Source organism: Micromonospora haikouensis (assembly GCF_900091595.1).
In the GTDB taxonomy this organism is placed as follows: domain Bacteria; phylum Actinomycetota; class Actinomycetes; order Mycobacteriales; family Micromonosporaceae; genus Micromonospora; species Micromonospora haikouensis.
In genome coordinates this window covers 114602-303713 of the sequence record NZ_FMCW01000004.1, presented here as the reverse complement: position 1 = coordinate 303713, position 189112 = coordinate 114602, and the positions used below count along the sequence as shown (strand labels likewise).

Below are 189112 nucleotides of genomic sequence, written 5' to 3'. Positions count from 1 at the left end.
CAAGCAGCCGGCCAGCAGCAGGTACACCACGACCCGGGCCGGCAACAGGCGCACACGTCGCTGCGTACGCCGGGTCGCGGCGAGGACGTCATCGACCATCTCGAACGGCACGAGGCGGGTCAGCTCACCGAGATGACCCGCCGCGAACGGTCCGGCAGCTACCGTGACCGTCCGTGTTATGGCAATCTGTTCCACCGAGCGGGGTTCCTGGTTCGGGTTGTCTTGGAGTGACAAACCTTGATACCGGAACCCCGCCTCTCACACCCTGATCAACACACCCCTTGACCAGCCCCGCCACGCCCTAACTGAACGGCGTTGCGACTAGCCGGGGCGGGCCGGCCCGCCGCCGGCGTCATGTCGTCGTTACCTGTCGCGCCGTTCCCTGTAACAGGACTGTCGACAATCGACTGTATGTCAGAACGCATCGGATCGCTCGCGGAGCTGCGGTCGGCGTACCGCGAGGGCGGCCTCACCCCCGCCGCCCTGGCCGAGCGCGTGCTGGCCGGGCTCGCCGGCCGCGACGGCGCGCCGGTCTGGATCAGCACCGTCCCGGCCGACCGCCTGCGGGCCCACGCCGCCGCGCTGGGCCGCGACGGCGACCCCGCGACGCTCCCGCTGTACGGCATCCCGTTCGCGGTCAAGGACAACATCGACGTCGCCGGCATGGTCACCACGGCCGGCTGCCCCGACTTCGGGTACGAGGCCAGCGCCGACGCGCCCGTGGTGCGCCGGCTGCTCGACGCCGGCGCGCTGCTGGTCGGCAAGACCAACCTCGACCAGTTCGCCACCGGCCTGACCGGGGCCCGCTCGCCGTACGGCAGCTGCGAGAGCGTCTTCGGCGGGGGGCTCGTCTCCGGCGGCTCCAGCTCCGGCTCGGCCGTCGCGGTCGCCAGCGGCCAGGTCAGCTTCGCCCTGGGCACGGACACCGCCGGCTCCGGCCGGGTGCCGGCGGCGCTCAACGGCATCGTCGGGGTCAAGCCCACCCGCGGCCTGCTCAGCACGGCCGGCGTGGTGCCGGCCTGCCGCTCGCTGGACTGCGTCTCGGTCTTCGCCGCCGACGTGGCGGACGCCGTGGACGTGCTGCACGCCGCTCGCGGCGTCACGGCGGCCGACCCGTGGGGGCGTCCGCTGCCGGCCGAGCGGGTGCCCGCCCGCCTGCCGGGGGCGCTACGCCTCGGCGTGCCCCGGGCGGAAGACCTGGAGTTCTTCGGCGACACCGGCCAGCGGGAGCGGTTCGCCGCCGGCGTCGGGCGGCTGCGTGACCTGGTCGGCCACGCGCAGCCGGTGCCGCTGGGCCCTTTCTTCGAGGCCGGGGACCTGCTCTACCAGGGGCCCTGGGTGGCCGAGCGGCTGACCGGGCTGGACGACTTCCTGCGGGAGCGCCCCGAGGCGGTCCTGCCCGTCACCCGGGCGGTGCTGGAGACCGGCCGGCGCTACGACGCGGTCGACGCCTTCCGGGGCCGGCACCGGCTCCGCGAGCTGCGGGCCCGGGTCGACCGCGTGTGGCGGGAGGTCGACGCGCTCGTCGTGCCCACCGTCGGCACCACGTTCACGCTCGCCGAGATCGCCGAGGACCCGATCGGGCGCAACGCCGTGCTCGGCCGCTACACCCAGTTCGCCAACCTGCTCGACCTGGCCTGCGTGACCGTGCCCAACGGTTTCACCGCCGCCGGCCGGCCGGCGAGCCTGACCCTGGTCGGCCCGGCGTTCAGCGACACCACCCTGGCCCGGCTCGCCGCCGCCCTCGCCGCCGGGGCCGACGTGGGAGCGGCCGACGCCCCGCCGGCAGCCGCCACCACCGGGCCGGGACCGGCGGAACTGCTCGTCGCCGTCGTCGGGCGGCACCTGACCGGCGAGTCCCGCAACGGGGAGCTGACCGACCGGGGAGCCACGCTCGTCGCCGCCACCCGGACCGCGCCCTGCTACCGGCTCTACCGGATGGCCACCCCCGACGGCGAGGGGCTGCCCGGCTTGGTCCGCGTCGAGGCGGCCCGGGGTCACCGCATCGACATCGAGCTGTGGCGGCTGCCCGCGTCCGCCGTCGGCGGGCTGCTGGCCGGCGTCCCCGCCCCGCTCTCGCTGGGCTGGGTCCGGCTGGACGACGGGAGCAGCGTCCTGGGCTTCCTCTGCGAGGCGTACGCCGCCGGGCCGGACGCCGAGGACATCAGCGCCGCCGGGGGCTGGCGGGCGTACCGCAGCGCCGCCCGGCGATGAGCGGCGACGACAACAGGAGGAGGAGAGGATGGCAAGGATCGGGCCGGTAACCGCTAACCCCTACCCGTGGCCGTACGACGGCGCGGTCGACACCACCCGCACCGCGTTGCTCTGCATCGACTGGCAGACCGACTTCTGCGGGCCGGGCGGCTACGTCGACGCGATGGGGTACGACATCAGCCTCACCCGGTCCGGCCTGCCGGCCACCGCCCGGCTGCTGGCACACGCCCGGTCGCTCGGGATGCTCGTCGTGCACACCCGCGAGGGGCACGACCCCGACCTGGCGGACCTGCCGCCGAACAAGCGCTGGCGCTCGGCGCGGATCGGCGCCGAGATCGGCGGCGCCGGCCCGTGCGGCCGGATCCTCGTCCGGGGCGAACCGGGCTGGGAGATCGTGCCCGAGGTCGCCCCGACGCCCGGCGAGGTGGTCGTCGACAAGCCCGGCAAGGGCGCGTTCTACGCCACCAACCTCGACCTGGTGCTGCGCACCCGCGGCATCACGCACCTCATCCTCACCGGCATCACCACCGACGTCTGCGTGCACACCACCATGCGCGAGGCGAACGACCGGGGGTACGAGTGCCTGATCCTCGCCGACTGCACCGGCGCGACGGACAAGGGCAACCACGACGCGGCGCTGCACATGGTGACCATGCAGGGCGGCGTCTTCGGCTGCGTCGCCACGTCCGACGACGTTATCGCGGCGACGGCGAGGTGAGTCGCGAGATGCCGACCGTCGCCGCCGCCCGGCCCACCCCGTACACCTTCGACATCGCGACCACGGTGCTGCTGGTCATCGACATGCAGCGCGACTTCCTGGAGCCCGGCGGGTTCGGCGAGAGCCTGGGCAACGACGTCGGCCAGTTGCGCCGCACCATCGCCCCGCTGGCGGCGCTGCTGGCCGGCGTCCGCGCCGCGGGCCTGACCGTCGTGCACACCCGCGAGGGGCACCTGCCCGACCTGTCCGACTGCCCGCCGGCCAAGCTCCACCGGGGCGCGCCGAGCAAGCGGATCGGCGACCCGGGCCCCAACGGCCGCATCCTCGTGCGGGGCGAGTACGGCCACGACATCGTCGACGAGCTCGCGCCGCTGCCCGGCGAGCCGGTCGTCGACAAGCCCGGCAAGGGCGCGTTCTACGCCACCGGGCTGGACGCCCTGCTCGCCGAGCGGGGCGTCCGCAGCCTCCTGGTCACCGGAGTCACCACCGAGGTGTGCGTGCACACCACCGTCCGGGAGGCCAACGACCGCGGGTACGAGTGCCTCGTGCTCGCCGACTGCGTCGGGTCCTACTTCCCCGAGTTCCAGCGGGTCGGACTCGACATGATCGCCGCCCAGGGCGGGATCTTCGGGTGGGTCGCCGAGTCCACCGAGGTGCTCGCCGTGCTGCCCAGCACCACCATGTCGCAACCCTCCTCCTGAATCGGGAGCAGCCATGGTCACCCCCAAGCCCCCCGCCGCCCCGCTCCCGTTCTGGGTGCGCGGCGACACCAACGCGTTCTTCGGTTTCGGCGTCAACGTCCTGGTCAACGTGCTCACCCTGACCGGGCTCTGCCTGGCCGTGGTGAAGCTCCCCGAGGGGGAGGTGTTCGGCACGATCCTGCCGGCGCTGGGCATCGCGCTGGTCGCCGGCAACATCTACTACACCTTCCTGGCGCGCCGGCTGGCCCGGCGGGAGAACCGGTCCGACGTGACCGCCCTGCCCTACGGGCCGAGCGTGCCGCACATGTTCATCGTCATCTTCGTCATCATGCTCCCGATCTACCTGCGCACGCAGGACCCGGTGCGGGCCTGGGAGGCGGGGCTGGCGTGGGCCTTCATCATCGGCGTGATCGTGCTGATCGGCGCGTTCGTCGGCCCCTACATCCGCCGGTACGCGCCCCGGGCCGCGCTGCTGGGCACCCTCGCCGGGATCTCCATCACCTTCATCTCGATGAACCCGGCCGGGCAGATGTGGCGGATGGCCTGGATCGCGCTGCCCGTCTTCGCGTTGCTGCTGATCGGCCTGCTCACCGACGTCAGGCTGCCGTTCAACTTTCCGATCGGGCTCGCCGCGCTGCTGGTCGGCACGGCGCTCGGCTGGGCCGGCGGCGCGATGTCGGTGCCGGACGTCACGGCCGCCGCCCGGGACATCGCGATCGCCGTACCCTCGGTCAAGCTCGACCTGCTCCTCACCGGCCTGGCCGACATGGCGCCGTTGCTGGCGACGGCGATCCCGTTGGGGGTCTACAACTTCACCGAGGGCATGTCCAACGTGGAGAGCGCGGCGACCGCCGGCGACAACTACAACCTGCGCAGCGTCCTGCTCGCCGACGGCGCGGGCGCGGTGATCGGCGCGGCCCTCGGCTCGCCGTTCCCGCCCGCCGTCTACGTCGGGCACCCGGGCTGGAAGGCGGCGGGTGGCCGGAGCGGCTACTCGATGGCGACCGGCATCGTGATCGCGATCCTCTGCTTCCTCGGCATGTTCGGCCTGCTGGCGACGATCTTCCCGACGGCGGCGATCGTGCCGATCCTGCTCTACATCGGGCTGCTGATCGGCGCGCAGGCGTTCCAGGCGACGCCCCGGGCGCACGCCGCGGCCGTGGTCGCCGCGCTGATCCCGAACATCGCGGCCTGGGCCACCAGCCAGATCGACAACACGCTGGCGGCGGCCGGCACCACGGCCGCCGAGGTGGGCGACGAGGCCCTGGCCGGCGCGGGCGTGGTCTACGACGGCCTGCTCGTGCTCGGCCAGGGGGCGATCCTCGCCGGCCTGGTGCTCGGCGCGGTGGTGGTCTTCGTCATCGACAAGCGGTTCGTCCGGGCGGCGATCTTCGCCGGGGCCGGCGCGGTGCTCTCGTTCGTCGGGCTCATCCACGGCGAACGGATCGAGTGGAACGCGAACGGCCCCGTGGCGCTCGGCTACCTCTTCGTCGCGGCGGTCTGCGGGATCTTCGCGCTGGGCCGGCCCGCGCCCCGGGTCCCCGAGCCGGAGGAGATCGAACTGGACCGCCTGCACGGCGAAGCCGCCGCCGAGCCGACCGTCGCCGGGCCCGCCGACGGCGGGCAGCGGGAGGGCGCGGTGAGCGGCTGAGGCCGCCGGCCCGGTCGGGCCGGCGGCACCGGCCGCCCGACCGCGCCCGCGTACGCCCGGCCCGTCGTGCGAAGGAGGACACCCGCGTGGAGATCGACCGGACCGACGTGGTCGCCGAGGTGGCGGCGGCCTTCGCCGGCTACGAACAGGCGCTGGTCGACGGCGACGCCGACCGGATCTGCGGACACTTCTGGGACGCCGACCGGACCGTGCGGTTCGGCATCGACGACCACCAGTACGGGCTCGACGCGCAGCGCGCCTGGCGGGCCGACCAGCCGCCGCTGCCGCCCGGCCGCCGCCTCGTCGACACGGTGATCACCACCTTCGGCGTCGACCTCGCGGTGGTCACCACCCGGTTCGGGTACGCCGACGCCGCAGCCCGGGGCCGGCAGACCCAGACCTGGGTACGCCTGCCCGCCGGCTGGCGCATCGTCACCGCCCACGTCTCCGAGCCCACCACCGGCGGCTCGACCCCGCCCGGGGAGACGCGCTGAGCCGCCCGCCCCGGGCTCAGGCGTCGGACCTGGCGGGGGCGACGGCGGACCAGTCGACGGTCAGCTCGCCGTGCCGCCAGCGGCGGGGCCCGTCGGCGACCGGCCAGCCGGCGTCGCGGACCGCCGCCACCGCCCGCAGCCACCGCTGGCGGGGCCCGAAGGGGGCGTACGCGGCGGCGGAGCGCCACGCGTCGTCCAGGTCGCGGAGCAGGTCGTGGATCGCCTCGCCCGGCACGTTACGGTGGATCAGCGCCTTCGGCAGCCGCTCGGCCAGCTCGGCGGGACTGCCCAGCGTGGTCAGCTTCGCCGCCAGGGTGAGCGTGCGCGGGCCCTCGGAGTCGATCAGCAGCCAGCCGCCGAGCCGCCCCAGCTCGTCGCAGGTGCCCTCGACCAGCAGCCCGCCCGGGGCCAGCCGCCCGGTGACCGTCCGCCAGGCGGCGGCGACCTCGGCCTCGTCGTACTGCCGGAGCACATTGAACGCCCGGACCAGGGCGGGCCGCAGCCCGGCCAGCTCGAACCCGCCCCGGGCGAAGGTGAGCCGGGGCGGGTCGGCGGCCGGCTGCGCGGCGGCGACGCGTACCGGATCGATCTCCAGCCCGACCACCCGCACGTCGGCGCGGACCCCGGCGGCCAGCCGGGCGCGCAGCTCCACGGCGGTGACCGGGGTCGCGCCGTAGCCGAGGTCGACCACCAGCGGGTCCGCCGCGTCCCGCAGCCGGCCGCCGCACGTCTCGACGATCCAGTTGTCGACCCGACGCAGCCGGTTGGGGTTGGTCGTGCCCCGGGTGACGACCCCCTGCGGCCTCACCGCCGCCTCCGCCCGCGCGACCGGGGACCCATCAGCCCGCCCGGTGCACCTTGTGCTGCGCGGCCTGGGCCAGCGGGCGGACCACGAGCCGGTCGACGTTGACGTGCTGCGGCCGGGTCGCGCACCAGGCGACGCAGTCGGCGACGTCCTCGGCGACCAGCGGCTCGGCCACCCCGGCGTAGACCGCGTCGGCACGGTCGGCGTCGCCGCCGAAGCGGACCAGCGCGAACTCGTCGGTCCGCACCATCCCCGGGTCGATCTCGATCACCCGGACGGGCCGGCCGCACAGCTCCAGCCGCAGCGTGCCGGCGACCGCCGTCTGCGCGTGCTTCGCGGCGCTGTAGCCGCCCCCGCCCTCGTAGACGACGTGGCCGGCGGTCGAGGAGACGATCACGATCGTGCCGGCCCCGGACGCCTCCAGCGCGGGCAGCAGCGCCTGGGTGACCCGCAGGGTGCCGAGCACGTTCACGTCGTACATCCACTGCCAGTCGCCCACCGACCCGGACTCCACCGGGTCGAGCCCGCGCGCGCCGCCGGCGTTGTTGACCAGCAGGGTGACCAGCCCGGGGGCCGCCGCCGCGGCCGCGGCGAGGCCCGCCACCGACTCCGCGGACGTGACGTCGCACTCGACGGCGGCGGCCGACCCGCCGGCCGCCCCGATCTCCGCGACGAGCGCGGCCAGCCGGTCGGTGCGCCGCGCGGCGGCCAGCACGTGGAACCCCTCGGCGGCCAGCCGGCGGGCCGTGGCCGCGCCGATCCCGCTGGACGCCCCGGTGACGATCGCGACAGAGGTCATCGGGCCATTCTCACCCCGCCGGGACGCCGCGCGCGCCGCCGGCCGGCCGCCCGCGTCGATGAGGTCCGTCACGCCCGGGGGCCGCCGGTACGAATTTCCGGTTCCCGATGGGGAAGATGACACGCGGCGCGCAGGTTGACCGAGGAGCGCCGGTCGTGCGGGACGGCATCAACCGTGACAGAGGGAGCGGACGTGGCGGAACAGCACACCGGCGTGGGTCGTCAGCGAGGTATCCAGCCGTGGCCGCGCCCCCGGCGCATCGCCACCCTGTCGGTGCACACCTCGCCCCTGCACCAGCCCGGCACGGGCGACGCGGGCGGCATGAACGTCTACATCCTGGAGATCGCCCGCCGGCTGGCCGAGGCCGACGTCGAGGTGGAGATCTTCACCCGGGCCACCTCCGGCGACCTGCCACCGGTGGTCGAGATGTCCCCGGGCGTGCACGTCCGGCACGTCACCGCCGGCCCCCTGGAGGGGCTGACCAAGGAGGAGCTGCCCGGCCAGCTCTGCGCGTTCACGGCCGGGGTGCTGCGCACCGAGGCGGCCCGCCCGCCGGGCCACTACGACCTGATCCACTCGCACTACTGGCTCTCCGGGCAGGTCGGCTGGCTGGCCAAGGAGCGCTGGGGGGTGCCGCTGGTGCACACCGCGCACACCCTGGCCAAGGTCAAGAACGACCGGCTCGCCGCCGGTGACCGCCCCGAGCCGAAGGCCCGGGTCATCGGCGAGGAGCAGGTCGTCGCCGAGGCCGACCGGCTGGTCGCCAACACCCGGGTGGAGGCCCGCGACCTGCTCGACCGGTACGACGCCGACCCGGCCCGGGTCGCCGTGGTCGAGCCCGGCGTCGACCTGGACCGGTTCCGGCCCGCCGCCGGGGACCGGCACGCGGCCATGCTCGCCGCCCGCCGCCGGCTCGGCCTGCCCACCACGGGGTACGTGGTGGCCTTCGTCGGCCGGATCCAGCCGCTGAAGGCCCCCGACGTGCTGATCCGCGCCGCCGCCGCCCTGCGGGAACGGGACCCGCTCCTCGCCGACGAGCTGACCGTGGTGATCGTCGGCGGCCCCAGCGGCAGCGGGCTGGACCGGCCCACCGCCCTGATCGAGCTGGCCGCCTCGCTCGGGATCGCCGACCGGGTGCGCTTCCTGCCGCCGTGCACCGGCGACGACCTGCCGGCCGTCTACCGGGCCGCCGACCTGGTGGCCGTGCCGTCGCACAACGAGTCGTTCGGGCTGGTCGCCCTGGAGGCGCAGGCGTGCGGCACGCCCGTGCTGGCCGCCGCCGTGGGCGGCCTGGTGACCGCCGTCCGGGACCAGGTCAGCGGGGTGCTCGTCAACAGCCACGACCCGGTCGACTGGGCCCGTACGCTGGCGGGGCTGCTGCCGGACCGGGCGCGGCGGGCGACCCTGGGGCGGGGCGCCGAGCAACACGCCCGCAACTTCTCCTGGGACCGCACGGTCGGCAACCTGCTCGCCGTCTACGGCGAGACGATCGCCGAGCACCGGGAGCGGTTCGCCAGCCGGCTCGCGGCGGACCGGGCGCTCTCCTGCGCCTGGTGAGGTGCAAGGAAGGGCCCCCTGTTAACGCATACGGTAGAGAAGGGCACCCTTCTCACCGCGCCGCCGCCGCGCCGTCGCGCCACCGCTGGCGGCCGTAGAGTGGGGCGGATGAGCGCGAGGAGCCAGGTGGCCGCCCTGATCGAGTCGGTCTGCGCCGAGCGGGAGCTGGCGGTCGAGTCCACCGGCGAGGCGTCGTACGCGGTGACCCTGCCCGGCACCCACAAGCTCAAGACGATCTGCAACCTCGTCGTCGGCGAGCACGCGCTGCGGATCGAGGCGTTCGTGATGCGCCAGCCGGACGAGCGACGCGAGGAGCTGTGGGCCTGGCTGCTGCAGCGCAACGCGCGGATGTACGCCGTGTCGTTCTCCATCGACGCGGTCGGCGACGTCTACCTGACCGGCCGGGTGAACCTGGCGGGGGTCGACGAGGACGAGCTGGACCGGCTGCTCGGCAGCGTGCTGACGTACGCCGACGAGTCGTTCGACACGATGCTGGAGATCGGCTTCGGCAGCGCCATCCGGCGGGAGTGGGAGTGGCGGGTCAAGCGCGGCGAGTCCACGGCCAACCTGGCGGCGTTCGCGCACCTCTTCGAGCCGTCGCCCGCCGGCCGGGCCACGGCGGGAGGTTCGGAGCCGTCCTGACGGGTATGCCGCACCGCGCGGTGCGGCACTGGGATCCACCGCGCGCCGAGGACGGACTGTCAAGGAGCGGAGCATCCCATGGCTCAGCGGAACAGCTCAGGTCGCGGCGGGGCTGCGACCAGGACGAGACGGCAGACGGGCAACCAGACCCCGAACACCCCGACGATCTCCGAGTCGGAGATCTCCCGCATGCGGGTGGACGACATCCGCGGCCAGCTGCGTCGTCGGGGCGTCGCCGGGATCTCCGTGCTGCGCAAGCCGGAGCTGGTGAAGGCCCTGGCCCGTACCCTGCGCGCCGAGGGCCGGGGCGCGGCGCGGCGCAGCACCGGGCCCGCGGGCCGCGCCAGCGGCACGAAGGCCAAGACCGCCGGGGGTACGCGCACCGCGGCCGCCGCCCGAACGAAGGCGACCCCGGCCCGGGCGAAGGCTTCCCCGGCCCCGACGCGGGCGAAGGCGGCCCCGGGCCGGGCCAAGGCGGCCCCGTCCCCGGCGCGGGCGAGGGCGGCCCAGAGCCGGGCGCGGGCGACGGCGTCCCCGGCGCGGGCGAAGGCGACCCCGACGCGGGCGCGGGCGACGGCGTCCCCGGCGCGGGCGAAGGCGACCCCGACGCGGGCGGCCAAGGCGGCCCCGGCTTCGGCCTCGGCGCGCCGGGCCGCTTCGGCGAGGAAGGCGGCCCCGGCGCGGGCCGGCCAGGGCGCGGCCCAGCGGTCGGCGATCCGGACCGGCCGGTCGTCGTCCCGGTCGGCGCGGTCCTCGCAGCCGATCACCTCGCTCCAGGACCGGCCGGAGCGTCCGGGGCGCAGCCTGGTCACCACCAACCACGACGTGATCCGGCGCTGGGCGCGGGAGCGCAACGCCCGGCCGGCCACGATCGCGGGCACGGAGCGCAACGGCCGGGCGGGGGTGCTCACGTTCAACCTGCCGGGGTACCGGGAGAGCAGCCGGGTGCGGGAGATCACCTGGGACGAGTGGTTCCGCACCTTCGACGGCCGCCGGCTCAACCTGATCTACCAGGAGCAGCTGCGCGACGGCCGGCAGAGCAACTTCTTCCGCACGGAGTCACCCGATCGTGAGGACGCCTAGGCGTTTGCGGGGCCGGCGCACGGGTAGTCCCGGTGTGCCGGTGGTGACCCGGCGAACGGGTACGGTTTCGGACGGTGATGTTGTGACCGGCGAGACAGCCGTTCCGGGTTGAATCCGCAACCAGGGGAAACTAGCTTTATTGCACGCGCCACGCTCGTAACCGTTCGGGGGAGCGGTGGATCGATCAGATCCGTGCACGAGTGCAGGCGCAGGGACGGGTGGATCCCGCCGTTGGGGGACGGCGCCACCCGTTGGAACCGGCGGCGCGAGCGGGCGACGCTTACGGGGGTGAGTGTCGCCCGCCGCCGCCGGCACGATGCGGGCGCCCATCACGACCACTGGTCGAGGTGGGCGCTTTGCGTCGCCCCGGCCTTTCGTACCCCCGGATCTTGGACAGCTTCAGTTCACGACGGACGTCAACTGTCCACGTTCCGCCGGCGCGGGCCCGACGGGCTCGGCCGGCGGGCGCAGCGCCATGGCCCGCCGCTCCCGGGCCGGCCCGGAGGCCAGGTGGGCGACCGCCACCACGACGCCGACCGCCGCGCAGCCCAGCCAGAGCGCCGCGTTGCCGGCCTGCTGCCGGACCAGGCCGCCGAGGATCGGCGCGCTGGCCCCGGCGACCTGCCAGGACAGCGAGAAGACGCCCTGGTACCGGCCGCGCAGGTCGGCGGGGGAGAGCTCCGCGATCAGGGTGGAGTTCGACGGCGAGTTGAGCATCTCGCCGAGGGTCCAGACGAGCACAGTGAGGGCGTAGAACCAGGCGGCGTCGGCGAACGCGGTCAGCCCGAACCCGACGCCCATCACCACGGCGGCGAGGGCGAGCACGTGCGAGCGGCTGCGCCCACGGATCAGCCGGGGCACGAAGAGCTGCCCGGCCACGATGAGCACCCCGTTGAGCGCGATCACCACGCCGTACGTGGACGGGCTCAGGCCGTCGTCGCCCATGGCGATCGGCAGCATCGAGATGTGCTGGAGGAAGACCAGCGCGCCGAGCAGGTTGAGCGCCACGAAGCCCAGGTAGACCCGGTCGCCGAGGATGGTGCGCAGCGCCCCCCGGGGGCGGGCGGCCCCGGCGGGGCGCACGGTGACGCGGGCCGGGGCGCGGGTCTCGGCCACCTTCACGAAGATGATCACGGCGGTGGCCAGGGTGGTCGCCGCGTCGATCACGAACAGCAGGAGGTAGCTGGCCTCGGCGGCCAGGCCGGCGAGGATCGCCGCGCAGGCGAAGCCGAGGTTGATCGCCCAGTAGTTCAGCGAGAACGCGCGCAGCCGGTCCCGCTCCGGCACCACGTCGATCATCATCGCGCCGAACGCCGGGCGGGCCGCCTCGGCGAACAGGCCGAGCAGCAGCGCCCCGCCGGCCACCGCCCAGAGCTGCTGGGCGAAGCCGAGGGTGAGCATCATGGCCGCCGCGCCGAGGTGGGCGGTGAGCAGCGTCGGTCGCCGGCCCCACCGGTCGGCGAGCGTCCCGCCCAGCGTCGTCCCGACCGCGCCGCCGACGCCCCACAGGCCGAGCACGAGGCCGGCGGCCAGCTCGTCGAAGCCGCGCTCCTGGGTGAGGTAGATGGCCAGGAAGACCAGGACGAACGAGCCGAGGCGGTTGATCAGGGTGCCCGTCCACAGGTGCCAGAAGGTCCTGGGCAGCCCGCCCGTGGTGTCCCGGAACCAGCCCCGCATCGCCCGCACGCTCGCGCCCCGCTTTCGGTAATGACCGATGTATCCAAAGCGCCTTACAACCTAGTCGCGGGGCCGAAGGCCGGTCACCGGCTTTTCCACGTGGTGGTCGTCACCGCAGGTCCCCGCGTGTCCGTCGACGGAGTGCGGCAGGATGATCGGCATGACTGCGAGCGAAGGGCCCACCGTCGGGACGCTGGTCCTGCTGCGGCACGGCGAGAGCGACTGGAACGCGAAGAACCTCTTCACCGGCTGGGTCGACGTCGACCTGACCGCCAAGGGTGAGGCGGAGGCGCGCCGCGGCGGTGAGCTGCTGCGCGAGCACGACCTGCTGCCGGACGTGGTGCACACCAGCGTGATGCGCCGGGCGATCCGCACCGCCGAGCTGGCGCTGAACGCCGCCGACCGGCACTGGATCGCGGTGCGCCGGTCGTGGCGGCTCAACGAGCGCCACTACGGCGCCCTGCAGGGCAAGAACAAGAAGCAGACCCTCGACGAGTACGGCGAGGAGCAGTTCATGCTCTGGCGTCGGTCGTACGACACCCCGCCGCCGCCGATCGCCGACGACGACGAGTGGTCGCAGGTGGGCGACCCCCGGTACGCGCTGCTGCCGACCGAGCTGATGCCGCGCACCGAGTGCCTCAAGGACGTCGTCGAGCGGATGCTGCCGTACTGGTACGACTCGATCGTGCCGGACATCCTGGCGGGCCGGACGGTGCTGGTGGCCGCGCACGGCAACTCGCTGCGCGCGCTGGTCAAGCACCTCGACCAGATCAGCGACGAGGCGATCGCCAAGCTCAACATCCCGACCGGCATCCCGCTGCGCTACGACCTGGACCCGCAGCTGCGTCCGCAGGTCCTCGGCGGGACGTACCTCGACCCGGCCGCCGCCAAGGAGGCCGCCGCCGCGGTCGCCAACCAGGGCCGCTGACCGACGAAGGAAGGGCCCCTTGTTATCGCTTTCGTGATAACAAGGGGCCCTTCCTAACGCCTGGGGCGCTCACTCGGCCGCGGCGGCCGGCTCCCCGGTGATCAGGTAGACGACGTGCTCGCCGGCGTTGACCGCGTGGTCGGCGAACCGCTCGTAGAAGCGGCCGAGCAGGGTGGCGTCGATCGCCGTCTCCACCCCGTACGGCCAGTCGTCGCCGAGCAGCACCCCGAACAGGCTCTTGTGCAGGTCGTCCATGGCGTCGTCGTCGCGGTCCAGCTCGGCGGCGAGGTCGGCGTCGGGCTTGGCCAGCACCGAGCCGATCTTCTCGGCCATCCGGTCGGCGATCGACGCCATGTCGACGAAGACCGGCCGCAGCTCCGCCGGCACGGCCGGCGAGGGGTGCCGGCGCAGCGCGGTCTTCGCCACGTGGTCGGCCAGGTCCCCCATCCGCTCCAGGTCGGCGGCCACGTGCAGGGCGGTGATCATGGCCCGCAGGTCGGAGGCGACGGGGGCCTGCCGGGCCAGCAGGTCGCAGACCCGCTCCTCGACGTGCCGGTAGAGCTCGTCGATCTCGGCGTCCCGCTCGATCACGTTCTCGGCGGCCTGGCGGTCGGCGGTGAGCAGGGCGCGGGTGGCCTGGCGCATGGCCGCGCGGATGGCCTCGGCCATGTCCACCAGCAGCTGGCTGACAATCTGGAGGTCGGCCCGGAACTCGTCGCGCATCATCACGTCCTGTGGTCGGTGGTCGCCGGCCCGGGGCTGCGGGCGTCGGCGCTGGTCTGGCAGGGTGCGCGACAACCGTAGGCCGGGGGAGATGACCGGAGGTGAACGCTGGTGAACGACGCGGGACCGACGGGTGAACATCGCCGGAAGCGAGAGCGTTTCGTCCCGTTTGTGGCGATGTCCAGATGAACAATGACCCTACGATCGCCGGGTGGAGTGGGCGGTGACGACGGCGGCGGTCGTGACACTGGTGGCCGGGCTGGCCATCGGGTCGCTGCTGCCCCGGCTCGTCCGGTCGTGGCGTCGCCGCGGCCCGGCCGCCGGGAGCGGCGGCCCCGCCCGCCTGTTCCGGACCAGGGGGAGGCCCGTGATGGTCGACGAGCAGCAGACCGGCCTCTCCAGCCTGGGCCGCCGCACGGTGGACTCGCTGCGCGCCGGCGTCGTGGTACTCGGCCCCGATGACGTGCCGGTCCTGGTCAACCCGGCGGCCCGCGCGATGGGGCTGCTGCGCACCGGGGCCACGCCCGGCTCGATCGCCGCGCACCCGCTGATCCGTACCCTCGCGGGGCAGGTCCGGCGCACCGGCGTGCGGCGCGAGATCGAGCTGGACCTGCCGCGCGGCCGCGACGCCTCCGGCCCCGACCCGCTCGGCGTGCACCTGCGGGCGATGGCCATCGGCGGCGGGCACGTGGCCGTGGAGGCGGCCGACGTCACCGAGTCGCACCGGCTGGCCCGGGTCCGCCGGGACTTCGTGGCCAACGTCAGCCACGAGCTGAAGACGCCCATCGGGGCCCTGCAACTGCTCGCCGAGGCGCTGCTGGACGCCACCGAGCCGGCCGGCGCGGCGGCCCCCGACCTCTCCGAGGACCTGGTCGCCGCGCGCCGGTTCGCCGAGCGCATCCAGCACGAGTCGACCCGGCTGGGGCGGCTGGTGCAGGAACTGCTGGAGCTGACCCGGCTCCAGGGCGCCGAGCCGCAGCCCGCCCCGGAGCCGGTCGCCGTGGACTGGGTGATCGCCGAGGTGATCGACCGCACCCGCACCACCGCCGCCGCCCGGCGGATCGAGGTGGCCACCGAGGGCGAGCGCGGGCTGACGGTCTACGGCAGCGACGCCCAGCTCGCCACCGCCGTGGCGAACCTCGTCGAGAACGGCATCACCTACTCGGGCGAGGACACCACCGTCCGGGTCACCACCCGGTCCGACGGCGAGCACGTCACGATCTCCGTCGCCGACCAGGGCATCGGGATCGCGCCGACGGACGTCGAGCGGATCTTCGAACGGTTCTACCGGGCCGACCAGGCCCGTTCCCGGGCCACCGGCGGCACCGGCCTCGGCCTGGCCATCGTCAAACACATCGCCAGCAACCATGGCGGCCGGGTCGAGGTGTCGAGCACTCTTGGTGGTGGGTCGACGTTCACCCTCCGGCTGCCCGCCCGTCCACCGGACGACCTGCTGCCGACACCGCAATCGGATGGGATCGAGGCCGGCCCGGCCGAGCTCCGGCAGGTCCGACCGCTATGAAAGGAATACCCCGTTGAGCCGCGTTCTGGTGGTCGAGGACGAGGAGTCGTTCTCCGACGCCCTGTCGTACATGCTCCGCAAGGAGGGCTTCGAGGTCTCGGTCGCGGCCACCGGCCCGTCCGCCCTCACCGAGTTCGACCGGACGGGCGCGGACATCGTGCTGCTCGACCTCATGCTGCCCGAGATGTCCGGCACCGAGGTGTGCCGGCAGCTCCGCCAGCGCTCGCACGTGCCGATCATCATGGTCACCGCGCGGGACAGCGAGATCGACAAGGTCGTCGGCCTGGAGATCGGGGCCGACGACTACGTGACGAAGCCGTACTCGCCTCGGGAGCTGGTGGCCCGGATCCGGGCGGTGCTGCGCCGGCAGACCCCCGACGTGGCCGAGTCGGGGGCGCCGACCCTGGCGGCCGGGCCGGTGCGGATGGACATCGAGCGGCACGTGGTCACCGTGGACGGGGGCACCGTGCAGCTTCCGCTCAAGGAGTTCGAGCTGCTGGAGCTGCTGCTGCGCAACGCCGGCCGGGTGCTGACCCGGGGCCAGCTCATCGACCGGGTCTGGGGCGCCGACTACGTCGGCGACACGAAGACCCTCGACGTGCACGTCAAGCGGCTGCGCTCGAAGATCGAGCCGGAGCCGTCCGCGCCGCGCTTCATCGTCACCGTCCGGGGCCTGGGCTACAAGTTCGAGCCGTGACGGGCCCGATCACCGCCTGACCGCACCCGGTCGGTGCGCTGAGCACTCGCCAGCGTGGTTAGGAAGGGGCCCTTCCTATGCGGAAAGCGTTAACAGGGGGCCCTTCCTTACGTGCTGGCCGGGTGGGAGGCGATCTGGCCCTGCCGCAGCCGGGCCGCGCACAGCTCCGCGAGCTTCGCGTACGCCGCCGCGCCGACCAGCGCGGTCAGCTCCGGGCCGTACGAGACGTACATCGGCTCGGTGCCGACGTGCGCGTCCGTCGACGAGGTGCACCACCAGTCGAGGTCGTGCCCGCCCGCGCCCCAGCCCCGCCGGTCGAACTCGGCCAGCGTGGAGACCAGCACCTTCGTGTTGTCCGGCCGCTTGTGCCACTCCTGGTCCCGGCGGACCGGCAGCTGCCAGCAGACGTCCGGCTTGTATTCCAGCGGGTGCACCCCGTCGCGCAGGGCCTGCGCGTGCAGCGCGCAGCCGCCCCCGCCGGGAAAGTCGGCGTCGTTGAGGAACACGCACGGTGCGTCGATCGCGCGGGTGGCGGTGCGCCGGGCCGGCGTCTTGCCGTCGACCGTGTCGTTCTCGGTCCAGTTCTTGAACCCGCGCCGGAAGTGCTGCCAGTTTTCCGGGGTGAGCCGCTTGACGGCCGCCCGGACCCGCTTCTCGTCGTCGGAGTCGGTGAAGAACGCCCCGTGCGAGCAGCAGCCGTCGGCGGCCCGGCCGGCGACGATGCCGTGGCAGCCCTGGCCGAACACGCAGGTCCAGCGGGACAGCAGCCAGGTCAGGTCGGCGCGGATCACGTGCGTGGCGTCGGCCGGGTCGACGAACTCGATCCACTCCCGGGGAAAGTCCAGCCCCACCTCGCGGCTGCGCGGGTCGTCGGGGTCGTCCACCAGCACCTGGATCTCGATCTGGCTCGTCACCCGGACCAGCGTACGCCCGGTGCCCCGCTCGCACCGGCGAGCCACCGATCCGGGCAGGCCCTAGTGTCTTCGGCATGCGACTGGGAGTCCTCGACGTCGGTTCCAACACGGTGCACCTGCTGGTGGTCGACGCCCACCACGGCGCGCACCCGTGGCCGGCGCACTCGGAGAAGGTGGTGCTCCGGCTCGCCGAGCAGATCGGCCCGGACGGGGCGCTCACCGAGGCCGGCGCGGACGGGCTGGTCCGGGCGGTCGACGCGGCCCGCGCCTCGGCCACCCGGCTGGGCAGCGACGACCTGCTGGCCTTCGCCACCTCCGCGGTGCGCGACGCCACCAACGCGGCCGAGGTGCTGGCGCGGGTGCGCGAGGCCACCGGCGTACGGCTGGAGGTGCTCTCCGGCGCGGACGAGGCGCGGATGACGTTCCTCGCGGTCCGGCGGTGGTTCGGCTGGTCGGCGGGCCGGCTGCTCGCCCTGGACATCGGCGGCGGGTCCCTGGAGATCGCCGCCGGCATCGACGAGGACCCGGACGTCGCGGTCTCCCTGCCGCTCGGTGCGGGCCGGCTGACCCGGGAGCGGCTGCGCATCGACCCCGACGGCGCGGAGCCGCCGCCGGCCGGGGCCGTGGCGGAACTGCGGGAGTACGTCGACGGGCTGCTCGACCCGGTGGTGGAGAAGATGGCCGAGGTGGGCTGGGAACGCCCCGTGGCCACCTCGAAGACGTTCCGCACCCTGGCCCGGCTGGCCGGGGCGGCCCCCTCCGGCGCCGGCCTGTGGGCCCGGCGCAGCCTGACCCGGGACGGGCTGCGGCAGGTGCTCGGCTTCGTCCGGCACATCCCGCCGCGCCACCTGAGCGAGCTGGAGGGGGTGAGCGTCGGCCGGGCGCACCAGCTGCTGGCCGGGGCGGTGGTGGCCGAGGCGGTGCTGCGCCGGCTCGACGTGCCCGCGTTGGACATCTGCCCGTGGGCGCTGCGGGAGGGGGTCATCCTGCGCCAGCTCGACCGGCTCACCGAACGCTGAACGCCCGGTGACCTGCCGTGACGTCCCGGAGGCCCGTTGCGGCGCTACGGGCGATTTGCGATTACTCGTCACGATGCCGCAACGTGGGCCGGGCTACGCTGGCAGCTGTGACTTCCCGCGTCCCGGTGCTCCTGTCCACGTCCTCGGTGTTCCCTGAGCGGACCGCGGCGGCGTTCCAGCTGGCCGCGGCACTCGGATACGACGGCATCGAGGTCATGGTCTGGACCGACGCCGTCAGCCAGGACGCCGGCGCGCTGCGCGGCCTCGCCGCGCACTACGGCGTGCCGGTGCTCTCCGTCCACGCCCCCTGCCTGCTGGTCACCCAGCGGGTGTGGAGCCCCGACCCGTGGGAGCGGCTGCGCCGCGCCGCCGAGCTGGCCGACACCCTGGAGGCGCCCACCGTCGTGGTGCACCCGCCGTTCACCTGGCAGCGCGACTACGCCCGCACCTTCGCCGACGGGCTGGACGAGGTCGCCGGGCGGTTCACCGGGCTGCGCTTCGCCGTGGAGAACATGTACCCGGTGCGGATGGCCGGCCGGCAGTTCGTCCCGTACGCCCCCGGGTGGGATCCGACCGAGACCGGCTACCCGTCGTACACCCTCGACCTGTCGCACTGCGCGGCCTCGCACACCGACGCCCTGGCCATGGCCGACCGGATGGGGTCGAGCCTCGCCCACGTGCACCTCGGCGACGGCACCGGCGAGGGGCGCGACGAGCACCTGGTGCCGGGGCGCGGCGGCCAGCCCTGCGGCGAGCTGCTGCGCTCCCTGGCCGGGCGCGGCTTCACCGGCTCGGTGGCCGTCGAGGTCACCACGCGGGGCGCGAAGAGCCGCGCCGTCCGCGAGGCCGACCTGCGCGAGGCCCTGGAGTTCGCCCGCGCCAACCTGACCGCGCCGTCCCCCGTCGACGCCTGAGCCCGCGCTCGCTGCCCGGCCGGCCCGGCGCCCGGGTCGACCCGACCCGGTCAGCGGGCCGGGGCCAGCGCCTCGGTCGGGGCGGTGACCTGCTGCTCGCCGATCGCCGCCCGCTTGCGGGCCCGGTGCGCGGCCACGTGCGACCGGGTGGCGCAGCGCTCCGAGCAGAACCGCCGGCAGCAGTTCGACGAGGTGTCCAGGTAGACGTTGCCGCAGCGCTCGTCGGCGCAGACCCCGAACCGGGCGCTGCCGTACTGGCAGAGCCACACCGACAGGCCCCACACCGCGCCGGCCAGGTATTCCGCGCTCACCGACGCGCCCCGGCTGGTGACGTGCATGTGCCAGTCGCTGGAGTCGTGGCCGGAGATGCGCGGCTGCACCGGGTACGCCTCCAGCAGCGCGTTCAGCTCGGCGACCGCCTCGATGTCGCGCCCCGAGGTGCCGTAGTCGAAGACGTCCCGCAGCCGCTTCTGCGCCCGCCGGAAGATCGCCAGGTCCCGGTCCGCGACCTCGTCGCGCATCCACGCGTTCTCGTCGGGGAAGAGGGCCCGCAGGTCGTCGAGGTCGTCCAGCCGGGCGTTGACGAGGTCAACCCCGGTCCGGGCGTACGCGTCGAAGTTCACACCCCAACGGTAGACGACTCACGTCAGGCGCGGCGTGTCGATGTAGTGCGGCAGGAACCGGGCGTAGTTGTCGGTGATGAGGCTGGTGCTCTCCCGCAGGCCCGCGCCGGCCGGCTCGCCGTCGACGATCCAGCTGCCCAGCACCACGTGGTTGCCGTCGAAGCTCGGCAGGGCCCGGAACTCCTGGTAGCAGAAGCCCTCGTCGCCGTAGTCGCTGGGATTGCTGACCTCCCCGGCGGGCGTGACGATCCGCACCGACCCGCCCTCGCGGCCGAGCAGCGGCTTCGCCACGTACTCGGTCATCTGCCGCGGCGAGTCGAGGTACGCGGGGAGGAGGTACTCGTGCCCGGGGAACAGCTCCCACAGCACGGCGAGCAGCGCCTTGTTGGACAGCAGCAGCTTCCAGGCCGGCTCGATCCAGGTCGTCGGGGTGCCCGGCTCCAGGGCCAGCGGCCCGTACGGCTCGGCGAGCATCCACTCCCACGGGTAGAGCTTGAAGCAGGTGGTGACCGGACCGTCGGCGGCGTCGACGAAGCGCCGGCCGTCCCAGCCGATGTCCTGGATCGGCAGCAGCTCCGCCTTCAGCCCCGCCTGCCGGGCGGTCTCGGCGAGGTAGCCGGCCGTGATCTGGTCCTCGCCCGACTCCTCCTCGTTGGACCACACCACGTGCACCCGGTCGTCGTGCAGGCCCGCGCCGATGCGCGCCCACGCCGCGACGAGGCGCTCGTGCAGGCTGTTCCACTGGTCCGCCGCCGGGCGCGTCTCCTCCAGCCAGAACCACTGCACGATGCTCGCCTCGACCAGCGAGGTGGGGGTGTCGGCGTTGTATTCCAGCAGCTTCGGCGGCCAGCTGCCGTCGTAGCAGAGGTCGAACCGGCCGTAGAGGCTCGGCGGCTTCTCGCGCAGCGAACGGGCCACCGCCTCGGCCGCCCACCCGGGGATGCCGAACTCGGCGTACCGGCCCCGGGCCACCACGTGCTCGGCGGCGGCGACGCACATCCGGTGCAGCTCGGCGGTCGCCTCCTCCAGCCGGAGCACCTCCTCCAGCCCGAAGACGTACGCGGCGGTCTCGTCCCAGTACGACACGATCCCGCCGTCGGGCAGCTCCGTGTCGATGTAGACGAGGCCCTGCGAGCGGACCGTGGCGTCCCAGTCGGCGCGCGGGGTGGCCGCCTCGCGCCGCACGTCAGCCGCCGCAGGAGGCGAGATGGGTGCCGAAGCCGCCGCGCTCCGGCACCGCCGCGGCGGCACCCGCCCGGGGGTCGCCGCGCCCGGCGTCGGTGGTGACGGCGGTGCCGGTGGCGGGCACGTGCATCGCCAGCGCCACGGTCGTCCCGCCGCCGACCGGCCCGAGCGCGCAGTCGTCGTCATCGTCGTCGCCGGAGGACATGTTGCAGCCGGAGATGGTGAGCGCGAGGGCGGTCAGCGCGCCGAGCTGCACGGTGGCCGACCGGAGCCGGCGTCGGGGGCGTTGTTCCACGGCATCGTTGTAGCTGATCCGCGCCACGTCACCCGTCCCGGGGCTGCGCCGGCGGGGCCGCCGCCCGGCGGGGTGGTGCCCGCTGGCGTTACGCTCAGCTCATGCTCCGTTCCGTCATCCTTGCCGCCTCCCGGTCATCCCAGGTCGAGCGGCTCGTTGCGACGGCCCCGTTCACCCGGGACGTCGTCCGCCGGTTCGTCGCCGGCGCCGGCACCGACGACGCGTTGCGCGCGACCCGCGAACTCGTCGCCGAGGGCCTCGCGGTCACCCTCGACAACCTCGGCGAGGACACCGTCACCGCAGAGCAGGCCACCGCCACCCGAGACGAGTACCTGAAGCTGCTGGGTCTGCTCTCCGCCGCCGGGCTCACCCCGGCCGCCGAGGTCAGCGTGAAGCTCTCCGCGCTCGGCCAGCGCTTCGACGAGCGGCTCGCGTACGACAACGCGCGGGCGATCTGCGCCGCGGCGGACGAGGCGGGCACCACGGTCACCCTGGACATGGAGGACCACACCACCACCGACTCGACGCTGGACACGCTGGCCCGGCTCCGCAAGGACTTCCCGGCGACGGGGGCGGTCCTCCAGGCGTACCTGCGGCGGACCGAGTCGGACTGCCGCGAGCTGGCGTACGCCGGCTCCCGGGTGCGGCTGTGCAAGGGCGCGTACCGGGAGCCGGAGTCGGTGGCTTACCAGGCGGCCCGCGAGGTGGACAAGTCGTACGTGCGGTGCCTCAACATCCTGATGTCCGGCGACGGGTTCCCGATGCTGGCCACCCACGACCCGCGCCTGATCGCCATCGGCGAGGACCGGGCGCGCTGGTTCGACCGGGGGCCGGAGCGGTTCGAGTTCCAGATGCTCTACGGCATCCGGCCGGAGGAGCAGGCCCGGCTCGTCGGCGACGGCTACACCGTGCGCACCTACCTGCCGTACGGCACCGACTGGTACGGCTACCTCATGCGCCGCCTCGCCGAACGTCCCGCGAACCTGGCCTTCTTCGGCCGGGCCCTGATGTCGAAGAAGTGACCCCAGCGGGGGAATGAACTCACCCGTCCGAGCGGACCGGGCGCCAAGCGCTTGACGCGATTGGCTAATCGAGTTAGCTTTCAGGCTATGACTGTTAGCTACGTGGAGCGGGACGGTGGGCGGATCGCCTACGAGGTGCACGGGGCGGGCCCGCTGGTGGTCCTCGCGCACGGCATGGGGGAGAACCGGGCGGCCTACCGCCACCTGGTCCCGCTGCTGGTCGACGCCGGCTACCGGGTGGCGTCGGTGGACGTACGCGGGCACGGCCGGTCCAGCGCCGGCTGGCCGACGTACGCCCCGGCCGAGGTCGGCGGCGACCTGCTGGCCGTCGTCCGCGCCCTCGGCGGCGGCCCCGCCACGCTGGTCGGCAACTCCTCCAGCGGCGCCGCCGTGGTCTTCGCCGCCGCCGACGCCCCCGACCTGGTCGGCGCGATCGTCCAGGTCGGCGCCTTCGTCACCGAGCGGAAGCTGAACCCGGTCCTGCGGCTGGCCGTGGCGGCGGTGCTGCGCAGCCCCCGGCTGTTCGGCATGTTCCACCGCAGCCTCTTCCCCAGCGGCCGGCCGGCGGACTACGCCGCGTACCGCAAGGCGATGGTGGCCAACCTGCGCGAACCCGGCCGGATGGCGGCGATGCGCGGGGTCGCGGCCCCGGCCGAGCCGCACTGGACCACCCGGGCCCCCGAGGTGCGCCAGCCGGTCCTCGTGCTGATGGGCACGAAGGACCCCGACTTTCCCGACCCCGGCGCCGAGGCCCGCGCCGCCCGCCGGCTCTTCACCACCGCCGAGGCCCGCATGATCGACGACTCCGGTCACTACCCGCACGCCGACCGGCCGGCCGAGACCGCCGCGCAGCTCGTCGCCTTCCTCAAGGCCACCGCCCGTGCCTAGGGCCGGGCTCAACCAGCAGATCGTCGTGCGCGAAGCCGCCCGGCTCGCCGACGAGGTCGGCCTCGACCAGCTCACCCTCGCCGCCCTCGCCGGTCGGCTCGGCGTCGCCCTGCCCAGCCTCTACAAGCACGTCAAGGGCGCCGACGCGCTGACCCGCAAGCTCGCCGCGCTGGCCACCGCCGAGCTGGCCGACGCGCTCACCTCGGCCGCCGCCGGCCGCGCGGGCGAAGACGCCCTGCGCGCCGTCGCCGCCGCCTACCGCGACTACGCCCGCCGGCACCCCGGGCGCTACGTCGCCGCGCAACGCGCGCCCGACGCCGGTGACCCCGACCACGTCGCCGCCGCCGGGCGGGCCGTCGGCGCGATCTACGCCATCCTGCGGGGGTACGGCCTCGACGGCGACGACGCCGTCGACGCCACCCGGGTGCTCCGCAGCGCCCTGCACGGCTTCCTCGCCCTGGAGGCCGCCGGCGGCTTCGGGCTGCCGCGTGACCTCGATCGCTCGTACGACCAGCTCGTCGCCGGGCTGGACATGGCGTTCCGCTCCTGGCCCAGGAAGGACTGACCGGTGTACCTGCTCGCCCTGGCCCTGATCTTCCTGCTCGAACTCGCCGTGCTCGTCGCCGGCGGCTGGTGGGGCTTCACCCTGGACGCGGGCTGGGCGGTCCGGACCGCCGCCGGGATCGGCGCGCCGGTGCTCCTCGCCGCCGCCTGGGGGGTCTTCGGCGCGCAGAAGGCCGCCGTGCCGCTGCCCGGCCCGGCGAAGCTCGCCTTCCAGGCCGCCTGGTTCGTCACCGGCGGGCTCCTGCTGCTTCTCGCCGGCCGTCCGGTGCCCGCCGCGGTGCTGGTCGGCCTCTGGTTGCTCGACCGGGTCCTGCTGGCGCTCACCGCACCATCGGACTGACTGCTCGACGGTCGGCGGCCCCGGGCGGCCCGTGGCGCGTTCGCCCGATCCGCCCCGGAGGTCGTACCCTTCGCCGGGTGACCGACGGCTTGGACGGCATGCACCGGTGGGACCAACCACGACGGCGTCGGCCCTGGCCGCTGTGGGCCGCGCTCGGCGTGGTGCTGGTGCTGCTCACCTGCGGCCTGCCGACCGTGCTGCTGGCCGGCGTGCTGCACGAGGCGGCGGACCGGCCGACGATCGGCCGCCTCGGGCCCACCGTGCCCGCCGACCCCGCTGTCGAGGCCGCCCGGCAGCTCGGCGAGCGGATCTCCGGCCAGCTCGACCGCCAGGCCGCCGCCCTGCTCGGCGGCGACCGGGCCGGCTTCCTCGCCATCGCCGAGCCCGCCGCCCACCCCGCCCTGGCCCGCCGGTACGCCGCCCTGCGCGCCCTGCGGGTCACCGTCTGGCGGCCCGAGCAGACCGGCCTACCCACCACCGTGGCCGGGCGGCCCGACGAGTGGCGGATCGTGGTGCGCTTCCAGTACTGCTTCGTGGTGCCCGGCTGCCGGCCGAGCCCCGTGCTCGTCGGCACCCGGTGGCGGGACTCCGGCGGGCAGGTCCGGCTGGTCGCCATGGAGGAGTCCCGGTCCGCCGAGACCGGCACCCGGCCGTGGGAGGTGAGCGACCTGGTCGTGGCGGTGGGCCCGCGTACGGTCGTGGCCACCACCCCGGCGCTGCGCGGGAAGCTTCCCGGCCTCCTCCGCCAGGCCGAGGCCGCGGCGCGGACCGCCGACGCGTACGCGGTCGCCGGCCCGCCGCCCGACCGGTACCGCGTCTTCTACGCCGGCAAGGCGGAGTGGCTGAGCTGGTACGGCGGCGGCCGCCCGGCATGGACCGGCGGGTACGCCGTCACCGTCGGCGGCGGCCACCACGAGGTGGTCCTCAACGCCGACGGGCTCTCCGCCACCGGCGCCGACGACCTGCTCCGGCACGAACTGACGCACGCCGCCTCCCTGCCCGAGCGCGGGTACCCGGGGCGGGAGACGTGGTGGCTGGTGGAGGGGCTCGCCGAGTACGCGGGCGTCGGCGGAACACCGGTCGGTCGCTACGAGGGGCTCGCCGAGGTGCGCGAGCTGCTGGCGCCGGGCGGCGGCTGGACCGGCCGGCTCGACGACCTCACCCCGGCCGAGGACGCGTCCGCCCGGCGCGTCGGCGGCAGCTACGGCGTCGGCTACCTGGCCGTACGGCACCTCGTCGACCGGTTCGGCGAGCAGCGGGTGCTCGCCTTCTTCAAGGCGGTCGTGCACGACCGGCGGACCGCGGAGGAGGCGTCCGGGGAGGCGTTCGGCGAGCCGTGGGCGGGCCTGCACGACGAGTGCGTCGCGTACGCCCGGACGGCGGTCGGCTGACCGGCCCCGCAGTGGTGTCGCGTCCACCCACGACGTGGGCGGACGCGACACCACCGTCGGTCAGGGAATCTCCGCCCAGGTGACGAACGCGGCCCCGGGGGACGACTGGTCGGTCTTGTAGATCCGGCCGTCGGTGCCGCGTCCCAGCAGGGTGATCGCGTTGTTGCCGTTGAGCACGGCGGTCGGGTCGCTGTCGAAACCGTCCGCCGGCTGGCCGGAACTCATGATGCTCCAGGCACCGAAACTGCCGCCGACAGCCGACTGCTGCGTGCCCCAGAACTTGCCGTCGGTGCCGCGTCCGTACAGGACGAACCTGTCGTTGCTGGTACGCAACGCCGCCGGGTCGCCGACGAAGGTCGGCTGACCCGTGCCCATGACCCCCCACGCGCCGAACGCGGCCCCGGCCGAGGGCTGGCCCGCGCCGTAGAGCTTGCCGTCCGCGCCGACGGCGTAGAGCACGAGCGTGCCGTTCGCGCCGAGCAGCGTGGTCGGATCGCCGGTGAACCCGCCGGTCGGCCCGCCCGTGCCGACCGTCACCCAGGTGCCGAACGCGGCACCGGGGGACGGCTGGGACACCCCGTGCATCTTCTTGTCGCCGGCCCGCGCGTAGATGACGATCGCGCCGTTGGCGGCCTTCGTGACCGTCGGCCGGCCGGTGACGCCCGCGCCGCCCGCGCCGATGCGTACCCAGGGCCCGAACGTGCTCCCCACGGCCGGCTGGGCGGTGCCCCAGATCCAGCCGTCGGCGGCACGGGCGTACAGGGCGATGGTGTTGCTCGTGGTGAGCACGGCGCTGGGGTCGCTCGCGAAGCCGGCCGGCGGCTGGCCGGTGCCGATGGCCCGCCAGGTGGTGAAGGCCGCGCCCACGGACGGCTGGCCCACCCCGTACATCTGGTTGTCGACGCCGCGCGCGTAGAGCACGACGGTGCCGTTGGCCGCCTTCAGCGCCGTCGGCGAGCCGACGAAGCCGCTGCGGTCGCCGATGCGCACCCAGGGCCCGAACGCGCCACCGACGCTGCCCTGCCCGCTGCCCCAGATCCAGCCGTCGGCCCCGCGCCGGTAGGCGAGCACCGCTCCGGTCGCCGACGCGACCGACGCGACCTCACCGCTGCTGCGGGTGTCGACCTCCACGGTCCAGATCCGGTCCCACGTCTGGACGTGGGCCAGCTCGCCACTGAACCAGCCACCGTGCGTGGTGGCGCTGGTGCGGTGGCTGCCCATCCGGAACAGCCCGGCGGCGGTCCAGCCGGTGGTGTGCGTGGCCCGTCCGGCGTTCACCCCGCTGACGTACAGGGTCATCGCGCCGGTGGTCTTGTTCCAGCTCGCCATGACGTGTGTCCAGACGCCGACGCGGGCGGTGCCCGGGGCGCTGGTCGCCGTGTCGAGGACCGGGCTCGCGACGTCGGTGCGGGCCATGGTGAAGCGCCACGACGCGTCGCCCGCGTTGGTCCAGAGCCGGAAGCGGGCCGTGTTGGTCCCGCTCTGGGACAGCACCGTCCCACCGAGGGCGGCCGGCTTGACCCAGGCGGAGACCGTGAAGTCGGCATTGGTGTTCACCGCCGACGACGCGGTGAGCGTGCCGGTGGTGGTGGCGGGCGGGGGGTTGAGGACGACGTCCGGGTCGAACGCGTCGCCGCTGCTCCACGACACGCCGGTCGTGGCGGTGGCGTGCAACGTGCCGGCGCTGTCCCTCGCGGTGGTGACCGGACCGTCCGTGCCGTCGTTGAGCTGCCAGCTGTGGTTGGAGGTGACCAGCGTCTTCGCCGGCTGGGCGGTGACCGTGCCGAGCCCGCCGGCCAGGTTGCCGACCAGCCAGGCCGTGGTCACGCCGCCTGCCCCCACGGTCCACAGGTCCGCCGTGCCGTCGCTGTCGATGTCGGCGGCCCGTAGCCCCAGGTCCGCGCCCGTGTTCCAGTTCTCGTGCAGCGTGTACGAGGTGTGGCTGAGCTGGTTGACGCCGTCGAAGGACAGATCCGTCCACAGGTACAGGGCGCCGGTCGTACGGTTCCACAGGAACATGACGGTGCTGTCGGACAGTTGTGCCGTGGTGATGGTCCACTTGTCCCAGTCGGCCCCGCCGGTCGGCGTCGGCTGGCTGATGGTGAGCGGGTCGGCGTAGAGCGCGGTGGCGTAGAAGTTCGAGTAGTAGGTCAGGTGGTGTCCGACGGTGCTGTTCCCGCTGATTCCGATCAGCTCCGGGTAGCCGGTGCCGGCCCCCCGGATGTACCCGGCGTTGGCGAGTTGGAGCGGCAGCGTGCCGTCGGCGTCGGCGAGCAGGTCTCCCGCGATGCTGAACTGGTTGCCACTGAGCTGCGCCTGGATGACGGAGCCGTCGCCGTTGTTGCGGAGCACCCCGCCGTTGCCCGTCGCGGGGTAGTAGACGAGCGCGTCCTGGAGGCCGGTGCCCGTGAAGTGACCGGTGACGACCTGCGCGCCGTCGAAGTCCGTGGGGGAGTTGTTGCCCGTGACCCCGTTGCCGCGGGCCCCGATGTTCGTTCCGGCCACGGCGAGCTGCTCGCTGCCGCCCGGCGCGAGCCAGAGCCCGGGGGGAAGCCCGTGGGTGGCCCCGACGGTGACCAGGTCCGGGGCGGAGTCGCCGTTGAGGTCGCCGTCGGCCGCCACGGTGGCCGGGTTGGAGTTGAACGTGACGCTCCTGCTGTCACCGATGTTGCCGCCCGCGGAGACGCTGGTGACGGTCAGGGTGTTGGTGAACCGGGTCGGGGTGACGGCGATGGTCGCCGCGCCGTTGGTGGCGGACACGTCCGAGGGCGGGCCGGCGTTGAGCTGGTAGACGTACCCGCTCGGGTCGGTGCCGTCGGCCTTGGCGATGTCCACGGTGAAGGACTCGCCGATGGTGGTCGTCCCGTCGGCGATCTCGGGGATCGCGGGCGCTCCCGGCCGGGTCGGGTCGAAGGTGAACGAGCAGACCCCCGACCAGTCGCCGGCCATGCCGAAGTCCGTCGCCTGCACCTTCCAGGAGAAGCCGGTGCTCGCTCCGTTGGCTGCGGTCCGCAGGGTCGAGACGGGTACGACGAGCACCGCGGTGCTGCCGGAGGAGTAGGTGAGCAGGTTCGGGTTGGAGGAGGCCAGCGCGGTCTGGGTGGCGTCGGCGGTCTTCCACAGCTTGAAGGTCACGCCGAGGGTGCCGCCGTTGCGGTCGGAGACCGGCGCGTACAGCGACACGGAGGCATCGCCGACCGTGCTGGTGCCGGCGCAGGTCGTCGGCGGCGAGGTGGTCAGCCCGGCCGGTTGGTTCGGCTTGTGGTTGTAGCGGATGGTGAGGGTGGGGGTGGTCTGGTCGAATTCTTTCCAGCTCTGGGTGTCGCTGGCCTCGTTGGCGGCGATCATCCGCAGGGTGCGGGTGGCCCTCTGGGCGGTGACGTCGGCCTCGATCTGGTTGGTGACGTCGAAGGAGACGGCAGCGGCGTCGCAGCCGCTGTAGCCGTAGGCGAAGCTCTTCGACGCGGCGAGGGGGCCGTTGGACACGCCTTCCCAGTGGTTCCAGGTGGCGTTGCCGGAGGTGAGGGTGGTCGCGGGGGCGTAGATGTTGACGGTCTTGTCGGTGCAGTTCCAGGACCGGGTGTTGGTGATCTTGAAGATGGCGTCGTAGATCTCGGCCCCGGCGAGGGTGCTGTAGGGGACGGGGAAGTTGATCAGGGTCTGGGAGCGTTGGCTGCCGGAGTTGCCGACCTGCATGCGGCCGATGAGGTCGGGGGTGTCCTTCCAGAAGTTGGTGGACTGGTGCTGGTAGGAGATGGTGGCCCAGCCGGACATCTTCGGCCCGACGGGTGTCCAGTTGAACGTGGGATCGATGTAGACGGGGTAGACCGTGGCAGAAGCCGTGAGCAGCCCTCTGTCGGGAGTCAGGCGCAGCTTCCTGGGCGTGACCTGCACGGCGATGGGAGCGCTCCGCGCGGTCCTGCCCGGTGCGGAGGCGCTCGACGCGACGGTCCCTCGCTCGTTGGCGCCGGCGGTGGAGTCCCACATGGTCGGCGCGGGGGCGGTGAGGACGGCGTGGCCGGCGCGGTCGCGGCCCGTGATGTTGCCGGTCTTGTCGGCGGTGAGGGTGACACCCCGGACGGTGGTGCTCAGGTCGAGGGTGGACAGCCTCGGGTTGGCGGCGGCCCGACGGTTCTTGACGACGAAGACGTGGGAGAAGCCGCCCTCGGGGGTTACCCGTACGGTCAGGTCGACGCCGGGCAGCACCTCGGTGTAGGTGGCCGTGGGCCCGGACAACGTGGGCGCGGGCAGGGCCAGCGGCGCGGTGAGCGAGAGCGCCCGGTCGCCGCTGGTCAACTCAGCGAGCGGGCCGGTGCCGCCGGGGGAGAGCCGGACCTGGTTCGTCGTCACCGCCGGGGTGATGCTGCCGTCGGAATGGCGGACCAGGGTCGCGTCGAGCGTCTTCCACTGTCCGTCGACCCGGGTTCGGGTCGGCACCGCGGTCTGGGTCAGCTCGACCGTGCCGTCGGGTCGGGCGGTCACCGTGGAGGTGGAGGTGCCTGCGGCGGTCGCCTCGACGGGTCGGCCCGTTCGCCGAGCCTCGGCCACCGCCCGGTCCACGCCGAGCGGGCCGGGCGCCGGCTTCGCGGTGGGTGTCGAGGGTGCCGCCTCGGCCGGCTGGACGGGCAGCGAGGCGACGCTGGCGGCCAGGAGGCCGAAGCTGACGCCGGCAGCGACGAGCCTCCCTCGAAGGGCCCATCGTGGTGGGTGAGCTGCGAGCATGAAGCGGTTCCTCCCGTGGCCATTGCCGGTGGACGCCGGGCGGCGTCCGGTGGGCGGCCACAGTGAACCAGCCCCACCTGCTCACGGGGAACGTCGAATCTCACCATCGGTCGTCCTTTTGCGACTCTCTGCGACCGATTTGGACGAAGTGATCTCGGCCTATCGTTACCGCGCCGTGACCTTCCGCTCCGGCGAACATGAAACATTGTTCGCGCCACGAGAGTGCTCGTTCGGACACTCTGCGTGGCTTTACTTGTCTCTCGCGGAGTGGGGTACGCATGGCCGGGCACGGGGGCATACGCCTGTTGGCTGGTCCGGGGCGGCTGGTCGCGGTGGCCGTGGCGGCATCGTTGGCGGCGGGAGTGCTGTCCGGTGCTCCGGCGTCGGCGAGGCCGCTCGACGACGGCGGGCAGGCGAAGCTGCCCCCGGTGTCCCCCGGCCGTTCGGTCACCGGCGTCAAGCCGTTACCGACGCGCTTCGTGTCACCGCCTGACGACGCGAGGTCCACCCATCGCCCGTCACGGACGGCGTGGCCGAAGGCCGCGTCAGCGCGGGTGGACCTGAGCGTGCCGGCGGCAGCCGGGGTACGAACGGCGGCGAAGGCGCGGGCGGCGGGGACGCCCGTGTGGGCGCAGCCGGTCGCCGAGGGTGGCCGGCACGCCGGCCCCCGCCGGCTCGACGTGCGCGTCGCGGATCGGGCCACGGCGGAGGCCGCCGGGGCCGACGGCATGCTGCTGTCGGTCACCCCCTCGCCCGGGGCCGCCCCCGCGAGGGTGCGGGTCGGCGTGGACTACGCCGGCTTCGCCGAGGCGTACGGCGGGAACTACGGCTCGCGGCTGAGGCTGGTGCGCCTGCCCGCATGCGCCCTGACCACACCGGCGGCGGCCGGGTGCCGCACGGTGACGCCGCTGCCCTCCACCAACGACGTCACCGCCGAGACCGTGTCGGCCGAGATCCCGCTTGCGGGCACCACAGCCGCCGGTCCGACGACCGTGCTGGCGGCGGTCGCGACCGCCGGGGACGAGGGCGGGGCGGGCGGCACCTACGCCGCGACCGACCTGTCGCCGTCCCAGTCCTGGAGCGCGGGCGGCAGCACCGGCTCGTTCAGCTACACCTACCCCGTGACGGTGCCGCCGACCCGCTCCAAGCTGGTGCCGAAGGTGGCCCTGTCGTACGACTCGGGCGCCGTCGACGGGCAGACCTCCTCGACCAACGCCCAGGCGTCGTGGGTCGGCGACGGCTGGACGACGCCGCGGTCGTACGTCGAGCAGACCTTCGTCTCCTGCAAGGACGACCCGGGCGGCAGCCCCTCCCCGGTCGAGACCCACGACCGCTGCTACGCCGGCCCCATCCTGACGATCGCGCTGAACGGTTCGTCGAGCGCCCTGATCTGGGACGCCACCAAGCAGGTGTGGAAGCTCCAGAACGACACCGGGGCCAAGGTCACCCGGGTGACCAACTCCGGCAACGGCAGCGGCACGCACGACGCCGACTACTGGCGGGTCACCGAGCGCGACGGCACCGTCTACGAGTTCGGCCGCAACCGCCTGCCCGGCTGGAGCTCCGGGAAGCCGGAGACGAAGTCGGTCGACACCGTCCCGGTCTACTCCCCGCACTCGGGCGACCCCTGCTACGACCCGGCCGGCTTCTCCTCCTCGGTCTGCACCATGGCGTACCGCTGGAACCTCGACCACGTCACCGACGTCCACGGCAACGCGATGGCCTACTACTACGACCAGGCCACCAACCGCTACGGCCGCAACATGGGCGCCACCGACGTCAGCTACGTCCGGGACAGCCACCTCGCCCGGATCGACTACGGCTTCCGCGACGGCTCGGCGTACGGCACGGTGCCGAACCGGGTCGTCTTCGCCACCGGAGACCGGTGTCTCGCCGGCACCTGCCAGCCGCTGAACTCGGCGAACAAGGCGAACTGGCCGGACGTACCCTTCGACCTGGTCTGCAACGCCGGCACCGACTGCCCGGCGTGGAGCCCGTCGTTCTTCTCCACCGTCCGGTTGACCTCCATCGAGACCCAGCAGTACGACACCGCCACCTCGACGTACCAGAAGGTCGACTCGTACGCGCTCGCGCACACCATGCCGGCGACCGGTGACGGCACGTCCCCGACGCTCTGGCTGTCCTCCATCACCCGCACCGGGCACGACACCACCTCCGGCGGATCCACCGCGCCCGTCGCGCTGCCGTCGGTGTCGTTCAGTGGCATCAAGCTGGCCAACCGCGTCGACGTCACCGGTGGCCTGCCGAGCTTCTACCGGCAGCGGATCTCGGCGATCACCACCGAGACCGGCTCGGTCGTCTCACCCAGCTACGAGCTGCCGCTGCCCTGCACCGCCCCCGTCACCACCAGCCCCGCCGCGAACACCAGGTCCTGCTACCCGATCCACTGGACCCCCGACGGGTACACCGACCAGATCCGGGACTGGTTCCACCGGTACGCCGTCACCCGGGTCACCGCCACGGACCCCACCGGCGGGGCCCCTGCCACGTCCACCAGCTACGAGTACGTCGGCGGCGCCGCGTGGCACTACGACGACAACGAGGTGGTCAAGGCCAAGTACCGCACGTACGGCCAGTTCCGCGGCTACGGCAAGGTCAGGGTGCGTGGCGGCGACGGGGTCAACGACCGCCGGACGTTGTCCGAGACGACCTACCACCGCGGCATGAGCCGCAACAACAACACCACGGTCGTCAACCTCACCGACTCCGCCGGCGGCGTCCACGAGGACGTCGACCAGCTCGCCGGCCGGGAGTTGGAGACCACCAGCCACGTCGGCGACGGCGGCCCCGTCGACAGCTCGACGGTCACCTCCTACTGGGTGTCCGAGGCGACCGCGACCCGCACGCGTACCGGACTGTCCCCGTTGACCGCGACGTTCGCCGCGCCCGCGCGGGTCTGGCGGCGGCAGGCGGTCACCACCGGCGGCGCGACGACCTGGCGGTACAGCGCGACCGACAACTCGTACGACGCGTCGACCAGCTCGGCCACCTTCGGGTTGCTGAGGCACACCTACGACCACACGGTCCCGGCGAGCGCCGCCTACGACCGGTGCACCACCACGTCGTACGCGGCCCCGAACACCGGCCTCAACCTCGTTGGGCTGACCAGCGAAACCGAGACGGTGGCGGTGGCCTGCGGCGGCTACGCCCAGGGCCCGTCGGCGTCGTCGCCGGGCAGCGTGAACACGCTGACCGCCCCGACCACGGTCAACCGGCCTGCGCAGGTCGTCTCGCATGTCCGGACGTACTACGACGACCCGGCCTTCGCCACGACGTTCCCGCAGGCCGCCGCGCCCACCAGGGGCACCGTCACCATGGTCCGCAAGGCGTCCGGCTGGGCCTCCGGCGCGTACACCTACCAGACGACCGACCGCGCGGAGTTCGACGCGTACGGCCGGGCCACCGGCACCTGGGACGGCAACGGCCACAAGAGCACGGTCGCCTACACGGACAACGCCGTCGGACTCACCACCGGCCTGACCGTGACGAACGCGGAGGGCCACGCCACCACCAGCGTCGTCACGCCGATGCGGAACCTGACCACCAGCAGCACCGACGCGAACAGCGTGGTGACCCGCACGCAGTACGACGCGCTGGGCCGCCGCACGTCCGTCTGGCTCGCCTCCCGGGCCACCAGCAGCTCGGCCCACCTCAAGCACACCTACACGGTGTCGAAGACCGGCCCGTCGGCGACCACCACCCAGACGCTGAACAACAGCGGTGGCTACCAGAAGACGACCACCATCTACGACGCCCTGCACCGGGTGCGGCAGGTCCAGGCGGACACCCCGCAGGGCGGGCGCATGGTCACCGACACGTTCTACGACAGCCGGGGCTGGGTGCGGGCCACGTACAACGGCTGGTGGGATGCCGCCACCACGCCGGACACCACCCCGGTGTACGCCGACAACCTGCTGAAGAAGGCGCTGAACCAGACCTTCAACACGTACGACGGACTCGGCCGGGTGATCCTGGCCGAGGCGGCCCGCGACGGCGTGGTCAGGTCGGCGACCCGGACCGTGTACAACGGGGACCGGACGACGGTCGTCCCGCCGACGGGCGGCACCACCACCACGGTGGTGACGGACCCGATGGGCCGGACGCAGCAGCAACTCCAGTACACCTCGGCACCGACCCTGACCAGCCCGGCCGACCCGTTCACCGGGAGCTACCAGCTCACCGGCGGCACCACCGTCGCCACCGGCTACGGCTACGACGCGGGCGGCAACCAGTCCACCCTGACCGACCCGGCCGGCAACGTCTGGACCCGCCAGCACAACCTGCTCGGGCAGGTCGTGAGCCGGGACGACCCGGACGCCGGCACCAGCACGACGCGCTACGACGGCGTCGGGAACACCGTCGAGACGACCGACTCCCGGGGCAGGACGACGTCCTTCACGTACGACAAGATCAATCGCAGGACCGGCAGCTACGCCGCCGCCCTCTCCGCGCAGGCGACCGGCAACCGGCTCGCCGCCTGGGTGTACGACAACGACAACGCCGCCGAGCCGACGATGGCCAACCCGGTCGGCAAGCTGACCACGAAGATCGCCTTCCGCGACGGCGCCGAGTACCGGACCCAGTGGACGGGCTTCAACGCGTTCGGCTCGTCGACCGGCGAGAAGATCGTCATTCCGGCGGTGGAGGGGCTGCTCGGCAACACCTACGGCTACACCCACAGCTACCACAGCTCGACGGGCAAGCCGCTCGGCGACACCTACCAGACCCGGGGCGGCCTGCCCGCCGAGACGGCCATCCACGGCTACAGCGGCGTCCTCGACCTGCCCAGCACCCTAGGTGGCCTGGCCACCTACGCCAGCTCCACGGAATACGACGCGTGGGGCCGCGTCACCCGGGGCGTCCAGGGTCCCCCGACGAGCGCCGCGTCGCTCGTCAACACCTACGACGACCACAACGGCCGGCTGCTCCAGCAGAAGGTCACCAGGACCACGACCACGACCACCGACGTCGGCAGGCAGGACTACGCGTACGACCTGTTCGGGAACATCGTCAAGAACGTCGACACCCGCCACCTGCCGGGCACCGCCGCCGAGACCGAGTGCTACCGGTACGACGCGCTGCGGCGGCTCACGAAGGCGTGGACCGCGACCGACGACTGCGCCGCGACACCGGCGACCGGCAACCGCGCGACGGTCGGCAGCGGCATCGGCGCGACCAGCGCCTACTGGACCGAGTGGGAGATCGACCCGCTCGGCAACCGCACCAAGGAGACCCGGTACTCGCCGACCGGCGGCGCCGACACCGTCACCACCTACGCGTACGACGGCAACGGCGGCGGGCAGCCGCACACGCTGACCGGCACGACCACCAGCGGCGGGCTCACCGGCAGCACGTCGTACGCGTACGACAGCGCCGGGAACATGACCACCCGCCAGGCCGGGCAGGGCACCCAGACCCTCACCTGGGACGACGCGGGCGAACTGGCCTCGGTGACCGGCGGCACGGACGGGGACAGCTCGTTCCTGTACGACGCCGACGGCAACCTGCTCATCCAGCGGGACCCGGGCTCCACCACGCTCTACCTGGCCGGCGAGCAGATCACCCTGAACACCGGCACCCAGGCGCTGAGCGGCATCCGCTACCACGCCCTGCCCAGCGGCGCGGTGGCCTACCGGACGGGCAGCGGCACCGCGTACGGCTTCGTCCTGCCCGACCACCAGGGCACGCCCAGCCTGTACCTCAACAACACCGCGCAGGTGCCGACCTGGCGGCAGTACACCCCGTACGGCGCGCCGCGCGGCGCGACGGTGACGGCCCCCGACAACCGGGGGTTCCTCAACCAGCCGCTGAACCCGAACACGGGCCTGACCCAGGTCGGCGCCCGCAACTACGACCCGACGATCGGCCGGTTCGTCTCGCTCGACCCGCTCCAGGACCTGGCCGACCCGCAGCAGTGGAACGGCTACTCGTACGCCAACAACACCCCGGTCACCTCCAGCGATCCGTCGGGGTTGATCCCGGACGACTGCAGGTACTTCGACTGCTACGGGTACGACCCGAGCAAGGGCTGCCCGCACGGCTGCGGTTCGACGGACAACGTCACGTGGGGCGAGGAGAACGGTAAGGGAAGCTCCAAGCCCAACAAGGAGAACCACCCGAGGGACCTCGGCTACGGCATCCAAGTGCCGGAGAGCGTGCCGTTCGAGGAGTTCATGCGCCGCTGGCGCGAGCAGCGCGCCGAGTTCTTCTCCACCATGAGCCAGGGCAACAACAAGGACTGGATGACGGCGGACACGGCCCGGCTCGCCATGAACATCTGCAGCGAGATGGGCAGACCGGGCGGATGCCAGCAGTGGATCGAGGAACTTTTCTGGTACGAGCATTTCCGGTGGGGCGCTGAGAATCTGCCCGGCGAAGAGCGGTTGATTCCTGGCATACCCGGCATGGGTGCGGGTGGCAAGGGGACCGGCGGCCGGGGCGTCAGGTCAGGCGGCGCGTGCAGCTTCGGTGGTGACACCGAGGTCCTGATGGCCGACGGCAGCACCAAGAAGCTCCAGGAGGTCCAGGCCGGCGACGAGGTGACGGCGGCCGACCCGGAGACGGGCGAGCAGGGTCCTCGCATTGTCACCCACGTATGGGTGCACGAGGACGACCTCGTCGACCTTCAGATCGGGGACGCCCTCGTCACCACCACGGAGGACCACCCGTTCTGGAACCACACGGACCGTGAATGGCAGCGCGCCGACGAACTCGACCGGGGTGACCTGACGCTCGGCCCTGACGGCAGGGCCCGCTCGGTCGGCGGACTCAAGCAGTACTCGGTGAACAGGGCTCTTGCTTACAACCTCACCGTCGACGGTGTCCACACGTACCATGTGATGGCTGGCGACACGCCGGTGCTGGTGCACAACACGAACGGCTGTGCTCCGGCGATGCTGGATGATGCTTCCGAGGCGTACGTTCGGGGCAAGCATATGCCGGGAGGATCGCAGGTCACGCGGGACAAGAGCATATTCGACGCTGATGTTGATTTGGATGGTCTCGTCGATCGTGCCAACGGCTGTGCTTGTCGTGGGCCCAACGCAAGTGGCTTTTATGAGCGGGATGTAAATGCGGGCAGAGTTATTGGCCGCACCTCGTTGAATGCTGGTGGGGTGCCTACGAGTTGGTACCGCCTCGTCCAGGACAAGTATGGTGGCGTAATCACCATGCATCCAATCCCTGCTCCTCGCTAGCGCATGTCGTAGAATGGGGACGCAAGTGGCTCCTAGCTGCGGCTACGCACAGGGGGGCACTTCCGTTCGATCTAGTTGTGGCGTGGATAAGAGGGGCTGGCTTCGATGGGCTTAGCAGTCTTCCTTGAGGATCAGATTCATAGGCGAACGTATTGTGGATCGGCGGCTGGGGAATCCCTTGAGAGGGTAATCGAAGGCTGCAGGGATAGCTCGCTCCTGGCGAACGTCCACCCATATGGCGACACGATGTTTAACACGATCCAGCTGCGTCAGCTGAAGGCTGAATTAGATGCGCGGGCCGATCCTCGCCCTGACCTTGAAGCCGATGTATCGACGCTAAAGGCGATTTTCGATCAGGCGATTAAGTCCAGGGGATACGTTTGGATCTCGGGCGACTGACTCTTCCGCCGAAGTTAACGGTAGGCTCGAGTGTCCCACCTGTGGTGACAGTGCTGGTGCTCGACGTTCATGATCGACCGCTGTGCGGGCTAGCTCGGGCACCTGCGACACTGAAGCGCTCCCAGTGCGGGGCCCCGGTCCGCGTCCGGAAGCGGCCCCGGGGCCCCCGCCCGGTGGCTCCGGTGGCGCCGCCGGGGCCACCGGGTGCCTTGATCGACTCCATGTCGGCGACATGGCGGGGTCAGGGGTGCCCGGATACCGCAATGTCACCGACATGGCGTGCCAACCGGACGCCGGCCCCAGGCGGCCCCGACCGGTCCCGGGCGGGGCGAGAACGGCAGGCCACGGTCGGGGGAAACCCGTCTCCGGCGTGATCAACATGCGCGAAGGGATCGCGCCGGTCACAGCCGTCCCGCTACCGTACTGGTAACACGCGCGTAGCCCGTCCTGGCGGGAGGATCCCGTCCGGCGGCACGCGCCGGGGCATGGGATGGGGCGGTGGGCCATGACCGGTTCGCAGTCCGACGGCAGGCTGTCGGAGGTCAGGTTCCTCACCGTCGCCGAGGTGGCGACGGTGATGCGGGTGTCGAAGATGACGGTCTACCGGCTGGTGCACAGCGGTGAGCTGACCGCCGTGCGGGTCGGCCGGTCGTTCCGGGTGCCCGAGCACGCGGTGCACGAGTATCTCCGGGGTGCGTTCCAGGAGACCGCCTGATCCGCCTGCCGCTGTTCCGCCACCCGCCGATGCCACGAGGCGGGCACCCCGCAAGGGCCACGAGGCGGGCACCCCGCAAAGAGCGCGGAGCGGCAACCCGCAAGGGCCACGGAGCGGCACCCCGCAAAGGGCACTGAGTGCGACGTAACGGGCATCGACGGGGGCGCGTTGGTCCTGCTGAGCCTCTCCCGCTACCCTGGACCGGACCGTGACCGCACACCGGTGCGCCCGCCGCACGCCAGCTGGTCCGGTCCGTTGTCCGCAAGCGGCCCTCGACGCCACCGCGTGGTGTCATCCGGTCCGCCCCGCACGTTGCATCGAAAGGCTGTCGTCGTATGGGCTCGGTGGTCAAGAAGCGCCGCAAGCGCATGGCTAAGAAGAAGCACCGCAAGCTGCTGCGCAAGACCCGCGTCCAGCGTCGCCGTCTCGGCAAGTGACCGGGGCCGGGCCCACCGTGGCCCGGCACCCCGTGTCGCTTGCCAACAGTCGACCCTCGGAGGCTCAGGTGATCAGGCCGCGGTTGCCCCGGCTCGATCCCATCTGCCGGGGTAGGTGCACGACGTGACCCCCGGTGGCACCCCAGGTGCCCCGGGGGTGGTCGTCGTCACCGGGGTCAACCGATACCTCGGTGCGCACGTCGCCGCCCGGCTCGCCGCCGACTCCCGCATCGAGCGGGTGATCGGCGTCGACCCGAGCGCCCCCAACCCCGAGGTGGCCGGCCTGCTCGACCGGGTCGAGCGCATCCGGCTCGACCTCGGCTCGCTCGGCGGCCTCCTCGCCGACCTCGACGTCGACGCCGTGGTGCACCTCGCCCTCGTCACCGCCCCCGATCCGCAGCAGGGCGGCCGGTCGGCGATGAAGGAACAGAACGTCATCGGCACCATGCAGCTGCTCGCCGCCTGCCAGCGGGCGCCCCGGCTGCGCAAGCTCGTCGTCCGCTCGTCGACCGCCGCGTACGGGGCGTCGTTCCGGGACCCGGCCGTCTTCACCGAGGAGACCGAGCCGCGCGAGGTGCCGCGCGGCGGTTTCGGCCGCGACATCCTCGACATCGAGGGGTACGTTCGCGGCTTCCGCCGCCGCCGGCCCGACGTCACCGCCACGGTGCTGCGCTTCGCCCCGTTCATCGGCTCCACCGCCGACACCACGCTCACCAGGTATTTCTCCCAGCCGTTCGTCCCCACCGTCTTCGGGCGCGACCCCCGGTTGCAGTTCGTGCACTTCGACGACGTGCTGGAGGTGCTGCACCGGTCGGTCGCCGAGGAGCACCCGGGCACGTTCAACGTCGCCGGGCCGGGTGTGCTGTCTCTGTCCCAGGCGATCAGGCGGGCCGGGCGGGTCGGGGTGCCGGTGTTCGAGCCGGGCCTGTCCGGGGCGGTCGCGCTGGCCCGCAGCCTCGGCTTCGGCCGGTACGGCCTGGACCAGGTCGACCTTTTCGTGCACGGTCGGGTCGTGGACACCTCCGCCCTCGAACGCGAGTACGGCTTCGCGCCCCGCTCGACCGCCGCCGCGTTCGACGACTTCATCCGCGCCCACCAGGGCGGCGTGGTGGTCACCCGGGAACAGTTGGCCGCCGCCGAGCGGGCCGTCCTCGACGGCATCCGCCAGGTGCGCGCGGTTGCGCGGGAGCGGTCGTGACCCCGCCGGACGAGGAGCGCGGGCGCGCCGGGGCCAACGGCCGGTACGACGTACCGCTGGTGGTGGCCGGTCCGGGCGCGGAGCCGGCGCGGCGCAACGGCCATCACCCTGCCCCGGGGCCCGCCGCTGACCCCGCCAGTGGCCCGGCGGACCCGCAGCCGACCCGGCGGGACCAGCCGGCGGAGCGGGAGCTGCCCGAGGCGGCGGAGCGCGAGCGGCCGGGGTCGGCGGCCCGCGCCCCACGGGACGCGGCGGTGCCGGACCAGCCCGGCGACGTGTGGGACCGGCGGGTCGCGTCGGGGCTGGCGTTCCTGCGTCGGCGGCTCTCCGGCGACTACCAGGTGGACGAGTTCGGGTTCGACCCGGAGCTGACCGAGTCCGTCTTCCACCCGATGCTGCGGCTGCTCTACCGGGACTGGTTCCGCACGGAGGTGACCGGGCTGGAGCACGTGCCGGCCGACGGTGCCGGCCTGGTGGTCGGCAACCACTCCGGCACGGTGGCGCTGGACGCGCTGATCCTCTCCGCCGCCCTGCACGACCAGCACCCGGCCCACCGCTACCTGCGGCTGCTCGGCGCGGATCTGGTGTTCCGGATGCCGGTGGTGTCCGAGATCGCCCGCAAGACCGGCGGCACGGTCGCCTGCAACCCCGACGCCGAGCGGCTGCTCCGCTCCGGCGAGGTCGTCGGCGTCTTCCCCGAGGGGTTCAAGGGCGTCGGGAAGCTCTACTCCGACCGCTACAAGCTGCAACGCTTCGGCCGGGGCGGGTTCGTCTCGGCGGCGCTGCGCACCGGCACCCCGATCGTGCCGGTGGCGATCGTAGGCGGCGAGGAGATCTATCCGATGCTCGCCGACATCAAGCCCCTCGCCCGGCTGCTCAAGCTGCCATACTTCCCGGTCACGCCGACGTTCCCGTGGTTGGGCCCGCTCGGGATGGTGCCGCTGCCCAGCAAGTGGCTCATCGAGTTCTGCCCGCCGATCCCGACCGCGCACCTGACCGACTCGGCCGATGACCCGCTGGTCGTGTTCAACCTCGCCGACCAGGTGCGGGAGACCATCCAGCAGACCCTCTACAGCCTGCTGGAACGCCGCCCGGACCCGTTCGGCCCCTGACCCGCCGGCATCCGTCGCGCCCCACCGGGCGCGGGCCGGCGGGGCGTCAGCGAACGCGGGGCGGCGGGTCGTCAGCGGAGGCGGCGGCGCTTCTGCAGCGCCATTCCGGCGCCGACCGCGCCCGCGAGCAGCCCGGCCGCCGCCGTCGACGGCACCGCGATCTTCACGGCCCGCCGGCCGGTGCGGAAGTCGCGTACCTCCCAGCCCCGCCGCCGGGCCTGCCGCAGCAGGGCGCCGTCCGGGTTGACGGCCACCGCCCGGCCCACGGCCGACAGCATCGGCAGGTCGTTGGCGGAGTCGCTGTAGGCGGAGCAGCGCGCCAGGTCCAGCCCCTCGACGGCGGCGAGCTGGGTAACCGCCTCTGCCTTGGCCGGCCCGTGCATCAGGTCGCCCACCAACCGCCCCGTGTACGCCCCGTCGACCACCTCGGCGACCGTGCCGATCGCCCCGGTCAGCCCCAGCCGGGACGCGATCACCCGGCCGATCTCGACCGGCGCGGCGCTGACCAGCCAGACCCGCTCCCCGGCGTCCAGGTGGCGCTGCGCCAGCCGGCGGGTGCCGGCCCAGATCCGGGGGGCCATCAGCTCGTCGAAGATCTCCTCGGCCAGCCGCTCCACGTCGTCGACCCGCCAGCCCTCGATGAACGCGAGCGCCGCCTCCTTGGCCTGCGACATGTCCCCGGCGTGCTCGGTGGCGAGCACCCGGAAGCGCAACTGTTGCCAGGCGAACCGGGCCAGGTCCCCGGTGGTGAAGTAGTTGCGGGCGGCGAGCCCGCGGGCGAACCAGTAGATCGAGGCGCCCTGCATCATCGTGTTGTCCACGTCGAAGAAGGCCGCGGCGGTCGGATCGGGGGCAACCGGGGTGGCGGGCGCGGCGTCGGTCTCGGCCCAGCCGGCGGTGTGACCGCGCCGGTCGGTGCTGACCGTCATCCTGCCGTTGCGGGCCACCCGACCTCCCTCGCTCGACGACCCCGACGAGTGCCTCCCCGCGAGCGTAGCCGGGCGTCCTGGTCGCCCCACCTGCCACGGCGAGAACTGTGGCGCGCGCTGCTCGGTAAGGAAGGGCACCTTGTTAACGCATAACGGTGTAGAGGGGCCCCTTCCTAACAGCAGGCGACGCTGGGAACGCAGCGGGAGCAGGAAGTAGGAAGCAGGAAAGCCGCGAAGCGGGAGATCGGGCGCTCAGCGGTCGCCGGGGCAGGCCGTCGGCGTCGGGCCGAGCGCGTCGCTGCCGGCGGGCGCGGGCAACTCGCACTCGATGGCGGCGCGCAGCCCGTCGGAGCGCTTGCGGATCGCGTCGAGCAGGGCGATCGACTCGCGGACCCGGTCCCGCTCCGCGCGGCTGGCCCCGTCGAGCAGGTCACCGACCGCGCGGCGCTGCCCCGTGACGAAGGCGTTCACCGAGTCCAGACCCGCCGGGTCGGAGCGCTGCGCAGCCGTGGTGGTGAGCAGGCGTACGCCCTGACGGGTGTCCGAGTCCATGTCGTCGAGGACGGCGTCGAACCCGAGCCGGTCCCCGCGCAGCGCGGCGGCCTCGCCGAGCCGGGTGCGGGCGAAGTCGAGGAAGAGCTGGCCGCGGCTGAGATCCGAGCTGGCCAGGGCGAGCTGGGCGCGCTCGGTCGAGCGCTTCATCCCGTAGAGGGCGTCGCCGGGCACGGCGTTCTCACTGGCGGCGGAGATGCCGGAGACGGCGATCGCGCCGGCGGTCACGCCGATGAGAATGGCACCCCGGGCCCGGGCCCGGCGGGCGGTCACGGCCGGCAGGAACGGGCCGCGTGGGCCGGCGCCGACGGTGCCGCGCTGACCGAGTCCGCCCCGTCGGGCGGCCGGCGCGGCCTCCGGGGCGCTGGCACCGGCCCCGACGCCCTCCCGCTCGGCGGCGGCGACGAGCATCGCCCGCAGGCCGGTGTGGAAGTCGGGGTCCACCGCGACGGGCGGAGGGTCGGCGTTGAGCTGCCGGCCGACCGCGACGAGCGCGGCGAGATGATCGTCGGCCCGGGACCGGACGTGGTGACGTCGGCCGCCGTTGGCTTCGTCGAGAAGCTGCGCGAAGCGCTCGGCGCGCCGGCGGGAGAAGAGGTTGCTGGTCACCGCAGGCACCTCCTCTCGCTGGTGGCGGCCGGTCGGTCGGCCGCTGTCGGCACCAGCGACCGGCGGCAGCGTGCACCCAGGACGAAGCTTGTGGCGGCTGCGCTGTCCGGACCGTCGGGCCCGGGAATGCCGGAGAACCACCGGTCGCACCGGGAGAAACGCTCCGCCCCGGGCACGGGTTACGGGGCCGACGGGAGCGAAATCACGAAGAGTTATGGCCGTCACGTCGCCGCGGTCGGCGCTCCCGTCCGCGCCGCACGCCCCGGCTGGCGTACGGGCGTGAACCGCCGTCGGGGCCGGACCCCTCGCGGACGCCGCCGGCCGGGCGGTCGGCCTCGCGCGGGGGAGGACGAACCGCCGGGCGGGGAGGCACGCGGGGTGGAACGGGCGGGGCGAGGCGGAAGGACGCAGCCGGTGGCGGCGGTCAGGGCTGGAAGCCGTCCGGCAGCAGTCGGGCCAGCGCGCGGACCGCGCGGTACTGCAACGCCTTGATCGCGCCCTCGTTCTTGCCCATCGCCCGCGCCGTCTCCGCCACCGAGAAGCCCTGGAGGAACCGCAGCACGATGCACTCCTGCTGCTCCGGGTTGAGCTGCTTGACGGCGGTGAGCAGGGCGACGTTGGTGATGTGTTCGACGACCGCCGCCTCCGGGCTGCCCTCGGGGCCGCGGTCCTCCCGGTCGGCGTCCAGCACGTCGCCGGTGGTGACCTCCAGCCGGTACCGGCCGGACTTGAAGTGGTCGGCGACCAGGTTCCGGGCGATGGTGACCAACCATGCGCCGAGGTCCCGGCCCTGCCAGGTGAAGCTGCCGATGCGCTTGAGGGCCCGCAGGAAGGTGTCGGACGTGAGGTCCTCGGCGAGCTGCCGGTTGCCCACCCGGAAGTAGACGAACCGGAAGACGGTGTCGACGTACCGGTCGTAGATCAGCCCGAACGCCTCGGCCTCGCCGGCCTGGGCGCGTTCGACCAGCTTCCAGACCTCGGTGGCCGGGTCGGACGGGTCGGGGCGGCTCGGGAAGCCCGTCGGCGTGCCGCCGCCCGGGGGCCCGGGGGGCGGCGGGGGCGGACCGGCCGGCACCGCCGGCAGCACCGCCGTCTCGCCGGCCGACGGATCGGTCACCGGCGGCGTGTCGCCACTGCGCCGGCCCTGCGCCGGCATGGTCGGCCGGGCGGGTGACGCGACCCGTCCGCCGTTGCCCCCCGGCGTCGCCGGGCGGGGCAGCGCCTCGTTGTGATGGGACCGGTTGCGTAACCGTCTGGATGCCCCGTCGCCGCGTACGGCGAGGCTGGACCCGTCGTCCGCGGGGCTCCGGCCGACGCCCAGCCGCTCGTTGAGGACGGCACGGGCCGCCGCGGCCAGCCCGACCGGTCGTTGCGCGTAGCCGAAACTGGTCACCGTGCCTCCCCAATCGGGGTCGCCGCGGACCGCTGGGGCGCCCCGGCGCGGGCGCGGCCGGGGCCGTCGGTCAGGGCTCGTCCGGGACGTGCCGACGGGCGGCAGATCCCCTTGAGGTACGGGTCCAATGCGCTCACAGGCACGGGGGGCCTCCTCGGGCTGAGGGGTGTCGACTCACGGCAAATGGGGTGAGTCGACCCGAGTGATAATAGGGCCAACGTCACCCGCGCGTGGCAAGTCCGTTACACAGAGCAGAAGTATTTGCTTCCCCGTCGCACCGGTGCCGGACCGGTTGTCCGTCGGGGGAGGTTGACTTTCGCGCGCCGGGCTGGTTAGGGATAACCCCAGCTCAGCGCCCGATCGGCCCGCTCGGCGAGGGGCCGGGACGACGGCTGCGACGCCTGCCCGCACGGGGGTGGCGCCGGCGCTCCCGCGCGTCCGCAGGGGCGCGTCCGCGTACGGTGCGTGGCCGAGTCGGCGGTACCGGGTGTGTCGCACCGACGGGTCGGGGGAGACTGTCCGGGCGCGGGCCGCCGCAGGGCGGTCCCGGCCGACACCCGCACGGAGGTTTCCCGATGTCCAGTGACGCCCGGCTCGCCCTGATCACCCGCCCCGGCTGCCACCTCTGCGAGGACGCGAAGGCGGCGCTCGGCCGGGTGGTCGCGGTCACCGGCGACCGGTGGATCGAGAAGGACGTGACCACCGACGTCGAGCTGGAGCGCGAGTACGGCGACCGGCTGCCGGTGGTGCTGCTCGACGGCAAGGAGCACGGGTACTGGCGGGTGGAGGAGGAGCGGCTGTTGCGGGACCTGACCACCCCGCAGCTCTGACCGCGGCGGCGCGGCTCCGACCGCGCCCCGCCACGCTGACCGCGATCCCGCAGCTCCGACCGTGCCCGCCGCATCGACCGCGACCCGGCGGTCCCCACGGTGGCCGTCCGCCGCCTATCGTGCTCGGATGACCTCTGCGCGCCCCCACCTCGTCTGGGACTGGAACGGCACCCTGCTCAACGACCTCGACCTGGTGGTGGCGGCCACCAACGCGGCGTTCGCCAGCGTGGGCGGGCCGGCGGTCACCGCGGACGAGCACCGGGTGCGGTTCCGCCGCCCGATCGCCGACTACTACGCCGGGGTGCTCGGCCGGGCGGTCGACGACGAGGCGTTCGGCGAGCTGGACCGGATCTTCCACGACGCGTACCGCAGCGGGTTGACCACCTGCGCGCTCGCCGACGACGCGGCGGCGGCGATGTCGACCTGGCCGGGCAGCCAGTCCCTGCTGTCCATGTGGTTCCACGACGAGCTGGTGCCCGCCGTGCACTCCTACGGGCTGACGGGGCGGTTCGCCCGGGTCGACGGGCTGCGCGCCACCGTCGGCGGCGACCGCAAGGCCGAGTCGCTGGCCAAGCACCTGTCCGAGCTGGGATTGGACGGCCGGGCGGTGGTGCTGATCGGGGACTCGATCGATGACGCCGACGCCGCCGAGTCGGTGGGCGGCCGGGCGGTGCTGTACACGGGGGGCTTCACCGACGCGACCCGGCTGCGGGCCTCCGGCCACCCGGTGGCCGACACGCTCACCGAGGCCGTCGCCCTGGCCGCCGCCCTGCACTGACCGCGAGGCCGGCTGGGCGGAAGGGCGGTGCGGCGGTCAGCCGCGCAGGTAGGCGAGGACGGCCAGGACGCGCCGGTGCTGGGCGGTGTCCGGGGGCAGGCCGAGCTTGGTGAAGATGTTGCGGACGTGCTTCTCCACCGCGCCGTCGGTGACCACGAGGGCCCGGGCGATGGCGGTGTTGGAGTGCCCCTCGGCCATCAGGGCCAGCACCTCGCGCTCGCGCGGGGTCAGCTCCCGCAGCGGGTCGTCGCGCCGCCGGCGGACCAGCAGCTGGCCGACCACCTCCGGGTCGAGCACGGTGCCGCCGGAGGCGACCCGGGCCAGCGAGTCCAGGAAGTCGTCGATGTCGGCCACCCGGTCCTTGAGCAGGTAGCCCACCCCGCCGCCGCCCCCGCCGGTGGTGGCCAGCAGGTCGTCGGCGTACGACACCTCGACGTACTGGGACAGCACCAGGACCGGCGTACGGGGGACGAGGCGGCGGGCCTCGACCGCGGCGCGCAGTCCCTCGTCGTTGTGCGACGGCGGCATCCGCACGTCGACGATCGACACGTCGGGCCGGTGGGCGACGACCGCCCCGACCAGGGCGTCGCCGTCACCGACGGCGGCCACCACCTCGTGCCCGCGCTCGGTCAGCAGCCGGACCAGCCCCTCCCGGAGCAGCACGGCGTCGTCGGCGATCACCACCCGCATGATGCTGCTGTCTATCACGCCGTGGCCCTCGACGGCGTCGCCGGGAGCGCCTGCGGTGCTGTCGGGGGTGTCGCGGGGAGCGCCTGCGGTGCCGTCGCCGGTGGCCGCCGGGGTCGCCGTCGTCACAGCGGGAGGTCCGCGCGGACCTCGGTGGGCCCGCCGGCCGGGCTGAGCACGTCGAGCCGGCCGCCCGCCGCGCGCACCCGGTCGGAGATTCCCGTCAGGCCGTGCCCCTTGGCCAGGTGCGCGCCGCCGTGGCCGTCGTCGGCGACGGCGACCACCAGCCGGTCGTCGGCGCGGGTGACCTCGACCCGGCACTCCGTCGCCCCGCTGTGCTTGGCCACGTTGGTCAGCGCCTCGGCGACCACGAAGTAGGCGGTGCTCTCCACGGCCGGGTCGAGTCGCCCGCCCGGGGCGTCCAGCCGGGGGTCGAGCCGCAGTTCGATCGGGATCAGGCCGCGTCCGGCGAGGGCGGCCAGGGCGCTGGGCAGACCCCGGTCGACCAGGATCGGCGGGGCGATGCCCCGGGACAGGGCGCGCAGCTCGGCGAGGGTGTCCCGGGTCTGGGCTACGGCCTCGTCGAGGGTCCGGCCGGCGGCCTCCGGATCGTCGGCGAGTTGGTGCCGGGCCCGGCTGAGGTCCATGGCGAGCCGGACGAGGCGCTGCTGGGGGCCGTCGTGGATGTCGCGTTCCAGCCGTCGCAGCGCGGTGGCCTCGGCGGAGGCGGCCGCCCGCCGCCGCTCCTCCAGGACGGTGATCCGGCTGCGCATCTCGGCCACCCCGGTGAGCAGGGCGCGGGCGAAGCCGGCCTTCAGGCGCGCGCACCCCCGGACCACGAGCGGCAGGGTGACCAGGAAGAACAGCCCGGCGGCGGTGTTGATCGCGATCCGGGCGGCGGCCGAGTCGCCCAGGCCGAGCAACTCGCTGAGGGGCTGGTCGTCGGGCGGGTGCGGCAGCGCCCAGTCGTAGACCGAGTAGAGCGTGCCGACGAGCGCGGCGGCCCACCAGGTGACGGTCACCACGAAGGTGACGAGGGCCACGACCAGGTTGAAGATGCCGTGGGTCAGGTCGAGCCAGGACTGCACGTCCCCGATGGGTACGAGGATCCGCCGCCAGGCGCCGGCACCCGCCTCGGCCCGGCGGTACTCGGGCCGCACCCGGTCCTGCCCGAGCACGGCGGTCAGCCGCAGCCGCTCCACGTCGGCGAAGCCCCGGGCGGCGTAGAGGGTGGCGGCGAGGACGGGCAGGCCGATCACGGTCACCACCAGTCCCACGCCCAGCGCCAGCCCCGCCACCAGGACCGCGAAGCCGGCCACGGCGAGGGGGAGGCCGAGCAGCACGTACCCGGAGTCGCGCAGGAGTCGGCGGGGGACGCTGGGCGGGAGGGCGGCCGGTTCGGCCGTGGTGGCGGCGGTCATGGTTCGAGGCTAGGGACGTCGGCCCCGCCGTCGGAATCCCGTCGGCCGTCCTCTTGCTGGTGGTGCCAGCCCTACCGCCGGCCGGGCGCGCCGCTGGGCGGGACGGGCCGGCGGCGGGCGCGGCGCTCGCGCGATTGGTGACGGAAGTCGGGAATGAGCAATAATCGGCGCGGGCCACGCGAGGCACCGGATCGATCTTGGGGGGTGGAGGGGCAGGTGGAGGCGGGTCGCTGGTCTTCAAGATCGCGATTTGTGCGTGTCTTCACAAGCGCCTACTCTGTAGTTCCGACGCGTCCTGCTAGCACAGCCGGCAATCTCGGTCGCCAGCGGGAGTCCCGATACGGCAGGCCGCTGAAGCCGGCCGAGGATCGCACCGCACGGAGTCTCATGAGTCAGCAGCACCGTCACCCTGGCGCGTCCGGCCGCGCAGGTGCCGTACCGGCGCTCCCGGACCTGCCCGAGGCGACCGTCGCGCGGCTGCCCGAATACCTCCGCGCCCTGCACAACCTCGCCGAGTCCGGTCACGAGACCGTCTCCAGCGAGGGCCTGGCCAGCGCCGCCGGGGTCAACTCCGCCAAGCTCCGCAAGGACCTGTCCCATCTCGGCTCCTACGGCACCCGCGGGGTCGGCTACGACGTCGCCCTGCTGGTCGAGCAGATCGAGTTCGTGCTCGGGCTCACCCAGCGCCGGGCCGTCGCCCTGGTCGGGGTGGGTAATCTCGGTCACGCCCTCGCCGGCTACGACGGCTTCGCCAGCCGCGGCTTCCGCATCGCCGCCCTGCTGGACGCCGACCAGGGGCGGGTCGGCGAGGAGATCAACGGCCTGGTCGTGCGGCACGTCGACGAGCTGCCCCGCATCGCCGCCGAGGAGCCGATCGCGATCGGCGTGATCGCCACCCCGGCCCGGGCCGCCCAGGCGGTCGCCGACCAGCTCGTCGCCGTCGGCGTGACGAGCATCCTCAACTTCGCGCCGTGCGTACTCTCGGTGCCGGACGGGGTCGACGTGCGCAAGGTCGACCTCGCCATCGAGCTGCAGATCCTGTCCTTCCACGAGCACCGCAAGGCGTCGCTGACCGCGCTGCCCGCCACCGGTGGCACCGCCCTCACGGCCCTGCCCGGCGGGCTCGCCGCCACCGACCCCCAGGAGGCGATCGGCACGTGAAACTGCTCGTCGTCGGCGCGTCCTACCGCACCGCTCCCGTCGCCACCCTGGAACAGCTGGCGGTCGGCCCGGCCGACCTCACCCGCACCCTGGACCACCTGCTCGCCCAGCCGTACGTGAGCGAGGCCGTTTTGGTCTCCACCTGCAACCGGGTGGAGGTCTACGCCGCCGTGTCCGGTTTCCACGGCGGCCTCGGCGACATCTGCGCCGTCCTCGCCGAGCAGGCCGGCACCCTGCCCGCGAGCCTGGCCAACCACCTCTACGTGCACTACGACGCCGCCGCCGTCGACCACGTCTTCCGGGTCGCCGCCGGGCTGGACTCGATGGTCGTCGGCGAGGCGCAGATCCTCGGCCAGCTCCGCGACGCGTACCACTGGGCCAGCGGCGCCGACTCCGCCGGCCGGCTGCTGCACGAGCTGATGCAGCAGGCGCTGCGGGTGGGCAAGCGCGCGCACGCCGAGACCGGGATCGACCGGGCCGGCCAGAGCGTGGTCAGCGCCGCGCTCGACCTGGCCGCCGGCCACCTCGACGGCGCGCTCGCCGGCCGCCCGGCCCTCGTGGTGGGCGCCGGCGCGATGGGCGCGCTGGGCGTGGCGACGCTCTCCCGGCTCGGCGCGGGGCCGCTTACCGTGACCAACCGGGGGGCCGACCGGGCCGTGCGGCTGGCCGAGTCGTACGGGGCCAGCGCCGCGCCGATGGCCGGGCTGACCGACGTGCTCTCCACAGTGGACATCGTAGTGGCCGCCACCGCGGCCACTGAACCGGTCCTCACCCGCGAGGTGGTCACCCGGGCGCTCGCCGACCGCGACCCCGACCGGGGCCCGCTCGTGCTGCTCGACCTCGCCGTCCCCCGCGACGTCGAGGCCGGCGTGGCCGGGCTGCCCGGCGTCGAGGTGATCGACATCGACCGGATGGCGGCCGTCCTGGCCGGCGGTCCCGCCGCCGCCGAGGCCACCGCCGTCGAGCGGATCGTCACCGCCGAGGTGGAGTCCTTCCTCACCTGGCTGCGCGGCGCCGACGTGGCCCCGACCGTGGCCGCCCTGCGCGGCCGGGCCGAGGACGTGGTCGCCACCGAGCTGCGCCGGCTGGCCCAACGCCGCCCCGACCTCAGCGACGACCAGCGCGCCGACGTGGCCCGCACCGTGCACCGGGTCGTGCAGCGGCTGCTGCACCAGCCCACCGTGCGGGTCCGCCAGCTCGCCGCCGAGCCCGGCGGCGACCAGTACGCGGCGCTGCTGCGCGAGCTGTTCGACCTCCAGGTCCCGCAGACGTCCCCCGTCGACACCGTCCCCGACGTGGTCGACACCGACCCCACCCCGTACCCCGGAGGCGAGAGATGACCGCCCCCCTGCGCCTCGGCACCCGGGGCAGCACGCTGGCGATGGCCCAGTCCGGCCAGGTCGCCGCGGCGCTCACCGAGGCGACCGGCCGCGAGGTCGAACTCGTCGAGGTGGTCACCGCCGGCGACCGCTCGTCCGCCCCCGTGCACCGGCTCGGCGTCGGCGTCTTCGTCTCCGCGCTGCGCGACGCCCTGACCGCCCGCACCATCGACCTCGCGGTGCACTCCTACAAGGACCTGCCCACCGCGGCGGCCCCCGGGCTGCACGTCGCGGCGGTGCCGCCCCGCCAGGATCCGCGCGACGCGCTGGTCGCCAAGGGCGGGCGTACCCTCGCCGAGCTGCCGCCCGGCGCCGTGGTCGGCACGGGCGCGCTGCGTCGCATCGCCCAGCTGCACGCGCTCGGGCTGCAACTGGAGGTCACCCCGATCCGCGGCAACATCGACACCCGCCTGGCGCGGGTCCTCGGCCCGGACGCCGACCTCGACGCCGTGGTCCTGGCCCGGGCCGGGCTCGCCCGGATCGGCCGCACCGACGTGATCACCGAGACGCTCGACCCGATGCTCATGCTGCCCGCGCCCGCCCAGGGCGCGCTGGCCGTGGAGTGCCGGGCCGACGACACCGACCTGGTCGAGCTGCTCGCGGTGCTCGACCACGCACCGTCCCGGGCCGCGGTCCTCGCGGAACGGGCGCTGCTGGCCACCCTGGAGGCCGGGTGCAGCGCACCCGTCGCCGCCTATGCGGAACTCGCCGAAGGCGACGCCGGCGATGAGATCTACCTGCGCGGGGCGGTGATCAGCCCGGACGGCACGCGAGACCTCCGGCTGTCCCGCACCGGAACGCCCGCCGACGCGGCGGAGATCGGCAAGGCACTCGCCGCCGAACTCCTCGAACTCGGCGCCGACTCGATCCTCGGCCACGAAGGAAACGCCGGTCCGGGGACCCAGCAATTTGGGAGCACAGAATGACCCGCACCCGTAAGCCCGTCGGCCGTATCGCGTTCGTCGGGGCCGGCCCCGGCGACCCGGGCCTGCTGACCCGCCGGGCGCACGACGCCCTGGTCGACGCCGACCAGGTGGTATACGACCGGGGAGTCCCCGAGTCGCTGCTCGACGCCGTGCGCGCCCAGGCCAAGTCCGATGCCCAGTTCTCCCCGGCGGAGGGCGTGCCGGGTGACGTGGCGAAGGTGCTGATCTCGGCCGCGAGGTCCGGCCTGAACGCCGTGCACCTGGTCGCCGGGGACCCGTTCGGCCACGACTCCGTGGTCAAGGAGGTGCAGGCGGTCGCCCGGACCGCCGCGCACTTCGAGGTGGTGCCGGGCGTCGGGCAGGCCGAGGGCGTCGCCACCTACGCGGGCGTGCCGCTGCCGGGCGTACGCACCGCCGCCGACGTCGAGGACGTCACGACGCTGGACTTCGACGCGCTCGCCGCCGCCGTCGGCCGGGGCTCGCTGGCGCTCGCCGTGGACGCCGGTGACCTGGCCGCGATCCGCGACGGCCTGCTCGCCGCCGGGGTCGACGGCGCCACCGGCGTCGGGGTGACCGGCGACGGCACCGGGGAGACCCAGTACACGACCACGTCGACCGTGGACTCGTTCGTCGCGGCGGCGCTCGGCTTCACCGGCCGGGTCGTGCTCACCGTCGGCGAGGGCGTCGGCCAGCGCGACAAGATGAGCTGGTGGGAGAACCGCCCGCTGTACGGCTGGAAGGTGCTGGTCCCGCGCACCAAGGAGCAGGCCGGGGTGATGAGCGCCCGGCTGCGCGCGTACGGGGCGATCCCGTGCGAGGTGCCGACCATCGCGGTCGAGCCGCCGCGTACCCCCGCCCAGATGGAGCGGGCGGTCAAGGGCCTGGTCGACGGCCGGTACGCCTGGGTGGTCTTCACCTCGGTCAACGCCGTCCGCGCGGTGTGGGAGAAGTTCGCCGAGCACGGCCTGGACGCCCGGCACTTCGGCGGCGTCAAGATCGCCTGTATCGGCGAGGCCACCGCCGACGCGGTGCGCGCGTTCGGCATCCAGCCGGAGCTGGTCCCCGCCGGGGAGCAGTCCTCCGAGGGGCTGCTCGCCGAGTTCTCGCCGCACGACGAGATCCTCGACCCGGTGGGCCGGGTGCTGCTGCCGCGCGCCGACATCGCCACCGAGACCCTCGCCGCCGGGCTCACCGAGCGCGGCTGGGAGGTCGACGACGTGACCGCGTACCGCACGGTCCGGGCCGCCCCGCCGCCCGCCGAGATCCGGGACGCGATCAAGTCGGGCGGGTTCGACGCGGTGCTGTTCACCTCGTCCTCCACGGTCCGGAACCTGGTCGGCATCGCCGGGAAGCCGCACGCGCGTACCGTTGTCGCGGTCATCGGGCCCAAGACGGCGGAGACCGCGACGGAGTTCGGCCTGCGGGTCGACGTCCAGCCTCAGCACGCCTCGGTGCCCGACCTTGTGGAGGCGCTCGCCGCCTACGCCGTCGAGCTGCGCGAGAAGCTGGCCGCCATGCCGGCCAAGCAGCGCCGGGGCTCGAAGGTGCAGGGGCCGACCGCCCTGCGGTTCCGCTAGTCGCACCGGCCGCACAGCCAGCTCGTTCAGGGAGGCCCCTCATGCCGTACCCCGAGATCCGGCCCCGCCGGCTGCGCCGCAACGCGGCCGTGCGGCGGCTGGTCTCCGAGACCCGCGTCGACCCGGCCGAGCTGGTCGTGCCGATGTTCGTCAAGGAGGGGCTGACCGAGCCGCGGCAGATCGCGTCGCTCCCGGGGGTGCTCCAGCACTCCCGGGACTCGCTGCGCAAGGCCGCCGCCGAGGCGGTGCAGGCCGGCGTGGGCGGGATCATGCTCTTCGGGGTGCCGGCGACGCGGGACGAGCGGGGCTCCGGCGGCATCGACCCGGGCGGCATCCTCAACGTCGCCATCGCCGACGTGGTCGCCGAGGTGGGCGACGCGACCGTGGTGATGAGCGACCTGTGCCTGGACGAGTTCACCTCGCACGGGCACTGCGGCCTGCTCACCCCCGACGGCGACGTGGACAACGACGCCACCCTCGCCGCGTACGCCGAGATGGCGGTGGCCCAGGCCGCCGCCGGGGTCGGGGTGGTCGGCCCGTCCGGGATGATGGACGGGCAGGTGGGCGTGGTCCGCCGGGCCCTGGACGCCGCCGGTCACACCGACGTGGCGGTGCTCGCGTACGCGGCGAAGTACGCCTCCGCCTTCTACGGCCCCTTCCGGGACGCGGTGGAGTCGTGCCTCGACGGGGACCGGCGCACCTACCAGCAGGACCCGGCGAACCTGCGGGAGTCCCTGCGCGAGGTCGCGCTCGACGTCGCCGAGGGCGCCGACATCGTGATGGTCAAGCCGGCCCTGCCCTACCTCGACGTGGTGGCGGCGGTGCGCGCGGCGGTCGACGTCCCGGTCGCCGCCTACCAGGTCTCCGGCGAGTACGCGATGGTCGAGGCGGCCGCCGCGAACGGCTGGATCGACCGGGAGCGGGTCATGCTGGAGACGCTGACCTCGATCCGGCGCGCCGGGGCGCAGATCATCCTCACCTACTGGGCGGTCGAGGCTGCCCGCCTGCTCCGCGAGCGTTACTGAGCGCATCTGGGGCTGCGCGCCTTCGTTTCCCTTCCGCTCTCTGCTGTCCCTTTTGTGTGCCCTCTGCGCCGGGCCCCAACCCTCTTTTCTGCCCCCTTTGCTCTGCACCCACGGGCGCAACGCTCACCTAGGGTGACTGCTGCGTCGGTGGGTGCAGAGCAAAGGGGCCGAGGGGAGTGGTTGCCCGCGCCGCGATCGGCCCCGGCCCTCGCGCCGGTCCCCGGCCACAGCCCAGCCACAGACCCGGCCACATCCGCAGCCGCCGCGGACGGCGGGGTTACCGCCAGACGCCCGGTTATCCACAGCCGCGCGGGGCGGGGTTGCGGCCGGTCCGCGCGGCCGGGGAACGTGAACCCATGGCAGCCCACACCGCGCCACAGCAGCCGGACGACGCCCCCGGAGGCGACGACGCCGAGTCCGGCGACCCGACAGCCGGCGAGGCCACGGACGCCGATCCGGCAGCCGGCGAGCCCACGGACGCCGACCCGGCAGCCGGCGAGCCCACAGCCGGCGACGAGCCGCCGGCGATGCTGACCGAGCCGTTCGACATCCCGTGGCCGGCGGCCGGCATCATCCGGGCCGTGCGGCGGCGGGCCGACGCCAGCCAACGCGAGCTGGCCGCCTACGCAGGGGTGCACCCGTCCACGATCGGGCGGATCGAGGCCGGCGCGCTGACCCCCAGCATCGCCGTGCTGCGCCGGCTCCTCGCGGCGGCGGGCTTCCGGCTGGCCGTGGTGGACGAGTTCGGCCGGGTGCTCCAGCCGATGCGCGACCGCGACGACGCCCGCGACGGGGCCGAGCGCCGCTACCCGTCGCACCTGGACACCATTCTCGACCCCGAGCCGGGGGAGTGGTGGGCCGACGTCTACGGGCTGGCCCGCCCGCCGGAGACCTTCTACCGCAACCGCTCCTACCGGGACGCGATGCGCCGCCGCAGCCGGTGGGAGGTCCGGGTCGCCAAGCTCCGGCACGTGCCGCCACCGCCGCGCGCCGTCCCCCCGTACGGCTGACGGCCCGCCGCCCGGCCAGGAGCCGGGTGACGGGCCGCCGTGGGGCCGCCGTGCGGGTCAGTCGTCGTTGGCGATGGTGCCGACGGCCAGCGGGTCGGCCAGGTGCAGGCCGGGCACGCCGGCCACGAGCAGGTTCACCTTCTCGTCGGCCTCGCGCTTGCGGTCACCGCGCACGGTGACCGCGAAGTTCAGCGAGGTCTGCCCGGCCGCGAGGACCTTGCAACCGACGTACGGCTCGTAGTCCGACCCGGCCTGCGCCGTGGTGCCGTAGGTGGCGGCGCAGATCAGGGCCGGCTGGGACAGCGGCCGGGACACGGTGACGGTGAAGGTGAGCGGGCGGGTGCCCTTGTCGCCCTCGACCACCGTGGCGTCGGCGACGCTCAGCGACGCGCGGGAGCGGAACCGGGCCACCTGCGGGTCGTGGTCGCTGGAGCCGCGCGACCCGTCCCCGGTGAACTCCGCCGGCCAGTCGGCGTTGACGTGCGCCGCCCGCACCTGGACCAGGTCGTCGCGCAGCGCGTCGTTGACGAACAGGTGGTCCAGCGTCTGCGCCTGCCCCTGGAAGCTGTACGAGTACGCCGACGACGGCACCTCGGCGACCAGGTCGTCCCACAGGCTGTGCAGGCCCGCGTCGTAGAGCGCGGCGAGCTGGTCCGACGGGGTCGGGTCGGCCCCGGTGGCGATCGGGTCGTCGGGGCGGGGGAAGACGTTCAGGTCCCCGCCGTACACCACCCGGGAGTTCGGGTCCGCGTTGTGGATCGCGGTGACCAGCGCGGCACCGTAGCGGGCCTGCTCCGTGCGCTGGCCGACCCGGCTGTCCGGCCCCGACGAGAAGTGGTTGCTCAGCGCCCACAGGTGGTAGCCCTCGGACGAGCCCGGGGCCGCCTTGACCCAGAACCTGCCAAGCTGCGGGGCCCGGGTGTAGACGTTGTTGCCGTCCTTGCCGGTGGAGGTGTCGGTGTCGGCCGGCAGCACCGCGTTGAGCGCCTTCGGGTTCTGTACGTCCGCGTTGGACGGCAGCCCCGCCGACCGGTACGGCACCGTCGGCGCGGAGCCGAGCAGCGGGTCGGTGGCGGTCGCCTCGGGCAGCGACAGCCGGTCGGTACGGTACAGGAACCCGGCGGTGATGCCCCGCGCGTCCGCGCCGGTCCGGTCGTACGCGGCGGCGTACGCGGGCCCGCCCGCGGCGGCCACGGCCAGCGCCAGCTCCTGGAGGGTGTCCGGCGCGCCGTCGGCGTCGTTCGTGTCGCCGCACACCAGCGCGCCGCCGGAGACGGAGCAGATGTCCTGGTCCTCGGCCTCCTGCACCAGGATCAGGTCCGGCGCGTGCAGGTCGGTGCGGATCTGGTCGGCGAGCGCGGTCAGGTGCTCCCGGTAGTCGGCCTCGCTGGCCGGCACGTAGTCGAACGGCGGGCTGACCCCGGTGCAGCCGGCGTTGCCGGTGAAGTCGCAGCCGTCGAATGGGTCGTCCCGGTAGTCGTACAGGTTCTCCACGTTGTACGTGGCGACCGCGATCTCCCGCGACCGGTCGGCCGGCTGCGGCGGGTTGTTCTTCGACGGGTCGGCCCCGGCCGCGAAGGCGGCCCGCTCGACCTGGACGCCGTACTTCTCGAAGGAGAAGTAGAGCGCGCCGTACGCGTCCTCGGTGAGGGTGTCGAAGGTCCGGGCCGGCGGCAGCAGCGCGGCGTTGTCCCCGGCGGTGGCCTTGACGCCCATGGTGCCCAGCATGATCCGCTGGCCGTTGCCGTCGTCGAAGCGGCGGGTCGCGTCGTTGTCCAGCGGGTGCGCGTCGCGGAACACCCGGCGGGCGTACGCGTCGGCGCGGCCCAGCAGCGGGTCGTCCCGGTCGACCACCCACACCTCCGAGTCGGCCGTGGACGCGAACACGTCCCGGCCGCTCACCGCGCCGCTGCCGGCCCGGACCCGCACCCGCGCGCCCTCGTGCCGCTCCCAGAACCGCTGCGCGGCGGCCAGGTCGGCCGGGGGCACCGCGTCGTCGACGGCGACGACGGCGTTCACGTCGAGCCCGGAGGCGACCTTGCGCACCAGGGAGGCCCCGGAGAGCTGGGTCATGTTGTAGTACTCGGACACCCGGGCCCGCAGCACCACCTCGTCGCCCACCGTCGGCACGTAGCCGCCGATCAGCGACGTGAACGCGCCCATGAAGACGAAGACGCCGTCGGAGGAGTTCGGGTCGCCGTCGGTGTCGTCGGCGCGGCTCTGCAGGAAGAAGCCGTGCTGGTCGGCCCCGGCCGACGTCCGGGCCAGGGTGCGCTGGGTGATCACGCCGCGCACGTCGTACAGCGTGCTGCTCGTGCCGTTGCCGGAGGCCGGCGCGAGCGGCGACCGGTCGGCGGGGCCGGACTCGGCGTCGGTGGTCGGGCCCTGCACCTCCCCGACGGTCAGCTCCCGGGTCACGGTCACGGCCAGCGTGCAGGTGGCGGTGGCGCCGTCCGCGTCGGTCGCGGTCACGGTCACGGTGTACGCCCCGGCGGCCAGGTCGGCGCTGGTCGCGACCGTGGCGAGGGCGGTGCCGCCGACGGCGTCGGCCGGGGTGAACCCGGTGCGGCTGATCGTGCCCGTGGCCGGGGCCGGCGCGACCGAGGTGACCGCCAGGTCGACGATCGTGTCGTCCGGGTCGGTGGCGGTGACCTCGCGGCTGGCGGCGGTGCCGGCGGACGTGGTCAGCGCCCCGCCGCAGGTGACGGTGGCGGGCTGGTCGACGGGGCCGCCGCCGTCGACGGTGTGCGCGCCCAGCCCGTCGAACGTGTCGGTGGCGAAGCCGGCCCACTGCGCGGCCGGGTCGAAGGCGTCCGACGGGTCGGTGTCGCCGGAGGTGACCGTGGGCAGCCGCCGCAGCGTGTTGTCGGCGGTGCTGGTCAGGCCGCTGCCCCACTCGGTGCCCGGGTCGACGCCGACCTGGCCGATCGAGTCGAGCACCGTCGTGCCCCGGCGCAGCACGATCGCGTCGTCGCCGTTGAACAGGCTGGCGGTGGTCGTCTGGTCGGCCTGGGCGAGGATCGCCGGCGCGGCCGAGGCGGCGGCGAAGACGAACGTGTCGCCCGCCGCCACCGTCCCGGTGAGGGCCAGGGAGGTGGCCGTGGTGTTGCCGTTGAAGTAGAGCAGGAGCTGGTAACCACCGGCGGTGAGGTCGACGGGGGCACCGGTGCCGTTGTACAGCTCGATCGCCTTGTTGTTGGACGAGCCTTCGACGTACTCCGAGATGAACAGGTCGGTGGGCGCGGCGCTGGCCGCGGTGGGTGCGACGCCGATGACCGGGATGGTGACGGCTACGGCGGTCGCGAGCGCGGCAGTTCTGCGGCGCGGGCGCATGGGGCCTCCACGATGGGTGGACGTGAACGAACGCACGTTAAGCGGCGGCGCTGTCCGCCGTCCATCCCCCACGGGGCGCTTTGGTGAATAGCCGACTCAGCCGCCGAGGCGGTGCACCAGCTCGGCGACGTCCACGCCGTATTCGCACCACTCCCGGTCCGGTTGGTAGCCCAGCTCGGCGTTGACCTTCAGCATCGCCTCGTTGGCCTGGGCGTTCCAGGTCTGCACCTCGGTCAGGGTGGGCTCGGCCGAGCGCAGCTCCAGCAGCATCCGGGCCTTGATCGCCCGGTCGATGCCGTAGCCCCGGTGCTCCTGCACCACGATCGTGTCGTACTGGTCGGCCCGGGTGGGGTGCTGCGCCGGCACCACCACCTCGGTCAGCCCGGCCACCTCCCCGGTGCGGTCGTGGGTGGCGAGCACGATGTACGGCTTCATGCCGCGCCGGTGCAGCGTGGCCAGGCTGTCCCGCAGCCGCTGCGGGTCGTACGAGCTGGGGCGCAGCTCGCCGTCGTCCACGTCGCGCACCTCGGCCTTCGCCCGCGCGTACGCCTCGATGAGGTCGTCCGGCGGGCCGCCCGGGCAGAACTGGACCTGGTATCCCGCGCCGACTCCCGTGGCCATCTCGGCCAGCGCCGACCAGTCCACCCCGGACAGGTCGAGCACGCTGCGGGTCTCCACGTATTCCCGGGAGAAGCCCAACGCCTCGTAGAACGCCACCGCCGGGGTGCCGCCGACGACCTCGACCCCGATCGACTGGAAGCCCTCCTGGTAGACCCGGCGGGCGGCAATCCGGGCGAGGTCCCGGCCCAGGCCGGTGCGGCGCACCGACGGATGCACCAGCACCTCCAGCACGCCGATGTCGCCGAGCAGCAGCACGTGGACGTGGCCGAGGATCGGGCCGGGCGCGCCACCGGCGGCCGGGTCGGCCTGGGCCACCCAGGAGATCCGCCGCTCGCCGGGCATCACCTCGGAGAGGTATTCCCGCAGGTGGGTCCCCCGCCACGGCGGGTCCTGCGGGAGGTCGGCCGCCAGCACCGCGTTCAGCGTGTCCAGCAGCGACGCGAGCTCGGCGGGCGACGCGGTCCGGGGGTCCCATTCGCGCACCATCACCCGTCTAGCTTGCCGCTTACGGCAGCTTGACGGAAGTGTCCAGTTCCTGGACGCGCCCGGTTTCTCCCGCGGGCCCGGCGGTCACCTCACAGGCGGCGGCTGGCCAGCCCGTACTCGTTGGCCTTGTCGAAGACGTCCTGGGCGTAGCGGCGCACGTCGTTGTACGACAGGATGGCCCCCCACCAGTCGCCCGGGACCGTCATGTTCCGGCCGCCCTTGCACAGGTAGTTGCCGGCGGCCAGGGCCGCGTCGTCCAGGTCGTGCGGGTTCTTGCGCCCGTCGTTGTCGGCGTCCGCGCCGATCTCCTGCCAGGTCGTCGGGATGAACTGCATCGGCCCGATCGCCCGGTCGTAGACGGTGTCGTTGTCGAACAGCCCGCGGTCGGTGTCGGTGATCCGCTGCCGCCCGCCCTTGCCGTCGAGCGCGTCGCCGATGATCTCCGGGAGCGCCTGCCCGTCCGGGCCGAGGGTCGCGCCGTTGGCCTGGCCGTGGCTCGACTCGACGTACCCGATCGCGGCGAGGGTGGTCCAGCTCAGCCGGCAGCCCGGGGTGGTCTGGGCGAGCGCCAGCTCGGCGTACCCGTACGCCTGCATGGCCACCGGCGAGATGCCGACCTTCGCCCCGGTCTGCTGGGCCCACGCGGCGAGCGCGTCCGCCGGCCGGCCGTTCGGCACCGGCACGACCGGCCCCGCGCTCGCGCCGGGCACCGCCGTCGCGCCGGGCGGCAGCGGGGTGGCCGACCCGCCGGGCAGCAGCCCGCCCTGCGGCGTCGCCGTGCCGGCCCCCGGCGTGCCGGCGGTGCCGTCCACCGCCACCGGGCGGGGCTTCGGCGCGGACGCCGGCACCAGCAGCGCCCCGGCGGCGGCCGTGCCGGCGACCAGCGCGAGCAGGAACAGGCCGGGCAGGGTGAGCCGGCCGCTCGGGCGGCGGGACCAGGCCCGGGTGGCGCGGGCGGCGGCGACCGCCGCCTGCCGGGGCGGCGGCATGCGTACGGCGTGGGCGAACGGCACCCGACGCCGGCGGGCCACCCCGGTCGGCTTCGCCGCCCCCTGTTCGGCCTCCGCTGCCCCGGGCTCGGTCGGCTTCTCCGGCTCGGCCTCCGGTGTGGTCGGCTTCTCCGCCTCCGGCTCGGTGGCTTCCTTCGCCGTCGACTTGGTCGTCTCGTTCGCTTCCGGCTCGGCCGGTTCCTTCGCCGTCGGCTCGGCCGGCTCCGTCTTCAGCTCGGCCGGCTCTGTCTTCACCGGTTCGGGCTTCGCCGGCTCCGGTTCGGCCGGCGGCGGGGCGTCGGCGGTCGGCGGGGCTGCGGTGGGCGGTGGGGCGTCGGCGGGCGACTCGCCCCGCAGCCAGGGTCGGCGGGGGCGGGGCACCCGGGCGCGTGGCGGCACACCACCCGGGCCCTCGGGCGGCGCGGCCGGTCGCAGGGGCCGAACCGTCGCTCTGTCCTCGCCGTCCACCACCCGTCGAGTATCACCCATGTCCCGCCCGGAGTCAGGCCCGGCCGTACCCTGGTGCCATGCCCCGGTACGAGTTCCGCTGCCGCGCGTGCGGCGACACCTTCGAGGTCAACCGTCCGATGGCGCAGGCCGGTGCGCCGGCGTCCTGCCCGAGCGGGCACGCCGACACCGTCAAGCTCCTGTCCACCGTGGCCGTGACCGGCCGTGGCGGCGCGGGTGCGGCCGCACCGGCCCCCTCCGCCGGCGGCGGTGGCGGCTGCTGCGGTGGCGGGTGCGGCTGCTGACCCCGCCCCGAACGGCCCCGCCCCGAACGGCCCCGCCCCGAACGGCCCCGCCCCGAACGGCCCCGCCCCGAACGGCCCCGCCCCGAACGGCCCCGCCCCGAACGACCCTGGCCCCCGGGCCGACCCGCCGCGTCCGGCCCAGGCCCGCCCGACCTGGCCCGACGGGGCCGTAACGGCCCGGGTCCTGCCGTTTCCGGCCCCGGTTGGCACCTTGGGGCGGATTTCGCCCATCCGTTCTCACGATGCGTGACGGCACGACCATAGGGCAGCATGTACCCGTCGTCACGGGGGCGGAGGTTCGACGCATGTCGCCAGTGGTCCACCTCCCGAGCGGATGGGTGACCTTCGTGTTCACCGACATCGAGGGTTCGACGCGCCTGGCCCAGCTGCTCGGTCCCGGGTACCGTCCGGTGCTGCGGGAGCATCGCAGGTTGCTGCGGGACACGTTGGCCCGCACCGACGGCGCGGAGCTGCTCACCGAGGGCGACTCGTTCTTCATCGCGTTCCCCGACGCCGGTGCCGCGCTCACCGCCTGCCTCACCGCGCAGCGCGCGCTCGCGACGCACGACTGGCCGGCCCCGGAGGCCGCGCCCCGCGTCCGGATGGGCCTGCACACCGGCTGGGCGGAGCCCCGCGACGGCGAGTACGCCAGCCACGAGGTGCACCGGGCCGCCCGGGTCGCCGCCGCCGCCCACGGCGGGCAGGTGCTCTGCTCGGCGGCCACCGCGCGGCTCGCCTCCCCGCTGCCGGCGGGCGCGTCCCTGCTGGACCTCGGCCTGCACCGGCTGCGCGGCTTCGACGACCGGGAGCGGCTGTTCCAGCTGCTCGCGCCCGGCCTGGAGCGGCAGTTCCCCCGGCCGCGCACCGCCGACGCGGTGGCGCACAACCTGCCGACCCAGGTCACCTCCTTCGTCGGCCGGGAGGCGGAGCGGGCCGCTCTGCGCCGGCTCACGGCGGGGCACCGGCTGGTGACCGTGCTCGGGGCGGGCGGGGCCGGCAAGACCCGGCTCGCCGTCGAGCTGGCGGCCGGCATGGTGGAGGAATATCCGGACGGCGTCTGGTTCGTCGACATCGCCACGGTGACCGACCCGGGGCTGGTGGCGTTCGCGGTGGCCGCCGTGCTCGGGCTGCGGCCGGAGCCCGGCCGCCGGATGGTGGACACCCTCGTCGAGTACGCCGCCGCCCGCCGGATGCTGATCCTGCTGGACACCTGCGACGCCCAGCCGGCCGCCTGCGCCGAGCTGATCTCCCTGCTGCTCGCTGGCGGGGGCGGGGTCCGGGTGCTGGCCACCAGCCGCGAGTCGTTCGGCCTGCCCGGCGAGGTGGTGTGGCGGATCCCGCCGCTGTCCGTGGAGCCCCGGCCGGGCGGTGCGGAGAGCGACGCGGTGGCGCTGCTGCTGGACCGCACGGCGGCGGCCCGGGGCGGCCGGGAGCCGGCCCCGGTCGAGTCGGCCGACCTGCGGCGGGTGGTACGTCGGCTCGACGGGCTGCCGCTCGCCATCGAGCTGGCCGCCGCCCGGCTGCGGGTGCTCTCCGTCGGGCAGCTCGCCGAGCGCCTCGACGACGTGCTCGGGACCCTCGACGCCGGCCGGGACGCCGCCCCCCAGCCGCCCCGGGACGAGCCCGGCTGGACGGGCAACCAGCAGGACACCGTCGACCTGGTGGCGGCATCCCGGGGCAACGCGCCGCCCACCCCGGCGACCCGGGCCGTGCAGCGGTCGGCCGCCGAGCGGCACCTCACCATGCAGGCCACCGTCACGTGGTCGTACCGGACGCTCGGGCCTCGGGCGGCCCGGCTGCTGCGCTGGCTGGCGGTCTTCGCCGGCCCGGTGGACCTGCCGACGGTGGAGTGGCTGCTCGACGACGACCCGCTCGACCCGCTGTCGGTGCTGGTGGACAAGTCGATGATCCTGGCCGAGCTGCACGCGTCGGGCAGCACGTACCGGATGCTCGACCCGATCCGGGCGTACGCGGCGCGGCGGCTGGCCCAGGCGGGTGAGGAGCGGGCCGCCCGGGACCGTCACCTGGCCTGGTCGACGCGCGCGCTGCGGCGGGCCTACCCCGGGCCGGACGGCCGGCCGACGACCCTTTCCCTGTACGCCCTCGACCCGCTCGCCGGCGAGCTGCGCGCCGCGCTGCGCTGGTGCGCGACCGGCGGCAGCGCCCGCAACGGGCTGTGCCTGGCCGGCGGGCTGGACCAGTGGTGGCGGGAGCGCGGGCTGGCCCGGGAGGGCCGCCTCTGGCTGTTCCGGCTCTACGGCCGGATGGCCGAGACCGGGGAGCACGTGCCGGACGCCGAGCTGGCCGCCGCGTACTACATGCACTCGCTGCACGCCGGCGCGGACGGCGAGTTCGCGGAGGAGCTGCGCTACTCGCAGCAGGCCGAGGCGGCGGCCCGCCGGGCCGGCGACGCCGGCCTGCTGGCCCGGGTGCTGGCCGGGCGGGCCGCCCCGCTGGTCGACATGGGGCAGTTCGCCGACGCCGAGCGGGCCTGCCGGGAGGTCATCGCCTGGGCGCACGAGCGGGAGGTGGCGGGGGACGCCCTGTTCGCGGTGCTCAGCCTCGCCGAGCTGCTCTGGCGGCGCGGCGCGCTGGCGGAGGCCGCGGAGCTGCTCGGCGCGGCCCGCCCGGTCGAGGCGGCCCGCCCGGCGGACCGGGGGCGCCGGTCGGTGGACATGCTGCTCGGCATGGTGGCGCTGGCCCGGGGCGACCTGGTGGCCGCGCACGAGCACCTGCTGGTGGCGTTGCGCTCCCGGATGAGCCACGGCTTCCACCGCCGGGCCTGCGACACGCTGAACGCGATCGCGGTGCGCTGCGCGGCCGGTGGCGACCCGCTGACCGCCGCCCGGCTCTTCGGCGCGGCGCAGGCGACCCGGGAGAGCCTGCGGTCGACCCCGGGCATCTACGGGGCGTACTGGCTGGAGCGGCAGGCCGCGCTGCGTCGGGAGATGGGCGACGAGGCGTTCGACGAGGCGTACGCGCAGGGGAGCGAGCTGGGGCTGGAGGAGGCGGCGGCGCTGGCGTTGGCGGTGGAGCACCCCGACCTCGGGGTGGACTCGACGCGCTTCGCGGCCACCGGCATGCCGGCGCCCGCCCCCGCGCCCGCCCCCGCGCCCGCCCCTGCCCCTGCGCGCCCCGCCGAGGGCTGCGGTTAGGAAGGGACCCCTGCTATGCAGAATGCGTTAACAGGGGGCCCTTCCTTGCGCCTCAGCGGGCGGCGGCGGCCTTGATGCGGGCGGCGCGGTCGATGTCGGCCTGCCGGACCGCCGCGACGGAACCGAAGATGCTGACCGCCTCGTAGTAGGTCCAGGCGAGGCTGTAGCAGGCGGGGCGGACCACCGAGCTGTACGTGGCGCAGGCCCGCTTCAGGTCCTCGTAGAAGGCGCTGTCCACCCGGGCCTTGTTGGCCGGGAACTGGCCCATCTCCTTGTAGTTGCGGTAGCCGAAGTCGTGCCGCTGGCAGGAGAGCTTGAAGTTGAACCCGAGCGGGTTGTCCGGGCTGGACGAGCAGTAGTCGGTGGACCAGTTGAAGGCGTACTCGGCCCAGGCTGACTGGTTCTGCCGGGCCGAGTTCCAGGTGCTGTAGCTGCTGGCGCTGGTCTGCGTCCAGCTCGACAGCACGCTGAGCTTCTGGCTGGTGCTGACGGCGGCGGTCGCGGGGGAGGCGACCGCGAGCGCCGCGAGCAGAGCGAGCGCGCCGGAGGCGAGGACTGTGGCGAGGCGTCTGGGCACGGGGGGACCTCCGCGGGGGTGTGCGGTGTGGCTGGTTACCGGCGGGTCACCGGATTCGACAAGTGTCGATCACATCGCGGAGGGTCGAGTACGTCATAAACCAACATCTGGTGACATCAGTTGAAACAGACGAATGCCCCGGACGCTGGGGCGCCCGGGGCACTCGTCCGTGCCGCCAGTCGTCAGCGCACGAAGCGCGGCGGGCTGACGGGGCTCTCGTTCGACAGCCGGTCCAGCGCCGTCACGTGGTACGTGTACCGCGCGCCGGCCTCGGCGGTGACGTCCACCCAGGACTGGGTCGCGCCGGGGGTGGCCCGGACGGTGCCGACCAGGTGGGACGCGTCGGCGAAGCCGCACGCCCCGGCCGGGCCGGTCCCGTCGAACCGGTAGACCGCGTACGACGTGGCCCGGCCCAGCGGGCCCACCCCGTCGGCCGGCTGCCGCCAGCTCAGCCGCACCCCGTCGGCCTGCCGCTGCGCGCCGGTGACCACCGGGGGCAGCAGCGGCTTCGCCGGCAGGTGCGGCATCGCCGGCACCAGGGCGGGGCGCGCGTAGTGCTCGGCGGCGTAGAGGTCGGTCGCCCCGAGCCGGTTCGCCCGCACCTGCACGGCCGAGAAGTGCACGTTGCCCCGCACCTCCGGGTACGCCCGGTTGAGCGTCAGGTGGTCGGACAGCTCGCGCGGGTTCATCCAGAACGACCCGTACGCCGGGTCGCCGCTCTTGTAGTCGGCCTGGCCGATGTAGAGCTGCACGCGGGTGCCGCGCACCGTCTCGGCCCACCACGGCACCAGCCGGGCGTAGTCGGCCGCCGGGTACTGGCCGATGTACCAGTAGAGCTGCGGCACGATGTAGTCGATCCACTCCTGCTTGACCCACTTGCGGGTGTCGGCGGAGATGATGTCGTACGACTGGCTGCCGGTGGTGTCCGAGCCGTTCGGGTCGGCCGAGGCGTTGCGCCAGATGCCGAACGGGCTGACGCCGAACTTCACCCACGGCTTCGCGGCCTTGATCCGGTCGTTCATCTCCCGGATCAGCAGGTCGATGTTGTCCCGCCGCCAGTCGGCCCGGTCGGTGAAGCCCCGGTTGAACTCGGCGAACGTCGCGTCGTCGGGCACCTGGTAGCTGCCGCTCGGGTAGGGGTAGAAGTAGTCGTCGAAGTGCACGCCGTCGACGTTGTACCGGGTGACGGCGTCCATCATGGCGGTCTGGACGAACTCGCGGACCGCCGGGACGCCGGGGTTGTAGTAGAGCCGGCTGCCGGCGACGCCGGCCGGCGGGTACGCGAACGTCCACTCGGGGTGCTGGCGGGCCGGGTGGTCGGGCGCGAGCTGGGTGAGGTCCGCGCCCGCGCCGCCGGGGGCCGGCATGGAGATCCGGTACGGGTTGAACCAGGCGTGGAACTCCAGGTTGCGCTTGTGCGCCTCGTCGACGAGGAACGCCAGCGGGTCCCAGCCCGGGTCCTGCCCGCGCACCCCGGTCAGGTACTCCGACCACGGCTCGTGCGGCGACGGCCAGAACGCGTCGGCGGTGGGCCGGACCTGCACCACCACCGCGTTGTGGTGCAGCCGCTGCGCCAGGTCGAGCCAGCCCAGGTATTCCGCCCGCTGGGCGGCGGCGCGGTCCGGGGCGGTCTGCGACGCCTTGGTCGGCCAGTCGATGTTCACCACCGACGAGATCCACATGGCCCGGAACTGCCGCTTCGGGGTGGCCGGGTCGGTGGTGCAGGAGGCGGTGGCGCCGGCCTGCGTGGCGGTGCCGCCGCCGTTCGTGGCCGCGGCGGCGGCGGTCGGTGGGGCGGCGGCGAGCGTGCCGAGCAGGGCCACGGCCAGCCCGGCGGCTCTGAGCCGAGTTGCCTTCATCCGGTGCGTCCCTTCGGTGGGGCTCGGCGGGCGGGCGCGATGCTTGCTGCGGCAAGAACCGTCGCAGCTAATCCTTCGCTGGTAGGAAATTTTCACACCGGGCGGGCCCGGCGCAAGACCTCCGGCCGGATCGATGCCCTCCCGACCTCGAACCCCGCCCGACGCGCCCCGGGCCGCGTGGCGGACCGTGACCGTATCGACACCCGAAGTCGTGATTCGTGGATCGCCGGGCTGGGTAGCTTGGCCGGTCACCGGCCGCCACGGTGGTGGTCGCACGGTGGGAGGGGTGAGCGCGGTGTCCGTGCTGCGTACCAAACCGATCAAGGACGTGATAGCCCAGGGCGAGGCGGACGGCGAGGACGGCGGCCTCGGCCTCAAGCGCCGCCTCGGCGCGCGTGACCTCACCGGCTTCGGCATCGGCATCGTCATCGGCACCGGCATCTTCACCCTCACCGGCATCGAGGCCCGCGACAGCGCCGGACCCGGCGTGGTGATCTCGTTCGCCATCGCCGGAGTGGTCGCGCTGCTCGCCGCGCTCTGCTACGCCGAGCTGGCCTCCAGCGTGCCGACCGCCGGCAGCGCCTACACCTACGCGTACGCGACGATGGGCGAGATCGTCGCCTGGATCATCGGCTGGGACCTGCTGCTGGAGTTCGCCCTCGGCGCGGCCGTGGTGGCCCGCGGCTGGTCCGGCTACCTCGCCGAACTGCTCGGCCTGCCCACCGCCTGGTTCGGCGAGGAGGGCAGCATCGTCAACGTCGGCGCGATCGCCGTCGTGCTGCTGCTCGGCGTCGTGGCGATCGTCGGCATCCGCGAGTCCGCCCGGGTGACCAACCTGCTCGTGCTGGTCAAGGTGGCCATCTGCGTCTTCATCGTGGTCGCCGGCCTGTTCTTCGTGAAGGCCGCCAACCTCACCCCGTTCATCCCGCCGGCCGAGCCCGCCGGCGCCGGCGACGACGGGATCAAGCAGCCCGTCACCCAGGCCCTGTTCGGGCTGGAGCCGTCCGTGTTCGGGTTCGTCGGCGTGCTCAGCGCCGCCGCCGTGGTCTTCTTCGCGTACACCGGCTTCGAGGCCGTGGCCAACCTCGGCGAGGAGACCCGGCGGCCCAAGCGGGACCTCACCCTCGGCCTGCTCGGCACCCTGCTGATCTCCACCGTGCTCTACATCGGCGTCTCGCTGGTCGTCGTCGGCATGGTCCCCTACACCGAGATCGACCGGGGCGCGCCGATCGCCTCCGCGTTCAACGCGGTCGGGGCCGAGTGGGCCGGCATCCTCGTCTCCATCGCCGCCGTCGCCGGCCTGACCAGCGTGATCCTCGTGGACCTGGTGGCCATGGGCCGGATCGGCTTCGCCATCAGCCGCGACGGGCTGATCCCGCCGTCGGTGGCGAAGGTGCACCCGCGCTGGGGCACCCCGTACCGGATCTCGGCCGTCATGACGGTGGCCGTGGCGCTGCTCGCCGGCTTCCTGCCGCTGTCGGCCCTGGCCGACCTGGTCAGCATCGGCGCGCTCTGCGCGTTCGTGCTGGTCTCGGTGGCCGTGCCGATCCTGCGCCGCAAGCGCCCCGACCTGGAGCGGCCGTTCCGGGTGCCGTTCTCGCCGGTGCTGCCGATCGTCTCCGCGCTGGCCTGCTTCTACCTGATGCTCAACCTGTCGGTGGAGACCTGGATCCGGTTCCTGATCTGGATGGTGCTCGGCGGGATCATCTACTTCGGCTACGGCTACCGCCGCAACCGCCTCGCCCGCAAGGAAGGGCCCCCTGTTAACGCCTGAGGTAGAGAAGGGTCCCCTTCTCACTCGCCCCCACCGGTGCTACGCGCCCGTGGGCGTGGGCGTGAAGCGCAGCAGGTTCCAGGAGACCGCCGGCAGCAGCACCGCGCAGCGACCCCCGTCGAGGGTGGGTGCCGCCAGCTCCCGGGGCGTGACCCGGTCGGGCTCGGCCTCGGTGTTGACGGCGTCCGGGTCGTCCCCGGCGGCGAGGGTCAGGTGGGCCGCTCCGGCCAGGCCGGGCAGGCCGCGCAGGTCCAGGTCGAGGGGGAGGTCGGCGGTGCCCCGGTTGACCGCGAGCACGGTCAGCGCGCCGGTCTCCTCGTCGTGCACCGCCACGGTGTCCAGCACCGGCACGTCGCCATAGCGTTTCGTGGCGTACGTCGGGCAGACCGGCTCGGTGCGCAGCACCGTGCCGCGGGCGTACCGGGCGGTGAGGGCGAACGGGTGGAAGATGCTCTGCCGCCAGGCGGGACCGCCGGTGCGGGTGCGGATCGGGGCGATCACGTTGGCGAGCTGCGCCTGGCAGGCCACCCCGACCCGGTCGGCGTGCCGGAGCAGGGTGATCAGCAGGTCGCCGACGACCACCGCGTCGACGGCCGTGTAGTCGTCCTCGATCAGGGTGGGGGCCTCGACCCAGCCGCGCCGGTCCAGGTCGGCCTGGAGGCGGGACTGGTACCAGACGTTCCACTCGTCGAACGAGATCTTCAGCTTGCGCCGGTGCCGCTGCTTGGCCGCCACGTGGTCGGCGGTGGCCACCACCTCGGCGATGAAGTGGTCCATGTCCACCGCCGAGGCCAGCAGGCTGGCCCGGTCGCCGTCGGCGGGGTCGTAGTAGGTGTGCGCGGAGACGTAGTCCACCAGCTCGTAGGTGTGCTCCAGCACCGTCGCCTCCCAGGAGGCGAACGTCGGCATGCCCCGGCCGGAGCTGCCGCAGGCGACCAGGCTGACCGACGGGTCGATCATCTTCATCGCGCGGGCGGTCTCGGCGGCGAGCCGGCCGTACTCCTCGGCGGTCTTGTGCCCGACCTGCCACGGGCCGTCCAGCTCGTTGCCGAGGCACCACAGCTTCACCCCGTACGGCTGCTCCGCGCCGTGGGAGCGGCGCAGGTCCGACAGTCGGGTGCCGCCGGGGTGGTTCGCGTACTCCAGCAGGTCGCAGGCCTCCTGCACGCCCCGGGTGCCGAGGTTGACGGCCATCATCGGCTCGACGCCGGCCGCCGCCGCCCAGGTCATGAACTCGTCGAGGCCGAAGGCATTGGTCTCGATCGTCTTCCAGGCGAGGTCGAGCCGGCGGGGCCGGTCGGCGACCGGGCCGACGCCGTCCTCCCAGCGGTAGCCGGAGACGAAGTTGCCGCCGGGGTAGCGGACCACGGAGACGCCCAGCTCCCGGGTCAGCTCCAGGACGTCGCCGCGCAGGCCGTGCGGGTCGGCGCTGCGGTGGCCGGGCTCGTAGACCCCGCCGTAGACGCAGCGCCCCAGGTGCTCGACGAAGGAGCCGAAGATTCGGCGGTCGGCCGGGCCGATCGCGAAGGCCGGGTCGATGGTCAGCTTCGCGGTCACCGGGGAATCCGCCTTTCGTCGATGTCCCGTCGGTTCTATAACGTTGTACTCGACGTGTAAAGGGGCGCTCGCGGCACCAGCGCGGAGGTGGCGGTGCGACACCGGCTCAAGGACGTGGCGGAGCGCGCGGGCGTGTCCGTGAAGACCGTCTCCAACGTCGTCAACGGCTACCAGCACGTGCGGCCCGACACCCGGGCCCGCGTCGAGCAGGCCATCGCCGAGCTGCGCTACCGGCCCAACCTGTCGGCGCGAAACCTGCGCAAGGGACGTACCGGGATGATCGCCCTGGCCGTGCCGGAGCTGGACGCCCCCTACTACGCCGAACTGGCCCGGCACGTCGTCACCGCCGCCGCCGAACAGGGCTGGACGGTCCTGATCGGCCGGACCGGCGGCGGCACCGAGCGGGAGCGGGCCGTCGCCGCCGGCATCGGCGGCCACCTCATCGACGGCCTGATCCTCAGCCCGCCGGCGCTCGCCGCCGAGGACCTCGCCAACCTCCACGACGGCACCCCGACGGTGCTGCTCGGCGAGCGCGTCGCCCCCGGCCCCGCCGACCACGTGACGATCGACGACGTGGCCGCCGCCCGCGAGGCCACCGCCCACCTGATCGCCCTCGGCCGTCGCCGCGTCGCCGCGATCGGCGCGCGGCCCACCGCCGAGGGCACCGGCGCCCGGCTCCGCCTCGCCGGCTACGCCGCCGCGCTCGCCGAGGCCGGAATCGCCTACGACGAGCGCCTCGTCGCGTCCGCGCCGGCCTGGCGTCGCGCGGACGGCGCGGCGGCCGTGCGCCACCTGCTCACCTCGGGGGTACGCCCCGACGCCGTCCTCTGCTTCGACGACACCCTCGCCCTCGGTGCCCTGCGGGCGCTGCACGAGGCCGGCCTGCGCGTCCCCGCCGACATGGCGGTGGCCGGCTTCGGCGACATCGAGGACGGCCGTTTCTCCATCCCCACCCTCACCACCGTCGCCCCCGACAAGGAACGCCTCGCGCGGCTGGCCGTCGACCTGCTGGCCGACCGGATCGACAGGGACCGGAGCGGCCCGCCCCGCGCGCTCACCGTCCCCTACCGGCTCGACACCCGGGAGAGCACCCTCGGCCGCTGACCCCGCCCGAGGCGTCTGTTCGTCCACATGCGACAGTCGTGCCGCCGGCTGACGCCGAACAGGGGATGGGCGCGGTGACGGCGAGTCGCGATGATGTGGCGGCACGTGGGGACGAGCAGAAAAGTGGGGGCGAGATGAGCGCCGATTCGAGCTGGGGCGACTACCTGTCCGCTGACACCTCCGTCACGGACGCCGGCATCGCCACCTTCGACCAGCCGGTGGTCGAACCGATCGCGATCGAGCCGGTGCTGCCCGAGCCGGTGGTGGACGCCGTCGAGAGCGAACTGGCCGGGGCGGCTGCCGACCAGGACTGGTCGGCCTGGCATGCCGACAGCGGCGACCAGTGGGCCGACTCGGCGCAGGACTGGGTCGACTACGCCAACGAGAACCTGGCCGCCGGCAACACCGACATCGCCGCCAGCGCCTTCGACACCGCCGCCAACCACGCCGACCTGGCCGGCGGCAACTACGACGTCTCGTTCGACTACGCCGCCCAGGCCGGCACCCACCTGGACACCGCCGTCGCGGAGGTCGCCCCCTACGACACGTACGACGCCGGGACGAGCTTCGACGCCGGCACGAGCTTCGACGTCGCGGAATGAGCTGGGCCGACGACAACGACCCCGGCAGCCGGCCGCAGCCGGCCGTGCTGGCCGCCGAGGCCGGCCGGCTCGCCGCCGGCGCGGAACGCCGGGTCGCCGCCCCGGCGAGCGTGGCCCGGCAGCACCTGCTCCGCGTCATCCGGGACCTCGCCTTCGACCTGCGCGCCGAGCAGCTCAGCCTGCTGGAGGCGGTCCGTGGGTCGAAGCTCGGCGGGGTGACCCTCTCCGCCACCCGGGTGCCCGTCTTCCTGCGGGTCGGTCTCGAAGCCGACGCGGCCGGCACCCGGGTCACCGTCCTGCTGGCCGACCGCTGGGTCGGCAAGGTGGGCCGGAACTGGGGTCTGACCTCCGTCTACGTCGAGCTGTTCGGGTCCGTCCTCAGCGCCGTCGACGGCGTGCTGGGCCGGCTCGACCCGGCCGCCGCCGCCGCGTTCGCGCCCTGGTGGCGGCAGACCGGCCCCGGCGACGTGGCGATCATGCAGAACGCGGCCGGCATCGCCAACCGGGCCCAAGCGGTGCTGTCCCGGCACGCCTCCCGCCTGCTCGACGGGGACGCCGCCACCCCGCGCCGAGCATCGGTCAGCCGCGCCGGCACCGAGACCTTCACCTTCGAGACACCGCAGGCCGTCGCGGAGGTGCCGGCCGAACTGGCCGACGGCATGCTGATGGTCGGCACCCTGGTGGCCAGCCGCCCCGACGGGATGCCACCCCACCTGGTGGCGCAGGTGCAGTCACTGGTCGTCCGGATCGAGGAGCACCTCGCCGCGGTCGCCGGCACCGTCGGGTCGGCCCCGGCCGCCCGGTTCACCGTCGACCCGGCGGACGTGCCGGTGGTGACCTTCCTGCACCAGCAGGCGCGGATCCGGGGCATGCTTCCGGTGCGGACCCTGCGCACCTGCACCACCTGCCGGCTGGAGAAGGTCACCAATCCCGATCTGGAACGGTTGCAGGAACGCACCCGCCGGACGCGGGACCTGGCGAGCAGCATCAGCGCGGTGGTCACCCCGTACGTGCTGGCCGGACGGCTGGTGCAGCTCAACGGCAAGGGGCCCAGTTTCGCCTGCCCGCGCTGTCAGGGCATGGACGCCGACGAGACGGTGGTGACGTACTGCCAGCGGTGCGGCGACCGCCGGGCCGAGACGGCCCTGCGGACCTGCCCGAAGTGCCAGTTCGACTTCCGCAGCCTGCTCGCCGGTGACAGGCCCTGGCAGCCGCGCGCGACGCAACCGACGGGCGTGGCCGCCCCGGCCACCGCCGCCGTCGCCCCGGGCCCCGCCCCGGAGCCCGCGCTGCCGCCGGCACCGCCGGCCCCGACCGTCGCCCCGTCCCCGCCGTCCCCCGGAACGCCCCGACGGGTGGATCCCGAGGCGGAGCAGTGGCCCCGCCCACCGGGGTACGCGCCCGGCTGACCGGCGCCGGGCCACTGGGACCGGGGCAGCCGGGCCGACCGGGTGTCAGCTGAAGAAGCGGGCCAGGTGCGGCGGCTCCGGTGCCGGGTCGTCCGCGCCCAGCGGGGTCAGGTCGGCGAAGATGCTGGCACCGTCGCAGCCCACGTGCAGGGGATGCCAGCGCGGGGTGCCCGGCGGGCGTTGCAGACAGATGCCCTTGACCGTCTGCACGTCCAGCAGCCGCACGTGCGTCGGGTCGGCCACCGCGTTCACGTGCCCCCACCAGGGGCTCATCACGTGCAGCACCCCACCCGGGCGCAGCACCCGGTGGCACTCGTCCACCAGCGGCAGGAAGTCGATCAGGTGCTCCAGGATGTGCACCGCGAACAGCACGTCCACCGAGTCGTCGGCCAGCGGCAGCGACCCAGACAGGTCGGCCACCGCGTCCACCCCCGGGGCGGGGTAGATGTCCAGCCCCAGGTTCTGCGGATACTGCTTGGTGCCGCCGCAGCCCAGGTCCACCACGACCGGTTCGCGGCCGGCGACCCGCACCCGGCCCCAGACGCCGAACACCCCGGCGAGCCGGCCGACCAGCTCCCGCACCAGGCGCAGCTGCGCGGCGTCGGCGACCTCCCCGGTCAGGTGGGCCACGCCCCGGTCGAAGCGCACCCGCACCGCCAGGTCACGCAGCCGGGCGTCGTGGGCCGCCTGATCCGCCCACGCCTCGGCGAGGAACTCGTCGACCGCCCGCAGCCGTTCGGCCGAGGGCGCGGTCAGGGCCGTCGCGACCATGGGCCACCTCCGGTGCGCCCGTACCCGGCTGGGCGGGCGCTACACCCCGACCGGGCAACGTCCCCCGAACGAGGACGAGCCGTCAGCCGGTGATGCGCCGGGCGGCCCGGCCCGCGCCCCGGATCCGCTGCCGGGGCGGCGCGGAAGCCGCCTTCGGCCGCTTGAGGTGGTACCGGTGCAGCTCGCTGCTGCCCGGCTGCGACGGGTCCTCGCTCATCCCGACCAGCTCCCAGCCCTGGTCGCCGGCCCGGTTCAGGTGCGCCAGCGCCGTGTCCCCGTACGGGGTGACGTCGACCATCGAGCCGTCCGGGCCGTACCAGACGAACACCAGCTCCCAGCCGACGTCCGTGCTGGCCGCCTGGCGGCGCCGGACCAACAGCGCGTACTCCCACTTGAGCATGGAGTCATTGTCACCCCGCCGGCCCCGGTCGGCACGCCGTCGGACCTGGCGATCCGTCCGGCGGCGGAACGGTGCGAGCCGCCCGGCGTCAGTCCTCGGTGATCCGGCCGGCGTCCACCCGCACCCGCCGGTTGACGGCGACCGCGTCCAGCATCCGCCGGTCGTGCGTCACCAGCAGCAGCGTCCCCGGGTAGCCGGCCAGCGCCGACTCCAACTGCTCGATGGCCGCCAGGTCCAGGTGGTTCGTCGGCTCGTCGAGCACCAGCAGGTTCACCCCGCGCCCCTGCAACAGCGCCAGCGCCGCCCGGGTCCGCTCGCCCGGCGACAGCGACGCCGCCGTCCGCAGCACGTGATCGGCCCGCAGGCCGAACTTGGCCAGCAGCGTCCGCGCGTCCGCCGGCGACAGCTCCGGTACGGCCAGCCGGAACGCGTCCAGCAGCGGCTGCTCGCCGAGGAACAGCCCCCGGGCCTGGTCGACCTCGCCGACCACCACCCCCGGGCCCAGCGAGGCGTGGCCCGCGTCCAGCGGCAGCCGCCCCAGCAGCGCGGCGAGCAGCGTCGTCTTGCCGGACCCGTTCGCCCCGGTGATCGCCACCCGGTCGGCCCAGTCGATCTGCAGGGTCACCGGGCCGAGGGTGAAGCTTCCCCGGCGTACCACGGCATCGCGCAGCGCGGCCACGACGGCGCCGGCGCGGGGCGCGGCGGCGATCTCCATCCGCAGCTCCCACTCCTTGCGCGGCTCCTCGACCACCTCCAGCCGCTCGATCAGCCGGTCCGTCTGCCGGGCCTTCGCCGCCTGCTTCTCCGACGTCTCGCCCCGGTGGTGCTTCACGTGCTTGTCCCCGTCGGTGGCCTTGCGGCGGGCGTTGCGCACGCCCTTCTCCATCCAGGCCCGCTGGGTGCGGGCGCGGGCCTCCAGCGCGGCCCGGGTGTCGGCGTACTCCTCGAACTCGGCGCGGGCGTGCCGGCGGGCCACCTCCCGCTCCTCCAGGTACGCCGCGTAACCGCCGCCGTAGTGCCGGACGAGCTGCTGGTGCAGGTCCAGCTCCAGCACCCGGGTCACCGTGCGGGTGAGAAACTCGCGGTCGTGGCTGACCAGCACCGTGCCGGCGCGCAGCCCGGTGACGAACCCCTCCAGGCGGTCCAGCCCGGCCAGGTCCAGGTCGTTGGTGGGCTCGTCGAGCAGGAACACGTCGTAGCGGCTGAGCAGCAGCGAGGCCAGCCCGGCGCGGGCCGCCTGACCGCCGGACAGGGCCGTCATCGGGTGGTCCAGGTCGACGGTGAGCCCCAGCTCGGCGGCCACCTGCTCGGCCCGCTCCTCCAGGTCCGCCCCGCCCAGGCCCAGCCAGCGCTCCAGCGCCTCGGCGTACGCGTCGTCGGACCCGGCCGCCCCGGCCGTCAGCGCCTCGGTCGCCGCGTCCAGGGCCGCCTGCGCCGCCGTCACCCCCGTCCGCCGGGCCAGGAAGTCCCGCACGGTCTCCCCGGGCCGGCGCTCCGGCTCCTGCGGCAGGTGCCCGACGGTCGCGGTGGGCGGGCTCAGCGTGACGCTGCCGGCCTCGACGGGCAGCATCCCCGCGAGGGTACGCAGCAGCGTCGACTTGCCCGCCCCGTTCACCCCGACCAGGCCGACCACGTCGCCCGGGGCGACCACCAGGTCCAGCCCGGAGAAGAGCAGCCGCTCGCCGTGCCCGGCCGCAAGATCCTTGACCACCATCGTCGCGCTCATCAGCACCCGAGCCTATCCACCGCGCTACGCGCGTAAGGAAGGGCACCTTGTTAACGCCTTTTGTATAGGAAGGGCCCCTTCCTAACACCTCGTCCGGCTGCAACTTCCTGTGGCGGAACACTCGCGGTCCGGCCGGTGTTGTGCCAGCGTCGGATCAGGTGCCGGCGCGAGACGAGGAGGTGGGTCGATGGACCTTCTGGCGGACTACCGACGGGCGACCATGTTCTTCGAGATGGGTGACGCGTCCGGGGCGGTGCGGCTGCTGGAGCCGATCGTCGAGGCCGAGCCCGGCAACTCCGCGGTGCGGCAGCTGCTGGCCCGCGCCTACTTCCAGACGGCGCAGCTCAACCGCGCCGAGGAGCAGCTGCGCGAGCTGGTCGACCGGGACCCGAGCGACCACTACGCGCACCACGTGCTGGGCCGGACGCTGGAGCGGATGAACCGCCCGGCGGACGCGCTGCGGCACCTGCGCATCGCCGCCGCGATGTACTCGACGAACACCGACTACACGACCGCGCTGCGCCGAGTGGAGAACCGGGTCAGCGGCGGCCACTGACCGCGCCGCCGGGGGAGGGGAAGGCGCCCTTTCCCCGGCGCGCGCCGCCTCCGGCCGGGTATCCCCGCCCGCTGATCAGCGCCCACGCCCGCCGCCGCCGCGCACCAGGGGTGCCGTTACTCTTCGTGACTGCCCCCTGGCCTCAACTGCCATCTCGTTCCCCCTTTGCTCTGCACCTACCGACGCACACCCTTTGCTGACCTGGGAATATGCGGGCCTGGGTGCGAGGAGCTGGACATGGTGGCGCTTACTTTCAGTGGCTGTTGCGCGCGTGGGTGCAGAGCAAAGGGCATGCTGGCGGTGGTGCCGCCGGGCTGGATCGCTCGCGTGGTGTCCCGCCGTGCCGCGGGCCTACCATGGGCTGCCATGGGAGTCGCGCAGGTGGTGGAGGCGGGATGAAGCTCAAGCTGGACCTGCACGAGATCTTCAACAAGGGCCACGACATCGACCGCGCGCTGCGCGGGATCATGGACGAGGCGGTGGCGAAGAAGGCCACCCTCGTCGAGATCATCCCCGGCAAGGGCTCCGGCCAGCTCAAGAAGCGGGTGCTGCGCTTCCTCGACCAGAAGGACGTCAAGCAGCTCTACCACCGGGTGGAGAAGGACTCGAAGAACTTCGGCCGCCTCTTCGTCCACTTCCGCTGGAAGTAGTGCCGGTGTTCCCGCTGGCGGGAACACCCGCAGTCAGGGCTGCCCCCTGACCAACTACGCGCCGGAGTTGTAGAGATCTTGGAGGATTTCGGCCCCTGGAGGGGCCGTTTCGCTCCAAGATCTCCCCATGTTCGGGCCCGCCGCCGACGCGGGCGGACCGGGACGACACGAGGGGTTCGCCGGGGCCCGCCCGCGGAGGGATCAAGCCTGACCGCCCGGAGCGGGCGGGCCCCGGCGAACCCCACCCCGACCAGCAACAAGGGCAGGACCTACAGCGGGTACGTGCGGGCCACCGCGAGCATCTCCGAGCTGTGCGAGCCGACCACCCCGACGTCCGCCGGCCGGGGTCGGAACCCGGGGACGCCGTCCAGCCCGTCGCTGGCGTCCATGGCGCGCAGCGCCGCCGGCCCGGTGCCGCCGGCCAGCACGAGGGTGACCTCGATTCCCTCCGGTGGCGGGGCGTGGAACACGATCCCGAAGCCCCAGGGGGTGCCGGTGGCGCGTCCGCCGGGGACCGCCTGGCCGGCCACCACCGCCGACTCGACCTCGGTCGCGCCGTCGACGTGCAGGGTGAGCAGGCGTACCGGCCGCTGCGGGGTGACCCGCACCCGCACGGTCCGCTGTTCCGTGGACCTGGTGTCGGCGAGGACCTCCAGCTTCGGCGCGGGCAGGTTCGCCGCCTGCGCCGGCCCGGAGCGCAGTTCGGTGTCGCCGAGCCCGGGGAAGTCCGCGACGGTCGTGGCCCCGTCGACGAACTGGGCCGTCCACGGCTGGGGGTCGGTCTCGTGGCTGAGCCAGCGGGCCTGGCCGGTGCCGGCGTCGAGGGCGTACATCAGGTGGGTGGGCACGGGGTGGGCGGCGTCGAAGCGGTCGACGGCGAGCCCGACCCCGGCGAACACCGCCGCCGCGAGCCCGGCGGCGACGGCCGGGAGCGCGCCGGCCCGGCGGGCGCGGGCGGCGACGAGGCCGCGCTGGCCGCCGGCCTCGGGGTGCAGCAGGTCCACGACCGGCAGCGCGGCCAGGCCGAGCAGCACCGCGAACAGCGCGGCGACGCCGCCCATCGCCATGCCGAGCGCCGGGAACAGCAGGACGACGGTCGGCAGCAGGATGACCACGGCGACCGCGCCGGCCGCGGTCGCCGCGACCACGGGCCACGGGCCGTCGATCCGCACGGTGAGCGCGATGAGCCCGGCCGCCGCGCCGGCCAGGGCGGGCAGGGTCGTCAGGTACGCCCCGCCGGGCACCAGCACCGCCAGCACGATGCCGAGTACGGCAAGCCAGCCCAGCCCGCCGATCGCGAGGGCGGCGGGGCCGACGCGGCGGCGGGTCAGGGCGTACCAGGTGAACAGGGTCGCGGCGGCGAGCGCCACCACGGCGAGCCGGTACCAGGTGGGCCGGTACGGGTCGAGCAGCTCGGCGTAGCCGGGCCGGACGGCGGTGACGCCCGCCCAGAGCAGCTGCGCGCCCAGCGGGGCGACGACGATCGGCACCAGGCCCAGCGCGAACCCGGCGGCGAGCCGCCCGTACGTGGTCCGGCCGCGCCGCCGGGCGAGCCAGCCGAGCGCGGCCACGGCCAGCAGGGCGGCGACGGCCAGCGGCAGGACCAGCCAGCCGGGGTAGCGGGCGAGCCCGCCGGGGACGGGGAAGTAGGTGGCGTCGTGCCCGGCGTCGAGGTCCTTGAGGTCGGCCCGACCGAACTCGCGGGCGAGGCCGAGCGCGTTGTCGCCGTGCTGCTGGAGGCTGGCTCGGTCCATGGCGGCGGGGGTGTCCAGCGGCGTGTGGTAGACGGCCCCGCCGTCGATGTAGGCGGAGTTGAGCCCGACGAAGCCGGCCCGGTCGAGGAACGCGGTGAAGTCGGTGTCGTTGGGCAGCGCCCGGTAGATCTCCACGGCGAACGAGGTGCCGACGGGGTGCGGGGCGGCGCGGCCGAACACGTCGACGAGCTTCGCGTTGTCCCGGGACGTCTCGAACATGATCACCGGGCCGGTCGAGCCGCGCGCCTCCAGGTTGAGCACGACCCCGCCGTCGGCGGCGAGCGGATGGTCGGCGGCGAACGCGGACGCCCCGCAGAGGCACGCCTCCTCGGCGTCGGTGAGCACGAACACGACGTCGTTGCGGGGGCGGGGGCCGGCGGCCAGCGCGCGGGCCACCTCCAGGATGGTGGAGGTGCCGGCGGCGTCGTCGTTGCCGCCGGGGCCGGACTGCACCGAGTCGTAGTGGGCGACCAGGAACACCTTGCCGGTGGGGTCGGTGCCGGGCAGCCGGGCGACGACGTTGCGGACCCGGGCCAGGGTCGACCCGGCGGCGGCCCCGCTGAGCTGGCCGGCCTCCCGGGCGACGGTGTCCTGCACCGAGGTCTCCAGGCCGAGGCCGCGCAGCACGCCCTCCAGGTGCGCGCGGACCTGGTCGTTGGCCGGGCTGCCGGCCGGGTGTGGCCGGGCCGCGATCGTCTCCACGGTCCGGTACGCCCGCGCGGCGCTGAACTCGTCGGCGGGGGCGTCGGCGGGGCGCGGGGCGGGGGTGTCCAGGTCGTACGCGACGGTGCCGCCGACGGCGAGCAGGGCGGCGAGCGCGGCGAGGGCGGCGAGCGGGCGGCGGCGGGGGCGGGCCAGCGCCCGGTCGGCGGCGCGGGTGGGGGGCGGTGCGCCCACGGGTACTCCTCGGGGTGGGGCCGGGCCGGGCCTCGGGGTGGTGGGCCAGGGTGGGCACCATCCTGCACCGTCGGGCCCCGCGGCGGGACTCCCCGCGGCACTTGTTCCCTTTGTCCGCGCCGGGTGGTGACCGGCGGCATCCCGTCCGTGCCGGACCCGTCGTGTTGTGTGGGAGCGTTGTCTAATACAGGATCAGCAGGGCACTCGGAAGGAGCCCGACATCACCAGCGATCTCCCGCGTCCCGGTGCGGTGACGCGGCCGCCCCGGGGGGCCGGCTCTGCCGGTTCCTCCGTCGTGCCCCGGGCGTTCCCGGCCGCCGGCGGCCTGGGTCACCACCCGGTGCTGCCGCCCGGCGAGCGGCTGCGGGTGCTGCTGGTCGAGGACGACGAGGGCGACGCCTTCCTGGTCGGCGAGTTGCTCGCCGAGACCAACTCGTCGATCGACCTGCTGGTCGCGACCAGCCTGAGCGAGGCCCGGCAGCGGGTGATGGGCGTCGACTGCGTGCTGCTCGACCTCGGCCTGCCCGACGCGCAGGGGCTGGACGGGCTGCGCCAGGTCCTGGAGATGTCCAGCGGCGCGGCGGTCTGCGTGCTGACCGGGCGCTCCGACGAGCACCTGGGCATCGTCGCGGTCGCCGAGGGCGCGCAGGACTACCTGGTCAAGGGCCAGGTCGACGGGGTGCTGCTGACCCGGGCGCTGCGCTACGCGGTGGAGCGCAAGCGGGCCGACGTCAACGCGCGGCGGCTGCGCGAGGTGGAGCTGCGCCAGGCCGAGTCGGCCCGGTTGGAGCGCGGCCTGCTGCCCCAGCCGCTGATGTCGACCGACGAGGTCGCGGTGCACACGTTCTACCGGCCCGGCCGGCACGCGGCGCTCATCGGCGGCGACTTCTACGACGTGGTGCAGACCCGCCCGGACCGGGTGGACCTGATCGTCGGCGACGTCTGCGGGCACGGCGTGGACGAGGCGGCGCTGGGGGTGGAGCTGCGGGTGGCGTGGCGGGCGCTCGTGCTGGCCGGGGTGCCCGACGACGAGGTGCTGCCGGCCCTGGAGCAGGTGCTGATGAGCGAGCGCCGGCTCCAGGAGATCTTCGCCACCGTGGCGACCGCCCGGCTCGACCTGGCCGGCAACGCCGCCACGGTGCGCCTCGCGGGGCATCCGCCGCCGCTGCTGCTGTCCGGGGGCAAGGTCGCGCCCGTCCCGGCGCCGGGCGGCCTGCTGCTGGGCGTCCGTCCCCGCCGTCCCGTGGCCTTCGACCTGGAGTTCGACACCGATGACTGGTCCCTGTTGATGTACACCGACGGCCTGATCGAGGGGCGCGTCGGCGACGGCGACGAGCGGCTCGACGTCCCCGGCCTGACCGAGCTGCTCGGCGACCGGGACAATCTCGCCGTGCCGCTGGCCGAGCTGCCGGCGTGGCTGGTCGGGCGGGCCGAGCAGATCAACGGTGGCCCGCTCGCCGACGACGTCGCCATGCTCCTGGTCACCCGGGGCGGTGGCCGGTGACGGCACGCACCGCCGGCTGGACCCTGCGCCGCCGGGTCGTCGCGCTGCTCACCGTCGTGGGCGTGCTGCTGGGCGCGTCGGTGGCGGTGGAGATCGCCGTGGCCGCGAAGAACCGCGACTACACCCACTCGGTGCTCGACCGCACCGGCCCGCTGCGCGCCCAGTCGCAGGAGCTGCTCAGCGTGCTGGTCGACCAGGAGACGGCGATCCGGGGGTACGCGCTGACCGGCGACCGCCGGGACCTCGAACCGTACGTGCAGGGCGGCGAGCGCGAGCAGCAACTCTACCGCAGCATGCGCGGCCTGATCGGCGTCTACCCGGGGCTGGCCCGCCAGCTCGACGCGGTCGAGGTGGAGGCGGGCCAGTGGCGCAGCACGGTCGCCGAGCCGGTGATCCGCACCACCGAGGAGCAGGGCACCACCGCCGGGCGGGCGTTGATCACGGAGGACTCCCGGCAGCGCTTCGACGTCATCCGCACGTCGGTGAGCCAGCTCCAGGAGGGCATCCTCGTCGAGCGCGAGAAGGGCGCCGACAACATCTACCGCACCAGCAGCATGCTGGTGCTGCTGCTGGTCGGGGCGGCGATGGTGGTGGCGGTCGCCGGGGCGGTGCTGCTGATCTCGCTGGAGCGGATGGTGGTCCGGCCGCTGACGGGCCTGGCCGAGCAGGTCCGCGAGGTGGCCAGGGGCGACTTCCAGCACCGCATCGCCGGCTCCGGGCCGCCGGAGTTCCTGCGGCTCGCCGACGACGTGGACGCGATGCGCCAGAAGATCGCCAAGGACCTGGCCGAGGTGCGGGAGGCGCGGGAACGCATCGAGTGGGTCAACAGCCAGCTCCAGAAGCAGGCCGAGGAGCTGGTCCGGTCCAACCGGGACCTGGAGCAGTTCGCGTACGTCGCCTCGCACGACCTGCAGGAGCCGCTGCGTAAGGTAGCCAGCTTCTGCCAGCTCCTGCAGCGCCGGTACGCGGGGCAGCTCGACGAGCGCGCCGACCAGTACATCGCGTTCGCCGTGGACGGCGCGCAGCGGATGCAGCGGCTCATCAACGACCTGCTGGCGTTCTCCCGGATCGGGCGGCTCACCACCGGCTTCACCGAGGTCGACCTCAACGGGGTGATGGGCGACGTGGCGGGGCAGACCGAGGCCGCCCGGCAGTACGCCGACGGCGAGCTGACCTGGGACGCGCTGCCGACGATCCGGGGCGAGGAGCCCCTGCTGACGAACCTGCTGGCCAACCTGGTCAGCAACTCGATCAAGTTCCGCCGCCCGGACGTGCCGCCGAGGGTGCACGTCTCCGCGCGGCTGGTGGGCGACGAGTGGGAGATCAGCTGCCAGGACAACGGCATCGGCATCGAGCCGGAGTTCGCGGACAAGATCTTCGTGATCTTCCAGCGGCTGCACTCCAAGGACGCGTACCCGGGCACCGGCATCGGGCTGGCGATCGTGAAGAAGATCGTCGAATACCACGGCGGCCGGGTCTGGGTGGACACCGACACCGCCGAGGGCACCGCGATCCGGTTCACCCTCCCGGCGCTGCCCGAGGACGTGGAGGCGGCCGCGCGGGCCGCCGAGCAGCCGCCGGCCGACGAGGCGACGGGCGACGAGGCAACGACGGGCGACGAGCCGGCGACCGGCGAGGCGACGGCGGCCGGGGCCGACCCCGTGGAGGGCGGCGCGCCGGTCGAGCCGGCCGACGACGGCGGGGCCCGGGTGGAGGTGCCCCGGCCACGCGGCGCGCGGGCGGAGGGGACCGACGGGACCCAGGACAGCGACGGCACGAAGGAGGCGGTGGGATGACCGCGCCCGCAGACGGCAAGAGCCCGATCGAGGTCCTGCTGGTCGAGGACGACCCGGGCGACGTGTTGATGACCCAGGAGGCGTTCGAGGAGCACAAGCTCCGCAACCGGCTGACCGTCGTCTCCGACGGCGCGGAGGCTTTGGCCTACCTGCGCCGGGAGGGCAAGTACGCGGACGCGGTGACGCCGGACCTGATCCTGCTCGACCTGAACCTGCCCCGCCGGGACGGCCGGGAGGTGCTGGAGGAGATAAAGCAGGACGAGCAGCTCTGCCGCATCCCGGTGGTGGTGCTGACCACCTCCCAGGCCGACGAGGACATCCTGCGCAGCTACCAGCTGCACGCGAACGCGTACGTCACGAAGCCGGTCGACTTCGAGCGGTTCATCGCGGTGGTCCGGCAGATCGACGAGTTCTTCGTCAGCGTGGTGAAGTTGCCGCCGCGTGGCTGACCTCACCGACACCCTGACCGACGACGTCGCCGAGCTGCTGCACCGGGCGGCGACGGACGTCGTGCTGCCCCTGTTCCAGCAGCTCGACGACGCCGACGTGACGGAGAAGGCCCCCGGTGACCTGGTCACCGTCGCCGACCAGCGGGCCGAGGAGCTGATCAGCGCCGGGTTGCGCCGGCTGCGCCCCGCTTCGGTGGTGGTCGGCGAGGAGGCGGTCGCCGACGACCCGTCCCTGCTCGGGCATCTGCGCCCCGGCGGGGCCGGCGGGCACCTGAGCGGCGGCGACGTCTGGCTGGTCGACCCCGTCGACGGCACCGCCAACTTCGCCGCCGGCAGGCGCCCGTTCGCGCTGATGGTGGCGCTGCTGACCGGCGGGGAGCAGGTCGGCGCGTGGGTGCTGGACCCGCTGGGCGGGACCCTGGCCGTCGCCCGCGCGGGCCACGGCACGACGGTGAACGGCGCGTCGGTGCGTATCGGCGATGCCGTGCCGCCGCCCGGTGAGCTGCGCGGCACGGCGATGACCCAGTTCCTGCCGCCGAAGCTGCGGCGGCGGGCCGAGGCCGGCGGGGAGCGCATCGGCGCGCTGCTGCCCGGCCAGCACTGCGCCGGTCGGGAATACCTCGACATGCTCGTCGGCGAGCAACAGTTCGTGCTCTTCTGGCGCACCCTGCCGTGGGACCACGCACCCGGGGCGCTGCTGGTCCGCGAGGCCGGCGGGGTGGCCCGCCGGTTCGACGGCAGCGACTACCACCCGGCCGAGGACGCGCCGGGGTTGCTGGTCGCCGCGAACGAGCGGGTGTGGGCCGAGGCCCGCGAGGCATTGATCCTCGACTGAGATCCGTGGGAGCCTCCGCCGGGGCGTCCGCCGCCGTCCGGTCCGGTATCCTGACCGGCGGTCTCCGCCAGCGGGCCGTCGCCCGGCGTCGGTGGGGGCCGCCGCGCACCACCGGGAGCCGGTGGTCGAGGGAAGGGACGCCGCCGTGCCCAGGACCAGCCTCATCCGGCGTCGCGGCCGGGAGCCGCTGACCGTGCTGCTCGTCGCCGTGGCGCTGCTGCTCGGCGTGGGCGCCGTGCCGGCCGCCGCCGAACCCAACGAGGGCGGCACGAAGAAGCTGCGCGAGGCGCTGGAGTCCGCCGCCAAGGGACACATCGAGGCCAAGGCGAAGCTCGACAACTCCAAGCGCCGGCAGCAGCTGCTCACCACCCAGCTCAAGACCGTCGAGACCCGGCTGGTGGGGCTGACCGCGCAGGTCGGCGAGGTGGCCGCGCAGTCGTACCGGCTGGGCCGGATGACCGCGCCGGCGCTGCTCATCCAGTCGGTGTCCCCGGAGGCGTTCCTGAACCGCGCCGTCGAGCTGGACGTGATGGCCCAGCGGGACAGCCGCCGGCTGCGCGAGATGATCGAGACCCGGGACGAGGCGAACCGCGCCAAGATCGCCATCGACGCCGAGGTGCGGGAGCAGCAGAAGCAGCTCGCGGCGCTGGCCAAGAAGAAGCGGGAGGCCGAGACCGCGCTCGCGGCGGTCAGCTCCGGCAGCGGCTCCGGGTTCAGCGGCGGCTCCGCCTCGGCCAAGCCGGCCCCGCGCAACTCCGACGGCAGCTGGCCGTCCGAGTCCTGCTCGGTCAACGACCCGACCACCTCCGGCTGCATCACCCCGCGCACCCTGCACGCCCTCCAGCAGGCCAAGGCCGCCGGCTACAAGCGGTACGTCTCCTGCTACCGCAGCGGCGGCAGCGGCGAGCACCCCAAGGGTCGGGCCTGCGATTTCTCCGCCGCCACCAACGGCTTCAAGGACGAGACGGCCACCGGCGGCGACAAGGCGTACGGCGACAGCCTGGCCAACTACTTCAAGAACAACGCCAGCCGGCTCGGCGTGCTCTACGTGATCTGGTACAGGCAGATCTGGATGCCGAACACCGGGTGGCGGGCGTACAGCGGCAGCGGCAGCCCCGCCGCCGACCACACGAACCATGTTCATCTCTCGATGTACTGACCCGGGGGCCCAGCTTCGCTGCGTACCATCGCGACGGTGAGCAGCTCATCGTCGCCCGCCGCCGTCGCGCAGGCGCGGCCCGCGCCGCCCCCCGCCCGCGCCCTGCCCAACGGTCTCGCCGCGTTCCTGGTCTTCTTCTCCAGCGGGGCGGTGCTCGTGCTGGAGACCGTCGCGCTGCGCCTCGTCGGCCCGTACGTCGGGGTCACCCTGGAGGTGACCAGCTCCGTCATCGGCATCGCGCTGGGCGCGATCGCGTACGGGGCGTGGACGGGCGGCTGGCTGGCCGACCGACGGGACCCGCGCGCCCTGATCGCCCCGGCGCTGGTGCTGGCCGGCATCGCCACGGCCGTCACCCTCCCCGTCGTCCGGTACGCGGGCGAGGTGCTGCGCGGCGGGGCGGCCAGCGCCGTGCTGCTGCTCACCGCGCTCGCCGTGTTCGTGCCGGCGGCGCTGCTCGCGGCGGTCACCCCGCTCGTGGTGAAGCTCCAACTCGCCGACCTGCGCCGCACCGGGCAGGTCGTCGGCCGACTCTCCGGCATCGGCACGCTGGGCGGCATCACGGCCACCCTGCTGACCGGCTTCGTGCTCGTCGCCGCGCTGCCCAGCAGCGTCATCCTGCTCGCCCTCGCCGTGCTGCTCGGCGGCACCGGGCTGGGGCTCGGCGCGTACCTGCACCGGCAGGGGCGGGCGGGGCTGGCCGGGGCGGGGGCGGGGCTGCCCGGCCCGGGCCGGACGAAGGCCGTCCTCGCGGTGCTCGGGCTGGCCGGGGCGGGACTGACCACCGTCGCCCCGAACCCGTGCGACGTGGAGACGGCGTACCACTGCGCGTCGGTGGAGACCGATCCCGGCCGGCCGTCCGGGCGGACGCTGCTGCTCAACTCCGCCCAGCACTCGTACGTCGACCTGGCCGACCCCACCCATTTGGAGTACGCGTACACGCAGTGGATCGGCGCGGCGGCCGACGTGGCCGCCCCCGCCGGGCAACGCCTGGACGCCCTGCACCTGGGCGGCGGCGGCTTCACCGTGCCGCGCTACCTGACCGCCACCCGGCCCGGCACCGACAACGCGGTCTTCGAGATCGACGGCGGCCTCGTCGAGCTGGACCGCCGGGAGCTGGGCGTGCGCCCCGGGCCGGGCCTGCGCATCGAGGCCGGCGACGCCCGGGTGCTGCTCGACGCGGAGCCCGCCGACAGCCGCGACCTGGTGGTCGGCGACGCGTTCGGGCACCTCGTGGTGCCGTGGCACCTCGCCACCCGGGAGATGGCCGCCGGGATCAACCGGGTGCTGCGCCCCGGCGGGATCTACGTGCAGAACGTCATCGACTACCCGCCCGGCCGGTTCGTCCGCAGCGAACTGGCCACCGTCGCCGCCGCGTTCCGGCACGTCGCCCTGGTCGCCCCGCCCGACGCGGTCGCCGGCCGGACCGGCGCGAACTTCCTCATCGTCGCCTCCGACGCGCCGCTGCCGCTGGCTCCGCTCGCGGGCCGGGTCAACGCCCTGCCCGAGGCGGCGATCGTGCTCGCCGGCGACGTGCTGACGTCCTTCGTCGGGGACGCGCTGGTGCTCACCGACGACTACGCCCCCGTGGACCAACTGCTCGCTACCGCCTGAAAGGGTGAAACCCTGACCGATTCTGACCGTGCGGGGTTAGGACGGCGCGGGTCGGGCAAAACCTCCGACCATGGGTGGAGCGGTCCGTAACGGCGCGCAGCTGCTCGGCGAGCGCTACCGGCTCGTCGAGCAGCTCGGCGCGGGCGGCATGTCCGTCGTGTGGCGCGGCTACGACGAGGTGCTGGGCCGGCAGGTCGCGGTGAAGGTGCTCGCCTCCCGGCTGGCCAGCGACCGGGCGTTCCGGCACCGGCTCCGCGCCGAGGCCCAGGCCGCCGCCCGGCTCTGCCACCCCAACATCACCAACGTGTACGACTACGGCGAGTCCGAGCAGGTCGGGCTGACCGTCCCGTACGTCGTCATGGAGCTGGTCGACGGCGGGCCGCTCAGCGCCCGGCTCGGCCGCGACGGGACGCTGCCCTGGCGGGAGGCCGTGACCATCGGCGCTGAGGTCACCTCGGCGCTGGCCACCGCGCACGCCCGGGGCGTGGTGCACCGCGACGTGACCCCGGGCAACGTCATGCTCACCTCCACCGGCGTGAAGGTCGTCGACTTCGGCATCTCGGCGCTGGCCGGGGAGAGCGAGAAGGGCGCGGAGGGCACGCTGCTCGGCACCCCCGCCTACCTGGCCCCGGAGCGGCTGGACAACGGCCAGGTCTCCCCGGCCACCGACGTGTACGCCCTCGGCCTGCTGCTCTACCGGATGCTCACCGGCCGGCTGCCCTGGCAGGCGAGCACCACCACCCAGATGCTGCGCGCCCACATGTACGCCGAGCCCGAGCCGATGCCGGACGTGCCGGGGCTGCCCGTCGAGGTGGCCGGGCTGGTGCACCGCTGCCTGGCCAAGCGCCCCGAGGACCGCCCGGCCACCGCCGAGGTGGCCCGCACCCTCGCCGACGCGGCCGGGATGCTCGCCACGGTTCCGGTGCCGTCCGCGCCGGCCGGGGGCGACCCGGCCCGGCTCGACCCGGACGTGCTCGCCAACGCCGGCACCACGATCCTGCCCTGGTCGACGGAGACCGGCGCGCTGCCCTTTCCCGGCCGCACCCGCGCCCGGCGGGCGGTGGCGCGGCGGCGTCGGGTCGAGGCGGGGGTGGCGGCGGCCGGCCTGGTGGCGGTCACCGCGACGATGTGGGGGCTGACGTCCCGCAGCCCGGCCAGCGGCGGCATCGACCGGCCCATCGAGGCCCGGATGGGGCTGACCGGGCCGCCGCCCTGCGCCGTCGACTACGCGCTGCGCAAGGACTCCGGGAAGGACTTCACCGCCGAGCTGACCCTCACCAACACCTCCGAGCGGGAGCTGCGCGACTGGACGATGAGCTTCGCGTTCCCCGGCCAGCAGACCGTGACGAAGACCGACCCGGCCGTACGCCAGCAGGGGCGCACGGTCGAGGTGCGTCCCGCCGCCGGGCAGCCCGCGCTGGCGCCCGGCGCGGCCCGGAAGGTCGCGCTGACCGGCCGGTACACCGGCACGAACCCGCTGCCGCTGGAGTTCCGCCTCGGCGATGCCGAGTGCCGCGTACGCGTCTCCGGCGTCGCCGGGACCGTGCCCACCGTCAAGCCGACCGCCAAGCCGACGAAGGCCCCGGCGAAGCCCACCACGAAGAAGGCCACGGTCGCGAAGGCCGGCGGCCCGGGCGGCGGCGCGAACAGCGGCTCGGGCGGCGGCGCGAAGGCCCAGCCGGACAAGCCCGCGAAGCCCGGCCCGCCCGCCAAGCCCGGTGCGCCCGGCAAGGGCAAGGGGAAGTAGCCCGGCCCGGCTCAACCCGGCGCAGCGCAGCTGGCTCAGGTCAGCTCGGCGAAGCGCTGCACCTGGGCGATGCTGCCCTCCACGATCAGCACGCTGCCCGGGGCGAGGACGGTGCCCGGGTCGGCGTACCGGAACCGCTCGCCGGGCAGCTTCGCCCCGACCACCATCACCCCGTAGCGGTCCGCCGGGGCCAGCTCGCGCAGCGGCCGCCCGACCAGCGCGTCCGGCACCCGCACCTTGGCGATGGCGAAGTCGTCGCCGAACTCGATAAAGTCGAGCATCTTGCTGACGATCAGGTGCGCCACCCGTTCCCCGGTCTCCGCCTCCGGGAAGATCACGTGGCGGGCGCCGACGGAGCCGAGGATCTTCGCGTGCTTCTCCGAGGTGGCCCGCGCCCAGATCTCCGGCACGCCCAGCTCGGTCAGCCCGAGGACGGTCAGCACGCTCGCCTCCACGGACGCGCCGATCGCCACGACCACGCGCGGGAAGTCCGTCACGCCGAGCTGCCGCAGCGCCCCCTCCTCGGTCGCGTCGGCCTGCACCACCCGGTCCAGGTACGGCGACCAGCGCTGCACCCGTTCGCCGTCGCGGTCGATGGCCAGCACCTCGTGGCCGAGCTGGGTCAGCGAGCTGGCCAGGTGGCAGCCGAACCGCCCCAGCCCGATCACCGCGACGCCCCCGCCGTCTGGGTTCCTAGCCGACAATGGGTTGCTCCTCCGGGTAGCGGTACAGCCGTCGTCGGGTGTTCAACGCGATCGCCGACCCGAGGGTGAGCGGCCCGACCCGACCGACGTACATGAGGACGGTCAGCACGATCTGGCCCGGCTCGGCGACGGTCGACGCGACGCCCGAGGAGAGCCCGGTGGTGCTGAACGCCGAGGTCACCTCGAACAGCGCCCGGTGGTAGGCCATCCCCTCCGTGAGCAGCAGCATGAGGACGGTCCCGCCGACCACCAGCGCGACGCTGAGCAGGGCGACGGTCAGGGCCTGCCGCAGGCTGGCGGAGGACACCCGCCGCCGGCCCACGATGACGTCCGGCTCGCCGCGCAGCTCCGCCCAGATGGCGAAGCCGAGCAGGAAGAACGTGGCGACCTTGATCCCGCCCGCCGTGCTGGCGCTGCCGCCGCCGATGAACATCAACGCCACCAGCAGCGGGACGCTCTCCTCGTCCAGCCCCGCCGTGTCGAGGATGGCGAACCCGCCGGTGCGGATCACCGCGCTCTGGGTGAAGGTGGCCAGCACCTTGCCGGCGACGTCGTAGCCGCCGATGGTGCGCGGGTCGGGCCACTCGGCGGCGAGCAGCCCGACGAAGCCGACGACCAGCAGCACCGCGCTGCCCCACACGGTGAGCTTGGTGGCGATCGCCCAGCGGCCCGGCGTCCGCCACTCCCGGGACGCCTCGAACAGCGCGGGGAAGCCCAGCCCGCCGACGATCGTGCCGAACGCGATCGGCAGGCAGATCCACGGGTCCCGCGCGAACCCGACCAGGCTGTCGGAGAAGAGCGCGAAGCCGCCGTTGTTGAACCCCTGCACGGCGTGGAAGAAGCCGTACCAGAGGGCCCGGCCCGGCGGGTAGTCGTAGCCGAGCCAGAACCGGCCGGCGAGCACGGCGGTCATCACCAGCTCGCAGGCGGCCATGGTCCCCGCGATGCGCAGCAGCAGCCCGCGTACGTCGCCGATGCCGAACTCGGCGGTCTCGGCCTGCACCAGCAACCGGTTGCGCAGCCCGAGCTGCCGGGCGACCACGAGCACCACCAGGGTCGCGCCGCTGAGGATGCCGAACCCGCCGACCTGGGTCAGCACGGTGATCATCACCAGCCCGAACCCGTTCCAGTACGTCGGGGTGTCGACCACGGACAGGCCGGTGACGGAGACCGCCGAGGTGGCCGTGAAGAACGCCGTGCTGAACGGGGTGAACCGGTGTGCGTTGGTCGCCGCCGGCAGCATCAGCGCGCCGGTGCCGAGCAGGATCGCCGCCAGGAACCCGAACGGCACCAGCCGCACGGGGTGACGGAGAAACCGGTGCACCAGACAATCTTCCGTTCCCCGCCGACCGTCGGTGCCGAAACGGCCATCTGTCCGTCAACCCGCCCCGGTCTGCTGGGCGCGATCCCTCGACGACAGGAGACGGCGTTGCGACGTACCCTTTCCGCCCTCGGCCTGGCCGGCGCGCTGCTCGCGGCGGCCGTGGCGGTGCCGGCCATGAGCGCCTCGGCGAAGCCGGAGGCCGCCCCCGGTACCGCCCCGGACGCCGTCCCGCCGGCCGCCGCGGACCGGTCCCGGGCCGCCGACCGGCCGCTGGTCATCGGCCACCGGGGCGCGAGCGGCTACCGGCCCGAGCACACCCTGGAGGCGTACCGGCTGGCGATCCGGATGGGCGCCGACTACATCGAGCCGGACCTGGTCCCGACGAAGGACGGCCAGCTCGTCGCCCGGCACGAGAACGAGATCTCCGGTACGACCGACGTGGCGGCCCACCCCGAGTTCGCCACCCGCAAGGCCACCAAGACCATCGACGGGGTGTCGGTGACCGGCTTCACCGAGGACTTCACCCTCGCCGAGCTGAGGACGCTGCGGGCCAAGGAGCGGCTGCCCCAGGTGCGGGTCGCCAACACCGCGTTCGACGGCAAGCTCCCGGTGCCCACCCTCCAGGAGGTCATCGACCTGGCCCGCACCGAGAGCAAGGCCCGGGGCCGCACGATCGGCGTCTACCCCGAGACCAAGCACCCGAGCTACTTCGCCTCGATCGGGCTGCCCCTACGACTTCACCCTCGCCGGCGACCCCCGCACCTACGCCGACCTGGCCACCGCCTCCGGCCTCAAGTGGATCGCCGGGTACGCCGACGGCGTCGGCGCGAACAAGAACCTCATCGTCCCCCGGGACGCCGCCGGCAAGCTGCTCGCCCCCACCGCCCTGATCCGGGACGCTCACCGGCTCAAGCTGGTGGTGCACGCCTGGACGTTCCGGGCCGAGAACCAGTTCCTCCCGGCCGACTTCCGCATCGGCGCCGACCCGAACGCCCGCGGCGACATCACCGCCGAGTACGAGCTGTTCTACGGCCTCGGCCTGGACGGTGTCTTCGCCGACCAGCCGGACACCGCCGTCGCCGCCCGCGCCGGCCTGCCCCGCCACTGACCGAACTCGCACGAACGCGGCCCGCCCCCTCCGCCGGGGGCGGGCCGCGCTGGTGGGGCGTGCCGCGCTGGCCGGGTGCGCTACGGCTGGCCGGGTGCGCTGCGGCTGGCGGTGCGGCCCCCTGTTCTGCCGACTAGGGAGCTGATGTCGTAAATGGATCGGGCCCGCACCGTCACGATCCGAGCGCAAGTGGATCGGGCCCGCACCGTCACGTTCCGAGCGCAAGTGGATCGGGCCCGCACTGCCACGTTCCGGGCGCAGGTTGGTCAGGCCGCGTGACCACACCTGTCACCTGCCGGTGCAGCAGACCTGTCCGACCCGGGTCGAGCAGCTCCGGCTCGGTGCCGAGTCATCTGCGACATCAGCTCCCTAGCCGGCGAGAACAGGGGCCCGAGCCCAGGCGCAGCCCGTCATGTCGGGCAGGTGGGGGTATCGGCGAGGCAGGACACGCCCAGCTCCCCGACATGGAGTCGATCACCGCCGACCGCCGACCGCCGACCGCCGGCAGATGGCAGGTGGCGGTGGCGGGCGGCGACACACCGGCCGGTTGCCGGCGTGGCGATCGGCCCCCGGCACGTGCGGGGCGGCCGTGCTGCCATCGCATGACTGTCCGGGCGGGCCACCCATTCATCGGTACTTGTGTGTTTCCGCCACATGGCTCGTGGGTGACGTCACTTCTAGCGTGATCCGACACATGACGTTAACTTTCTCCGAGTCCTCACGTGGAGTCGAAATGACGGTCCGGACGACGCGGCGGGTGTTCCTCTCCGCCGCCACGATGATGGCCGCGACGCTCGCCGTCACGGCCTGTGGCAGCCCGCAGGACACCGCCTCCGGCGGCGGCGACGGTGCCGCCCCGGTGAAGGTCGGCCTGGTCTACTCCCAGTCGGGAGCGCTGGCCAGCTACGGCAAGCAGTACATCGAGGGGTTCCGGGCCGGGCTCGACTTCGCCACCAGGGGCACCGGCAAGGTCGGCGACCGGGCGATCGAGGTCACCGAGGTCGACGACGCGGGCGACCCGGCGAAGGCGGTGTCGGCGGCTAAGGACCTGATCGGCAAGGGCACGAAGATCATCGCCGGCTCGACGTCGTCGGGCGTGGCCCTCCAGGTGGCCCCGATCGCCGCCCAGAACAAGGTCCTGTTCATCTCCGGCCCGGCCGCCACCGACGCGGTGACCGGGGCGAACCGGTACACGTTCCGCTCGGGGCGGCAGTCCTACCAGGACGTGGTGACCGCGAAGTCGTTCATCGGCGACCCGACCGGCAAGAAGGTCGTCGTGTTCGCCCAGGATGGCGCGTTCGGCGACGCCAACGAGGCCGCCGTCAAGGCCGTCATCGGCGGTGCCGGGGCCACGGTGAGCAGCGTCCGCGCGCCGGCCAGCGCCACCGAGTTCACCCCGTTCGCCAGCCAGATCAGGTCTGCGAAGCCCGACCTGCTCTTCGTCGCCTGGGCCGGCACCACCGCCCCCGCCATGTGGCAGACCCTCGACCAGCAGGGCGTGCTCTCCTCGACCACGGTGGTGACCGGGCTGGACATCCGCGCGTCCTGGCCCACGTTCGGCGCGGCCGGTGCCAAGATCTCCTTCCTGTCGCACTGGTTCGACGGGGCCGCCGACACCGAGGCCGCGAAGGCCGCCAAGGCGAAGGTCCCCGGCGGCACCCTCGACCTGTTCCACCCCGACGGCTTCGCCGCCGCCCAGATGGTCGTGCGCGCGGTCGAGCAGGGTGGCGACGACGTGGACAAGATGATCGCCGGCCTGGAGGGCTGGAGCTTCGAGGGCGTCAAGGGCACCATGACGATCCGCGCCGAGGACCACGCCCTGCTCCAGCCGATGTTCCAGGCGAAGCTGGCCGGCAGCGGCAGCGCGTACACGGCGACCGCGCAGAAGAGCCTGACCGGCGACGAGACCGCGCCGCCGGTCGGCCAGATGAAGGGCTGACCCGTGCTCGCCACCCGCGCCCTGACCTGGCGCATCGGTGAGGTCGCCATCGTCGACGGCGTGCACCTCGACCTGGCGCCCGGCGAGTTCCTCGGCGTGATCGGGCCGAACGGCGCCGGCAAGACCTCCCTGTTCAACCTGATCACCGGCCTGCGCCCGCCGACAGCCGGCCAGGTGCTGCTCGACGGCGAGGACGTCACCGCCCTCCCGCCGCACCGGCGGGCCCGGCGCGGGCTGGGGCGTACGTTCCAGTCGTCGTCGGTGTTCGGGTCGCTCACCGTGCGGGAGAACGTGCGGCTCGCCGTACAGGCGCACCGGGGTGGCTCGATGAAGCTGTGGCGACGGGCGGCGGCCGACCGGGGGGTGGCCGCCGCCGCCGACGCGGCGCTCGACCGGGTCGGCCTGCACCACCGGGGTACGGCGCTCGCCGGCACCCTCGCCCACGGCGAGAAGCGCAAGCTGGAGATCGCCCTGCTGCTCGCCGGGGAGCCCCGGGTGATGCTGCTCGACGAGCCGATGGCCGGCGTCAGCGCCGAGGACGTGCCCGAGCTGGTCGCGGTGATCCGGTCGCTGACCGGCGACAGCGGCCGGTCCGTGCTCATGGTGGAACACCACATGGACGTGATCCTCGAACTGGCCGACCGGATCGCCGTGATGCACCACGGCGCGCTGCTGGCCTGCGACACCCCGGAGACCGTGATGGCCGACGCCACCGTCCAGGAGGCGTACCTGGGGGAGGCACTGTGACGGGCGAACCGGTCCTGACCGTCGCGGACCTGTCGGTGCGCATCGCCGGGCTGCACATCCTCCAAGGGGTGTCGTTCACCGTCGCGCCGACCGGCGTGACCGTGCTGCTCGGGCGCAACGGCGTCGGCAAGACCACCACCCTGCGCGCCGTCCTCGGGTTGACGCCCCGGGGCGGCGAGGCGCGCGGCACCGTGCGGATGGGCGGGCGGGACCTGCTCGACCGCCCCACCCACCGGCTCGTCCGCGCCGGGCTCGGCTATGTGCCGGAGGACCGCGACGTGTTCGCCGGGCTCACCGTCGCCGAGAACCTGCGGCTCGCCGAGCGGCGGGGCACCACCCCGGCGTACGACCGGGTCTTCGCGCTCTTCCCGGAGCTGGACCGGCGCGGACGGCAACGGGCCGGCTCGCTCTCCGGCGGGCAGCAGCAGATGCTCGCGATCGGCCGGGTGCTGCTCAACGACAACCGGCTGCTGCTGGTCGACGAGCCGACCAAGGGGTTGGCGCCGAAGGTGGTGACCGAGGTGGCCGAGGTGCTGGAACGCGTCGCCGAGACGGTGCCGGTGCTGCTGGTCGAGCAGAACCTCGCCGTGGTGCGCCGGCTCGCCACCGACGCCGTGGTGCTCTCCGCCGGCCGGGTCGCCTGGGCCGGCGGCGCGGGCGAGCTGCTGGGCTCGGCGGAGCTGACCCGCTCCCTGCTGGGCGTGGGCTCGGGGGAGGTGCGGGCGTGAACACGATCGTGCTGCTGACGCTGACCGGGCTCGGCCTGGCGGCGCTCTACTTCCTCGTCGCGTCCGGGCTGTCGCTGGTCTTCGGCCTCGCCGACGTGCTCAACTTCGCCCACGGGCTGTTCCTCGGCGTCGGCGCGTACGGGACGTGGTGGGCGGCGGGCAACCTGCCCGGTGCCGGCGGCGAGGGGCTCGGCTTCGTGCTCGCCGTCGCCTTCGGGGTGGCCGCCGGCACGGTCGTCGCCGTGCTCGTCGAGCTGGTGCTGATCCGGCCGCTGTACTCGCGCACCATCGAGCAGGTGCTCGTCACCGTCGGCCTGTCGCTGGCCGGGGTGGCGCTGCTCCAGGCCACCTGGGGCGCGGACGCCCGGCCGTTCCCCCGCCCCGCCTGGACCCGGCAGGTCACCGGGATCCTCGGCGCGCAGGTGCCCAACGGCGGGCTGCTGCTGATCGTCGCCGCCGCCGTGGTGCTGGGGGCGCTGCTGGCGTTCCTGCGCTGGACCCGGTACGGGCTGATCATCCGGGCCGGCGTGGAGAACCGGGAGATGGTCACCGCGCTGGGCATCGACGTGCGCAAGGCGTTCACCCTGGTCTTCGCCATCGGCGGGGCCGCCGCCGCGCTGGCCGGCGCGCTGGGCGGCGTCTACTTCGGCACCGTCTCGCCCGGCCAGGGCGGCTCGCTGCTGATCTTCGCGTTCATCGTGGTGGTGATCGGCGGCATGGGCTCCGTCGTCGGCTCCGCGTACGCGGCCGTCGCCGTCGGCCTGCTGCAACAGTTCGTCAACTACTACGGCGCGTCCGGCGTCGGCGACCTGTGCGTCGTCGCGCTGCTGGCCGTGGTGCTGCTGCTGCGCCCCCAGGGCATCGCCGGAAAGGTGGCTCACGCATGACCGACTCGATGGTCGAGGCGCCCCCGGCGCGGGTGCCGGACGAGCTGACCCCGCACCGGCGGGGCTGGCACGGGCTGCGGCCGTACCTGCCGCTGGTGGCGCTGGCCGTGGCGGCGGTCCTGCCGTACTCGACGCTGGAGCTGCCCGGGATCTTCGAGGGGCCGCTGAACTCGCCCGGCACCCTGCAACTGCTCGCCGTCTGTCTCGTCTTCGGCGGCCTCGCCGCCGGCTACGACCTGCTGTTCGGGCGCACCGGGATGCTCTCCTTCGGGCACGCCCTCTACTTCGCCGCCGGCGTGTACGGCACCGACATCCTGGTCACCCGGGCCGGGCTGCCGCTGTGGCAGGCCGCGCTGCTCACGATCGTCGGCGGGACGATCCTCGCCGGGCTGCTCGGCGCGGTGGCGCTGCGTACGGCCGGGATCGCGTTCGCCATGGTCACCCTCGCCTTCGCGCAGGTCGGGGCGATCCTGGTGGCCCGGGACTTCGGCGGGCTCACCGGCGGCGAGGAGGGGCTGCCGCTGGACGTGTCCGGGCTGCCCGCCGGGCTGGTCGGGGTGGCCAACACCGTCAACCTGTACTGGCTGGCGCTGGCGTACCTGGCCCTGGTGGTGTTCGTCGTGCACCGGGTGTCCGGGTCGCCGACGGGGCGGGTGCTCGCCGGCCTGCGCGACGACGAGCGGCGCATCGGCGTGCTCGGGCTCGACCCGTACCGGTTCAAGCTGGTCGCGTTCACCCTGGCCGGCGGGCTCGCGGCGGGCGGGGGCGTCGTCTACTGCCTGATCGTCGGCGGCGCGTCGCCGCACATCACCTCCAGCGAGCTGACCCTGTCGCTGCTGGTGATGGTGGTGCTCGGCGGCCCTGGCACCCGCTGGGGGCCGGTGCTCGGCGGCGTCGGCTACATGTACCTGGACCACCGGCTCACCGCGTTCGGCAGCAGCGACGCGGTGGAGTCGCTGCCGGCGTTCCTGAGCCGCCCCCTGAGCCAGCCGCTGTTCGTGCTGGGCACGGTGTTCATCCTGGCCGTCTACTTCTTCCCCGGCGGCCTGGCCAGCCTCCGCACCCGCCTCGGCCCGCTGGCCCGCCACCTGCCCGCCCGCCGCAGCCCTTGATCGACGGGGCGGGGGGCCGGGGCTGGTAGGAATGGGGGGTGGATCAGCAGGGACAGGTGCGGGAACGGGCCGAGGCGGTGCTGCGTCGGCTGGCCGGCGACCACGCCCGGCTGCGGGAGGACCAGTGGCGGGCCATCGAGGCGCTGGTGGTGGACCGGCGTCGGGTGCTCTGCGTGCAGCGCACCGGGTGGGGCAAGTCGGCCGTCTACTTCGTGGCCACCGCCCTCCTGCGGGACCGCGACGGGGAGGGCCCACCCGCCGACTCGAAGCCCGCCGACTCCGGAGCCGCCGTCGTCGGGCCGACGGTGATCGTGTCGCCGTTGCTGGCGCTGATGCGCAACCAGGTCGAGGCCGCCGCCCGCGCCGGCATCCGGGCCCGCACCATCAACTCGGCCAACCTCGACGAGTGGGACGCGATCACCGCGGAGATCCACGACGGCGCGGTGGACGTGCTGCTGATCAGCCCCGAGCGGCTCAACAACCCCGACTTCCGGGACGCGGTGCTGCCTCAGCTGGCCGCGACGACCGGGCTGCTCGTCGTCGACGAGGCGCACTGCGTCTCCGACTGGGGGCACGACTTCCGGCCCGACTACCGGCGGCTGCGCACGTTCCTGGCGAACCTGCCGGAGCGTACGCCGGTGCTCGCCACCACGGCCACCGCGAACGCCCGCGTCACGGCCGACGTCGCCGAGCAGCTCGGCGACGCGCTCGTGCTGCGCGGCACGCTGGACCGGGAGTCGCTGCGGCTGGGGGTGCTCGACCTGCCCAGCCCCGCGCACCGGCTCGGCTGGCTCGCCGACCACCTGGACCAACTGCCCGGCTCCGGGATCATCTACACGCTGACCGTGGCGGCGGCCGGCGAGACCGCCGAGTTCCTGCGCTCCCGGGGCTATCCGGTCGCCTCGTACACGGGGCAGGCCGAGGACGCCGACCGGCGGGCCGCCGAGCAGGACCTGCTCGACAACAAGATCAAGGCGCTGGTCGCGACGAGCGCGCTGGGCATGGGCTTCGACAAGCCCGACCTCGGCTTCGTGGTGCACCTGGGCGCGCCGCCGTCGCCGATCGCGTACTACCAGCAGGTCGGCCGCGCCGGCCGCGCCGTCGAACACGCCGAGGTGCTGCTGCTGCCCGGTGCGGAGGACGCGGCCATCTGGCGCTACTTCGCCTCGCTGGCGTTCCCGCCCGAGGAGCAGGTGCGCGCCGTGCTGGCCGCCCTGCACACCGACCGGCCGCTGTCCACCCAGGCGCTCGAACCGATCGTCGACCTGCGCCGGGCCCGCCTCGAACTGATGCTCAAGGTCCTCGACGTGGACGGCGCGGTGCGCCGGGTGCGTGGCGGCTGGCTCGCCACGGGCGAGCCCTGGGCCTACGACGAGGCCCGGTTGCGCCGCGTCGCCCAGGCGCGCACCGCCGAGCAGCAGGCCATGCGCGAGTACGCGACGACGCCCGGCTGCCGCCTGCGGTACCTGCGGGAGTGCCTCGACGACGCCGGGGCGGGCGACTGCGGCCGGTGCGACCGCTGCGCGGGCCCGCTGTTCACCACCGACGTGTCTTCGCCGGCGCTGGGCTCGGCCCAGGGCTTCCTCGGCCGCCCCGGGGTGGACGTCCCGCCGAAGAAGCTGTGGCCGACCGGGTTGGACGCGGTGGGCGTACCCCTGAAGGGCCGGATCCCCCCGGCGGAGCAGGCGCTTTCGGGGCGGGCCGTGGGGCGGCTGTCCGACCTGGGCTGGGGCGGCCGGCTGCGGGAGCTGGTCGGCCCCGGCGCGGCGGACCGGCCGGTCCCCGACGACGTGGCCGGCGCGGTCGTCGAGGTGCTCAAGGCGTGGGCGCACGGCGACGACCCGTGGCCGCGCCGCCCGGTCGGCGTGGTCGCGGTCGGCTCCCGGCGGCGGCCGGAGCTGGTCGGTTCGCTCGCGGAGCGGATCGCCGCCGTGGGCCGGCTGCCGCTGCTCGGCGCGGTCGTGCCCACGGGCGCCGCCGGCCCGGACGGTCCGCGCGGCAACAGCGCCCAGCGGGTACGCGCGCTGCACGACGCCTTCGCCCTGCCGGACGGGCTGGCGGACACGCTCGCCGGGCTGGACGGGCCGGTGCTGCTCGTCGACGACCTGGTCGACACGGGCTGGACGCTGACGACGGTGGCCCGGCTGCTGCGCCGGGCGGGCGCGCCCGACGTGCTCCCCCTGGCGCTGGCCGTCGCCAGCTGACGGGTGCAAGGAAGGGCCCCCTGTTAACGCATTCTGTTGTACAGGGGCCCCCTGCAAACAAAAGTTCCCGGGCGCGGCGGATTGCGACCAGGGCCACGCCGCGCGGTCGCTGACCAGGCTGGGCGGGGCCCGGCGGTACGGTGGTCGGATGACCGATCAGCTTCCCGACGGCGGGGAGCCGCAGCAGCCCGGGTTGCTGGTCGACCGGGGCACGCTGCGGCTCGCGCTGGTCGTCGGCGGGCTGGTGCTCGCGGTCCTGCTCGGGTTCGGCCTCGGGCGGCTCAACCCGCCCCCGGCGGCCGGCGGCTACGCGCTGACCCCGGCCGGCGCGGACCACACCCATGCTCCGGGCACCGGGGCGCACGACCACGGGGGCACCGCCGACGGGAGCGACCCGACGGGTGTCGGCGGCCTCGCGGTCAGCTCCGGCGGCTGGACGCTGGCCCCGCTGGCGGCCGACCTCGCCGCCGGGCGGGCCGGCGAGTTTCGGTTCCAGATCCGGGACGCCCAGGGGCGGCCGGTGACCCGGTTCGCGGTCGTGCACGACAAGCCGATGCACCTGATCGTGGTGCGCCGCGACCTCACCGGCTACCAGCACCTGCACCCGACGATGGCGACGGACGGCACCTGGTCGGTCCCGCTGACCCTGCCGCAGCCGGGCGTCTGGCGGGCGTACGCCGACTTCACGCTGGTCACCGACGACGGCGGGCAGAGCGCCCGGACGTTGGGCACCGACCTGGCCGTCCCGGGGGAGTACGCTCCCCGGCCGCTGCCGGCGGCGGCCCGCACCGCCACCGTGGACGGCTTCGCGGTGAGCTGGTCCGGCGAGCCCGGCATCGGCGTGACCCGGCCGCTGCGGTTCGAGGTGCGCGCCGCCGACGGCGCCGCCGCGCCGCTGGAGCGTTACCTGGGCGCGTACGGGCACCTGGTGGCGTTGCGCGAGGGCGACCTGGGATATCTGCACGTGCACCCGGAGGCGGGGCCGCCGACGGCGGGGGTGAGCTTCCAGGCGACCGTGCCGGGGCCGGGCAGTTACCGGCTCTACCTCGACTTCCAGGTGGCCGGCGTGGTGCGGACGGCCGAGTTCACCCTGAACGTGCCCTGACCCGTGACCCTGCCGGGGCCGGGGCGGCTCAGCAGGGGCGGCTCAGCAGGGGCGGCTCAGCCGGCGCGGCGGACCGGACGGCGGGCCAGGTAGCGGAGCAGGTCGCGGATGTGGTGCTTCTCCTCGGCCGGCACGGCCGGGTCGGCCAGCCGCTGGAGGATGACCCGGACGTCGGCCTCGACCGGCCCCTCGTCACCGCGCCGCCGGGGGACGGGCCCGGAGTCGGGCAGCCCGAGGGCCCGGAAGGCCGCCGTCACGGGCAGGTCGAGTGCGGCGCAGAAGCCGCGCACCTTCGCCAGCTCGGGGTAGTCCTGCCAGTCGCCGGCGAGCCAGCGGAAGACGGTGGACCGGCCCACGCCGGTGTGCGACGCCAGGTCGCTGACGGTCCAGCCCCGTTCCTCGCGGGCGTCGTCGATGGCGCGTCGCACGAAACGCGCGAACGCCATCTGCGGCGAAACCTCTGGCGAAGCCATTCCTGCGCGGTCTTCCTTCGGGCCGGAGCACCGGGCGGTGCCCCCTGAGGGTAGTCCCACGGGTGGCGGAAGCAAGCGTTTGCTCGCCCCCTTCGTCCCGATCGGTGCCGTCCCGGGGCGGCTACCTGCGAATATCCCTCATGTTCTTTCCCGCCGAATGGGAACGTTCCCACGGGAAGCGTATCGGTCGCTGCGGGTGATTGCCGTACGTCAACTAAGCTCGATGCTCGTCCGCCCACCGTCCGTGGCCGTCCGTGACCGCCCGATGAGGAGCAGCATGACCGAGCCGAGCCGTCCGGTGCCGCACCGTCCGGGTGCGGTCAGTCTCTTCTTCGTCGCCAAGGCCGGCGTCTTCGCCGTCGGCTTCTGGGGCTGGCTCGCCTTCCTGGTGCTCCACGTCGACCGGGTGACCGGGGCGCACGTCCTGGCCGCCGCGGGCGCGGTCGCCACGACGCTGGTCGGCGTGGTGCTCGGCGTGCGCCTGGCCCTGCAGCGCAACGCGGCGGTGCGGCACGCCGAGCTCAAGCGGCTCCTGGTCGACATCTCCTGGAACGCCTTCGCCGCCGCCGGAAACGCGGAGACCCCGGCCAAGGTGGTGCCGTTCCCGACGGTGTCGCCCGACGCCGAGCGGCCCGGTGGCCGGGGGCGCGGAGACCGGTTCTCGGCCTTCGACCGCAGCGCCGGCAACGAGCGGCCCCCGGGGCGGGACCGGGGCGGCAGCGGCGACCGCCGCCGCTGAGCGGACCGGCAGGAGAGCGGCCCCGGGCCGGACCGGCGCGGGCCGGGGCCACGGCAAGGCGCGCCGCGGGCCGGCGCGAGAGCGGACCCGGGCCCGGCCCGGCCTGCCCGCTGGGCTTGATCGACTCCATGTCGGCGACATAGCGGTATCCCGACCCGTCGGACCCCGCCATATTCCCGACATAGCGAACGTGGGCCGGGCCCGTGAGCAGGTGCGGGCCGGGGTTCGGCGGCCCCCGGGGGCGCGCCGGGTCAGCCGGTCGGCGGCGTGGCGAGCAGCGTCTCCAGGCGCGGGGTCACCCGCCACTGGTCGACCAGCGCCCGGTAGTCCGCCCGCTGCCCGTCCGTCGGCGGCCCGCCCGCCCGGCGCGCCCGGATCAGCAGGTTCCGGGGCGTGTGCCGGGAGTCGACGAACTCGACCACCTCGGTCCGGTACCCGTGCAGCCGCAGCAGCGCGGCCCGCAGCGAGTCGGTCAGCACGTCCGCGAAGCGCTCGCGCAGGATGCCCTGCCGGGTCAGCAGGTCGTACGGGGCCGGAGCCGGCCGGGTCCGCAACTGGGCGGCGAGGTCGTGGTGGCAGCAGGGCGCGGCGAGCACCCAGCGGGCGTCCCAGCGCACCGCCCGGGCCAGCGCCTCGTCGGTGGCGGTGTCGCACGCGTGCAGGGCCAGCACCAGGTCGGGGGCGGGGTCGACCACCGCGTCGGCGATCGTGCCCGCCACGAAGGTCACCCGGTCGGCCCAGCCGAGCCGCCCGGCCAGCTCGGTGTTGCGCTGCCGCTGGTCCTCCCGCACGTCGACGCCGACCAGCCGCACGTCCAGCCCGCGCTGCGTGAGATACCGGTACGCGGCGAAGGTCAGGTATGCGTTGCCGCAGCCCAGGTCGACCACCCGCAGCGGCCCGGCGAGGTCGTCCGGCAGGGTCGCGGCGAGCGCCCGCAGGAACGCGTCCACCTGCCGGCGCTTCGCCGCCGTGCCGCCGATCTCGGCGAAGATCGGGTCGCCCGGGTCGAGCAGCCACTCCTTGGCCCGGTCGTGCCCGCCCGGCTCGGCGGCGGGCCGGGCGGCGGCGGCCCGGTGCACCTGCGCCTCGCCGGACTTGGTCACGCGGAGCTGGAGCGTCACGTCGGTCGTCTCCACGTGCCAGTTGCCGAACGGCTCGGCCAGCAGGGCGTCCACGGCCGCGCCGGCCTCCGCGCCGGGCGCGAGGTTGCGGGTGTGCGGGCGGGCCCCGTCGGAGGTGGCGAGCTGCAATCTCGGGCCCGCCTTGAGGACGACGGGGCGCAGCTCGGCGCGGACCACCGAGGGGCGGTGCCCCTTGCGGCGGCCGGCGGCGACGGCCCGGGTCAGCGCGGGGTCGAGCAGCAGGGCCCGGACCTCGGTCAGGGCGGCGTCCAGGGGTTCGGGCATCTCTCCATCTTCCTCGCCGGGATTCCCCCGGGCGCGGCGGGCGGCGGCCCCCGGCGGGACGCCAGGCCGATCCCTCGGCGGGACGTCGGGCGGCGATCGACGGGCAGCGGGCCGATCCCTCGGCGGGATATCGGGCGGCGGGCGATCCGTCGGTGGGGCGGCGGTCGGCGGGACGCCGGGTGTGCCGAGTCGCCCCGCCCGGTCGGTCGGCGCCGGAACGCGACATCCCCCGCTCCGGCTGGCCGGAGCGGGGGATGTCGACGGTCGCGCGTGGGTCAGTCGGCGGTCGCCTCGGCGGGCGTACCCGGGCCGGAACCGCCACTGCGGCGGCGTCGGCGGCGGCGGGGCTTGGCCGGATCGCCGTCGGCCGCCGCCGCAACGGGCTCGGCGCCGGACGGCTCGGCGGAGACCACCGCGGTCGGCTCGCCGGCCCCCGCCTCGCCGACCCGGCGGCGACGCCGGCGGCGCGGGGTGCGGGCCTCGCCCTCGGCGGCCTGCTCGGCCGGGACGCCAGCGGCGTCGCCGTCGCTGGCGGGCCGCGCCGGGCGGCGCTCGCCGCGACCACGGGACTCGCCCCGCTCGCCCCGCCGGGGGCCCCGGCCGCCGGACTCGCCGCGCCGGGACCGGCCGCCGAGGTCCTCCTCGACCTCCGCCGACAGCCCGGCCCGGGTCCGCTCCGCCGTCGGCAGGGTGCCGGTGACGTCGCGGGAGATGGCCAGGTCGGTGTAGAGGTGCGGCGAGGTGTGGTAGGTCTCCGGCGGCTCCGGCATCTCCAGCCCGAGCGTCTTGTCGATGATCCGCCAGCGGGGCATGTCGTCCCAGTCGACGAAGGTCACCGCGACGCCCGTGGCGCCGGCCCGGCCGGTGCGGCCGATCCGGTGGGTGTAGGTGTCCTGGTCCTCGGGGCAGTCGTAGTTGATGACGTGGGTGACGCCGCTGACGTCCAGGCCCCGGGCGGCCACGTCGGTGGCGACCAGGATGTCGATCTTGCCGGCCCGGAACGCGCGCAGCGCCCGCTCCCGGGCGCCCTGGCCCAGGTCGCCGTGCACGGCGGCCACGGCGAAGCCGCGGAAGTCGAGATCCTCGGCGACCCGGTCGGCGGCCCGCTTGGTGCGGGTGAAGATCATGGTCAGGCCGCGCCCCTCCGCCTGGAGGATGCGGGCCACGATCTCGATCTTGTTCATCGAGTGGGTGCGGTAGACCAGCTGCTCGGTCTGCGGCGACGGCCCGGTCTCGGCGGTGTGCCCGGCGTGGATCGTCATCGGCTGGCGCAGGAAGCGCCGGGACAGCGTGACGATCGGGTCAGGCATGGTGGCCGAGAAGAGCATGGTCTGCCGGTCCTCCGGCAGCATCGCGAGGATCTTCTCGACGTCGTCGAGGAAGCCCAGGTCGAGCATCCGGTCGGCCTCGTCGAGCACCAGCGCGCGCACCCGGTCGAGGCGCAGGTGCTTCTGCTTCTGCAGGTCCATCAGTCGGCCCGGCGTGCCGACCAGGATCTCGACGCCCTTGCGCAGCGCGTCGATCTGCGGCTCGTACGCCACGCCGCCGTAGATCGGCAGCACCCGGACGCCCCGCGTGCGCCCGGCGGCGTCGAGGTCCTTGGCGACCTGGATGCCCAGCTCGCGGGTGGGGACGACGACGAGGGCCTGCGGCACGCCGTCGCCGCCCTCGGCCGGGGCGAAGACGCGCTCCAGCAGCGGCACGCCGAAGCCGAGGGTCTTGCCGGTGCCGGTCGGTGCCTGGCCGATCATGTCGACGCCGCGCAGCGCGATCGGGATCGCGTACTCCTGGATGGCGAAGGCGCGGGTGATGCCGGCCGCCGCCAGCGCCTCGACGGTCTCCGGTCGGGCGCCGAGCTCGGCGAAGGTGGGTGCCTCCGGGCGGACCGGGGCGGTGGGTGCCAGCTCCTGGCCGGCTGTGGGATCGAAGATCTGATCGCTCATATGGATTTGGGGGTGCCCTCTCGTGGTGCGCCCCTCAGGTCCTCAGGGCGCGGACGGTAGTGGCGCGGGCCACACGGTCGGGGGCGGAGATCGCCGAGCCGGACCGGGCCGCACGCGCGCCGTGGTGCAGGGCTTCGGGTCGGAATCGACCCTTCGCCAGATCGGCGCCCACGGCAACTGCCCCATACTACCTGAGCCGCCCCGGTGTCGTCCCTGTTCAGGACAGGGTCCCCACGTCGGGGTCGGTGATTGTGACCTGGGTCACTTCAGCCCTACCCGATTGCGCCCGCTGCGACGCGTTTCGGATGGGTGGGGAGGTCCGGCCGGCCGACCTGCGCGGTCGGGCCGGCCAGCACCTCTGGCCGCCGGTCTCCCGCAGGGAGATCAGCGAACGGTGAAACCGACCGCCCGGGGCGAGGCCTCGGCGATCTCGACGTAGGCGACCTTGTTGACCGGCACGATGATCCGCCGGCCCTTCTCGTCGGTCAGGGAGAGCGTCCCTTCGTCCTTCGCGAAGGCGTCAGTCACGATCTGCTCGATCTCGGCCGGCGACTGCGCGCTCTCCAGAACCAGCTCGCGCGGCGCGTACTGCACGCCGATCTTGACCTCCACGGTGCCTCCTCAACTGGGGCGAAAAAGCCGCCGTGGGAAGGCTATCCGATCTCACGGCCGGATGTTCAGGCTGACTCACCCTGCAGCGGGAAGCTGGCGATGCCCCGCCAGGACAGCGCCGCCACGAGCGCCTCCGCCTCGGCCTTCGGCACCTGCCGGCCCCCGGCCAGCCAGAACTGCGCCGCCGTCTCCGCCGCGCCGACCAGGCCGGAGGCGAGCAGCTCGGCGTGCGCCCGGCTCACCCCCGTGTCGGAGATGATCGTGTCGGTGATCGCGGCGATGCAGCCCTGCTCCACCCGCTCCACCCGCTGCCGCACGGCCGGGTCGTTGCGCAGGTCGGACTCGAAGACCAGACGGAACGCCTCGCTCTCGTGGTCGACGAAGTCGAAGTACGCGCGGACCGACGCGCTGACGCGTTCCTTGTTGTCGTTGGTGCCCCGCATCGCGTCGTGCACCTTTGCCACGATCGCGTCACAGTGCGTGTCCAGCAGCGCCAGGTAGAGCTCCATCTTGCCCGGGAAGTGCTGATAGAGCACCGGCTTGGAAACCCCCGCCCGCTCGGCGATGTCGTCCATCGCGGCGGCGTGGTATCCCTGCGCGACGAACACCTCCTGCGCCGCCGCGAGCAGCTGCTTGCGCCGCGCGGAGCGGGGCAAACGCGTGGGCCGGCCGGCGGTCTGGGCACCGTTCCCCACAGCCGTCATGGGAACCTCCGAAACTGGTCGTACGAGCCGGCATATCGCCCGAACCGGTCGGGGTCGACGAACCCCGCGCGGAATTGGCCCGCCGCTGTAACTTATCGCCACTGTCACCACACGGTAGCCTCAGCGGGGGCGACCAAGGAGCGCGCGGTGAGTGAAGCAGGGCAACCCGGTGCCGCCACCCCGGGAGAGCACGGCGACGGCACGGGTCAGCAGGACGACCTCGCCCGTTCCGTCAGCGGGTGGGCGCCCTCGGCGACCGGCTGGTCCAGTGGCGGCGACGCCGGCGCGGCGCGGGAGGCGCCGTCCGGCTGGGGCCGCACCGAGCCGCCGTCCGGCTGGGGCGCCTCGTCGCCGCGCCACGGCGACCTGCCGGCCCCCCTGCCCGGCCCGGCCACCCGGGGTGAGCCCCCGACCCGGGTCAACGGCCACCCGCACGTCAACGGCGTGGCCCACCCCGGGGACGAGTCGCGTCCCGGCCGCCCGACGCCGGTCAGCGCGCCGCCCCTGCCGGAGGACGCCGCCTGGGAAACCGACGACGACCGGCTGACCGTCCCCGCGCAGCGCCCGGCCCCCGCCCTGGAGCGCTCGGCCGGCCCGTCGCGCGGCACCGACCCGGACCCCGCCGCGCGGCACTCCTCCGACGACCAGCCGGCCCCCCGCCTGGGCCACTGGCCCGACGGCGACGCCCCGGCGTCCGCGCCCCCCGCCGGTCAGGTGCCGCCGGCCGACGCCGGCTTCGACGCTCCGCGCGGCTTCCCCGCCGACCGGGCCGCCTTCGATCAGGGCGCGACGGCCGGCGGGCCGTACGACTGGGCCCACCGCTTCCCGCCCGAGGGCGACGATCCGCGCGGCTATCCGGCCGACCCCGGCCGTGCCGGCCATCCCGGCGAGCCCGACCGCGGCGGCTATCCCGGCCCTCCCGGCGAGCCCGACCGCGGCGGCTATTCCGGTCCTCCCGGCGAGCCCGACCGTGGGCCGGTCCGGGGGCGTGACGAGAGCGCCGCGCCACCGCCGCCGGGCTGGGCCGGCCCCGACTGGAACCGCCCGAGCTGGGGCGGGGGGTGGGCCCCGCCGTGGTCCCGCGACCAGGCCGAGCCGGCCGGCCGCCGCTCCCGCGACGACGAGGGCGAGCCCGCCCGCCGGTCCCGCGACGACGGGTCGGCCGGGCGTCGCCTGCGCGCCGACGAGGACACCGCCGACCGCCACGCCGGCATCGACGAGCTGGCCGGGCGCCGGGCCCGCGCGGAGGCCGAGCCGGTCGGCCCGGCGCGCGCGGAGACCGAGCAGACCGGTCCGCCGTCACGCGAGGGCCGGGCGGCCGACTGGGCCCCCCCGCCCGGTCGCAGCCACCCGCCGGAGCCGAACCACCCCTACGCCGCCGAGCCGATCCGGCCGTACGAGCCGGTGCGCGCCGAGCCGATCCGCCCGTACCAGCCGGTGCGGGCCGAGCCGATCCGCCCGTACGAGCTGCCCCGTCCCGGGTCCGAGCCGCGTGCCGGGGCCGAACCGGCCGCCCGACCCGCCCCGGACCCGGCCGAGCGCCCCGCCTGGGCCGGTGGCCGCCCCGCGTCCGCCCCGCCCGCTGCCGGGCCCGAGACCTCGGCCGCCGCAGCCGTCGACCCGGCCGAGGTCCGGGCCGCCGCGGCCCGGCCCTTCCGGCTTCGTCCGGTCCCCGAGGACGCCCCGCCCACCGACGCACCCGGCCAACCGCCGACCGCCACCGGTGCCGGGCCGACCGCCGCACCCGCCACGAGCGGGATCGGCCGGCTGGTCCGCACCCCACCCGCGCCCGCCCCGACGAGCGCACCCCCGTACGCGGCCCGCCGATCCGCACCCGACCCGGTGACCCCGGCCGCCCCGGCCGACGGGGGCCGGCAGCCGGACCGCACGGCGGTGCTGCCGCAGCGCGTCCCCGCCGAACCGGACGTGCCCGTCGTGCCGGAGCCGCCAGCCGTGGAGCCCCCCGCCGAGACCCCGGAGCTCGCCCGCATCGCCACCCACCTTCGTCGCGACGACGAGCCCGCCCCGCCGCAGGAGCGGCCCGAGGGGTTCGACGTCAACGCCATCCTCGACGCCGTACGCGGTGTCGCCGGGGTGCGGGACGCGGCCCTGCGCCGCACCCCGGCCGGCGCGCACAGCCTGCGGCTCGACCTCGCCGACGGTGCCGACCCCGCCGAGGTGAGCCGCCAGGTGGCCCGCCTGCTGCAGGAGCGGATGGGGCTGGCCGCCGCCCCGCAGGACGTACCGGGGATGCCGAGCGCCCCGCCGCCGCCCGTGCGTCGTCGCTCCGCCGAGGCACGCCCCGACCTGCGGGGCGCCGCCCCCCGGCCCCCCGAGCGCCGCCCCGCCGACCCCCGGGGAGTCGCCGGCCGGCTGCCGGAGGCCCGACCGCCCGCCGACGTCCCGCCGCCCCGGCTCGACCGCCGGGCCGACCCGGCGGGGGAGCCGCCGCGCCGGCGTCGCCCGGCGACCACGCACCGGGGCCGGGCCGCCGTGGAGGAGCCGGGCCAGGTCAGCGCCGCCCCGGCCGGCCTCGCGACGGGCAGCCCGGCGACGCTCGGCTCCTCGTACTCCGGTGGGCAGATGACCACGACGGAGACCGCGCCGTCGCGACCGCTGGACACCGGCGGCGCGCCGGGGCCCCGCGTGGTGATCGACCACGTCCAGGTCAGCACGTTCGGCCTCGACGCGAACGTCGAGGTCCGCCTCCTCGCCGACCAGGAAACCGCATCCGGGTACGCGACCGGGCCCGCCGTGGACGGCTACGTGCTGCGGCTCTGCGCCGTCGCCGCGGCGGCGGCGGTAGACCGGTTGCTGCGCGGCGGCGAGCAGGAGCCCGACCGGGGCCGGTGCTTCGTCGAGCACGCGGCGGTGGTGCCGTTCGGCAACTGCGAGGTGGCCACGGTGGTGGTGCTGCTGGTCTGCGACGGCTGGGTCGAGCAGCTCGCCGGCTCGGCGCTGGTGGCCGGCGATCCCCGGCAGGCCGTCGTCCGGGCCACCCTGGCGGCCGTCAACCGCCGCCTGGAGGCGCTGCTGGCGTGACCGACGGCGGGCGGGACGCCGGCGGCGCGGGCAGACTTGGTGCCATGAAAGCCGCCATCCTCGGGCCGGACCACCACCTGCCCCCGCACGGGACCCCGCCGCCGTGGCCCGGTCGGGAGGTACGCCTCGACGGCTCCGTCACCTACGTCCGGGACACCCCGGCCACCGCCGCCGGGGCCGAGCCGGCGCTCTACGTCCACGGCCTCGGCGGGTCGTCGCAGAACTGGACCGACCTGGCCGGGCTGCTCGCCGACCGGCTCGACGGCCAGGCCATCGACCTGCCGGGGTTCGGGCACAGCGAGCCGAGCCGGCGCTACACGGTCCCCGCGTTCGCCGAGCACGTGGTCCGCTGGATCGAGCACTCCGGCCGGGGGCCGGTGCACCTGCTCGGCAACTCGCTGGGCGGGGCGGTCTCGGTGCGGGTCGCCGCGCTGCGCCCGGACCTGGTACGCACGCTGACCCTGATCTCCCCGGCGCTGCCCTTCCTGGACTTCCGCCGCTCGTTGCAGGGCCGGATGCTGCCCCTGCTGGCCGTGCCGCGCGGGGAACGGCTCGTCGGCTGGCAGTTGGCCCGGCTGGACCCGAAGGTGATGGCGCAGCAGGTGATGGAGTCCTGCGTGGCCGACCTGACCCGGATCAGCGAGCAGCGCCGGCAGGAGGCGCTGGAGGAGATCCTGCTGCGCTACCAGGCCGCGCACTACGCCTCCGTGTACGTGCGCACCTTCCGCGGCCTGGTCTCCAGCTTCCTGCGTTCGTACCTGCGGGGGCCGGAGTCGCTGTGGCGGCTCGCCGCGGCGGTGCGGGTGCCGACGCTGGTGATCGGCGGGTCCGAGGACCGGCTGGTCGACGTGCGGGTGGCGCCGCAGGCCGCCCGGGTGATCCCGGACAGCCGGCTGTTGATGCTGCGCGGCGTGGGGCACGTGGCCCAGCTGGAGGTGCCCCGCACGGTGGCCCGCGCGGTGCTCGGGTTGCTCGACGAAGTGGCGAACCCCGTGACGGTCCGTGACGTGGCATCCTGACCGGGATGCCCGGATTCCTGCCTCGTCGCGCTTCCCGCCCGAATTCCCCCGCAGCCCCTGCCGTCCGACGGCGTACCCTGCTGTCGGTGGCCGCCCTCGCCGGGTGCGTCCTGGCCGGCGCGGTCCTGCTGACGGCCCGGCCCCCGACAGGCGACGGTCCCCCGACCGACGTCGAGGCGCTGGCCGTCGACCAGGCGGCCCGCACGCCGGCCCCGGCGGGCGGCGTGGCCCTCCCGGCGGCGTCGCCGAGCCCCGGCGGCCCCCCGGCGGCGGCATTCGGCGGTCCCCCGCCCGTCGACACCGGCTCCCCGCCGGCGCCCGGCGCGTCCCCGGTGCTGCGGATCCCGGGGCCCGTGCCGTCGGCCGGCGGGGGCGGCTTCCGGTACGACGACCGCCCCGGCGCGGTGCTCGGCGCGGCCGGCGCGCTGCGCCGCTACCGGGTGGCGGTGGAACGGGAGGCCGGCGAGGACGTGGGCGACTTCGGCACGGCGGTGCAGGAGGCGCTGGCGGGGCCGGGGAGCTGGGTGGACAGCGGCCGGCTGCGGCTGCAACGGGTGCCCGGCGCGGCCCGGCACGACTTCACGGTCTACCTGGCCACGGCCGGCACGGCGGGGCGGATGTGCGCGGCCGGCGGGGTCGACATCCGGGTGGGCGGGCGGCCCTACACCTCCTGCCGCGCGCCCGGGAAAGTGATCATCAACCTGGACCGGTGGCGGCTGTCGGTGCCGCACTTCGTCGACGCCGGGGTGCCGCTGGCGGTCTATCGGACGTACGTGGTGAACCACGAGGTCGGGCACCAGTTGGGGCACGGGCACGAGCGCTGCCCGAAGCCGGGCCGGCCGGCGCCGGTGATGATGCAGCAGACCCTCTTCCTCAACGGCTGCGTGGCCAACCCGTGGCCGTACCGGGACGGCCGCCGCTACGCCGGCCCGCCGCTGTGACCGGGGCGCGGCGCGCCGGGAAAGGCGAGGGCTTTTCGCGCTGAGGGCAGCAAAAGCGCAGTTGAGCGCGTTTTGTCTGTCAGGCTGACGGGGTGACTACCCTCTCCCCATCCGGGGCGTACCGCCCCCGGCGGCCGGGTCGCTCGCGCTCCCGTACGGCGCTCGGCGGCCTGTCCGCCCTGGTCGCCGTCGCCGCCGCCGCGCTCCTGGTCCTCGGCGCGGTGCCGCCGACCGGGCCGGGGGCGGACCCCGGCGGGGCGGGGGCCGGGGCGGGCGACCACCGCGTCGGGGCCGCGCAGGGAGACCGGGCCGACCAGGACGGCCGGGCCGAGCGGGCCGCCCCGGGGCGGTCGGGCGGCTGGCCGACCAGCGGACCCGGCCGGTTCACTGCCGCCGCGGGTCAGTCCCCGGTCCAGGGCACGGGCGGGCCGGTGCGCCGCTACCGGGTGCTCGTCGAGCGGGACACCGGCCAGGACCCGGACGCGTTCGCCGCCGTGGTCGACGAGGCGCTGGGCGACCCGCGCAGCTGGATAGCCTCGGGCGACCTGCGCCTGCAACGGGTGGCCGGGCCCGCCGCCCCCGCCGGCCCGGAGCCCGCCGCCGACCCGGAGGCCGCCGCCGCCCCCTCCGCCGACGCCGCCCCCGACACCCCCGACACCCCCGACGTTTCCGCACCCGAGGCGGATTTCACCGTCTACCTGGCGACCCCCGTCACCTCCGAGCGGATGTGCGCGCTCGGCGGGCTGCGCACCGAGCGGTACACCTCCTGCCGCCTGCCCGGCCAGGTGATCATCAACCTGGCCCGGTGGATGGAGGCGGTCCCGGACTACGGCGCCCCGTTGGACGTCTACCGCGCGTACGTGGTCAACCACGAGGTCGGGCACGAGCTCGGCGAGCTGCACGAAGCCTGCCCGGGGCCGGGCGAGCCCGCGCCGGTGATGCAGCAGCAGACGTACGGCCTCGACGGCTGCGTCGCCAACCCCTGGCCCTACCTCGACGGCAAGCGGTACGCGGGGGAGCCGACCCCGGGCACCTGAGTTATTCCCGCTCCCGCATGTCGGGCGGGTGTCCCTGCTCATGGCCGATCGGCGGTTCGGCGAGCGACAATGGCTCGTCACCCACGCCGATCCCGGGGAGTCCACCGTGTCGTTGCCCCCGCTCGTCGAGCCCGCCGCCGAGCTGACCGTTGACGAGATCCGCCGCTACTCGCGCCACCTGATCATCCCCGACGTCGGGGTCGAGGGGCAGAAGCGGCTGAAGAACGCCCGGGTGCTCTGTGTGGGCGCCGGCGGTCTCGGCTCGCCGGCCTTGCTCTACCTGGCCGCGGCGGGCGTCGGGACGCTCGGCATCATCGACTTCGACACCGTCGACGAGTCCAACCTCCAGCGGCAGGTCATCCACGGCGTCTCCGACGTCGGCCGGTCCAAGGCCGAGTCCGCCGCCGCGTCGATCCGCGAGATCAACCCGCTGGTCAACGTGGAGATCCACAACACCGCGCTGGACCGCGACAACGTGCGGGAAATCTTCTCCGGCTACGACCTGATCGTCGACGGCACCGACAACTTCGCCACCCGCTACATGGTCAACGACGCGGCGGTGCTGCTCGGCAAGCCGTACGTCTGGGGGTCGATCTACCGGTTCGACGGCCAGGCGTCGGTGTTCTGGGCCGAGCACGGCCCCTGCTACCGCTGCCTCTACCCGGAGCCCCCGCCGCCCGGCATGGTCCCCTCCTGCGCCGAGGGCGGCGTGCTCGGCGTGCTCTGCGCGTCGATCGGCTCGATCCAGGTCAACGAGGCGATCAAGCTGCTCGCCGGCATCGGTGAGCCGCTGGTCGGCCGGCTGATGGTCTACGACGCCCTGGAGATGAGCTACCGCAAGATCAAGGTCCGGAAGGACCCGAACTGCGTGCTCTGCGGCGAGAACCCGACGGTCACCGACCTGTTGGAGGACTACGAGGACTTCTGCGGCGCGGTCTCCGAGGAGGCCCAGGAGGCGGTGGTCGACGCGACCATCACCGCGGCCGAGCTGAAGGAGTGGCAGGACGCCGGCAAGGACATCTTCCTCGTCGACGTCCGCGAGCCCGCCGAGTATGAGATCGTCCGGATCCCCGGCTCGACGCTCATCCCCAAGGGCGAGATCATCTCCGGCGAGGCGCTGGCGAAGCTGCCGCAGGACAGGCAGATCGTGCTGCACTGCAAGTCCGGCGTCCGCTCCGCCGAGGCGCTCGCCGCGCTCAAGGCGGCCGGCTTCCGCGACGCGGTGCACGTCCAGGGCGGCGTCCTGTCCTGGATCAAGCAGATCGACCCCTCGCTCCCCGCGTACTGAGCACGACCGGGCTGAGTGCAAGGAAGGGCCCCTTCTTAACGCTTTCGGCAGAGAAGGGGCCCCTTCTCACACCCACCCGCCGGTCGGCGGCACCTGCTCGCCCACCGTTGGCACCTGCTCGCCCAGTGTCGCCCGGCCGACCATCCGAGGTGGGATCGCGTTTGCGTCGGTAGCGTTCCTGCCGTGGTCGACTTGGACGCCGCGATCGGGTTCGTGGTGGCGCACGGTGACGCGGTGGAACGGGCCCGGCTGTCCTGGCTGCGGGCCGGCGCGGCACCGTCGCCGGAACTGCTCGACAGCGCCGAGGTGGGGCAGACTCCCACCGGCGGCTGGCCCGCCGTCTGGGGCGCCGACGTCGCCTCGGTCGACGCCACCTGCTTCCGCCTCGCCGAGCTGGACGACCTCGGTGCTCTCGGCCGGCCCGCCGCCCGCCGGGCGCTGGACTGGTTGGCGTCCCGGCAGCAGGCCGACGGCGGCTGGGAGGAGGATCCCGCCCTCGCCGACGACGCCCCCTGGTGGGCCAGGCCCGGCGACCCCGAGGCGCGGCTGTACCTGACCGCCACCGTCACCTTCTGGCTCACCGTCGCCGACCTGGACGCGCGGCACGCCGCGCCCGGCCGCCGCGCGGCACACTCACCCGACCCCCGCTGGCCGGCCGGACCACCCGACCAGGCCGCCGGAGCGTACGCCGGCAGCGCCTACCAGGGCGTGGTGCAGACCGCCGTTCAGGCCCTCGCCGGGCAGCTCCAGCCGGACGGCACCTTCCCGTCGTACCTGGCCGTCGGCTGGCTCAGCGCGGCGGTCTTCCACCAGCAGGAACTGTTCTACGAGTCGGCCCGGATCCAGGTGTCGCTGGCCGACCGGATGCCGAAGCTCTCCCCGGCCAACGCGGCGTCGCTGGCCGCCGCCCTGCGGCGGGTCGGCGTCGACGAGCAGCACTGGACGCTGGTCGCGGCCCGCCGCCGGTTGGCCGAGACCCAGCGCAGCGACGGCGGCTGGGAGAGCGACGACGGCCACCAGTTCGACGTGCACACCACCCTGGCGGCGATCCGCGCCTGCCGCTGACCGGCCCGCCGCCTGCCTCGGGCTCCGCCCAGCGGGGTGAGAAGGGAACCCCTCTCTACCGTATGCGTTAACAAGGGGCCCCTCCTTACACCTACCCCCGCAGGTGGCCGTCGCCCGTCACCACGTACTTCGTGCTCGTCAGCTCCGGCAGGCCCATCGGCCCCCGGGCGTGCAGCTTCTGCGTCGAGATGCCGATCTCCGCGCCGAAGCCGAACTCGCCGCCGTCGGTGAACCGGGTCGAGGCGTTGACCATCACCGCCGCCGCGTCGACTCGGGCCACGAACTCGCGGGCCGCCGACTGGGAGTCGGTGACGATCGCCTCGGTGTGCCCCGTGCCGTACCGGCGGATGTGCGCCACCGCCGCGTCGAGCGAGTCGACGACGGCGACGGAGATGTCCGCCGACAGGTATTCCGTGGCGAAGTCCTCGTCGGTCGCCGGCACCACCGCCGACGAGTACGCGGCGACCTCCGGCGAGCCGTGCACCGTCACCCCGGCCTCGGCGAACGCGGCCAGCACCGCCGGCAGGAACGCGTCCGCGACGGAGGCGTGCACCAGCAGCGACTCGGCGGTGTTGCAGGTCGACAGGCGCTGGGTCTTGGCGTTCAGGGTGATCGCGACGGCCTTGGCGAGGTCGGCGGCGGCGTCGACGTACACGTGGCAGTTGCCGACCCCCGTCTCGATCACCGGCACCGTCGACTCCTCCACGACGGTGCGGATCAGCGACGCCCCGCCGCGCGGGATCAGCACGTCGACCAGGCCGCGCGCCCGCATCAGCTCCTTGACCGAGTCGCGGGAGCTGGCGTCGAGCAGCTGCACGGCGTCCGCCGGCAGGCCGGCCGAGGCGACCGCGTCGCGCAGCACCGCCACCAGGGCCGCGTTGGAGTGCGCCGCCGAGCCGGAGCCGCGCAGCAGCGCCGCGTTGCCCGACTTCAGGCAGATCCCGGCGGCGTCCACGGTCACGTTCGGGCGGGCCTCGTAGATGATCCCGACCACCCCGAACGGCACCCGGACCTGCCGCAGCTCCAGCCCGTTGGGCAGGGTCGAGCCGCGTACCACCTCGCCGACCGGGTCGGGCAGCGCGGCCATCTCGCGCAGCGCCTCGGCGATGCCCGCCACCCGCGCGGCGTCGAGCGCGAGCCGGTCCAGGATGGCCGCGCTCAGCCCGGCCTCCCGCCCGGCCGCCAGGTCCGCCGCGTTCGCGGTCACGATCTCGGGGGTACGCGCGACCAGCGCGTCGGCCATCGCCACCAGTGCGGCGTCCTTGGTGGTGCGCGTGGCGACCGCCAGGGCCTCCGCCGCGCCCCGGGCCCGCCTGGCCTGCTCGACGACGCTCATCCAGCTCACTCCTCACGGTGTTAGGAAGGGACCCCTGTACAACAGAATGCGTTAACAGGGGGCCCCTGCTTACAGCAGCACCAGGTCGTCGCGGTGGACGACCTCACGTTCGTACGCCGGCCCGAGCGCAGCCGCCAGCTCGCCCGTCGAGCGGCCGAGCAGCCCCGGCAGCTCCACGGCGTCGTAGTTGACCAGCCCCCGGGCCACCGGCGCGCCCCCCGCGTCGACCAGGTCGACGGGGTCGCCGGCGGTGAACGCCCCGTCGACGGCGGTGATCCCGGCCGGCAGCAGCGACTTGCGCCGCCCCACCACGGCGGCCACCGCGCCCGCGTCGAGGTGCAGCCGGCCGCGCGGGGTGGTGGCGTGGGCCAGCCAGAACAGCCGGGCGGTCGGGCGTCTGCGCTCGGCGTGGAACAGGGTGCCGACCTCGTCGCCGGCCAGCGCGGCGGCGGCCAGTCCGGCGGCGGTGAGCACCACGGGGATGCCGAAGCCGGTGGCGATCCGGGCCGCCTCGACCTTGGTGACCATGCCGCCGGTGCCGACGCCGGCCCGCCCGGCCCCGCCGATCTGCACGCCGGCCAGGTCGCGTTCGTCGCGGACGTCGGTGATCCGGGTCGACTCGGGCCGGGCCGGGTCGCCGGTCCAGAGGGCGTCGACGTCGGAGAGCAGCACCAGCAGCTCGGCGTGGACGAGGGCGGCGACGAGGGCGGCGAGCCGGTCGTTGTCGCCGAACCGGATCTCCTCGGTGGCGACGGTGTCGTTCTCGTTGACGATCGGCACGGCCCGCAGGTCGAGCAGCTTGCGCAGCGTCCGGTACGCGTTGCGGTAGTGCGCCCGGCGGGTCACGTCGTCGACGGTGAGCAGCACCTGCCCGACGGTGAGGCGGTGCCGGGCGAAGCCGGCCGCGTACCGGCCGATGAGCAGGCCCTGGCCGACGCTGGCGGCGGCCTGCTGGGTGGCCAGGTCGCGCGGGCGGCGGCTGAGCCCGAGCGGGGCGAGCCCGGCGGCGATCGCGCCGGAGGAGACCAGCACCACCTCGCGGCCGTCGGCGGCGAGCCGGGCGAGGGTGTCGACGAGCGCGTCGACGCGGGCGTCGTCGAGGCCCCCGGACGCGGTGGTCAGCGAGGACGAGCCGATCTTGACGACGACCCGCCGGGCCGAGGTGACTGCGAGACGCACCCGCCCATTCTGCGCGGTCGGGTCGGCGGGGCCCGGCGGCGTTCCCATATCGTGGCAGCTCGTGACACCTGCGGAGTACGTCGAGGCGGTCCTGGAGCTGGTCGAGCGCATCCCGCCGGGGCGGGTGATGTCGTACGGCGCGGTCGCCGACGCGCTGGCCGAGCGCTCGGGGCGGGCGTCGGCGCGGCTGGTCGGCTCGATCATGGCCCGGCACGGGGGCGGGGTGCCGTGGCACCGGGTGGTCACCTCGGCGGGCCGGCTGCCGCCCGGTCACGAGGTCGAGGCGCGGGCCCGGCTGCGCGCCGAGGGCGCCCCGCTGGGCGGGACGGGGGTGGACATGGCCGCGGCGGCCTGGTCGCCGGAAGAGGGGATGTGACCGCGACCATAACGTGAGTAACATTCGGCGTCATGACGCTGCCGCCCGCCGGACCCGGGACGCCGCCCGCGGCCCAGGCGCCGGAGCCCGGCGCGGGCGGGGCCGCTCCGCAGTCCGGCGGCCACGTCCTGCCCCGCCGGGTGCACGCCGGCTACGCCCTCGGCTCCCTGGTCACCGGGGCGTTCGGCACCGTGCCGGGGCTGCTGCTCCTGCCCTACCTGACCGACACCCTCGGCGTCGCAGCCGGGGTGGCCGCCCTGCTGGTGCTCCTGCCGAAGGCGTGGGACGTGCTGGTCAACCCCGTCGCCGGGCGGATCTCCGACCGGACCAGGTCGCGCTGGGGAGCCCGCCGGCCGTACCTGCTGCTCGGCGGCCTCGCCCTCGCCGCGCTGTTCGCCGCGATCTTCGCCGCCCCGTTCGGCGTCGGCCCGGCCGCCGGGGCGTACGTCGCCCTCGCCTTCCTCGCCACGGCGACCGCGTTCGCGTTCTTCCAGGTCCCCTACGTGGCGATGCCCGCCGAGCTGACCGACGACTACGCCGAACGTACCCGGCTGATGAGCTGGCGGATCGCGGTGCTGGCGGTGGCCATCCTGGTCTCCGGCGCGGTGGCCCCCGCCGTGGTGACCGCCGGCGGCGACGGCGTCGCCGGGCACCGCTGGATGGGCCTGTTCGTCGCCGCGCTGATCGTGCTCGGCACCCTCGGCGCGTTCCTCGGCACCCGGGGCGCGCCCACCGGTACGGTCGGCGAGAGCGAGCCGACGCTGCGCGCCCAGCTCGCCGTCGCCGCCCGCAACCGGCCGTTCCGGGCGCTGCTGGTCTGCTTCGTGATCCAGTCCGCCGGGGTCGCCACCATCCTGGCCGGGGTCAGCTACTTCGCCGACCAGGTGCTGCGCGACCCGACCACCGGCCCCACCGTGCTGTTCGCCTGCTTCGTCGGGCCGGCGCTGCTGGTGATGCCGCTGTGGACCCGCGTCGGCGCGCGGGTCGGCAAGCGGTCCGCGCTGGTCGCCGCGTCCGCGCTGCTCACGGCGGGTGCCGCCGGCCTGGTCGCCGCGCCGGTGCTGCCGGCCGTCGCGGTCTACCTCGTGGTCGCGGTCATCGGCGTCGGGTACGCCGGCCAGCAGGTCTTCGCGCTGGCCATGCTGCCCGACTGCATCGCGTACGACACGGCGCGCACCGGCCGCCGGCAGGCCGGCGTGTTCACCGGCCTGTGGACGGCGGGGGAGACCCTCGGCCTCGCCCTCGGCCCCGGCATCTACGGGCTGGTGCTCCAGCTCAGCGGGTACGTCTCCTCCGACACCGGCACGGCGGCAGCGCAGTCCGACGCGGCCCGCCTCGGCGTGCTGCTGGGCTTCACGGTGCTGCCGGCCCTGCTGGTCGGCCCGCCCCTGCTCCTGCTGCGCCACTACACGCTCACCCGGGACGACCTGCTGACCGTCGCCACCGGCCACCACGAGACCGGCCACCATGAGAGGAACGTCACCGCCGCATGAGCGACGACCAGGACAACGGCCAGGACACCGGCCGGGCGCTGCCGGAGCGCGGGCTGCCGGCCGAGCGGGTGCTCGGCGACATCGGGGCGCTGCGCGCGGGGGATCGGCCCACCCACGGGGGGCGGCTCTTCGCGTACGTCTACGACCCGGCCGTGCCCGGCCTGGACGAGCTGGCCGCCGCCGCCCACGCGAGCAGCGCGCACGTCAACGGCCTCGACCCGACGGCGTTCCCGTCGCTGCTGGCGATGGAGAACGCGCTGGTCGGGGCGGCGTCCCGGCTGCTCGGCGGCGGCGCCGGCACGGGCGCGCCGGACGTCGTCGGCAGCGTCACCAGCGGCGGCACCGAGTCGCTGATCCTCGCCGTGAAGGCCGCCCGCGACGCCCGCCCCGACGTCGCCGCGCCCCGCATCGCCGTGCCGGTGACCGCCCACGCGGCGTTCGCCAAGGCCGCCCACTACCTGCGGGTCGTCCTCGACCCGGTGCCCGTCGACCCGGTGACCCTGCGGCCGTCCGCCGCCGCCGTGGCCGCCGCGATCGGCCCCGACACGGTGCTGGTGGCCTGCTCCGCCCCCTCGTACGCGCACGGCGTCGTCGACCCCGTCGCCGAGATCGCGGCGGTGGCCGCCGAGGCCGGGGTGCGCTGCCACGTCGACGCCTGCTTCGGCGGCTGGACGCTGCCCTGGCTGCGCCGCCTCGGCGAGCCGGTGCCGCCGTTCGACTTCACCGTCGCCGGGGTCACCTCGATCTCCGTCGACCTGCACAAGTACGCGTACGCCCCGAAGGGCGTCTCCGTGCTGCTGCACCGCACCCCGGCGCTGCGCGCCCCGCAGTTCTTCGCGTACGCCGACTGGCCCGGCTACACGATGGTCAACCCGGTGATCGCCTCCACCCGCTCGGGCGGCCCGATCGCCGCCGCGTACGCCACGCTGCGCCACCTCGGCGAGGACGGCTACCTGCGGCTGGCGGCGGCGACCCGCGACGCCGTGGCCGGCCTCGCCGACGCGGTACGCGGCACCGACGGGCTGCGGCTGCTGGCCGAGCCCGAGTCGACGGTGGTCTGCTTCACCTCCACCGACCCGACGCTGGACCTGTTCGTGCTGGTCGACGAGCTGACCGCGCGCGGCTGGCACACCCAGCCCCAACTCTCGTACGCCGACCTGCCGGCCAGCGTGCACCTCACCGTGACCGCCGCGGTGGCCCCCCGGGTGGCGGAGTTCGGCCCCGACCTGGCCGACGCGGCGGCGGCGGCCCGCGCCGCCGGCCCGGTGAAGCTGCCCGCCGAGCTGACCGCGCTCGCGGCGACCCTGACCCCGGACGCGCTCACCCCGGAACTGGTCGCCGGCTTGGCCGCCGCCCTCGGCCTCGGCGGGCCGGGTGCCGGCCTCGACGGCACGGCGGCGGACGGTGCGGGCGGCTTCGCGCCGGACGCCACCGTCAACGCCCTGCTCGACGCCGCCCCGCCGGCCCTGCGGGAGCGGCTGCTGGTCGAGTTCGTCGGCCTGCTGCAACGCCCCACGTACTGAGCTGCCCCTGCGCCGCCGCCCCGAGCTGTCCCGTTCGGGGCGGGCGGCGGCTGTGGTTGACTGGCGCGGGAGAGAGGAGGCGGTCGTGCAGCTGCCGGCAGTGCTCGGGGAGCCGATCCGGTTCGTGCTGAACTGGGGCCGCCGCTACTCGCTGTGGGTGTTCAACTTCGGCCTCGCCTGCTGCGCGATCGAGTTCATCGCCACCAGCATGGGCCGGCACGACTTCATCCGGCTCGGGGTGATCCCGTTCGCCCACGGCCCGCGCCAGGCCGACCTCATGGTGGTCTCCGGCACGGTCACCGACAAGATGGCCCCGGCGATCAAGCGGCTCTACGACCAGATGCCCGAGCCGAAGTACGTCATTTCCTTCGGCGCGTGCTCCAACTGCGGCGGCCCCTACTGGGACTCGTACTCGGTGACCAAGGGCGTCGACCAGCTCATCCCCGTCGACGTGTACGTGCCCGGCTGCCCGCCCCGCCCGGAGGCGCTGCTGCACGGCATCCTGCGCCTGCAGGAGAAGATCGCCGCCGAGCAGTCCGGCATCGGCGGCGTCCCCCGCCCCGACCCCCTGGCCTCCCCGGCCGACGCCGCTCCCGCCGCCGCCCGGCCGCCCCGCCCGGTGGACTCGCTGACGGCCCCGCCGATCCGCCGGCCCACCACCCCCTGAAGCCACCTCGCGACAGGGGCGCTCCCGGGGGTGGTGGGCGGGGGGTCAGCCGGTCACTGCGGGGCCAGGGTGAACGTGGCGACGTTGTCCCCCGGGGTCGCGTCGGGGCTCACCCCGAACCACGCGGTCCACAGTTCCAGGGTGACGTCCCGGGCGCTGGTGGGGGCGCTGAAGACCACGTCGAAGGCGCGCTCCTCGCCCGGCATCATCCGCGTTCCCGGCACCAGGGTCTCGTCCGAGTACGCCGGGCCGGACGTCGGATCGGTGCCTTCGATCACCACGCCAGCCGGGAGGTTGGTGGCCTTGAGGTAGAGGCTGCTGTGCGGGGCGTCGCCGGCGTACCGGACCCGCACCGGGAGCCGGTAGCTGCCGTAGGGGTCGACGGTGACCGGGCCGGTCACGTCGATCGCCGCGTCCGGGCGGGCGTCCTGGACGTACGGGACCGGACGGGGGCGGGTCAGCGACCCGGTGGTGGACCGGAACTGGGCGCCGAACGATGTGCTGACGCTCGCCCCGGCGGCCGAGAAGACGTCGAGCACACCCCCGGTGGCCGACATCGGGTAGGCGCGCGGGGTGGCCAGCACGTGGAAGCCGACGGAGAAGCTGCGGCTCTCGCCCGGCGCGAGGTCGCCGCCGCCACCCGGGACGGCGCAGATCCGGACCTCGTGGTTGTCCACCGGGTCCGCGTAGTCGCACTGGAGCGAGTCGGCGAACGAGCTGGGCACCGGCTCACGAACCTGGAACCAGAAGTGGTCGGCCGCCGGGCCCGGGTTGGTGATGGTCACCGGGAGGCTGCCCCGGTAGCCGCGCTCGGTCGGGTCCAGGACGAGCCGGCCCACCGAGACGGTGGCGGTCCCGGTCGGGCGGGCCGATGCGGGTTCGGCGGTGCGGGCCATCGCCGCCCCGGCCGGTGCCAGCGCGGCCGTGCAGCCGAGCAGGGCGATGGCGAGCAGGCCCGCCGTGCGTTCGATCATCGGTGTGGGTCCTCCGTGGGGCGCGTCCGGCGCGGTGCGCCGGGCGACGAAGCGGCACCACCGGGACGGCCCCGGCGATGTCGGGAGTGGTCCGTCCCGGGTGTCGCCGCGCCACGGCGTCGCCGCCGCGCGTGACCTTCCCGCGTCGCCACGTACCCCCGTACCGTGGCCGCGTCATCATCATCGATCCTCGGCCGGCCCGCCACCCCGTGTCCGGGCGCCGTCCGGCGGCAGCTCCGGGAGGCGGCCGGCGGTCCACCCCGGTCGGCGCGGTCTCAGCGTCGAGCGGCCACATCCCGCGGACGGCACCCGCACCCACCGGCCGGAGGCGCGACAGAACGTGCCCCCCGCGCCGGCGACACAAGCCTCACCCCACCCCTTTGCTCTGCACCCGCATACGCAACGGCAACGCAGTGCAACCGGCTGCCGCACCCGCCGGCGGTCCGCGATCTTGCAGGCGGCCAGCTCCGTGGCGTGTTGCGTGGGTGGGTGCAGAGCAAAGGGGAGCGCAGGTGTCCTTCGCGGCCGGGGAGACGTGACGCAGAGTCAGGTCCCGCAGCTCTTCGCGGCCGGCAGCCCCTGCCCGGATCGCTTCGCACCGGGCCGCCGTGCTGGACCTCACCGGCTGGCGCGGCCCAGGGGGTAGGTGGGACGGTGGCGGGCTGGGATTAGCCTGCGGCCATGAACCAGTCTGCGGACAAGCGTTCCGCTTTCATCGTCGACGTGCTGACCGAGGAGTTCGGCGCGTCGATGGCGCTCGACCCGGCGGCGTTCCGCCGCAAGTTCCGCAAGATGGCCGCCTCTCCGTTCGCCTTCTACCGGGGCAGCGCCTCGCTCTTCTACGCCGACCAGCGCGGCGACTTCGCCGACGACGCGTTCCTTGACGAGCGCACCAGCCGGGTGTGGATCCACGGGGACCTGCACGCGGAGAACTTCGGCACCTACATGAACGCCTCCGGGCGGCTCGTGTTCAACGTCAACGACTTCGACGAGGCGTACGTCGGGCCGTTCACCTGGGACCTGCGCCGCCTCGCCGCCAGCGTCGCCCTGCTCGGGTACGCCAAGGCGCTCTCCGACCGCGCGATCGGTGACCTGGTCGCCGGCTTCGCCCGGTCGTACCTCACGGAGCTGCGGGCCATCGCCGCCGGCGGGGACGACGCGATCGGCTCGATCACCCTCGACAACGCCGACGGCGTGCTGCGCCGGGTGCTCCAGCAGGCCCGGCTCAACACCCGGGTGGACCTCCTCGCCGCGCAGACCACCGTCGACAACTACGAGCGCCGGTTCTCAATCGGCGACGGGGTGTTCGAGATCGACGGCGACACCCGGGAGAAGGTCTGCGCCGCGTTCGCCGAGTACCTCGGCACGCTGCCCGAGTCCTCGGCGAACCTGCGCCCGGTCTCCGCGCACATCAAGGACGTCGTCCTGCGCAAGGGGGTGGGCATCGGCTCGGCCGGGCTGCCGTCGTACAACCTGCTGCTGGAGGGGCACACCGAGGCGCTGGAGAACGACGTCGTCATCTACATGAAGCAGGCCCAGGTGCCGGCGGTCGCCCGGCACATCGACGACGAGCGGGTGCGGTCGTACTTCCGGCACCAGGGGCACCGGACGGCGGAGTCGCAGCGGGCGCTGCAGGCCCACGCCGACCCGTGGCTGGGCTTCACCGAGCTGGACGGGGCGGGCCAGCTCGTCGCTGAGGTCTCCCCGTACGCCGCCGACCTGGACTGGTCGGACGTCAACGAGCCGGAGGAGCTGGCCGGGGTGCTGGCCGACCTGGGCCGGGCGGTGGCCCGGATGCACTCGGTCGCCGACGACGAGTCCAGCCACGACCTGGTCGACTACTCCACCGAGGAGGCGATCGTCGCGGCGGTCGAGACGGACCCCGACGGGTTCGTCGCGGGCCTGGTGGAGTTCGCCCACGCGTACGGGCTGCGGGCCCGCGAGGACCACCAGCTCTTCGTCGACCTGTTCCGCAACGGCCGGCTGCCCGGCATCTGAGCAGGGCCGAGTCTCACAGGGTGAAGTCGAGCACCACCTTGATGTCGTCGCCGGTGGGGGTGTACGCCTGCGCGTACTCCGCCACCGGCACCCGGCGGGTGATCAGCGCGTTCAGCCAGGACTGGTCGGCGCGGGCCAGCGCCGCGGCGGCCAGGTCCCAGTGCCGCCGGTTGGCGTTGACCGAGCCGAACACCACGTTGTTCTCCAGCACCAGCTCCCGGTTGAGGGCCCCGGCGTCGAAGTCGAGGGGCCGGCCGCCACTGGACACGCCGGTGAGGCAGACGATGCCGGTCGGCCCGGCCTTGCACATCGCGTCGAGCACGACCGACGGCGCGCCCGTGCACTCCACCACCACGTCCGGGTCGAGGTCGAGCTGCCCGACCGCCCCCGTGTGGTACGTCGCGCCGAGCGCCCGGACCAGGTCCGGCTTCGGCCCGGTCTCGGCGCGGTCCAGCACGTGCACGGCGAACCCGCGCTGGGTGGCCAGCAGCGCCGCCAGCAGGCCGATCGGCCCGGCCCCGGTGACGAGCGCGGTCTGCGGCTGCCACTCGGCGCGGGCCCCGATGCGCTCGATGTGGTCCCACGCCTTCGCCACCACGCTGGTCGGCTCCAGCAGCATCCCCACCGGGGCGAGGGCGGGGTCCAGCCCGACGGCGAAGCGCGGCTGCACCCGCCACCGGTCCCGGGCGAAGCCGGGCAGCCCCTTGATGCCGTGCTCCGTGTACTCGCCGTTGCGGCACATGTCCCACTCGCCGACCGCGCAGTTGGCGCAGGGCACCGGGTCCGGGTGCCGGACGATGCCGACCACCAGGTCACCGGGGTGCAGGGTGCCGCTCGGGTCTTCCAGCACCCGGCCCAGCGACTCGTGCCCGAGCACCAGGGCCGACGCGCCGGGCGGGGCCTCGCCGAAGGTGCCCTCGACGATCTCGTGGTCGGTGCCGCAGATCCCCACGGCCAGCGCCTCGACGAGGATCGCCCCCTCCTCGGCGTGCGGCTCCGGGTAGTCGTCCACCAGCCGCAGCGAGTCGCGGACTCCGGGGTTGACGGTCACGGCGCGCACGACCCCCATCCTTCCCCGCCGGGCGCGCCGCCGCTCGGCGAATCCGGCATCCGGCCCGCCGCCCGCCCGGCAGAACCGGCATCCGGCCCGCCCCGGGGGACCGGCGTCGGTCATAGGATCAGCGGCATGACTCCCGAAGAGGTCGGCCAGCGGCTGGTCGCGCTGCTCGCGCCCGTCGAGGCCACCGCGTCGGTGTCCGGCGGCCAGGCGTACGCGCGGGCCACCGTCGACGTACCCCCGGCGAGCTGGCGGGACGCGCTGCGCGCGGCCCGCGACGACGCCGACCTGGGCTGCGACTTCTTCGACTGGCTCTCCGCCGTCGACCAGCTCGCCGACGGCTGCGAGGTGGTCGCCCACCTGTGGTCGACGGGACGTCGGCACGGCCTGCTGCTGCGTACCCGGGTGCCGTGGAACGCGCCCCGGGTGGACTCGGTCGTCGACCTCTACCCCGGCGCGGCCTGGCACGAGCGGGAGACGTTCGAGATGTTCGGCGTCGACTTTCCCGGGCACGGCGAGCTGCGTCCGCTGCTGCTGCCACCGGAGTTCGAGGGGCACCCGTTGCGCAAGGAGTTCGTGCTCGCCTCCCGGGTGGCCAAGCCGTGGCCGGGCGCGAAGGAGCCGGGCGAGTCGACCGCGGCCGGTGGCCGCCGGGCGGTGCGCCCGCCGGGGGTGCCGGCCCCGGGCGAGTGGGGGCCGGCGTCGCCGCCCGCCGCCGCGCCGCCAGCCGCGCGACCCGCTGCCGCCACCCCGCCCGCCGCCGCGCAGCGGGGCGACGGCGACGGGGGCGCGGCCTGATGCCCGACTGGTTGGAGGCCGTGCTGCGGGTGGTCGGCGTGCTGGTCGCCTTCCTCACCCTGCCGCTCGTCGTCGGGCAGGCCGAGCACAAGGTGATGGCGCACATGCAGGGCCGGCTCGGCCCGATGTACGCGGGCGGCTTCCACGGCTGGGCGCAGCTCGTCGCCGACGGGGTCAAGTTCGTGCAGAAGGAGGACGTGACCCCCCGGGAGGCGGACCGGGCGGTGTTCCGGCTGGCCCCGGTGGTGGCCCTGGTGCCCTACCTGCTCGCCCTGCTGGTGATCCCGTTGGGGCCCGGCGACCTGGTGGGCCAGCCGCTGGACATCGGCCTGTTCTTCGTCCTGGCCGTGGTCGGGGTGGGCGTGGTGGCGGTGCTGATGTCGGCGTGGGCGTCGGCCAACAAGTACAGCCTGCTCGGCGGGCTGCGCGGGGCCGCCCAGCTGCTCGGCTACGAGCTGCCGCTGGTGCTGGCCGCCGCGTCGGTGGCGATGGCGGCCGGCACGCTGAGCCTGCCGGGCATCGTCGAGGCGTGGCGGCCCTGGTGGCTGCTCTGGCAGGCCCCCGCGATGATCGTCTTCTTCGTCGCCGGGCTGGCCGAGATCCGCCGGCCCCCGTTCGACATGCCGGTCGCCGACTCGGAGCTGGTCTTCGGCTACATGACGGAGTACACGGGGCTGCGCTTCGCGTTCTTCCTGCTCGCCGAGTACGTCGGCATCGTGGTGATCGCCGCGCTGACCACCGTGCTCTTCCTCGGCGGCTGGCAGGGCCCGTTCGCCGACGCCCAGCTCGGCTGGCTGTGGACGCTGCTGAAGGTCTTCGCCGTCTCGTTCGTGATCATCTGGCTGCGGGTGTCGTACCCCCGGCTGCGCGAGGACCAGCTCCAGCGGCTGTGCTGGCTGGTGCTGGTGCCGGCCTCCCTCGCCCAGCTCGTCCTCACGGCCGCCATCCGCGTCTGGATGTAAGGAAGGGCCCCCTGTTAACGCATTCTGTTGTACAGGGGACCCCTCCTAACACTCCTAACACTCGTTACGGGGCGGCGTAGAGCAGGCGGTTCGGCGAGCCGGGGCCCGGGTTGATCACCACGCCGGTGGTGGCGGCGGCGATCAGCGCGCTCTTGGCCTGCGCGAGGGTGGCCGTCGGGAACTGCTGCCGGTAACGCGCCATCCACCCGGTGACGTGCGGCGCGGCCATCGAGGTGCCCGACCAGCCGGAGGCGACGGCCGTGTTCGAGGCGATGCCGGCGGAGGTGATGTCGACGCCGGGGGCGAAGACGTCCACGCAGGTGCCGTAGCTGGAGAACGAGGCCCGGGTGTCCGTGACGTCGGTCGCGGCGACGGTGACGCCCCGGGACGAGCGGGGGCCGTTGGTGCAGGCGTCGGTGTTGAAGTTGTTGGCGATGAAGACGGTGTGCACGCCCGAGTCGATCAGGTTCTCGGCGGCGGTGTTGGGGGTGGTGCCGTACCCCTGGAGGCTGAAGTTCGCCACCGACACGGGGTCGTGGTTGGCGGCGATCCAGTCCATGCCCTCGATCAGGTCCGTCGTCCAGCCGGAGTTGTCGCACTGCAGGACGCGTACGGCCTTGATGGTGACGGCCTTGGCGACCCCGTACGTCGCGCCGCCGACGGTGCCGGCGACGTGCGTGCCGTGGCCGTGGCAGTCGTTGGTGCCGTTGCCGTCGCCGACCGCGTCGTAGACGCCGCTGGCCCGGCCGCCGAAGTCGACGTGGGTGGCCCGGATGCCCGAGTCGACCACGTAGACGGTGACGCCGGAACCGGTCGACGGGTAGCCGAAGCTGTTGTTCAGCGGCAGGTTGTGCTGGTCGATGCGGTCCAGCCCCCAGGACGGCGGGTTCGACTGGACGGCAGACGTCGAGAAGTCGTCGGTGCCGCCGCCGTAGATGCGGCTGTCCCGCTCGACGTACGCGACGGCGGGGTCGGCCCGCACGGCGGCGAGGGCCGCCGGGGTGAGCCGGGCGGCGTACCCGTCGAGGACCCGGGTGTAGCGGTTGAGCACGGTGCCGCCGGCGCGCTCGGCGACGGCGGCGGCCCGGCTCGTGCGGGCGGTGCGCGTGGCGCGGTCGGTGCCGGCGGGCGGATCGGCGAGCACCACGATGTACCGGTCCGGCGCGGCTTCCGGCCCGCCCGGGCGCAGCGGGGCGGGCGCGGGACGGCCGGGCCCCACCGCGCCGGGGGCGGCCGACGCGGGTACGGCGAGGGTGGTGACGAGCGCTCCGGTGAGCATGCCGGCCAGCACGCCGAGGCGTACCGTTCTGCGACCTGGCTTCCGCAAGGCTGATCTCCTCAACTGTGGACAGCCTGCGCCGAACACCGGCGAAAGGCCGGCGGCGCAGGCCACTCAAGTCGATCAGCCTGAATTGAAGCGAATGTTAACTAATGAAGAGCATCGATGTGATTTCAGTCCAGCGGGGTGTGCGCCGGGTCGACCCGCTCGGCGGGCGGCGGGGGCGGCGGCGGGGTGCCGTCACCGAAGGGCCGGCCGCCGAGGGCCTCCCGGCCGTGCGGGGTGAGCCAGTTCGTCAGGTCCGGGCCGAGCGGGACGACCCCGGTCGGGTTGATGTCCCGGTGCACCTCGTAGTAGTGCCGCTTGATGTGGTCGAAGTCGATCGTGTCGCCGAACCCGGGGGTGGTGAACAGGTCCCGGGCGTACGCCCACAGCACCGGCATCTCCGACAGCTTGCTCCGGTTGCACTTGAAGTGGCCGTGGTAGACCGGGTCGAAGCGGACCAGCGTCGTGAACAGCCGCACGTCGGCCTCGGTGATCGTGTCGCCGACCAGGTACCGCTGCCCGGACAGCCGCTCGGTCAGCCAGTCCAGCCGGTCGAACAGCCGCCGGTACGCCGTCTCGTACGCCTTCTGGCTGCCGGCGAACCCGCACCGGTACACGCCGTTGTTGACGTCGGCGAAGACCACGGCGTTGACCTCGTCGATCTGGTCGCGCAGCCGGGCCGGGTACAGCTCGGGCGCGCCCTGCCGGTGGTACGCCGTCCACTCCGTCGACAGGTCCAGGCTCATCCGGGCGTAGTCGTTGGTGACCACCTGCCCCGTCGGCACGTCCACCATCGCCGGCACGGTGATCCCCCGCTCGTAGCCGGGGAACCGCCTGAAGTACGCCTCCTGGAGGCGCTCGATGCCGAGCACCGGGTCCCGCCCGCCCGGGTCGAGGTCGAACGTCCAGCTCCGGGCGTCGTGGGTCGGCCCGGCCACCGCCATCGAGATGGCGTCCTCCAGGCCGAGCAGCCGGCGCACGATGATCAGCCGGTTGGCCCAGGGACAGGCGCGGCTGACCGCCAGCCGGTAGCGACCCGGCTCGACCGGCCAGCCGTCCCGCCCGTCGGCGGCGATCCGGGTGGCGATGTACCGCTGGTCCCGGGTGAACTCCCCACCGGGCTCCACGTACTTGCCGCCGGGCTCGGCACTGCTCGCGCCGGGCTCCGAGCCCTTGCCGCCGGTCGTCGCGCCTGCCTCGTCGCCCACGTCGCCCCCTGCTGTCCGCCTCGCCGTCTCCGTCCGTCCCATCTTGACCGATCCGCCGCCCCGGGGCCCGCCGAGCGCCGATCATCGTGCCCCGAGCCCGCCGAGCGCCGATCGCCGCGCCTCCGGACCGCCCGGGGCCGGCTGGCTAGGCTGCCCGGGTGAGCGACATGGAGGCGGCGGCGGTGCACGACGTGGCGGCGGCGGCCCGGCGCTTCGTCGCCGACGTGTGGAACGCCGGGCGCGAGGAGTCGGTGTACGAGCTGGTCGCGGCGGGCTGCCCCGGGTTGGGCGGGACGGGCCCGGAGGCGGTCCTGGCCTGGCACCGGGAGCGGCGGGCGGCCTTCCCCGACCTGCGCTACAAGCTCGTCGACGTGGTCGCCGCCGCCGACCGGGTGGCGGTGCGCTGGCGGGCCGCCGGCACCCAGGCCGGCCCGTTCGGGCCGGTGCCGCCCACCGGGCGGGTGGCGAGCTTCTCGGGGGCGACGTTCCTGCGCTTCGACCCGGCGGGGCGGATCGTCGACGTGTGGCACGCCACCGAGCTGTTCCAGCTGCTCCAGCAGCTCGGCGGCGAGATGCTCCCGCCGCTCACCGGCCCCTGACCCCGCCGCCGCTCACCGGCTCGGCCCGCTGGGCGGGACCGCTCACAGGTGCCGGGGCGTGATCCGGGCGATCGACAGGTTCACCGGGAACGGCTCGCCGGTGTCGACGAACTTCGTCCAGCGGCCGGTCTCCGTGTAGACCTCGTTGACGGGGTCGATCCGATGGGTGTGGACGGCCAGCTCGCCGTCGCCGGTCTCGATCCGCCAGTAGAACGGGATGCCGGCCTGCGCGTAGAGGGCCGGCTTGAGCACCCGGTCGATCGAGCGGGTGCTCGGGGAGACGACCTCGACGGCCAGCACCACCTCGTGCGGCGCGTACCGCGACGGCGAGCGCCGGGCGGCCTCCGCCGTGGTGACCAGCACGTCCGGGATGAAGCAGCGGGTCCGGTTGATCCGCACCTCGACGCCCTGGGTCACGTCGTACTCGTCGGGGCACTCCTTGATGAGGTCTGCCATGAGAAGACCGGCGATGGTCTGGTGGATGCGGGTGGGGGAGGGTGACACGAGCAACACTCCGTCGAGCAGTTCGCGGCGGCGACCGTCCTCGGGCAGCCCGTCGAGGTCGTCGGTCGTCCACCCGCCCTCAGGCGGGACGTCGCTCTGCAACGCGGCGGTCATGGGACAAGTCCTTCCCGGCGTGTCGTTCTCCCCGCCGTCACCGTACCGCGCGAAGGGCCGGGTGGTGGTCGCGCGCGCCGGGGCCACAGGGCAGGATGGGCGGCATGGGCGAGACGAGTGGGCGGGGCGTGCCCGGCGAGGGGCTGGCGAAGGGGCTGGCGGTCACGCTGCGCACGATGACCCGCCGCTCGACTACCCAGCAGTACCCGGACGTCGCCCCCGAGCTGCCGCCCCGCTCGCGGGGCGTGATCGCGCTGCTGGCCGAGAACTGCACCGTCTGCATGCTCTGCGCCCGCGAGTGCCCCGACTGGTGCATCTACATCGACTCGCACAAGGAGGAGGTGGCGGTGCCCGGTGCCGCCCGCCCCCGCCAGCGCAACGTGCTCGACCGGTTCGACATCGACTTCTCGCTCTGCATGTACTGCGGCATCTGCGTCGAGGTCTGCCCCTTCGACGCGCTCTACTGGTCGCCCGAGTTCGAGTACGCCGAGTACGACATCAAGGACCTGCTGCACGACAAGGACCACCTCGGCGAGTGGATGGCCACCGTCCCGCCGCCGCCCGCGCACGACCGCAACGGCGAGCCGGCGAAGGAGGAGGCCACCGCCGCGCGCAAGGCCGCCGCCCCCGCCGGGTCCGCCGCCCGGCCGACCCCTGCCCGGGTACGCCCCGAGCCCGGCCCCGCCGCCCGCCCGACCCCCGAGCCCCCGGCGGACGGCACCCCCACTGACCCGGGTGCCGCCCCGTGACCGGTGCGGACGTGCTGCTGCTGGCCCTCGGCGCGGTGGCGGTCGGCGCGGGGGCGCTGGTGGTGACGACCCGCCACCTGGTCCGCGCCGGCCTCTACCTGGTGGTCTGCCTGGGCGCGCTGGCCGGCGTCTACCTGGTGCTCGCCGCCGAGCTGGTGGCCTGGGTGCAGGTGCTGATCTACGTGGGTGCCGTGGTGGTGCTGCTGCTGTTCGCGGTGATGCTGACCCGCGCCCCGATCGGCGCGTCCGACGACCTGGACCGGCCGGGCTGGCCGGCGGCCCTGATCGGCGGCGGCGCCGGCCTCGGGCTGGCCGCCCTGCTGGTCGACGCCTACCGCTGGACCCGGGTGGACCTGCCCACGCCGGGCACCGCCGAGCGGCTCGGCGAGCAGGTGTTCCGCACCTGGGTGCTGCCGTTCGAGGTGCTGTCGGTGCTGCTGCTGTCCGCCCTGGTCGGCGCGGTCGTGCTGTCCCGCCCCGACATCGGCCGCCGCCCGGCCGACGGCCGGGGTCCCGCAAGGGCGGACAACCAGGGTTGGGGAGCGAAGGACCGCGCGGGAGGCCGCCCGTGAGGCCCGTCGTCCCGTACGTCACCGCCGCCCTCCTGTTCGGCCTCGGCGTCTACGGCGTGCTGCGCCGCCGCAACGCGGTGCTCGTGCTGATGGCGGTGGAGCTGATGCTCAACGCCGTCAATTTGATCCTGGTCACCGCCGACGCGACGGTCCGGGCGGCGCTGCCGCACGCGGGGCAGGTGTTCGCGCTGTTCGTGATCGTGCTGGCCGCCGCCGAGATCGGCGTGGGGCTGGCCATCGTGCTCCAGCTCTACCGGCTGCGGGCCAGCGTCGCCGTCGACGAGGTGCCGCTGACGGAGCCGCCGGCCGGACCGCCGGCCGAACAGGCGGGGCGGGCCACGACCACCGGCGAGGTGACCCGGTGACCGGCCTGCTGGGGGTGCTGCTGCCGGCCGTACCCCTGGTGGCGGGTCTGGTGGGGTTGCTGCTGCCGCCCGTGTCGCGCGGCGGGGGCGCGCGGGCCGGGGCGGATCCGGCCCGCCGGGTCGCCGTCGGGCTCGGCGTGGCGGGCGCGGCCGGGGCGCTGCTGGTCGCGGTCGCGCTGCTGGCCCGGGTCGGCGCGTCCGTGGAGACGTCGACCACCTGGGTCGACCTGGGCGGCCTGCGGGTCACCCTCGGCGTCCGGCTCGACGGCGCGGCGGCCGTGGTCGCCGTCGCGGTGGCGGCGGTGGCGCTGGCCGTGCAGGTCTACTCGGTGGGCTACCTGCGGGCGGGCCCGCACGACGAGGCCGGCGTCGACGTCGACCACCGCTACCCGCCGTACGCGGCGCAGATCAGCCTCTTCACCGCCGCGATGCTGCTGGTGGTCGTCGCCGGTGACCTGGTCATGCTGCTGGTCGGCTGGGAGGTGATGGGCCTCTGCTCCTACCTGCTCATCGCCCACGACCGCCGGCTGCCCGGCGCGCCGGCCGCCGCGATGAAGGCGTTCCTGGTCACCCGCGTGGGTGACGTCGGCTTCCTGCTCGGCATCGCCCTGCTCGGCGTCTCGGCGGGCAGCTTCCGCATCGCCGACGTGCTCGCCCACGACCACTCCGCCGGCACGCTCACCGCCGCCTGCCTGCTGCTGCTCGCCGGGGTGGCCGGCAAGAGCGCCCAGTTCCCGCTGCACACCTGGCTGCCCGACGCGATGGCCGGCCCGACCCCGGTCTCCGCGCTGATCCACGCCGCCACCATGGTCGCCGCCGGGGTCTACGCGGTCACCCGCCTCTTCCCGCTGTTCGAGCGGGCCCCGGCGGCGCTGGCCGTGCTCGGGGTGCTGGCCTCGGTGACCCTGCTGCTCGGCGCGCTCGCCGCCACCGCCCAGGACGACCTGAAGCGGGTGCTGGCCTGGTCGACGGTGTCGCAGCTCGGCTACATGACGGGCGCGTTGGCCGTCGGCGCGCCCGCCGCCGCGCTGTTCCACCTGCTCACCCACGCCGCGTTCAAGGCGCTGCTGTTCCTCGCCGCCGGCGCGGTGATCCACGCCCTCGGCACCCCGCTGCTGTCCCGCATGGGCGGCCTGCGCTCGACGATGCCGGTGACGTTCTGGTGCACGGCGGTGGGCCTCGGCGCGCTGGCCGGCGTCCCGCCGCTGGCCGGCTTCTGGAGCAAGGACGGCGTGCTCGCCGCCGCCGAGGCCGCCGCGCTCGACTCCGCCGGCCCGGCCCCCGCCTGGGTGGGCTGGCTGGTGTGGCTGGCCGGGCTGGCCGGCGTCGCCGTCACCGCCTGGTACGCCACCCGGCTGCTGCTGCGCGCGTTCCTCGGCGCGGCCCGCCCGCCGCTGCCCCCGCACGACCGGCCGATCGCGCTGCACCCGCACGACCCGCCGGCCGTGCTGCGGGTGCCGATGCTGCTGCTGGCGGTGCCGGCCGCGCTGCTCGGGCTCGCCGCGTTCTGGCCGGGGTTCACCGGTCGGCTCGGCGCACCCGAGGGGGAGTGGACCCACGTCGGCCCGGCGCTGCTGCTGCCGCTGGCGCTGCTGGTCGCCGGGGCCGCCCTCGCCTGGGCCGGCTGGCGGCGGGACACCGCCGCCGACCCGGCCCGCGCCCTCGGCCCGCTGGGGCCGGTGTTCGCGGCCGGCTTCCGGCTCGACGACGTGCAACACGCCCTCGTCGTACGCCCGGTGACCGCCCTCGCCCGGTTCGCCCGCGCCGCCGACGAGCGGGTGGTCGACGGCGCGGTGGAGGGCACCGGCCGGGGCGCGACCGGCCTCGGCGGGGCGCTGGCCGGGCTGCACCGGGCCGCGCTGCCCCGGGCGGCGGCCGGGGTGCTGGCCGGGGCGCTGCTGATCGGCCTGGCCGCGGTGCTGATCGGGGGCGTCGCGTGAGTGCGGCGCGGGTGCACGGGAGGGGTCGCGTGCGGGCGATCGGGGGAGCCGGATGAGCCTCGGACAGGTCCTGCTCGTCGCGGCGCTGGCCGTCCCGGCCGTCGGCGCGGCCGTGGTCGCGCTGCTGCCCGGTGACCGGGCGGCCCGTGTCGTCGGCACGGTGGCGGCCGGGTTGACCCTGCTGGCGACCCTGCCCCTGGCCACCGGCGACCGCAGTTGGACGGCCTACGGGGTGAACCCGGCGGTGCGCCCCTGGCACCGGCTCGACCTGCCCTGGGTGCCCGCCCTCGACCTGCGCTTCCACCTCGGCGTGGACGGCATCTCCTACCCGCTGGTCGTGCTGACCGCGCTGCTCACGCTGCTCTGCTGCGCGTACACCCTGTGGCGGGTGCCCGACGGCGGCGGCAGCGGCCGGGCCCTCGTCGCGTTGCTGCTGGTCGTCGAGGTCGGCATCCTCGGCACCTTCCTCGCCCTCGACCTGGTCCTGTTCTTCGTGTTCTTCGAGGTCGTCCTCCTGCCGATGTACGCGATCATCGCCGGCTGGGGCGGGGCCGACCGGCGGCGGGCGGCAGCCAAGTTCGCCCTCTACACGCTGCTCGGCTCGGTGCTGCTGCTCGTCGGCGTCTACGTGGTGGTGTCCGCCGCCGGCACCGCCGACCTCCTCGCGCTCACCGGCGGCACGGGGCTGTCGCGGGGCACCCAGCTCGCCGCGTTCACCCTGCTGGGGCTCGCGTTCGCGGTGAAGAGCCCGCTGTGGCCGCTGCACTCCTGGCTGCCCGACGCGCACACCCAGGCGCCCACCGTCGGCAGCGTGATCCTCGCCGGGGTGCTGCTCAAGATGGGCACGTACGGGCTGATCCGCGTCGCCGTCGGGGTGGCCCCGGAGGGGGCCCGCTGGGCGGCCCCGGTGCTCGGGGTGCTCGCCGTCGCCGCCATCATCGTCGGCTCGCTGGTCTGCCTCGCGCAGGGCGAGCTGAAGCGGCTCATCGCCTACTCCAGCGTCGGCCACATGGGGTTCGTGCTGCTCGGGGTGGCCACGCTCACCGCCACCGGCCTGCAGGCCGCGCTGATCGGCAACGTCGCGCACGGGGTGATCACCGGCCTGCTGTTCTTCCTCGCCGGGGCGATCAAGGACCGCGCGCACACCGGGGCGCTGGCCGAGCTGTCCGGGCTGCGGGAGACCGCGCCCCGTCTCGCCGGCCTGCTCGGCTTCGCCGCCGTCGCCTCGCTGGGGCTGCCCGGCCTCGCCGGCTTCTGGGGCGAGGCGTTCGCCGTGGTCGCCGCCATCGGGCGGGGCGGCCCGCTGTGGACCACCCTCGGCGTGCTGGCCGCCGTCGGCGGGGCGCTGACCGCCGCGTACCTGCTGCGGCTGCTGCGCCGGGTCACCCACGGCCCGGCCAGCCCGGCGGTCGGCCGGATCGGCCCCGGCCTCGCCGCCGCCGAGTGGACGGCCTGGGCCCCGCTGGTGCTGCTCGCCCTCGCCGTCGGCCTCGCCCCCACCCTGGTCCTCGGCGTCGCCGCCGACCCGGTGGCGGCCCTCGTGGGGGTGCTCAGATGAGTCTGGTGCAGAGCGTCGACAACGTGGCGCTGCTCCCGGCCTACCTGGCGGCCGGCACCGCCGTCCTGGTGCTGCTGGCCGACCTGCTGGTGGCCCGCGCCGCCGCGACGGTCGCCGTGGCCGCCGCCGGGGCGGTCGCCACCGGGCTGGGCAGCGCGGTCGTCGGGGCGGGCGGGCCGCGCGCCACCTTCTGCGTCGCCGCCGACTGCTCGTACGTCTACGGCGGCCGGGCCGCCCTCGTCGGGGCGCTGTTCGCGCTGCTCACCCTCGGGATGCTGGCCCTGTCCGGGCCGGCGCTGCGCGCCGGGCGGTCGCCCGTCGGCGAATACTGCTTCCTGCTCGCCTGCTCGATGACCGGCGGCGTGGTGCTCGGCGCGGCCGGCGACCTGATCACCCTGATCGTGGCGCTGGAGACGCTGACCCTCCCGCTGTACGTGCTCGTCGGCCTGCGCCGGGGCAGCCTCGCCTCCGCCGAGGCGGCGGTCACGTTCTTCGTGGTGAGCGTGGTCGCCACCACCGTCACCCTGCTCGGCGCGGCCCTGCTCTACGCGGTCACCGGCGGCCTGCACCTCGACCGGCTCGGCGCGCTGCTCGCCGGGCGACCCGACCTGCTGGACGTGCCGCTGACCACGGCGGCGGTGGCGCTGGTGCTGCTCGGGCTGGCGTTCAAGGTGGCCGCCGTGCCGTTCCACGCCTGGGCCCCGGCCACCTACGACGGCGCGCCGCTGCCCGTGGCCGCCTACCTGTCGACCGCGTCGAAGCTGGGCGGCGTGGTGGCCCTGCTCGCGGTGGTGCAGCGGGCGCTGCCCGCCGAGGTGACCGGCCCGGTGCTGGCCGGGCTCGCCGTGCTCACCATGACCGTGGGCAACCTGGTGGCGCTGCGTCAGCGCCGCACCGTGCGGCTGCTCGCCTGGTCGTCGGTGGCCCAGGCCGGCTACATCCTCGCCCCGCTGGGCGCGCTCGCGCTGGCCGCCGGGCGCACCGCCGACGCCCGCGCCGCCGCGTACGCCGCCGCCGTGGCGTACACCGTGTTCTTCGTGGTCCTGGAGCTGGCCGCCTTCGCGGCGCTGGTGGCGCTGCGCCCGGCGGGCGCCGACGGCGGCACCCTCGCCGACCTGCGCGGCGCGGCCCGGCGGCGGCCCTGGGTGGCGGGGGCGTTCGCGCTGGCCCTGGTCGGGCTGGCCGGGCTCCCGCCGGGGCTGGCCGGCCTGTTCGCCAAGGTGACCGTGGTCCGGGCGCTGCTGGACGGCGGCGCGGGCTGGCTGGCGCTGGTGGTGGCGGTGAACGCGGTGATCGGCCTGGCCTACTACCTCCGCCTCGCCGCCACCCTCTACGCCCCGCCCGCCGAGACCGCCGGGGCTGGGGGGACCGCCGCGCCCGCCGAGGCCGGTGTGGCTGCCGGGGCTGGGGGCGCCGCCGGCAGCCGGCCCGCCTGGGCGGTGCTCGGCACCCTCGCCGTGGCCACCCTGGTCGCCGTGGCCGTCGGCTTCGCCCCGCAGCTCGTGCTGGACCTCGCCGCCCGCTGAGCGGCCCCTGAGCGGTCGCCGGGTCGGTCCCCGCCCGCAGTGTTTCCGCAGGTCGATCCCAGGCAACTCACAGCGTTGAGACGGATGGTTGGCGGGTACCGAGGTGTTGTACCGGTCAGCGGATCCCGCGCGGTCCGCGCACCGAAGGAGCGATCGTGCATCACAACCGTCTGAAGACCGCAGCGCTGCTCGGCCTGCTGACCTCGCTGATCCTCGCGGTCGGCTACTGGTTCGGTGGCAGCGGCGGGCTCGTCGTCGCCGTCGTCGTCTCGTTGGTGATGAACGGCGTGACCTACTTCTACTCCGACAAGCTCGCCCTGCGCTCGATGCGGGCGCAACCGGTCAGCGAGGCACAGTTCCCCGAGCTGTACCGGATGGTCCGCGAGCTGGCCACCGAGGCGCGGCAGCCGATGCCCAGGCTCTACGTCAGCCCCACCTCCCAGCCCAACGCGTTCGCCACGGGCCGCAACCCGGCCAACGCGGCGGTCTGCGTCACGCAGGGGATCACCGAGATCCTCGACTACCGGGAGCTGCGGGGCGTGATCGGGCACGAGCTGTCGCACGTCTACAACCGGGACATCCTCATCTCCAGCGTCGCCGCCGGCCTCGCCGGCATCATCACCATGCTGGCCAACATCGCCTGGTTCATCCCGCTCGGCGGCGGTGACGACGAGGACGCCCCCAACCCGATCGTGCTGCTGCTCACCCTGATCCTCGGCCCGCTCGCGGCCACCGTGATCCAGCTCGCGATCAGCCGCAGCCGCGAGTTCCAGGCCGACGAGTCGGGGGCCCGGCTCACCCGGGACCCGCTGGCCCTGGCCAGCGCCCTGCGGAAGATCCACCTGGGCACCCAGGCCCGGCCGCTGCCGGCCCAGGGGCAGCTCACCAGCACCGCCCACCTGATGATCGACAACCCGTTCAAGCGGGGCGGCGGCATCGCCGCGCTCTTCTCCACCCACCCCCGGATGGAGGAGCGGGTCGCCCGGCTGGAGCGGATGGCCGCCAGCGCCGGCCCCGTGCAGTTCCAGCGCTGACCCGTCCCGACCCCGATCCCGCCCGCGCCCGGTCCGACCGGGCGCGGGCGTTTCGTCTGGTACGCGGCGAGACACGCACCATAACCACTGCGCTCCCGCCAGGCTGCGGCGTTAGGGTCGGGACGTTTCCGGCTCGTTACATGCTCTCGTCGCACCCCTCTCGTTCCACCCCTCTCGTTTGCACCCCTTTCGTTGCACCCCCTGGAGGTTCCCGTGGCCGCACTGCGCCAGTACCTCGGCGTATGGCGGATCCCCGGCGCGCCGATGCTGCTCGTCCTCGGCGTCATCGGCCGGCTCGGGATCGGCATGACGCCGCTGGCGCTGCTGCTCGTCGTGCAACAGGTCACCGGGCGCTACTCCCTCGCCGCCGTCGCCGGTGGCATCTACGCCCTCGCCGGGGCCGCGCTCAGCCCCGTCGCCGGCCGCGTCGCCGACCGGGTCGGCCCCACCCCCGTGCTGCTGGCCACCGCCGTCGCCCACCCCCTCGCCCTGGGCGGGCTGCTCTGGGCCAGCCGCGCCGACGGCGCCAGCATCGCCCTGATCTACCTCGCCGCCGGGGTGGCCGGTGCCACGTACCCGCCGCTGACCGCCGCGCTGCGCGGCGCCTGGAACGACCTCACCAGCCCTGCCACCGGGCGGCACCACCTGCGCAACACCGCCCTCGCCGCCGAGACGTCCCTGTTCGAGGTCGTCTTCGTGCTCGGCCCGCTGCTGGTGGCCGCGTTCGTCCTCATCGCCGATGCGGCCGCCGCCCTGGTCGGCGCGGCCGTGTTCACCCTCGTCGGCACCGCCGCCGTCGCGCTCGGCCGGGTCATGCGCGGCTGGCAGCCGCACCCGAAGGAGCACCACGCCCGGGGGCTCGGCCCGCTGCGCGTCGGCGGCTTCCCCGCGCTGCTGCTCTGCATCGCCGGCCTCGGCATCGCGTTCGGGGCTGCCGGGGTCATCGTCCCGGCGTTCGCCGGCAACCAGCCCACCGACGACCCGGAGAGCATGGCCGGCGTCCTGCTCGCGGTCTGGGGCATCGGCAGCGCCGTCGCCGGCTTCTGGTTCGGCGTCCGCAAGCCCGCGGCCAACATGACCCGCCAGTTCGCCTGGCTGCTCGCCGCCGTCGCCGCCACCTTCGCCGTGTACGCGGTGATGCCCGGCCCGCTCGCCCTCGGCGTCGCGCTGGTCGTCGGCGGGGCCGCCATCGCCCCCGCGCTCACCCTGGAGAACACCCTCGTCGGGCGGATCGCCCCGGCCGGCATGCTCAACGAGGCGTACACCTGGGCGGTGACCATCATGGTCGCGTCCAGCGCCGCCGGAGGCGCGGTCGCCGGGCTGATCATCGACCACGCGGGCGGCGTGCCGTGGGCGTTCGTCTTCGCCGGGTCGGCCGTCGCCGTCGGGGCCGCCGTCGCCGCGCTGCCCGCCGGCCCCATCGCCCGCGCGGAAGCCACGGCGGTACGCGTCGAGCAGACCCTCGCCGCCTGAGCGTTCTGCTCGGCCGGTGCGTGGGGGCTGGTCAGCCGCTGCGCGGCGCGTACATGATGACGGCGACCCCGACCAGGCAGATGGCCGCGCCGACGACGTCGTAGCGGTCGGGCCGGAACTTGTCGACGACCATGCCCCACGCGAGCGACCCGGCGACGAACACCCCGCCGTAGGCGGCGAGGATGCGGCCGAAGTTCGCGTCGGGCTGGAACGTGGCGACGAAGCCGTAGAGCCCGAGCGCGACCACGCCGCCCGCGATCCAGAGCAGCCCCCGGTGCTCCCGCCAGCCCTGCCACACCAGCCAGGCCCCGCCGATCTCGGCGAGGGCGGCGAGCAGGAACAGCAGGATCGAGCGGGCGACCGTCATGCGTCCGACCGTAGCCGTGCGGCCCCTCGTCAGCGGTAGTTGGTGAACTGGAGGGCGATGCCGAAGTCCTCGCTCTTGAGCAGGGCGATGACGGTCTGGAGTTCGTCCTTCTTCTTGCCGGTGACCCGGAGCTGGTCGCCCTGGATCTGCGCCTGGACGCCCTTCGGGCCCTCCTCGCGGATCTTCTTGCTGATCGCCTTGGCCTTGTCCGAGTCGATGCCCTGGACCACCTTGGCGTCGATCTTGAAGATCTTGCCCGAGGGCCGCGGCTCGCCCGCGTCCAGGGACTTCAGCGAGATGTTCCGCTTGACCAGCTTCTCCTTCAGGACATCCAGGGCGGCCCGGACCCGCTCCTCGGTCTCCGCCTGGAGGCTGATCGCCTCCTCACCCGACCAGGAGACCTCCGCGCCGGTGCCCCGGAAGTCGAACCGCGTCGAGAGCTCCTTCTCCGCCTGGCGGAGGGCGTTGTCGACCTCCTGCCGGTCGACCTTGCTCACGATGTCGAACGACGGGTTCGCTGCCATGCTGATGCTCCTGCTGTCCGGCGGTCAGTGCACGTACGCGCCGCCAACCAGCGGCACGACCCCCTGACGGTACCCGGTTGCGCTCGCCCCGGGAGCAACCGCTATCCTTGGCTCCGCTGCCGCGCCACGGCGCGGCGGTGACGCCCTGGCGGGTTGCCCGAGCGGCCAATGGGAGCGGACTGTAAATCCGTCGCGAAAGCTACAGAGGTTCGAATCCTCTACCCGCCACCAGGTGCACAAAGAGGCCCCTGACCAGCGAGAACGCTGGTCAGGGGCCTCTTATGTGAGTCTCGCTCGGTCTCGCTCTAGCCCGCTCAGACTCGCTGGCTGTGTCGCATACGTGTCGCCGGCCCTGAGGCCTCGGCGGGCGAAGCGAGCGCTACAGCATGATCAGGTTGGTCAAGACGTTCCCGAGCACGCCAAGGATCACGCCACCGGCAAAAGTCCAGAGTGCCAGCCGTGTTCCGCTGCGCCGCTGCTGCTCAGCCTGCTCCGCGTTCGCAGCCTTAAGTTTCTCGATCTCGTCCTTCAATTGCTGCTCTGTGCGCTCGCTAAGTAGCAAGGAGATCTTGTTCGCTTGGTCTTCGCTAAGTTGAGCCACCGCTTGCGCGGCTTCCGCTCGCTCGACCAGCGTCCGTACCTCGGTCTCGAATGCCTCTGCCCGAACGCTGATATCCCGAAGTCTTGTTACGGTTTGCGTCAAAGTTTGCGATACATCGGAAATTTCCTGTTCGAGCGACGGTGACTCGGGGCGGTTCTCCTTGACGACGGCGAGAGCTGCTTTTATTGCCTCCTGGAATCGTCTTGCTGCCCTTGCTCGCTCCCTCCGGGCCTTGATAACGACGAGGGCGAGGCTAAGAACGGTTAGCAGACCGGTGCCGCCGATGATGAACCACTCTTGTACGTCTAAGCCGTCCTGTATCCGCACAACCGCTGTGGTCCCGACGACCGCCATGGCTGGCATCAGGAGGTCCGAGGCTGCTCGTTTCCATCGCCGTCTGCGCCCTTGCGCTTCCTTCACTTGCACGCTCAACTGCACGGGGTGCAGCGTAGAGGCTGAGGAGCCACTGTGTTCGGTCGAGTTTTCGACCGTCCGTCCTACCTCCCGTCAGAACTAGTGCAGTGACCGCTCCGGCTCCAGGCGAGCGCAGCCTCGATGCGCCGGAAGGCCGCGTCCTCTTGGCCGTAGACGCACTTTGCGTAGACCCGCATGAGGACGTGCACGCTGTGCCCGGCCCACTCGGCGACCTGGGTAGCCGGCACACCGGCGTTGAGCCACAGCGACACAGCGGCGTGTCGCAGGTCGTACGGTCGTCGCCCAGCACGATCGCCCGGAAGCGGGCAGTCTTCTCCGGTGCCCTCAAGTACGCCGTAGAGCTGCGGCCAACGCGCGATCGTGGTACGAGCACGCCGTGGCCTACGTCGACATGAAGTGGCCCCGCGCATCGGCCAAGCATCGCAAGGGCATCGCCGAAACGCTGGCCACTGTCACGCCGGCCCTGCTCGCGACGGACTGGGGCGTGCCCAGCGACAAAGCGCTACGGGCCGCGCTCTACGGGTGGGTGTTCAACAAGGCCCGCCGTGACGCCGGAGAGCCGCCGGCCGACCTTGCCCCCGCCGTCCACTGGCTCAAGGCCAACACGGTCGATCTGGCCGCGCTCGCCAACGCCGCGTTGGTCCGGAAAGCCCTCGACACGCTCGCCCTTCGGATGGACGGCGCACCCGCGTGCTCGCGCCATCGGCTCGGGTAGGCCGCTGGCCTCAGCAAACGCGACGCCCTCGCGCTGGGCGACGACCAGCTTGGATCGGAAGCTCTCGGCTAGTGCGCGGGTCGCGAACGTCTTGCGGAACGCCCGGCCGGCTGCCTTCCACCGGACTACGTACGAGTAGCCCTTGCGGAGCGGGTCCTTCAGGATGCCGTGTACGCGTACCCGTAGGTGCTCAAGCGGCCTTCACGTGATCGTTGAGCCAGGCGGCCAGGTCGCGGCGGCGGACGTACAGACTGCCGTTCGGGTACTTGATGGTCTTGGAGGCGCGGCCGGTGGCCCTTCCAGCGGAAGAAGGTTTTTCGGAAGTGGAACCCGGGTTCGCTGCCTTAAATAGAGGCGGCCCGCCGGGTGAATTGGTAGACATAGGCCGCCGCCTAGACGTCAATCCCCAGGAAACCGGACCAGGGCTAATCGAACAGGTGAGGCAGCCATTGCCTCCTAGTCGAGGTATCCAATCCATTGGTAGCAACTTCAACGAGGTCAGGTTCACCGAAGGTTAACCCTCTTGCGGCTAGCGCCCGCTCCAAGAGTCCTTCGACTTGAGAGTCGTGATCTTCTGCCTCCAGGAGCGTGACCCCCTCACGGAAGGCGGCGGCGACGCTGGGGGCACGTTGCTCCAGTCGCGTCACGACCTCGTGTGCGAGCAGAAGTGCCGAGGCGTCGAGGGCGTGACCTCGGGCGATTAGCTCGGGGTAGCGCTCCCCCTCACGTAGGAGAGCGGCTAACGCATCGCGTGCGCCAGACCATCGGATGCGCGAATTAATGTGCGAGAACTCACCCAATGCTCTCGTGAGTAGTGAAAGTCGGCCCCATCCGGCCGCTTCCACCCACCGAGTAGGTGTTCCTCTGCCCGCTTCGGTTCGTGCCGCTCGATGCGCATTTCTGCGCCAAGCTCTCGCCCGACAAGCTTGCTCAAGCACGATCCGCATACACGCGAGAGAGTTGTCAGTGTCCTCTAGCCACATTATCCAAGCCGACCTCAACGCGTTCGCCGCCAACATCAAAGCGTCCCTCTCGGGGCCTGTCAGCCAGGTCGCAGAGATTTCGGCGATCTCACTTATGGCGATGTATTGAAAGAGTCGCGCATGCAGCACGTGAGGCGCGAAGTCCTCGCCGAGTTGCTCGGCCTCATGGATGAAAGCTTCGCGGGCAAACGCGGTGGCTCTGCCTCGACGTTCCGTGACGGAATCAGCAGCCAAGAGCCAATTAGGGGTCTTGGAGAGGGCATCCTTGATTTCTTCGAGCTGAAGAACCGCTCGATATGTCTCGGCTCTTTGCTCGACTGCATGGCCTACACGTCCGGTAGAAAATGCAAGATCAAGCGGAGCGAGGTTCTTGAAGTTGAGGTCAATGTAAGGCTGCTCATCAATCCTGGGGCTGAGTTGCAGGAGGTGGTTGTACTTCTCTTGCCCACTTTCCTGTGCAATCACAGAGGTGGCCCCTCTGACCTGACGAAAAACTACCTCCAGTGCAGTGGCGGTTCGCTTAATAATGGAGGTTGTTGTTTCCGGAAGGCCTGACCGGTCGGGCGATGGAATTGCGGGAGTTGTGCCAAATTCCAGCGCTTGGGCAATCCCCTCCCGGCCGTGGATCCATTCAGAAAGGTTTGCCCACGTATCGCCCAATGCGAAATCTCGAAGCCATGGATAAGTGGACCAGACGCGGTTAAAATAATCTTTAGTCTCCTCGCCCTCTCGCCGGTCTATTTCGTGATGATGGGCCACGTTCGCGGACCAGCGCTCAATTTGAGCCCGCGCGATAGTTATTGCACCAATGACGTTGCCCATCCGGAGGTGGCGACAAGCTTCGACCGCTTGATCCACTCCCCACAGCACTTGGTGGGGCCAGTTCAACCTGTTCATCATGTCCGGACCGGTTGGCCACCCTCGCCCAGCCTCGGTCAGGACGATATCGCAGATCGGAACTATCGCCAATGCAGACCAAGCCTCGGGCGGGAGGAGTTCGGGACGCGTCTCGCACCATTTGAAGCGGGCGACATGGCGGGCCATTGCCAAACCGCCGACTAGCTCAGCACCCTTGTCTCCTCTGGCATTGAAGGCCGATTCGAGGCTTGATGCGTCCAGCTTTAGCCGGCTTGCTCGCTGAATCTCGGCGGACCGGCTCTTGCGCTGCTGGCGGTTTTGTTCGCGCTGGTGGCCCACCCGGCGGCGCAACGCCTCGGCCTTCTTCTTTCCCATCGCACCATTCTGCACCTTCATTGCGGAGGCTGCACCCCCGGAATGTGTCCTTGGGTCACGTGTTGAGATTGGTCGTGGACCTCCGAGCCTGGCGGTGGGATCGTCAACTGTCAGTTCAACGCCAATGGTGGCGGCCACGAAGAATTCCTGCTGCACCTAGCCAGCAGTCGCAGCACCGGTTTTCCAGTCGGCACCGCCCTGCCTGATCCTGACTCTTTCGCTCTGGCGATCAAGCGTTTCCGGGACTGGCAGGGCCGGGTGGCGGGGCGTCCCGGGAGGAACTCTCGTCACCCGGCCCTGGTTGCGCGCTCAGCCGGCAGCCTGGTCAGCGTCCGTCGGGTGCGGCCGACGGAGGGTGCGTCTCGGGTGCGTGTCAGTCGGGTGCTGTCCGTCGAGGATGGCCCGCTGTTCGTAGCATCTTGCTGAGGGTGATCCCGGCGAGCACCAGAACGATGCCGACCACGACGGCGGCTGTGATGGCTTCCCGAAGGAACAGCCAGCCGAAGACGATGGCGACGATGGGCAGCAGGTAGGTGACGGCGGATGCGGCGGTCGGTCCTTCGTCGTCGATGATCCGGTAGTTCAGGACGTAGGCCGCTCCGGTGCCGAGCGCGCCGAGTACCAGCAGGCTCGCCACGGCGTCGATCCGCCACGTCGGTGTCTCCAGCCCAGCGAACGGCATTGCGATGGCCAGCAACACTGTCGCTGCGCCGAGTTGGCTGGCCGACAGCATGAGAGGCGGAATGCCACGCCCGGTCAGAAAGCGGCCCATGTAGACGTAGCCGACGCCGTAGCTCGCGGCTGCGGCGAGACAGGCGAGCCCGCCCCAGCTCGCGATCTCGCCAGCGGACCTCCAGGGCGAGAAGATGACCACCACCCCGAGGAATCCGAGGACGATGCCGGCGGCTTTCTTCGCGGTGACGGCTCGGTCGACGCCGACAAGGAACGCCAGTAGCAGGGTCCACAGCAGGGTAGTGGCGTTGAGTACACCGGCCACGTTCGAACCGACGGTTTCCTCTCCGATGCCGAACAGCACGTACGGCACGGCGTTGGCGACCAGGGCAGCGGCGAACAGGTGTGCCCAGGTGCGTCTCTGCCGGGGGAAGCGCAGACCGCGCGACAGGGCGATGGGAGCCAGGACCGCGAAGCCGAGCAGGAGCCGCCCGAAGACGATCTGTACGGGGTTGAAGCCGCGTAGCGCGAGCTTGATCCATAGGAAGCTGGAACCCCACAGCAGAGCCAGGGCGGCTACCCGGACGAGTCCAGCCCGGCTGACGCCCTGGTGGTCAGTCGTCAACGGGCATCTCGTAGTCCAGGCCGTTCACGTCAGCGCGCAGGACGAACCGCGTCACCTCGAAGGCCCGCCCGTTGCCGTCGATGCTGGTGTGCAGCACCTCGATCACCGGCACGCCCGGCGGCATCGCGAGGCCCTTCGACTCCTCCGGGGTCGGCATGCGGGAGCTGACCTCTTCCCGGATGCGGGCGATCGGGTAGCCGAGGTCTTCGAACCGCTGGTAGATGCTTCCCCGACCGAGCTTCTTCTCGGTTGCCAGGGGCGACCCCGCGACGATCGCAGTGGGGATGAAGGTCACCCCGACCTGCACGGGCTCGTCGTCCGCGAAGTACCAGTTCTCGCGGCGGACGACGTCCTGGCCGGGACTCAGCCCGAGCCGGTCAGCTACGTCGGCCGGCGGCGGCACGACGGTGACCGATCGACACTCGGTGTGCGGTGTGCGTCCCTGCTGCTGCACCTCGATGCGGAACGGCGACAGCCCGGTTTCGTCTCGTGCCTGGCGGGAGTACCTGTCCCGGCCCATCCGCACGAGTGGACGGCGCTGACGCACGAACACGCCTCGGCCGTGCTGGGCGACGGCGAGGCCCTCGGCTTGCAGGATGCCCAACGCCTCACGGGCTGTGTTGCGGGCGGTGGCGTACCGGGACGCCAGCTCGCGCTCCGAGGGCAGCCGGTCGCCGTCCATGAGATCGCCCCTGGTGATTGCGGCCCGTAGGTCGTCGGCGATGCGGCGGCTCGGGGGTCGTCGGTCTTCCTGATCGCTCATCAGATCACCTGCTTCTCGATGTGGCTCCAGGCTAGCGCAACTGGCTCAAGCCAGCTATTGACAGTTGGGTCACCCTCACGCAATCTGGCTTAAGCCAGTTGCGACCCGGTTGGCAGCTGTCCGCAGACGTCGGTGGAGACCGACGCGACAAGGAGGCAGGGGCATGGTCCGAACACGATCAAGCTTCCGATCCGATCGACGGTGTCCTTCCGCAGGCTGTGCGGTGCCCAGGTGTGAAGCCGGTAGTGGGCTTCCACATACGTGGGCAGGACTGCGGGCGACCTCGCCTGCGGGCACCTCTGACCTGTCCACGAAGCGGGAGTGCTCGTGATCTCCGGAGTCGTGTCGATTGTGTTCGGTGGGCTGGTGCCGGGCTTCCTGCTCGGGTTGCTCGCCTTCCGCGTCAAGTCCCGTTGGTGCCCGCGCTGTGGCGAGTCCACCCTGGCCATGCCGCCGGTGGAGCAGGACAGATGAGTGGCCGCGACGAGGTGCCGATCGGGCGGCGGATGGCCGAGCTGCGCGCCCGCCGGGGCATGAGCCAGCAGGTCTTCGCCGACCGGATCGGCAGGTCGAAGAGCTGGGTCGACAAGGTCGAACGAGGCGTACGCACCCTCGACCGGCTCTCCGTCATCGAAACCGTGGCCGCCGCCCTCGGCGTCACCCCGACCATCCTGCTCACCGGCAGGCCCCGCCGGGAAGGCGTCACCGACACCGACGCCGCGGTGGAACGCATCCGGGCGGCGCTGGCCCGCCACGACCCACCCGGGGCCGACGCCGACAGCCCCACCGCGCGGCAGCTCGACGACCGGGCCGGTCACGCCTGGGCCGCGTACCGCAACGGCCACCACGCCCAGGTCCTGCGCGCCCTGCCCGACCTGCTCGCCGCCACCCGGCACACCGGCCGCGCCGAGTCGGCGGCCGACCCGCCCGTCCGCGTCTACCGGCTCACCGCCCAGACGCTGGTCAAGCTCGGCCAGCCCCACCTCGCCTGGCTGGCCGCCGACCGTGCCATGACCGCCGCGACGGGCGACCCCCACCGCACCGCGCTCGCCGCCGTCTCCCTCGCCCAGGCCCTGCGCGCCCTGCACCGGGGCCGCCTCGCGCAGGCCGCCGCGCTCACCGCCGTACGCCAGCTTGACCCGGCGGCGCACGACCGCCCGCCGGACCCGGGCCTCGCCGGGACGCTGCTGCTCGAAGCCGCCCTCGCCGCCGCAAGCTACCGCGACGCCGCCACCGCCCACGACCTCACCGAGCGTGCCGCCCACCTCGCCGCCGCGCACGACGGCCACCATCAGGGTGACGGCGACGGCATCGCCTTCGGCTCCGCCGCCGTCACCCTCGCCCGCGCCCTGGTCGCCACCCGGCTCGGCGACCACCACCAGGCCGTGACAATCCATGGGTACGCCACCAGCGGCGACGGCTGGCCCATGCTTCCCGCCGAGCACCGCGCCGCACATCTCATCGACATCGCCCGCGCCCACCTCGATCTTGGCGACCCGCGGGCCGCCGGCCGCGCCCTGATCGCCGCCGACCAGATCGCCCCCGCCGAGGCTCGCACCCGCCCCGCCGCACGCGCCGCCCTCACCGCAGTCGTCCGCACCGGACTCACCGCCGCCGACGTCGCCCGCCTCGCCGCCACCATCGGCCTCACCCGGCAGTAGGGATCCGCCCGATCGTGCCGCGCTGCCGTCGCGCCGCCGGCCCTGCGGCCCTGCCCGACGGTGCTGCCGGCTCCGGCACCGCCCGACGGTCGGCCACGAGGATCGTCCGCCGTGTGCCGGCATCCGGTTCGCCATGTCGCGCCGGTGACGAGCGAGCGACCAAGGTGTTGCCAACCGGGAACGAGTGGGGTCGGGGTGGCGCTTCGGGAGTGCGGCCGGGCGTCGTGAGTGATGTCGTATCTGACTCAGCTCCCTATGCGCGGCAGAAGCCGCCCGCCGGGGCAATGGCAATGGGCGGCGACTCCGCCCATTCCGGGGAAATCGAATGGGCGCGCGGCATCGCGCCGCCTAGCCTCGCGAAGATGGGCGATCCTGACGGGCGCGCCTTGGTCGAGCGCGGATACGACGCGTTGTCATGCCACTACCGAGCGGACGATGCCGGGGACGGCCAATACGCTCCGTGGCTCGCCGCTTTGCACCGACGCCACCCGCGTCGACCTGCCCTCATCCACCTGCCCCTGCCCGAGCAGCCCCGCCTCGTCGGGCGCATCTTCACCTGGCTGCGCCCGGGTGGCTGGCTGCTGGCCACCGTCGGCGACAGCGCCTGGACGGGCGCCGAGGAGAACTGGCTCGGCGGCCCCGCCGCCATGTGGTGGAGCCATGCCGACGCGTCGACCTACCGCTCCTGGCTGCGGCAGGTCATCGGGCGGGGCGCAGCCATGTCGGGCAGGTGGCGGTATCCCGGCCGCCGGATACCCCCATGTCGCCGACATGGCGGGCCCAGCACGGGCCCAGCACGGGCCCAGCACGGGCCCAGCCCGGGGCTCAGCCCCGCCCAGCGCGGGTTCGGGACGAAGGTCCCTTTCGATATCTCGTCGTCTGTGGTGTGCTGTTTCCCGATGCGTGGCGCCAGGGGGCTGGAGCATGCATTCAATGAATTTCCATGATTGGCGCGCTAGGTCCGAGTGTTCGCCAAATGAAGGACCGCGTGGAACGCGGGAACGCAGGGGTATCACCCCGCCAGGCAGGGCGTCCTGCCGATCGGTCGGACTTGTTGCCGTCCAGGCGGAGCCAGGCCACCGAGGGCTTTGTTGCCCTCAGTGCGTGTGGCACCATCATGGAATCTTCACGCCCCCCGTGCTGCCCGTTTCGTGACAGGAGCCCCACAGATGCCTACTCAAAAGCTGGGTCGGCTGCTCGGCATGACCCTGATGCTGTTCGCGCTCGCCTCCGGGGTCGCCTCGGTCGCCTCTGTCGCCGGTGCCCCGGCCTCAGCTTCGGGCGGCCTGGTGAACCTCGAGTTCGAGTGGAACTAGGTTCTTCGCAGTTCGTGTGACACCGCCGTCGCCCGGCCACCCACCGGGCGGCGGCGGTAGCGGCGAGACACGGGCCAGGCATCGGCGCGGAGTTCACTCTCGGTGACAACAAGGGAGCAGGATGACGAGCCGAGCGGCAGCCGTGCGACGACGCGGGACTGACCTGGCCTGGCTGATCACCGGGCCGCTGGCGTTCCTGGCGGTCATCTGCTGCCTGCTGATCGCGCTGGTCACCGACGACAAGAAGGACGCCTACGGCGAGTGGGGCCTGGGCCTGCTGCTGCTCACCGCCCTGGTCGCCGCCCACCTGCCGGTGCTGAGCTTCATCGTCCGGCGGCAGACGCTCTCCGCCACGATCACCGAGATCCCGCTGGTCCTGGCGCTCTATTACCTTCCGCCGCTGACCCTGGTGCTGGTGGCCACCCTGGCGGCCCTGATCGCCCAGCTCCGGCGGCGGCTCGGCCCGGCCAAGTTCGCGTTCAACGTCGCCCGGTCCGCCGCGGCGACGTCCCTCGCCGGCCTGGTGCTGCTGGCGTTGCCCCCGATCCGGGGGGTGGGCCCCGGCACGTGGGGCATCCTCTTCGCGGCGGTCAGCACCGTCACCCTGGTCACCCTCGCCGCCGTGGTCGGCGTGATCACCCTGCTCCAGGGCTGGCAGGCCGGGCTGGAAGTGGTCCGGACGTCCACCGTGCCGCTGCTCGCGGCGGCGGTGAACGCGACCGTCGGCCTGATCATCCTGCTCGCGCTCAAAGCCACTTACTGGTCGCTGCTGCTGCTCGCCGCGCTCGCGCTCACGGTGGCGCTGGTCTACCGGGCGTACGCCCAGTTCCTCCGCCAGCACCGCACGCTGGCCGACATCTACGACCTGACCCGGGCGATGACCCGCAGCGGCCAGGACGGCACGCTGCCGGACGCGCTGCTCGGCCGGGTCCGCGCCCTCATGCAGGCCGAGTACGCGACGCTGTGGCTGCCCGCGCAGGGCCGGCACCCGGAGGTGCTGCTGACCGCCCGGATCGACGGGCGGGGCCTGCTCGACTTCTCGAAGATCCCGGCGTCGGTGCGGGAACAGGTCGTGCAGCAGCGGCAGACCGTCGCGCTCGGCGCCCGGCTCGGCGGGGACCGCGTGCAGTTGGCCATGCTCCGGGCGGCGTCGACGAAGGACGCGATCGTCGTGCCGCTGCGCTCCGGCGAGGCGGTCATCGGCACGCTGGAGGTGGTCAACCGGCTCAGCGACGTCGGCCACTTCACCCCGTCGGACGTGCCGGTGATCGAGACGGTCGCCGCGCATGCGGCGGTGGCCCTGGAGAATTCCCGGCTGGTCGACCGGCTGCGCCACGACGCCTACCACGACACGCTGACCAAGCTGCCCAACCGGCGGCGGATCAGCGCGGCGCTCGACGAGGCCGTGAGCATCCGGGCCCCCGGCGAGGTGGTGGCCGTCCTGCTGTTCGACGTGGACGGGCTGCGTCAGGTCAACGAGTCGCTCGGCCACGCGGCCGGCGACCAGGTGCTCGCCGAGGTCGCCGTCCGACTGCGCGACTCCGCGCCCTCCTCCGCGCTGGTCGGCCGGGCCGGCGGCGACGAGTTCCTGGTGACGCTGCGGCTGGAGAACGCCGAGGCAGCGCTGGAGCTGGCCGCCCGGCTGCGCGAGGAGATCCGCGCCGAGATGGTCTTCGACGCGTTCACGCTGGACGTCGACACGGCCGTCGGCGTGGCCGTGCACCCCGACCACGGCAGCGACGCCGCGACCCTGCTGCAACGGGTCGACCTGGCCGCGATGGCGGCGAAGTCGATGCCGGGCAGCATCCAGTTGTTCAACCCGGCGCTGGAGTCGCGGTCGCTGCGCCGCCTCGGCCTCGCGGGCGACCTGCGCAAGGCCCTCGACGACGGCGCGCTGGAGGTCTACTTCCAGCCGAAGGTGACGCTGCGGGACCGCCGCCTGGTCGGGGTGGAGTGCCTGGCCCGCTGGGAGCACCCGGCGCACGGCGAGGTCGCCCCGGAGGACTTCGTGGCCGTGGCGGAGCACACCGGCCAGCTCGGCCGGTTGACCGAGGTCGTGCTGCGGGAGGGGCTGCGGCGCAGCCGGGACTGGGCGCACGCCGAGCAGCCGCTCGCCGTCGCGGTCAACCTCTCCGCGCGTACGCTCACCGACCGGCACTTCCCCGACCGTGTGCGCGAGCTGCTCGCCGAGTACGACGTGCCCCCGCAGCGGCTCACCTTCGAGATCCGCGAGGCCGGGGTGCTCGACGGCACCGACCGCCCGATCCCGACGCTGCGCCGGCTGCGCGACCTCGGGGTGCGGCTGTCGGTGGACGACTTCGGCACCGGCTCGTCCTCGCTGGCGTACCTGCGCCGGCTGCCCGTGCACGAGGTCAAGGTCGACCGCTCCTTCGTGCAGGGCATGGCGACCGACCCGGGGGACCTGGCCATCGTCAACGCCGTGGTGACCCTCTCCCAGCAGTTCGGCCTCGCGGTGGTGGCCGAGGGGGTGGAGAGCGAGCTGACCCTGGAGCTGCTGCAGGACATCGGCTGCGAGATCGGCCAGGGATTCCTGTTCAGCCGGCCGCTGCCGTACGAGCGGCTGGAGGCGTGGTTCGGGGCCCAGTTGGAGTCCGAGGCCCTCGTCACCCCGGACGTCCGGCGGCTGCGCATCGTCCCCTGATTTCAGCAGGGATACGCCAGCTGAGCTGGGGGAACGTTGCGACGCGCGAGGGTGGGGGGATCCGATTTCACCTCCGGCGCGGGGCCGTGTACTCTTACCCCTGCGCGGCCACCGAGTGATCGCGCAGGCCCCCTTAGCTCAGTCGGCAGAGCGTCTCCATGGTAAGGAGAAGGTCTACGGTTCGATTCCGTAAGGGGGCTCAAAGGGTCCGGCTGGACCCGCCACGGCGGTGTAGCTCAGATGGCAGAGCAAGCGGCTCATAATCGCTGTGTCGCCGGTTCAAGTCCGGCCACCGCTACTCTCGTCCTCCGGGCCAGCTTCCGGTGGTCGGTGGGATGGGCGCCATAGGCGCCCACTTTGCATGTCCGCGTCGCCAGCGCGTAGGCTGAGGCGCTGTAGTTGTTGTCCGTTAGCGAGGAAGGCACTCCGCCGTGGCGAAGGCTACCGATGTCCGGCCGAAGATCACTTTGGCGTGTGTGGAGTGCAAGGAGCGCAACTACATCACGCGCAAGAACCGCCGCAACGACCCGGACCGCATCGAGCTGAAGAAGTTCTGCCCCCGGGACGGCAAGCACACGGTCCACCGCGAGACCCGCTGACCGTCGCCGGCGCACCCCGGCCAGCACGACACCCGATCGCCGATCCGGAGCGAGCGCAAGGCCAACCGGCCGACCGTCCGCCCCCGGGTCGGCTTTCGTGCTTCCCGTGTAGGTTCTCGGGCATGTCCCTGGACCCGTCCTACGTCGGCCGGACCTATCCGCCGACCGCCCCCTACCAGGTGGGCCGTGAAAAGATCCGCGAGTTCGCCACGGCGATCGGCGCCGCCGACCCGGCGCACCACGACCCGGAGGCCGCCCGTGCGCTCGGGCACCCGGACGTGGTGGCTCCGCCGACCTTCCCCGTGGTGATCACGATGGCCGCCACCCGGCAGATCGTCGACGACCCGGCCCTTGGGGTCGACTACAGCCGGGTGGTCCACGGCGACCAGCGGTTCGCCTACACCCGGCCGGTGGTGGCCGGCGACGAGCTGGTCTGCGTGAACACCATCGAGGACATCACCAGCCGCGGCGGGCACGACTTCCTGACCACCCGCACCGACGTGAGCACGGCCGCCGGCGAGCCGGTGGTCGCCGTCTGGTCAAAGCTCGTCGTACGCGGGGAGGCCTGACATGGAGCTGCCCACCCAGACCTTCCGGGTCACCCGGGCCGACCTGGTCCGCTACGCGGGCGCGTCGGGCGACTTCAACCCGATCCACTGGAGCGACCGGGTCGCCACCGGGGTCGGCCTGCCCGGGGTGATCGCGCACGGCATGTTCACCATGGCCCTGGTGGGCCGGGCGGTGGCCGAGTGGGCCGGCGCGCCCGACGCGGTGGTCGACTACGGGGTCCGGTTCGCCCGCCCGGTGGTCGTCCCCGACGACGACGCCGGCACCGAGATCGAGGTGACCGCGAAGGTCCGCGAGGGCGCGGGGGAGGGCCTGACCAGGCTCGACATCACCGCGACGTGCCGGGGCGAGAAGGTGCTCTCGCAGGCCCGGGCGGTGATCCGGACGCCCCGCTGAGAAGGTCGCGCCACGCGCGGGGGCAGACCGGTTGGGAAAGTCGGGTCCGTACCCGTACACTGGTCCGCCGTGGGGCAAGTGACCCCGCCCGGTGCGTCATGGCCGGGTCGGGCGAGCGTTGCCGCACAGGGGTGTAGCTCAATTGGCAGAGCAGCGGTCTCCAAAACCGCAGGCTGCAGGTTCAAGTCCTGTCACCCCTGCGCCTCAGGCCTGACCGTTCCCGTGGGTCGCGCCGCCAACCGGCGGCGTCCGGCCCGTGGTGGTGGCATCGGCGGGGTGGGTTCCGAGGCATCGGGGCCCGTCCGTCGATCCGCCGGCCGCGGCCCGTCGCGGGACGGTTGGTCCGGCCGGCGTGACCAGCGCCGCGCACGCCGCACCGGTGTGCGACCCGATTCCCGCGACGGAGGGCGAAGTGGCCGAGAACAAGCGGCGCAGCGAGGACGCCGGCGACGACGACCGTCTGAACGACGAGGTCGCCGACGACGTGGCCGCCGACGACGCCTCCGACGCGGACGAGCCGGTATCCCGCGGTGGCACGGCCACCCGGGCGCGGGCCAAGGCCGAGTCGGCCGACGAGAGGAAGACCCGCAAGGACACCGAGCGGATCGGGCTGTTCGCCCGCATCGCGCGGTTCTTCCGCGAGGTCGTGGCCGAACTGCGTAAGGTCATCTGGCCGACCCGCAAGGAGCTGCTGACCTACACCGCGGTGGTGGTCACCTTCGTCGCCGTGATGCTGACGATCGTGGCCGGCCTGGACTACGCCTTCGCGAAGGGCGTGCTGTGGGTCTTCGGAAACCCCAGCTGACCGGCTGATCAAGCCGATAGTTACGGAAGTGAGCGAGCGTGCCTGAGTACGACGAGACCGCCGAGACCACGGACGAGCAGTCCGCGGTGGCGACGGCGGCCAACGATGAGTCGGTCGAGGCCGCCAGCGAGCCGGACTTTCCGACCACCGAGCCCGCCCCGGACGAGGAGTACGACCCGGTCGCGGAGCTGCGCCAGAAGCTGCGCTACGCGCCGGGCGACTGGTACGTGGTGCACTCGTACGCCGGCTACGAGAACAAGGTCAAGACCAACCTCGAGACCCGGATCACGTCCCTCGACATGGAGGACTACATCTACCAGGTCGAGGTGCCGACCCGGGAAGAGGTCGAGGTCAAGAACGGCAAGCGGTCCCAGATCCAGGCCAAGGTCTTCCCGGGCTACATCCTGGTCCGGATGGAGCTGACCGCCGAGTCCTACTCCTGCGTGCGGAACACCCCGGGGGTCACCGGCTTCGTGGGGGCGACCGACCGGGCCGACCGGCCCGCGCCGCTGAGCCTCGACGAGGTCCTCAAGTGGCTGGCCCCGGCGGTCGAGACCGAGCAGAAGAAGGCCAAGCCCGAGATCAAGGTCCTCGACTTCGAGGTGGGCGACTCGGTCACCGTCACCGACGGCGCGTTCGCCTCGCTGCCGGCGACGATCAGCGAGATCAACGCCGACCAGCAGAAGCTCAAGGTGCTGGTGTCGATCTTCGGCCGGGAGACGCCGGTCGAGCTGAACTTCAACCAGGTCACCAAGATCTGACGTTCCGTCTCGCCGGCGGTGGGCAGCGGCCCGCCGCCGGCGAGGCCGTTTCCGCCCCCGTGCCGGCCTCGGCGGACCTCGCCGCATCCGGGGGCGGAGCCTTGCGCTAACCTAGAACGTCGGCCGTCGCATCGCGCTGACCGTGCGCGCCCCCCGGCCGGCACCTTTCCCAGTTCCAAGCCCCAGGAAGTGACATGCCTCCGAAGAAGAAGCTCGTCAAGACGTTCACGCTTCAGCTGAAGGCGGGCCAGGCGACCCCGGCGCCGCCGGTCGGCCCCGCGCTCGGCCAGCACGGCGTCAACATCATGGAGTTCTGCAAGACCTACAACGCGCAGACCGAGGCTCAGCGGGGCGACATCGTCCCCGCCGAGATCAGCGTCTACGAGGACCGCAGCTTCACCTTCGTCCTGAAGACCCCGCCCGCCGCCCAGTTGCTGATCAAGGCCGCCGGCGTGCAGAAGGGCTCGGGCAACCCGCACAAGGAGAAGGTCGGCTCCGTCACCCGCGCCCAGTTGCGGGAGATCGCCGAGAAGAAGATGGTCGACCTCAACGCCAACGACCTCGACCAGGCTGAGAAGATCATCGCCGGCACCGCCCGGTCGATGGGCCTGACCGTCGGCGACTGACCTCGCCCCACCGCCTCACCCGATCAGTTCGTGGGAGGGCACGCGGAGCGCCGCGGCCCGCCATAGACCACAGGAGTAAGCAGAGATGCAGCGCAGCAAGACCTACCGCAAGGCCGCCGAGGTCATCGACCGGTCGAAGCTCTACACGCCGGCCGAGGCGGTCAAGATCGCCAAGGACACCACCAGCACCAAGTTCGACGCCACGGTCGAGGTCGCCATGCGCCTCGGCGTCGACCCCCGCAAGGCGGACCAGATGGTCCGCGGCGTGGTCAACCTGCCGCACGGCACTGGTAAGACCGCCCGCGTGATCGTCTTCGCCGCCGGCGCGAAGGCCGAGGAGGCCGTCGCCGCGGGTGCGGACGAGGTGGGCACCGACGAGCTCGTCGCCCGGATCCAGGGCGGCTGGCTCGACTTCGACGCGGCGATCGCCACGCCGGACCAGATGGCCAAGATCGGCCGGATCGCGCGGATCCTGGGCCCGCGCGGCCTGATGCCGAACCCGAAGACCGGCACGGTGACCATGGACGTCACCAAGGCCGTCTCGGACATCAAGGGCGGCAAGATCACTTTCCGGGTGGACAAGCACTCCAACCTCCACCTGATCATCGGCAAGGCCTCGTTCTCCGAGACCCAGCTGATCGACAACTACGCGGCGGTCCTCGACGAGGTGCTGCGGGCCAAGCCCTCGGCGGCCAAGGGCAAGTACCTCAAGAAGGTCACCCTCACCACCACGATGGGCCCGGGCGTGCCGGTCGACCCCAACCTGATCAAGAACCTCCAGGAGGGCGTCGAGGCCTGAGCACCACCGCCTCGCCGGGGCCCCGCCACGACTCGTGGCGGGGCCCCGTCCGTCTGTCCGGTGTGGCAGGCTGACGCCATGCGCTGGGAGGACGTCGGGCTCCGTTACCACCGGCGCGGTCCGTGGGTGCTGCGGCAGGTCGACCTGCGGCTGGGCGCCGGCGAGGCCGCGGTGGTGCTCGGCCGCAACGGCGTCGGCAAGTCCACGCTGCTCCAGCTCGCGGCTGGGGTGCTCCGGCCGTCCCGGGGCCGCGTCGTCGACCGGCCCCGGCACGTCGGCTGGGTCCCGGAGCGGTTTCCCGCCGACCAGCCGTTCACCGTGGGCCGCTACCTCGCCGGCATGGCCCGCGTCGCCGGCCTGGGCGGTGCCGAGGCCGGCGACGCCGTGCGGCGGTGGACCGAGCGGCTGGGCCTGGGTCCGTTCCACGGGGTGCGGCTGCCCGAGCTGTCCAAGGGCACCGCCCAGAAGGTGGGCCTGGCCCAGGCGATGCTCCGCCGGCCCGGCCTGCTCATCCTCGACGAGCCCTGGGAGGGCCTCGACGCCGCCGCCCGAGACCTGGTCCCCGCCCTGATCGACGAGGTGCTGGCCGCCGGCGGCTCGGTGCTGGTCAGCGACCACCGGGGCGAGACGGCCCGGCTGCCGGGCGCGGCCCGCTGGACGGTCGCCGACGGCACCGTCACCGCGCAGGCCCCGACCGACGCGTCGCCGGGGGCGCTCGTCGTGGTCGAGGTGGCGGTCCCGGCCGCGCGCGCCGCGGGTGCCGTGGCCCGGCTCCGCGCCGACGGTCACCACGTCCTTCGCGTACGCGCCGACCCCGCCCCGCCCGACGCCCCCGTGCCCGCCGGAGGGCCACCCGACCCCGCCCCCGACCCCGGGGCGGGCGGGCAGGTGCCCCGGTGACCGCGCTCGTGCGGCTGCGGCTGGCCGGCTTCCTGCGTACCGGACGGGCGGTCGCCCCGCTGCTGGCCGGCCTGCTCGCCCTCGGCGTCCTCTACGGCGGCGGCCGGGCCCAGCCGGCGGAGGCCTACGGCGTGTCGGCGGTGGTGCTCTTCCCGGTGCTGGCGTGGCAGACCAAGCTCCTGCTCGACGTCGAGCCGGACGTGCAGCGCCGGCTGGCCCTGGTGCTCGCCGGTGCCGCCCGGGAGCGGGCCGCCGGGCTGCTCGCGGCGCTGGTGGCCGGGCTCGGCACGGTCGCCGTCGCGCTGGTCTTCCCCTGGCTGGTGGGCGGGGTGACCGGCCAGGCGGAGCCGGGCGGCCCGTCGGTGGCCGCCGGGGTGGCCCTCGGCGTCTGGGCGCACCTGCTCGCCCTGCCCGCCGCGGTGGCGTTGGGCGCGCTGGCCAGCCGGGCGGTGACGGGCAGCGCCGGTTACGGGGTGGCGGTGCTGGCGCTCGGCGCGGTCGGCTCGTTGGTGCTCGGCCTGTCGGCCTCGGTGGCGCCCTGGCTCGCGCCCCCGGTGCTGCCGGTCGCCCGGGCCACGGCGGCCGGCCCGTCCCCCGCCTCGGTGGTCCTGCTCACCGCGTGGGCCGTCGCCTGGAGCGCGACGGCGCTCGCCGGGTACGCCTGGCGGCGGCGCGCCCGCGCCTGAGGGGCGCGGGCGGCGGGGGAGTGACGGGGCGCACCCGGGGGCGATTTGGTGCTCACGGGGCGTGTCGCGTAACCTTGCGGCGAAGTACCACCCAGAGACCGCTGGTCACCGTGCCTAGGCACGGTCGAAGGTCCCGATCCGACGGGCGACCCGCGCAGGGCGGCAAGCGAAACTCGGCTGTGTTCCCGTGGTCCGCCGACTGCGGCGCGACCGGCCGGCCCTCGCCCCGTGCGCCCTGCGCCGGGGCTTTTCTCGTTGTCGTGGCCCTCCGGTACCGGGAGGCCTGCTGGCTTCTCGGTGGATCAGCCTGGAGCAACGAGAGAGGAGGGACATGGCGGACAAGCCGATCCGGGCCGACAAGGCCACGGCAGTCGCTGAGATGACCGACAGCTTCCGCAACGCGGGAGCTACGGTGCTGACCGAGTACCGTGGTCTGACGGTTTCCCAGCTCACCCAGCTGCGGCGCTCGCTCGGCAAGGAGACCACCTACACGGTCGCGAAGAACACGCTGGCGAAGCGTGCCGCGGCCGACGCGGGCATCTCCGGCCTCGACGAGCTGTTCACCGGTCCTACCGCGCTGACTTTCGTTTCGGGCGACGTCGTCGAGGCGGCGAAGGGGCTTCGCGACTTCGCGAAGGCCAACCCGAAGCTCGTCATCAAGGGCGGCGTCTTCGAGGGCAAGGCCATTTCCGCGGCCGAGGTCACGAAGCTCGCCGACCTGGAGTCCCGCGAGGTGCTGCTGGCCAAGCTGGCCGGCGCGATGAAGGGCAACCTGAGCAAGGCCGCGGCCCTGTTCCAGGCTCCGCTCTCCAAGGCCGCCCGCGCGGCGGCCGCCCTGGCGGACAAGAAGCGCGAGCAGGAGGGCGCCGAGGCGGCCTGAGGCCGCGTCCGGCGCACCCACGTTCTTAGACAACCGTTAGAAAGGACGCCAGCCATGGCGAAGCTCAGCACCGACGAGCTGCTCGACGCGTTCAAGGAGATGACGCTGATCGAGCTCTCCGAGTTCGTGAAGCAGTTCGAGGAGACCTTCGAGGTCACCGCGGCCGCCCCGGTCGCGGTCGCCGCCGCCGGTGGTGCCGGTGGCGCCGCCGCCGCGCCGGTCGAGGAGGAGAAGGACGAGTTCGACGTCGTCCTCGAGGCCGACGGTGGCAAGAAGATCCAGGTCATCAAGGTCGTGCGCGAGCTGACCGGCCTGGGCCTCAAGGAGGCCAAGGACGCGGTCGAGGCCGCGCCGAAGGCCATCCTCGAGAAGGTCAACAAGGAGACCGCCGAGAAGGCCAAGGCCAAGCTCGAGGGCGAGGGCGCCAAGGTCACCCTCAAGTAATTGAGGTTGGACTCAGGCGTGCGCCTGGCTCGCCGCACGTGAGCCAGGGCACATCGCGTCGCGGCGGGCGGTGATCCGGACTCGGATCACCGCCCGCCGTGTTCGTGTCGTGACTCCCTGACAGCGTCGTGAGCAGGGCGGCGACGCTCCACGCCCTTCGGCGGGGCGCTCCGGGGTCGTCGCCCACGCGTGGGAAACACCTGTCGCGCACGAGACGGGCCCTTGACGCGGCCCCCGGCTGCCAGGCACGCTGACACCAGCAAGACCTTCCGCGCTTGCGACGGCCACCATCCGGGTAATGGCAGCGGCGGCACCATCGTCCGCTGCACCTGGGCGGTCCGTGGGTATGCCGCGTTCCGAGCGGCCCGGTGAGGCCCCGTTTCGGGGGCCCCGAGGCACGTTCCGCGGTGACCTGCGGGTTGGGCTGGACAGCGGTTAGCCTCTCGGCTACACTGCTAGTTTGCGCTGCCTTCCGACTTGACCCCTGCGCAGAAATGTCCGATTACGGATATTTCTGGTGGGGTCATTGGAGTGCACGCGTACCAGCCGTTCTGCAGCACCGGTCCTCGGAAGGACGCATCTTGGCAGCTTCCCGCCCTGCGAAGACCAGTCGTACGTCGAGCGCTTTCGCACCCCGCCGAGTTTCATTCGGCAGGATCACCGAACACCTCGAGGTCCCCAACCTCCTCGCCATCCAGAACGAGTCCTTCGACTGGCTCGTCGGCAACGAGGCTTGGCAGGGCCGGTCGGCGGACGACCCGCACGCACGCTCGGGTCTCGCGGAAATCCTCGACGAGATCAGTCCCATTGAGGACTTTTCCGGCACCATGTCGCTCTCCTTCTCGGCGCCGCGCTTCGACGAGGTCAAGGCCTCGATCGAGGAGTGCAAGGAGAAGGACCTGACCTACTGCGCCCCGCTGTTCGTGACGGCGGAGTTCACCAACAACACCACCGGCGAGATCAAGAGCCAGACGGTGTTCATGGGTGACTTCCCGATGATGACGCCCAAGGGCACGTTCATCATCAACGGCACCGAGCGCGTCGTGGTCAGCCAGCTCGTCCGGTCCCCGGGCGTCTACTTCGACAAGCAGCCGGACAAGACCTCCGACCGTGACCTCTCCAGCGTCAAGGTCATCCCGAGCCGGGGTGCCTGGCTCGAGTTCGACATCGACAAGCGCGACACCGTCGGCGTCCGCATCGACCGCAAGCGCCGGCAGGCCGTCACCGTCCTGCTCAAGGCCATCGGTTGGTCGGCCGAGCGGATCCGCGAGAAGTTCGGCTGGTCCGAGCTGCTGATGACGACGCTCGAGAAGGACCACATCGCCGGCCAGGACGAGGCGCTGCTAGACATCTACCGCAAGCTCCGCCCTGGCGAGCCGCCGACCCGCGAGAACGCCCAGACCCTGCTCGACAACCTCTTCTTCAACCCGAAGCGGTACGACGTCGCCAAGGTCGGTCGGTACAAGTTCAACAAGAAGCTCGAGCTGAGCGTGCCGATCACCACCGGCACGCTCACCGAGGACGACATCGTCGCCACCGTGGAATACCTCTGCCGGCTGCACGCCGGTGAGGACGGCTACGAGGCCGACGACATCGACCACTTCGGCAACCGGCGCCTGCGCACCGTGGGCGAGCTCATCCAGAACCAGGTCCGCGTCGGCCTGTCCCGGATGGAGCGGGTCGTCCGCGAGCGGATGACCACCCAGGACGTCGAGGCGATCACGCCGCAGACCCTGATCAACATCCGCCCCGTCGTGGCGGCGATCAAGGAGTTCTTCGGCACCTCGCAGCTGTCCCAGTTCATGGACCAGACCAACCCGCTGGCGGGCCTGACCCACCGGCGTCGGCTGAGCGCGCTCGGCCCGGGTGGTCTGTCCCGGGAGCGGGCCGGCTTCGAGGTCCGCGACGTGCACCCGTCCCACTACGGCCGGATGTGCCCGATCGAGACGCCCGAAGGCCCGAACATCGGCCTGATCGGCGCGCTGTCCACCTTCGCCCGGGTCAACCCGTTCGGCTTCATCGAGACGCCGTACCGGAAGGTCGTCGACGGTCGGGTCACCGACCAGATCGACTACCTGACCGCGGACGAGGAGGACCGGTTCGTCAAGGCCCAGGCGAACGCGCCGCTGAAGGCCGACGGCACGTTCGCCGAGGACCGGGTCCTCTGCCGCCGTAAGGGCGGCGAGACCGAGGACGTGGTCCCGGCCGCCGTCGACTACATGGACGTCTCGCCGCGGCAGATGACCTCGGTCGCGACCGCGATGATCCCGTTCCTCGAGCACGACGACGCCAACCGGGCCCTGATGGGCGCGAACATGCAGCGTCAGGCGGTGCCGCTGGTCAAGGCGGAGTCGCCGCTGGTCGGCACCGGCATGGAATACCGTGCCGCCGTCGACGCCGGTGACGTGGTCGTGGCCGAGGTCGGCGGTGTCATCGAGGACCTCTGCGCCGACTACATCACCATCCACCAGGACGACGGCCACCGCCGGACGTACCTGCTGCACAAGTTCCGCCGCTCCAACGCCGGCTCCTGCGTCAACCAGAAGCCGGTCGTCTTCGAGGGCGACCGCGTCGAGGCCGGCCAGGTCATCGCCGACGGTCCCTGCACCGACGAGGGCGAGATGGCGCTCGGGCGCAACCTGCTGGTCGCGTTCATGTGCTGGGAGGGCCACAACTACGAGGACGCGATCATCCTGTCGCAGCGCCTCGTGCAGCAGGATGTGCTCACCTCGATCCACATCGAGGAGCACGAGGTCGACGCGCGGGACACCAAGCTCGGCCCGGAGGAGATCACCCGGGACATCCCGAACGTCAGCGAGGAGATGCTCGCCGACCTCGACGAGCGCGGCATCATCCGGATCGGCGCCGAGGTCGTCCCCGGCGACATCCTGGTCGGCAAGGTCACGCCCAAGGGCGAGACCGAGCTGACCCCGGAGGAGCGGCTGCTCCGCGCGATCTTCGGCGAGAAGGCGCGCGAGGTCCGGGACACCTCGCTGAAGGTGCCGCACGGCGAGACCGGCACGGTCATCGGCGTACGCACGTTCTCCCGCGAGGACGGCGACGAGCTGCCCCCGGGCGTCAACGAGCTGGTCCGGGTCTACGTCGCCCAGAAGCGGAAGATCCAGGACGGCGACAAGCTCGCCGGCCGGCACGGCAACAAGGGCGTCATCTCGAAGATCCTGCCGATCGAGGACATGCCGTTCCTGGAGGACGGCACCCCGGTCGACATCGTGCTCAACCCGCTGGGTGTGCCGTCCCGGATGAACATCGGCCAGGTGCTGGAGACGCACCTCGGTTGGGTGGCCAAGACGGGGTGGAGCGTCGACGGCGACGACGCCGAGTGGAAGCGCCAGCTGCGCTCCATCGAGGCGCACGAGTCCGAGCCGGACACCAACGTGGCCACGCCGGTCTTCGACGGTGCCCGCGAGGAGGAGATCTCCGGTCTGCTCGCGTCGACCCTGCCCAACCGGGACGGCAAGCAGCTGATCGGTTCCTCCGGCAAGGCGCAGCTGTTCGACGGTCGCTCCGGCGAGCCGCTGCCGGACCCGATCGCGGTCGGCTACATCTACATCCTGAAGCTCAACCACCTGGTCGACGACAAGATCCACGCCCGGTCGACCGGTCCGTACTCGATGATCACGCAGCAGCCGCTGGGTGGTAAGGCGCAGTTCGGTGGCCAGCGTTTCGGTGAGATGGAGTGCTGGGCGATGCAGGCGTACGGCGCCGCGTACGCCCTGCAGGAGCTGCTGACCATCAAGTCCGACGACGTCCTGGGCCGGGTCAAGGTCTACGAGGCGATCGTCAAGGGCGAGAACATCCCGGAGCCGGGCATTCCGGAGTCGTTCAAGGTGTTGCTCAAGGAACTGCAGTCGCTGTGCCTGAACGTCGAGGTGCTCTCCAGCGACGGCGTGGCCCTGGAGATGCGCGAGACCGACGACGAGGTGTTCCGGGCCGCGGAGGAGCTGGGCATCGACCTGTCCCGGCGCGAGCCGAGCTCGGTCGAAGAGGTGTAAGTGGTGTGGGTTGGGGGCCGGGCGACCGGCCCCCGACCCCGCCCGTGATCTAGCTGTAAAGACGACGACATAGGGGACATAGTGCTCGACGTCAACTTCTTCGACGAGCTGCGCATCGGTCTCGCCACCGCCGACGACATCCGTCAGTGGTCGCACGGCGAGGTCAAGAAGCCCGAGACGATCAACTACCGCACCCTCAAGCCGGAAAAGGACGGGCTCTTCTGCGAGAAGATCTTCGGTCCGCAGCGGGACTGGGAGTGCTACTGCGGTAAGTACAAGCGGGTCCGGTTCAAGGGCATCATCTGCGAGCGCTGCGGCGTCGAGGTGACCCGCTCCAAGGTTCGCCGGGAGCGTATGGGGCACATCGAGCTGGCCGCTCCGGTGACCCACATCTGGTACTTCAAGGGCGTGCCGAGCCGGCTGGGCTACCTGCTGGACCTCGCCCCGAAGGACCTCGAAAAGATCATCTACTTCGCCTCGTACGTCGTGACGAGCGTGGACGCCGAGTCGCGTCACCGTGACCTCTCGACCATCGAGAACGAGATCCTCGCCGAGAAGCGGCAGTCGGAGAACAGCCGCGACTCGGAGATCGAGAAGCGGGCCGCCAAGCTGGAGGCCGACCTGGCCGAGCTGGAGGCCGAGGGCGCGAAGGCGGACGTCCGGCGCAAGGTCAAGGAGGGCGGAGAGCGCGAGATGCGCCAGATCCGCGACCGGGCCCAGCGCGAGATCGACCGCCTCGACGAGGTGCTCGACACCTTCCGCAAGCTGGAGCCGAAGCAACTCGTCACCGACGAACTGCTCTACCGGGAGCTGCGCGACCGGTTCGGCGAGTACTTCACGGGCGGCATGGGCGCCGAGGCGATCAAGGCGCTGGTCCAGAACATGGACCTCGACGCCGAGGCCGAGAGCCTGCGCGAGACCATCCGCTCCGGCAAGGGCCAGCGGAAGATCCGGGCGCTCAAGCGGCTCAAGGTCGTCGCGGCGTTCCTGAACACCCGCAACTCGCCGCTCGGCATGGTGCTGGACTGCGTCCCGGTCATCCCGCCGGACCTGCGCCCGATGGTGCAGCTCGACGGTGGCCGCTTCGCGACGTCCGACCTGAACGACCTGTACCGCCGCGTGATCAACCGGAACAACCGCCTCAAGCGGCTGATCGACCTCGGCGCGCCCGAGATCATCGTCAACAACGAGAAGCGGATGCTCCAGGAGGCCGTCGACGCGCTGTTCGACAACGGCCGCCGCGGCCGGCCGGTCACCGGCCCGGGTAACCGCCCGCTCAAGTCGCTGTCCGACATGCTCAAGGGCAAGCAGGGCCGGTTCCGGCAGAACCTGCTCGGCAAGCGCGTCGACTACTCCGGCCGTTCGGTCATCGTGGTCGGCCCGAAGCTGAAGCTGCACCAGTGCGGCCTGCCCAAGCAGATGGCGCTGGAGCTGTTCAAGCCGTTCGTGATGAAGCGGCTGGTCGACCTCAACCACGCGCAGAACATCAAGTCCGCCAAGCGGATGGTCGAGCGGCAGCGCCCGGTCGTGTGGGACGTGCTGGAAGAGGTCATCGGCGAGCACCCGGTGCTGCTCAACCGCGCGCCGACCCTGCACCGCCTGGGCATCCAGGCCTTCGAGCCGCAGCTGGTCGAGGGCAAGGCCATCCAGATCCACCCGCTGGTCTGCACCGCGTTCAACGCCGACTTCGACGGCGACCAGATGGCGGTGCACGTGCCGCTGTCCGCCGAGGCGCAGGCCGAGGCGCGGATCCTGATGTTGTCGTCGAACAACATCCTCAAGCCGGCCGACGGTAAGCCGGTCACCATGCCCACCCAGGACATGGTCATCGGCCTCTACCACCTCACCCACCTCACCACCGGTGAGAAGGGCGAGGGCCGGGCGTTCAGCTCGGACGCCGAGGCGCGGATGGCGTTCGACGCCAGCGAGCTGCACCTGCAGGCGCCGGTGCGGATCCGGCTGCGCGGGCTGGTCGGGGTCGACAACGGCGCCGGCGCGCAGCCGTGGGTCGCGCCGGAGGGCTGGGTCGAGGGTGAGCCGCTCACCGTCGAGACCACCCTGGGCCGGGTGCTGTTCAACGAGACGCTGCCGCAGGGCTACCGCTTCGTGAACTACGAGATCCGCAAGGGTCAGCTCTCCGCGATCGTCAACGACCTCGCCGAGCGCTTCCCGAAGGTCGCCCTCGCCGCGACCCTCGACGGGCTCAAGGAGGCCGGTTTCCACTGGGCCACCTGGTCCGGCGTGACGATCGGCATGGAGGACGTCATCGCTCCGCCGCGCAAGCGGGAGATCCTGGAGCGGTACGAGAAGGAAGCCGACCGGATCGACAAGCAGTACCAGCGTGGTCTGATGACCGCCGAGGAGCGTCGCGGCGAGCTCATCGAGATCTGGACCAAGGCGACCAACGAGGTCGCCAAGGAGATGGACACCGCGCTGCCGCAGGAGAACCCGCTGTGGAAGATGATCAACTCGGGTGCCCGCGGCAACCTGCTCCAGCTCCGCCAGATCGCCGCGATCCGTGGTCTGGTGGCCAACCCCAAGGGCGAGATCATCCCGCGACCCATCAAGGCGTCGTACCGGGAGGGTCTCTCCGTGCTGGAATACTTCATCTCCACGCACGGTGCCCGTAAGGGTCTGGCCGACACCGCGCTGCGGACCGCCGACTCGGGTTACCTGACCCGTCGTCTGGTGGACGTCTCGCAGGACGTCATCATCCGCGAGGAGGACTGCGGCACCGACCGGGCCATCCCGATGCAGATCGGCGAGCGGCGCGACGGCAAGCTGTACGTCCACGAGCACGCCGAGACCAGCGTCCACGCCCGGACCCTGGCCGACGACATCAAGGGCCCGGACGGCACGGTCGTCGCCCACCGGGGCCAGGACATCAACTCCATCCTGGTCGACGCGATCGTCGCCGCCGGGACGGAGACGGTGCGGGTGCGCAGCGTGCTCACCTGCGAGTCGAAGCTGGGCGTCTGCGGTGCGTGCTACGGCCGTTCGCTGCCGACCGGCAAGACCGTGGACGTCGGCGAGGCGGTCGGCATCATCGCCGCCCAGTCGATCGGTGAGCCCGGTACGCAGCTGACGATGCGTACGTTCCACACCGGTGGTGTCGCGGGTGAGGACATCACCCAGGGTCTGCCCCGGGTCCAGGAGATCTTCGAGGCCCGCGTCCCGAAGGGCAAGGCGCCCATCGCCGACACCCCGGGCCGGATCCGGATCGAGGACGGCGAGCGGTCGCGGAAGATCATCGTGGTGCCGGACGACGGCTCCGACGAGATCGTCTACGACAAGATCTCCAAGCGGGTCCGGCTGCGGGCCCACGACGGCGACCACGTCGAGGTCGGCGAGAAGCTCACCGAGGGCACCATCGACCCGCACGAGCTGCTGCGCATCCTCGGCCCGCGCGCGGTCCAGGTCCACCTGACCCAGGAGGTCCAGGAGGTCTACCGCTCGCAGGGTGTGCTCATCCACGACAAGCACATCGAGATCATCATCCGCCAGATGCTCAAGCGGGTGACGGTCATCGACTCCGGCTCGACCGAGTTCCTGCCGGGCGTGCTGGTCGACCGGGCGCTGTTCGAGTCGGAGAACCGTCGGCTCGTCGGCGAGGGCGGCGAGCCCGCCGCCGGTCGCCCCGTGCTGATGGGTATCACCAAGGCCTCGCTGGCCACGGACTCCTGGCTGTCGGCGGCCTCCTTCCAGGAGACCACCCGGGTGCTGACAGACGCGGCGATCCACGCCCGCAGCGACTCGCTGATCGGCCTCAAGGAGAACGTGATCATCGGTAAGCTCATCCCGGCCGGTACGGGCATCAGCAAGTACCGCAACGTCCGGGTCGAGCCGACCGAGGAGGCCAAGGCCAAGGTCTACTCGATGACCGGATACCCGGAGACCGACTACGGCTTCGGGCCGGCCAGCGGGCAGGCCGTGCCGCTGGACGACTTCGACTTCGGGTCGTACCGCTAAAGATCACGCACTGACGACGAGGCCCCCGGCACACCGCCGGGGGCCTCGTTGCGTCGGGCCGTGCGACACCGCCATGTCGCCGAGCTGGCGGGGTCGCCGGCCCGGGATACCGCTATCTCTCCGTGGTCGGCTGGGATCGTCGCGGGGGACGGGCATGATGGAGGGCATGACGATCGCACCCGGGCAGGTGCCCGTCGCCCCGCACGGGGCACGCCATCCGCTCGACCCCGACCCGGTGCGCTCCAGCAAGGCCCGGGCGGTCTTCGCGCTCGGCCTGATGGGCGCGCTGACCGGGCTCTTCGTCGGCGGGGTGGTGCCGGCCACGCTCGCTCTCGTGCTGGCCCGGCAGGCCCGCCGTGAGGCGTACGCCTCGGGGGGTTTCCTCACCGGGGCGGCCTGGCTGCGGCGCGGGGAGCGCCTGGCCTGGGCCGGGCTGGTCCTGGTCGCGGCGGCCGTGGTGGCGGCCCTGGTGATCGGCCTGGTGCGGTTGGCCGGAGCGCCGTTCGGGCACGACTACGCCCCGAACGTGGACTGACCGTCCCGCGCGGGGGAGACGCCGACGCGCGCCCACGGGGCTGGCCGGGCGGCGGTAGCCTGGCCGGTGTCCGCCGCGCGGCGGTGGACGACGACCGGTGACAGGAGGCCCTCGTGACGGAACCGGCGCGGCCCTCGGGCGAGTCGGCGGAGGGATCCGCCGCGCACCCGGATCCGGCGGGGTCGCCGGCAGCGCCGGAGGAGAGCCCGTGGGCCCGGCCCGCCGCCGGCACCGATCCGGGGGCACCGGGCATCCCTGCCGTCCCCGCCCCGCCGTCGGTCTCGCCTTCGTCGGCCTCCCCGCCGATCGGGAGCACCGACCCCTCTGCCGGCGCGTTCCCGCAGCCCGACCCGTTTCCCGGGCCGGGTCCCGGCCCGGCGGCCGGTTCCCCGCCGCAGTTCGGCCCAGGCCCGGGGGCCGGCGACGCCGCGCAGCCGAGTTCCGGGCCACCGCCGGCCCCCGCCGCACCGCCGACTTCGCCCGTGCCGTGGTCCCCCGCCGCGCCGTCGTCTCCCTCGGCGCAGCCGGGCCCCGCCGCGTCGCCGTCCCCCTCGGCGTCGGGTTCCGCGTCGCAGCCGGCTCCGCCCGCGCATCCGGGTCTCTCGGCACCACCGGCTTCTCCTGCCCAGCCGGGCCCCCCGGCACCGCCAGCTTCCTTCGCGCCGCCGTCTTCCCCTGTGCAGCCGGCTGCCTTCGTGCAGCCGGGCCCCCCGGCATCGCCGGCTTCTCCCGCGCAGTCGGCTTCCTTCGTGCAGCCTGGCCACGCGCCACAGTCGGCGGCCGGGCCGCATCCGGCTCCCGCTTCCTGGCCGGGGCACCCCGGCACGACCACCCATCCGGGGGGCGCGCCGGGCGGCTACCCGGGTCAGGCGCCGGGCGGTGCCTGGGGCGGACCGAGCAGCGGCTGGGGCGGACCGGGCGCTGGCCGGGGGGCGGTGCCCCCGCCGCCGAAGGACGCGGCCCGACCGCCCAAGCGGGTCGACCCGGTGCCGGGCACCCCGTTCGGCGTGGTGCATCTCGACGTGCCCCCGGTGACGTCCGGCCTCGCGATCGGGTCCCTGGTGGCGGGCATCGCCTCCGCGCTGGTGTCGCTCCTGGTGATCTGCCTCGGGGCGACCGCCGGCAGCCAGGGGGCCTGGGCCGCCGGTGTGTTCGCGGTCCTCGGGCTGCTGGCCGGCACGGCGGCGGTGGTGGCCGGCCTGCTCGGCCGGCGGCAGATCCGGCGTCCGGCACCCCCGCCGGCGGTGCGCTTCACGGGCCGGGGGCTGGCGGTGGCCGGGATCAGCTGCGGCGCGGTGGGCGTGGTGCTCAGCCTGCTGGGCCTCGGCCTGGGGCTGCTGCTCGCCCTGAGCTGAGTCTCCGCCCGTGCTGCGGCTGGCCCGTGCTGGGCCGCCCCGTCCTCCGGCTGGTCCGGCTTGATCGACACCATGTCGGCGACATGGCGGGGTCGCGGGTGCCTGGATGCCGCCATGTCGCCGACATGGCGGCCCCGGTCCGGGGCAGCCCGGCCCGGGGCCGCTCCGGCGGGGGCCGGGCCGGGGGCGGTGGCTCCGGCGGAAACGGGCCGGCGGCTCAGGGGCAGCGTGGGGCGGCGGCGTTACCCAGGGCCGACGGGCCGGGTGCCGCGGTAGCCGTTACACTTGTTTCTGTAGGTGCCCATCGCAAGTGGGCAGGCGCGACGGTTCGGCCGGCAGGGCGGTGACGCTGATCTCCGGGACCTCTCCGTTTTGACCTGTGCGGCTGTGATAGGTACTCTTTCCCCTTGTGCCCGGGCTCGCCCGGGCAACTCGTGCGTGCGTCGGAACCGGGTTCCCGGTGATCGCGCGGCAGCACGACAGAGAGCCAGAAGACCCGGCGCGCGGTGACCGTGTGCCGGTGACAGAAATCCGGTGCGCGCGCGAGCGACTGCACCGGGACCGTGAGCCGGGCGACACGCCCGACCGCGGGTGCCGGGACCTCCGCAAGGCGGGCCTGGCCGGAATGTAGGAGAGCCTTTCCACGAGGGATGGCTACGAGCAGACGGCGCGGTCGCCGGAAGGCGGCCGAAGGGAGCGGAGAAACCCGGTGCCCACGATCCAGCAGCTGGTCCGAAAGGGCCGCCAGGCGAAGACGAGTAAGACCAAGACCCCGGCGCTGAAGGGTTCCCCTCAGCGGCGCGGCGTGTGCACCCGCGTGTACACCACCACCCCGAAGAAGCCGAACTCGGCGCTGCGCAAGGTCGCTCGTGTCAAGCTCAGCAGTCAGATCGAGGTGACCGCCTACATCCCGGGCGTGGGTCACAACCTGCAGGAGCACTCCATCGTGCTCGTCCGCGGCGGCCGGGTGAAGGACCTCCCCGGCGTGCGTTACAAGATCGTCCGCGGTTCGCTGGACACCCAGGGTGTCCGTAACCGCAAGCAGGCGCGCAGCCGTTACGGCGCGAAGAAGGAGAAGAGCTGAGATGCCGCGTAAGGGACCCGCTCCGCGGAAGCCGCTGGTCGCTGACCCGGTGTACAACTCGCCGTTGGTCACCCAGCTGGTGAACAAGATCCTGCTGCGCGGCAAGCGCCAGCTCGCCGAGCGTATCGTGTACGCGGCCCTGGAGGGCTGCCGCGAGAAGTCCGGCACCGACCCGGTCGTCACCCTGAAGCGGGCGATGGACAACGTCAAGCCGACCCTCGAGGTGCGCAGCCGCCGTGTCGGTGGCGCCACCTACCAGGTCCCGGTCGAGGTCCGGCCGGCCCGGGCGACCACCCTGGGCCTGCGCTGGCTGGTCACCTACTCCCGCGCCCGGCGCGAGAAGACCATGATCGAGCGGCTGATGAACGAGCTGCTGGACGCGAGCAACGGCCTCGGTGCCGCCGTCAAGCGGCGCGAGGACACGCACAAGATGGCCGAGTCGAACAAGGCCTTCGCGCACTACCGCTGGTAACACATCTGGTTCCGGCGCCCGCGTGGCGCCGGAACCACCACCAGTTGTGTCGAGACGACGATAAGTAGGGATTGAAGTGGCCGCCGCAGACGCGCTCGCCAACGTACGCAACATCGGCATCATGGCGCACATCGATGCTGGTAAGACCACTACCACCGAGCGGATCCTCTTCTACACCGGTATCACGTACAAGATCGGTGAGGTCCACGAGGGCGCTGCCGTCATGGACTGGATGGAGCAGGAGCAGGAGCGTGGTATCACCATCACCTCCGCTGCCACCAAGTGTGAGTGGAAGGGCCACACGATCCAGATCATCGACACGCCCGGTCACGTCGACTTCACGGTCGAGGTCGAGCGGTCGCTGCGGGTGCTGGACGGTGCGGTCGCGGTCTACGACGGCGTGGCCGGCGTGGAGCCGCAGACGGAGAACGTCTGGCGTCAGGCCGACAAGTACAACGTCCCGCGGATGTGCTTCGTCAACAAGCTCGACCGGACCGGCGCGGACTTCTTCCGCTGCGTCCAGATGATGATCGACCGGCTGAACGCGACCCCGCTGGTGCTCCAGATCCCGATCGGGCTCGAGGGCGACCACATCGGTGTCGTCGACCTGATCGGCATGCGTGCCCTCACCTGGCGCGGGGAGACCCAGAAGGGTGAGGACTACGCGATCGAGGAGATCCCGGCCGACCTCGCCGACTCCGCTGCGGAGTGGCGCGAGAAGCTGATGGAGACCCTGGCCGACGTCGACGACGCGGTGATGGAGAAGTACCTGGAGGGCGAGGAGATCTCCGTCGAGGAGATCAAGGCCGCCATCCGGCGGGCCACGATCGCCAGCAAGGCCAACCCGGTGCTGTGCGGCTCGGCGTTCAAGAACAAGGGCGTGCAGCCCATGCTCGACGCCGTGGTCGACTTCCTGCCGTCGCCGCTGGACATCCCGGCCATCGAGGGCACCGCGACCGACGGCGAGACGCCGCTGCAGCGGAAGCCGTCGAAGAAGGAGCCGTTCTCCGGTCTCGCCTTCAAGATCCAGACCGACAAGCACCTCGGCAAGCTCACCTACGTCCGGGTCTACTCCGGCGTGGTCGAGTCCGGGTCCCAGGTGGTCAACTCCACCAAGGACCGCAAGGAGCGGATCGGCAAGATCTACCAGATGCACGCCAACAAGCGGGAAGAGCGCGGCTCGGCCCAGGCTGGCGACATCATCGCGGTGCAGGGTCTCAAGCAGACCACCACCGGTGACACGCTGTGCGACCCGGCGAACCCGGTCATCCTGGAGTCGATGACCTTCCCGGAGCCGGTCATCGAGGTCGCCATCGAGCCGAAGACCAAGGCCGACCAGGAGAAGCTCAGCACCGCCATCCAGCGGCTGGCCGAGGAGGACCCGACCTTCCGCGTCAAGCTGGACGACGAGACCGGCCAGACGGTCATCTCCGGCATGGGTGAGCTGCACCTGGACATCCTGGTCGACCGGATGCGCCGCGAGTTCAACGTCGAGGCGAACATCGGCAAGCCGCAGGTGGCGTACCGCGAGACCATCCGCCGCAAGGTGGAGAAGGTCGAGTTCACCCACAAGAAGCAGACCGGTGGTTCCGGCCAGTACGCCCGGGTCATCATCAGCCTGGAGCCGCTGCCGCTGGACAACGACTCGCCGACCTACGAGTTCGCGAACGCCGTCACCGGTGGCCGCATCCCCCGGGAGTTCATCCCGTCGGTGGACGCGGGCGCCCAGGACGCCATGCAGTACGGCATTCTCGCCGGCTTCCCGCTGGTGGGTGTCAAGCTGACCCTGGTGGACGGCCAGTACCACGAGGTCGACTCGTCCGAGATGGCGTTCAAGATCGCTGGCTCGATGGCGCTGAAGGAGGCGGCCCGCAAGGCCGACCCGGCGCTGCTGGAGCCGGTGATGTCCGTCGAGGTCACCACTCCTGAGGAGAACATGGGTGACGTCATCGGCGACCTCAACTCCCGCCGTGGCATCATCCAGGCGATGGAGGAGCGCAGCGGCACCCGCATCGTGAGGGCGCTGGTGCCGCTGTCGGAGATGTTCGGCTACGTCGGCGACCTGCGGTCGAAGACCCAGGGCCGGGCTAGCTACAGCATGCAGTTCGACTCCTACGCCGAGATTCCGGCCTCGGTGGCCAAGGAGATCATCGCCAAGGCGACTGGTGAGTGACGCTCGCCTGAGCTGATCCGATGAATCGGGGCTGGTCGCGGGAGGGATTCCCGTCCGCGGCCACCTCGGTCGGGTTGTGTGAGACCGGGCCTGTAGGCTTCATCGCCGCAGAACCCACAAAAGCTCTCCGGCCGTCAGGCCGGAAAGGCTGTCGACAGAGTCCTAAGCGCCTACCTGGCGTGCCGGGGCGAGAAGAACCAAGAAGTCCACAGGAGGACACCAGTGGCGAAGGCGAAGTTCGAGCGGACTAAGCCGCACGTCAACATCGGCACCATTGGTCACATCGACCACGGTAAGACGACGCTGACGGCGGCCATCACCAAGGTCCTGCACGACCAGTTCCCGGACCTGAACCCGTACACCCCGTTCGACGAGATCGACAAGGCGCCGGAGGAGAAGGCCCGCGGCATCACGATCTCCATCGCGCACGTCGAGTACCAGACCGAGGCGCGGCACTACGCGCACGTCGACTGCCCCGGGCACGCCGACTACATCAAGAACATGATCACCGGTGCCGCGCAGATGGACGGCGCGATCCTGGTGGTGGCGGCGACCGACGGCCCGATGCCGCAGACCCGCGAGCACGTGCTGCTGGCCCGTCAGGTCGGTGTGCCGTACATCGTCGTGGCGCTCAACAAGAGCGACATGGTCGACGACGCCGAGCTCCTGGAGCTCGTCGAGCTCGAGGTCCGCGAGCTGCTCTCCTCGCAGGAGTACCCGGGCGACGACCTGCCGGTCGTGCAGGTCTCCGCGCTGAAGGCGCTCGAGGGCGACCCGGTGTGGACCGAGAAGCTGCTCGAGCTGATGAACGCGGTCGACACCGCGATCCCGCAGCCGGAGCGCGAGACCGAGAAGCCGTTCCTCATGCCCGTCGAGGACGTCTTCACGATCACCGGTCGTGGCACCGTCGTCACCGGTCGTGTCGAGCGTGGCGTGCTGCTCCCGAACGAGGACGTCGAGGTCGTCGGCATCCGCGAGAAGGGCTTCAAGACCAAGGTCACCGCGATCGAGATGTTCCGGAAGACCCTGGACGACGCGCGCGCGGGTGAGAACGTCGGTCTCCTGCTGCGTGGCACCAAGCGCGAGGACGTCGAGCGCGGCATGGTCGTCATCAAGCCGGGCACCACGACCCCGCACACGGAGTTCGAGGCGACGGTCTACATCCTCTCCAAGGAGGAGGGTGGCCGGCACACCCCGTTCTTCCAGAACTACCGCCCGCAGTTCTACTTCCGCACCACGGACGTCACCGGCGTCGTCACGCTGCCCGAGGGCACCGAGATGGTCATGCCGGGCGACAACACCACGATGAGCGTCAAGCTCATCCAGCCCATCGCGATGGAGGAAAACCTCAAGTTCGCGATCCGGGAGGGTGGCCGTACGGTCGGCGCGGGTCGGGTCACCAAGATCGTCAAGTGAACTGGGTAACCCCGATTAGCATCGCCGCCGGTCGTGCGGCATACTAGTCAGGTTGCGTAACGGCAGTTCCTCGCCCGTGTCCGGCATCCGCTGGACCTCCGGGTCGTTGAACAGTCGCGCGTAGGGTGGTTGGCCTGCCACTGTGCGGCCAACCACCCTCGCACGGCGTCCGGGTCGCGGTGAACGCGATCGGCGCCATTGACCCACCGCATGGCCAGCAGAGCTCCGGGGTCCCGGGGCGGAGCCTGGTCCTAGGGCGCGACACGCCCGACCGCGGGGGTCGGCGGAAGTGGGCCTGCACCAGCCGGTGCAGGCGCCCGCAACACAGCGGCATCGAGAGAAGGAACAGAAGCCACCATGGCGGGACAGAAGATCCGCATCCGGCTCAAGGCCTATGACCACGAGGTCGTCGACTCCTCGGCTCGGAAGATCGTCGAGACGGTGACGCGTACCGGGGCGCAGGTCGCTGGCCCGGTGCCGCTGCCCACGGAGATCAACCGTTTCTGCGTTATCCGCTCGCCGCACAAGTACAAGGACTCGCGCGAGCACTTCGAGATGCGTACGCACAAGCGGCTGATCGACATCATCGACCCGACCCCGAAGACGGTCGACTCGCTCATGCGCCTCGACCTGCCGGCTGGCGTCGACATCGAGATCAAGCTGTAGGGACCGGACAAATGGACAGGCAAGTCAAGGGGATCCTGGGCGCCAAGCTCGGCATGACCCAGGTCTGGGACAACAACAAGGTTGTGCCCGTGACCGTGGTGCAGGCCGGCCCGTGCGTCGTCAGCCAGGTTCGTAGCGCCGAGAAGGACGGTTACTCCGCGGTCCAGCTCGCGTACGGCACCATCGACCCGCGCAAGGTCAAGAAGCCGGTCAGCGGGCACTACGCGAAGGCGGACGTGGCGCCGCGCCGGCACATCGTCGAGCTGCGCACCAAGGACGCCGCGGACTACTCGCTGGGCCAGGAGGTCACGGTCGAGCAGTTCCCGGTGGGCGTCACCATCGACGTCACCGGCAAGACCAAGGGCAAGGGCTACGCCGGCCCGATGAAGCGGCACGGCTTCCACGGTCTGCGCGCCAGCCACGGTGTCGAGCGCAAGCACCGTTCGCCGGGCTCCATCGGCGCCTGCGCCACCCCGGGTCGCGTCTTCAAGGGCACCCGGATGGCGGGTCGGATGGGTGGCGTGCGCTACACCGTCCAGAACCTGACCGTCCAGGCGGTCGACACCGAGAACAACCTCCTGCTCGTCCGCGGCGCCATCCCCGGCCCGAAGGGCGCGCTGGTCCTGGTCCGCACCGCGGCCAAGGTCAAGGCGAAGAAGGGCGGTGCGGCCAAGTGACCACCGTTGACGTGCTCAACGTCGAAGGCACGAAGAGCGGCGCCGTCGAGCTGCCGTCCGACGTCTTCGACGTCCAGGCCAACATCGCGCTGATGCACCAGGTCGTGGTGGCCCAGCTCGCGGCCGCCCGACAGGGCACGCACAAGACCAAGACCCGCGGCGAGGTCGCCGGTGGCGGCAAGAAGCCGTACAAGCAGAAGGGCACCGGTCGGGCCCGCCAGGGTTCGATCCGCGCGCCGCAGTTCGCCGGCGGTGGCGTGGTCCACGGCCCGGTGCCGCGCGACTACAGCCAGCGGACCCCGAAGAAGATGAAGGCCGCCGCCCTGCGTGGCGCCCTCTCCGACCGGGCCCGCGCCGGCCAGGTGCACGTCGTCGAGGCGTTCGTCTCGGGCGAGAAGCCGTCGACCAAGGCCGCCCTGGCCACGCTGGCCAAGCTGACCGAGGCGCGCCGCGTCCTGGTCGTGCTGAGCAGCACCGACGAGCTGAACTGGGTGTCGCTGCGCAACGAGCCGCGGGTGCACCTGATCGAGGCCGGCCAGCTCAACACGTACGACGTGCTGGTGGCCGACGACGTGGTCTTCACCAAGGACGCCCTGGACGAGTTCCTGGGTGTCCCGGCCGAGACCACCGAGGAGGGTGACAAGTGAGCACGATCGCCGATCCGCGTGACGTCATCATCGCGCCGGTCGTCTCGGAGAAGAGCTACAGCGAGCTGAACCGGAACTGGTACACCTTCCTGGTGCACCCGGACGCCAACAAGACCGAGATCAAGATCGCTATCCAGCAGATCTTCAACGTCCGCGTCCTGACGGTCAACACGCTCAACCGCGAGGGCAAGCGCAAGCGCACCAAGACCGGCTTCGGTCAGCGCAAGGCCACCAAGCGGGCGATCGTGAAGCTGGCTGACGGTGACCGTATCGAGGCCTTCGGCGGCCCGGTCAGCTGAGGGGTGTAGACAATGGCTATCCGTAAGTACAAGCCGACGACGCCGGGCCGGCGTGGCTCGAGCGTCGCCGACTTCGCCGAGATCACCCGGTCGACGCCCGAGAAGTCGCTGCTGGTTCCGCTGCCGAAGAAGGGCGGGCGTAACGCCCACGGCCGGATCACCGCGCGGCACCACGGTGGCGGCCACAAGCGCCAGTACCGTCTGATCGACTTCAAGCGGGTCGACAAGGACGGCGTCCCGGCGAAGGTCGCGCACATCGAGTACGACCCGAACCGCACCGCGCGCATCGCGCTGCTGCACTACGCCGACGGCGAGAAGCGGTACATCATCGCGCCGAAGGACCTGAAGCAGGGCGACGCGGTCGAGTCCGGTCCGGGCGCCGACATCAAGCCCGGCAACAACCTGCCGCTGCGCAACATCCCGGTCGGTACGACGATCCACAACGTGGAGCTTCGTCCGGGTGGCGGTGCCAAGCTGGCCCGCTCGGCCGGCGTCGGCATCCAGCTGCTCGGCCGGGAGGGCGCGTACGCGACCCTGCGTATGCCGTCCGGCGAGATCCGGCGGGTCGACGTGCGCTGCCGCGCCAGCGTCGGCGAGATCGGCAACGCCGACCAGTCGAACATCAACTGGGGCAAGGCCGGCCGGATGCGGTGGAAGGGCAAGCGCCCGACCGTCCGTGGTGTCGCCATGAACCCGGTCGACCACCCGCACGGTGGTGGTGAGGGCAAGACCTCCGGTGGTCGCCACCCGGTCAACCCGCAGGGTAAGCCCGAGGGCCGCACCCGTCGTAAGGGCCAGCCGAGCGACCGGCTGATCGTCCGCCGCCGCTACGCCACGCGTAAGCGCGGCTGAGGGAGATAAGACATGCCTCGCAGCCTGAAGAAGGGCCCGTTCGTCGACGACCACCTGCTCAAGAAGGTGGAGACGCAGAACGACAAGGGCTCGAAGAACGTCATCAAGACCTGGTCGCGGCGCTCGACGATCATCCCCGAGATGCTCGGCCACACGATCGCCGTGCACGACGGACGCAAGCACGTCCCGGTGTTCGTCACCGAGGCGATGGTCGGGCACAAGCTCGGCGAGTTCGCGCTGACCCGCACCTTCAAGGGTCACGAGAAGGACGACCGGAAGAGCCGCCGGCGCTGAGCCGCGGGCATACGGATAGAGGAACAAGGGGTTACAGCGATGCCAGGAAAGGGCGACGCTCCGGTGCTTCCGGGCGCGCGGGCGGTTGCGCGGCACGTGCGCATCTCGCCGATGAAGGCGCGCCGGGTGGTCAACCTCGTCCGCGGCCTGCCCGCGAAGGAGGCGCTCACGGTGCTGCAGTTCGCGCCGCAGGCTGCGAGCGAGCAGGTATACAAGGTGCTCGCTAGCGCGATCGCCAACGCGGAGAACAACGAGCGGCTGGACCCCGACGCGCTGCTCGTCAGCGAGGCGTTCGTCGACGAGGGCCCGACGATGAAGCGGTTCCGGCCGCGGGCGCAGGGCCGGGCTTACCGGATCCGCAAGCGCACCTGCCACATCACCGTGGCGGTCGAGGCGGTCGCGCCGGCCGCGCCGAAGAAGTCCGCGGCGAAGAAGGCCGCCCCGGCGCAGCAGCCTGCGGCCGCTGAGACGGAGAGCAAGACGGAGGGCGCCGAGTAATGGGTCAGAAGGTTCACCCCACTGGGTTCCGGCTCGGCATCTCGACCGACTGGAAGTCCCGCTGGTTCGCGGACAAGCTCTACAAGGACTACATCGGCGAGGACGTCAAGATCCGCCGGATGATGTCCAAGGGGCTCGAGCGCGCCGGCATCTCCAAGGTCGACATCGAGCGCACCCGGGACCGGGTCCGCGTCGACATCCACACCGCCCGGCCGGGCATCGTCATCGGCCGTAAGGGTGCGGAGGCCGACCGGATCCGCGGCGAGCTGGAGAAGCTCACCGGCAAGCAGGTGCAGCTGAACATCATCGAGGTGAAGAACCCCGAGTCGGACGCGCAGCTGGTCGCCCAGGGCGTCGCCGAGCAGCTCTCCAGCCGGGTCAGCTTCCGTCGGGCGATGCGCAAGGCGATGCAGTCGGCGATGAAGAACCCGGTCTGCAAGGGCATTCGGGTGCAGGTCTCGGGTCGCCTCGGCGGCGCCGAGATGAGCCGGACCGAGTTCTACCGCGAGGGCCGGGTTCCGCTGCACACGCTGCGGGCCAACATCGAGTACGGCTTCTTCGAGGCCCGTACCACCTTCGGCCGGATCGGCGTGAAGGTCTGGATCTACAAGGGTGACGCGGTGCCGGGTCGGGAGGCTCCGGCCGAGGCTCCGTCGCGCCCGCGCCGTGAGCGCGGCGACCGCCCCGAGCGGCCGCGCCGTGGTCGGTCCGGTTCGTCCGGCACGACCGCCGGTGGCACCGAGGCCGGCCGGGCTGCCGCGACCACGATCGCGCAGCAGGCCGAGACGCCGAGTGGCGAGCCGGTGGACGCGTCCGCCGTCGCCGCCGCGGCAGAAACGCAGCAGGAGGGCTGACAGATGCTGATGCCGCGCAAGCCCCCGAAGGGCTTCCGCAAGCCGCACCACCCGGACCGCCACGGCGCGTCCAAGGGTGGCAACCGCGTGGTGTTCGGCGAGTTCGGGATCCAGGCTCTCGAGCCGGCGTACGTGACGAACCGGCAGATCGAGTCGGCGCGTATCGCGATGACCCGTCACATCAAGCGTGGCGGTAAGGTCTGGATCTCGATCTTCCCGGACCAGGCTCTGACGAAGAAGCCGGCCGAGACCCGGATGGGTTCCGGCAAGGGCTCGCCCGAGTGGTGGGTCGCCAACGTCAAGCCGGGGCGGATCCTGTTCGAGATGTCCTTCCCCAACGAGCAGATCGCGCGAGAGGCGATGCGTCGCGCGATCCACAAGCTCCCGATGAAGTGCCGCATTGTTACGCGCGAAGTGGGTGAATCCTGATGGCAGCGGGCGTTAAGGCCTCCGAGCTGCGTGAGCTCTCCGAGGAGGAGCTGGTCACGAAGCTGCGTGAGGCCAAGGCGGAGCTGTTCAACCTCCGCGTGCAGGCCGCAACCGGGCAGCTGGACAACAACCGGCGGCTGCAGGTCATCCGTCGGGAGATCGCCCGGATCTACACGATCATGCGTGAGCGCGAGCTGGGTCTCTCGGTCGCGCCGACTGAGGTGACTGCATCATGAGCGAGACCGAGAACACCACCGTCGACGCACGGGCCCGCCGGAAGGTGCGTGAGGGCCTGGTGGTCAGCGACAAGATGGACAAGACCGTCGTGGTCGAGGTCGAGGACCGGGTCAAGCACGCGCTGTACGGCAAGATCATGCGCCGTACCCGCAAGCTGAAGGTGCACGACGAGCAGAACGCCGCCGGCATCGGCGACCGGGTCCTGATCATGGAGACCCGGCCGCTGTCCGCCACCAAGCGTTGGCGGATCGTGGAGATCCAGGAAAAGGCCAAGTAGCGAAGGCTCGAGCTCGCCCGGCGTCAGTCGGGCGCAGGTTCCGCCAGGCTCCGGCCGCGGCAGGCGGCCGGAGAACCGGCAGACATAGGAGATAGACGTGATTCAGCAGGAGTCGCGACTGCGCGTCGCCGACAACACGGGTGCCCGGGAGATCCTGTGCATCCGGGTGCTCGGTGGCTCCGGTCGGCGCTACGCGAGCATCGGCGACGTCATCGTGGCCACGGTCAAGGACGCGATCCCGGGTGCCGGTGTGAAGAAGGGCGACGTCGTCAAGGCCGTCGTCGTCCGCACCGCCAAGGAGAAGCGGCGGCCGGACGGCTCGTACATCCGCTTCGACGAGAACGCCGCCGTCATCATCAAGGACGGTGGGGACCCGCGCGGTACCCGTATCTTCGGCCCGGTGGGTCGGGAGCTGCGGGACAAGCGGTTCATGAAGATCATTTCCCTCGCGCCGGAGGTGTTGTGACCGTGAAGGTCAAGAAGGGCGACACGGTCGTCGTCATCGCCGGCAAGGACAAGGGTGCCAAGGGCAAGGTCATCGCGGCCTACCCGCGGCAGGACAAGGTCCTGGTCGAGGGCGTGAACCGGGTCAAGAAGCACACCCGCATCAGCACCACCCAGCGTGGCGCCAAGACCGGCGGCATCGTCACCCAGGAGGCACCGATCCACGTCTCCAACGTGATGGTCGTGGACTCCGACGGTAACCCGACCCGCGTCGGGTACCGGATCGACGACAACGGCCAGAAGGTCCGCATCGCGCGTAGCACCGGTAAGGACCTGTGATGACCACGGCTACCGAAACCAAGACCATGCCGCGCCTCAAGGAGCGGTACCGCAACGAGATCGTGGCCAAGCTGCAGGAGCAGCACAACTTCGGCAACCCCATGCAGGTGCCGCGGTTGGTCAAGATCGTCGTGAACATGGGTGTCGGCGAGGCCGCCCGGGACGCCAAGCTGATCGACGGCGCCGTGCGGGACCTGGCCACCATCACCGGCCAGAAGCCGCAGGTGCGGCGGGCGACCAAGTCCATCGCGCAGTTCAAGCTCCGCGAGGGCATGCCGATCGGCGCGAAGGTCACCCTCCGCGGCGACCGGATGTGGGAGTTCCTGGACCGCCTGCTCTCCATCGCGCTGCCGCGTATCCGCGACTTCCGCGGGCTGGACGGGCGCAAGCTCGACGGGCACGGCAACTACACGTTCGGCCTGACCGAGCAGTCGGTGTTCCACGAGATCGACCAGGACAAGATCGATCGCCAGCGGGGCATGGACATCACGGTGGTCACGACCGCCACGACCGACGACGAGGGCCGGGCGCTGCTCAAGCTCCTGGGCTTCCCGTTCAAGGAGAACTGAGATGGCCAAGAAGGCGCTGATCCTCAAGGCGGCCGCGAAGCCGAAGTTCTCGGTTCGCGCGTACACCCGCTGCCAGCGGTGCGGGCGTCCCAAGGCGGTCTACCGCAAGTTCGGTCTCTGCCGGGTCTGCATCCGGGAGATGGCCCACCGCGGTGAGCTGCCGGGCGTGTCCAAGGCTTCCTGGTAAGGGCGACCGCGCCCCGGCTGCCGGCCGGGGCCCCCTTGCACCGATCATGTATTGCTCTTCGCCGTAGGCCCGGGGCTGACCGCCCCGGGAACCCCGGCGAGAAAGGCTGACGAAATCCATGACGATGACCGACCCGATCGCAGACATGCTCACGCGTCTGCGTAACGCCAACCAGGCGTACCACGACCGGGTGACGATGCCCTACTCCAAGATCAAGGCGAACATCGCCGAGGTCCTGATGTCCGAGGGCTACATCGCCACCTGGTCGGTCGAGGAGCCCGAGGAGGGCGCCGTCGGCAAGCGACTGGTCGTCGAGCTGAAGTACGGCCAGAACCGCGAGCGGAGCCTGGCCGGCATCAAGCGCGTGTCCAAGCCCGGTCTCCGGGTGTACGCCAAGTCGGACGGGCTCCCGCGGGTGCTCGGCGGGCTGGGCGTGGCGATCATTTCGACGTCCCAGGGGCTGCTCACCGACCGGCAGGCCCGCAAGCGGAGCGTTGGCGGGGAAGTCCTCGCCTTCGTCTGGTAACGGGAGACAGGTAGAAATGTCGCGTATTGGACGTAAGTCGATCCCGGTGCCTGCCGGCGTCGACATCACGATCGACGGCCAGGCCGTCAAGGTCAAGGGCCCGAAGGGCGAGCTCGTGCACGTGCTCGCCGAGCCGATCACCGCGGAGCGGGCCGAGGACGGTCAGCTTCAGGTCAACCGGCCGAACGACGAGCGCAAGGCCAAGGAACTGCACGGCCTGAGCCGGACCCTGATCGCCAACATGATCGTCGGCGTGACCGAGGGCCACCGCAAGAGCCTGGAGATCGCCGGCACCGGTTACCGGGTCACGGCCAAGGGCAAGGACCTGGAGTTCGCGCTCGGGTTCTCGCACCCGGTGCTGGTCCCCGCGCCGGACGGCATCACCTTCACGGTGGAGAAGCCGACCGTCTTCCACGTGGCCGGCATCGACAAGCAGCTCGTCGGTGAGGTCGCCGCCAACATCCGGAAGATCCGCCCGCCGGAGCCCTACAAGGGCAAGGGCGTGAAGTACCAGGGCGAGGTCATCCGCCGCAAGGCCGGAAAGGCAGGTAAGAAGTGAGCGCCACGCTGCTCAAGCGTCGCCGCGGCGTCGCCGCCAAGCGCGCCGTCGGCCGTGCGCGTCGACACTTCCGGGTCCGCAAGAACGTCAGCGGCACCCCCGAGCGTCCCCGCCTGGTCGTCACCCGGTCGCTGCGTCACATCGTCGCGCAGGTCGTCGACGACACCAAGGGCCACACCCTGGCGTCGGCCTCGACCCTCGACGCGTCGGTGCGCGGCACCGAGGGCGACAAGAGCGCCCTGGCCGGCAAGGTCGGCGCTCTGCTTGCCGAGCGGGCCAAGGCCGCCGGCGTCTCGAAGGTCGTCTTCGACCGCGGTGGCAACCGGTACGCGGGGCGGGTCGCCGCGCTTGCCGACGCCGCCCGCGAAGCCGGGCTCGAGTTCTAGAAACCCCGTCACGAGAGATAAGGAAGGCTGCTGATGCCAGGTCAACAGCGCCGTGGCGGCGGGTCCGGTGGCAACGAGGGTGGTCGCCGCGACAACCGCCGTGAGGGCGGCCGCGGAAACGCGCCCGTCGAGAAGACCCCGCACATCGAGCGGGTCGTCGCGATCAACCGCGTCGCCAAGGTCGTGAAGGGTGGTCGTCGCTTCAGCTTCACCGCCCTGGTGATCGTGGGCGACGGCGACGGCACCGTCGGCGTGGGCTACGGAAAGGCCAAGGAGGTGCCCGCGGCGATCGCCAAGGGCGTCGAGGAGGCCAAGAAGCACTTCTTCAAGGTGCCGCGGATCGCTTCCTCGATCCCGCACCCGGTGACGGGTGAGGCCGCCGCCGGTGTGGTGCTGCTCAAGCCGGCCTCCGCCGGTACGGGCGTCATCGCCGGTGGCCCGGTGCGTGCCGTGCTGGAGTGCGCGGGCATCCACGACGTGCTCTCCAAGAGCCTCGGCTCGTCCAACCCGATCAACATCGTGCACGCCACGGTGGCGGCGCTGAAGGGGCTGGAGTCCCCGGAGGCCGTCGCGGCCCGTCGTGGCCTGCCGGTCGAGGACGTCGCGCCGGCCGCGATGCTCGCGTCGCGGGCGGGGGTGGCGTCCTGATGGCTCGCCTGAAGGTCACCCAGCTCCGGTCCGAGATCGGTGCCAAGCGCAACCAGCGTGAGTCGCTGCGTTCGCTCGGCCTGAAGCGGATCAACGACGTGGTGGTCAAGGAGGACCGTCCCGAGATCCGGGGCATGATCTTCGCGGTCAACCACCTCGTGAAGGTCGAGGAGGTCGAGTAATGACGATCAAGGTCCACCACCTGCGCCCGGCACCCGGTGCCAAGACCGCGAAGACCCGCGTGGGTCGCGGTGAGGGCTCCAAGGGCAAGACCGCCGGTCGCGGTACCAAGGGTTCCAAGGCCCGCAAGAACATCTCGGCGGCGTTCGAGGGTGGGCAGATGCCCATCCACATGCGCCTGCCGAAGGTGAAGGGCTTCAAGAACAAGTTCAAGGTGGTCTTCCAGGTGGTCAACCTGGACAAGCTCGCCGAGCTGTTCCCGAACGGCGGTCAGGTCGGCCCGCAGGAGCTGGTCGAGTCCGGCGCGGTCCGCAAGGGTCACCCGGTCAAGGTGCTCGGCACCGGCGACCTGAACGGCGTGTCTCTCCAGGTGTCGGCGCAGGCGTTCAGCGCGTCGGCCAAGGAGAAGATCACCGCCGCCGGTGGCTCGGTCACCGAGCTGTAAGGCAGTGTCTGTGGCGCCCGCTCAGTTCTTCGTGACTGGGCGGGCGCCTCGGTCTACCCCGGGCGTCTCCACCGGGTAATATCGGATTCGATTTATGTAGCCGGGCACACCTGCCCGGACCGGGACGGGGCTGTTAGGCTCCCATCCCAGCTATGGATATCGGGCGCTCGCCCGGCACCCACCCCGATCCGCCAGGGACCACCACCGGCGGCCCGCCTCGCGCAGGAGGAAGAAGTTGCTGTCCGCCTTTCTCAGTGCGTTCCGTACGCCTGACCTGCGCAAGAAGCTGCTGTTCACGGTAGGCATCATTGCCGTCTACCGGCTCGGCGCCACCCTGCCCAGCCCTGGTGTCTCGTACGGCAACGTCCAGAAGTGCCTCGACACCATCGGCAGCGCGAACACCGGGGTGCTGAACCTGCTGGACCTCTTCTCCGGCGGGGCGCTGCTGCAGCTCTCGGTCTTCGCGCTGGGCATCATGCCCTACATCACAGCGTCGATCATCCTGCAGCTGCTCACCGTGGTCATCCCGCGGCTGGAGCAGCTCCGCAAGGAGGGCCAGGCCGGCCAGGCGAAGATCACGCAGTACACCCGATACCTCACGCTCGGCCTGGGCATCCTCCAGTCGTCGGCGTTCGTGGCGTTGGCCCGCTCGGGGCAGCTGTTCAACAACCAGTGCGACCAGTTCCCGATCGTGCCCAAGGGCACCGGCATCCCGGACTGGCTGACGCTGACGATCCTGGTCATGACGATGACCGCCGGCACCGGCGTGGTGATGTGGCTCGGCGAGCTGATCACCGACCGGGGCGTCGGCAACGGCATGTCGGTGCTGATCTTCACCTCGATCGCGGCCCGCCTCCCCAGCGAGGGCTGGCGGATCAAGACCCAGCAGGGCTGGTGGAAGTTCTTCCTGGTGCTGGCTCTGGTCCTGGTGGTCATCACCGCGGTGACGTTCATCGAGCAGGCGCAGCGCCGGATCCCGGTGCAGTACGCCAAGCGGATGATCGGCCGGCGGATGTACGGCGGCACCTCGACCTACATCCCGCTGAAGGTCAACCAGGCGGGTGTCATCCCGGTCATCTTCGGCTCGTCGCTGCTCTACCTGCCGCAGCTGGCGCTCCAGTTCTTCGACCAGACGAACCCGGGCAAGACCCAGGCCTGGATCCAGAACAACGTGGTCGACCCGTCGAGCCCGCTGCACATCGCGATCTACTTCCTGCTGATCATCTTCTTCACGTACTTCTACGTGTCGATCACGTTCAACCCGACCGAGGTCGCGGACAACATGAAGAAGTACGGCGGCTTCGTGCCGGGCATCCGCCCCGGCAAGCCGACCGCCGACTACCTCGACTTCATCCTCAGCCGGATCACCCTGCCGGGCGCGCTCTACCTGGGCATCGTCTCGATCCTGCCGAACTTCTTCTTCATCTGGCTGAACAGCGAGCAGTTCCAGAACTTCCCGTTCGGCGGCACCGCTGTGCTCATCATGGTCGGCGTCGGTCTGGAGACCGTGAAGCAGATCGAGAGCCAACTCATGCAGCGGAACTACGAAGGGTTCCTGCGGTAGATGCGACTCGTTCTGGTTGGCCCGCCGGGTGCGGGCAAGGGCACACAGGCGGAGTTCATCGCCGCTCACCTCTCGGTGCCGAAGATCTCGACCGGTGACATCTTCCGGGCGAACGTCTCGCAGGGCACGCCGTTGGGTGTCGAGGCGAAGCGCTACATGGACGCGGGCAAGCTGGTCCCGGACGAGGTGACCATCAACATGGTCCGGGACCGGCTCGCCGAGCCGGACGCCTCGGAGGGCTTCCTGCTCGACGGCTTCCCGCGCACCACGCCGCAGGCCGCCGCGCTGGACAAGCTCCTCGCCGACCTGGGCACCGCGCTGGACCTGGTGCTGGAGCTGGTCGTCGACGACGACGAGGTGATCCGGCGGCTGTCGGGCCGGCGCACCTGCCGGGGCTGCGGCAAGATCTGGCACGTCGAGTTCGACGCGACCACCCGGGACGGCATCTGCGACCGCTGCGGCGCCGAGCTGTTCCAGCGCGACGACGACAAGCCCGAGACCATCGCCGCCCGGCTGCGCGAGTACGCGGACAAGACCGCGCCGCTGGTCGACTACTACGGCGCCCAGGGCAAGCTGGTGGGCATCGACGCCACCGGCCCGGTGGAGGACGTCACCGTCCGCGCCATCGACGCCCTGCGCTCGTACGGCGGCTGACGAACGGTCGCACCGCGGCTGACGGAAGGTCGTCCGGCGACTGGCGGACGCCGGGGTCCCGGCGGATAGAGTGCGAACAGCGGGGTACGTGCGACGTGCCCCGCTGCTCCGCGCGACGAAAGGTAACGGCCCCATGCGTCGTCCCCAGCTGGACATCCAGCTGAAGACCCCCGACCAGATCGAGAAGATGCGCGCCGCCGGCCTCGTGGTGGCCGAGGCGCTGCGTCGGATGCGGGAGGCGGTGGCCCCCGGGGTCAGCACCGCCGACCTGGACGCGATCGCCGAGTCGACCATCCGGGAGGCGGGGGCGGTCCCGTCGTTCAAGGGCTACCACGGCTTCCCGGCCTCGATCTGCTCGTCGGTCAACGAGCAGGTGGTGCACGCGATCCCGTCGCCCGCCCAGGTGCTCCGCGAGGGCGACCTGATCTCGATCGACTGCGGCGCGGTGCTCGACGGCTGGCACGGCGACGCGGCGATCACGGTCGGCGTGGGGGAGGTCGACCCGGCGCTGCTGAAGATGGCCGCGGTGGCCGAGGACGCGATGTGGGCCGGGATCGCGGCGGCGGCGCGCGGGGCGGCCAACGGTCGCGGCCGGCTCACCGACATCTCGCACGCGGTGGAGAACGCGGTCCGCCGGGGCGGCCGGTACGGCATCGTCGACGGATACGGCGGGCACGGCATCGGCACCGAGATGCACCAGGACCCGCACGTGCTCAACCACGGCCGGCCCGGCAAGGGCCCCCGGCTGGTGCACGGCATGGCGCTGGCCATCGAGCCGATGATCACGATGGGCTCGCCCCGCACGGTCGAGCTGGCCGACGGCTGGACCGTCGTCACCCGGGACGGGTCGATGGCGGTGCACGTCGAGCACT

169 protein-coding genes, 4 tRNA genes and 2 pseudogenes (1 of these 175 only partly in view) are annotated in these 189112 nt (G+C 73.1%); 129 read left to right on the top strand and 46 right to left on the bottom strand.

Annotated elements, in window-relative coordinates; all coding sequences use genetic code 11:
* Positions 1–186 (bottom strand): transposase domain-containing protein (locus tag GA0070558_RS06285; protein WP_256091787.1); only part of this gene is annotated, 186 nt, incomplete at its 3' end.
* A 225-nt stretch (positions 187–411) separates the two neighbouring features.
* On the opposite strand from GA0070558_RS06285, the gene atzF reads away from it, so the two are divergent.
* The 5 genes from atzF (at position 412) to GA0070558_RS06260 (ending at position 5778) form a co-directional block, all read left to right on the top strand.
* Positions 412–2214: an allophanate hydrolase gene (gene atzF / locus GA0070558_RS06280; protein ID WP_091276723.1), complete on the top strand. Its 1803-nt coding sequence runs from the start codon at positions 412–414 to the stop codon at positions 2212–2214.
* Between the two features lie 28 nt (positions 2215–2242).
* Complete coding sequence (biuH, locus tag GA0070558_RS06275; RefSeq protein WP_091276718.1) at positions 2243–2932, top strand: biuret amidohydrolase; 690 nt, start codon at positions 2243–2245, stop codon at positions 2930–2932.
* An 8-nt stretch (positions 2933–2940) separates the two neighbouring features.
* On the top strand, positions 2941–3633 hold the full coding sequence (locus tag GA0070558_RS06270; protein WP_091276716.1) for a cysteine hydrolase family protein: 693 nt from the start codon (positions 2941–2943) through the stop codon (positions 3631–3633).
* 13 nt (positions 3634–3646) lie between these two features.
* Positions 3647–5284 carry a regulator gene (locus tag GA0070558_RS06265; protein WP_091276714.1) on the top strand — a complete coding sequence of 546 codons (1638 nt, stop codon included), beginning with the start codon at positions 3647–3649 and terminating at the stop codon, positions 5282–5284.
* Between the two features lie 86 nt (positions 5285–5370).
* Positions 5371–5778 carry an AtzH-like domain-containing protein gene (locus tag GA0070558_RS06260; RefSeq protein ID WP_091276712.1) on the top strand — a complete coding sequence of 136 codons (408 nt, stop codon included), beginning with the start codon at positions 5371–5373 and terminating at the stop codon, positions 5776–5778.
* Positions 5779–5794: 16 nt separating this feature from the next.
* On the opposite strand, the gene GA0070558_RS06255 is transcribed toward GA0070558_RS06260, so the two are convergent.
* Together GA0070558_RS06255 and GA0070558_RS06250 are read right to left on the bottom strand one after the other, a co-directional pair.
* The gene (locus tag GA0070558_RS06255) at positions 5795–6586 is read right to left on the bottom strand and encodes an SAM-dependent methyltransferase (protein ID WP_091276709.1); all 792 of its coding nucleotides are present in this window, start codon (positions 6584–6586) and stop codon (positions 5795–5797) included.
* 31 nt (positions 6587–6617) lie between these two features.
* Positions 6618–7382, bottom strand: coding sequence for an SDR family NAD(P)-dependent oxidoreductase (locus GA0070558_RS06250; protein WP_091276775.1), 765 nt, complete (start codon positions 7380–7382; stop codon positions 6618–6620).
* 192 nt (positions 7383–7574) lie between these two features.
* On the opposite strand from GA0070558_RS06250, the gene mshA reads away from it, so the two are divergent.
* The 3 genes from mshA to GA0070558_RS34940 all read left to right on the top strand — a co-directional run bounded on the left by mshA (position 7575) and on the right by GA0070558_RS34940 (position 10664).
* A complete protein-coding gene (mshA, locus tag GA0070558_RS06245) occupies positions 7575–8939 on the top strand; it encodes a D-inositol-3-phosphate glycosyltransferase (RefSeq protein WP_091276706.1) in 1365 nt (454 codons plus the stop codon).
* Between the two features lie 108 nt (positions 8940–9047).
* Positions 9048–9581, top strand: a complete 534-nt coding sequence (locus GA0070558_RS06240; protein ID WP_091276703.1) for a type III secretion system chaperone family protein — start codon at positions 9048–9050, stop codon at positions 9579–9581.
* 78 nt (positions 9582–9659) lie between these two features.
* Entirely contained in the window at positions 9660–10664 is a 1005-nt protein-coding gene (locus GA0070558_RS34940; RefSeq protein ID WP_091276700.1) for a hypothetical protein, read from the top strand.
* A 399-nt stretch (positions 10665–11063) separates the two neighbouring features.
* Here the strand turns inward: GA0070558_RS34940 and GA0070558_RS06230 are convergent, their stop codons facing one another.
* On the bottom strand, positions 11064–12350 hold the full coding sequence (locus GA0070558_RS06230; RefSeq protein ID WP_256091782.1) for an MDR family MFS transporter: 1287 nt from the start codon (positions 12348–12350) through the stop codon (positions 11064–11066).
* A gap of 151 nt (positions 12351–12501) precedes the next feature.
* Here GA0070558_RS06230 and GA0070558_RS06225 point away from each other — a divergent pair, with 151 nt between their 5' ends.
* On the top strand, positions 12502–13269 hold the full coding sequence (locus GA0070558_RS06225; RefSeq protein ID WP_043965291.1) for a phosphoglyceromutase: 768 nt from the start codon (positions 12502–12504) through the stop codon (positions 13267–13269).
* 69 nt (positions 13270–13338) lie between these two features.
* Here the strand turns inward: GA0070558_RS06225 and phoU are convergent, their stop codons facing one another.
* Positions 13339–13992, bottom strand: coding sequence for a phosphate signaling complex protein PhoU (phoU, locus tag GA0070558_RS06220; RefSeq protein ID WP_043965293.1), 654 nt, complete (start codon positions 13990–13992; stop codon positions 13339–13341).
* A 211-nt stretch (positions 13993–14203) separates the two neighbouring features.
* On the opposite strand from phoU, the gene GA0070558_RS06215 reads away from it, so the two are divergent.
* On the top strand, positions 14204–15514 hold the full coding sequence (locus tag GA0070558_RS06215; protein ID WP_077938187.1) for a sensor histidine kinase: 1311 nt from the start codon (positions 14204–14206) through the stop codon (positions 15512–15514).
* 13 nt (positions 15515–15527) lie between these two features.
* Positions 15528–16211 (top strand): response regulator, encoded by a 684-nt coding sequence (locus GA0070558_RS06210; protein ID WP_043965295.1) that lies wholly within the window; start codon positions 15528–15530, stop codon positions 16209–16211.
* A 107-nt stretch (positions 16212–16318) separates the two neighbouring features.
* On the opposite strand, the gene GA0070558_RS06205 is transcribed toward GA0070558_RS06210, so the two are convergent.
* A complete protein-coding gene (locus GA0070558_RS06205) occupies positions 16319–17125 on the bottom strand; it encodes a DUF3109 family protein (protein WP_091276694.1) in 807 nt (268 codons plus the stop codon).
* A gap of 74 nt (positions 17126–17199) precedes the next feature.
* Between GA0070558_RS06205 and GA0070558_RS06200 the strand changes: the two genes are divergently transcribed.
* Positions 17200–18144: a Ppx/GppA phosphatase family protein gene (locus GA0070558_RS06200; protein ID WP_077938188.1), complete on the top strand. Its 945-nt coding sequence runs from the start codon at positions 17200–17202 to the stop codon at positions 18142–18144.
* Between the two features lie 107 nt (positions 18145–18251).
* The gene (locus GA0070558_RS06195) at positions 18252–19058 is read left to right on the top strand and encodes a sugar phosphate isomerase/epimerase family protein (protein WP_176734114.1); all 807 of its coding nucleotides are present in this window, start codon (positions 18252–18254) and stop codon (positions 19056–19058) included.
* Positions 19059–19108: 50 nt separating this feature from the next.
* Here GA0070558_RS06195 and GA0070558_RS06190 read toward each other — a convergent pair whose 3' ends face one another.
* From GA0070558_RS06190 to GA0070558_RS06180, 3 genes are read right to left on the bottom strand one after another with little or no spacing between them, the layout of a single operon-like run.
* Complete coding sequence (locus tag GA0070558_RS06190) at positions 19109–19681, bottom strand: CGNR zinc finger domain-containing protein (RefSeq protein ID WP_091276691.1); 573 nt, start codon at positions 19679–19681, stop codon at positions 19109–19111.
* A gap of 18 nt (positions 19682–19699) precedes the next feature.
* Positions 19700–20866 (bottom strand): glutathionylspermidine synthase family protein, encoded by a 1167-nt coding sequence (locus GA0070558_RS06185; RefSeq protein ID WP_091276688.1) that lies wholly within the window; start codon positions 20864–20866, stop codon positions 19700–19702.
* A gap of 1 nt (position 20867) precedes the next feature.
* Positions 20868–21161, bottom strand: a complete 294-nt coding sequence (locus GA0070558_RS06180; protein ID WP_228986921.1) for a hypothetical protein — start codon at positions 21159–21161, stop codon at positions 20868–20870.
* Between the two features lie 101 nt (positions 21162–21262).
* Here GA0070558_RS06180 and GA0070558_RS06175 point away from each other — a divergent pair, with 101 nt between their 5' ends.
* The 5 genes from GA0070558_RS06175 to GA0070558_RS06155 all read left to right on the top strand — a co-directional run bounded on the left by GA0070558_RS06175 (position 21263) and on the right by GA0070558_RS06155 (position 25366).
* Positions 21263–22183 carry a proline dehydrogenase family protein gene (locus tag GA0070558_RS06175; RefSeq protein WP_043965299.1) on the top strand — a complete coding sequence of 307 codons (921 nt, stop codon included), beginning with the start codon at positions 21263–21265 and terminating at the stop codon, positions 22181–22183.
* An 87-nt stretch (positions 22184–22270) separates the two neighbouring features.
* Positions 22271–23071 (top strand): alpha/beta fold hydrolase, encoded by an 801-nt coding sequence (locus GA0070558_RS06170; protein ID WP_091276685.1) that lies wholly within the window; start codon positions 22271–22273, stop codon positions 23069–23071.
* On the top strand, positions 23064–23636 hold the full coding sequence (locus GA0070558_RS06165; protein WP_091276683.1) for a TetR/AcrR family transcriptional regulator: 573 nt from the start codon (positions 23064–23066) through the stop codon (positions 23634–23636). The genes GA0070558_RS06170 and GA0070558_RS06165 overlap by 8 nt, the downstream gene beginning before the upstream one ends.
* A 3-nt stretch (positions 23637–23639) precedes the next feature.
* Entirely contained in the window at positions 23640–23975 is a 336-nt protein-coding gene (locus GA0070558_RS06160; protein WP_091276680.1) for a YrdB family protein, read from the top strand.
* Between the two features lie 77 nt (positions 23976–24052).
* The gene (locus GA0070558_RS06155) at positions 24053–25366 is read left to right on the top strand and encodes a hypothetical protein (RefSeq protein WP_256091781.1); all 1314 of its coding nucleotides are present in this window, start codon (positions 24053–24055) and stop codon (positions 25364–25366) included.
* Between the two features lie 60 nt (positions 25367–25426).
* On the opposite strand, the gene GA0070558_RS06150 is transcribed toward GA0070558_RS06155, so the two are convergent.
* Positions 25427–30088: a LamG-like jellyroll fold domain-containing protein gene (locus GA0070558_RS06150; RefSeq protein ID WP_141722170.1), complete on the bottom strand. Its 4662-nt coding sequence runs from the start codon at positions 30086–30088 to the stop codon at positions 25427–25429.
* Positions 30089–30642: 554 nt separating this feature from the next.
* Between GA0070558_RS06150 and GA0070558_RS06145 the strand changes: the two genes are divergently transcribed.
* The 5 genes from GA0070558_RS06145 (at position 30643) to GA0070558_RS06125 (ending at position 41166) form a co-directional block, all read left to right on the top strand.
* Complete coding sequence (locus tag GA0070558_RS06145; protein WP_176734113.1) at positions 30643–37305, top strand: RHS repeat-associated core domain-containing protein; 6663 nt, start codon at positions 30643–30645, stop codon at positions 37303–37305.
* Between the two features lie 904 nt (positions 37306–38209).
* Positions 38210–38419 (top strand): helix-turn-helix domain-containing protein, encoded by a 210-nt coding sequence (locus tag GA0070558_RS06140; protein ID WP_007073166.1) that lies wholly within the window; start codon positions 38210–38212, stop codon positions 38417–38419.
* A gap of 335 nt (positions 38420–38754) precedes the next feature.
* Complete coding sequence (locus GA0070558_RS06135; protein ID WP_007465623.1) at positions 38755–38856, top strand: 30S ribosomal protein bS22; 102 nt, start codon at positions 38755–38757, stop codon at positions 38854–38856.
* A 124-nt stretch (positions 38857–38980) separates the two neighbouring features.
* Positions 38981–40054 carry an NAD-dependent epimerase/dehydratase family protein gene (locus tag GA0070558_RS06130; protein WP_091276770.1) on the top strand — a complete coding sequence of 358 codons (1074 nt, stop codon included), beginning with the start codon at positions 38981–38983 and terminating at the stop codon, positions 40052–40054.
* A 254-nt stretch (positions 40055–40308) separates the two neighbouring features.
* The gene (locus tag GA0070558_RS06125) at positions 40309–41166 is read left to right on the top strand and encodes a lysophospholipid acyltransferase family protein (RefSeq protein WP_043966476.1); all 858 of its coding nucleotides are present in this window, start codon (positions 40309–40311) and stop codon (positions 41164–41166) included.
* A 71-nt stretch (positions 41167–41237) separates the two neighbouring features.
* Here the strand turns inward: GA0070558_RS06125 and GA0070558_RS06120 are convergent, their stop codons facing one another.
* The 3 genes from GA0070558_RS06120 to GA0070558_RS06110 all read right to left on the bottom strand — a co-directional run bounded on the left by GA0070558_RS06120 (position 41238) and on the right by GA0070558_RS06110 (position 44649).
* Complete coding sequence (locus GA0070558_RS06120) at positions 41238–42095, bottom strand: HAD family hydrolase (protein WP_228986929.1); 858 nt, start codon at positions 42093–42095, stop codon at positions 41238–41240.
* Positions 42096–42347: 252 nt separating this feature from the next.
* Positions 42348–43256 carry a DUF5667 domain-containing protein gene (locus GA0070558_RS06115; protein ID WP_091276671.1) on the bottom strand — a complete coding sequence of 303 codons (909 nt, stop codon included), beginning with the start codon at positions 43254–43256 and terminating at the stop codon, positions 42348–42350.
* 424 nt (positions 43257–43680) lie between these two features.
* Positions 43681–44649, bottom strand: coding sequence for an ECF subfamily RNA polymerase sigma factor, BldN family (locus GA0070558_RS06110; protein ID WP_091276667.1), 969 nt, complete (start codon positions 44647–44649; stop codon positions 43681–43683).
* A 575-nt stretch (positions 44650–45224) separates the two neighbouring features.
* Here GA0070558_RS06110 and GA0070558_RS06105 point away from each other — a divergent pair.
* Together GA0070558_RS06105 and GA0070558_RS06100 are read left to right on the top strand one after the other, a co-directional pair.
* On the top strand, positions 45225–45479 hold the full coding sequence (locus GA0070558_RS06105) for a glutaredoxin family protein (protein WP_091276664.1): 255 nt from the start codon (positions 45225–45227) through the stop codon (positions 45477–45479).
* A gap of 127 nt (positions 45480–45606) precedes the next feature.
* Complete coding sequence (locus GA0070558_RS06100) at positions 45607–46257, top strand: HAD family hydrolase (RefSeq protein WP_077938207.1); 651 nt, start codon at positions 45607–45609, stop codon at positions 46255–46257.
* 36 nt (positions 46258–46293) lie between these two features.
* Here the strand turns inward: GA0070558_RS06100 and GA0070558_RS06095 are convergent, their stop codons facing one another.
* Entirely contained in the window at positions 46294–46947 is a 654-nt protein-coding gene (locus GA0070558_RS06095) for a LuxR C-terminal-related transcriptional regulator (protein WP_091276768.1), read from the bottom strand.
* A gap of 122 nt (positions 46948–47069) precedes the next feature.
* The gene (locus GA0070558_RS06090; protein ID WP_091276661.1) at positions 47070–48365 is read right to left on the bottom strand and encodes a sensor histidine kinase; all 1296 of its coding nucleotides are present in this window, start codon (positions 48363–48365) and stop codon (positions 47070–47072) included.
* A 387-nt stretch (positions 48366–48752) separates the two neighbouring features.
* Between GA0070558_RS06090 and GA0070558_RS06085 the strand changes: the two genes are divergently transcribed.
* From GA0070558_RS06085 to GA0070558_RS06060, 6 genes are all read left to right on the top strand, one after another.
* On the top strand, positions 48753–49526 hold the full coding sequence (locus GA0070558_RS06085; RefSeq protein WP_077938210.1) for a redox-sensing transcriptional repressor Rex: 774 nt from the start codon (positions 48753–48755) through the stop codon (positions 49524–49526).
* A complete protein-coding gene (locus GA0070558_RS06080) occupies positions 49523–50866 on the top strand; it encodes a glutamyl-tRNA reductase (protein WP_091276658.1) in 1344 nt (447 codons plus the stop codon). Before GA0070558_RS06085 ends, GA0070558_RS06080 begins: the two co-directional genes overlap by 4 nt.
* Complete coding sequence (gene hemC / locus GA0070558_RS06075) at positions 50863–51831, top strand: hydroxymethylbilane synthase (protein WP_091276655.1); 969 nt, start codon at positions 50863–50865, stop codon at positions 51829–51831. Before GA0070558_RS06080 ends, hemC begins: the two co-directional genes overlap by 4 nt.
* Positions 51828–53408 (top strand): bifunctional uroporphyrinogen-III C-methyltransferase/uroporphyrinogen-III synthase, encoded by a 1581-nt coding sequence (locus GA0070558_RS06070; protein ID WP_077938213.1) that lies wholly within the window; start codon positions 51828–51830, stop codon positions 53406–53408. Before hemC ends, GA0070558_RS06070 begins: the two co-directional genes overlap by 4 nt.
* 41 nt (positions 53409–53449) lie before the next feature.
* Complete coding sequence (gene hemB / locus GA0070558_RS06065; protein WP_091276652.1) at positions 53450–54433, top strand: porphobilinogen synthase; 984 nt, start codon at positions 53450–53452, stop codon at positions 54431–54433.
* Positions 54434–54789: 356 nt separating this feature from the next.
* Positions 54790–55443, top strand: a complete 654-nt coding sequence (locus GA0070558_RS06060; RefSeq protein ID WP_091276649.1) for a helix-turn-helix domain-containing protein — start codon at positions 54790–54792, stop codon at positions 55441–55443.
* A 57-nt stretch (positions 55444–55500) separates the two neighbouring features.
* Here GA0070558_RS06060 and GA0070558_RS06055 read toward each other — a convergent pair whose 3' ends face one another.
* The 3 genes from GA0070558_RS06055 to GA0070558_RS06045 all read right to left on the bottom strand — a co-directional run bounded on the left by GA0070558_RS06055 (position 55501) and on the right by GA0070558_RS06045 (position 61343).
* Positions 55501–58776: a lamin tail domain-containing protein gene (locus GA0070558_RS06055; protein WP_091276646.1), complete on the bottom strand. Its 3276-nt coding sequence runs from the start codon at positions 58774–58776 to the stop codon at positions 55501–55503.
* Between the two features lie 96 nt (positions 58777–58872).
* The gene (locus GA0070558_RS06050) at positions 58873–59883 is read right to left on the bottom strand and encodes a GNAT family N-acetyltransferase (protein ID WP_091276766.1); all 1011 of its coding nucleotides are present in this window, start codon (positions 59881–59883) and stop codon (positions 58873–58875) included.
* An 89-nt stretch (positions 59884–59972) separates the two neighbouring features.
* Positions 59973–61343 carry a lytic transglycosylase domain-containing protein gene (locus tag GA0070558_RS06045; RefSeq protein ID WP_091276641.1) on the bottom strand — a complete coding sequence of 457 codons (1371 nt, stop codon included), beginning with the start codon at positions 61341–61343 and terminating at the stop codon, positions 59973–59975.
* Positions 61344–61399: 56 nt separating this feature from the next.
* Between GA0070558_RS06045 and GA0070558_RS06040 the strand changes: the two genes are divergently transcribed.
* Positions 61400–61624, top strand: coding sequence for an FmdB family zinc ribbon protein (locus GA0070558_RS06040; RefSeq protein WP_091276636.1), 225 nt, complete (start codon positions 61400–61402; stop codon positions 61622–61624).
* Positions 61625–61929: 305 nt separating this feature from the next.
* Positions 61930–64779, top strand: coding sequence for an ATP-binding protein (locus tag GA0070558_RS06030; protein WP_256091780.1), 2850 nt, complete (start codon positions 61930–61932; stop codon positions 64777–64779).
* 52 nt (positions 64780–64831) lie between these two features.
* Here the strand turns inward: GA0070558_RS06030 and GA0070558_RS06025 are convergent, their stop codons facing one another.
* Positions 64832–65356, bottom strand: a complete 525-nt coding sequence (locus tag GA0070558_RS06025; RefSeq protein WP_091276627.1) for a phospholipase — start codon at positions 65354–65356, stop codon at positions 64832–64834.
* Positions 65357–65538: 182 nt separating this feature from the next.
* Positions 65539–67215, bottom strand: coding sequence for a glycoside hydrolase family 10-like protein (locus GA0070558_RS06020; RefSeq protein WP_091276625.1), 1677 nt, complete (start codon positions 67213–67215; stop codon positions 65539–65541).
* Between the two features lie 286 nt (positions 67216–67501).
* Here GA0070558_RS06020 and GA0070558_RS06015 point away from each other — a divergent pair, with 286 nt between their 5' ends.
* A complete protein-coding gene (locus GA0070558_RS06015; protein ID WP_256091777.1) occupies positions 67502–68989 on the top strand; it encodes an amino acid permease in 1488 nt (495 codons plus the stop codon).
* 39 nt (positions 68990–69028) lie between these two features.
* Here the strand turns inward: GA0070558_RS06015 and arfA are convergent, their stop codons facing one another.
* Positions 69029–70546, bottom strand: coding sequence for an arabinosylfuranosidase ArfA (gene arfA / locus GA0070558_RS06010; RefSeq protein WP_091276622.1), 1518 nt, complete (start codon positions 70544–70546; stop codon positions 69029–69031).
* A gap of 93 nt (positions 70547–70639) precedes the next feature.
* Here arfA and GA0070558_RS06005 point away from each other — a divergent pair, with 93 nt between their 5' ends.
* The 3 genes from GA0070558_RS06005 (at position 70640) to GA0070558_RS05995 (ending at position 73661) form a co-directional block, all read left to right on the top strand.
* Entirely contained in the window at positions 70640–71650 is a 1011-nt protein-coding gene (locus GA0070558_RS06005) for a LacI family DNA-binding transcriptional regulator (protein ID WP_091276762.1), read from the top strand.
* A 134-nt stretch (positions 71651–71784) separates the two neighbouring features.
* A complete protein-coding gene (locus GA0070558_RS06000) occupies positions 71785–72252 on the top strand; it encodes a hypothetical protein (RefSeq protein WP_091276620.1) in 468 nt (155 codons plus the stop codon).
* Positions 72249–73661 carry a hypothetical protein gene (locus GA0070558_RS05995; protein ID WP_091276617.1) on the top strand — a complete coding sequence of 471 codons (1413 nt, stop codon included), beginning with the start codon at positions 72249–72251 and terminating at the stop codon, positions 73659–73661. Before GA0070558_RS06000 ends, GA0070558_RS05995 begins: the two co-directional genes overlap by 4 nt.
* Positions 73662–73706: 45 nt before the next feature.
* Here the strand turns inward: GA0070558_RS05995 and GA0070558_RS05990 are convergent, their stop codons facing one another.
* The 3 genes from GA0070558_RS05990 to GA0070558_RS05980 all read right to left on the bottom strand — a co-directional run bounded on the left by GA0070558_RS05990 (position 73707) and on the right by GA0070558_RS05980 (position 76558).
* On the bottom strand, positions 73707–74432 hold the full coding sequence (locus GA0070558_RS05990) for a methyltransferase domain-containing protein (RefSeq protein WP_077938225.1): 726 nt from the start codon (positions 74430–74432) through the stop codon (positions 73707–73709).
* An 82-nt stretch (positions 74433–74514) separates the two neighbouring features.
* Entirely contained in the window at positions 74515–74832 is a 318-nt protein-coding gene (locus GA0070558_RS05985) for a hypothetical protein (RefSeq protein ID WP_091276614.1), read from the bottom strand.
* Positions 74833–74920: 88 nt separating this feature from the next.
* A complete protein-coding gene (locus GA0070558_RS05980; protein WP_091276760.1) occupies positions 74921–76558 on the bottom strand; it encodes an ABC-F family ATP-binding cassette domain-containing protein in 1638 nt (545 codons plus the stop codon).
* Between the two features lie 187 nt (positions 76559–76745).
* On the opposite strand from GA0070558_RS05980, the gene GA0070558_RS05975 reads away from it, so the two are divergent.
* Together GA0070558_RS05975 and GA0070558_RS05970 are read left to right on the top strand one after the other, a co-directional pair.
* Entirely contained in the window at positions 76746–77114 is a 369-nt protein-coding gene (locus GA0070558_RS05975) for a tetratricopeptide repeat protein (RefSeq protein WP_043965357.1), read from the top strand.
* Positions 77115–77509: 395 nt separating this feature from the next.
* Positions 77510–77764, top strand: a complete 255-nt coding sequence (locus GA0070558_RS05970; protein ID WP_030329768.1) for a Smr/MutS family protein — start codon at positions 77510–77512, stop codon at positions 77762–77764.
* A gap of 269 nt (positions 77765–78033) precedes the next feature.
* On the opposite strand, the gene GA0070558_RS05965 is transcribed toward GA0070558_RS05970, so the two are convergent.
* Positions 78034–80415 carry a M28 family peptidase gene (locus tag GA0070558_RS05965; RefSeq protein ID WP_091276610.1) on the bottom strand — a complete coding sequence of 794 codons (2382 nt, stop codon included), beginning with the start codon at positions 80413–80415 and terminating at the stop codon, positions 78034–78036.
* A 295-nt stretch (positions 80416–80710) separates the two neighbouring features.
* On the opposite strand from GA0070558_RS05965, the gene GA0070558_RS05960 reads away from it, so the two are divergent.
* The 7 genes from GA0070558_RS05960 (at position 80711) to GA0070558_RS05930 (ending at position 89516) form a co-directional block, all read left to right on the top strand.
* Entirely contained in the window at positions 80711–81919 is a 1209-nt protein-coding gene (locus tag GA0070558_RS05960; protein WP_091276606.1) for a PP2C family protein-serine/threonine phosphatase, read from the top strand.
* Entirely contained in the window at positions 81916–83715 is a 1800-nt protein-coding gene (locus GA0070558_RS05955; protein WP_256091775.1) for a sensor histidine kinase, read from the top strand. The genes GA0070558_RS05960 and GA0070558_RS05955 overlap by 4 nt, the downstream gene beginning before the upstream one ends.
* Positions 83712–84164 (top strand): response regulator, encoded by a 453-nt coding sequence (locus GA0070558_RS05950; RefSeq protein WP_074472456.1) that lies wholly within the window; start codon positions 83712–83714, stop codon positions 84162–84164. Before GA0070558_RS05955 ends, GA0070558_RS05950 begins: the two co-directional genes overlap by 4 nt.
* Positions 84157–84999 carry an inositol monophosphatase family protein gene (locus tag GA0070558_RS05945; RefSeq protein ID WP_091276599.1) on the top strand — a complete coding sequence of 281 codons (843 nt, stop codon included), beginning with the start codon at positions 84157–84159 and terminating at the stop codon, positions 84997–84999. Before GA0070558_RS05950 ends, GA0070558_RS05945 begins: the two co-directional genes overlap by 8 nt.
* Positions 85000–85144: 145 nt before the next feature.
* Complete coding sequence (locus tag GA0070558_RS05940) at positions 85145–86158, top strand: coiled-coil domain-containing protein (protein WP_091276758.1); 1014 nt, start codon at positions 85145–85147, stop codon at positions 86156–86158.
* A 36-nt stretch (positions 86159–86194) separates the two neighbouring features.
* On the top strand, positions 86195–87769 hold the full coding sequence (locus GA0070558_RS05935) for a fused MFS/spermidine synthase (protein ID WP_091276596.1): 1575 nt from the start codon (positions 86195–86197) through the stop codon (positions 87767–87769).
* A 70-nt stretch (positions 87770–87839) separates the two neighbouring features.
* On the top strand, positions 87840–89516 hold the full coding sequence (locus GA0070558_RS05930; RefSeq protein WP_091276594.1) for a serine/threonine-protein kinase: 1677 nt from the start codon (positions 87840–87842) through the stop codon (positions 89514–89516).
* Between the two features lie 35 nt (positions 89517–89551).
* On the opposite strand, the gene GA0070558_RS05925 is transcribed toward GA0070558_RS05930, so the two are convergent.
* A complete protein-coding gene (locus tag GA0070558_RS05925; RefSeq protein ID WP_176734118.1) occupies positions 89552–90184 on the bottom strand; it encodes a potassium channel family protein in 633 nt (210 codons plus the stop codon).
* Positions 90185–90209: 25 nt separating this feature from the next.
* Positions 90210–91544: a TrkH family potassium uptake protein gene (locus tag GA0070558_RS05920; protein ID WP_091276588.1), complete on the bottom strand. Its 1335-nt coding sequence runs from the start codon at positions 91542–91544 to the stop codon at positions 90210–90212.
* A 105-nt stretch (positions 91545–91649) separates the two neighbouring features.
* Here GA0070558_RS05920 and GA0070558_RS05915 point away from each other — a divergent pair.
* The 8 genes and pseudogenes from GA0070558_RS05915 (at position 91650) to GA0070558_RS05880 (ending at position 101374) form a co-directional block, all read left to right on the top strand.
* Positions 91650–92652 (top strand): annotated as a pseudogene (locus GA0070558_RS05915) (glycerophosphodiester phosphodiesterase family protein).
* A 733-nt stretch (positions 92653–93385) separates the two neighbouring features.
* On the top strand, positions 93386–94591 hold the full coding sequence (locus GA0070558_RS05910) for a substrate-binding domain-containing protein (RefSeq protein ID WP_091276585.1): 1206 nt from the start codon (positions 93386–93388) through the stop codon (positions 94589–94591).
* A 3-nt stretch (positions 94592–94594) separates the two neighbouring features.
* Positions 94595–95338 (top strand): ABC transporter ATP-binding protein, encoded by a 744-nt coding sequence (locus tag GA0070558_RS05905; RefSeq protein WP_043965379.1) that lies wholly within the window; start codon positions 94595–94597, stop codon positions 95336–95338.
* Positions 95335–96066 carry an ABC transporter ATP-binding protein gene (locus tag GA0070558_RS05900; protein WP_077938240.1) on the top strand — a complete coding sequence of 244 codons (732 nt, stop codon included), beginning with the start codon at positions 95335–95337 and terminating at the stop codon, positions 96064–96066. The genes GA0070558_RS05905 and GA0070558_RS05900 overlap by 4 nt, the downstream gene beginning before the upstream one ends.
* Positions 96063–96953, top strand: coding sequence for a branched-chain amino acid ABC transporter permease (locus GA0070558_RS05895; protein WP_091276581.1), 891 nt, complete (start codon positions 96063–96065; stop codon positions 96951–96953). The genes GA0070558_RS05900 and GA0070558_RS05895 overlap by 4 nt, the downstream gene beginning before the upstream one ends.
* A complete protein-coding gene (locus GA0070558_RS05890; RefSeq protein ID WP_091276577.1) occupies positions 96950–98065 on the top strand; it encodes a branched-chain amino acid ABC transporter permease in 1116 nt (371 codons plus the stop codon). The genes GA0070558_RS05895 and GA0070558_RS05890 overlap by 4 nt, the downstream gene beginning before the upstream one ends.
* A gap of 38 nt (positions 98066–98103) precedes the next feature.
* Complete coding sequence (locus GA0070558_RS05885; RefSeq protein WP_091276574.1) at positions 98104–100269, top strand: RecQ family ATP-dependent DNA helicase; 2166 nt, start codon at positions 98104–98106, stop codon at positions 100267–100269.
* A gap of 148 nt (positions 100270–100417) precedes the next feature.
* Positions 100418–101374, top strand: coding sequence for a DUF8832 domain-containing protein (locus GA0070558_RS05880; RefSeq protein WP_091276570.1), 957 nt, complete (start codon positions 100418–100420; stop codon positions 101372–101374).
* A 56-nt stretch (positions 101375–101430) separates the two neighbouring features.
* Here GA0070558_RS05880 and GA0070558_RS05875 read toward each other — a convergent pair whose 3' ends face one another.
* Entirely contained in the window at positions 101431–101847 is a 417-nt protein-coding gene (locus GA0070558_RS05875) for a helix-turn-helix transcriptional regulator (protein WP_043965390.1), read from the bottom strand.
* A gap of 277 nt (positions 101848–102124) precedes the next feature.
* Here GA0070558_RS05875 and GA0070558_RS05870 point away from each other — a divergent pair, with 277 nt between their 5' ends.
* Positions 102125–102586, top strand: coding sequence for a hypothetical protein (locus GA0070558_RS05870; RefSeq protein WP_091276566.1), 462 nt, complete (start codon positions 102125–102127; stop codon positions 102584–102586).
* A gap of 251 nt (positions 102587–102837) precedes the next feature.
* Here the strand turns inward: GA0070558_RS05870 and GA0070558_RS05865 are convergent, their stop codons facing one another.
* The 4 genes from GA0070558_RS05865 to GA0070558_RS05850 all read right to left on the bottom strand — a co-directional run bounded on the left by GA0070558_RS05865 (position 102838) and on the right by GA0070558_RS05850 (position 107251).
* Positions 102838–103992: a class I SAM-dependent methyltransferase gene (locus GA0070558_RS05865; RefSeq protein WP_091276562.1), complete on the bottom strand. Its 1155-nt coding sequence runs from the start codon at positions 103990–103992 to the stop codon at positions 102838–102840.
* A 275-nt stretch (positions 103993–104267) separates the two neighbouring features.
* A complete protein-coding gene (locus tag GA0070558_RS05860) occupies positions 104268–105935 on the bottom strand; it encodes a DEAD/DEAH box helicase (protein WP_091276558.1) in 1668 nt (555 codons plus the stop codon).
* A gap of 384 nt (positions 105936–106319) precedes the next feature.
* Entirely contained in the window at positions 106320–106547 is a 228-nt protein-coding gene (locus tag GA0070558_RS05855) for a DUF3107 domain-containing protein (protein ID WP_077938248.1), read from the bottom strand.
* A gap of 65 nt (positions 106548–106612) precedes the next feature.
* Positions 106613–107251 (bottom strand): TetR/AcrR family transcriptional regulator, encoded by a 639-nt coding sequence (locus GA0070558_RS05850; RefSeq protein WP_043965396.1) that lies wholly within the window; start codon positions 107249–107251, stop codon positions 106613–106615.
* 147 nt (positions 107252–107398) lie between these two features.
* On the opposite strand from GA0070558_RS05850, the gene GA0070558_RS05845 reads away from it, so the two are divergent.
* From GA0070558_RS05845 to GA0070558_RS05820, 6 genes are all read left to right on the top strand, one after another.
* On the top strand, positions 107399–110293 hold the full coding sequence (locus GA0070558_RS05845) for a hypothetical protein (RefSeq protein ID WP_091276555.1): 2895 nt from the start codon (positions 107399–107401) through the stop codon (positions 110291–110293).
* Between the two features lie 44 nt (positions 110294–110337).
* Positions 110338–111312 (top strand): alpha/beta fold hydrolase, encoded by a 975-nt coding sequence (locus GA0070558_RS05840; protein WP_091276756.1) that lies wholly within the window; start codon positions 110338–110340, stop codon positions 111310–111312.
* Positions 111313–111398: 86 nt separating this feature from the next.
* Positions 111399–112253: a DUF3152 domain-containing protein gene (locus GA0070558_RS05835; protein WP_228987019.1), complete on the top strand. Its 855-nt coding sequence runs from the start codon at positions 111399–111401 to the stop codon at positions 112251–112253.
* Between the two features lie 92 nt (positions 112254–112345).
* Entirely contained in the window at positions 112346–113290 is a 945-nt protein-coding gene (locus GA0070558_RS05830) for a DUF3152 domain-containing protein (RefSeq protein ID WP_091276552.1), read from the top strand.
* 40 nt (positions 113291–113330) lie between these two features.
* On the top strand, positions 113331–114578 hold the full coding sequence (moeZ, locus tag GA0070558_RS05825; RefSeq protein WP_176734112.1) for an adenylyltransferase/sulfurtransferase MoeZ: 1248 nt from the start codon (positions 113331–113333) through the stop codon (positions 114576–114578).
* Between the two features lie 183 nt (positions 114579–114761).
* Positions 114762–115643: a prenyltransferase/squalene oxidase repeat-containing protein gene (locus tag GA0070558_RS05820; protein ID WP_091276549.1), complete on the top strand. Its 882-nt coding sequence runs from the start codon at positions 114762–114764 to the stop codon at positions 115641–115643.
* A gap of 91 nt (positions 115644–115734) precedes the next feature.
* Here GA0070558_RS05820 and GA0070558_RS05815 read toward each other — a convergent pair whose 3' ends face one another.
* Together GA0070558_RS05815 and proB are read right to left on the bottom strand one after the other, a co-directional pair.
* On the bottom strand, positions 115735–116979 hold the full coding sequence (locus GA0070558_RS05815) for a glutamate-5-semialdehyde dehydrogenase (protein ID WP_091276546.1): 1245 nt from the start codon (positions 116977–116979) through the stop codon (positions 115735–115737).
* 69 nt (positions 116980–117048) lie between these two features.
* Entirely contained in the window at positions 117049–118206 is a 1158-nt protein-coding gene (proB, locus tag GA0070558_RS05810; RefSeq protein WP_043965410.1) for a glutamate 5-kinase, read from the bottom strand.
* A gap of 13 nt (positions 118207–118219) precedes the next feature.
* On the opposite strand from proB, the gene GA0070558_RS05805 reads away from it, so the two are divergent.
* The 4 genes from GA0070558_RS05805 to GA0070558_RS05790 all read left to right on the top strand — a co-directional run bounded on the left by GA0070558_RS05805 (position 118220) and on the right by GA0070558_RS05790 (position 122217).
* A complete protein-coding gene (locus tag GA0070558_RS05805) occupies positions 118220–118534 on the top strand; it encodes an MGMT family protein (RefSeq protein ID WP_074472481.1) in 315 nt (104 codons plus the stop codon).
* 32 nt (positions 118535–118566) lie between these two features.
* Positions 118567–120027, top strand: a complete 1461-nt coding sequence (locus GA0070558_RS05800) for an MFS transporter (protein ID WP_091276543.1) — start codon at positions 118567–118569, stop codon at positions 120025–120027.
* Positions 120024–121550, top strand: coding sequence for a pyridoxal phosphate-dependent decarboxylase family protein (locus GA0070558_RS05795; protein WP_091276541.1), 1527 nt, complete (start codon positions 120024–120026; stop codon positions 121548–121550). The genes GA0070558_RS05800 and GA0070558_RS05795 overlap by 4 nt, the downstream gene beginning before the upstream one ends.
* An 85-nt stretch (positions 121551–121635) precedes the next feature.
* On the top strand, positions 121636–122217 hold the full coding sequence (locus tag GA0070558_RS05790; protein ID WP_091276539.1) for an NADH-quinone oxidoreductase subunit B: 582 nt from the start codon (positions 121636–121638) through the stop codon (positions 122215–122217).
* Between the two features lie 53 nt (positions 122218–122270).
* Here GA0070558_RS05790 and GA0070558_RS05785 read toward each other — a convergent pair whose 3' ends face one another.
* Positions 122271–123191, bottom strand: a complete 921-nt coding sequence (locus GA0070558_RS05785; protein WP_091276536.1) for a COG1361 family protein — start codon at positions 123189–123191, stop codon at positions 122271–122273.
* A gap of 681 nt (positions 123192–123872) precedes the next feature.
* Between GA0070558_RS05785 and GA0070558_RS05780 the strand changes: the two genes are divergently transcribed.
* Positions 123873–125189: a DUF2252 domain-containing protein gene (locus tag GA0070558_RS05780; RefSeq protein WP_091276532.1), complete on the top strand. Its 1317-nt coding sequence runs from the start codon at positions 123873–123875 to the stop codon at positions 125187–125189.
* A gap of 13 nt (positions 125190–125202) precedes the next feature.
* On the opposite strand, the gene GA0070558_RS05775 is transcribed toward GA0070558_RS05780, so the two are convergent.
* A complete protein-coding gene (locus GA0070558_RS05775) occupies positions 125203–126249 on the bottom strand; it encodes a glucose 1-dehydrogenase (protein WP_176734111.1) in 1047 nt (348 codons plus the stop codon).
* A 126-nt stretch (positions 126250–126375) separates the two neighbouring features.
* Between GA0070558_RS05775 and GA0070558_RS05770 the strand changes: the two genes are divergently transcribed.
* Together GA0070558_RS05770 and GA0070558_RS05765 are read left to right on the top strand one after the other, a co-directional pair.
* On the top strand, positions 126376–127044 hold the full coding sequence (locus GA0070558_RS05770; protein WP_256091773.1) for an NADH-quinone oxidoreductase subunit C: 669 nt from the start codon (positions 126376–126378) through the stop codon (positions 127042–127044).
* The gene (locus tag GA0070558_RS05765) at positions 127044–128006 is read left to right on the top strand and encodes a complex I subunit 1/NuoH family protein (RefSeq protein ID WP_077938289.1); all 963 of its coding nucleotides are present in this window, start codon (positions 127044–127046) and stop codon (positions 128004–128006) included. The genes GA0070558_RS05770 and GA0070558_RS05765 overlap by 1 nt, the downstream gene beginning before the upstream one ends.
* 64 nt (positions 128007–128070) lie before the next feature.
* On the opposite strand, the gene GA0070558_RS05760 is transcribed toward GA0070558_RS05765, so the two are convergent.
* Both GA0070558_RS05760 and GA0070558_RS05755 read right to left on the bottom strand, forming a co-directional pair.
* Positions 128071–129333, bottom strand: coding sequence for a S8 family peptidase (locus GA0070558_RS05760; protein WP_218106963.1), 1263 nt, complete (start codon positions 129331–129333; stop codon positions 128071–128073).
* A 125-nt stretch (positions 129334–129458) separates the two neighbouring features.
* Complete coding sequence (locus GA0070558_RS05755; protein WP_091276747.1) at positions 129459–130457, bottom strand: glutathione S-transferase family protein; 999 nt, start codon at positions 130455–130457, stop codon at positions 129459–129461.
* A 248-nt stretch (positions 130458–130705) separates the two neighbouring features.
* On the opposite strand from GA0070558_RS05755, the gene GA0070558_RS05750 reads away from it, so the two are divergent.
* Positions 130706–131137 (top strand): ester cyclase, encoded by a 432-nt coding sequence (locus GA0070558_RS05750; protein WP_256091786.1) that lies wholly within the window; start codon positions 130706–130708, stop codon positions 131135–131137.
* A 42-nt stretch (positions 131138–131179) separates the two neighbouring features.
* Here the strand turns inward: GA0070558_RS05750 and GA0070558_RS05745 are convergent, their stop codons facing one another.
* Positions 131180–131755: a Uma2 family endonuclease gene (locus tag GA0070558_RS05745; RefSeq protein ID WP_091276526.1), complete on the bottom strand. Its 576-nt coding sequence runs from the start codon at positions 131753–131755 to the stop codon at positions 131180–131182.
* A 104-nt stretch (positions 131756–131859) separates the two neighbouring features.
* Here GA0070558_RS05745 and GA0070558_RS05740 point away from each other — a divergent pair, with 104 nt between their 5' ends.
* From GA0070558_RS05740 to GA0070558_RS05705, 8 genes are all read left to right on the top strand, one after another.
* Positions 131860–132504 (top strand): NuoI/complex I 23 kDa subunit family protein, encoded by a 645-nt coding sequence (locus GA0070558_RS05740; protein ID WP_228987016.1) that lies wholly within the window; start codon positions 131860–131862, stop codon positions 132502–132504.
* Positions 132501–133076 carry an NADH-quinone oxidoreductase subunit J family protein gene (locus tag GA0070558_RS05735; RefSeq protein WP_091276524.1) on the top strand — a complete coding sequence of 192 codons (576 nt, stop codon included), beginning with the start codon at positions 132501–132503 and terminating at the stop codon, positions 133074–133076. The genes GA0070558_RS05740 and GA0070558_RS05735 overlap by 4 nt, the downstream gene beginning before the upstream one ends.
* A complete protein-coding gene (nuoK, locus tag GA0070558_RS05730; RefSeq protein WP_077938270.1) occupies positions 133073–133441 on the top strand; it encodes an NADH-quinone oxidoreductase subunit NuoK in 369 nt (122 codons plus the stop codon). Before GA0070558_RS05735 ends, nuoK begins: the two co-directional genes overlap by 4 nt.
* On the top strand, positions 133438–135381 hold the full coding sequence (locus GA0070558_RS05725; protein ID WP_091276521.1) for an NADH-quinone oxidoreductase subunit 5 family protein: 1944 nt from the start codon (positions 133438–133440) through the stop codon (positions 135379–135381). Before nuoK ends, GA0070558_RS05725 begins: the two co-directional genes overlap by 4 nt.
* Before the next feature lie 52 nt (positions 135382–135433).
* Complete coding sequence (locus GA0070558_RS05720) at positions 135434–136939, top strand: complex I subunit 4 family protein (RefSeq protein WP_091276518.1); 1506 nt, start codon at positions 135434–135436, stop codon at positions 136937–136939.
* On the top strand, positions 136936–138465 hold the full coding sequence (locus tag GA0070558_RS05715; protein WP_091276515.1) for an NADH-quinone oxidoreductase subunit N: 1530 nt from the start codon (positions 136936–136938) through the stop codon (positions 138463–138465). Before GA0070558_RS05720 ends, GA0070558_RS05715 begins: the two co-directional genes overlap by 4 nt.
* A 155-nt stretch (positions 138466–138620) precedes the next feature.
* Complete coding sequence (htpX, locus tag GA0070558_RS05710; protein WP_077938274.1) at positions 138621–139499, top strand: zinc metalloprotease HtpX; 879 nt, start codon at positions 138621–138623, stop codon at positions 139497–139499.
* A 213-nt stretch (positions 139500–139712) separates the two neighbouring features.
* Positions 139713–140972 (top strand): MFS transporter, encoded by a 1260-nt coding sequence (locus tag GA0070558_RS05705; RefSeq protein WP_091276512.1) that lies wholly within the window; start codon positions 139713–139715, stop codon positions 140970–140972.
* Positions 140973–141003: 31 nt separating this feature from the next.
* On the opposite strand, the gene GA0070558_RS05700 is transcribed toward GA0070558_RS05705, so the two are convergent.
* Positions 141004–141339: a YnfA family protein gene (locus GA0070558_RS05700; protein ID WP_043965452.1), complete on the bottom strand. Its 336-nt coding sequence runs from the start codon at positions 141337–141339 to the stop codon at positions 141004–141006.
* A 29-nt stretch (positions 141340–141368) separates the two neighbouring features.
* Positions 141369–141863, bottom strand: coding sequence for a YajQ family cyclic di-GMP-binding protein (locus GA0070558_RS05695; RefSeq protein WP_091276508.1), 495 nt, complete (start codon positions 141861–141863; stop codon positions 141369–141371).
* 147 nt (positions 141864–142010) lie between these two features.
* Between GA0070558_RS05695 and GA0070558_RS05690 the strand changes: the two genes are divergently transcribed.
* Positions 142011–142094 (top strand) — tRNA-Tyr (locus GA0070558_RS05690).
* A 148-nt stretch (positions 142095–142242) separates the two neighbouring features.
* Here the strand turns inward: GA0070558_RS05690 and GA0070558_RS05685 are convergent.
* Both GA0070558_RS05685 and GA0070558_RS34125 read right to left on the bottom strand, forming a co-directional pair.
* Positions 142243–142902, bottom strand: a complete 660-nt coding sequence (locus GA0070558_RS05685; protein ID WP_141722169.1) for a hypothetical protein — start codon at positions 142900–142902, stop codon at positions 142243–142245.
* A gap of 59 nt (positions 142903–142961) precedes the next feature.
* Positions 142962–143180, bottom strand: a pseudogene (locus GA0070558_RS34125) (integrase); the annotation flags it as partial.
* 95 nt (positions 143181–143275) lie between these two features.
* On the opposite strand from GA0070558_RS34125, the gene GA0070558_RS05675 reads away from it, so the two are divergent.
* Positions 143276–143614: a hypothetical protein gene (locus GA0070558_RS05675; RefSeq protein ID WP_439709567.1), complete on the top strand. Its 339-nt coding sequence runs from the start codon at positions 143276–143278 to the stop codon at positions 143612–143614.
* A 425-nt stretch (positions 143615–144039) separates the two neighbouring features.
* On the opposite strand, the gene GA0070558_RS32730 is transcribed toward GA0070558_RS05675, so the two are convergent.
* The 3 genes from GA0070558_RS32730 to GA0070558_RS05655 form a co-directional block, all read right to left on the bottom strand.
* Positions 144040–145830 (bottom strand): hypothetical protein, encoded by a 1791-nt coding sequence (locus GA0070558_RS32730; RefSeq protein ID WP_141722168.1) that lies wholly within the window; start codon positions 145828–145830, stop codon positions 144040–144042.
* A gap of 373 nt (positions 145831–146203) precedes the next feature.
* Positions 146204–147127 (bottom strand): DMT family transporter, encoded by a 924-nt coding sequence (locus GA0070558_RS05660; protein ID WP_091276502.1) that lies wholly within the window; start codon positions 147125–147127, stop codon positions 146204–146206.
* A complete protein-coding gene (locus tag GA0070558_RS05655; RefSeq protein ID WP_091276497.1) occupies positions 147117–147890 on the bottom strand; it encodes a GntR family transcriptional regulator in 774 nt (257 codons plus the stop codon). The genes GA0070558_RS05660 and GA0070558_RS05655 overlap by 11 nt, the downstream gene beginning before the upstream one ends.
* Positions 147891–148232: 342 nt before the next feature.
* On the opposite strand from GA0070558_RS05655, the gene GA0070558_RS34115 reads away from it, so the two are divergent.
* From GA0070558_RS34115 to map, 50 genes are all read left to right on the top strand, one after another.
* Complete coding sequence (locus tag GA0070558_RS34115) at positions 148233–148364, top strand: hypothetical protein (RefSeq protein WP_256091772.1); 132 nt, start codon at positions 148233–148235, stop codon at positions 148362–148364.
* On the top strand, positions 148361–149551 hold the full coding sequence (locus tag GA0070558_RS05650) for a helix-turn-helix domain-containing protein (RefSeq protein ID WP_091276494.1): 1191 nt from the start codon (positions 148361–148363) through the stop codon (positions 149549–149551). The genes GA0070558_RS34115 and GA0070558_RS05650 overlap by 4 nt, the downstream gene beginning before the upstream one ends.
* Before the next feature lie 1169 nt (positions 149552–150720).
* Positions 150721–150867 carry a hypothetical protein gene (locus GA0070558_RS33270; protein ID WP_158229434.1) on the top strand — a complete coding sequence of 49 codons (147 nt, stop codon included), beginning with the start codon at positions 150721–150723 and terminating at the stop codon, positions 150865–150867.
* Positions 150868–150988: 121 nt separating this feature from the next.
* A complete protein-coding gene (locus GA0070558_RS05640) occupies positions 150989–153529 on the top strand; it encodes a putative bifunctional diguanylate cyclase/phosphodiesterase (RefSeq protein ID WP_077938283.1) in 2541 nt (846 codons plus the stop codon).
* Positions 153530–153656: 127 nt separating this feature from the next.
* A tRNA-Thr gene (locus GA0070558_RS05635) sits at positions 153657–153729 on the top strand.
* A gap of 25 nt (positions 153730–153754) precedes the next feature.
* Positions 153755–153827, top strand: a tRNA-Met gene (locus GA0070558_RS05630).
* A 133-nt stretch (positions 153828–153960) separates the two neighbouring features.
* Positions 153961–154128 (top strand): 50S ribosomal protein L33, encoded by a 168-nt coding sequence (gene rpmG, locus GA0070558_RS05625; protein WP_013288652.1) that lies wholly within the window; start codon positions 153961–153963, stop codon positions 154126–154128.
* Between the two features lie 122 nt (positions 154129–154250).
* Positions 154251–154697 (top strand): MaoC family dehydratase N-terminal domain-containing protein, encoded by a 447-nt coding sequence (locus GA0070558_RS05620; RefSeq protein ID WP_043965472.1) that lies wholly within the window; start codon positions 154251–154253, stop codon positions 154695–154697.
* 1 nt (position 154698) lies between these two features.
* Positions 154699–155091, top strand: coding sequence for a MaoC family dehydratase (locus GA0070558_RS05615; protein ID WP_077938285.1), 393 nt, complete (start codon positions 154699–154701; stop codon positions 155089–155091).
* Between the two features lie 127 nt (positions 155092–155218).
* Positions 155219–155291 (top strand) — tRNA-Trp (locus GA0070558_RS05610).
* Positions 155292–155503: 212 nt separating this feature from the next.
* Complete coding sequence (gene secE, locus GA0070558_RS05605; protein ID WP_043966506.1) at positions 155504–155896, top strand: preprotein translocase subunit SecE; 393 nt, start codon at positions 155504–155506, stop codon at positions 155894–155896.
* A 38-nt stretch (positions 155897–155934) separates the two neighbouring features.
* Positions 155935–156657: a transcription termination/antitermination protein NusG gene (gene nusG / locus GA0070558_RS05600; RefSeq protein ID WP_077938287.1), complete on the top strand. Its 723-nt coding sequence runs from the start codon at positions 155935–155937 to the stop codon at positions 156655–156657.
* A 194-nt stretch (positions 156658–156851) separates the two neighbouring features.
* On the top strand, positions 156852–157283 hold the full coding sequence (gene rplK / locus GA0070558_RS05595; protein ID WP_043965477.1) for a 50S ribosomal protein L11: 432 nt from the start codon (positions 156852–156854) through the stop codon (positions 157281–157283).
* An 85-nt stretch (positions 157284–157368) separates the two neighbouring features.
* Positions 157369–158082 carry a 50S ribosomal protein L1 gene (rplA, locus tag GA0070558_RS05590; protein WP_043965479.1) on the top strand — a complete coding sequence of 238 codons (714 nt, stop codon included), beginning with the start codon at positions 157369–157371 and terminating at the stop codon, positions 158080–158082.
* Between the two features lie 78 nt (positions 158083–158160).
* Positions 158161–158982, top strand: coding sequence for an ABC transporter ATP-binding protein (locus GA0070558_RS05585; protein WP_256091771.1), 822 nt, complete (start codon positions 158161–158163; stop codon positions 158980–158982).
* Complete coding sequence (locus GA0070558_RS05580; RefSeq protein ID WP_091276490.1) at positions 158979–159668, top strand: hypothetical protein; 690 nt, start codon at positions 158979–158981, stop codon at positions 159666–159668. The genes GA0070558_RS05585 and GA0070558_RS05580 overlap by 4 nt, the downstream gene beginning before the upstream one ends.
* A 331-nt stretch (positions 159669–159999) precedes the next feature.
* A complete protein-coding gene (gene rplJ / locus GA0070558_RS05575; protein WP_074472513.1) occupies positions 160000–160548 on the top strand; it encodes a 50S ribosomal protein L10 in 549 nt (182 codons plus the stop codon).
* A gap of 54 nt (positions 160549–160602) precedes the next feature.
* Complete coding sequence (rplL, locus tag GA0070558_RS05570) at positions 160603–160992, top strand: 50S ribosomal protein L7/L12 (RefSeq protein WP_091276487.1); 390 nt, start codon at positions 160603–160605, stop codon at positions 160990–160992.
* Between the two features lie 581 nt (positions 160993–161573).
* Positions 161574–165005, top strand: a complete 3432-nt coding sequence (gene rpoB / locus GA0070558_RS05565; protein ID WP_074472515.1) for a DNA-directed RNA polymerase subunit beta — start codon at positions 161574–161576, stop codon at positions 165003–165005.
* A gap of 81 nt (positions 165006–165086) precedes the next feature.
* Positions 165087–168974, top strand: coding sequence for a DNA-directed RNA polymerase subunit beta' (locus tag GA0070558_RS05560; protein WP_091276481.1), 3888 nt, complete (start codon positions 165087–165089; stop codon positions 168972–168974).
* A 166-nt stretch (positions 168975–169140) separates the two neighbouring features.
* Positions 169141–169509, top strand: a complete 369-nt coding sequence (locus GA0070558_RS05555; RefSeq protein ID WP_043965490.1) for a hypothetical protein — start codon at positions 169141–169143, stop codon at positions 169507–169509.
* 986 nt (positions 169510–170495) lie between these two features.
* Positions 170496–170864 carry a DUF4190 domain-containing protein gene (locus tag GA0070558_RS05550; RefSeq protein ID WP_091276741.1) on the top strand — a complete coding sequence of 123 codons (369 nt, stop codon included), beginning with the start codon at positions 170496–170498 and terminating at the stop codon, positions 170862–170864.
* Positions 170865–171573: 709 nt separating this feature from the next.
* Positions 171574–171948, top strand: coding sequence for a 30S ribosomal protein S12 (gene rpsL, locus GA0070558_RS05545; protein ID WP_014440718.1), 375 nt, complete (start codon positions 171574–171576; stop codon positions 171946–171948).
* A 1-nt stretch (position 171949) separates the two neighbouring features.
* On the top strand, positions 171950–172420 hold the full coding sequence (gene rpsG, locus GA0070558_RS05540) for a 30S ribosomal protein S7 (protein WP_077938296.1): 471 nt from the start codon (positions 171950–171952) through the stop codon (positions 172418–172420).
* 76 nt (positions 172421–172496) lie between these two features.
* A complete protein-coding gene (gene fusA, locus GA0070558_RS05535; RefSeq protein WP_077938297.1) occupies positions 172497–174593 on the top strand; it encodes an elongation factor G in 2097 nt (698 codons plus the stop codon).
* A gap of 222 nt (positions 174594–174815) precedes the next feature.
* On the top strand, positions 174816–176009 hold the full coding sequence (gene tuf / locus GA0070558_RS05530) for an elongation factor Tu (protein ID WP_043965499.1): 1194 nt from the start codon (positions 174816–174818) through the stop codon (positions 176007–176009).
* Between the two features lie 357 nt (positions 176010–176366).
* Positions 176367–176675 (top strand): 30S ribosomal protein S10, encoded by a 309-nt coding sequence (gene rpsJ / locus GA0070558_RS05525; RefSeq protein ID WP_007073037.1) that lies wholly within the window; start codon positions 176367–176369, stop codon positions 176673–176675.
* Between the two features lie 11 nt (positions 176676–176686).
* Positions 176687–177352 (top strand): 50S ribosomal protein L3, encoded by a 666-nt coding sequence (gene rplC, locus GA0070558_RS05520; protein WP_043965509.1) that lies wholly within the window; start codon positions 176687–176689, stop codon positions 177350–177352.
* A complete protein-coding gene (gene rplD / locus GA0070558_RS05515) occupies positions 177349–177999 on the top strand; it encodes a 50S ribosomal protein L4 (RefSeq protein ID WP_077938298.1) in 651 nt (216 codons plus the stop codon). The genes rplC and rplD overlap by 4 nt, the downstream gene beginning before the upstream one ends.
* Complete coding sequence (gene rplW / locus GA0070558_RS05510) at positions 177996–178298, top strand: 50S ribosomal protein L23 (RefSeq protein ID WP_007073034.1); 303 nt, start codon at positions 177996–177998, stop codon at positions 178296–178298. Before rplD ends, rplW begins: the two co-directional genes overlap by 4 nt.
* Before the next feature lie 12 nt (positions 178299–178310).
* Complete coding sequence (gene rplB / locus GA0070558_RS05505; RefSeq protein ID WP_043965513.1) at positions 178311–179150, top strand: 50S ribosomal protein L2; 840 nt, start codon at positions 178311–178313, stop codon at positions 179148–179150.
* A gap of 12 nt (positions 179151–179162) precedes the next feature.
* Entirely contained in the window at positions 179163–179444 is a 282-nt protein-coding gene (gene rpsS, locus GA0070558_RS05500) for a 30S ribosomal protein S19 (protein WP_007073032.1), read from the top strand.
* A 39-nt stretch (positions 179445–179483) separates the two neighbouring features.
* Positions 179484–179942, top strand: a complete 459-nt coding sequence (gene rplV / locus GA0070558_RS05495) for a 50S ribosomal protein L22 (protein WP_043965515.1) — start codon at positions 179484–179486, stop codon at positions 179940–179942.
* Complete coding sequence (rpsC, locus tag GA0070558_RS05490) at positions 179942–180796, top strand: 30S ribosomal protein S3 (protein WP_043965517.1); 855 nt, start codon at positions 179942–179944, stop codon at positions 180794–180796. The genes rplV and rpsC overlap by 1 nt, the downstream gene beginning before the upstream one ends.
* Before the next feature lie 3 nt (positions 180797–180799).
* Positions 180800–181225 (top strand): 50S ribosomal protein L16, encoded by a 426-nt coding sequence (gene rplP, locus GA0070558_RS05485; protein ID WP_043965519.1) that lies wholly within the window; start codon positions 180800–180802, stop codon positions 181223–181225.
* On the top strand, positions 181225–181461 hold the full coding sequence (gene rpmC, locus GA0070558_RS05480; RefSeq protein WP_074472523.1) for a 50S ribosomal protein L29: 237 nt from the start codon (positions 181225–181227) through the stop codon (positions 181459–181461). The genes rplP and rpmC overlap by 1 nt, the downstream gene beginning before the upstream one ends.
* Positions 181458–181739 (top strand): 30S ribosomal protein S17, encoded by a 282-nt coding sequence (gene rpsQ, locus GA0070558_RS05475; protein ID WP_074472524.1) that lies wholly within the window; start codon positions 181458–181460, stop codon positions 181737–181739. Before rpmC ends, rpsQ begins: the two co-directional genes overlap by 4 nt.
* 97 nt (positions 181740–181836) lie before the next feature.
* Positions 181837–182205, top strand: a complete 369-nt coding sequence (rplN, locus tag GA0070558_RS05470) for a 50S ribosomal protein L14 (RefSeq protein WP_007073026.1) — start codon at positions 181837–181839, stop codon at positions 182203–182205.
* On the top strand, positions 182202–182522 hold the full coding sequence (gene rplX, locus GA0070558_RS05465; protein WP_007073025.1) for a 50S ribosomal protein L24: 321 nt from the start codon (positions 182202–182204) through the stop codon (positions 182520–182522). The genes rplN and rplX overlap by 4 nt, the downstream gene beginning before the upstream one ends.
* Positions 182522–183091, top strand: coding sequence for a 50S ribosomal protein L5 (gene rplE, locus GA0070558_RS05460; protein ID WP_043965524.1), 570 nt, complete (start codon positions 182522–182524; stop codon positions 183089–183091). The genes rplX and rplE overlap by 1 nt, the downstream gene beginning before the upstream one ends.
* 1 nt (position 183092) lies before the next feature.
* The gene (locus GA0070558_RS05455) at positions 183093–183278 is read left to right on the top strand and encodes a type Z 30S ribosomal protein S14 (protein ID WP_007073023.1); all 186 of its coding nucleotides are present in this window, start codon (positions 183093–183095) and stop codon (positions 183276–183278) included.
* A gap of 118 nt (positions 183279–183396) precedes the next feature.
* Complete coding sequence (gene rpsH / locus GA0070558_RS05450; RefSeq protein WP_043965527.1) at positions 183397–183804, top strand: 30S ribosomal protein S8; 408 nt, start codon at positions 183397–183399, stop codon at positions 183802–183804.
* 16 nt (positions 183805–183820) lie between these two features.
* Positions 183821–184363, top strand: coding sequence for a 50S ribosomal protein L6 (gene rplF, locus GA0070558_RS05445; protein WP_077938299.1), 543 nt, complete (start codon positions 183821–183823; stop codon positions 184361–184363).
* Positions 184360–184749 (top strand): 50S ribosomal protein L18, encoded by a 390-nt coding sequence (gene rplR, locus GA0070558_RS05440; protein WP_043965529.1) that lies wholly within the window; start codon positions 184360–184362, stop codon positions 184747–184749. Before rplF ends, rplR begins: the two co-directional genes overlap by 4 nt.
* A 33-nt stretch (positions 184750–184782) precedes the next feature.
* On the top strand, positions 184783–185397 hold the full coding sequence (gene rpsE, locus GA0070558_RS05435; protein WP_077938300.1) for a 30S ribosomal protein S5: 615 nt from the start codon (positions 184783–184785) through the stop codon (positions 185395–185397).
* Positions 185397–185579 carry a 50S ribosomal protein L30 gene (rpmD, locus tag GA0070558_RS05430; protein ID WP_043965530.1) on the top strand — a complete coding sequence of 61 codons (183 nt, stop codon included), beginning with the start codon at positions 185397–185399 and terminating at the stop codon, positions 185577–185579. The genes rpsE and rpmD overlap by 1 nt, the downstream gene beginning before the upstream one ends.
* Entirely contained in the window at positions 185579–186022 is a 444-nt protein-coding gene (gene rplO / locus GA0070558_RS05425; RefSeq protein WP_091276477.1) for a 50S ribosomal protein L15, read from the top strand. Before rpmD ends, rplO begins: the two co-directional genes overlap by 1 nt.
* 235 nt (positions 186023–186257) lie before the next feature.
* The gene (secY, locus tag GA0070558_RS05420; protein ID WP_043965532.1) at positions 186258–187586 is read left to right on the top strand and encodes a preprotein translocase subunit SecY; all 1329 of its coding nucleotides are present in this window, start codon (positions 186258–186260) and stop codon (positions 187584–187586) included.
* Positions 187587–188240 (top strand): adenylate kinase, encoded by a 654-nt coding sequence (locus GA0070558_RS05415; protein WP_043965534.1) that lies wholly within the window; start codon positions 187587–187589, stop codon positions 188238–188240.
* A 133-nt stretch (positions 188241–188373) separates the two neighbouring features.
* Positions 188374–189112: the 5' portion of a type I methionyl aminopeptidase gene (gene map, locus GA0070558_RS05410; protein ID WP_043965536.1), read on the top strand. The gene runs 113 nt beyond the window's last position; only the first 739 of its 852 coding nucleotides appear in the window; its start codon is at positions 188374–188376; the stop codon falls past the right edge of the window.

Coding starts and splice junctions, on each gene's coding strand:
- atzF (WP_091276723.1), top strand. CDS start 412: ATGTCAGAACGCATCGGATCGCTCGCGGAGCTGCGGTCGGCGTACCGC.
- biuH (WP_091276718.1), top strand. CDS start 2,243: ATGGCAAGGATCGGGCCGGTAACCGCTAACCCCTACCCGTGGCCGTAC.
- GA0070558_RS06270 (WP_091276716.1), top strand. CDS start 2,941: ATGCCGACCGTCGCCGCCGCCCGGCCCACCCCGTACACCTTCGACATC.
- GA0070558_RS06265 (WP_091276714.1), top strand. CDS start 3,647: ATGGTCACCCCCAAGCCCCCCGCCGCCCCGCTCCCGTTCTGGGTGCGC.
- GA0070558_RS06250 (WP_091276775.1), bottom strand. CDS start 7,382: ATGACCTCTGTCGCGATCGTCACCGGGGCGTCCAGCGGGATCGGCGCG.
- GA0070558_RS06240 (WP_091276703.1), top strand. CDS start 9,048: ATGAGCGCGAGGAGCCAGGTGGCCGCCCTGATCGAGTCGGTCTGCGCC.
- GA0070558_RS34940 (WP_091276700.1), top strand. CDS start 9,660: ATGGCTCAGCGGAACAGCTCAGGTCGCGGCGGGGCTGCGACCAGGACG.
- GA0070558_RS06225 (WP_043965291.1), top strand. CDS start 12,502: ATGACTGCGAGCGAAGGGCCCACCGTCGGGACGCTGGTCCTGCTGCGG.
- phoU (WP_043965293.1), bottom strand. CDS start 13,992: ATGCGCGACGAGTTCCGGGCCGACCTCCAGATTGTCAGCCAGCTGCTG.
- GA0070558_RS06200 (WP_077938188.1), top strand. CDS start 17,200: ATGCGACTGGGAGTCCTCGACGTCGGTTCCAACACGGTGCACCTGCTG.
- GA0070558_RS06175 (WP_043965299.1), top strand. CDS start 21,263: ATGCTCCGTTCCGTCATCCTTGCCGCCTCCCGGTCATCCCAGGTCGAG.
- GA0070558_RS06170 (WP_091276685.1), top strand. CDS start 22,271: ATGACTGTTAGCTACGTGGAGCGGGACGGTGGGCGGATCGCCTACGAG.
- GA0070558_RS06150 (WP_141722170.1), bottom strand. CDS start 30,088: ATGCTCGCAGCTCACCCACCACGATGGGCCCTTCGAGGGAGGCTCGTC.
- GA0070558_RS06140 (WP_007073166.1), top strand. CDS start 38,210: ATGACCGGTTCGCAGTCCGACGGCAGGCTGTCGGAGGTCAGGTTCCTC.
- GA0070558_RS06135 (WP_007465623.1), top strand. CDS start 38,755: ATGGGCTCGGTGGTCAAGAAGCGCCGCAAGCGCATGGCTAAGAAGAAG.
- GA0070558_RS06120 (WP_228986929.1), bottom strand. CDS start 42,095: ATGACGGTCAGCACCGACCGGCGCGGTCACACCGCCGGCTGGGCCGAG.
- GA0070558_RS06105 (WP_091276664.1), top strand. CDS start 45,225: ATGTCCAGTGACGCCCGGCTCGCCCTGATCACCCGCCCCGGCTGCCAC.
- GA0070558_RS06100 (WP_077938207.1), top strand. CDS start 45,607: ATGACCTCTGCGCGCCCCCACCTCGTCTGGGACTGGAACGGCACCCTG.
- GA0070558_RS06095 (WP_091276768.1), bottom strand. CDS start 46,947: ATGCGGGTGGTGATCGCCGACGACGCCGTGCTGCTCCGGGAGGGGCTG.
- GA0070558_RS06090 (WP_091276661.1), bottom strand. CDS start 48,365: ATGACCGCCGCCACCACGGCCGAACCGGCCGCCCTCCCGCCCAGCGTC.
- GA0070558_RS06085 (WP_077938210.1), top strand. CDS start 48,753: ATGAGTCAGCAGCACCGTCACCCTGGCGCGTCCGGCCGCGCAGGTGCC.
- hemC (WP_091276655.1), top strand. CDS start 50,863: ATGACCGCCCCCCTGCGCCTCGGCACCCGGGGCAGCACGCTGGCGATG.
- GA0070558_RS06070 (WP_077938213.1), top strand. CDS start 51,828: ATGACCCGCACCCGTAAGCCCGTCGGCCGTATCGCGTTCGTCGGGGCC.
- hemB (WP_091276652.1), top strand. CDS start 53,450: ATGCCGTACCCCGAGATCCGGCCCCGCCGGCTGCGCCGCAACGCGGCC.
- GA0070558_RS06060 (WP_091276649.1), top strand. CDS start 54,790: ATGGCAGCCCACACCGCGCCACAGCAGCCGGACGACGCCCCCGGAGGC.
- GA0070558_RS06055 (WP_091276646.1), bottom strand. CDS start 58,776: ATGCGCCCGCGCCGCAGAACTGCCGCGCTCGCGACCGCCGTAGCCGTC.
- GA0070558_RS06050 (WP_091276766.1), bottom strand. CDS start 59,883: ATGGTGCGCGAATGGGACCCCCGGACCGCGTCGCCCGCCGAGCTCGCG.
- GA0070558_RS06040 (WP_091276636.1), top strand. CDS start 61,400: ATGCCCCGGTACGAGTTCCGCTGCCGCGCGTGCGGCGACACCTTCGAG.
- GA0070558_RS06030 (WP_256091780.1), top strand. CDS start 61,930: ATGTCGCCAGTGGTCCACCTCCCGAGCGGATGGGTGACCTTCGTGTTC.
- GA0070558_RS06020 (WP_091276625.1), bottom strand. CDS start 67,215: ATGAAGGCAACTCGGCTCAGAGCCGCCGGGCTGGCCGTGGCCCTGCTC.
- GA0070558_RS06000 (WP_091276620.1), top strand. CDS start 71,785: ATGAGCGCCGATTCGAGCTGGGGCGACTACCTGTCCGCTGACACCTCC.
- GA0070558_RS05995 (WP_091276617.1), top strand. CDS start 72,249: ATGAGCTGGGCCGACGACAACGACCCCGGCAGCCGGCCGCAGCCGGCC.
- GA0070558_RS05990 (WP_077938225.1), bottom strand. CDS start 74,432: ATGGTCGCGACGGCCCTGACCGCGCCCTCGGCCGAACGGCTGCGGGCG.
- GA0070558_RS05985 (WP_091276614.1), bottom strand. CDS start 74,832: ATGCTCAAGTGGGAGTACGCGCTGTTGGTCCGGCGCCGCCAGGCGGCC.
- GA0070558_RS05980 (WP_091276760.1), bottom strand. CDS start 76,558: ATGAGCGCGACGATGGTGGTCAAGGATCTTGCGGCCGGGCACGGCGAG.
- GA0070558_RS05975 (WP_043965357.1), top strand. CDS start 76,746: ATGGACCTTCTGGCGGACTACCGACGGGCGACCATGTTCTTCGAGATG.
- GA0070558_RS05970 (WP_030329768.1), top strand. CDS start 77,510: ATGAAGCTCAAGCTGGACCTGCACGAGATCTTCAACAAGGGCCACGAC.
- GA0070558_RS05950 (WP_074472456.1), top strand. CDS start 83,712: ATGACCGCGCCCGCAGACGGCAAGAGCCCGATCGAGGTCCTGCTGGTC.
- GA0070558_RS05930 (WP_091276594.1), top strand. CDS start 87,840: ATGGGTGGAGCGGTCCGTAACGGCGCGCAGCTGCTCGGCGAGCGCTAC.
- GA0070558_RS05910 (WP_091276585.1), top strand. CDS start 93,386: ATGACGGTCCGGACGACGCGGCGGGTGTTCCTCTCCGCCGCCACGATG.
- GA0070558_RS05890 (WP_091276577.1), top strand. CDS start 96,950: ATGACCGACTCGATGGTCGAGGCGCCCCCGGCGCGGGTGCCGGACGAG.
- GA0070558_RS05880 (WP_091276570.1), top strand. CDS start 100,418: ATGACCGATCAGCTTCCCGACGGCGGGGAGCCGCAGCAGCCCGGGTTG.
- GA0070558_RS05875 (WP_043965390.1), bottom strand. CDS start 101,847: ATGGCTTCGCCAGAGGTTTCGCCGCAGATGGCGTTCGCGCGTTTCGTG.
- GA0070558_RS05870 (WP_091276566.1), top strand. CDS start 102,125: ATGACCGAGCCGAGCCGTCCGGTGCCGCACCGTCCGGGTGCGGTCAGT.
- GA0070558_RS05865 (WP_091276562.1), bottom strand. CDS start 103,992: ATGCCCGAACCCCTGGACGCCGCCCTGACCGAGGTCCGGGCCCTGCTG.
- GA0070558_RS05860 (WP_091276558.1), bottom strand. CDS start 105,935: ATGAGCGATCAGATCTTCGATCCCACAGCCGGCCAGGAGCTGGCACCC.
- GA0070558_RS05850 (WP_043965396.1), bottom strand. CDS start 107,251: ATGACGGCTGTGGGGAACGGTGCCCAGACCGCCGGCCGGCCCACGCGT.
- GA0070558_RS05840 (WP_091276756.1), top strand. CDS start 110,338: ATGAAAGCCGCCATCCTCGGGCCGGACCACCACCTGCCCCCGCACGGG.
- moeZ (WP_176734112.1), top strand. CDS start 113,331: ATGGCCGATCGGCGGTTCGGCGAGCGACAATGGCTCGTCACCCACGCC.
- GA0070558_RS05815 (WP_091276546.1), bottom strand. CDS start 116,979: ATGAGCGTCGTCGAGCAGGCCAGGCGGGCCCGGGGCGCGGCGGAGGCC.
- proB (WP_043965410.1), bottom strand. CDS start 118,206: ATGGGAACGCCGCCGGGCCCCGCCGACCCGACCGCGCAGAATGGGCGG.
- GA0070558_RS05800 (WP_091276543.1), top strand. CDS start 118,567: ATGACGCTGCCGCCCGCCGGACCCGGGACGCCGCCCGCGGCCCAGGCG.
- GA0070558_RS05795 (WP_091276541.1), top strand. CDS start 120,024: ATGAGCGACGACCAGGACAACGGCCAGGACACCGGCCGGGCGCTGCCG.
- GA0070558_RS05785 (WP_091276536.1), bottom strand. CDS start 123,191: ATGATCGAACGCACGGCGGGCCTGCTCGCCATCGCCCTGCTCGGCTGC.
- GA0070558_RS05780 (WP_091276532.1), top strand. CDS start 123,873: ATGAACCAGTCTGCGGACAAGCGTTCCGCTTTCATCGTCGACGTGCTG.
- GA0070558_RS05770 (WP_256091773.1), top strand. CDS start 126,376: ATGACTCCCGAAGAGGTCGGCCAGCGGCTGGTCGCGCTGCTCGCGCCC.
- GA0070558_RS05765 (WP_077938289.1), top strand. CDS start 127,044: ATGCCCGACTGGTTGGAGGCCGTGCTGCGGGTGGTCGGCGTGCTGGTC.
- GA0070558_RS05750 (WP_256091786.1), top strand. CDS start 130,706: ATGGAGGCGGCGGCGGTGCACGACGTGGCGGCGGCGGCCCGGCGCTTC.
- GA0070558_RS05745 (WP_091276526.1), bottom strand. CDS start 131,755: ATGACCGCCGCGTTGCAGAGCGACGTCCCGCCTGAGGGCGGGTGGACG.
- GA0070558_RS05740 (WP_228987016.1), top strand. CDS start 131,860: ATGGGCGAGACGAGTGGGCGGGGCGTGCCCGGCGAGGGGCTGGCGAAG.
- GA0070558_RS05720 (WP_091276518.1), top strand. CDS start 135,434: ATGAGCCTCGGACAGGTCCTGCTCGTCGCGGCGCTGGCCGTCCCGGCC.
- GA0070558_RS05715 (WP_091276515.1), top strand. CDS start 136,936: ATGAGTCTGGTGCAGAGCGTCGACAACGTGGCGCTGCTCCCGGCCTAC.
- GA0070558_RS05700 (WP_043965452.1), bottom strand. CDS start 141,339: ATGACGGTCGCCCGCTCGATCCTGCTGTTCCTGCTCGCCGCCCTCGCC.
- GA0070558_RS05695 (WP_091276508.1), bottom strand. CDS start 141,863: ATGGCAGCGAACCCGTCGTTCGACATCGTGAGCAAGGTCGACCGGCAG.
- GA0070558_RS32730 (WP_141722168.1), bottom strand. CDS start 145,830: ATGGGAAAGAAGAAGGCCGAGGCGTTGCGCCGCCGGGTGGGCCACCAG.
- GA0070558_RS05655 (WP_091276497.1), bottom strand. CDS start 147,890: ATGAGCGATCAGGAAGACCGACGACCCCCGAGCCGCCGCATCGCCGAC.
- GA0070558_RS05650 (WP_091276494.1), top strand. CDS start 148,361: ATGAGTGGCCGCGACGAGGTGCCGATCGGGCGGCGGATGGCCGAGCTG.
- GA0070558_RS33270 (WP_158229434.1), top strand. CDS start 150,721: ATGCCTACTCAAAAGCTGGGTCGGCTGCTCGGCATGACCCTGATGCTG.
- GA0070558_RS05640 (WP_077938283.1), top strand. CDS start 150,989: ATGACGAGCCGAGCGGCAGCCGTGCGACGACGCGGGACTGACCTGGCC.
- GA0070558_RS05620 (WP_043965472.1), top strand. CDS start 154,251: ATGTCCCTGGACCCGTCCTACGTCGGCCGGACCTATCCGCCGACCGCC.
- GA0070558_RS05615 (WP_077938285.1), top strand. CDS start 154,699: ATGGAGCTGCCCACCCAGACCTTCCGGGTCACCCGGGCCGACCTGGTC.
- rplK (WP_043965477.1), top strand. CDS start 156,852: ATGCCTCCGAAGAAGAAGCTCGTCAAGACGTTCACGCTTCAGCTGAAG.
- rplA (WP_043965479.1), top strand. CDS start 157,369: ATGCAGCGCAGCAAGACCTACCGCAAGGCCGCCGAGGTCATCGACCGG.
- GA0070558_RS05585 (WP_256091771.1), top strand. CDS start 158,161: ATGCGCTGGGAGGACGTCGGGCTCCGTTACCACCGGCGCGGTCCGTGG.
- rplJ (WP_074472513.1), top strand. CDS start 160,000: ATGGCGGACAAGCCGATCCGGGCCGACAAGGCCACGGCAGTCGCTGAG.
- rplL (WP_091276487.1), top strand. CDS start 160,603: ATGGCGAAGCTCAGCACCGACGAGCTGCTCGACGCGTTCAAGGAGATG.
- GA0070558_RS05555 (WP_043965490.1), top strand. CDS start 169,141: ATGACGATCGCACCCGGGCAGGTGCCCGTCGCCCCGCACGGGGCACGC.
- rpsG (WP_077938296.1), top strand. CDS start 171,950: ATGCCGCGTAAGGGACCCGCTCCGCGGAAGCCGCTGGTCGCTGACCCG.
- rpsJ (WP_007073037.1), top strand. CDS start 176,367: ATGGCGGGACAGAAGATCCGCATCCGGCTCAAGGCCTATGACCACGAG.
- rplC (WP_043965509.1), top strand. CDS start 176,687: ATGGACAGGCAAGTCAAGGGGATCCTGGGCGCCAAGCTCGGCATGACC.
- rplB (WP_043965513.1), top strand. CDS start 178,311: ATGGCTATCCGTAAGTACAAGCCGACGACGCCGGGCCGGCGTGGCTCG.
- rpsS (WP_007073032.1), top strand. CDS start 179,163: ATGCCTCGCAGCCTGAAGAAGGGCCCGTTCGTCGACGACCACCTGCTC.
- rplV (WP_043965515.1), top strand. CDS start 179,484: ATGCCAGGAAAGGGCGACGCTCCGGTGCTTCCGGGCGCGCGGGCGGTT.
- rpsC (WP_043965517.1), top strand. CDS start 179,942: ATGGGTCAGAAGGTTCACCCCACTGGGTTCCGGCTCGGCATCTCGACC.
- rplP (WP_043965519.1), top strand. CDS start 180,800: ATGCTGATGCCGCGCAAGCCCCCGAAGGGCTTCCGCAAGCCGCACCAC.
- rpmC (WP_074472523.1), top strand. CDS start 181,225: ATGGCAGCGGGCGTTAAGGCCTCCGAGCTGCGTGAGCTCTCCGAGGAG.
- rpsQ (WP_074472524.1), top strand. CDS start 181,458: ATGAGCGAGACCGAGAACACCACCGTCGACGCACGGGCCCGCCGGAAG.
- rplE (WP_043965524.1), top strand. CDS start 182,522: ATGACCACGGCTACCGAAACCAAGACCATGCCGCGCCTCAAGGAGCGG.
- GA0070558_RS05455 (WP_007073023.1), top strand. CDS start 183,093: ATGGCCAAGAAGGCGCTGATCCTCAAGGCGGCCGCGAAGCCGAAGTTC.
- rpsH (WP_043965527.1), top strand. CDS start 183,397: ATGACGATGACCGACCCGATCGCAGACATGCTCACGCGTCTGCGTAAC.
- rplF (WP_077938299.1), top strand. CDS start 183,821: ATGTCGCGTATTGGACGTAAGTCGATCCCGGTGCCTGCCGGCGTCGAC.
- rpsE (WP_077938300.1), top strand. CDS start 184,783: ATGCCAGGTCAACAGCGCCGTGGCGGCGGGTCCGGTGGCAACGAGGGT.
- rpmD (WP_043965530.1), top strand. CDS start 185,397: ATGGCTCGCCTGAAGGTCACCCAGCTCCGGTCCGAGATCGGTGCCAAG.
- rplO (WP_091276477.1), top strand. CDS start 185,579: ATGACGATCAAGGTCCACCACCTGCGCCCGGCACCCGGTGCCAAGACC.
- GA0070558_RS05415 (WP_043965534.1), top strand. CDS start 187,587: ATGCGACTCGTTCTGGTTGGCCCGCCGGGTGCGGGCAAGGGCACACAG.